This window comes from Klebsiella oxytoca NBRC 105695, from assembly GCF_001598695.1.
GTDB lineage: Bacteria > Pseudomonadota > Gammaproteobacteria > Enterobacterales > Enterobacteriaceae > Klebsiella > Klebsiella oxytoca.
Genome location: NZ_BCZK01000009.1, coordinates 1 through 229797, shown reverse-complemented (window position 1 = coordinate 229797; position 229797 = coordinate 1). Strand labels below are relative to the sequence as shown.

At 55.7% G+C, this 229797-nt stretch carries 218 protein-coding genes and 3 pseudogenes (1 of these 221 only partly in view); 87 read left to right on the top strand and 134 right to left on the bottom strand.

Going from position 1 to position 229797, the window contains the following annotated elements; all coding sequences use genetic code 11:
• The 4 genes from KO1_RS17195 to fdnG form a co-directional block, all read right to left on the bottom strand.
• A protein-coding gene (locus KO1_RS17195; RefSeq protein ID WP_023320917.1) for a hypothetical protein crosses the window boundary here: on the bottom strand, positions 1-188 show its 5' portion. Its footprint begins 154 nt before the window's first position; 188 of the gene's 342 nt are visible here — the first part of the coding sequence; its start codon is at positions 186-188; its stop codon lies off the left edge, out of view.
• A gap of 391 nt (positions 189-579) precedes the next feature.
• Positions 580-1236, bottom strand: a complete 657-nt coding sequence (gene fdnI / locus KO1_RS17190; protein WP_004101923.1) for a formate dehydrogenase-N subunit gamma — start codon at positions 1234-1236, stop codon at positions 580-582.
• Positions 1229-2113 (bottom strand): formate dehydrogenase subunit beta, encoded by an 885-nt coding sequence (fdxH, locus tag KO1_RS17185; RefSeq protein WP_004101920.1) that lies wholly within the window; start codon positions 2111-2113, stop codon positions 1229-1231. The genes fdnI and fdxH overlap by 8 nt, the downstream gene beginning before the upstream one ends.
• An 11-nt stretch (positions 2114-2124) precedes the next feature.
• Entirely contained in the window at positions 2125-5172 is a 3048-nt protein-coding gene (gene fdnG, locus KO1_RS17180) for a formate dehydrogenase-N subunit alpha (RefSeq protein ID WP_126468314.1), read from the bottom strand.
• A 226-nt stretch (positions 5173-5398) separates the two neighbouring features.
• Between fdnG and yddG the strand changes: the two genes are divergently transcribed.
• On the top strand, positions 5399-6277 hold the full coding sequence (gene yddG / locus KO1_RS17170) for an aromatic amino acid DMT transporter YddG (RefSeq protein WP_004101917.1): 879 nt from the start codon (positions 5399-5401) through the stop codon (positions 6275-6277).
• On the opposite strand, the gene benD is transcribed toward yddG, so the two are convergent.
• The 7 genes from benD to KO1_RS17135 all read right to left on the bottom strand — a co-directional run bounded on the left by benD (position 6274) and on the right by KO1_RS17135 (position 12520).
• Positions 6274-7047: a benzoate diol dehydrogenase BenD gene (benD, locus tag KO1_RS17165; protein WP_004101916.1), complete on the bottom strand. Its 774-nt coding sequence runs from the start codon at positions 7045-7047 to the stop codon at positions 6274-6276. The two genes, yddG and benD, sit on opposite strands and share 4 nt — an antisense overlap.
• Before the next feature lie 9 nt (positions 7048-7056).
• A complete protein-coding gene (gene benC, locus KO1_RS17160) occupies positions 7057-8073 on the bottom strand; it encodes a benzoate 1,2-dioxygenase electron transfer component BenC (protein ID WP_064407060.1) in 1017 nt (338 codons plus the stop codon).
• Positions 8074-8082: 9 nt separating this feature from the next.
• A complete protein-coding gene (gene benB / locus KO1_RS17155; protein WP_017145930.1) occupies positions 8083-8568 on the bottom strand; it encodes a benzoate 1,2-dioxygenase small subunit in 486 nt (161 codons plus the stop codon).
• Positions 8568-9950, bottom strand: coding sequence for a Rieske 2Fe-2S domain-containing protein (locus tag KO1_RS17150; protein ID WP_004101913.1), 1383 nt, complete (start codon positions 9948-9950; stop codon positions 8568-8570). Before KO1_RS17150 ends, benB begins: the two co-directional genes overlap by 1 nt.
• A gap of 104 nt (positions 9951-10054) precedes the next feature.
• Complete coding sequence (gene catA, locus KO1_RS17145) at positions 10055-10981, bottom strand: catechol 1,2-dioxygenase (RefSeq protein WP_004112858.1); 927 nt, start codon at positions 10979-10981, stop codon at positions 10055-10057.
• 69 nt (positions 10982-11050) lie between these two features.
• Entirely contained in the window at positions 11051-11341 is a 291-nt protein-coding gene (gene catC / locus KO1_RS17140) for a muconolactone Delta-isomerase (protein ID WP_004101911.1), read from the bottom strand.
• A gap of 12 nt (positions 11342-11353) precedes the next feature.
• The gene (locus KO1_RS17135; RefSeq protein ID WP_162680301.1) at positions 11354-12520 is read right to left on the bottom strand and encodes a muconate cycloisomerase family protein; all 1167 of its coding nucleotides are present in this window, start codon (positions 12518-12520) and stop codon (positions 11354-11356) included.
• 211 nt (positions 12521-12731) lie between these two features.
• On the opposite strand from KO1_RS17135, the gene KO1_RS17130 reads away from it, so the two are divergent.
• Positions 12732-13529, top strand: a complete 798-nt coding sequence (locus KO1_RS17130) for an IclR family transcriptional regulator domain-containing protein (RefSeq protein WP_004101908.1) — start codon at positions 12732-12734, stop codon at positions 13527-13529.
• A gap of 3 nt (positions 13530-13532) precedes the next feature.
• Here the strand turns inward: KO1_RS17130 and KO1_RS17125 are convergent, their stop codons facing one another.
• Complete coding sequence (locus KO1_RS17125; protein ID WP_047719856.1) at positions 13533-15023, bottom strand: SmvA family efflux MFS transporter; 1491 nt, start codon at positions 15021-15023, stop codon at positions 13533-13535.
• A gap of 119 nt (positions 15024-15142) precedes the next feature.
• On the opposite strand from KO1_RS17125, the gene KO1_RS17120 reads away from it, so the two are divergent.
• The 6 genes from KO1_RS17120 (at position 15143) to narI (ending at position 24045) form a co-directional block, all read left to right on the top strand.
• Complete coding sequence (locus KO1_RS17120) at positions 15143-15718, top strand: TetR family transcriptional regulator (protein WP_004101906.1); 576 nt, start codon at positions 15143-15145, stop codon at positions 15716-15718.
• A 190-nt stretch (positions 15719-15908) separates the two neighbouring features.
• A complete protein-coding gene (locus KO1_RS17115; RefSeq protein ID WP_004101905.1) occupies positions 15909-17297 on the top strand; it encodes a NarK family nitrate/nitrite MFS transporter in 1389 nt (462 codons plus the stop codon).
• 94 nt (positions 17298-17391) lie between these two features.
• Positions 17392-21132, top strand: a complete 3741-nt coding sequence (locus KO1_RS17110; protein WP_064407059.1) for a nitrate reductase subunit alpha — start codon at positions 17392-17394, stop codon at positions 21130-21132.
• On the top strand, positions 21129-22673 hold the full coding sequence (gene narH, locus KO1_RS17105) for a nitrate reductase subunit beta (RefSeq protein ID WP_004101903.1): 1545 nt from the start codon (positions 21129-21131) through the stop codon (positions 22671-22673). The genes KO1_RS17110 and narH overlap by 4 nt, the downstream gene beginning before the upstream one ends.
• On the top strand, positions 22673-23368 hold the full coding sequence (narW, locus tag KO1_RS17100; protein WP_049593160.1) for a nitrate reductase molybdenum cofactor assembly chaperone: 696 nt from the start codon (positions 22673-22675) through the stop codon (positions 23366-23368). The genes narH and narW overlap by 1 nt, the downstream gene beginning before the upstream one ends.
• The gene (gene narI, locus KO1_RS17095) at positions 23365-24045 is read left to right on the top strand and encodes a respiratory nitrate reductase subunit gamma (RefSeq protein WP_004101901.1); all 681 of its coding nucleotides are present in this window, start codon (positions 23365-23367) and stop codon (positions 24043-24045) included. The genes narW and narI overlap by 4 nt, the downstream gene beginning before the upstream one ends.
• Before the next feature lie 161 nt (positions 24046-24206).
• On the opposite strand, the gene nhoA is transcribed toward narI, so the two are convergent.
• The 4 genes from nhoA to KO1_RS17075 all read right to left on the bottom strand — a co-directional run bounded on the left by nhoA (position 24207) and on the right by KO1_RS17075 (position 28733).
• The gene (gene nhoA / locus KO1_RS17090) at positions 24207-25052 is read right to left on the bottom strand and encodes an N-hydroxyarylamine O-acetyltransferase (protein ID WP_064407058.1); all 846 of its coding nucleotides are present in this window, start codon (positions 25050-25052) and stop codon (positions 24207-24209) included.
• A gap of 76 nt (positions 25053-25128) precedes the next feature.
• Positions 25129-26784: an ABC transporter permease gene (locus KO1_RS17085; RefSeq protein WP_049593161.1), complete on the bottom strand. Its 1656-nt coding sequence runs from the start codon at positions 26782-26784 to the stop codon at positions 25129-25131.
• Positions 26785-27066: 282 nt separating this feature from the next.
• Positions 27067-28035: an ABC transporter substrate-binding protein gene (locus tag KO1_RS17080; RefSeq protein WP_053064861.1), complete on the bottom strand. Its 969-nt coding sequence runs from the start codon at positions 28033-28035 to the stop codon at positions 27067-27069.
• The gene (locus KO1_RS17075) at positions 28032-28733 is read right to left on the bottom strand and encodes an ABC transporter ATP-binding protein (protein ID WP_032728206.1); all 702 of its coding nucleotides are present in this window, start codon (positions 28731-28733) and stop codon (positions 28032-28034) included. Before KO1_RS17075 ends, KO1_RS17080 begins: the two co-directional genes overlap by 4 nt.
• A 213-nt stretch (positions 28734-28946) precedes the next feature.
• Between KO1_RS17075 and KO1_RS17070 the strand changes: the two genes are divergently transcribed.
• A complete protein-coding gene (locus tag KO1_RS17070; RefSeq protein WP_004112829.1) occupies positions 28947-29528 on the top strand; it encodes a flavin reductase family protein in 582 nt (193 codons plus the stop codon).
• 157 nt (positions 29529-29685) lie between these two features.
• On the opposite strand, the gene KO1_RS17065 is transcribed toward KO1_RS17070, so the two are convergent.
• Positions 29686-30510: a helix-turn-helix domain-containing protein gene (locus KO1_RS17065; protein WP_004112826.1), complete on the bottom strand. Its 825-nt coding sequence runs from the start codon at positions 30508-30510 to the stop codon at positions 29686-29688.
• Between the two features lie 203 nt (positions 30511-30713).
• Here KO1_RS17065 and KO1_RS17060 point away from each other — a divergent pair, with 203 nt between their 5' ends.
• From KO1_RS17060 to KO1_RS17050, 3 genes are read left to right on the top strand one after another with little or no spacing between them, the layout of a single operon-like run.
• Positions 30714-32285 carry an alpha-L-rhamnosidase-related protein gene (locus tag KO1_RS17060; protein ID WP_049593163.1) on the top strand — a complete coding sequence of 524 codons (1572 nt, stop codon included), beginning with the start codon at positions 30714-30716 and terminating at the stop codon, positions 32283-32285.
• A 26-nt stretch (positions 32286-32311) separates the two neighbouring features.
• Entirely contained in the window at positions 32312-33694 is a 1383-nt protein-coding gene (locus KO1_RS17055; RefSeq protein WP_004101888.1) for a glycoside-pentoside-hexuronide (GPH):cation symporter, read from the top strand.
• 43 nt (positions 33695-33737) lie between these two features.
• Positions 33738-35342: a carbohydrate porin gene (locus tag KO1_RS17050; RefSeq protein ID WP_017145939.1), complete on the top strand. Its 1605-nt coding sequence runs from the start codon at positions 33738-33740 to the stop codon at positions 35340-35342.
• On the opposite strand, the gene KO1_RS17045 is transcribed toward KO1_RS17050, so the two are convergent.
• The 4 genes from KO1_RS17045 to KO1_RS17030 all read right to left on the bottom strand — a co-directional run bounded on the left by KO1_RS17045 (position 35339) and on the right by KO1_RS17030 (position 37627).
• Entirely contained in the window at positions 35339-35560 is a 222-nt protein-coding gene (locus tag KO1_RS17045) for a hypothetical protein (RefSeq protein WP_017145940.1), read from the bottom strand. The genes KO1_RS17050 and KO1_RS17045 overlap by 4 nt on opposite strands.
• 22 nt (positions 35561-35582) lie before the next feature.
• Positions 35583-35810 (bottom strand): tautomerase PptA, encoded by a 228-nt coding sequence (gene pptA / locus KO1_RS17040; protein ID WP_004101884.1) that lies wholly within the window; start codon positions 35808-35810, stop codon positions 35583-35585.
• Between the two features lie 69 nt (positions 35811-35879).
• Complete coding sequence (locus tag KO1_RS17035; RefSeq protein ID WP_017145941.1) at positions 35880-36497, bottom strand: glutathione S-transferase family protein; 618 nt, start codon at positions 36495-36497, stop codon at positions 35880-35882.
• 125 nt (positions 36498-36622) lie between these two features.
• Positions 36623-37627: a LacI family DNA-binding transcriptional regulator gene (locus tag KO1_RS17030; protein ID WP_017145942.1), complete on the bottom strand. Its 1005-nt coding sequence runs from the start codon at positions 37625-37627 to the stop codon at positions 36623-36625.
• Positions 37628-37931: 304 nt separating this feature from the next.
• Between KO1_RS17030 and KO1_RS17025 the strand changes: the two genes are divergently transcribed.
• A complete protein-coding gene (locus KO1_RS17025) occupies positions 37932-39128 on the top strand; it encodes an L-talarate/galactarate dehydratase (RefSeq protein ID WP_017145943.1) in 1197 nt (398 codons plus the stop codon).
• Positions 39129-39345: 217 nt separating this feature from the next.
• Entirely contained in the window at positions 39346-40656 is a 1311-nt protein-coding gene (locus tag KO1_RS17020; protein WP_017145944.1) for an MFS transporter, read from the top strand.
• 65 nt (positions 40657-40721) lie between these two features.
• Here KO1_RS17020 and KO1_RS17015 read toward each other — a convergent pair whose 3' ends face one another.
• The 9 genes from KO1_RS17015 to KO1_RS16975 form a co-directional block, all read right to left on the bottom strand.
• On the bottom strand, positions 40722-41615 hold the full coding sequence (locus KO1_RS17015; protein WP_016807837.1) for a transporter substrate-binding domain-containing protein: 894 nt from the start codon (positions 41613-41615) through the stop codon (positions 40722-40724).
• Positions 41612-42391 carry an amino acid ABC transporter ATP-binding protein gene (locus KO1_RS17010; protein ID WP_017145945.1) on the bottom strand — a complete coding sequence of 260 codons (780 nt, stop codon included), beginning with the start codon at positions 42389-42391 and terminating at the stop codon, positions 41612-41614. Before KO1_RS17010 ends, KO1_RS17015 begins: the two co-directional genes overlap by 4 nt.
• Positions 42375-43304, bottom strand: coding sequence for an amino acid ABC transporter permease (locus KO1_RS17005; RefSeq protein WP_004101870.1), 930 nt, complete (start codon positions 43302-43304; stop codon positions 42375-42377). Before KO1_RS17005 ends, KO1_RS17010 begins: the two co-directional genes overlap by 17 nt.
• Positions 43305-43313: 9 nt before the next feature.
• The gene (locus tag KO1_RS17000) at positions 43314-43823 is read right to left on the bottom strand and encodes a GNAT family N-acetyltransferase (protein ID WP_016807839.1); all 510 of its coding nucleotides are present in this window, start codon (positions 43821-43823) and stop codon (positions 43314-43316) included.
• An 11-nt stretch (positions 43824-43834) separates the two neighbouring features.
• On the bottom strand, positions 43835-44776 hold the full coding sequence (locus KO1_RS29030) for an ABC transporter substrate-binding protein (protein WP_017145946.1): 942 nt from the start codon (positions 44774-44776) through the stop codon (positions 43835-43837).
• Between the two features lie 15 nt (positions 44777-44791).
• Complete coding sequence (locus KO1_RS29025; RefSeq protein ID WP_004112790.1) at positions 44792-46108, bottom strand: LLM class flavin-dependent oxidoreductase; 1317 nt, start codon at positions 46106-46108, stop codon at positions 44792-44794.
• A gap of 30 nt (positions 46109-46138) precedes the next feature.
• Positions 46139-47260 (bottom strand): amidohydrolase, encoded by a 1122-nt coding sequence (locus KO1_RS16985; protein WP_004101864.1) that lies wholly within the window; start codon positions 47258-47260, stop codon positions 46139-46141.
• Complete coding sequence (locus KO1_RS16980; protein ID WP_004101863.1) at positions 47257-48258, bottom strand: LLM class flavin-dependent oxidoreductase; 1002 nt, start codon at positions 48256-48258, stop codon at positions 47257-47259. Before KO1_RS16980 ends, KO1_RS16985 begins: the two co-directional genes overlap by 4 nt.
• 474 nt (positions 48259-48732) lie before the next feature.
• Positions 48733-49272 carry an AAA family ATPase gene (locus tag KO1_RS16975; RefSeq protein ID WP_004101861.1) on the bottom strand — a complete coding sequence of 180 codons (540 nt, stop codon included), beginning with the start codon at positions 49270-49272 and terminating at the stop codon, positions 48733-48735.
• A gap of 268 nt (positions 49273-49540) precedes the next feature.
• Between KO1_RS16975 and ansP the strand changes: the two genes are divergently transcribed.
• Entirely contained in the window at positions 49541-50998 is a 1458-nt protein-coding gene (gene ansP / locus KO1_RS16970) for an L-asparagine permease (protein ID WP_016807843.1), read from the top strand.
• 49 nt (positions 50999-51047) lie between these two features.
• Here ansP and KO1_RS16965 read toward each other — a convergent pair whose 3' ends face one another.
• Together KO1_RS16965 and yncE are read right to left on the bottom strand one after the other, a co-directional pair.
• Positions 51048-51269, bottom strand: coding sequence for a YgdI/YgdR family lipoprotein (locus tag KO1_RS16965; protein ID WP_004101857.1), 222 nt, complete (start codon positions 51267-51269; stop codon positions 51048-51050).
• A gap of 224 nt (positions 51270-51493) precedes the next feature.
• Entirely contained in the window at positions 51494-52555 is a 1062-nt protein-coding gene (gene yncE / locus KO1_RS16960) for a 7-bladed beta-propeller protein YncE (RefSeq protein WP_064407057.1), read from the bottom strand.
• A gap of 263 nt (positions 52556-52818) precedes the next feature.
• On the opposite strand from yncE, the gene pqqU reads away from it, so the two are divergent.
• Complete coding sequence (pqqU, locus tag KO1_RS16955; RefSeq protein WP_004101853.1) at positions 52819-54930, top strand: TonB-dependent receptor PqqU; 2112 nt, start codon at positions 52819-52821, stop codon at positions 54928-54930.
• Between the two features lie 73 nt (positions 54931-55003).
• On the opposite strand, the gene KO1_RS16950 is transcribed toward pqqU, so the two are convergent.
• Entirely contained in the window at positions 55004-55303 is a 300-nt protein-coding gene (locus KO1_RS16950) for a DUF406 domain-containing protein (protein ID WP_004101851.1), read from the bottom strand.
• 293 nt (positions 55304-55596) lie between these two features.
• Here KO1_RS16950 and rihA point away from each other — a divergent pair, with 293 nt between their 5' ends.
• Positions 55597-56532, top strand: coding sequence for a pyrimidine-specific ribonucleoside hydrolase RihA (gene rihA / locus KO1_RS16945; RefSeq protein WP_004101849.1), 936 nt, complete (start codon positions 55597-55599; stop codon positions 56530-56532).
• Positions 56533-56575: 43 nt separating this feature from the next.
• Here rihA and curA read toward each other — a convergent pair whose 3' ends face one another.
• The 3 genes from curA to KO1_RS16930 form a co-directional block, all read right to left on the bottom strand.
• Positions 56576-57613, bottom strand: coding sequence for an NADPH-dependent curcumin/dihydrocurcumin reductase (curA, locus tag KO1_RS16940; RefSeq protein ID WP_004112778.1), 1038 nt, complete (start codon positions 57611-57613; stop codon positions 56576-56578).
• Positions 57614-57678: 65 nt separating this feature from the next.
• Positions 57679-58254, bottom strand: a complete 576-nt coding sequence (locus tag KO1_RS16935; RefSeq protein WP_004101846.1) for a helix-turn-helix domain-containing protein — start codon at positions 58252-58254, stop codon at positions 57679-57681.
• A gap of 165 nt (positions 58255-58419) precedes the next feature.
• Complete coding sequence (locus KO1_RS16930) at positions 58420-59715, bottom strand: porin (RefSeq protein ID WP_053064855.1); 1296 nt, start codon at positions 59713-59715, stop codon at positions 58420-58422.
• Positions 59716-60208: 493 nt separating this feature from the next.
• Between KO1_RS16930 and KO1_RS16925 the strand changes: the two genes are divergently transcribed.
• Together KO1_RS16925 and KO1_RS16920 are read left to right on the top strand one after the other, a co-directional pair.
• Positions 60209-60727, top strand: a complete 519-nt coding sequence (locus KO1_RS16925; RefSeq protein WP_004101840.1) for a GNAT family N-acetyltransferase — start codon at positions 60209-60211, stop codon at positions 60725-60727.
• The gene (locus KO1_RS16920) at positions 60724-61173 is read left to right on the top strand and encodes a DMT family transporter (protein WP_004101838.1); all 450 of its coding nucleotides are present in this window, start codon (positions 60724-60726) and stop codon (positions 61171-61173) included. Before KO1_RS16925 ends, KO1_RS16920 begins: the two co-directional genes overlap by 4 nt.
• Before the next feature lie 8 nt (positions 61174-61181).
• Here the strand turns inward: KO1_RS16920 and KO1_RS16915 are convergent, their stop codons facing one another.
• Positions 61182-61415, bottom strand: a complete 234-nt coding sequence (locus KO1_RS16915) for a DUF2526 family protein (protein ID WP_004101835.1) — start codon at positions 61413-61415, stop codon at positions 61182-61184.
• A gap of 16 nt (positions 61416-61431) precedes the next feature.
• Positions 61432-63030, bottom strand: a complete 1599-nt coding sequence (locus KO1_RS16910; RefSeq protein ID WP_004101829.1) for an ABC transporter substrate-binding protein — start codon at positions 63028-63030, stop codon at positions 61432-61434.
• A gap of 271 nt (positions 63031-63301) precedes the next feature.
• On the opposite strand from KO1_RS16910, the gene KO1_RS16905 reads away from it, so the two are divergent.
• The gene (locus tag KO1_RS16905; protein WP_024274119.1) at positions 63302-64735 is read left to right on the top strand and encodes an aldehyde dehydrogenase; all 1434 of its coding nucleotides are present in this window, start codon (positions 63302-63304) and stop codon (positions 64733-64735) included.
• 3 nt (positions 64736-64738) lie between these two features.
• Here KO1_RS16905 and KO1_RS16900 read toward each other — a convergent pair whose 3' ends face one another.
• From KO1_RS16900 to KO1_RS27425, 3 genes are all read right to left on the bottom strand, one after another.
• The gene (locus KO1_RS16900; RefSeq protein ID WP_024274118.1) at positions 64739-65995 is read right to left on the bottom strand and encodes a putative acyl-CoA thioester hydrolase; all 1257 of its coding nucleotides are present in this window, start codon (positions 65993-65995) and stop codon (positions 64739-64741) included.
• A gap of 80 nt (positions 65996-66075) precedes the next feature.
• Entirely contained in the window at positions 66076-66846 is a 771-nt protein-coding gene (locus KO1_RS16895; protein WP_024274117.1) for an alpha/beta fold hydrolase, read from the bottom strand.
• A 71-nt stretch (positions 66847-66917) separates the two neighbouring features.
• A complete protein-coding gene (locus KO1_RS27425; protein ID WP_004101823.1) occupies positions 66918-67091 on the bottom strand; it encodes a GhoT/OrtT family toxin in 174 nt (57 codons plus the stop codon).
• Positions 67092-67288: 197 nt separating this feature from the next.
• Between KO1_RS27425 and yncL the strand changes: the two genes are divergently transcribed.
• Complete coding sequence (gene yncL, locus KO1_RS27420; RefSeq protein WP_004101822.1) at positions 67289-67381, top strand: stress response membrane protein YncL; 93 nt, start codon at positions 67289-67291, stop codon at positions 67379-67381.
• A 52-nt stretch (positions 67382-67433) separates the two neighbouring features.
• Here the strand turns inward: yncL and KO1_RS16890 are convergent, their stop codons facing one another.
• Entirely contained in the window at positions 67434-67718 is a 285-nt protein-coding gene (locus KO1_RS16890) for a hypothetical protein (RefSeq protein WP_032692052.1), read from the bottom strand.
• A 567-nt stretch (positions 67719-68285) separates the two neighbouring features.
• On the opposite strand from KO1_RS16890, the gene KO1_RS28245 reads away from it, so the two are divergent.
• A complete protein-coding gene (locus KO1_RS28245; protein WP_004101819.1) occupies positions 68286-68408 on the top strand; it encodes a small membrane protein in 123 nt (40 codons plus the stop codon).
• A 342-nt stretch (positions 68409-68750) separates the two neighbouring features.
• Here the strand turns inward: KO1_RS28245 and patD are convergent, their stop codons facing one another.
• From patD to KO1_RS16860, 6 genes are all read right to left on the bottom strand, one after another.
• The gene (gene patD / locus KO1_RS16885; protein WP_016807853.1) at positions 68751-70178 is read right to left on the bottom strand and encodes an aminobutyraldehyde dehydrogenase; all 1428 of its coding nucleotides are present in this window, start codon (positions 70176-70178) and stop codon (positions 68751-68753) included.
• Between the two features lie 22 nt (positions 70179-70200).
• On the bottom strand, positions 70201-71007 hold the full coding sequence (locus KO1_RS16880) for an ABC transporter permease (protein WP_017145957.1): 807 nt from the start codon (positions 71005-71007) through the stop codon (positions 70201-70203).
• Entirely contained in the window at positions 70997-71926 is a 930-nt protein-coding gene (locus KO1_RS16875; RefSeq protein ID WP_004112757.1) for an ABC transporter permease, read from the bottom strand. The genes KO1_RS16880 and KO1_RS16875 overlap by 11 nt, the downstream gene beginning before the upstream one ends.
• A 1-nt stretch (position 71927) precedes the next feature.
• Positions 71928-72938: an ABC transporter ATP-binding protein gene (locus KO1_RS16870; RefSeq protein ID WP_004112756.1), complete on the bottom strand. Its 1011-nt coding sequence runs from the start codon at positions 72936-72938 to the stop codon at positions 71928-71930.
• A gap of 19 nt (positions 72939-72957) precedes the next feature.
• Positions 72958-74103, bottom strand: a complete 1146-nt coding sequence (gene ydcS, locus KO1_RS16865) for a putative ABC transporter substrate-binding protein YdcS (RefSeq protein WP_004112754.1) — start codon at positions 74101-74103, stop codon at positions 72958-72960.
• A 292-nt stretch (positions 74104-74395) separates the two neighbouring features.
• Positions 74396-75808, bottom strand: coding sequence for an aminotransferase-like domain-containing protein (locus tag KO1_RS16860; RefSeq protein ID WP_004101808.1), 1413 nt, complete (start codon positions 75806-75808; stop codon positions 74396-74398).
• A gap of 326 nt (positions 75809-76134) precedes the next feature.
• Here KO1_RS16860 and KO1_RS16855 point away from each other — a divergent pair, with 326 nt between their 5' ends.
• From KO1_RS16855 to KO1_RS16845, 4 genes are all read left to right on the top strand, one after another.
• A complete protein-coding gene (locus KO1_RS16855; RefSeq protein ID WP_064396096.1) occupies positions 76135-77532 on the top strand; it encodes a cytochrome ubiquinol oxidase subunit I in 1398 nt (465 codons plus the stop codon).
• Complete coding sequence (gene cydB / locus KO1_RS16850; RefSeq protein WP_004101805.1) at positions 77532-78542, top strand: cytochrome d ubiquinol oxidase subunit II; 1011 nt, start codon at positions 77532-77534, stop codon at positions 78540-78542. The genes KO1_RS16855 and cydB overlap by 1 nt, the downstream gene beginning before the upstream one ends.
• Complete coding sequence (locus KO1_RS27415; protein ID WP_004112746.1) at positions 78542-78667, top strand: DUF2474 domain-containing protein; 126 nt, start codon at positions 78542-78544, stop codon at positions 78665-78667. Before cydB ends, KO1_RS27415 begins: the two co-directional genes overlap by 1 nt.
• Positions 78668-78835: 168 nt before the next feature.
• Positions 78836-79069: a DUF2554 family protein gene (locus KO1_RS16845; RefSeq protein ID WP_004101803.1), complete on the top strand. Its 234-nt coding sequence runs from the start codon at positions 78836-78838 to the stop codon at positions 79067-79069.
• Between the two features lie 13 nt (positions 79070-79082).
• Here KO1_RS16845 and KO1_RS16840 read toward each other — a convergent pair whose 3' ends face one another.
• Positions 79083-81047, bottom strand: coding sequence for a peptidase U32 family protein (locus tag KO1_RS16840; protein WP_064407056.1), 1965 nt, complete (start codon positions 81045-81047; stop codon positions 79083-79085).
• 248 nt (positions 81048-81295) lie between these two features.
• Positions 81296-81832 (bottom strand): helix-turn-helix domain-containing protein, encoded by a 537-nt coding sequence (locus KO1_RS16835; protein ID WP_004112741.1) that lies wholly within the window; start codon positions 81830-81832, stop codon positions 81296-81298.
• A 159-nt stretch (positions 81833-81991) separates the two neighbouring features.
• Between KO1_RS16835 and KO1_RS16830 the strand changes: the two genes are divergently transcribed.
• Entirely contained in the window at positions 81992-83179 is a 1188-nt protein-coding gene (locus KO1_RS16830) for a benzoate/H(+) symporter BenE family transporter (RefSeq protein WP_264757436.1), read from the top strand.
• Here KO1_RS16830 and KO1_RS16825 read toward each other — a convergent pair.
• Positions 83159-84025 (bottom strand): AraC family transcriptional regulator, encoded by an 867-nt coding sequence (locus tag KO1_RS16825; RefSeq protein ID WP_023329644.1) that lies wholly within the window; start codon positions 84023-84025, stop codon positions 83159-83161. The two genes, KO1_RS16830 and KO1_RS16825, sit on opposite strands and share 21 nt — an antisense overlap.
• A 182-nt stretch (positions 84026-84207) precedes the next feature.
• Here KO1_RS16825 and KO1_RS16820 point away from each other — a divergent pair, with 182 nt between their 5' ends.
• Positions 84208-85104, top strand: a complete 897-nt coding sequence (locus tag KO1_RS16820; RefSeq protein ID WP_064407054.1) for a DMT family transporter — start codon at positions 84208-84210, stop codon at positions 85102-85104.
• Between the two features lie 96 nt (positions 85105-85200).
• Here KO1_RS16820 and KO1_RS16815 read toward each other — a convergent pair whose 3' ends face one another.
• Positions 85201-85869: a DUF3313 domain-containing protein gene (locus tag KO1_RS16815; protein ID WP_023320886.1), complete on the bottom strand. Its 669-nt coding sequence runs from the start codon at positions 85867-85869 to the stop codon at positions 85201-85203.
• Positions 85870-86008: 139 nt separating this feature from the next.
• On the bottom strand, positions 86009-87601 hold the full coding sequence (locus KO1_RS16810) for an ABC transporter substrate-binding protein (RefSeq protein WP_023320885.1): 1593 nt from the start codon (positions 87599-87601) through the stop codon (positions 86009-86011).
• A 113-nt stretch (positions 87602-87714) separates the two neighbouring features.
• Between KO1_RS16810 and pepT the strand changes: the two genes are divergently transcribed.
• Positions 87715-88944, top strand: coding sequence for a peptidase T (gene pepT / locus KO1_RS16805; RefSeq protein ID WP_004101787.1), 1230 nt, complete (start codon positions 87715-87717; stop codon positions 88942-88944).
• Here the strand turns inward: pepT and tehB are convergent.
• Both tehB and tehA read right to left on the bottom strand, forming a co-directional pair.
• Positions 88941-89537 (bottom strand): tellurite resistance methyltransferase TehB, encoded by a 597-nt coding sequence (gene tehB / locus KO1_RS16800; RefSeq protein WP_064407053.1) that lies wholly within the window; start codon positions 89535-89537, stop codon positions 88941-88943. The genes pepT and tehB overlap by 4 nt on opposite strands.
• A gap of 2 nt (positions 89538-89539) precedes the next feature.
• Positions 89540-90538 carry a dicarboxylate transporter/tellurite-resistance protein TehA gene (tehA, locus tag KO1_RS16795; protein WP_017145963.1) on the bottom strand — a complete coding sequence of 333 codons (999 nt, stop codon included), beginning with the start codon at positions 90536-90538 and terminating at the stop codon, positions 89540-89542.
• Positions 90539-90648: 110 nt separating this feature from the next.
• Here tehA and ydcK point away from each other — a divergent pair, with 110 nt between their 5' ends.
• Entirely contained in the window at positions 90649-91629 is a 981-nt protein-coding gene (ydcK, locus tag KO1_RS16790) for a YdcK family protein (protein WP_023329642.1), read from the top strand.
• A gap of 119 nt (positions 91630-91748) precedes the next feature.
• On the opposite strand, the gene rimL is transcribed toward ydcK, so the two are convergent.
• From rimL to hglS, 5 genes are all read right to left on the bottom strand, one after another.
• Positions 91749-92333: a 50S ribosomal protein L7/L12-serine acetyltransferase gene (gene rimL, locus KO1_RS16785; protein WP_023329641.1), complete on the bottom strand. Its 585-nt coding sequence runs from the start codon at positions 92331-92333 to the stop codon at positions 91749-91751.
• Between the two features lie 75 nt (positions 92334-92408).
• Entirely contained in the window at positions 92409-94064 is a 1656-nt protein-coding gene (locus tag KO1_RS16780; protein WP_004101777.1) for a glucan biosynthesis protein D, read from the bottom strand.
• A 270-nt stretch (positions 94065-94334) separates the two neighbouring features.
• Positions 94335-94958: an isochorismate family cysteine hydrolase YcaC gene (ycaC, locus tag KO1_RS16775; RefSeq protein WP_004101775.1), complete on the bottom strand. Its 624-nt coding sequence runs from the start codon at positions 94956-94958 to the stop codon at positions 94335-94337.
• A gap of 173 nt (positions 94959-95131) precedes the next feature.
• Entirely contained in the window at positions 95132-96640 is a 1509-nt protein-coding gene (locus tag KO1_RS16770; protein ID WP_047719877.1) for a carboxylesterase/lipase family protein, read from the bottom strand.
• 42 nt (positions 96641-96682) lie between these two features.
• Positions 96683-98026 (bottom strand): 2-oxoadipate dioxygenase/decarboxylase HglS, encoded by a 1344-nt coding sequence (gene hglS, locus KO1_RS16765; RefSeq protein WP_064407052.1) that lies wholly within the window; start codon positions 98024-98026, stop codon positions 96683-96685.
• A 238-nt stretch (positions 98027-98264) separates the two neighbouring features.
• Between hglS and pcaH the strand changes: the two genes are divergently transcribed.
• The 3 genes from pcaH (at position 98265) to KO1_RS16750 (ending at position 100718) form a co-directional block, all read left to right on the top strand.
• Positions 98265-99005, top strand: a complete 741-nt coding sequence (gene pcaH, locus KO1_RS16760; protein WP_004850552.1) for a protocatechuate 3,4-dioxygenase subunit beta — start codon at positions 98265-98267, stop codon at positions 99003-99005.
• A complete protein-coding gene (gene pcaG / locus KO1_RS16755) occupies positions 99002-99622 on the top strand; it encodes a protocatechuate 3,4-dioxygenase subunit alpha (RefSeq protein ID WP_004101759.1) in 621 nt (206 codons plus the stop codon). The genes pcaH and pcaG overlap by 4 nt, the downstream gene beginning before the upstream one ends.
• 172 nt (positions 99623-99794) lie before the next feature.
• The gene (locus tag KO1_RS16750) at positions 99795-100718 is read left to right on the top strand and encodes a LysR substrate-binding domain-containing protein (RefSeq protein WP_004101757.1); all 924 of its coding nucleotides are present in this window, start codon (positions 99795-99797) and stop codon (positions 100716-100718) included.
• Positions 100719-100800: 82 nt separating this feature from the next.
• Here KO1_RS16750 and KO1_RS28605 read toward each other — a convergent pair whose 3' ends face one another.
• Positions 100801-100986 (bottom strand): hypothetical protein, encoded by a 186-nt coding sequence (locus KO1_RS28605; protein WP_004112716.1) that lies wholly within the window; start codon positions 100984-100986, stop codon positions 100801-100803.
• 39 nt (positions 100987-101025) lie between these two features.
• Here KO1_RS28605 and KO1_RS16740 point away from each other — a divergent pair, with 39 nt between their 5' ends.
• Positions 101026-103398 carry a membrane-bound PQQ-dependent dehydrogenase, glucose/quinate/shikimate family gene (locus KO1_RS16740; protein ID WP_064407051.1) on the top strand — a complete coding sequence of 791 codons (2373 nt, stop codon included), beginning with the start codon at positions 101026-101028 and terminating at the stop codon, positions 103396-103398.
• 284 nt (positions 103399-103682) lie between these two features.
• Positions 103683-103961, top strand: a complete 279-nt coding sequence (locus KO1_RS16735; protein WP_032728176.1) for a hypothetical protein — start codon at positions 103683-103685, stop codon at positions 103959-103961.
• 52 nt (positions 103962-104013) lie between these two features.
• On the opposite strand, the gene KO1_RS16730 is transcribed toward KO1_RS16735, so the two are convergent.
• From KO1_RS16730 to cybB, 4 genes are all read right to left on the bottom strand, one after another.
• A complete protein-coding gene (locus KO1_RS16730) occupies positions 104014-105132 on the bottom strand; it encodes an S-(hydroxymethyl)glutathione dehydrogenase/class III alcohol dehydrogenase (protein ID WP_004101749.1) in 1119 nt (372 codons plus the stop codon).
• Between the two features lie 22 nt (positions 105133-105154).
• Positions 105155-105430, bottom strand: coding sequence for a metal/formaldehyde-sensitive transcriptional repressor (locus KO1_RS16725; RefSeq protein WP_004101746.1), 276 nt, complete (start codon positions 105428-105430; stop codon positions 105155-105157).
• Between the two features lie 104 nt (positions 105431-105534).
• Positions 105535-106008, bottom strand: coding sequence for a GNAT family N-acetyltransferase (locus KO1_RS16720; RefSeq protein ID WP_004101741.1), 474 nt, complete (start codon positions 106006-106008; stop codon positions 105535-105537).
• 90 nt (positions 106009-106098) lie between these two features.
• Complete coding sequence (gene cybB / locus KO1_RS16715; RefSeq protein WP_004101740.1) at positions 106099-106626, bottom strand: cytochrome b561; 528 nt, start codon at positions 106624-106626, stop codon at positions 106099-106101.
• Between the two features lie 215 nt (positions 106627-106841).
• Here cybB and KO1_RS16710 point away from each other — a divergent pair, with 215 nt between their 5' ends.
• Complete coding sequence (locus KO1_RS16710; protein ID WP_004101739.1) at positions 106842-107084, top strand: DinI family protein; 243 nt, start codon at positions 106842-106844, stop codon at positions 107082-107084.
• 383 nt (positions 107085-107467) lie between these two features.
• Here the strand turns inward: KO1_RS16710 and KO1_RS16705 are convergent, their stop codons facing one another.
• Positions 107468-107665 carry a hypothetical protein gene (locus KO1_RS16705; RefSeq protein ID WP_004101732.1) on the bottom strand — a complete coding sequence of 66 codons (198 nt, stop codon included), beginning with the start codon at positions 107663-107665 and terminating at the stop codon, positions 107468-107470.
• A 279-nt stretch (positions 107666-107944) separates the two neighbouring features.
• Between KO1_RS16705 and ydfZ the strand changes: the two genes are divergently transcribed.
• Positions 107945-108148, top strand: a complete 204-nt coding sequence (ydfZ, locus tag KO1_RS16700; RefSeq protein WP_004101729.1) for a putative selenium delivery protein YdfZ — start codon at positions 107945-107947, stop codon at positions 108146-108148.
• Positions 108149-108229: 81 nt separating this feature from the next.
• Here the strand turns inward: ydfZ and KO1_RS16695 are convergent, their stop codons facing one another.
• Positions 108230-109201, bottom strand: coding sequence for a GGDEF domain-containing protein (locus tag KO1_RS16695; protein WP_064344644.1), 972 nt, complete (start codon positions 109199-109201; stop codon positions 108230-108232).
• Between the two features lie 131 nt (positions 109202-109332).
• On the bottom strand, positions 109333-110259 hold the full coding sequence (locus tag KO1_RS16690) for a LysR family transcriptional regulator (protein WP_064407050.1): 927 nt from the start codon (positions 110257-110259) through the stop codon (positions 109333-109335).
• An 86-nt stretch (positions 110260-110345) separates the two neighbouring features.
• On the opposite strand from KO1_RS16690, the gene KO1_RS16685 reads away from it, so the two are divergent.
• Both KO1_RS16685 and gap (KO1_RS16680) read left to right on the top strand, forming a co-directional pair.
• Positions 110346-110840, top strand: a complete 495-nt coding sequence (locus KO1_RS16685) for a GNAT family N-acetyltransferase (protein WP_004101724.1) — start codon at positions 110346-110348, stop codon at positions 110838-110840.
• Positions 110841-111098: 258 nt separating this feature from the next.
• Complete coding sequence (gene gap / locus KO1_RS16680; protein ID WP_004112702.1) at positions 111099-112097, top strand: type I glyceraldehyde-3-phosphate dehydrogenase; 999 nt, start codon at positions 111099-111101, stop codon at positions 112095-112097.
• 239 nt (positions 112098-112336) lie between these two features.
• On the opposite strand, the gene aldA is transcribed toward gap (KO1_RS16680), so the two are convergent.
• Positions 112337-113776: an aldehyde dehydrogenase gene (aldA, locus tag KO1_RS16675; protein WP_004101721.1), complete on the bottom strand. Its 1440-nt coding sequence runs from the start codon at positions 113774-113776 to the stop codon at positions 112337-112339.
• Positions 113777-114042: 266 nt separating this feature from the next.
• Positions 114043-114834 (bottom strand): YdcF family protein, encoded by a 792-nt coding sequence (locus tag KO1_RS16670; RefSeq protein WP_064407049.1) that lies wholly within the window; start codon positions 114832-114834, stop codon positions 114043-114045.
• A 383-nt stretch (positions 114835-115217) separates the two neighbouring features.
• Between KO1_RS16670 and KO1_RS16665 the strand changes: the two genes are divergently transcribed.
• The 7 genes from KO1_RS16665 to KO1_RS16635 all read left to right on the top strand — a co-directional run bounded on the left by KO1_RS16665 (position 115218) and on the right by KO1_RS16635 (position 123605).
• Positions 115218-116543, top strand: a complete 1326-nt coding sequence (locus tag KO1_RS16665) for an MFS transporter (protein WP_017145977.1) — start codon at positions 115218-115220, stop codon at positions 116541-116543.
• Positions 116544-116911: 368 nt separating this feature from the next.
• The gene (locus KO1_RS16660; RefSeq protein WP_004112700.1) at positions 116912-118186 is read left to right on the top strand and encodes a Glu/Leu/Phe/Val family dehydrogenase; all 1275 of its coding nucleotides are present in this window, start codon (positions 116912-116914) and stop codon (positions 118184-118186) included.
• Positions 118187-118363: 177 nt separating this feature from the next.
• A complete protein-coding gene (locus KO1_RS16655; protein WP_004101713.1) occupies positions 118364-118795 on the top strand; it encodes a MarR family winged helix-turn-helix transcriptional regulator in 432 nt (143 codons plus the stop codon).
• The gene (locus KO1_RS16650) at positions 118795-120447 is read left to right on the top strand and encodes an MFS transporter (RefSeq protein ID WP_017145978.1); all 1653 of its coding nucleotides are present in this window, start codon (positions 118795-118797) and stop codon (positions 120445-120447) included. Before KO1_RS16655 ends, KO1_RS16650 begins: the two co-directional genes overlap by 1 nt.
• 21 nt (positions 120448-120468) lie before the next feature.
• A complete protein-coding gene (locus tag KO1_RS16645) occupies positions 120469-121554 on the top strand; it encodes an HlyD family secretion protein (protein WP_017145979.1) in 1086 nt (361 codons plus the stop codon).
• Entirely contained in the window at positions 121551-122930 is a 1380-nt protein-coding gene (locus KO1_RS16640) for an efflux transporter outer membrane subunit (protein WP_017145980.1), read from the top strand. Before KO1_RS16645 ends, KO1_RS16640 begins: the two co-directional genes overlap by 4 nt.
• Positions 122931-122945: 15 nt before the next feature.
• A complete protein-coding gene (locus KO1_RS16635; protein WP_004101705.1) occupies positions 122946-123605 on the top strand; it encodes an O-methyltransferase in 660 nt (219 codons plus the stop codon).
• A gap of 48 nt (positions 123606-123653) precedes the next feature.
• Here KO1_RS16635 and hrpA read toward each other — a convergent pair whose 3' ends face one another.
• The gene (hrpA, locus tag KO1_RS16630) at positions 123654-127556 is read right to left on the bottom strand and encodes an ATP-dependent RNA helicase HrpA (protein WP_023320875.1); all 3903 of its coding nucleotides are present in this window, start codon (positions 127554-127556) and stop codon (positions 123654-123656) included.
• Between the two features lie 204 nt (positions 127557-127760).
• Between hrpA and azoR the strand changes: the two genes are divergently transcribed.
• On the top strand, positions 127761-128366 hold the full coding sequence (gene azoR / locus KO1_RS16625) for an FMN-dependent NADH-azoreductase (RefSeq protein ID WP_004101701.1): 606 nt from the start codon (positions 127761-127763) through the stop codon (positions 128364-128366).
• 37 nt (positions 128367-128403) lie between these two features.
• On the opposite strand, the gene KO1_RS16620 is transcribed toward azoR, so the two are convergent.
• The 14 genes from KO1_RS16620 to paaA all read right to left on the bottom strand — a co-directional run bounded on the left by KO1_RS16620 (position 128404) and on the right by paaA (position 140160).
• Positions 128404-128811 carry a GFA family protein gene (locus KO1_RS16620; protein WP_049593175.1) on the bottom strand — a complete coding sequence of 136 codons (408 nt, stop codon included), beginning with the start codon at positions 128809-128811 and terminating at the stop codon, positions 128404-128406.
• 9 nt (positions 128812-128820) lie between these two features.
• The gene (gene paaY / locus KO1_RS16615; protein WP_004101697.1) at positions 128821-129417 is read right to left on the bottom strand and encodes a phenylacetic acid degradation protein PaaY; all 597 of its coding nucleotides are present in this window, start codon (positions 129415-129417) and stop codon (positions 128821-128823) included.
• Between the two features lie 9 nt (positions 129418-129426).
• Positions 129427-130353: a phenylacetic acid degradation operon negative regulatory protein PaaX gene (gene paaX / locus KO1_RS16610; RefSeq protein ID WP_024274100.1), complete on the bottom strand. Its 927-nt coding sequence runs from the start codon at positions 130351-130353 to the stop codon at positions 129427-129429.
• A 285-nt stretch (positions 130354-130638) separates the two neighbouring features.
• On the bottom strand, positions 130639-131955 hold the full coding sequence (gene paaK, locus KO1_RS16605; RefSeq protein ID WP_023320873.1) for a phenylacetate--CoA ligase PaaK: 1317 nt from the start codon (positions 131953-131955) through the stop codon (positions 130639-130641).
• A gap of 28 nt (positions 131956-131983) precedes the next feature.
• Positions 131984-133189 carry a 3-oxoadipyl-CoA thiolase gene (pcaF, locus tag KO1_RS16600; RefSeq protein WP_004101691.1) on the bottom strand — a complete coding sequence of 402 codons (1206 nt, stop codon included), beginning with the start codon at positions 133187-133189 and terminating at the stop codon, positions 131984-131986.
• Positions 133189-133611, bottom strand: a complete 423-nt coding sequence (gene paaI / locus KO1_RS16595) for a hydroxyphenylacetyl-CoA thioesterase PaaI (protein WP_004101689.1) — start codon at positions 133609-133611, stop codon at positions 133189-133191. The genes pcaF and paaI overlap by 1 nt, the downstream gene beginning before the upstream one ends.
• Positions 133601-135022: a 3-hydroxyacyl-CoA dehydrogenase gene (locus KO1_RS16590; RefSeq protein WP_047719883.1), complete on the bottom strand. Its 1422-nt coding sequence runs from the start codon at positions 135020-135022 to the stop codon at positions 133601-133603. The genes paaI and KO1_RS16590 overlap by 11 nt, the downstream gene beginning before the upstream one ends.
• Before the next feature lie 3 nt (positions 135023-135025).
• The gene (gene paaG, locus KO1_RS16585; protein WP_004101686.1) at positions 135026-135814 is read right to left on the bottom strand and encodes a 2-(1,2-epoxy-1,2-dihydrophenyl)acetyl-CoA isomerase PaaG; all 789 of its coding nucleotides are present in this window, start codon (positions 135812-135814) and stop codon (positions 135026-135028) included.
• Positions 135815-135816: 2 nt separating this feature from the next.
• Complete coding sequence (paaF, locus tag KO1_RS16580; RefSeq protein WP_023320870.1) at positions 135817-136584, bottom strand: 2,3-dehydroadipyl-CoA hydratase PaaF; 768 nt, start codon at positions 136582-136584, stop codon at positions 135817-135819.
• Complete coding sequence (paaE, locus tag KO1_RS16575; RefSeq protein WP_024274095.1) at positions 136581-137651, bottom strand: 1,2-phenylacetyl-CoA epoxidase subunit PaaE; 1071 nt, start codon at positions 137649-137651, stop codon at positions 136581-136583. The genes paaF and paaE overlap by 4 nt, the downstream gene beginning before the upstream one ends.
• A gap of 7 nt (positions 137652-137658) precedes the next feature.
• A complete protein-coding gene (gene paaD / locus KO1_RS16570) occupies positions 137659-138156 on the bottom strand; it encodes a 1,2-phenylacetyl-CoA epoxidase subunit PaaD (protein ID WP_004101681.1) in 498 nt (165 codons plus the stop codon).
• A 12-nt stretch (positions 138157-138168) separates the two neighbouring features.
• Positions 138169-138924 (bottom strand): 1,2-phenylacetyl-CoA epoxidase subunit PaaC, encoded by a 756-nt coding sequence (gene paaC, locus KO1_RS16565; protein ID WP_024274094.1) that lies wholly within the window; start codon positions 138922-138924, stop codon positions 138169-138171.
• Positions 138925-138931: 7 nt separating this feature from the next.
• On the bottom strand, positions 138932-139219 hold the full coding sequence (paaB, locus tag KO1_RS16560) for a 1,2-phenylacetyl-CoA epoxidase subunit PaaB (protein WP_004101679.1): 288 nt from the start codon (positions 139217-139219) through the stop codon (positions 138932-138934).
• Positions 139220-139230: 11 nt separating this feature from the next.
• Positions 139231-140160, bottom strand: a complete 930-nt coding sequence (gene paaA / locus KO1_RS16555) for a 1,2-phenylacetyl-CoA epoxidase subunit PaaA (protein ID WP_004101678.1) — start codon at positions 140158-140160, stop codon at positions 139231-139233.
• Positions 140161-140447: 287 nt separating this feature from the next.
• On the opposite strand from paaA, the gene paaZ reads away from it, so the two are divergent.
• Positions 140448-142493, top strand: coding sequence for a phenylacetic acid degradation bifunctional protein PaaZ (gene paaZ, locus KO1_RS16550; protein WP_024274093.1), 2046 nt, complete (start codon positions 140448-140450; stop codon positions 142491-142493).
• 190 nt (positions 142494-142683) lie between these two features.
• Positions 142684-144942 (top strand): primary-amine oxidase, encoded by a 2259-nt coding sequence (tynA, locus tag KO1_RS16545; protein WP_023320868.1) that lies wholly within the window; start codon positions 142684-142686, stop codon positions 144940-144942.
• Positions 144943-145225: 283 nt separating this feature from the next.
• Here the strand turns inward: tynA and KO1_RS16540 are convergent, their stop codons facing one another.
• The 8 genes from KO1_RS16540 to KO1_RS16505 all read right to left on the bottom strand — a co-directional run bounded on the left by KO1_RS16540 (position 145226) and on the right by KO1_RS16505 (position 151577).
• On the bottom strand, positions 145226-145651 hold the full coding sequence (locus tag KO1_RS16540) for a VOC family protein (protein WP_004112669.1): 426 nt from the start codon (positions 145649-145651) through the stop codon (positions 145226-145228).
• Between the two features lie 294 nt (positions 145652-145945).
• Positions 145946-146215, bottom strand: coding sequence for an HPr family phosphocarrier protein (locus KO1_RS16535; protein WP_004101670.1), 270 nt, complete (start codon positions 146213-146215; stop codon positions 145946-145948).
• 9 nt (positions 146216-146224) lie between these two features.
• Positions 146225-147085: a class II aldolase gene (locus tag KO1_RS16530; RefSeq protein WP_024274092.1), complete on the bottom strand. Its 861-nt coding sequence runs from the start codon at positions 147083-147085 to the stop codon at positions 146225-146227.
• 37 nt (positions 147086-147122) lie between these two features.
• Positions 147123-148631 carry an FGGY-family carbohydrate kinase gene (locus KO1_RS16525; RefSeq protein ID WP_024274091.1) on the bottom strand — a complete coding sequence of 503 codons (1509 nt, stop codon included), beginning with the start codon at positions 148629-148631 and terminating at the stop codon, positions 147123-147125.
• Positions 148624-149982, bottom strand: coding sequence for a PTS galactitol transporter subunit IIC (locus KO1_RS16520; protein ID WP_004101663.1), 1359 nt, complete (start codon positions 149980-149982; stop codon positions 148624-148626). The genes KO1_RS16525 and KO1_RS16520 overlap by 8 nt, the downstream gene beginning before the upstream one ends.
• Positions 149983-150059: 77 nt before the next feature.
• Entirely contained in the window at positions 150060-150347 is a 288-nt protein-coding gene (locus KO1_RS16515) for a PTS sugar transporter subunit IIB (RefSeq protein WP_004101661.1), read from the bottom strand.
• Positions 150344-150817, bottom strand: coding sequence for a PTS sugar transporter subunit IIA (locus tag KO1_RS16510; RefSeq protein WP_004101659.1), 474 nt, complete (start codon positions 150815-150817; stop codon positions 150344-150346). The genes KO1_RS16515 and KO1_RS16510 overlap by 4 nt, the downstream gene beginning before the upstream one ends.
• Before the next feature lie 13 nt (positions 150818-150830).
• Positions 150831-151577, bottom strand: a complete 747-nt coding sequence (locus tag KO1_RS16505; protein WP_004101657.1) for a GntR family transcriptional regulator — start codon at positions 151575-151577, stop codon at positions 150831-150833.
• 397 nt (positions 151578-151974) lie between these two features.
• Between KO1_RS16505 and KO1_RS16500 the strand changes: the two genes are divergently transcribed.
• Positions 151975-152595: a histidine phosphatase family protein gene (locus KO1_RS16500; protein WP_032692314.1), complete on the top strand. Its 621-nt coding sequence runs from the start codon at positions 151975-151977 to the stop codon at positions 152593-152595.
• 159 nt (positions 152596-152754) lie between these two features.
• Here the strand turns inward: KO1_RS16500 and KO1_RS28240 are convergent, their stop codons facing one another.
• Positions 152755-153531 (bottom strand): hypothetical protein, encoded by a 777-nt coding sequence (locus KO1_RS28240; protein WP_071787143.1) that lies wholly within the window; start codon positions 153529-153531, stop codon positions 152755-152757.
• A gap of 302 nt (positions 153532-153833) precedes the next feature.
• On the opposite strand from KO1_RS28240, the gene KO1_RS16495 reads away from it, so the two are divergent.
• Positions 153834-154814, top strand: a complete 981-nt coding sequence (locus KO1_RS16495) for a GlxA family transcriptional regulator (protein ID WP_024274089.1) — start codon at positions 153834-153836, stop codon at positions 154812-154814.
• 78 nt (positions 154815-154892) lie between these two features.
• The gene (gap, locus tag KO1_RS16490) at positions 154893-155903 is read left to right on the top strand and encodes a type I glyceraldehyde-3-phosphate dehydrogenase (RefSeq protein WP_004112651.1); all 1011 of its coding nucleotides are present in this window, start codon (positions 154893-154895) and stop codon (positions 155901-155903) included.
• Between the two features lie 282 nt (positions 155904-156185).
• On the opposite strand, the gene KO1_RS16485 is transcribed toward gap (KO1_RS16490), so the two are convergent.
• Complete coding sequence (locus KO1_RS16485; RefSeq protein ID WP_023320863.1) at positions 156186-157169, bottom strand: hypothetical protein; 984 nt, start codon at positions 157167-157169, stop codon at positions 156186-156188.
• A 796-nt stretch (positions 157170-157965) separates the two neighbouring features.
• On the opposite strand from KO1_RS16485, the gene oqxR reads away from it, so the two are divergent.
• Positions 157966-158445, top strand: a complete 480-nt coding sequence (gene oqxR / locus KO1_RS16480) for an efflux pump transcriptional repressor OqxR (RefSeq protein WP_024274088.1) — start codon at positions 157966-157968, stop codon at positions 158443-158445.
• A gap of 67 nt (positions 158446-158512) precedes the next feature.
• On the opposite strand, the gene oqxB is transcribed toward oqxR, so the two are convergent.
• Both oqxB and oqxA read right to left on the bottom strand, forming a co-directional pair.
• On the bottom strand, positions 158513-161665 hold the full coding sequence (gene oqxB / locus KO1_RS16475) for a multidrug efflux RND transporter permease subunit OqxB (RefSeq protein ID WP_024274087.1): 3153 nt from the start codon (positions 161663-161665) through the stop codon (positions 158513-158515).
• A 23-nt stretch (positions 161666-161688) separates the two neighbouring features.
• On the bottom strand, positions 161689-162864 hold the full coding sequence (oqxA, locus tag KO1_RS16470) for a multidrug efflux RND transporter periplasmic adaptor subunit OqxA (protein WP_064407048.1): 1176 nt from the start codon (positions 162862-162864) through the stop codon (positions 161689-161691).
• Positions 162865-163200: 336 nt separating this feature from the next.
• Between oqxA and KO1_RS16465 the strand changes: the two genes are divergently transcribed.
• Positions 163201-163545 (top strand): helix-turn-helix domain-containing protein, encoded by a 345-nt coding sequence (locus tag KO1_RS16465; RefSeq protein WP_004112641.1) that lies wholly within the window; start codon positions 163201-163203, stop codon positions 163543-163545.
• A 177-nt stretch (positions 163546-163722) separates the two neighbouring features.
• On the opposite strand, the gene KO1_RS16460 is transcribed toward KO1_RS16465, so the two are convergent.
• Entirely contained in the window at positions 163723-164193 is a 471-nt protein-coding gene (locus tag KO1_RS16460) for a GNAT family N-acetyltransferase (RefSeq protein ID WP_016807892.1), read from the bottom strand.
• A gap of 242 nt (positions 164194-164435) precedes the next feature.
• Positions 164436-165935, bottom strand: a complete 1500-nt coding sequence (locus KO1_RS16455) for an aldehyde dehydrogenase family protein (RefSeq protein WP_004112639.1) — start codon at positions 165933-165935, stop codon at positions 164436-164438.
• A gap of 235 nt (positions 165936-166170) precedes the next feature.
• Between KO1_RS16455 and feaR the strand changes: the two genes are divergently transcribed.
• A complete protein-coding gene (gene feaR, locus KO1_RS16450) occupies positions 166171-167079 on the top strand; it encodes a transcriptional regulator FeaR (protein WP_017146000.1) in 909 nt (302 codons plus the stop codon).
• Here feaR and KO1_RS16445 read toward each other — a convergent pair whose 3' ends face one another.
• From KO1_RS16445 to KO1_RS16435, 3 genes are read right to left on the bottom strand one after another with little or no spacing between them, the layout of a single operon-like run.
• Positions 167080-167403 carry a YdbL family probable chaperone protein gene (locus KO1_RS16445; protein ID WP_004112635.1) on the bottom strand — a complete coding sequence of 108 codons (324 nt, stop codon included), beginning with the start codon at positions 167401-167403 and terminating at the stop codon, positions 167080-167082.
• A 7-nt stretch (positions 167404-167410) separates the two neighbouring features.
• On the bottom strand, positions 167411-167596 hold the full coding sequence (locus KO1_RS16440) for a YnbE family lipoprotein (RefSeq protein WP_004101631.1): 186 nt from the start codon (positions 167594-167596) through the stop codon (positions 167411-167413).
• Positions 167596-170235, bottom strand: coding sequence for a YdbH family protein (locus tag KO1_RS16435; protein WP_024274082.1), 2640 nt, complete (start codon positions 170233-170235; stop codon positions 167596-167598). The genes KO1_RS16440 and KO1_RS16435 overlap by 1 nt, the downstream gene beginning before the upstream one ends.
• Before the next feature lie 195 nt (positions 170236-170430).
• On the opposite strand from KO1_RS16435, the gene KO1_RS16430 reads away from it, so the two are divergent.
• The 3 genes from KO1_RS16430 to hslJ all read left to right on the top strand — a co-directional run bounded on the left by KO1_RS16430 (position 170431) and on the right by hslJ (position 172633).
• Positions 170431-170931, top strand: coding sequence for a DedA family protein (locus KO1_RS16430; RefSeq protein ID WP_004101627.1), 501 nt, complete (start codon positions 170431-170433; stop codon positions 170929-170931).
• A gap of 146 nt (positions 170932-171077) precedes the next feature.
• Positions 171078-172067, top strand: coding sequence for a 2-hydroxyacid dehydrogenase (locus tag KO1_RS16425; protein WP_004112629.1), 990 nt, complete (start codon positions 171078-171080; stop codon positions 172065-172067).
• 125 nt (positions 172068-172192) lie between these two features.
• Positions 172193-172633 carry a heat shock protein HslJ gene (hslJ, locus tag KO1_RS16420; protein ID WP_004101623.1) on the top strand — a complete coding sequence of 147 codons (441 nt, stop codon included), beginning with the start codon at positions 172193-172195 and terminating at the stop codon, positions 172631-172633.
• Here the strand turns inward: hslJ and KO1_RS16415 are convergent.
• The 7 genes from KO1_RS16415 to KO1_RS16385 form a co-directional block, all read right to left on the bottom strand.
• Entirely contained in the window at positions 172630-172902 is a 273-nt protein-coding gene (locus tag KO1_RS16415; RefSeq protein WP_004101621.1) for a putative hemolysin, read from the bottom strand. The two genes, hslJ and KO1_RS16415, sit on opposite strands and share 4 nt — an antisense overlap.
• Positions 172903-173229: 327 nt before the next feature.
• The gene (locus KO1_RS16410) at positions 173230-173595 is read right to left on the bottom strand and encodes a hypothetical protein (protein WP_004101619.1); all 366 of its coding nucleotides are present in this window, start codon (positions 173593-173595) and stop codon (positions 173230-173232) included.
• Positions 173596-173827: 232 nt separating this feature from the next.
• Positions 173828-174370 carry a glycoside hydrolase family 108 protein gene (locus tag KO1_RS16405; protein ID WP_024274081.1) on the bottom strand — a complete coding sequence of 181 codons (543 nt, stop codon included), beginning with the start codon at positions 174368-174370 and terminating at the stop codon, positions 173828-173830.
• A 7-nt stretch (positions 174371-174377) separates the two neighbouring features.
• On the bottom strand, positions 174378-174650 hold the full coding sequence (locus tag KO1_RS16400) for a phage holin family protein (RefSeq protein ID WP_004101614.1): 273 nt from the start codon (positions 174648-174650) through the stop codon (positions 174378-174380).
• Positions 174640-175032, bottom strand: a complete 393-nt coding sequence (locus KO1_RS16395; RefSeq protein WP_004101612.1) for a phage holin family protein — start codon at positions 175030-175032, stop codon at positions 174640-174642. Before KO1_RS16395 ends, KO1_RS16400 begins: the two co-directional genes overlap by 11 nt.
• A gap of 76 nt (positions 175033-175108) precedes the next feature.
• On the bottom strand, positions 175109-175471 hold the full coding sequence (locus KO1_RS16390) for a hypothetical protein (RefSeq protein ID WP_004101611.1): 363 nt from the start codon (positions 175469-175471) through the stop codon (positions 175109-175111).
• Between the two features lie 460 nt (positions 175472-175931).
• Complete coding sequence (locus KO1_RS16385) at positions 175932-176633, bottom strand: S24 family peptidase (RefSeq protein ID WP_004112598.1); 702 nt, start codon at positions 176631-176633, stop codon at positions 175932-175934.
• Between the two features lie 478 nt (positions 176634-177111).
• Between KO1_RS16385 and nifJ the strand changes: the two genes are divergently transcribed.
• The 5 genes from nifJ to KO1_RS16360 all read left to right on the top strand — a co-directional run bounded on the left by nifJ (position 177112) and on the right by KO1_RS16360 (position 183455).
• A complete protein-coding gene (gene nifJ / locus KO1_RS16380; protein ID WP_004112595.1) occupies positions 177112-180639 on the top strand; it encodes a pyruvate:ferredoxin (flavodoxin) oxidoreductase in 3528 nt (1175 codons plus the stop codon).
• Between the two features lie 354 nt (positions 180640-180993).
• Positions 180994-182100, top strand: coding sequence for a porin OmpC (gene ompC / locus KO1_RS16375; RefSeq protein ID WP_004101605.1), 1107 nt, complete (start codon positions 180994-180996; stop codon positions 182098-182100).
• Positions 182101-182249: 149 nt separating this feature from the next.
• Positions 182250-182462 carry a KTSC domain-containing protein gene (locus KO1_RS16370; RefSeq protein WP_004112591.1) on the top strand — a complete coding sequence of 71 codons (213 nt, stop codon included), beginning with the start codon at positions 182250-182252 and terminating at the stop codon, positions 182460-182462.
• Positions 182463-182544: 82 nt separating this feature from the next.
• Entirely contained in the window at positions 182545-182979 is a 435-nt protein-coding gene (gene uspF, locus KO1_RS16365) for a universal stress protein UspF (RefSeq protein WP_004101601.1), read from the top strand.
• A gap of 185 nt (positions 182980-183164) precedes the next feature.
• Complete coding sequence (locus KO1_RS16360) at positions 183165-183455, top strand: Bor family protein (protein ID WP_017146008.1); 291 nt, start codon at positions 183165-183167, stop codon at positions 183453-183455.
• A gap of 206 nt (positions 183456-183661) precedes the next feature.
• Here the strand turns inward: KO1_RS16360 and KO1_RS16355 are convergent, their stop codons facing one another.
• Positions 183662-184600: an omptin family outer membrane protease gene (locus KO1_RS16355; protein WP_023320857.1), complete on the bottom strand. Its 939-nt coding sequence runs from the start codon at positions 184598-184600 to the stop codon at positions 183662-183664.
• 950 nt (positions 184601-185550) lie between these two features.
• Between KO1_RS16355 and ttcA the strand changes: the two genes are divergently transcribed.
• The gene (gene ttcA, locus KO1_RS16350) at positions 185551-186486 is read left to right on the top strand and encodes a tRNA 2-thiocytidine(32) synthetase TtcA (RefSeq protein ID WP_024274080.1); all 936 of its coding nucleotides are present in this window, start codon (positions 185551-185553) and stop codon (positions 186484-186486) included.
• Positions 186487-186530: 44 nt separating this feature from the next.
• Here ttcA and dbpA read toward each other — a convergent pair whose 3' ends face one another.
• From dbpA to KO1_RS16310, 9 genes and pseudogenes are all read right to left on the bottom strand, one after another.
• Complete coding sequence (gene dbpA, locus KO1_RS16345) at positions 186531-187904, bottom strand: ATP-dependent RNA helicase DbpA (RefSeq protein WP_023320856.1); 1374 nt, start codon at positions 187902-187904, stop codon at positions 186531-186533.
• A 40-nt stretch (positions 187905-187944) separates the two neighbouring features.
• Positions 187945-188109: pseudogene (gene ynaL, locus KO1_RS28865) on the bottom strand (proline-rich small protein YnaL); the annotation flags it as partial.
• 277 nt (positions 188110-188386) lie between these two features.
• Positions 188387-189370: a zinc transporter ZntB gene (gene zntB / locus KO1_RS16340; protein ID WP_016807751.1), complete on the bottom strand. Its 984-nt coding sequence runs from the start codon at positions 189368-189370 to the stop codon at positions 188387-188389.
• Positions 189371-189711: 341 nt separating this feature from the next.
• Positions 189712-190326: a response regulator transcription factor gene (locus tag KO1_RS16335; RefSeq protein WP_004112587.1), complete on the bottom strand. Its 615-nt coding sequence runs from the start codon at positions 190324-190326 to the stop codon at positions 189712-189714.
• Between the two features lie 124 nt (positions 190327-190450).
• Positions 190451-190969, bottom strand: coding sequence for a fimbrial protein (locus KO1_RS16330; protein ID WP_004112585.1), 519 nt, complete (start codon positions 190967-190969; stop codon positions 190451-190453).
• A gap of 8 nt (positions 190970-190977) precedes the next feature.
• On the bottom strand, positions 190978-192045 hold the full coding sequence (locus tag KO1_RS16325; protein WP_224227121.1) for a fimbrial protein: 1068 nt from the start codon (positions 192043-192045) through the stop codon (positions 190978-190980).
• A complete protein-coding gene (locus KO1_RS16320) occupies positions 191942-194473 on the bottom strand; it encodes a fimbria/pilus outer membrane usher protein (protein ID WP_023329610.1) in 2532 nt (843 codons plus the stop codon). Before KO1_RS16320 ends, KO1_RS16325 begins: the two co-directional genes overlap by 104 nt.
• 63 nt (positions 194474-194536) lie before the next feature.
• On the bottom strand, positions 194537-195208 hold the full coding sequence (locus tag KO1_RS16315) for a fimbrial biogenesis chaperone (protein WP_016807754.1): 672 nt from the start codon (positions 195206-195208) through the stop codon (positions 194537-194539).
• Between the two features lie 55 nt (positions 195209-195263).
• Positions 195264-195794, bottom strand: a complete 531-nt coding sequence (locus KO1_RS16310) for a fimbrial protein (protein WP_024274079.1) — start codon at positions 195792-195794, stop codon at positions 195264-195266.
• 417 nt (positions 195795-196211) lie between these two features.
• Between KO1_RS16310 and KO1_RS16305 the strand changes: the two genes are divergently transcribed.
• The 4 genes from KO1_RS16305 (at position 196212) to KO1_RS16290 (ending at position 199554) form a co-directional block, all read left to right on the top strand.
• Positions 196212-196841: a winged helix-turn-helix transcriptional regulator gene (locus KO1_RS16305; protein ID WP_032734669.1), complete on the top strand. Its 630-nt coding sequence runs from the start codon at positions 196212-196214 to the stop codon at positions 196839-196841.
• A gap of 83 nt (positions 196842-196924) precedes the next feature.
• Positions 196925-197557 (top strand): winged helix-turn-helix transcriptional regulator, encoded by a 633-nt coding sequence (locus KO1_RS16300; protein ID WP_004101576.1) that lies wholly within the window; start codon positions 196925-196927, stop codon positions 197555-197557.
• A gap of 169 nt (positions 197558-197726) precedes the next feature.
• Positions 197727-198473 (top strand): DeoR/GlpR family DNA-binding transcription regulator, encoded by a 747-nt coding sequence (locus tag KO1_RS16295; protein ID WP_024274078.1) that lies wholly within the window; start codon positions 197727-197729, stop codon positions 198471-198473.
• Positions 198474-198486: 13 nt separating this feature from the next.
• Complete coding sequence (locus KO1_RS16290) at positions 198487-199554, top strand: oxidoreductase (RefSeq protein WP_017146018.1); 1068 nt, start codon at positions 198487-198489, stop codon at positions 199552-199554.
• Between the two features lie 163 nt (positions 199555-199717).
• Here the strand turns inward: KO1_RS16290 and umuC are convergent, their stop codons facing one another.
• Together umuC and umuD are read right to left on the bottom strand one after the other, a co-directional pair.
• Positions 199718-200983, bottom strand: coding sequence for a translesion error-prone DNA polymerase V subunit UmuC (gene umuC, locus KO1_RS16285; RefSeq protein ID WP_023320845.1), 1266 nt, complete (start codon positions 200981-200983; stop codon positions 199718-199720).
• Positions 200983-201405, bottom strand: coding sequence for a translesion error-prone DNA polymerase V autoproteolytic subunit (gene umuD / locus KO1_RS16280; protein WP_023320844.1), 423 nt, complete (start codon positions 201403-201405; stop codon positions 200983-200985). Before umuD ends, umuC begins: the two co-directional genes overlap by 1 nt.
• A gap of 283 nt (positions 201406-201688) precedes the next feature.
• Here umuD and KO1_RS16275 point away from each other — a divergent pair, with 283 nt between their 5' ends.
• From KO1_RS16275 to KO1_RS16265, 3 genes are all read left to right on the top strand, one after another.
• Entirely contained in the window at positions 201689-201883 is a 195-nt protein-coding gene (locus KO1_RS16275) for a hypothetical protein (RefSeq protein WP_004101565.1), read from the top strand.
• Positions 201884-202037: 154 nt separating this feature from the next.
• A complete protein-coding gene (locus KO1_RS16270) occupies positions 202038-202229 on the top strand; it encodes a hypothetical protein (protein WP_004112572.1) in 192 nt (63 codons plus the stop codon).
• Positions 202230-202406: 177 nt separating this feature from the next.
• The gene (locus tag KO1_RS16265) at positions 202407-202721 is read left to right on the top strand and encodes a PTS sugar transporter subunit IIB (RefSeq protein WP_017146020.1); all 315 of its coding nucleotides are present in this window, start codon (positions 202407-202409) and stop codon (positions 202719-202721) included.
• 54 nt (positions 202722-202775) lie between these two features.
• Here KO1_RS16265 and KO1_RS16260 read toward each other — a convergent pair whose 3' ends face one another.
• From KO1_RS16260 to KO1_RS16255, 3 genes are all read right to left on the bottom strand, one after another.
• Entirely contained in the window at positions 202776-203339 is a 564-nt protein-coding gene (locus KO1_RS16260) for a YagU family protein (RefSeq protein ID WP_004112567.1), read from the bottom strand.
• 259 nt (positions 203340-203598) lie between these two features.
• A complete protein-coding gene (gene ymcF / locus KO1_RS27395) occupies positions 203599-203787 on the bottom strand; it encodes a cold shock small protein YmcF (protein ID WP_004101558.1) in 189 nt (62 codons plus the stop codon).
• Positions 203788-204453: 666 nt separating this feature from the next.
• Entirely contained in the window at positions 204454-205359 is a 906-nt protein-coding gene (locus KO1_RS16255; protein WP_024274077.1) for a LysR family transcriptional regulator, read from the bottom strand.
• A 137-nt stretch (positions 205360-205496) separates the two neighbouring features.
• On the opposite strand from KO1_RS16255, the gene KO1_RS16250 reads away from it, so the two are divergent.
• Positions 205497-206429 (top strand): aromatic alcohol reductase, encoded by a 933-nt coding sequence (locus KO1_RS16250; protein WP_024274076.1) that lies wholly within the window; start codon positions 205497-205499, stop codon positions 206427-206429.
• Positions 206425-206541, top strand: a pseudogene (locus KO1_RS28225) (oxidoreductase); the annotation flags it as partial. The gene KO1_RS16250 and the pseudogene KO1_RS28225, both read left to right, overlap by 5 nt.
• 57 nt (positions 206542-206598) lie before the next feature.
• On the opposite strand, the gene KO1_RS16245 reads toward KO1_RS28225, so the two are convergent.
• The gene (locus KO1_RS16245; protein ID WP_023320841.1) at positions 206599-207579 is read right to left on the bottom strand and encodes an NAD(P)H-dependent flavin oxidoreductase; all 981 of its coding nucleotides are present in this window, start codon (positions 207577-207579) and stop codon (positions 206599-206601) included.
• Positions 207580-207735: 156 nt separating this feature from the next.
• Here KO1_RS16245 and KO1_RS16240 point away from each other — a divergent pair, with 156 nt between their 5' ends.
• Entirely contained in the window at positions 207736-208620 is an 885-nt protein-coding gene (locus KO1_RS16240) for a LysR family transcriptional regulator (protein WP_024274075.1), read from the top strand.
• Positions 208621-208751: 131 nt separating this feature from the next.
• On the opposite strand, the gene KO1_RS16235 is transcribed toward KO1_RS16240, so the two are convergent.
• Together KO1_RS16235 and KO1_RS16230 are read right to left on the bottom strand one after the other, a co-directional pair.
• Complete coding sequence (locus KO1_RS16235) at positions 208752-209294, bottom strand: GNAT family N-acetyltransferase (protein ID WP_004101547.1); 543 nt, start codon at positions 209292-209294, stop codon at positions 208752-208754.
• Positions 209295-209497: 203 nt separating this feature from the next.
• Positions 209498-210382 carry a LysR family transcriptional regulator gene (locus KO1_RS16230; RefSeq protein WP_004101545.1) on the bottom strand — a complete coding sequence of 295 codons (885 nt, stop codon included), beginning with the start codon at positions 210380-210382 and terminating at the stop codon, positions 209498-209500.
• A gap of 171 nt (positions 210383-210553) precedes the next feature.
• Here KO1_RS16230 and KO1_RS16225 point away from each other — a divergent pair, with 171 nt between their 5' ends.
• From KO1_RS16225 to KO1_RS16175, 11 genes are all read left to right on the top strand, one after another.
• Positions 210554-211690: an alpha/beta hydrolase gene (locus KO1_RS16225; protein WP_016807767.1), complete on the top strand. Its 1137-nt coding sequence runs from the start codon at positions 210554-210556 to the stop codon at positions 211688-211690.
• A gap of 141 nt (positions 211691-211831) precedes the next feature.
• A complete protein-coding gene (locus KO1_RS16220) occupies positions 211832-213019 on the top strand; it encodes an MFS transporter (RefSeq protein WP_023320840.1) in 1188 nt (395 codons plus the stop codon).
• Between the two features lie 98 nt (positions 213020-213117).
• Entirely contained in the window at positions 213118-213462 is a 345-nt protein-coding gene (locus tag KO1_RS16215) for a DUF1294 domain-containing protein (RefSeq protein ID WP_023320839.1), read from the top strand.
• A gap of 100 nt (positions 213463-213562) precedes the next feature.
• Positions 213563-214291, top strand: a complete 729-nt coding sequence (locus tag KO1_RS16210; RefSeq protein WP_004101537.1) for a MerR family transcriptional regulator — start codon at positions 213563-213565, stop codon at positions 214289-214291.
• A gap of 267 nt (positions 214292-214558) precedes the next feature.
• Positions 214559-214993 carry a nuclear transport factor 2 family protein gene (locus KO1_RS16205; protein ID WP_004101535.1) on the top strand — a complete coding sequence of 145 codons (435 nt, stop codon included), beginning with the start codon at positions 214559-214561 and terminating at the stop codon, positions 214991-214993.
• A complete protein-coding gene (locus tag KO1_RS16200) occupies positions 214990-215709 on the top strand; it encodes an SDR family NAD(P)-dependent oxidoreductase (protein ID WP_004101533.1) in 720 nt (239 codons plus the stop codon). The genes KO1_RS16205 and KO1_RS16200 overlap by 4 nt, the downstream gene beginning before the upstream one ends.
• A complete protein-coding gene (locus KO1_RS16195; protein WP_017146024.1) occupies positions 215706-216965 on the top strand; it encodes an NAD(P)/FAD-dependent oxidoreductase in 1260 nt (419 codons plus the stop codon). The genes KO1_RS16200 and KO1_RS16195 overlap by 4 nt, the downstream gene beginning before the upstream one ends.
• A 1-nt stretch (position 216966) precedes the next feature.
• Positions 216967-217689, top strand: a complete 723-nt coding sequence (locus KO1_RS16190) for a DUF1365 domain-containing protein (RefSeq protein ID WP_004101529.1) — start codon at positions 216967-216969, stop codon at positions 217687-217689.
• Positions 217686-218909 carry an SAM-dependent methyltransferase gene (locus KO1_RS16185; protein ID WP_024274073.1) on the top strand — a complete coding sequence of 408 codons (1224 nt, stop codon included), beginning with the start codon at positions 217686-217688 and terminating at the stop codon, positions 218907-218909. The genes KO1_RS16190 and KO1_RS16185 overlap by 4 nt, the downstream gene beginning before the upstream one ends.
• Entirely contained in the window at positions 218906-219439 is a 534-nt protein-coding gene (locus KO1_RS16180; protein ID WP_024274072.1) for a DUF3833 domain-containing protein, read from the top strand. The genes KO1_RS16185 and KO1_RS16180 overlap by 4 nt, the downstream gene beginning before the upstream one ends.
• Positions 219440-219453: 14 nt before the next feature.
• Positions 219454-220413: a YbgA family protein gene (locus tag KO1_RS16175; RefSeq protein ID WP_024274071.1), complete on the top strand. Its 960-nt coding sequence runs from the start codon at positions 219454-219456 to the stop codon at positions 220411-220413.
• A gap of 64 nt (positions 220414-220477) precedes the next feature.
• Here KO1_RS16175 and KO1_RS27385 read toward each other — a convergent pair.
• Positions 220478-220815 (bottom strand): annotated as a pseudogene (locus tag KO1_RS27385) (carbohydrate porin); the annotation flags it as partial.
• Between the two features lie 1066 nt (positions 220816-221881).
• Between KO1_RS27385 and KO1_RS16165 the strand changes: the two are divergent.
• Positions 221882-223321: an MFS transporter gene (locus KO1_RS16165; RefSeq protein ID WP_163470950.1), complete on the top strand. Its 1440-nt coding sequence runs from the start codon at positions 221882-221884 to the stop codon at positions 223319-223321.
• 55 nt (positions 223322-223376) lie between these two features.
• Positions 223377-225056 (top strand): glycoside hydrolase family 43 protein, encoded by a 1680-nt coding sequence (locus tag KO1_RS16160; RefSeq protein WP_004101515.1) that lies wholly within the window; start codon positions 223377-223379, stop codon positions 225054-225056.
• Positions 225057-225204: 148 nt separating this feature from the next.
• Here KO1_RS16160 and tssE read toward each other — a convergent pair whose 3' ends face one another.
• From tssE to KO1_RS16130, 6 genes are all read right to left on the bottom strand, one after another.
• Positions 225205-225696 (bottom strand): type VI secretion system baseplate subunit TssE, encoded by a 492-nt coding sequence (gene tssE, locus KO1_RS16155; protein ID WP_004101512.1) that lies wholly within the window; start codon positions 225694-225696, stop codon positions 225205-225207.
• Positions 225696-226235, bottom strand: coding sequence for a type VI secretion system lipoprotein TssJ (gene tssJ / locus KO1_RS16150; RefSeq protein ID WP_004101511.1), 540 nt, complete (start codon positions 226233-226235; stop codon positions 225696-225698). Before tssJ ends, tssE begins: the two co-directional genes overlap by 1 nt.
• Positions 226213-227298 (bottom strand): type VI secretion system baseplate subunit TssG, encoded by a 1086-nt coding sequence (tssG, locus tag KO1_RS16145; protein WP_064407047.1) that lies wholly within the window; start codon positions 227296-227298, stop codon positions 226213-226215. The genes tssJ and tssG overlap by 23 nt, the downstream gene beginning before the upstream one ends.
• Positions 227262-229022, bottom strand: coding sequence for a type VI secretion system baseplate subunit TssF (tssF, locus tag KO1_RS16140; RefSeq protein ID WP_024274068.1), 1761 nt, complete (start codon positions 229020-229022; stop codon positions 227262-227264). The genes tssG and tssF overlap by 37 nt, the downstream gene beginning before the upstream one ends.
• A 172-nt stretch (positions 229023-229194) precedes the next feature.
• Positions 229195-229377 (bottom strand): PAAR domain-containing protein, encoded by a 183-nt coding sequence (locus KO1_RS16135; RefSeq protein ID WP_024274067.1) that lies wholly within the window; start codon positions 229375-229377, stop codon positions 229195-229197.
• Positions 229378-229617: 240 nt separating this feature from the next.
• The coding region (locus KO1_RS16130) for a hypothetical protein (protein WP_148719760.1) at positions 229618-229797 on the bottom strand (180 nt) is incomplete at its 5' end.

The following is a 229797-nucleotide window of genomic DNA, read 5'->3' as shown; positions in this document are numbered from 1 at the left end:
GCTTTCAGGATGCCGATCCCGATAATTAAAAGAACGAATACATGGACAAATATTGCCCTGGGCAAGCGCGATGCCGCTTCGTCAACGGCACAGTATAAAAGCGTCTTATATCTCGCCGTTAACTTGTCGATCTGCTTATCTGTAAAGCCACTTTCATGCATGATTTTTATTAATTTAGTATCTTCCATTTTTTACTCAAATATAACCCGGACTTCCTTGAGCCGTATACAGCTTACTCTTTATCACTGCGTAAAGACAACCCATAACATTAATTTCAGTAATTTTCTTTTCTGTGGAAGCCGCCGCGCAAAATACGCAAGAATCCGCCTAAATGATAGCGTTTTTTATAGAGACAACGGATAATGACGTTAATAGCGCTACGTTGAAATAGCGACCCAACTGGCTTAATGGGAAAAAGGGAAATATCTGTCGTCAGAAAAAGAGAGCCCGTCAGAGTGCGCGCCCGGGCATAAATAAATGAGACAATGTTTTCAACGCTGTCAGAGGTGAGCTAATTGATGCCCCTGAGGATATTAACCCCCGTTCCGGCATTAACCGGAACGGGTAATACGTTAAGGCTTACTTCAGCCCTTCGCGATTTTCCCTTTTCGCTTCCAGGCGCTCCACGTCGCGATACCAGCGCGGATGATGCTTCTTCGCCCAGCGTCGGCTCACCTTCCCTTCAATCATGCCTTTAATCGATCCTTTAACCCAGAATGCCATATACATATGGATCAGAATCGCATGGATAAGAATAATGGCCGACGTTGCGTGAATCAGCAGACTATAGCGAATAACCTGAATCGGGAAATAGTGGGCAAAATAAGGCCGCCAGATAATCACCCCGGTGACCAGCAGCACAAATATCATGCTCATGATCGTCCAGAACATCATTTTCTGGCCAGCGTTGTATTTCCCTACCCGCGCCACTTTATGCTCATTGCCCTTAAGCACCTCGATAATCCCTTTCAGCCAGGGAATATCCTGTTTGTCGGGAATATTATGGTGGACAAAGCGCACGAACATAAACATCAGGGCCACGAAAATCAGAACCCCGAAGAACGGATGCAGAATACGCCCCATCTGCGGGGTACCGAAGGTTTCGGTCAGCCACTGCAGCGTCGGGAAGAAAAACGAGATCCCCGACAGCGCCACCAGGAAAAAGCAGATGACCACCGTCCAGTGACAGGCGCGGTCAATAAACTTCGTGCGCACAATCATTTTCGATTTACTCATCATGCTCCTCCTCATCGTCATCCGCTTCCTTGTTCGGCCCAATCCCGATGTAGTGATAGATCAGCCCGGCAAAGGTGGCGATAAAGCCAACGGCGGAGAGCGGCTTCAGCGCGCCTTTCCACAGATTTATCGAGGTATCTATCTGCGGCTCCTTCGGCAGGTTATGGTACAGCTCCGGCTGGTCCGCATGATGCAGCACGTACATCACGTGGGTGCCGCCGACGCCAGGCGGGTTATACACCCCGGCATGGGAATAGCCGCGTTTCTTCAGTTTTTCCACACGCTCGTTGGCCACTTCCAGCATCTCTTGCTTGCTGCCGAAGTGAATCGCGCCGGTTGGGCAGGTTTTCACGCAGGCCGGTTCCTGGCCAACGCTGACCCGATCGACGCACAGGGTGCACTTATAGACCCGGTTATCCTCTTTATTGAGGCGCGGGACGTTAAAAGGGCATCCGGCAATGCAGTAGCCGCAGCCGATGCAGTTTTCCTGCTGAAAGTCGACGATGCCGTTTGCGTACTGAATAATCGCTCCGGCGGATGGGCACGCCTTCAGGCAGCCCGGATCCTCACAGTGCATACAGCCGTCTTTGCGAATCAGCCACTCCAGCTTGCCGTTCTGCTCGGTTTCGCTAAAGCGCATTACCGTCCAGGATTTGGCGCTCAGATCGGCGGGATTGTCGTAAACCCCGACGCAGTGCCCGACTTCATCGCGGATATCGTTCCACTCGGAACAGGCCACCTGGCAGGCTTTGCAGCCTACGCAGGAGGAGACATCAATCAGCTTTGCCACTTCCGCCTTAAAATCCCGCGCGCGCGGCGCGGGGGTGATCGGATTGGTGGCGGAGCGTTTAATGATGTCCTGGGTTTCCATCGCCATTGCTTCGCTCCTTACGCTTTCTCGATGTTGACCAGAAACGCCTTATACTCCGGCGTCTGCGAGTTGGAATCCCCGACGTTCGGCGTCAGGGTATTGGCGATGTAACCTTTGCGGGCCACTCCTTCAAAACCCCAGTGCAGCGGAATACCGACGGTTTCCACCTGCTGACCGTTGACGTTGAGCGTTTGCAGACGACGCGTCACCACCGCCACCGCGCGAATAAAGCCGCGCATGCTGCTGACCGTCACCCGATCGCCATTGGCGATCCCTTTCGCTTTCGCCAGGCCTTCGCTGATTTCGACAAACTGCTCCGGTTGCGCAATCGCATTGAGACGCGCATGCTTGGTCCAGGTATGAAAATGCTCGGTCAGGCGATAGGTGGTGCCGACGTACGGGAATTTGTCCTTCTTACCTAAACGCAGGGCATCTTCTTCATACAGACGTACCACCGGGCTGGAGACCACGCTCGGGTGCAGCGGATTGGTACCAAGCGGCGTTTCCATCGGTTCGTAGTGTTCCGGGAACGGACCTTCCGCCAGCTTATTCAGGGCAAACAGACGCCCCAGACCTTCCGGCTGCATAATAAACGGCCCGGTTTTGCTGCCCGGAGGCGCGGTATTGAAGTCCGGAATATCGTTGCCAACCCACTTGCTGCCGTTCCACTGGATCAGCATTCGCGTCGCATCCCACGGCTTGCCGTTCATATCCGCCGACGCGCGGTTGTACAGCACGCGCCGGTTGAGGGGCCACGCCCATGCCCAGCCGAGCGTATTGCCAAGACCTGACGGGTCGGCGTTATCGCGGTTGGCCATCTGATTGCCCTGCTCGGTCCAGCTGCCGGTATAGATCCAACAAGACGACGCGGTGGTACCGTCATCGCGCAGCAGCGTGAAGCTGTTCAACAGCTGGCCTTTCTTCGCCAGCGGCGCGCCGTTAGCGTCGTAGAGATCCGCCAGCGCGTAGCCGTTGTTCTCTTTCGCGACCTCTTCTGATTCCGGACGATCCGGCTGCTTGTAGTGCCACCCCATCTTCAGCAGCGGCTCGACGCCTTTGCCGCCCTCGGTGCGATACATCTCGCGCAGGCGGTGGTAAATCCCGGCCAGAATTTCGCCGTCGTTGCGCGCTTCGCCCGGCGCATCCTGGCCCCTCCAGTGCCACTGTAGCCAGCGCCCGGAGTTGGCGATGGAACCATCCTCTTCGGCAAAGCAGGTGGACGGCAGGCGGAAGACCTCGGTCTGAATCGCTGCCGGGTCAACATCGTTCGACTCGCCGTGGTTTTGCCAGAAGGTCGAGGTTTCGGTCACCAGCGGGTCGATAACCACCATGTACTTCAGCTTGCTCAGGCTGCGGACCACCTTGTTTTTGTCCGGGAAGGACGCCACCGGATTGAATCCCTGGCAGATATAGCCCGTGACGTTGCCGTTATCCATCATATTGAAATACTTGATAACGTCATAAGCCTGGTCCCATTTCGGCAGCCAGTGGAAGCCCCAGTCGTTCTCTTTTTGCGCCGCGTCGCCGTAGAAAGATTTCATCAGGCTGACGAAGAACTTCGGGTAGTTGCTCCAGTAGTTCACCTGTTCGGGCAGCGTCGCCTTCGGCGTATTGGCAGCGAGATAGCTTTGCAGATCAACCTGCTGTTCCGACGGCAGCGTCAGGTAGCCCGGCAGGCTGGTCGAAAGCAGGCCTAAATCGGTTAACCCCTGGATATTGGAGTGGCCGCGCAGCGCGTTGACCCCGCCTCCCGCCATCCCCATATTGCCGAGCAGCAGCTGAATCATCGCCATGGTGCGGATGTTCTGCGCGCCGACGGTATGCTGCGTCCAGCCCAGCGCATAGAGGAAAGTGGTGGTCCGGTCCGCCGCGCTGGTTGAGGCCAGCACTTCGCACACTTTCAGGAAGTCCGCTTTTGGCGTACCGCAGATGTTCTCCACCACCTCCGGCGTATATCGCGAAACGTGCTGCTTCAGCAGGTTCCATACGCAGCGCGGATGCTGCAGCGTTTCATCGCGCATCGCGAAGCCATTTTCGTCGAACTGATAGTTCCACGAAGACTTATCGTACTGACGCTTTTCGGCATCGTAGCCGCTGAACAGGCCATCTTCGAAGGCAAAATCGTCGCGCACCAGCAGGTTGGCGTTGGTATAGTGTTTAACGTACTCGGCATTGATTTTGTTATTTTCGATCAGGTACAGCAGCACGCCCGACAGGAAGGTAATGTCGGTACCGGAACGGATCGGCGCATAAATATCGGCCACCGACGCCGTACGCGTAAAGCGCGGGTCAACGACAATCAGCGTCGCATCATTGTTGTTTTTTGCCTCCATCGCCCAGCGGAATCCCACCGGATGGGCTTCGGCGGCGTTACCGCCCATCACCACCACGACATTGGCGTTTTTAATATCAACCCAGTGGTTGGTCATCGCACCGCGACCAAATGTTGGAGCAAGACTTGCTACCGTTGGTCCGTGTCAGACGCGCGCCTGGTTATCTACCGCCAGCATGCCGAGCGAGCGCACAAATTTTTGCGTTAGCATGCCGGTCTCATTGCTGGCCGCCGACGCGCACAGCATCCCGGTGGACAGCCAGCGGTTAACCGTCACGCCCTGCTCGTTTTTCTCAATAAAGTTGGCATCACGGTCGGCTTTCATCAATTTAGCGATACGGGTAAATGCTTCATCCCAGGAGATGCGCTGCCATTTATCCGAACCCGGCGCGCGGTATTGCGGATAGCGCAGACGGTTGTCGCTATGGACATAGTCCAGCAGCCCTGCGCCTTTCGGGCACAGCGCGCCGCGGCTCACCGGATGGTCCGGATCCCCTTCAATGTGATAAATCGCTTCTTTCGCGTTTTTCGCGCCGTCGCCCAGGCTATACATTAATAGCCCGCAGCCCACGGAGCAGTATGTGCAGGTGTTGCGGATCTCTTTGGCGCGCAGCAATTTGTAATTACGCGCCTGAGCCAGGGCCATTTTGGGCGCAAAACCCAATGCAGCGGCTGTTGTTCCGGCCATACCGCCTGCGCAGATTTTAAAAAACTTTCTGCGGCTGACGTCCATTGTTCCCCTCCATGCGGGATGTCTATTCATTGCGGGAGTGGAAATTAACAGCAATAACCCTGTTTTATTTGCGTCAAATCAATGTCCTGAACCCATGCCCCCTTAATAGTCAGCCGCGCCGAATTTCATTACTCCATTAGGATTAAGCGCTGTGGAAAATATCCCCCGAGGGCGAAAAAAAAGTGTTATAAAAGCCGACTGCGTTTGAACCAACATCAGGTTAAATATGGAGAAGAAAAAAGCCACGCTAATTGGATTCGCCGCCATCGTCCTCTGGAGCACCATGGTCGGGCTGATTCGTGGCGTAAGCGAAGGGCTTGGTCCGGTAGGCGGCGCGGCGATGATCTACAGCCTGAGCGGCCTTTTGCTCATCTTTACCGTCGGTTTTCCGCAAATACGTCAGATCCCCCGCCCTTATTTGCTGGCAGGCAGCGTGCTGTTTGTCAGTTATGAAATATGCCTCGCGCTGTCGGTCGGGCTAGCCGGAACCCGCCAGCAGGCGATTGAAGTGGGCATGGTCAATTATCTGTGGCCCAGCCTGACGATTTTATTTGCCATTGTCTTTAACAATCAAAAAAGCAGCTGGCTGGTTATCCCGGGGTTATTGCTGGCTTTATTCGGCGTCACCTGGGTATTAGGCGGTGAGCATGGCCTGAACATTGACGAAATTATCAGCAACGTGGTTTCCAGCCCGCTGAGCTATATTCTGGCGTTCGTCGGCGCATTTATCTGGGCGGCCTACTGCACGGTCACCGCTAAATATGCACAAGGCAAAAACGGCATCACTCTGTTTGTTCTGCTTACCGCCCTGACCCTGTGGCTAAAGTTTCTGTTCAGCGAACAGCCGCCCATGGTCTTTAGCTGGCCGGTAATAGTCAAACTGATCGCGCTGTCCATTGCCCTGGGCCTGGGCTATGCGGCGTGGAACGTCGGCATCCTGCACGGCAACGTCAGCCTGTTAGCCGCCGCCTCCTACTTTACGCCGGTGCTCTCCTCCGCGCTGGCGGCGGTACTGCTCAGCGCCGCGCTCTCGTGGTCGTTCTGGCAGGGCGCCGGCATGGTGTGCGCCGGCTCCCTGCTCTGCTGGCAGGCGACCCGGCGCTAACCGAGGTCGCCGCCGGCGACCGGCAGCGTCACGCCGGTGATGTAGCTGGCCTCATCGCTGGCGAGAAACAGGATGGCATTGGCCTGTTCCGCCAGCGTACCGTAGCGATGCATCAGGCTGCTCGCCACCGTCTGATCGACCACCTGCTGATACCACGTCTGCTCCTGCGCCGACGGCAGCTCCTCATTCCGCGGCGTCCGGCGCGCAGGCGCCTCGGTGCCCCCCGGCGCCACGGCGTTAATGCGGATCCCGTTTGCGCTATATTCCAGGGCTAGCGAACGGGTCAACGCATTAACGCCGCCTTTCGCTGCGGAATAAGGCACCCGGTTCACGCCCGCCGTTGCCACCGACGAAATATTAACGATACTGCCCTTGCCCTGCTTCAGCATCCACGGTAGCGCAGCCCGACAGCCCCACAGGGTCGGAAACAGCGAGCGGCGAATCTCCTTCTCTATCTGATCCGGCTGATATTCCGCAAACGGCCGCGCCCAGATGGTGCCGCCGACATTGTTAATCAATACATCCAGGTGGCCAAAATGGGCCACGCCGTTGGCGAATGCCCGCTCGGTACTTTCCCATTGTTCAAGATCGGCTTCCAGCGCCAGCGCCTGGCAACCGGCGGCGTTCAGCGCCGCCGCCAGTTCGTGAACATAGCGAGATCGGTCAATCAATAGCAGCCGCGCACCCTCACGCGCCGCTTGCTCTGCGGTCTGTCGGCCAATCCCCTGCGCGGCGCCGGTAATGGCCACGACTTTATGGTTAAATCGCATCGTTGCTCCTTATGCCGCCGCACTCTGGCTGGCGATGAATTTTTCATACCAGAACCCCGCCGGCGAAATGCCTCTCTCGCGCAGCACCGTGGATACCGCATTGACCATCGGCGGTGGCCCGCACAGATAGATATCCACATCGCCATCGTTGAGTATTGCGTCATTAAGATGGTCGGTCACAAAACCGCGCTGCGGGCATTGGCTTTGCGCATCGGCAACCACCGGCAGCCAGCGATAAGCGGGAAGCTGGCCGGTAAATGCTTCAAGCGCATCAGTTTTCACCAGGTCTCTGTCGCGGGTCACACCATAGAGCAAGGTGACGGGCCGGGCGCTGCGTTGCATAGCCAGCGTTTGCAGTATCGAGAGCAGCGGCGCTAAGCCGGTGCCCCCCGCCAACAGCAACAGCGGACGCTCGCCGCTGCGCAGATAAAAGCTGCCCATCGGGCCGCTTAGCGTCAGACGATCGCCGGGACTGGCCCGCTGCGTCAGCCACTGACTCATCAAGCCGCCGGGCACGTTACGGATCAGAAAGCTCCCCTCACGCGAGCCCGGTAGAGAGCTAAACGAATAGGCGCGCACCTGCGGCGTGCCGGGGACCTGAATATTGATGTACTGACCCGCCAGGAAGTCCAGCGGCTCATCCAGCACGATCTCCAGCTCAATGGCGGTGTCAGACAGGAGATTGACCGCTTTCACCGTCGCCCCCAGGCTTGCCAGCGCGGTCTTGCACTGGGCTGCCGCCGCCGGTACATCAATGACGCAATCGCTGGATGGCACCATCTGACAGGTCAGCACCTGGCGCTCTGCGGCTTCGTCTTCGCTGAGCGCCTCTTCAAGATACTCATCGCCCAGACCATATTCGCCGCTGACGCAGCGGCACTTGCAGGTGCCGCAAACGCCGTCCGAACAATCCATCGGCAGATTAACCTGCTGACGATAGGCGGCATCGAGAACTTTCTCTCCGGCGTGACATTGAATAAAGCGGGTGATGCCGTCTTCAAAATTGAGAGCAATATTAAAGGTCATAAACGCCTCTTAAATGTGGTAAACGTCAATTACCTGACGGATGTAATCGTTATTCAGGCGCACGGTTTTACGGATAATCTGCGGTTTGCCGGCGTTCTCACTCAGCGTGCAGCAGGTAGAGCCAAACCAGGTATCCGTCTGCTGATAGCGATGGCAGTAGGTGACCCAGTTGTAGCGCACCTCCATCCCCTGTTCGGTTTCGCCAAGCAGCTCAACGTTGCCGATCATATGAGTGGTGCGCGGTTCCGGCGTGCTGGCCCCTGAGCGTTCCGTTTTGATGCGGTATACCCGGTCTTCGAGGCCATCGCGGTTCGGGTAGTAAATCAGCGAAATTTCGCGCTGAGGGTCGCGGGTAAGCTTGTCGTCATCTCCCCAGGCGGGCATCCAGTACACCACCTGTGGACTGTAGCAGTTCAGCCAATCATCCCACTGACGATCGTCAAGCAGGCGGGCTTCGTAATAGAGAAACTGGCGAACCTGTTCGAGAGTCAGCATCAGACCACCTCCACGCGTTGCGTGATCGATTGCTCGTAGCGCTGCTGCTCTTTTTCCAGCGCCGCCAGCATCACGTTTTGCCAGTGATGATGGTGGGCGATATACAAAGCTTCATCTTCCGATTTCACCCCGCTTAGCTGCGGCCTGAAGCCCGCCTGAAGAGCGTGTTCGTCAGGGCCATCGACCCAGTGCAGCGCCCCGCGGCTGAGGTCGCTCCATGCCAGATTCTCACCGAGATAGCCGCGCTGGCAGGCGCTGAACTCTTCCAGATCGTCAGGCGTTCCCATGCCGCTAACGTTGAAGAAATCCTCATACTGGCGAATACGCAGCGCCCTCGCCTGGTCAGATTCGCCCTTCGGCGCAAAGCACCAGATGGTGACTTCGGTTTTATCCACCGCGATGGGGCGTATCACGCGGATCTGCGTCGAAAACTGATCCATCAGATAGACGTTTGGATAGAGGCACAGGTTGCGCGTTTCGTTGACCATCTGCTCGGCGCGGGACTGGCCGAATTCCGCCTGCAGCCGTTCACGATGTTCGTAGACCGGCCGCACTTCCGGGTTCAGCACCCGGGTCCACAACAGCATATGTCCATTGTCAAAGCCGTAACCGCCGCCGACGCTTTTCGACCAGCCGTTTGCGTCTACCGCGTGCGTCCCTTCCGCTTCGTAGTTGCGGCGCGACATGGTGGAAGCGTAGTTCCAGTGGACCACGCTAACGTGATAGCCGTCAGCACCGTTTTCCGCCCCCAGCTTCCAGTTGCCTTCATAAACGTAGCTCGATGATCCGTTAAGCACCTCCAGCCCTTCCGGCGCCTGGTCAACGATCAGGTCGATAATTTTGCAGGTTTCGCCCAGGTACGCCTCCAGCGGCTGTACATCGGCATTCAGGCTGCCGAAAAGGAAGCCGCGATACGATTGAAACCTCGGCAGTTTCTTTAAATCGTGGGAGCCTTCATGCTTGAAAGTCTCCGGGTAACCGCCGGTACTTTCATCTTTGGCTTTTAAAAGCTTGCCGTTATTACTGAATGTCCAGCCGTGAAATGGACAGGTAAAGGAACTTTTATTACCGGTTTTACGGCGACACAGCATCGCCCCGCGGTGGGCGCAGCTGTTAATTAGCGCATGCAGTTCATTCTTTTTGTCGCGAGTTATTATTACCGGCTGGCGCCCAAGAGTCAGGGTGTAATAATCCCCAGGCTGCGCAATCTGGCTTTCATGAGCAAGGAACAACCAATTTCCTTCAAAAACATGCTTCATTTCAAAATCAAATAGCTGCGGATCGGTAAATATTGAGCGATGGCAGCGATAAATATGCTTTTCACGATCGACAATTAATGCATTGGTGATTTTATCTTTTAATGTGGTGAACATTTTTTGCATGAGTCGGCCCTCCTGCATAATTCAGGAATAGAAAACTGTGAGGTCGGAATTTCGCTTTATTCTCCGGCCACGACCTGGCCGGAGAAGAGAATTAACGCCGCGCGCTACTCCTGCGCGCGCAGGCGCGTACCGCGGTGTTCTTCATCGGCGTTAAGTGCTTTGCACAGGGTAAAATCAAAGCGCACTTCAGTATGTTCGCCTTCCAGCTCACGCTGCTGAATAAGCTCGCGGTCGCTGACTTTTACCGGATCGGCAATCAGGCCGTCGCGGGTAGCGAACGCGAAATCATCCCACAGGTATTTGTCGCCGTTGAGATTGATTTGGCTGGTCAAATGTTTATGACCCGGCGCGGAAACGAAGAAATGGATATGCGCCGGACGGTTACCGTGACGCCCCAACTGGTCAAGGAGTTTTTGCGTTGGCCCATCCGGCGGGCAACCGTAGCCGGATGGCATAATGCTGCGCACGCTATAGCAGCCATCGGCGCCGGTGCGAATGCGGCGGCGCAGATTATATTCACTCTGGCTTTGATCGAAGAAAGAGTAGTTCCCGAGGGTATTGGCATGCCAGATATCAACGATAGCGTTGGCTATCGGGTGGCCCTGGGTGTCGCGAACCTGGCCATAAAGCCACATCACCTCCCCCGCATCTTTACCATCATCCATGCGGGTATGCCCGTCTGCCAGCGGCGCATTCGCCACGTACAGCGGGCCTTCAATAGTACGAGGAGTGCCGGTTTCCCGCTGCGCTGCGGCATCAATAGCGTCCTGGCGCAGGTCGAGGAAGTGTTCAAGGCCGAGGCCCGCCGCCAGCAGTGCCGCTTCCTGGCGGCCGCCTAATTCATGCAGATAATTCACCGCATGCCAGAACTCTTCTTCAGTGACGTTATAGTCATCAATCAGCGTACAGATGTTTTCCAGCAGACGATGAACAATCGTTTTAAAACGTTCGTCGCCGCCGGTTGCATTTAAACCTGCACTTTCACGCAATAAATGTTGCACAGCATCTTGTTGTACGAATGCATTACTCATAATATTTCTCACTTATCGTTGTAGGATATTCGCCGAATAGTTTCGGCGCGAGGTTAGTTATTATTTTTATTAACGGTCGTCTTCGCGAATCGAGGAGGGATGACGACAGAGCGCCTCCACGCGAATTTGCATAAAGGGATATAACGGTAGAGCCATTAAAATTTGATGCAGCTCTTCAGCATCTTTTACATCGAAAATACTGACATTGGCGTAAAGTCCGGCGACGCGCCAGATATGTCTCCATTTACCTTCACGCTGAAGTTGTTGTGAATACTTTTTTTCTCGCTGCTTAATTTCCTCAATTTCGTCGGCAGGAAACCCCAGCGGAATATTCACGGTCATATCGACTTTAAATAGCATAAAAATCCTCCATTATCCTTTGCGGCTATAGAAGCGCAGTTTGTCTTCATCCAGTTCAGCGCCAAGACCCGGCGTTTGCGGTAGCGTCACTTCGCCTTCGGCGAACGTGAGCGGCACGCTGACAATATCGTCCTTCAGCAATAACGGGCCAAACATCTCGCTGCCCCACTGTAGGGGGAGCGTCGACCAGGCGTGCAGCGAGGCCAGGGTGCCAACGGTCCCCTCAAGCATCGTGCCGCCGTAAAGCCCAATTCCCGCCGCTTGCGCCACCTTCGCCAGCGCCAGCACGCTGTTTGGCCCGCCCGCTTTGGCAATCTTCAGCGCATAGGCCCCGCTGAATCCCTGCTGCGCCAGGCGATAGCCTTCGTAATGGGTCGCTACCGCTTCATCGGCCAGAATAGCCGTGCCGATGTGATGGCTGAGGCGCACCAGCGTAGTGTTATCCTGAGCGCTAACTGGCTGTTCAATCAAATCGACCCCCATCGCCGCCAGCTCGCGGCAGCCCTTTGCCGCGACGGTGGCTTCCCACGCCTGATTCACGTCGACGCGGATGCTGGCCCGATCGCCCAGGGCTTCAACAATCGCGCGGGTATGGCGCAGGTCAGTCGCCAGCTCGCGCGCGCCGATTTTTAGCTTAAAGGCCCGATGGCGACGCTCCGCGAGTAGCCTTTCCCCCTCGGCAATATCTTTCTCGGTGTCGCCGCTCGCCAGCGTCCAGAGAACCGGCAGCGAGGTCGTCAGCGCGCCGCCAAGCAGCGCGGAAACCGGCAGGCCAAGCGCCTTTCCCTGCGCATCCAGCAGCGCGGTTTCGATCGCCGATTTGGCAAAGGTGTTGCCTTTAACCGCGCCGTTCATTCGCGCGGTCAGGGAATTGAGATTATCGGCAGGCTGGCCCTTCAGCAGCGGCATCAGGTAATGGTTAATTGCCGAAACGATAGCTTCCGGGCTCTCCACGCCGTAGCTCAATCCACCGATGGTGGTGGCTTCGCCAATACCGCAAATCCCGTCCGAACGGGTGATGCGGACGATCGCCAGCGTCTGACAGCCCATCGTGGTCATGGAGAGTTTGTGCGGTCGAATGGTCGGGATATCTACCAGCCAGCTTTCAATACGTTCAATGGTCGCGGTCATCTTTTTTTCCTGGTGATGAAATACATAACTTTTCATACCCCTGTTCATAACGTGGGGTAACGATTCTGTTGACAATAGGTCTGCACGGTCGGGACGGTCAACGGCGATAATCGAAATGTTGTGCGATTATCGACGCGGTTGTTAAATTGGGGTTAATAATGTGATCGACATGGTAAAAACAGCACAAGGAATCGCCGCGTTTTTCACCCGCGATATAGTGATGCCCCATGAACCTTTATCTTCAGTAAAAGAGGGGTGTATGAGCGAAAAAAAACCAGATACTCTCAGCGTCCGCCAGTCTGAACACGACCCTAACTTTATGCTGTCCCTGGCGCGCGGGCTGGAAGTCCTTAACGCGTTTACCCCACAGCGGCAGCGCCTGACCATTTCCCAGCTTAGCCAAAAAACGCAGATCTCCCGCGCGGCTGTGCGCCGCTGCCTCTATACCCTCGCCGCGCTGGGAATGGTGCATAGCCCGGATGGCCGCAGCTATGAGCTACTCCCCCGCGTGCTGGCGGTGGGTCACGCTTACCTGGCCGGAACGCCGCTGGCGAAAGTCGCGCAGAGCGCCCTGGATAATCTGGGTAAAAACCTCGGAGAATCCTGCTCCGCCGCCACGCTGGACGGCGATAACGTCCTGTATATTGCCAGAGCGGCGGTGAATAACCTGCTCAGCGTAGATATCGGCCGCGGTAGCCGTCTGCCTGCGTGGGCCACGTCGATGGGACGCGTGCTGCTTAGCGCGTTGCCGGAAGAACAGCTTGAAGTGACATTGTCACGAGCCAGCTTGATCCGCTATACCCCGTATACGCTATGCGATCTGCCGGGTTTACGGCAGGAAATCGCCAGAGTGCGTATGCAGGGCTACGCGCTCGCTGACCGGCAAATTGAGGTGGGATTATGTTCGCTGGCGGTACCGCTGCTTTCCCGCAGCGGTCAGGTGGTGGCGGCGCTTAACGTTGGCGTTCCGGCAGGCTATACCAACGCCGCCGCGCTGAAAGAGAAAGCCCTCGCCCCGCTACGGCGGGCGGCGATGGCGCTTTCTCTTCAGCTGTAAGGGTTAATTCAGCTCCGGCGCCCTGGCCAGACTGCGCCAGATACCAGCCGCCAGCAGCAGAAGCAGGACACCGGCCGTCGCCAGCACGATACTGTGCGAATGAATAAACGCTGCCTTCGCCGCTTCGAGCAGGTTTTGCGCTGGAATAGCCGGCAGCGACTGCGCCAGCTTAATCGCCTCGCTGATGGAGGAGGACGCCTGCGCCGCCGCTGCGCCGTCAACGCCCGACGGCAAAACAATCGATGAGGTGTAGCTGCGGGTCAATATCAGACCGAACAGGGCGATGCCCAGACCAGCCCCCAGCTCGTAGGCCATAGTTTCGATGGCCCCCGCCGCCGCCGCTTTCTCCTTCGGCGCTGCGGCCATAATGGCAGAGCTGGAAGCCAGCAGCGCGCTGGCGACGCTAAAGCCCAGCAGCGTCATCAGTCCCCAGGCCAACCACTGCTGGGTGCTGAAATCGGTCATCGACAGGCCGAGGAAGCTCAGCGCGCTGAGCAGCATTCCCCCGGTTGCCACCTCGCGCAGCCCCAGGCGCGAAACCAACATGCCGGCAATCGGCCCGCTAAAACCGCTGGCCACCATCACCGGCAGCATAAACAGCCCGGCCTCAAATGGCGTTTTGCTATGCACGAACTGCAGTTCCTGCGCCATCAGAAGTTCAAAGCCCACCAGCGTGATCAGCGCCGTCATCGCCATCATCACACCGCTTAAAATAATGCGATGGGTAAACAGTCGCATATCGACCATGGGCCGCGTCGCCATAAGCTGCTTGCGCACGAACCAGAACAGCATACCGGCGCCAGCAACCGCCACCAGCCCGGTTAACCACAGCGCCATTTGCCCTTTAAGCGCCGTTTTAGCACTGAATACCAGCATCAATATGGCGGCGATCAGGATTAGCGCCTGGAATAGATTCAGCGGCTGTTCCCGTCGTGCGGGCTGACGCGGCACCACTTTGGCGTTAATCGCTATCACCAGCAGCACGATCGGCACGTTGATCAGGAAAACCGAGCCCCAGTAAAAATGTTCCAGCAGCATGCCGCCGATCAGTGGGCCAAAGGCCGCCCCGCCGGAACCCACCGCCGCCCACAGGCCAAGGGCCATATTACGCTGTTGCGCCAGCGCAAAAGTGCTGCGAATACCGGCGAGCGTCGCCGGGACGATCATCGCTGCCCCTACCGCCAGTAGCGCGCGGGACGCAATCAGCGTTTCGGCCGTCGGCGAAAACGCCGCCGCCAGCGAGGCGGCGCCAAAAATAGCGCTGCCGAGCAGTAGCAGGCGTTTAAAGCCTATTTTATCGCCCAGCGCGCCCATCGGCAGCACCATGCCGGCCATCACCAACGAGTAAATGTCAATAATCCACAATAGCTCATTGCCGCTGGTCCCCAGCGCTACGCTAAGCGTTGGCGCGGCCACGTGCAGAACGGTGGCATCAATCGCCACCGGAATATAAACCAGCAAAATCGCCATCAGCGTCAACCATTGCCGAGACATACTACCTTTCCTCAAAGTTGAAAATTGGACAAGTGTCCAGGATGGCGATCCTGCCCCAATGTTGAACGAGTGTCCAACTTTTTGTTACTATCGGCCAAAAACGGGGGTCACCAGGGGCTATGAGCTACTTAAATCGCGATGCGCGACGGGAAGTTATTGTACTGGCAGCCATGCGCGTCGCGCTTAGAGGCGGATTCAGCGCCATGACCGTGCGCCAGATTGCCGCCGAAGCCGGCGTCTCCGCCGGTCAACTGCACCACCATTTCACTTCAGCAGGCGAGCTGAAAGCCCATACCTTTGTACGCCTTATCCGTGAAATGCTGGACATGCCGCTGGTCGCTGACGACGCCACATGGCGGGAACGCCTGTTTTCCATGGTGGGCAGCGACGATGGCAAGCTTGAGCCCTATATTCGTTTATGGCGCGAAGCGCAGCTGCTGGCCGACAGCGATAGCGATATCAAAGGCGCATATCTGCTGACGATGAGTATGTGGCATGAAGAGACGCTGAAAATTATTCAGCGCGGAACCGAAGCAGGTGAGTTTACGCCAAAAGACCATGCGGAAAGTATTGCCTGGCGGCTCATTGCGCTGGTATGTGGCCTGGATGGTATTTACGCGCTGGGTATGGAGGAAATAGATGACGCCACCTTTAACCGGCATATCAATTATTTTATTTCGATGGAACTGTTCTGACCCAGGTTACACTTTGTAACAAATAATCCCCCTCTATTCTCCGCGCGTCGACTGCCGACGCGCTTTTCTTATCTATTCTTCATTTATTACAACTAACACATCGTTCGGCCCCTTCTTTCATTCTTTTATATTAATTGACTGTTTTACATCTTTATTCTTTTTGACTGGTTAATGTTCATTCGAGGGCAATATGCTGAGCAAAAATGAGAAAAAGAATCATTATCTTTTAAGCGAGTGGAAACCTGAAAACGCGGCATTCTGGGAAAATAAGGGAAAGAAAATAGCCCGCAGAAATCTTTGCATTTCCGTAGCTTGTCTGCTACTTGCCTTTTGCGTCTGGATGTTATTTAGCGCCGTCGCGGTCAACCTCAATAAAGTCGGTTTTAATTTCACTACCGATCAACTGTTTTTATTAACCGCTCTGCCTTCGCTTTCCGGCGCGATATTACGCGTGCCCTACTCCTTTATGGTACCCATATTTGGCGGTCGCTACTGGACGGTATTAAGTACGATTATTCTGGTGGTTCCCTGCATCTGGCTGGGAATTGCCGTGCAAAATACCGCTACCCCGTTTTGGGTATTTATCATTATCGCCTTACTGTGCGGTTTTGCCGGAGCGAACTTTGCTTCGAGCATGGGAAATATCAGTTTTTTCTTCCCCAAAGCCAAACAGGGTAGCGCACTGGGGATTAACGGTGGGCTCGGCAACCTCGGCGTCAGCGTGATGCAGATGATCGCGCCGGCGGTGATTTTTCTGCCCATCTTTGCTTTTCTCGGTGTTCATGGGGTGCCTCAGGAGGATGGATCTCTTCTCGCCCTTAGCAACGCCGCGCTCGTCTGGGTACCGCTGCTGGCGATCGCCACCTTCGCAGCCTGGGTGGGAATGAACGATATCGCCAGCTCGAAGGCCTCCATTCGCGAGCAGCTGCCGGTACTGAAGCGCCCGCATATGTGGCTGTTAAGCCTGCTCTACCTTGCCACCTTTGGCTCGTTTATCGGCTTCTCCGCCGGTTTTGCCATGCTGGCGAAAACGCAGTTCCCCGACGTGAATATTCTGAAGCTGGCTTTCTTCGGGCCGTTTATCGGTGCGCTGGCGCGGTCATTTGGCGGCATTATTTCCGACCGTCTCGGCGGCGTGCGGGTCACGTTGATCAATTTTATCTTAATGGCGCTGTTCACCGGCCTGCTGTTCCTCACCCTGCCCGGCACCGGCTCCGGCAGCTTTCTCGCCTTTTATGTGGTGTTTATGGGACTGTTCCTTACCGCCGGTCTCGGCAGCGGTTCCACCTTCCAGATGATCGCCGTGATCTTCCGCCAGATAACTATCGACAGCGTGAAGAAGCGCGGCGGCAGCGATGAACAGGCTCAGCACGAAGCGGTGACCGACACCGCGGCGGCGCTCGGTTTTATCTCCGCTATCGGCGCCATTGGCGGCTTCTTTATCCCTAAAGCCTTCGGCACCTCGCTGGCGCTGACCGGCTCACCTGTCGGGGCAATGAAGGTCTTCTTTGTTTTCTACGTGGTTTGTGTGCTGGTGACCTGGCTGGTCTACGGCCGTCGTAAACCGGCAAAAAAATAACGACATCTTTGCCGGATGGCGGCTGAAGCCTTATCTGGCCTACAGGATAGTGCGGTCTTGTAAGGCCGGACATTATTGGAGCAGGAGAAATGTCATGAGTAAACTACTGGATCGCTTTCGCTACTTTAAACAAAAAGGCGAGAGCTTTGCCAACGGTCACGGCCAGGTATACAACACCAACCGCGACTGGGAAGACAGCTATCGGCAGCGCTGGCAGTTCGACAAAATCGTCCGCTCAACCCACGGCGTGAACTGTACGGGCTCATGCAGCTGGAAGATTTACGTCAAAAACGGTCTGGTCACCTGGGAAACCCAGCAAACAGACTACCCGCGAACCCGCCCGGATCTGCCCAACCACGAACCCCGCGGCTGCCCGCGCGGCGCGAGCTACTCCTGGTACCTTTACAGCGCCAACCGTCTGAAGTATCCGCTGGTGCGCAAGCGGCTGATTGCGCTGTGGCGCGAAGCGCTGGCTCAGCACGCCGATCCGGTGCAGGCGTGGGATAGCATTATGCAGGACCCGGTTAAAACCCTCAGCTACAAGCAGGTACGCGGCAAAGGCGGGTTTATCCGCTCAAGCTGGAAAGAGCTGAATCAGCTGATTGCCGCCGCCAACGTCTGGACCATCAAAAACTACGGGCCGGACCGGGTGGCGGGCTTTTCGCCGATCCCGGCGATGTCGATGGTCTCTTACGCCGCGGGTACCCGCTATCTGTCGCTGCTTGGCGGCACCTGTCTGAGTTTTTACGACTGGTACTGCGACCTTCCCCCCGCCTCGCCGATGACCTGGGGTGAGCAAACCGATGTCCCTGAATCCGCCGACTGGTATAACTCAAGCTATATCATCGCCTGGGGCTCAAACGTCCCACAGACCCGAACGCCGGACGCCCACTTTTTTACCGAAGTGCGCTATAAGGGCACCAAAACCATCGCGATTACTCCGGATTTTTCGGAAGTTGCCAAACTCAGCGATCAGTGGCTGGCGCCGAAACAGGGCACCGACAGCGCGCTGGCGATGGCAATGGGCCATGTGATCCTCAAAACGTTTCACCTTGATAATCCCAGCGACTATTTCCTCAACTACTGTCGCACCTATACCGATATGCCGATGCTGGTGATGCTTGAGCGCCGCGAGGAGGGTTTCTACGTTCCCGGCAGGATGGTCCGCGCCGCCGATCTGGTCGACGATTTGGGCGAAAGCAACAACCCGGAGTGGAAGACCGTCGCGTACAACAGCGCAGGTGAACTGGTTGCGCCCAACGGTTCGATTGGCTTCCGCTGGGGAGAGAAAGGCAAGTGGAACCTCGAACAGCAGGCCGCCGGGCAAACCATTGAACTCAAACTATCGCTGCTGGATAGCCGTGACGACGTGGTGACGGTGGGCTTTCCCTACTTCGGCGGCAACGAAAACCCGCACTTTCGCAGCGTTAAGCAGGATCCGGTCACCCTGCACCAGCTACCGGTAAAACACCTCCCGCTGGCCAATGGCGAAACGGGACTGGTGGTCAGCGTTTATGATCTCATCCTCGCTAACTACGGGCTCGATCGCGGTTTAGACGACCCCAACGCCGCCAGGGACTTTGGCGAAATGAAAGCCTATACCCCGGCGTGGGCCGAACAGATCACCGGCGTCCCGCGCCAGCACATCGAGCAGATCGCCCGCGAGTTCGCCGATACCGCGCATAAAACCCACGGACGGTCGATGATTATCCTCGGTGCCGGCGTCAACCACTGGTACCACATGGATATGAACTACCGTGGAATGATCAATATGCTGGTGTTCTGCGGCTGCGTCGGCCAGAGCGGCGGCGGCTGGTCGCACTATGTCGGCCAGGAGAAACTGCGTCCGCAAACCGGCTGGCTGCCGCTGGCGTTCGCGCTGGACTGGAATCGTCCGCCGCGCCAGATGAACAGCACCTCCTTTTTTTACAATCACGCCAGCCAGTGGCGCTATGAAAAGCTAACCGCCCGGGAGCTGCTGTCGCCGCTGGCCGACGCCAGCCAATTCAGCGGCCATCTGATCGATTTTAACGTTCGCGCCGAGCGCATGGGCTGGCTGCCTTCCGCGCCGCAGCTGGGGGTTAACCCACTGACCATCAAGGCGCAGGCCGCCGCAGCCGGACTGACCCCCGCCGACTACACCGCCCGGGCGCTGAAGTCCGGCGAGATCCGCTTCGCCTGCGAACAGCCGGATAACGGCAAAAACCATCCGCGTAATCTGTTTATCTGGCGCTCAAACCTGCTGGGCTCTTCCGGCAAGGGCCATGAGTATATGCTCAAATACCTGCTGGGGACCGACAGCGGTATTCAGGGCGAAGAGCTGGGGGCTACCGATGAGGTGAAGCCGGAAGAGGTGGAGTGGCAAACCGCGGCCATTGAGGGCAAACTCGACCTGCTAGTGACGCTCGACTTTCGCATGTCCAGCACCTGTCTGTTCTCCGATATCGTTCTGCCAACCGCCACCTGGTACGAAAAAGACGATATGAACACCTCGGATATGCATCCCTTTATTCACCCGCTCTCCGCCGCCGTTGACCCGGCGTGGGAGGCAAAAAGCGACTGGGAAATTTACAAAGATATCGCCAGAACCTTCTCTGAAGTCTGCGTCGGCCACCTCGATAAAGAGACCGACGTGGTGCTGGTGCCATTGCAGCATGACTCCCCGGCGGAACTCTCTCAGCCCTTTGACGTGCTGGACTGGCGGAAAGGCGAATGCGAGCTGACGCCGGGTAAAACCGCGCCGTCGATTGCCGTGGTTGAGCGCGATTATCCGGCGACCTATGAGCGCTTTACCTCCCTCGGCCCGCTGCTCGACAAACTCGGCAACGGCGGTAAAGGCATCACCTGGAACACCCAGAACGAGGTCGATTTCCTCGGTAAGCTCAACTACGTCAAGCTGGATGGCCCGGCTAAAGGCCGCCCGCGCATCGACACCGCCATCGACGCCTCGGAAGTGATCCTCGCCCTCGCCCCGGAAACCAATGGCCAGGTGGCGGTCAAAGCCTGGCAAGCGCTCGGCGAATTTACCGGCCGCGAGCACACGCACCTGGCGCTGAATAAAGAGGATGAAAAAATCCGCTTCCGCGACATTCAGGCCCAGCCGCGCAAAATTATCTCCAGCCCGACCTGGTCCGGCCTCGAGAGCGAGCATGTGTCGTACAACGCCGGCTATACCAACGTCCACGAGCTGATCCCCTGGCGCACCCTTTCCGGCCGCCAGCAGCTCTATCAGGATCACCCCTGGATGCGCGCCTTTGGCGAAAGCCTGGTGGTCTATCGTCCGCCCATTGACACCCGCAGCGTCAGCCAGATGAAAGCGATCCCGCCTAACGGCTTTCCTGAAAAAGCGCTCAACTTTCTGACGCCGCACCAGAAATGGGGCATTCACTCCACCTACAGCGAAAACCTGCTGATGCTAACCCTGTCGCGCGGCGGGCCGATCGTGTGGATCAGCGAAACCGATGCTCGCGAACTGGGGATTGAAGATAACGACTGGATCGAGGCCTTTAACGCCAACGGCGCGCTCACCGCTCGCGCGGTGGTCAGCCAGCGCGTACCGCCGGGGATGACCATGATGTACCACGCGCAGGAGCGTCTGATGAATATTCCGGGCTCGGAAGTCACCGGACGGCGCGGCGGGATCCATAACTCGGTGACCCGCGTATGCCCGAAACCGACCCATATGATTGGCGGCTACGCCCAGCTGGCTTACGGTTTCAACTATTACGGCACCGTCGGCTCTAATCGCGATGAGTTCATCATGATACGCAAAATGAAAAATATTGACTGGCTGGATGACGAAGGTCGCGACGGGGTACAGGAGGCGAAAAAATGAAAATACGCTCACAGGTCGGTATGGTTCTCAATCTTGATAAATGCATCGGCTGCCACACCTGTTCCGTCACCTGTAAAAACGTCTGGACCGGACGTGAAGGAATGGAATACGCCTGGTTTAACAACGTCGAAACCAAACCGGGCATCGGTTATCCAAAAAACTGGGAAGACCAGGAGGTGTGGGAAGGCGGCTGGGTGCGCGACGTTAATGGCAAAATACGCCCGCGTCTGGGCGGCAAAATGGGCGTCATCACCAAAATCTTCGCCAATCCGGTGATACCGCAAATCGACGATTATTATGAGCCTTTTACCTTTGATTATCAGCACCTGCACAACGCGCCGGAGGGGAAACATTTGCCCACCGCCCGTCCGCGCTCGCTTATCGATGGTAAGCGGATGGATAAAATCATCTGGGGGCCCAACTGGGAAGAGCTGCTCGGCGGCGAGTTTGAAAAGCGCGCCCGCGACCGTAACTTCGACAAGATTCAGAAGGAGATGTACGGCCAGTTTGAAAACACCTTCATGATGTATCTGCCGCGCCTGTGCGAGCACTGCCTGAATCCGAGCTGCGTCGCCACCTGCCCGAGCGGCGCCATCTACAAGCGTGAAGAAGACGGCATCGTGCTGATCGACCAGGATAAATGCCGCGGCTGGCGTCTGTGCATCAGCGGCTGCCCGTACAAAAAAATCTACTTCAACTGGAAAAGCGGTAAATCGGAAAAATGCATCTTCTGCTACCCGCGTATCGAATCCGGACAGCCCACCGTCTGTTCGGAAACCTGCGTGGGGCGTATCCGCTATCTCGGCGTGTTGTTATACGACGCGGATCGCATTGAAGAGGCCGCCAGCACCGAGCGCGAAACCGATCTCTATGAGCGGCAGTGCGAGGTGTTCCTCAATCCCCACGACCCGGCGGTGATTGAAGAAGCGCTGAAACAGGGGATTCCACAAAACGTGATTGATGCCGCCCAGCGCTCGCCGGTGTACAAAATGGCGATGGACTGGAAGCTGGCGCTGCCGCTACATCCGGAATACCGCACCCTGCCAATGGTCTGGTACGTGCCGCCGCTGTCGCCGATTCAGTCCTACGCCGACGCCGGCGGCCTGCCGAAAAGCGACGGCGTGCTTCCGGCCATCGAAAGCCTGCGTATTCCGGTACAGTATCTCGCCAATATGCTCAGCGCGGGCGATACCGGCCCGGTGTTGCGCGCGCTGAAGCGCATGATGGCGATGCGTCATTACATGCGCTCGCAAACGGTGGAAGGCGTCACGGATACCCGCGCCATCGAGGAAGTGGGCTTAAGCGTTGAACAGGTCGAGGAGATGTACCGCTATCTGGCGATCGCCAACTATGAAGACCGTTTCGTGATCCCGACCAGCCACCGCGAAATGGCGCGCGACGCTTTCCCCGAGCGCAACGGCTGCGGCTTTACCTTTGGCGACGGCTGCCACGGCTCCGACACCAAATTCAACCTGTTCAACAGTAGCCGTATCGATGCCATCAACATCACCGAAGTACGCGATAAAGCGGAGGGGGAATAATGCAAATCCTCAAAGCGATCGGCCTGCTGATGGAGTACCCGGATGAGTTTCTTTGGCAGTGCAAGGAGGAGGTGCTGGCCATGGTGCGGCACGACGCCCCCATGCTCAACGACTTCGTCGCGGAAATGCTGAATGATCCACTGCTGGATAAGCAGGCCGAATGGTGCGAAGTGTTTGACCGGGGCCGCGCCACCTCGCTGCTGCTGTTTGAACACGTTCACGCCGAGTCCCGCGATCGCGGCCAGGCAATGGTCGATCTGCTCGCTCAGTATGAAAAAGCGGGTCTACAGCTCGACTGTCGCGAACTTCCAGACCATCTGCCGCTGTATCTGGAATACCTCAGCATCCTGCCGGAAAACGAAGCGCGTGAGGGGCTACAAAACGTCGCGCCGATTCTGGCGCTGCTGGGCGGGCGGCTCAAGCAGCGCGACGTAGCGTGGTACCCGCTGTTTGACGCCCTGCTGAGCCTCGCCGGGAGTCCCCTCTCAAGTGACAGCGTCACGCAGCAGGTTAACAAAGAGTCCCGTGATGATACCCGGCAGGCGCTGGATGCGGTCTGGGAAGAAGAGCAGGTGAAATTTATCGAAGATAACGCCACAACCTGTGACAGCTCACCGTTACAGCAATATCAACGACGCTTTAGCCAGGACGTGGCGCCGCAGTACGTCGACGTCAGCGCGGGAGGACCGAAATGATACAGTACCTGAACGTCTTTTTTTACGACATCTACCCCTACATCTGCGCGACGGTCTTTTTTCTCGGCAGCTGGCTGCGCTATGACTACGGTCAGTACACCTGGCGCGCCTCCTCCAGCCAGATGCTCGATAAACGCGGGATGGTGATCTGGTCGAATCTTTTTCATATCGGCATACTCGGCATTTTCTTTGGCCATCTGTTCGGCATGTTAACGCCGCACTGGATGTATGCCTGGTTTTTACCGATTGCGGTCAAGCAGCAGATGGCGATGGTGCTCGGCGGCGTCTGCGGCGTGCTGACGCTGATCGGCGGCGCCGGTTTGCTCTGGCGTCGTTTGACCAACCAGCGCGTTCGCGCGACCTCGACCACCCCGGATATCATCATCATGAGCATTCTGTTGATTCAGTGCCTGCTCGGGCTGAGCACGATTCCTTTTTCGGCGCAGTATCCTGACGGCAGTGAAATGATGAAGCTGGTTGGCTGGGCGCAAGGCATCGTGACCTTCCGCGGCGGCTCGTCTGAAATGCTCAGCGGTGTCGCCTTTGTTTTCCGCGTACATCTGGTACTGGGAATGACGATTTTCCTGCTGTTCCCGTTCACCCGTCTGGTTCACGTCTGGAGCGCGCCGTTTGAATATTTCACCCGCCGCTACCAGGTGGTACGTTCAAGACGCTGAGCAAAATCTGCAATCATCCCGGGTCGCGGCGTAAACGCCTCACCCGGGATACATCAACGCAGATGGCTGTGAACCCATAGCCCGGCTAAGCGTAGCGCAAGCCGGGTAACATCCACGTTTGACAGCCACCCCTTATCCAGCCAACGGTTCCTGTATTGTATTTACTTACCCGCCTCGGGATGGGTATCAAACGCCGCCATCACTGCCGCCAGTTCCGCTTCGCTGAAGCCATATTTGGCATCATCCACGCCGAGGCCAAAACGCGTTTGCAGCGCTTCATACAGCGCCGGAACATCCGCTAAATCCCGCTTTTCGACCACATGGTTTTTATCCCAATGGGTAAAGTGGAAATTGGTCAGCGTCATCTTGCCGCCATCCGGTAAGTGGCGGCACATCAGCAGATGATGGCGGAAGTGCGACTGCGGCCAGTGCGCTGACCAGAAGTTGCCCATCACATAGTCGGAAGCGTACTGGCGACCTAAGTCAAAATGGTACATCGACTGCCAGTGGCCGTGATGGCTGAACTGCAGGGTCCACTCTTCCCCTTCGTAGATCAGGCGATACTCACCGTGCGGGGTCGCTTGTTCCACATCGGCCAGCAGCTTGATCGGCGCGGTCAGGGTCTGGCCGCCGAAACCAACGTCAGCAATCCAGCGTTCGCCCTCCACGTCCACCAGCAGCAGCCGATGGGTACGCGGCGGCATATGCGGCGGATTGGCCAGCACCACGCGGCCCAGAAGGCTGCGCACGTTGAAACCAATTTCGCGCAGCGCTCTCTCCAGCAGGCCGTTTTGCTCGAAGCAGTAACCGCCGCGACGACCGTGAATCAGCTTCTCTTCGAGGGTGCGATCGTCGAGATGTATCTCTCTTGGCAGCAGCACATCCAGATTTTCAAAGGGGATCGCGCCGTTATGGTGAATATGCAATTCGCGCAGGGTATTAAGTGAAACACCCGGGGTGCCCGTCCAGCCCAGACGAGAAAAATAGGCGCTTAAAAAGGGACTCATCAATGCCTCCAGCAATCGGTGTCCGACATTTATAGCCTGTTTTTCCCGCCTGACCAGCTATTTTGTGCGATCGCATTTATCCGCGCGTGCCTCGCTGCATCAGCGCCAGCGCGCTGAGCATCAGCCCGAGACCGGTAAGCAGCGTCAGCGACGCCATTGCCATTCCCTGCCCCGCCGAGCCCTGCTCAAACTGGCGCCAGATAAACACCGCGACGGTTTGCGTTCCGGCTGGCGCGAGCAGCAGCGAAGTTACCAGCTCGCGGGAGGCGACGGCGAACACCATCAGCATCGCCGCCAGCAGCGCCGGGAAGACCAGCGGCAGAACGATCAGACGCAGCGCCTGCAGGGCCGTCGCCCCATGTACCCTTGCCGCAGGCTCAAGATTATTGCCAAGCTGGCGCAGCGCGCTGCCGACGTAGCGTACCGGCCAGGGCAGCAGCAGACAACTGTAGGAGAGCAGCAGCATAAACCAGCTGTTGTAGGGGGAAAGCGGCCAGAACGGCTGATTCCACAACAGAATCAACCCGATGCCTACCACCACGCCCGGCAGCGCCGCCGGCAGCAGCGATAAGGCATCGACTATCGCGCTCCCCTTGATTTTTTGCACCACAACCAGCCAGGCGGCGAGCAGCCCCACCAGCCCAACAACCCCAGCCGAAGCCAGCGCCAGCGAAAGGCTGGTTGCCAGTGCCGACAGCGCATCGCCCTGCTGAGCAAACAGCGCGGCAAAATGGCGAAGAGTAACGTTGTCAGCGTGGATACCGCCCGACAGCGTGCTCATCAGGCTGGTCAGCACCATCGACGCGCCCGGCAGCACCACCGCCAACCCACCGACGCCCGCCATCACTAGCATCGCCGGAAGCGCCAGCCAGCCCAGTTCCGCCCCGCTATTCTCTCCCGGCTTGCCGGTGACGCTGGTGACCTCTTTATCGCCAGTCAGCCGTTTTTGCAGCCACCAGGCCAGCAGCGCCACCGCGATCAGCAGCAGCGAAAGCAGCGACGCGCCGGGCAGATCGACGGGCCAGTCGGCAAGCTTTTTCTCAATGCCTACGGTTAGCATGACCAGCCCTGCCCGCGACCCGAGGGCCGCCGGAACGCCGTATTCCTCAATCGCCAGGGTAAACGCCAACAGCATCCCCGCCGCCAGCGCCGGCGAAAGCATCGGCAGCGTGATGTGCCAGAACGCCCGCCAGGCGCTGGCGCCGTGCACCCGGGCGACAATGGCCAGCCGCTGACCGCTGGCCAGCAGGCTGCGCGAGACGGCAAAGTAGACCACCGGAAAGATATTGAGGGTCATCACCAGCACAATCCCGATGCGGCTAAAAAGCAGATCGTTAAGATCCCAGCCGGTCAGCTGCTGCAGATAGCCATGACTTTGCAGCATCAGCATCCACGACAGCGCCGCGATGTAGGGCGGCGTCAGAAAGGGGATCAGAAAGAGCAGATCCCACAGCCGCGGCAGCGGGATAGTAAACAATCCGCGCACGACGCCCAGCGGTAGACCGATGACCACGCTCATCAGCGCCACGCCGCAGGCCACCCACAGGGTACCGCCGAGCATCGTGGGTAGCTGCGGGTCGGCAATCAGCGTTGACACGCCGCTAAACGCGCCGCCCAGCGAACCGGCGCTAAACCGGGGAAAAATCGCCTGGAGGACGATAAAGAGCAGCGGCAACGCCACCAGCACCAGCAGTGCCGCCAGCGTGCCCGCTGAAATAAGTCTCTGTTTCACGATATATTCCTGGATACGATCTTACCCGGCTCGCGCTGCGCTTAGCCGGGCTACAGGGTCACAGCCGTCTGCGGTCCGGCAGCCCGGATAGGTGCGCAGCATCGCCTAGGGAAAATTTGCCGGGGGGCGCCATGCCCCTGCGTTACGTCTTCCCGGTGGCGCTGCGCTTAGCCGGGCTACAGGGTCACGGCCGTCTGCGGTCCGGTAGCCCGGACAGGCGCGCCAGCGCCGCCTCCAGGGAATGTGCCCGAACCAAATTTCGCAGCTTGGGGAAAAATCGGTTTACTGGACGAAAAGCGTGTTAAAGCGGGAAAGCACCGCACTACGTTCGCTAGTGCCTTCGCCGGCGGTCGGCAGAATTTTCAGCTCGTTGAGCAGCGGGCGCTTCGCCGGAATATCGCTGCGGGCGGGCATAAGCCAGGCGTCGGCGACCAGCGCCTGGCCTTCCGGCGACAGCACATAATCAATAAAGGCCTTTGCATCGTCAGCATGCGGGCTGGTTTTGAGGATCATCATCGGCCGCGGCGCAATCACCGTGCCGCTGGCCGGGAAAATCACCTTTAGCGATTCGCCCTGATGGATATTGCCGTAAGAGACATAATCAACCGCGCCGAATACCGCCGCTTTCGCTCCCTGCATCACCGGCGTCACCGCCTGGACATTCGGCCCGCTGACCACCATGCCATTCTTCTTCAAGTCATTAAACAGCGCCCAGGCCTGGTCGCCCATGCCATTCTGTAACCCGATCAGCAAATCCAGCGATGCGCCGGAAAGCGCCGGGTCCGGCGTCGTCACTTTGTCTTTGAACGCCGCTTCGGTCAGGTCACGCCACTCTTTCGGCTCCGGGGTGCCGCTATTGGTATTCCAGACGATCCCCAGCGCCGAAATCCCCTGGGCAACGTAATCGGCGGATTTCAGGTTCGCCGGGACTTTATCGGCATTGGCGCTCTGATACGGCAGCAGCCAGCCGCGGTGATGCAAATCTTCCGCCGTATCCCACGAGGCGGAAATCAGCACATCCGCCTGCGGGTTGGCCTGCTCGGCCTCAAGACGCGCCATCACCTTACCGGTAGTAGCCTGGAAAATATTCACCTTCACCCCGGTTTTCTTCTCATAACCGCTGGCGAGGCTTTTCGCCAGCGAGCCCGGCCCGGCGGTGTAGACGGTGAGCGCGTGGGCGCAGGAGATCGTGGTGGCGGACAGCATCATCGCGAGCGCAGCTCCTTTGGTAACGGTAATAACGGTTTTCATACGGATTCCCCTGAGGTTGAAGTCACGGCGCGAACGGCGGCAACGCAGCCCGCAGATAAATGAACAATCTTGTCGGCCAGCAGTTCGGCTTCGCGACGGTCGTGGGTGACGTAGACGGCGGTGATGCCCAGCTGGCGCAGCAGGCGGCTCATTTCGAGGCACAGCGACTCGCGTAGTTCGCTGTCGAGATTGGAGAGCGGCTCGTCGAACAGCAGCACGCGCGGTTCTGCGACAATGGCGCGGGCCAGGGCAACGCGCTGCTGCTGTCCGCCGGAAAGGCCCGACGGTTTACGCTCGGCGAAGCCGCTGAGACCGACCATTGCCAGCGCCTCCTCGACCCGTCGCTGTCGTTCCTTGTGCCCGATGCCGCGCATGCGCAGCGGGAAAGCCACGTTCTGCGCCGCCGTCATATGCGGCCACAGGGCGTAATCCTGGAAGACCATGCCGAGATCGCGCTGCTCCGGCGGCATACCCCAGCCGGCTTTCGCCACCAGCCGAGCGCCGAAGTGAATGCTGCCGCTGGCGGGTACGGTTAATCCGGCGAGCAGACGCAGCAGCGTGCTTTTGCCGCAGCCAGAAGGCCCCAGCAGCGCCACGATGCTGCCCGCATCGATATGCAGATCGATCTGATTAAGGACGGTGTTGGCGCCGAAGGCGAAAGAAACGCCGTCAAGCTTAATGCTGGTAAGCGCGCGCATTTTCGCCCTCCCGTTGGGAAAGCGTGGCTCTGCCGGCGGTCAACATCCGCCGGCCCGCGCTCACCTGTGTCAAAGACAGGGGAGCTAACATATTGTTATCCTCTTTGGGACTTAGTGACGCCGACTATAGGGAGCCTTGATGACGTATTGATTACATTTTCATTGCGGATTAACGTGTTGTCTGGCATCAGACCCATTTACCAAGGAACGCATATGAGCCGTTTTCGCCACGTGGAACTCCAGTACGCCAGTCGCCTGCTCAACCATGGCCCAACGATTTTAATAACCAGCTACGACGCCCATACTCAGCGCCGCAACGTTATGGCCGCCGCATGGTCGATGCCGGTGGAGTTCGCCCCGCCGCGGCTGGCTATCGTGGTGGATAAAAGCGCCTGGACGCGGGAAATTATTGAGCGCAACGGCACGTTCGGCATCGTCGTCCCGGGCGTCGAGGCCGCCAGCTGGACCTACGCGGTCGGCAGCATCAGCGGACGCGATGAGGATAAATTTAACGCTTACGGTATTCCGGTGGTGCAAGGCCCGGAGCTGGGATTGCCGCTGATTGAAGAAAAGTGTCTGGCGTGGATGGAGTGCCGACTGCTGCCGGCAACGGCGGCTCAAGAGCAGTACGATACGCTGTTTGGCGAAGTGGTTTCCGCCGCCGCCGACGAACGCGCGTTTGTCACCGGACGCTGGCAGTTCGACGATGATAAGATCAATACCCTCCATCATCTCGGCACCGGCAACTTTGTCGCCAGCGGCCGCCACGTCCGCGCCAATACGCCAGAAGAGTAGCCCGGACAGATACGCAGCATCGCCTCCGGGGCAATTCTTCACCACCCTGCTCGTCTCTCCCGGGGGCGGCGCGCAGCGCCTGCCCGGGCTACCGGGCCGCAGACCGCTGAGAACGCGTAGCCCAAACAGATGCGCAGCATCGCCTCCGGGAGGTGTACTAGCGCTGCAAACGCCGCCGGTCTTCGCTGGGCGTCAGGCCAAAAACCTTTTTATATAAAGTGGTAAAGTGATTACTATTGGCAAAGCCGCATAGATAAGCCACTTCGGTAATCGTCATATCGGTCTCGCGTAATTTGACGCGCGCCGAAACTAATCGTAGACGCTTTAAATAATTATCCGGCGTCAATCCCGTCGCCTCTTTAATATGGCGAAAAGCGGTACGCGTGGTCAGATGGAATTTCTCCGCCAGCTGCTGCCAGTTATGATCTTCAAAACAGTGCTCCTGTAGCCAGGTCAGCAATTTATGCAGCTTATATTTAGTGGTGCTATATTCGGCTTCGGTTTCGGCATGCAGAATCGTCGTCACCAGCTGGAAAAACGCGGCTTCGCGCAGGGCAATATTTTGCCCCTGCCGCAGCTCGGCAGAAAATATCTTATCCACCAGTTCCTTGCAGATATGGCGGGTGTCCGGCGCCAGCCAACCGTAGCAGGACGCATTCTGCGCAGAGAAAGTCTGTAATAAAGTATCGAGAGGCTGTAAATAATGAAACCCTACCAACGGGTTAATCAGCACATTAATTAACTTAAGCGTCCCTAGCTCATCATAATAATGAACGTCACCCGGCTGAACGTAAAAAACGTCGCCCTGTTGAATATATAGTGGCCTGCCATTAATAACATGTAAACCGTGCCCTTCCTCAACGATCACCAGCTCAGCAAATTCATGACTATGTTCATGGCTATTATCTTCCGGATCGCTGGCGTACATGCCCAGCTTATCCTGTGGATGGGTGAAATAATACTCAACGGTCAACATCATCATCTATAAAGTCCAAAACGGCATACGGCGCAGAGGCAAGATAATGCATTTTCCCGACCGCCACGAGCAAGATTTTTGGAATTGTGATCGGCAACCCGCCCATCTCATTATCAGTGCCAATCTGGCAAATGCATTGGCATTGCCAGAGTGGTTACCCCCGGGGCCGGCATCTTATGCTGCGGACAAATAAATACAGAGGACGCAGTATGTCACAGGCAATTCAGCATAATTCTCAGGTCTCGATGACCCGCCACCCGGATTTTCTACGCACCGCCGAGACGCTCCGGCCCGCGCTATGCCGCCAGGCGTACCCGCCGATCGCCGTGGTGGAAGCCCACGCCGACGCCACGGCGCTGTTTGGCTGGCGCGCCGAACCGGTAAGTTCCCTGGCCGCGTTTTACCAGCGCGAGCTGAGCAGCGGCGATAGCGTCATTATTGATTTTGGCAGCCACTTTGTTGGCTACCTGCATTTTCTCTGTCAGAGCGTCGGGAGCCCGCCGGACGCTCCGGCCCATCTGCAGTTCACCTTCGGCGAAACGCTGAGCGAAGTGTGTGAGCCGTTCAGCGATTACCAGGGCTGGCTAAGCAGCAGCTGGCTGCAGCAGCAGGATCTGTGGCTTGATGTCCTGCCGGCCGAAGTTGATCTGCCGCGCCGCTACTGCTTCCGCTATCTGAAGGTGGAGGTCAAAGCCGTGTCGCGCAAGTTTCGTCTGCAGTTCAACCAGATTCAGGTGAATGCCGTTACCTCCGCCAGCGGCGCATGCCCGGCAGCGACAACCGCCGACCCGCAGCTCAAGGCCATCGACAGCGTTGCCGTTCTGACCCTGCAAAACTGCATGCAGGAGGTGTTTGAGGATGGCCCCAAACGCGACCGCCGCCTGTGGCTCGGCGATTTACGTTTGCAGGCGCTGGTGAACGATGTGACCTTCGCCCGTCACGATTTAGTACGCCGCTGCCTGTACCTTTTCGCCGGGCATACTCGTGAGGACGGTATGGTATCGGCCAACGTGTTCGTGCAGCCGGATGTCATTGCTGACGATACCTTTCTTTTTGATTATTCTCTATTTTTTGTTGACGTTCTCTACAACTATCTGCAAAGCGCGGAGGATATTGCTACGGCCCGCGAGCTGTGGCCCACGGCCCGTCGTCAGATTGAACTGGCGCTGAAACGCTGCGACGCCTACGGGGTTGTGCGCGATAGCGACGACTGGTGGGTGTTTATCGACTGGCAGGCATCGCTGAATAAACAGGCTGCAGCGCAGGGCGTGCTGATTTACTGCCTGCAGCGCGCCGTCTGGCTGGCCGAGCGTTTCGAACCTGAGCTGGCCGTCAGCTATCGCCAGCGTTTACAGCAGCTTAAAGCTGCGGCCCTCGATGTCTTATGGGACGAGCAGCAAGGCTTCTACATCAGCGGCGAGCAGCGACAGGTCTCATGGGCATCGCAAATCTGGCTGGTACTGGCGGAAGTCGGTACTCCTCAGCAGCGCCGGGAGATCATGCATAATCTGGAGCAAAATCCCCCCGCGATCGCCATGAACACGCCATACCTGCGTCACCACTATATTGCCGCCCTTCTGCAGTGCGGGCTGCGCGACGACGCTATTGCGCAGATCAAAGCCTACTGGGGAGCAATGGTCGACTACGGTGCCGATACCTTCTGGGAAATCTTCGACCCGGCGCATCCTGATTTTTCCCCTTATGGCAGCAAGCTGATAAACAGTTATTGCCATGCGTGGAGCTGCACCCCGGCCTGGTTTATTCGCCAGTACGGACTTTAACAACAACGATAAGCGAGTTTACTTTTATGGCAGAAACAACCTTTACCCTTTGGCGGCAGCGCCTTGGCTATGGCATCGCCGACCTCTCCTGCAACCTTGTGTGGCAGATGATCTCTCTTTATCTGATGTTCTTTTACACCGATGTGATGGGCCTGCCCGCTTATTACGTAGGCCTGATGTTCCTCGTGACGCGCCTGGTGGATGGCGTTGCCGACGTGCTAATGGGGCTGGTTATCGACAATACCGCCACCCGCTGGGGGCGCTGCCGTCCGTATCTGCTGATTGGCGCGATCCCCTTCGGACTGCTGTGTATTCTGGCCTTTTACGTGCCTGATTTTGGCACTACCGGTAAGCTGATCTACGCTTTTGTCACCTATCTGTGTCTGTCGTTTCTCTATACCCTCGTTAATATTCCATTCTGCGCCATGCTGCCGTTTCTGACGAACGACTCGCGGGAGCGCACGACGCTGTCGGCGGTGCGCATTCTGCTCGGCTCGCTCGGCGCGACTATTGTCGCGGTCGCCACTCTGCCGCTGGTTGGCGCGCTGGGGAAAGGCAATCAGGAGCACGGCTTCTTCTATACGGCGGTGATTTTCGGCGTTATTGCCACCTTTTTTCTGCTGGTGAGCTTCCGGAACGTTAAGGAAAATATCAGTATTACTCAGGAGCGCATGACCTTAAAACGCGCCTGGGTCAGCCTGCGCGCCAACCGACCGTGGTTCGTCTTCGCCATCAATATTTTCCTGATGTGGGGCGCGTTTTTCTTCCAGACCGGGGCGCTGGTCTACTTCTTCCATTATTACGTCGGTAATAACGATCTCACGGCGATCGTCGCCGGGATCTCCACCTTCGTTCCTCTGCTGGGTACCCTCACCGTTCCGCTGCTCGCCAGCCGGATGAAAAAGCGCCACGTCTATCTGGTCGCCAGCGCGATCAACCTGGTCGGCATGGGCATGATGATGGCGGCAGGCGTTAACAGCTGGGGTCTGGTTGCCGGAGCGGTCGTACTCTCGCTTGGCGCCGGACAGCGCACGGCAATTTACTTCTCTATGCAAGCCGATCCGGTGGATTACGGAGTATGGAAAACCGGCATCAATACCGCCGGCATTTTGACCTCTATCAACGGCTTTCTTGGCAAGGTGGCGATGGCGGGCGCGGGAGCCATTACCGGGGTCCTGCTCTCATCCGGCGGTTATATCGCTAACCAGACGCAAAGCGACGGCGCGATGCTGGCGATAAAAGCCTGCTACCTCTATATCCCGGCGCTGCTGATTGTGGCTTCAATGCTGTGGATTGGTCGCTTCTACCGACTCGACGACCAGTACGAGCAGATCCGCGCCGACCTTGACGCTGGACGCCGTGCGCCGTCGAACCCATCGTCCGTTGCTGGAGAAAACCACGCCCTGTAAGGCGCAGCACCCCCTACATACCTCTGAAAAAATAAGGATTGATATGCGTATCTCTTTGATTAGCGCAGCGGTTTGCTGCGCCCTTTTTTCGGCTTACGGCGCGAGTGCGGCCCCGCTCACCGTCGAACAACGGCTAGCGCAGCTGGAGGCCCGGCTTAATCATGCGGAGCAGGAGGCCGGAGAGGCCAAACGTCGGGCGCAGCAGGCGGAGCTGCGCACCAGCGCCGCGGAACAACGCGCGGCGGCAGCGGAAAAGCAGGTGCAGACCCTCAGTCAGCGCACCGCAGCGACCGAGCAAAAGCAGCAGGCTGCTGACAAACAGCTGGCGAAAAGCAGCCTCAGCGATGGCTTCGAGTTCAACGCCTACGCGCGCTCCGGGATGCTGGTTGACAGCCATGGTAAAGGCGCGCGCGGCGGCCCGGGTGTCTCCCCGGCCAGTTCGCTCAACGGCGATGCCCACGTTGGCCGTCTCGGCAACGAGAAAGATAACTACGTGGAGCTCAGCTTCGGCAAAAAAATGACCTTCAGCGACGGGTCATGGGCGCACTTTAAAACCATGCTTGCCGACGGGGCAACCAACCCGGATCCATGGGTACAGGATAACGACAGCCACCACATGAACGTGCGTCAGCTGTACGTCGAGATGGGCAATTTCGCCGATTTTTCCGGGCCGTTCAGGAGCGCGTCCATCTGGGCGGGCAAGCGTTTCGACCGCGATAATTTCGATATCCACTTTACCGATAGCGATATTATGTTCCTCGGCGGTACCGGCGGCGGGATCAATGACGTGATGTGGGGTGATACGCTGCGCGGCGATTACTCGGTCTATGCGCGTAACTTCGGCGATCTGGGTAGCGATAACTACCAGGATAACGATATACAGAACCTGATGTTCACCGCCAACCACTTCTGGAACAACTGGCAGCTGATGACCACGGCGATGACCGCCCAGGGCAATGATGACCTGAAAGATAATACCTCGACCACCGGCAGTTACGCTCTGCGCAGTGATAATACGGCGAAACACGGCTACTACGCGATGCTGGCGTATCACGACAAACAGCAATTCTATGGCCTCGCGCCGGGCGTATCGGAGAGCGCCCTGCAGTACGGCGGCGGGCTGGGCGCCGAGGCGCGCCAGCCCGGCAGCGATGGCGATCTTACCGAGAACGCTAAGTCCCTGCGTTTTGCGTCCTACGGCATTTTGCCGTTGGGGAAAAACTGGCAGCTTGCACCATCGGTTATCGCCCAGCATAGTGAAGATCGCTACCGCGATGGCGACCGCTACGATTGGGCAACCTTTAACCTGCGGGTTTCCCAGGGCATCACCCGCAACTTCGCCCTGCTATACGAGGCGTCCTGGCAATATATGGACCTGAATCCCAACGGCCGAACCTATCGCTACGACAGCGGCGTGCATCAATACCAGGCGGTGAGCGGCGATTTTTACAAGCTGACCTTCGCCCCGACGTTCAAAGTTGGCGATGTGTTTGATATCAAAGCGAGGCCGGAGATACGTTTCTTTGTCACGTGGATGAATTGGGATAAAGACCTGGATCGTTATGCGATCAACGATGATTTCGGCAGTAAAGGCTTTACCGCCGGAGGAAACTGGAACTTTGGCGTGCAGACGGAGATTTGGTTTTAATACATCAGCCCTGGCACCTCTTCCCGGGGGCGGCGCACAGCGCCTGCCCGGGCTACCGGACCGCAGACCGCTGAGAACGCGTAGCCCGGACAGATGCGCAGCATCGCCTCCGGGATATTCTGCCACTCCGCACTCTCTCCCGGGGGGCACACAGCGCCTGCCCGGGCTACCGGATAGCAGACCACTGAGAACGCGTAGCCCGGACAGATGCGCAGCATCGCCTCCGGGAAAGAAAGCGGGTTACATGCTATAACCCGGTTTTTTAATCAGCTGTTCCATCTGCGGGGCGATTTCGCTGTCCCACACCTGTTGCCAGTCGCTCTCTTTAATTTCATTCAGGGCCACGCTCACCGAGCGTTCTTTGCTGTTGAGATGGCGAATCACCACCTCGGTAATATCGGCGGCCAGCGCCGCTTTTTGTTCATCATTCAGGTCGCGGGGAAAACATTTAATATCAATATGCGGCATAGCAGGCTCCTTTATTGTCAGGATGATAAAGCTAGCATAACCCGCATCATCTGGATCGCTTTTTGTGCTTTAAATCAGTTCGTTGCGGCGAAGAACGGCTTCGAGTTTGGGATGGCGATAAACCGCATCCGCCACGGCGACGAATTTTGGCGTTTGCGCCGTAAACCACTCCCGTCGCGGGCCCCAGGCACACATCGCGGCAATATAGCAGTCCAGCAGAGTTATTTCCGCCCCCAGCGCATACGGCGCGGCGGCAAGCTGCTCCTCCAGCCACAGATAAAGCGATTTGCGATAGCTGATGCAGCTTTCCCGCAGCTGCTCTGGCGCATCGGCGGCCCAGCGCTCCGGGTAATCCGCAAAGGTAAAGGTGGGATAAACGTTCGCCACCAGCCAGATGAGCAGACGCTGAAAGGCATGCCGCTGCGGCGATCCCGGCGCCGGAGCCAGATCCGGTCGCACGTCGAGGATCATCAGAGCAATCGCCGCGGATTCGGTCATCATGCTGCCATCTTCAAGCGTGAGGGTCGGCACCTGACACAGTGGGTTAATCTGCTTGAGACGGTCGCGCTGCAGGCCCGGTTGGTCAAAGCCCTCAACGTTGACAAAATGGTACGGGATATCGGCCAGCGTCAGCATCAGTTCGCTTATCGTTGAACCCCAGCCGGGTACGCCATAGACGGTGATCATATTCTGCGCCCTCAAGAAATTTGCCGCCCGTGAACAGAGCGGCGACGGGTTTAGCAACCTTGCAGTATAGGTTTGATTGAGCAATGTCGCTATGGAGTCCCCCTCGCCCAGGCTAAACCACAGCGCTACGCCGACTCACGCGCCACCAGGTGAAAGCCAATATCAATAATCGCGTCCCCTTCTTCTCCGCCTTCTATGCGGTCGGCAAGCAGCGTAGCCGCCTGCTCGCCAATGGCGTGACGGTCGACGCTGACGGTGGTGATCGCCGGACGATTGCTGGCGGCGAAATCCAGATCGCCAAAGCCGATCACCGCCAGATTCTGCGGCACGCGCAGCCCCCGGCTTTCCGCTTCCATAATCGCTCCCTGGGCAAGGGTGTCGGAACTGCAGACGATAACGTCAAACTCGCCACCGGCGAGCAGTTCGCCCAGCCCGCGTCGCCCCAGCGCCAGCGATGCCGGAAGCGGCACCTCGACCTGCGGGGCAACGTTAATTCCACTTTTGGCCAGCCGGGCCAGGAGCCCCTGCTTTCGCAACGTCGCGCGCGCATCGCCTGCCCATAGCAGTCCCGGACGACGGTAGCCTTTTTCCAGCAAATATTCGCCAATGGTTTCACCGACTTTTTCATGCGAAAAACCAACCAGCATATCCAGCGGCGTCGGGGTGAGATCCCAGATTTCCACCACCGGCGTGGCGGCGTTGAGGATCGTCCTCTTTAACGCCGGAGCGTGCTGAATACCGGTCAACACCACGCCATCCGGACGCCGGGAGAGTAAGGTTGCTACCAGCTCGGCTTCGGTCTGACGGCTATAGCCCGCCACGCACAGCAGCATATGATAGCCGCGCGCCGCCAGGGTATCGCTCAGCGCCTGGATGGTATCGACAAACATATTGTTATTGATTTGCGGCACCACCACCGCCACCAGTTTGCTGCGCCTGGAGGCCAGGCCGCCGGCCAGCGCATTGGGGATATAACCCGTGGCCTGCACCGCCTGCATCACTTTCTCTACCGTTTTTGGCCTTACCAGCTGCGGCGTATTCAGCGCCCGACTGACCGTCATCGACGACAACCCGGCGCTGCGGGCCACATCATCCAGCGTCGGCGCGCGCGTCGGTTTTCTGCTTTTCACGGCTAAGCCCCTGTGTTGAGTCGTTTCCTGTGGCCATTATTGATGATGGTCCAGGCAATTGCCAGCGCCCGTCCGTATATCCCCAATAGAATCAACGACCTGCCGAATTAAATGTTATCGCTATCATTATGATTTGTGAATTTTCACAAACCTTTTTGGAACGTGACCTGCGCTGCATAATTTTACCCTTTATAACCGCTAATTGTGATCGTTTGTACAAATTAAAATCACTGTCGTAGCACCAGGATAATTTCAGGATTAAAAATGTTAGCGCAAACATTTTACCACTAAAAAGGAACTGACTATGACCTCGAGCGCAAATTCCGACTCCGTGACCTACGCCAAAGCTTCCGGCGTCAAAACCGCCGCTGAAACCGGCGACCGCATTGAACATGTCAAACTGTCGCTGGCCTTTCTGCCGCTGGCCACCCCCGTTAGCGATGCAAAGGTTCTGACCGGTCGGCAAAAACCGCTGACCGAAGTGGCGATCATCATCGCGGAAATCCGCTCCCGGGACGGCTTTGAAGGCGTTGGCTTCAGCTATTCCAAACGCGCGGGCGGCCAGGGCATTTACGCCCATGCAAGGGAGATTGCCGATAATCTGCTCGGCGAAGACCCGAATGATATCGACAAGATCTACACCAAACTGCTGTGGGCCGGGGCTTCCGTAGGTCGTAGCGGCATGGCGGTGCAGGCAATCTCCCCTATCGATATTGCGCTGTGGGATATGAAAGCCAAACGCGCCGGGCTACCGCTGGCGAAACTGCTCGGTTCGCATCGCGATTCCGTGCAGTGTTACAACACCTCCGGCGGCTTCCTGCATACCCCGCTGGAGCAGGTGTTGAAAAACGTGGCTATCTCACGCGAGAACGGGATTGGCGGGATAAAACTGAAAGTCGGTCAGCCGAATACCGCTGAGGATATTCGCCGTCTGACGGCAGTACGCGAAGTCCTGGGCGATGACTTCCCGCTGATGGTGGACGCCAACCAGCAGTGGGACCGTGAAACCGCTATCCGCATGGGGCGCAAAATGGAGCAGTTCAATCTGATCTGGATTGAAGAGCCCCTTGACGCCTACGATGTGGAAGGCCACGCACAGCTCGCCGCCGCGCTGGATACGCCGATTGCCACCGGCGAGATGTTGACCAGCTTCCGCGAACATGAGCAGCTGATCCTCGGCAACGCCAGCGACTTCGTGCAGCCCGATGCGCCGCGCGTCGGCGGCATCTCCCCGTTCCTGAAGATTATGGATCTGGCGGCGAAGCACGGTCGCAAGCTGGCCCCACACTTTGCGATGGAGGTACACCTGCATCTCGCCGCCGCCTACCCGCTCGAGCCCTGGCTGGAGCACTTCGAGTGGCTGAACCCGCTGTTTAACGAACAGCTGGAACTGCGCGACGGGCGGATGTGGGTTTCCGAACGCCACGGTCTGGGCTTCACCCTGAGCGAACAGGCCCGCCGCTGGACCCAGCAAAGCTGCGAGTTTGGCAAACGCCCTTAACCGAATTCCCCGCATGGCGGCATAAGGGCTACAGGCCGCGTAGCCCGGCAAGGCGCATCAAGCGCCGCCCCCGGGAGAATACCGCATTCTCCCGGGGGCGATGCTGCGCATCTGTCCGGGTTACCGGTCCGCGGACGACTGAAAACCCGTAGGCCTGCCGGGGAAATACCTCTTATTGGCTGTACCCACAATAAACAACCCTGCAAAGGAGTTGAAGATGACTACACCCTTAAAACGCAGCAACGTGCGTTACGGCATATTACTGTTTTTATTTCTGGCTACCGTATTTAATTATGCCGACCGGGCAACGCTGTCCGTTGTCGCGCCTATTATGAGCAAAGAGTTAGGTTTTGATCCCGAGGCGATGGGGCTGGCTTTTTCAGTTTTTGGCATCTCCTACGTCATTATGCAAATACCCGGCGGCTGGCTGCTGGATAAATATGGTTCGCGGCTGGTCTACGGCTGCGCGCTGATTGGCTGGTCGGTCGTCACCATGTTCCAGGGTACGATCTATCTGTTCGCCAGCCCGCTGATTGTACTGGTTATTCTGCGCCTGATGATGGGCGCGATAGAAGCCCCCGCCTTTCCCGCCAACAGTCGTCTGAGCGTACAGTGGTTTCCCAATAAAGAGCGCGGGTTTGTCACTTCGGTCTATCAGGCCGCGCAGTATATTTCCCTGGGGATTATTACGCCGCTAATGACGATTATTCTGCATAATTTAAGCTGGCACTACGTATTCTATTATATTGGCGCTATCGGCGTGGTGCTGGGGATATTCTGGCTGGTAAAAGTAAGAGATCCCTCTCATCATCCAAAAATTAACCAACAGGAGCTCGACTATATTCGCGAAGGCGGCGGCGAGCCGGAATTAGGCACGAAAAAAACGCAGCATAAATTAACCCTCGCGCAAATCAAAAGCGTCTGCGTCAATCGTATGATGATCGGGGTATATATTGGCCAGTTCTGCGTGACGTCAATCACCTGGTTCTTCCTGACCTGGTTTCCGACCTATCTTTACCAGGCCAAAGGCATGTCGATTCTCAAGGTCGGCTTTGTCGCCAGCATCCCGGCCATTGCCGGATTTATCGGCGGCCTGCTGGGCGGCGTGTTCTCGGACTGGCTGCTGAAACGCGGCTATAGCCTGACGACCGCCCGCAAGTTGCCGGTGATCTGCGGCATGCTGCTCTCCTGCGTCATTGTGGTCGCCAACTACACTACTTCGGAAGTGGTGGTGATCGCCGCCATGAGCCTGGCTTTCTTTGCTAAAGGGTTCGGTAACCTCGGCTGGTGCGTGCTGAGCGACACATCACCCAAGGAGATGCTGGGAATTGCCGGTGGGGTGTTCAATATGTGCGGCAACCTGGCGAGTATTATCACGCCGCTGGTTATCGGCGTGATCCTCGCTAATACTCACTCCTTCGATTACGCCATCCTGTACGTCGGTTCCATGGGCGTACTGGGCCTGTTCTCCTACCTGTTTATCGTCGGGCCGCTGGATCGCTTAACGCTGACCCCGCGCGCCGCCTGATTTAAAACTCTGGCGAGCATTCGCCTCCGCTGTTTCGCATCACACTCCTGCGAAACAGCGGTTTTTTAGTAGGTAATCCCCGGCGGATTCACCTCCGATTGCCTCACCTCTTCGCCCTGCTCGCCCCAGCGGGCCAGCACTTTCTGATACTCTCCGCGCGCTATCGCGCCATCCAGCGCGGCCTGAAGCGCATAGACCAGTCCGTTACCCTTCCTGGTGGTGGTGGCGACATAAGCCTTTTTTGGCCCCAGCCCGACGACTTTGGTTTTACCGCTGAGCGCCGCTTTGTAAGCGGCTACCGACTGCGGCCCAAAAAACACGTCCGCGCGACCGGACTGAATATAGAGATTGCCCGAAGCGTCATCGGTCAGGTAGACCGGTAGCGCAGGTTGTCGCCCGGCGGCTTCGTTTTCGGCGTTCCAGCCGAGCAAAATTCGCTCCTGGTTGGTCCCGGACCCGACAATCACTTTTTTACCAGCGAGATCCGCCGGGCCGCTCACGCTGGCGATGTCGCTGGTCGATTTTACGGAAAAGGCCAGCGAATCGACGCGATAGGTGGCAAAATCAAACTTCGCTTTCCGCTGCTCGGTTACCGCAATATTCACCAGCGCCACATCGTAGCGCCCGGAAGTAATCCCCAACGGCCAGTCCTCCCAGGCTGTGGGCACCAGCTTTAGCTTCAGCCCGAGGCTGCCGGCCAGCAGTCGGGCGATATCCGGGTCGCTGCCGATACGCGTGCGGTTATCGCTGGCCAGCAGCGCCAGCGGCGGCGAGTTGAGCGCTGAAATCGCCACCGTTAAAGTACCCGGTTCGACGAAGACGTAATCCGCCGGGATCTTCGCCACCGCCTGCTCATCGCGGGTTACCGGCAGCGGCTGCTCGTTGGCGCGCAGGTCGATAGCCGCCTGCGATGCCGCAGATAAAGAGAGTAACGCCAGGGTCAAAAATCCGTTTCTCATGCCGCTAATACCCTCGATAAAAACTGCTGCGTACGCGGGTGCTGCGGATGGTTCAGCACATCGTCGCTGCTGCCCTGCTCGACTATCTTGCCGTCGACCATAAACACCACCCGATCCGCCACCTCTTTCGCAAAGCCAATTTCGTGGGTGACCACGACCAGCGTGGTGCCGGAGCGCGCCAGCTTTTTAATCACATCCAGCACTTCCCCCACCAGCTCCGGGTCAAGCGCGGAGGTGGGTTCATCAAACAGCATCACTCGCGGGTTAAGCGCCAGCGCCCGGGCAATGGCGATGCGCTGCTGCTGACCGCCGGACAGGTGCCGCGACCAGGCGTCGGCTTTATTGCGTAGTCCAACTACGTCCAGCAGTTCGTACGCCCGCGCGATAGCCTCCTTACGGGTCGCCTGTTTATGGGCGATGGGGGCTTCAATCAGGTTTTCCAGCACCGTCAGGTGCGGGAACAGGTTGAAGTTCTGAAACACGTAGCCAACGTTGATCCGCTGGCGAAGGATCTCCTTCTCTTTCAGTTCGTAGAGCTTGTCGCCTTTACGGCGATAACCGATATAGTCGCCATCGATCTGAATAAAGCCTTCATCAACGCGCTCCAGATGATTGATCGCCCGCAGCAGCGTCGATTTTCCCGAACCGGACGGCCCGAGGATCACCGTCACCGTACCGGGTGCTATTTCCAGCGATACATCGTCCAGCGCTTTATGGCGGCCAAAGTATTTGCTGACGTCGGTAATGGAGATATGACCGTTACGAGAGTTGAGCATGGGCGGACTCCTGCGGTTGGGGACGATGAACGGTTTCAACAACGCGACGGCTGCTGCGGGCGCTATTAACCGCCGAGCGGCGCTCGCTGCGGGCCAGGCCGCGCTCGACCAGATACTGAATCAGCGACAGCACGCTGGTGATCGCCAGGTACCAGGCGGCGCCGACCATCAGCAGGGGGATCACTTCCTGGGTGCGGTTATAGATCATCTGGATGGTGTAAAACAGCTCCGGCATCGCCAGCACGTAAACCATCGCTGTCCCCTTGGCGAGGCTGATAATTTCGTTAAAACCCGCCGGTAAAATGGTGCGCAGCGCCTGCGGCAGGATAATGCGCAGCGTGCGGCGGCTGGCCGGAAGCCCCAGCGCCGCCGCCGCTTCATACTGCCCGTGATCAACCCCGAGGAAACCGCCGCGAATAATTTCGGCGGTGTAGGCGCTTTGTACCAGGGTCAGCCCGACAACGGCGGTAGAAAACTGCCCCAGCACGCTAATGGTCTCAAAACTGGCCCAGCGAATAGCGGTGAACGGAATGCCGATCGACAGGGTGTCGTAGAGATAAGAGAAGTTGTAGAGAATAATCAGCACCACGATCAGCGGCAGCGAGCGAAACAACCAGATATAGCCCCAGGCAAGGCTGCTCAGCAGCCATGAACTGGAGAGTCGCGCCAGCGCCAGCAGTCCGCCGAAGATAACGCTGAGCGCCGTCGCCAGCAGGGTCAACAGCAGCGTCTGCCCGAGGCCTTCGAGGATCACCGGGTCAAAGAACCAGCGGGCAAAGACGCCCCACTCCCAGCGCGGGTTAAAGGCAACTGATTGAATCACCACCGCCAGCACCAGCAGCGCCAGCACCGCGCCCACTGCCCGCAGCGGATAGCGCGCGGGGACAACCTTAATCGTTTCCTGGGTATGCATATTGGCTCCTTAAGCGCTCTGGCTCAGCGCGCTGACCGCCAGCGCTTTCGTAAAGCGCAGCCGACCATCGAACGGCGGCAAACTGTACTCTTCCGGATCGCGGTTGAGGTCAAACTGCGCCTCGTAGCCCTGGCTCAGATAGAGCCGCACCGCTTCCGGCTGACGAAAACCGGTCGTCAAAAAGATATGGCTGTAGCCCGCCAGCAGCGCCCGACGTTCCAGCTCCTGCACCACTTTCGCCGCCAGCCCCTGCTGGCGCAGACGACGATGGGTCCAGATCCGTTTGATTTCTGCCGTATGGGCATCTTTCGGTTTATACGCGCCGGTAGCGATAATTTCCCCCTCCCGCTCCAGCACGATAAATAGCCCCTGCGGCGCCAGATACCATTCAGTCAGCTCGACTTCGGCATCGCGGGAAAAGTAGTCGCCGTAGCGCGCGGCGTACTCGCCGAACAGGCCCTCAATAATCGGCTGCAGCTCCGGCGCTTCCGGAGAGACATCGCGGAATAGATCGCTCATCATGCCTCCTGTTAGTCGCCGAGTCCGGCCGGGTTAATTTCCGATTGCGGGATGCTCTCCACGCCTTCGCCCCAGCGACTCAGCACCTTCGCGTAATCGCCGCTGCGGATAGCGCCGTTCAGCGCCGTCTGTACCGGTTCAACCAGACCGCTGCCTTTTTTCACCGTCACGGCGATATGCGCCGCCTTCGGCCAGCCGCCGTCAACGCTGCCCACCAGCCTGGTTTTGCCGGTCAGCGCCGCTTTCCACGCGCCGATTACGTTCGGGCCGAAGAAGGCATCGGCGCGCCCGGACTGCAGCGCCAGGGTCTGAGCGGCGTCGTCTTTGGTGTAGACCGGCGTAAACGGCTTCAGCCCCTTCTTGAGATTCTCGGCGTTCCACGCCAACAAAATCGCTTCCTGGTTGGTGCCGGAGCCGACGATAATCCGCAGCCCGGCAATATCTTCGGCTTTTTCAATTTTGCTCAGCGGACTGGTGCTCTTGACGTAAAAACCCAGCGAATCTTTGCGGTAGGTGGCGAAATCAAACTTCTCTTTGCGCTCTTTGGTCACGGTGATATTGCTGACCGCCGCATCATATTTGCCGGAGGCGACGCCGAGCGGCCAGTCTTCCCACGAGGTGGGCACCACGTTTAGCTCCAGCCCGAGGCTGTCGGCCACCAGGCGGGCGATATCCACCTCGCTGCCGAGCAGGGTTTTGTTATCATCAGAAAACACGGTCAGCGGCGGCGAATTCAGCGCGGCGACCGCGACGGTCAGCTTACCCGGCACCGCCAGGTGGAGACCTTTCGGCAGTTGGGCGATAGCCTGAGGGTTTTTTGCCGTGTGAATCGGCGTTTTGTTAGCTTCGAGGCTCACGCCGGTGCCGTTGATCGTGACGTTCTGCGCCCAGGATGACGCGCTCACGGCCAGCGCCAGCGCCAGTAATAGCGATTTTTTCTGCGTTTTCTGCATAGCGGGTGTTCTCTATTATTGTTTTTGGAATTGATTGACGGGCTCTGCCAGCCCTAAACTTTCGCGCAGCGTGGTGCCGGGATATTCTTCACGGAATAATCCACGCTGCTGCAGGATCGGTACCACCTGGTCCACAAAACGCGGGAAGGTATCCGGCGTACCGCCCTGGATAATAAAACCGTCCGCCGCGCGCTGTTCAAACCACTGCTGTAGCCCATCTGCCACCTCTGCGGCGGTTCCGGCAAAACGCGGTCGCGGGCTGGCTGCCTCCAGCGCGACCTGGCGCAGGGTCAGGCCGCGTTCGCGGGCGTTGCGTTTAATCTCATCGGTGGTGCTGCGAAAGCTGTTCTGCCCGAGGTCGCCGATATCCGGGAACGCCTCATCCAACGGATATTGGGCGAAATCGTGATGCTCAAAATAGCGGCCAAGATAATTCAGCGCGTCCTCAATCGATACCAGCGCGGCGGTGGTCTGGTATTGCTGTTCCACATCGTCGGCGCTATCGCCAACGATCACGCTGACGCCCTGGAATATGTGTAGTTCACTCTCCCGGCGGCCGTACGCGTCGAGCTGGCTTTTGACGTCGCGATAAAAGGCCTGCGCTTCCGCCAGCGAGTCCTGATGGGTAAAAATAGCGTCGGCATGGCTGGCGGCTAATTTTTTACCGTCTTCGGAAGCGCCCGCCTGAAAGATAATGGGTCGGCCCTGCGGCGTGCGGGCAATATTTAGCGGGCCGGCCACTTTGAAGAAATCACCGTGATGATTAAGCGTATGCAGCTTATTTTTATCAAAGAACTGGCCGCTCTCTTTATTACGAATAAACGCGTCCTGTTCCCATGAATCCCACAGGCCTTTAACGACCTGAAGATATTCATCGGCGATGCGGTAGCGCAGCGCATGATCGGGATGCTGCGCCCGGGAGAAGTTTTTCGCTGAGCCTTCGAGCGGCGATGTCACCACGTTCCAGCCAGCGCGTCCTCCGCTCAGATGATCGAGGCTGGCGAACTGGCGAGCGGTGGTAAAGGGCTCGCTGTAGGAGGTCGACAAGGTGCCGACGAGGCCTAAACGCGAGGTTACCGCTGCAAGGGTGGATAATACGGTGAGTGGTTCAAAACGGTTTAAAAAATGCGGGATCGATTTTTCATTAATATATAAGCCATCGGCAACAAAAATAAAATCGAGCTTGCCCTCTTCCGCTTTTAACGCCGTCTGCTTCACGAACTCAAAGTTAATACTGGCGTCGGCCAGCGCGGCCGGATGGCGCCAGGCCGACATATTTCCCGATGCGCCATGTAAGATAGTGCCAATGCGCAGCTGTCGTTGTTCAGACATCGTTAATCCTTAGTCTATGACCCTGAATAATTAAAGTTCTTTCAACGCCTGCTCTGCCAGATCGGCAAAGTAGTGCGCCGCCGGCGCGATTAAGCGCTCATCCGGGTTAAACGCCGGATGGTGAAGACCAAACTCGCTGGCGCTGCCGATGCTGACGAACGCGCCGGGAATATGCTGAAGATAAACGGCGAAATCCTCTCCGCCGAGATGGAGATCCGCATGGTGCGTGCGGTAGCCGGATCGATCGGCCACGTGGCTGGCGAAAGCCGCCCAGCGCTCATCATTGACCAGCGCGGTCGGCCCGGCGTACCAGAAGACATCGATCTGCGCGCCGAAGGCGCTGGCGAAGCCGGCGGCAATCTCGCTCACCCGCGCCTTCACCCGCTGCTGGACTTCGCTGCTGTGGGTGCGCAGCGTTCCTTCCAGCTCGACGCTTTCCGGCAGGACATTCCACGTATTGCCGCCCTGAATCCGCGTGACGCTCAGCACCACGGAATCGAGGGTGTTCACTTCGCGGCTGGCGACGCTTTGCAGCAGGGTCACCAGCTGGCTGGCCAGCAGAATGGCGTCCTTCCCTTCATGAGGCCGGGCGGCGTGAGCGCCTTTGCCGGTCACCTTAAACACAAAGCGATCGACGTTGGCATAAAACGCGCCGCCTCGGGTGGCGAATTCCCCCACCGGCAGCCCCGGTTCATTATGCATACCGAAAATGGCGGAAACGCCCTCCAGCACGCCGGCGCGAATCAGGGTTTTCGCGCCGCCGAAGCTCTCCTCCGCCGGCTGGAACAGAATGCGGACGCGTCCCGCCAGCTGCGCTTCGCGTTGTTTCAGTAGTAAGGCCGCGCCAAGGATCACGCTGGTATGAATATCATGCCCGCAGGCGTGCATCACGCCGGCATTCAGCGAGCGAAACGGCACGCTGGCCGCCTCTTCGATCGGCAGCGCATCAATATCGGCACGCAGGGCAATCACCTTATTGCCGCTCCCAACCTCGGCAACCGCGCCGGTTTTCAGATCATATGGCAACAGGCTGATGCCGCCGCTTTGTAGCCAGTCGCGAATACGCGCGGTGGTGTCGACCTCCTGCAGCGAAAGTTCCGGATACTGATGCAGCTCGCGCCGCCAGCGAATTAACTGTTCAGCAAGGCTCATGGCTGGACCTCCGCGCTCAGATGCGCCCGGGCCAACAGACGCAGGGAGTTAAGGCGCGCCGCGCCGTCGCTAATGGGCGTGTCGATAATAAATTCGTCGATGTTCCACGCCGACTGCAAGGCATCCAGCTGCGCTTTCACCTGCTCGGGGGTGCCGAACAGCACGGCCGATTCCCGCCGGGCGATACGCGTCGGCCTGCTGCCCGCCTGACGGGCAAAGGCGGCCGCCTGCGCTTCGCTGCCGACGGTCACCCGCTGACCGTTTTCCAGCTCAACGCCCCATGCTTCGACGGATTTTGCCAGCGCCGCGGCCGCTGCGGCCTCTTCGGCCACAATAACCTGAACGGCGATAATGGCGTCGCGACGGCTCAGTTCGCGCCAGCGGGTTAACACCTCCCGCAGCAGTTGCTTATCGCCGTTGAGATGGGCGGCGAAGACGAAGTTCCAGTCCAGCTGCGCCGCCAGCTGCGCGCTCTCCAGGCTGGCGCCGAGCAGAAAACCGTCGGCGCGACGCGGCGGGATTGGGGTTGCGCGGACGCTCTCTTCACCATCGGTTTCGGTCAGCGACAGCCAGTTGTCGAGCTGCGCCAGCTGGTCGGCAAAACTCCCCTTTTGCTGGAGATTAAGTCCCTGCTGCAACGCGCGAGTGGAGAGCGGCAGTCCGCCGGGGGCTTTGCCCACGCCCAGATCCACGCGGCCCGGGGCAAGAGAAGCCAGCATATTGAAGTTCTCCGCCACCTTATATGGGCTGTAGTGCTGCAGCATAACGCCGCCGGAGCCAACGCGAATGCTGCGGGTCTGGCCGAGGATCCAGGCAATCGCCAGTTCCGGCGACGGGCTGGCGAGCTGGTCGGTGTTGTGGTGTTCGGCGATCCAGAAACGGTGATATCCCCAGGCTTCCGCCTGTTGCGCGAGCGTTAATGTGCGCGCCAGCGCCTGGGCGGCCGTTTCTCCGGCTGCCAGCGGGCTTTTATCCAGGATACTGATTCGATAGGACATTTCGCAGGCTCATGTGAATTAACATGTCTGCATTATTAGAAGCGCCCGCGGCTGGAGAGAAACAATTTATTTACATGTGCTCTGCCGAAAATTAGATATGCGGTGAGGTAAATGTCCCCGGAGGCGATGCCACGTCACGACGCATTCCCCGGGTTGCGGCGCAAACGCCTTATCCGGGCTACGAGTTCCCGGCAATCTGCGGCCCGGTAGCCCGGACAGGGGCTTTGCGCCGCCCCCGGAAAAAGAGCGCAGAGTGACAGGATTTCCCGGAGGCGATGCTGCGCATCTGTTCGGGCTACGCGTCCTCAGCAGTCTGCGGCCCGGTAGCCCGGGCAAGGGCTTTGCGCCGCCCCCCGGAAAAAGAGCGCAGAGTGGCAGAATTTCCCGGAGGCGATGCTGCGCATCTGTCCGGGCTACGCGTCCTGAGCAATCTGCGGGCCTGTAGCCCGGCTAAGCGCAGCGCGAGCCGGGGGATTATCGGCTATTCTGCCGAAGCTCGCGCACCAGCGCCTCGGTCTGCTGCTGGTTGCGTAAGCGCACAAAGCGAATATGTCGATACTGCGGATCCTGCATATCCGCCAGATAGCGGCGGCGATTATTGCGCCAGGTTTTTAGCGTCCAGAGAATAATGGAGTCCCGGCTAAAGAAGGAGCGGCGGAAGGTTTCACAGTTACCGGTGCCAGGCCACAGTTCCTGGCGTCGGCTGGCACGCGATGCCGCGCGCCAGATAGCCTGGCGCATCGTGCGCCAGAAGCTGTAATCCACCCACACCACCAGATCCACGTCGCGCCATTTTACCGGACGACTGCGGTTATAGTTGCCGTCAAGCACCCAGCCTGGCGCGGCGAGCGCGGCGGCGAGCTTAGCGTAGAACTCATCGTCCGGCGTCCCTTGCCACTCGGGCAGCCAGTAGAGCGCATCCATTTCGATATAAGGCAGAGACAGTTCCTGAGCCAGCCGACGCGCGAGGGTAGATTTGCCGACGCCGCTGGTCCCTACTACGTTGATTTTCATCGTGGCCTCTCGGGCAAAACGCGGGCGGAAAAGCATAGCGCAATACCGTTAAAACGCTGAGCAAAATTTCCAGGGTGCCGGGGAAGCACTTAAACCTGCCGATCTCATTGATATTTAAGCAAGTGCTGTCGACAAATCTTTTACGTGCGTCCATTTTCCGATACGTGTAGGATTCTCCGCCATGCTCGCTTATCTCATTCATCAGAATGATGGGAGAGCCAGCAGCACGAACCACTTCATGGACATTGACAGGAAAATAGCGACATCAATGAATACAAAACACTCTAGCGTGGCGGAGCAGCACGCTGCCAAACGCCACTGGCTAAACTCGCAGGAGTCCGGCTACCACAAGGCAATGGGCAACCGTCAGGTGCAGATGATTGCCATCGGCGGCGCGATTGGTACCGGCCTGTTCCTCGGCGCGGGCGCGCGCCTGCAGATGGCGGGACCGGCGCTGGCGCTGGTTTATCTGGTCTGCGGCCTCTTCTCGTTCTTTATTTTACGCGCGCTTGGCGAGCTGGTGCTTCATCGCCCTTCCAGCGGCAGCTTCGTCTCCTACGCCCGCGAGTTCCTCGGCGAAAAAGCGGCTTACGTTGCGGGCTGGATGTACTTCATCAACTGGGCGATGACCGGGATTGTCGATATCACCGCCGTCGCGCTGTATATGCACTACTGGGGCGCGTTCGGCGACGTTCCGCAGTGGGTGTTTGCCCTCGGCGCGCTGGCGATCGTCGGTACCATGAATATGATCGGCGTGAAATGGTTCGCCGAGATGGAGTTCTGGTTCGCGCTGGTCAAGGTACTGGCAATCGTGGCGTTTCTGGTGGTCGGGACTATTTTTCTTGGCACCGGCAAGCCGCTGGATGGCAATGCCACCGGTTTCCATCTGATCACCGATAACGGCGGTCTGTTCCCGCACGGCCTGCTCCCGGCGCTGGTGCTGGTTCAGGGCGTGGTTTTCGCCTTCGCTTCTATTGAACTGGTAGGTACCGCCGCCGGCGAGTGTAAAGATCCGCAGACCATGGTGCCGCGCGCCATCAACAGCGTCATCTGGCGTATTGGTCTGTTCTACGTTGGCTCGGTGCTGCTGCTGGTGCTGCTGCTACCGTGGAATGCCTATCAGGCCGGGCAGAGTCCGTTCGTCACCTTCTTCTCGAAGCTGGGCGTGCCGTATATCGGCAGCGTGATGAATATTGTGGTATTAACCGCCGCGCTCTCCAGCCTCAACTCCGGACTGTACTGCACCGGGCGTATTCTGCGCTCCATGTCGATGGGCGGTTCGGCGCCTAAATTTATGTCGAAAATGAGCCGCCATCACGTGCCGTATGCCGGTATTCTGGCGACGCTGGGCGTCTATGTCGTTGGGGTATTCCTCAACTACCTGGTGCCTTCGCAGGTGTTTGAGATAGTCCTCAACGTCGCTTCGCTGGGCATCATCGCCTCGTGGGGATTTATTGTGGTGTGCCAGATGCGCCTGCGCAAGGCGATCAAAGAAGGCAAGGCCGCAGACGTCAGCTTCAAGATGCCGGGAGCGCCTTTTACTTCCTGGCTGACCCTGCTATTCCTGCTGAGCGTGCTGGTATTAATGGCTTTCGATTACCCGAATGGGACTTATACCATCGGTTCGATTCCGCTGATTGCCGTTTTGCTGGTCGCCGGCTGGTTTGGCGTACGCAAGCGCGTGCATGATATTCACAGCACTGCGCCGGATATTGAAAAACCGTAACTCGTCCCTTTTGCGGTTTGCCCGGTGGGGCAAACCGCAACTGCAGAACTTAATTATCTTCCACCAGCTGAGCAACATCGCTGCTGTTAATCTGGCGCTTATTGCCCGACTCATCGGTATAGCTGGTCATGCCGGTATCTTTATCCAGCTTCGGTTTGCCCTGCGTCACAATGGTTTGCCCGCTTTTCGTCGTCATCACGTAGTTTGAGCTACAGCCTGCCAGCAAAGCCAGCATTGCGCCGGCGCAAACGACCATCAATGTTCTTTTCATCATATCTCCAGGATTAATGCCACCGTCCCGCTTGCGCAGGAAAGCGGTAAGTTTATAGCCATTACATTTGTCAGGCTAATAAGCGTTTGTAACAGAGGGTGATATCGGTGAAGACGCTATTTTCTGTAAGGCACGAACCAGGCGGGGATTATGCCGACCGGGTAAGACGCAAACCGCCGCCCGGCAGAACGACTTTCAGGAGGGGCTTCCCCCTCCCGTGAAGATCACAGCGCGATGCGGATAACGTCATCCGGCTGGGTCGCCTCTTTCTGACGCGTCGATTCCTGCTTCACGCTAACGTACAGCGTTTTGCCATCGGCGGAAAGCATCAGGCTGTTCGGGTGGGTCGGGGTTTTGAAAGTTTTGACCACCTTGTAGCTCTTACCATCGATCACGCTCACTTCCCCGGCTTTGCGGTGCGTCACGTAGACTTCATTGCGCGTCGGGTTGAACAGAACGGCCAGGGACTCCGGCGCGGCGATTTTCTCCAGCACTTTGCCATCGCGAATATCGACCACCAGCACTTCCGGCTGTTTACTGTCGGTGATAAAGGCGCGATGACCGGCGGTATCAAGGCTGAGATTCAGATAGAAGTGCTCTTTGCCATCATCCTGCAACTTCTTGCGCGAGAGGATCTTATTGCTGGTACTGTCGATAGTCACCAGCTCGCCGTCGGCGTTGGTGGTATAGATGCGGTTCGCTTCTGCGTCCACCGCCAGGCCGGTCGCCATTGCGCCGGTATTAGCGATAGTGTCTTTCAGCGTCAGCTTGTCGCCATCCACAACCCAAATCACGCTCTCTTTACCCAGGCCGGTGATGTAGACGGTATTGGTTTTCTCATTGACCGCCAGCTCGCGCGGCGCCAGCGGGCGCACGGTTTCGCTGCGCTGACGAGCGTCGAGCACCAGACGCCCTTTTACCTTACCGGTTTTAGCATCAATGGCAGTGACGGTGCTGTCGGTAGTGTTACCAAACCACAGGGTCTGGGTGGCGTTATTGATCGTCGCGCCGAAGGGTTTCAGGTCGTTATGAATGATCTGGGTCACTTCGAGGGTCGTCGGATCGAGACGGTAAACGATGCCGCCTTTATCCAGCGAACGGCTTTGCGATGTGGCCACCCACAGCGCGTTCTCCTGCTGGCTATAGGCCATTTCGTATGCGCCCTTGCCGACGGCTTTGCGCAGCATTTCTTCCGCCGCATGGGCGCTAAAGCTCCCCGCCAGCAGTAATGAAGTTAACAACAGTGAACGGCGCAGACGCGGCGCGGACAGATGACGTAATGACATGACGACTCCCTTTGATAAAACAAATATATGCCTGCTCGACAGTGCTTCCGGGGCGCAAAATCATCGCTTTGCGCTATTCTCTGGAATGCGAATAGTAATCATTATTTATCGCAATGTGGAGCGTTAATTACCAGTTGTGTCCTGAGCATCACGCAATTCTTGCTATTTGTTAACTCAAATCCTGTTAAGTCTTTTCAAAAAATTTACAAAAGAGCTAACATATATACATATGTTCCGTTTGGTTCGTTTTGTGAGTAACGTTGATGAAAATCCTTTCCGTGCGCGCCGTCGCGCTCCCCGCTCTGCTTTTACCGCTGGTATCCGCTGCGCCAACCGCTATCGCCGCTGAACAGACCATGGTAGTTACCGCCGCGCCGTCGGCAGTCTCTGAACTCGATACCCCCGCCGCCGTCAGCGTGGTTAACGGCGATGAGATGCGCCAGGCTGCGCCGCGGGTTAACCTCTCCGAGTCGCTGGGCGCGGTACCGGGACTACAGGTGCAAAACCGCCAGAACTACGCGCAGGATCTGCAGCTTTCAATTCGCGGCTTTGGCTCTCGCTCCACCTACGGGGTGCGCGGGCTGCGCATTTACGTCGATGGCATCCCGGCCACCATGCCCGACGGCCAGGGGCAAACCTCGAATATTGATATTGGCAGCCTCGATTCGCTTGAAGTGCTGCGCGGACCGTTTTCCGCCCTGTACGGTAACTCCTCCGGCGGGGTGATCAACGCTACCAGCCAGACCGGCGCCCAGCCGCCAACTCTCGAAGCCAGCAGCTATTATGGCAGCTTCGGTACCTGGCATTACGGCATGAAAGCAACCGGCGCGGTCGGCGACGGCACCCATGCGGGCGATGTCGACTATGTGGTCTCCACCAACCGCTTCACCACCCATGGCTCCCGCGACCATAGCGGCGCGCGTAAGAATCTCGCCAACGCGAAGCTCGGCGTGCGCATCAATGACGTCAGTAAGCTGACCCTGCTGTTTAACAGCGTGGATATTAAAGCTAATGACGCGGGCGGCCTGAGCTATGACGAATGGCAAAACAATCCGCGCCAGTCGCCGAGAGGCGATGAGTACAATACCCGTAAAACCATCAAACAGACCCAGGCCGGTTTACGCTACGAGCGACAGCTGAGCGAGCAGGACGATCTGAGCGTGATGATGTATGCCGGCGAGCGTGAGACCACGCAATATCAGTCGATCCCGCGTGCGCCGCAGCTCAAACCCACCCATGCGGGCGGCGTGATCGACCTGACGCGTCACTATCAGGGCATTGATACCCGCTGGACGCACCGTGGCGAGCTTCTGGTGCCGGTCACCTTTACCACCGGTCTCGACTACGAGACCATGAGCGAACGTCGCAAGGGTTACGAAAACTTTGTCATGAACAACGGCGCGCCGCAGTACGGGGAGAAAGGCGACCTGCGCCGCAACGAGCGCAACCTGATGTGGAACCTTGACCCTTATCTGCAAACCCAGTGGCAGCTCACCGAGAAGCTCTCTCTGGACGCCGGCGTGCGCTATAGCTCAGTCTGGTTCGATTCCAACGATTATTACATTACGCCGGGCAACGGCGATGACAGCGGCGAAGCCAGCTATCATAAATGGCTGCCGGCAGGCTCGCTGAAATATGCGGTAACCGACGCCTGGAATGTCTACGTCTCCGCCGGTCGCGGTTTCGAAACGCCGACGATCAATGAGCTTTCCTATCGCTCCGGCGACCAGGGCGGGCTGAATTTTGGCCTGCAGCCGTCGACCAACGAAACGGTTGAAATTGGCAGTAAGGCGCGAATCGGCAATGGCCTGTTAACTGCCGCGCTGTTCCAGACCGACACCGACAATGAGATTGTTGTCGATGCCAGCAGCGGGGGCCGTACCAGCTACAAAAACGCCGGGAAAACCCGTCGCCAGGGGATGGAACTGGGGCTGGATCAGCAGTTTGGCGAGAGCTGGCGTTTAAAAGCGGCCTGGACCTGGCTGGATGCGACCTATCGTACCAACGTCTGCGACGATGCCAGCTGTAAAGGCAATCGTATTCCGGGGATCGCCCGTAACATGGGCTACGCCTCCTTCGGCTACCAGCCCGAAAAAGGCTGGTACGCGGGCAGCGATATTCGCTATCTGAGCGATATTATGGCTAACGATGAGAACACCGCCAAAGCGCCGTCCTGGACAGTCGTCGGCCTGACGACCGGCTATAAATGGAGCTACGGCAAGATGGATATGGATCTGTTTGGCCGCGTCGATAACCTGTTTGACCGCCGCTACGCCGGTTCGGTTATCGTTAACGAATCCAATGGACGCTACTACGAACCGGCGCCGGGCCGCAACTACGGCATTGGGCTCAATCTGGCATGGCGATTTGAGTAACCCTTAACCGCTGAACCTCAAGGGGATCGCTTGCATGATCCCCTTGAGGATTAGCTGTGGCGGCTTACTGACGTTAAATCAGGTTTCTTAAGGACAATTCGAAGATAATCTTCTCCGCCTGGCAGGAGAAGGCAATTGAAGCCTCAAGCTTAACCTCATCACCGGCGGTCTCAATGGTATAGTCAACCTGCGGCGGCTCGCTGGCGGGTGCGGCGGCTTCGGCACGTTGGCGAACGGCCGCCAGGGTGGACTCAGCCTCTTCGCGGCTGGCGAAGTTTTTCTCAACTCGCCATACGCAGTCCTCATTATCAATAATCGAACCTACATCGATGGCACAGCCTTTGGTACTGCATTTATCTACAACATCTTTCATTGCGGTTACCTCGTGAAATTTTCTTTAGAATAAGAATCCATTTGCGGAAAGCAAACCAATAATATTCGTATGGTTGAGTCGTTTTATCATTATACGCCACCGCGTGAAGCGACTTCTTGCACCACCGCATGGCTACGCCCTGATTGCGCACAGATCGCGCATCCGTCCTGGCGAGAGAGCCCAAAATATCGGCAACCATTCGTGCACACCATCACACTATCCTGCGTTAAGCCTCGTCTATAGCGCTTTGCGGCGTTACCCTTGTCACAAAATAACGCCAACAAGGAGCTGCCATGGCACTGCCAGTGATTATCGATTGCGATCCGGGTCACGACGACGCGATCGCCCTCGTTCTTGCCCTCGCCTCACCCGAACTCGATGTGAAAGCCGTCACCTCCTCCGCCGGAAACCAGACACCGGAAAAAACGCTGCGCAACGTCTTGCGGATGCTCACCCTGCTTAAGCGCCCGGATATTCCGGTCGCCGGCGGCGCGCTTAAGCCGCTGATGCGGGAGCTGATTATCGCCGATAACGTGCATGGCGAGAGTGGGCTTGACGGCCCGGCACTGCCGGAGCCAGGCTTTGCCGCGCAGGCCTGCACCGCCGTCGAGCTAATGGCGAAAACGCTGCGCGAAAGCGCCGGGCCGGTTACGATCGTCGCTACCGGTCCGCAAACCAACGTCGCCCTGTTGCTCAACAGCCACCCTGAACTGCATAGCAAAATTGCCCGCATCGTGATGATGGGCGGCGCCATGGTGCTGGGTAACTGGCAGCCGGCGGTCGAGTTTAATATCTACGTCGACCCGGAAGCGGCAGAGATCGTTTTCCAGTCCGGGATCCCGGTGGTGATGGCCGGGCTGGATGTCACCCACAAAGCGCAAATCCACGTCGAAGATATCGAGCGTTTCCGCCGTATCGGCAATCCGATATCCACTATCGTCGCCGAACTACTCGACTTTTTCCTTGAGTACCATAAGGATGAAAAATGGGGTTTTGTCGGCGCTCCGCTGCACGATCCTTGCACCATTGCCTGGCTGCTGAAGCCGGAGATGTTTACCACCGTTGAACGCTGGGTCGGCGTGGAAACGCAGGGGAAATATACGCAGGGAATGACGGTGGTCGATTTCTACAACCTGACCGGCAAGACGCCAAATACGACGGTGATGCTCGACATCGATCGCCGGGCCTTTGTCGATCTGCTGGCCGAGCGGCTGGCGTTTTACGCCTGATGGTCAAACTATCCGGCAGGCGCCACGCCTGCCGGGTACATGATTACTCGTCAGGAGAGACGCGAACCACGACCTTACCGAAGTTCTCACCCTTCAGCAGGCCGATGAGCGCCTGCGGCGCGTTCTCCAGGCCGTCAACGACCTGCTCGCGGTATTTGATTTTCCCTGCCTGCACCCAGCGCCCCATCTCCTGCTGGAACTCCGCAATCCGGTGACCGTAATCCTGGCCGATGATAAAGCCCTGCATCCGAATGCGTTTTTTGAGGATCGTCGCCATCAGCAGCGGTAAACGATCCGGGCCAGCGGGCAGCGCGGTAGCGTTGTAACCGCTGACCAGGCCGCAGACCGGCACGCGGGCCGATGTGTTCAACAGCGGCAGCACTTCATCGAATACTTTGCCGCCAACGTTCTCATAGTAGATATCGATGCCCTGCGGGCACGCTTCTAACAGCTTAACGGCAAAATCGGGCGCGCGGTGATCGATACAGACGTCGAAACCCAGCGTCTCTACCGCATAACGGCACTTCTCGCTGCCGCCCGCAATGCCTACCGTACGGCATCCTTTCAGCTTCGCTATCTGGCCGACCGTGGCGCCGACCGGCCCGGTGGCGGCGGCTACCACCAGCGTCTCGCCCGCTTTTGGCTGGCCGATATCGAGCAGTCCCATGTAGGCGGTAAAGCCCGGCATACCGAGGATACCCAGCGCCCAGGAGGGGTGTTCCGGGTTATCGCCCAGCTTCACCAGCCCGCTGCCATCGGAAATCTCATAATCCTGCCAGCCGCCGTAGCCCAGCACCCAATCGCCGGGCTGATAATCAGCATGGTTCGACGTTACAACGCGGCTTACGGTGCCGCCCACCATCACCGCGCCAATGGCGACCGGCGGCGAGTAGGAAGGCGCGTCGCTCATCCGCCCGCGCATATAGGGATCTAATGACAGAAAGACGGTGCGCAGCAGCAGCTGCCCCGGCCCAGGAGAAGCGACCTCACCCTCTTCCAGGCGGAAGTTCTCCCCGGTCGGCTCGCCGTGCGGACGGGATGCCAGCAGCCAGCGGCGGTGGCGTTGCGGATTAAAAGCCATAACAAACTCCTCTTTTGACAAGTCTGTATTGAGGCTAGCTGCTTTCCCGTCAGCGCGCATTGACATTATGAGGCAGATTGATTGAGCCGGACGACCAGATAGACGCAGGGCTGCGTGGTTTCATTAATGAAGCGGCAGTCGTTCGGCGGCCCGAGCTCCAGACAATCCCCCGCCTGCATTTCGTGGCGCGTAGTGCCTTCGATAAACACCAGCTCGCCCTGCTGCAGCCAGATAAGCTGTCGCGCCAGAGCATAAGAAGCCGCCGGCATCGGAATATCGCTGCCCCCGGGCAGCTCCACCTGCACCAGATCGATAGGCAAATCGCTACGCGGCGACACGTGACGACGCAGATAGTGGCTCTGCGGGTCGTGCCACACCGGCTGATTAGCCAACCGCAGCAGCTTGCCTTCCTGCATCTCGGCGCGGGCGATCAGCGTCGACATACTGATGCCAAAGGCGCCGGAAAGCCGCCCAAGCATAGAGGCCGTCGGGCTGCTTTCGCCGCGCTCGATCTTGTGGATCATCGCCCGGGACGCGCCCGCCCGATCCGCCAGTTCGCTCAGCGACCAGCCGCGAGATTCCCGCTCAATACGGATGCGTGCGCTGATGCGCTGGTTCAGGTTGTCTTCTATAGTGTTCATAGCGTGACACTATAGTGTAGGGCGTCTGTTTGCACAACCAGCCGAAAATGGCCGCTTATTCCGAGGAAAAGGCCCGACGTGATATTACGCCGGGCAATCTGGAGAAATCAGGGGATAATTAAACTTACATCCTTTAAGGCAATAAATGAAAAGAAAACGCCTCGACTAAATAAAGACGCGCAGGCCCACTGCGCCAAGATGATCGTCAATATTCCACGCCTCGTTATCGTTGCCCCAGGCTTTTTCGTAGCCGTATTCAAGATAGGTCACCGCGCTATTACCTAGCCAGTAATCAGTGCCTAATACCGTCGACTGGAAGTGCTGCCCGTCCATGGCATCCCCGCCCTGCGACCAGTTAAAATCAACATACACTCCCCAGGCCGGCGTGATTTTAAACTGGGAGTCATATTCCAGGCCAAGCACCGTTTCCTGGTCATCACCATGCCGGGTATTACGATCGTAATGACCGCTGGTCGCCGCTTTAACATCATTAACTTTATTCAGGTAATACGTCACCTCCGCGCCGTTATACCAGGCGTGGTCGCCGACATTGGCGGTATATTTTGCGTTCATCCCCATGGAATACGTATTGCCGTCATAGGCATCACCGTTATTATCGGTGTAATGAAAGCAGTGACCATTCGGGCCAAAACTCTGGCAGCCGCTGGCTGATCCGCTATTTACCGTGTAATGATTATAGGCAACGGCGCTGGAGACGGAGAATCCGTTATCCCAGCGATACTGCGCGGCGGCCGCGGCGCCGCCGTGAACGGTGGCTGAGCCATCGCGGTAAGCGTCATGCAGGTTCGGGCCATCGCCATAGGCCGCAAAGCCGATGCTGTCGACGTTGTCATTACCTTGCCCCATGACGCCAAGGGTCATATTTTTATCATTAAAATAGTAGATCGCCGCGGAATTAATAATATCCGTCGACATTCCGGCGGTATCATGTTTCGCCTTTCCACCCCAGGCATAGGTTGTGTCAATGCCCAGCCCCCAGTCTGTCGGCGCATATTGTTTACCGAAGGTCACTACACCATATCGATCGTTACCAATACCGGCATAAGCCTGCCGGGTATAAACATCGTTGCCCTGGTCATCTGTTGCGGAATCTAAACCATGAACGCCAGTCTCATAATAACCTACGGCATAATTACTCAGGCCGTTCAGATCAAAATTATGCCGTACGGCTACCCCCAGCCGTGAGTCATTATTCTGTATATTATGTTCCTGGCTATGATGAGAATCCGTTTTGGCCATTAAACGTACGGATCCTAAAATACCGATCGCCGTATCATCATTGCTCCACAGCGACTCCCCTTTAGTCTGCGTTGCGGTATAAGCCGGTGCCGCCTGTAGCACATTAGTTTCAGCCGCCATGGTGGTATTGACTAATACATTACCCATAATAATTGTCAGTATCGAAGGCACTACTACTTTCATATTTTTCCTACGCGCCATTGCTTCACCCTTATCAGCAAAATGAATCCCTGCGTATAAATACGCATAATGGTATGAATGGAATATCGTTATAAAATCCACCAGAGTTATGCCGTCTATTTTTCCATACGCACTCTGATTAATGACAATATATCTTCCGGGGTTAAGCTATTTCTATTGCGTAAAAATAAAAAAGGGAATGCTATCACAATGATTTGTATCATCTTCAATACAATCATGAAGTTATCGTGGCCACAACTTCATTACTAAATGTCATCAAAATATAAAACTGGTAAATAAAAATTGAAAATATGACTGTAGAGTAATAGTGATACGTTCAATCAGTTGTAATACAGGAGTTATTGATTTGAATGATGAGACAGGAGAGTCCTGGACAGAGAACCGACGGATTCGGCAAGCCAGAGGAAAAATTTATGACTAAAACAGATGACATCCTTGCGTACATTATTGTAATAATAGCGTACTACTATAGTGTACAAGCCTGAGGGTTACCATGATCATCCGCCATGCCAGCAAAGACGATTGCGCGGCAATCGCAGAAATCTACAACCATGCGGTCGTCCATACCGCCGCCATCTGGAACGATAAAACTGTCGATACCGACAATCGCATCGCGTGGTATGAAGCCCGACAGATCGCCGGTTATCCGGTGCTGGTGAGTGAAGAAAACGGCGTCATTACCGGTTATGCTTCCTTCGGAGACTGGCGCGCCTTTGATGGCTTTCGCCATACCGTCGAGCATTCCGTATATGTCCATCCTGCGCATCAGGGCAAAGGGCTGGGCCGCAGCCTGCTGGTGGCCCTGATCGCCGAAGCTAAGCGGTTGAATAAGCACGTGATGGTTGCCGGTATTGAAGCGCAAAATGAGGCTTCTTTACATCTGCACCACACGCTGGGCTTTATCACCACCGGACAGATGCCGCAGGTCGGCACGAAATTTGGCCGCTGGCTGGATTTGACCTTTATGCAGCTACAGCTTGACGATCGCCGCGATCCGGACGGCGGCGCATGAATCAGACGCTCACCCTGGCCTGTTTGATTGCCGCCGGCATTGGGCTGGTCGTGCAAAACACCCTGATGGTACGAATTACCCAGTCCGCATCGACCATTCTGATCGCTATGCTGCTGAACTCGCTGGTCGGCATCGTGATTTTTGTCACGATACTGCTGCTGAAGCACGGCGCGGCAGGGATTCAGGAGCTGGCGGTCAGCGTAAAGTGGTGGACGCTAATTCCGGGTTTGCTGGGTTCGTTCTTTGTCTTTGCCAGCATCAGCGGCTATCAGAACGTCGGGGCGGCGACCACCATCGCAGTATTGATTGCCAGTCAGTTGATCGGTGGCCTGGTGATGGATTTACTTCGCGCGCATGGCGTTCCGCTTCGCGCGCTGATTGGCCCACTCTGCGGTGCGGTAATGCTGGTTATCGGCGCCTGGCTGGTGGCCAGACGCCAGTTCTAGCGCCTGGCTTAGTGGATCTCGCCGCCGCGGGTCAACTGCTCCCGGCGCGCTTCCTGTTCCTCATGCTGCTGGCGGCCATGATGAGCAATAGCGTTACGCAAACGCTGCTGCTGCACGTAGCGCTCTTCTCGCCCCAGCCCGGCGTCGTCGCTTAATGTAATCAGCAGTTCGTTCATATGGCTAATGACGCTTTCGGCAATCGCCGCGTCCACGCGCGCGACGACCTCATCCAGATGCGACATGCTTCCTCCTTCCGGCTTAATTAAGTTTAACTTTGGAAAAATCGCTGCCCATCAGGCTCACGCTGTATCCGCTAACGTTACTGCGCGTCGCGTAGAAGGTTTTGCCGGTTGCCAGGGTGATCCATGGGGCCTGCTGATAAAAAATCTCCTGCGCCTGAGCGTAGAGTTTAGCGCGCTCCTGCGGGTCGCTCACCAGGATAGCCCTTTTCACCAGCGAATCGTAGGGCTTATCGCACCAGCGGGCAACGTTGGAGCCGGTTTTAATGTTATCGCAGCTTAACAGGGTACCGGCAAAGTTATCCGGATCGCCGTTATCTGACATCCAGCCAAACAGCGCGCTGTCATGCTCCCCTTTGCGCATACCGGCGAGGTACTCGCCCCACTCATAGGTGACGATTTTGGCTTTGATGCCAACTTTGCTCCAGTCGTTCTGGATCATTTCAGCGATACGGCGCGAATTAGGATTATACGGGCGCTGCACCGGCATCGACCAGAGGGTGACTTCGGCCCCTTTTTCCAGCCCGGCCTGTTTAAGGAGATCTTTCGCTTTTTGCGGATCGTAGTCGTAATCGGGCAGATCTTTCTTATAGCCCAGCATATTGGCAGGGATCGGCGATTTCGCAACGCTGCCGGACTCCAGGAACACCGCTTTCACGATCGCCTGCTTGTCGGTGGCATAGTTGAGCGCCTGCCGCACCAGCAGGTTATCGAACGGCTTTTTCTCGGTATTAAACGCCAGATAGCCGACGTTGAGCGCCTCAACCGAATGCAGCGCCAAATCTTTATTACCTTTAATCACCGGGAATTGTACCGGCGACGGCGCGGGAATAATCTGGCATTCATTGGTTTGTAGCTTCGCCAGCCGTGTCTCAACGTTCGGGGTGATCGAGAAGATCAGGTGTTTAGTCGGCACTTCACCATCCCAGTAGTGCGGGTTGGCAACATAGCGGATCAGCGAATCCACCTTGTACTGCTGGAGGGCGTAAGGTCCGGTGCCGACAGGCCAGGTATCGATATACTCCGGCGTGCCTTTTTTCAGCATTGCATCGGCATATTCGGCAGACAGAATTGACGCAAAATCCATCCCCCAGTCGGCGAGGAATGCCGCATTGGGTTCGTTGAGCACAAACTGAACGTGGTAGTCATCGATCTTTTTGACCTCTTTAATCAGCTTATCCAGCCCGGCGTCGTGAAAGTATTCGTATTGCCCGTGGGAAACATTGTGATAAGGATGATTCGCATCTTTCTGGCGCAGCACCGAGAACAGCACATCATCGGCGTTGAAATCGCGGGTCGGCTTAAAGAATTTATTGCTGTTGAACTGCACGCCTTTACGCAGGGTAAAGGTCCAGGTTTTGCCGTCCGGAGAGACGCTCCATTCCGTCGCGAGGGAAGGAACTGGCGTGTTTTTGACCGGATCAAAGTTTATCAGCCGGTTATACAGCACCTGAGAGCTGGCGACAAAAGAGGGCCCGGAACTGGCAATCTGCGGATTGAAGGATTCCGGAGAGGCTTCGGAGCAATAGACCAGCGTATCATCGCCCGCCGCCAGCGCGCTTGCCGCCGGCAGAAGTGCGCTCAACGCCAGCGCAATAAACGTTTTCCCTGTAAACATGGTTATAAGCCTTATGAATTTGTTATAAGTCCTTTAATAACAGCACAGGGGAATTCAACCGGCAAATAATCAATTGGTATCAGGTTATGCTAAAAACCGCTTTTTCGCCGATTAATTCAGCATCTCTACTCTCACTCCCCCCTCGATTTCAGTCATAAATGTGAAGCGTGCGAAAGGTTGCGAAAAAACAGGGCGATAACCGCCCGGACGGCATCACGCGGCGGCGCAACCCGGTACACTCGGCAAATCGCAACGCCAGGAGAAACCTACAATGACAATAACCTGCACTCTCTACACCAACGGCCAGTGGCACGATGCGGAAGGCCATGCCACTTTTACCCGCCACAACCCGCTGACGCAAGAAAACGCCTCCGTTGCCAGCGCCGCCAGCCTGGCTGACGCTCGCCGCTGCGCCGATACCGCCGGCGCGGCGTATCCGCAATGGCGCGATACGATACCCGCAGAACGGCGACGCCTCCTGCTGGACGCTGCCGAAGAGATGCTGCGCCGTGAGGCGAAGTTTATTGCCGCGATGGCGGCCGAAACGGGAGCCACCGCGCACTGGGCCGGTTTTAACGTGCATCTGGCCGCCGATATCCTGCGCGAAGCCGCCGCATTGACCACACAAATCGAAGGCCAGGTGATCCCCTCTAACGTGCCGGGAAATCTGGCGTTGGGCATCCGTCAGGGGGCGGGCGTCGTACTCAGCATGGCGCCGTGGAACGCACCATTGATTCTGGCGACTCGCGCTATCGCCACGCCGCTGGCCTGCGGAAATACGGTTATTCTCAAAGGCGCGGAGCTCTCGCCGGCGACTCAGGGGCTAATTATCGATGCCCTGGCGGCGGCGGGCTTCCCCGCCGGCGTGGTGAATTATCTGACCTGCACTCCCGCCGACGCTCCTGCGCTGGTGGAGTCTCTAATAGCGCACCCCGCCGTACGTCGCATCAACTTCACCGGTTCCACGCCGGTAGGACGGATTATCGCCCGCACCTGCGGGGAGCATCTGAAACCGGCGGTGCTTGAACTGGGCGGCAAGGCACCGCTGCTGGTGCTCGACGACGCTGACCTTGAACAGGCGGCTGCGGGCGCCGTTTTTGGCGCATTCGCCAACGCCGGACAAATCTGCATGTCGACCGAGCGCATCATTGTGGATACGGCCGTCGCGGAAGAGTTTGTGGCGCTGCTGGCCAGGCGCGCGGCGGCCCTGCCCGCCAGCCTGCTCGGCCCGGTGGTAGAGATGAAGACCGTCACCCGCTGCAATGCCTTGATAGAGGATGCGCTGGCGAAGGGCGCGCGCCTGCTCACAGGCGGCACATCCAATTCGACGCAAATGCGCGCCACCCTGCTCGATGGCGTCACCCGGGAAATGCGCATCTGGCATGAGGAATCGTTCGGCCCGGTAAAATCGATTATTCGCGTTCAGAACGAAGCCGAAGCGCTGGCCGTCGCGAACGAAAGCGAATATGGCCTCTCGTCGGCGATATACAGTCGGGACAGCGCCCGGGCGTGGAACCTGGCGCAAAATCTGCAAACCGGCATTTGCCACATCAACGGCCCCACCGTGCACGATGAAGCGCAAATGCCGTTTGGCGGCTGTAAATCATCGGGCTATGGCCGCTTTGGCGGACGCGCGGGGATTGCCGAGTTTACCGAGCTGCGCTGGATCACGCTGCAAACGCTCCCGCGCGAGCTGCCGTTTTAAGTTTCAAGGCCGCCAATGGTTCTTGAATTCCCACAGGCGATTAAAGGCCACGTCATCCAGCTGTCGTTCTGCGGAAATATTGCCGCGGAACGGTCGGGAGGTGGTGGCCGCAGCGCCCCATGGGGAAAGCCGATCGTAGCTTTGATCGATAGCGCTGTTGGCGATCAGCACCTGTCCGTTGGCGGTCTGCCCCGCTAAATAGCCGGTCTTGCCTGCCCCCTGATCCCAGGCGCGGCCCAGCTTTGCCTTGAAACTGCCCTGATAGCCGCTGTCGCCGGTAAAGCGGCTGTTCTTCACCAGAAAGCCGTATGGATTATCCGGCAACGTGTTCGGCGCCAGCACGTAAGCCTCGGGAGAACGGCGCGTCGAGACGGTGTGGAAATGCACATTGTCAAAGACCGCATTCGCCCGGCCGAAGACATAATCCACGTCCCCTTCGACGTAGCTGTCTTTGACGTATACGCGGCTAATGCGATCCGTCACCGCTTCATTACGCAGGTTGCTGGTATTCAAATAGAGCGTATCCTGGCGTCCCAGCAAACGGACTTTCTCCAGCTGCACGCGATCGCCATCCGTCCGCAGAGCCACCCCCTGGTGGGTACCGCCATCAACGGTATCCAGCAGACTGTTGGCTACGCTAAGATTAACCAGCTGGAAATCAGCGCTTTGCGACCACATCACCGCCGCGCAGTTAGTGCCTATTGTCTTACTGGTACGCCCGGCGCAAAGCGCATACTGGTACCAGGCGGGGTCGCCTTCACGATACTGATGCTGGCCGTTCACCTGCTCGCGATAGCGCTGCGCAGAAAATTGTGAATCCAGCGCCAGCTCAATCCTGACCTCTTCGGGCTGCTCTCCGGCACCATAAAGGGTTATCGGCGGCGCCCCTGCGGGGATATAGACCGTTTCCCGATAGATGCCTGGCTCGATACGGATATAGATACGCTCATTCTTTGCCGAATGCTGGGCTATTGCCGCATTAACCGCCTGCTGAATGCGAGAGTACGGCGCTCCCGCAAGCGCCACGCGCCAGGCGCTTTCCGTTTGCGGAAGGCTAACTGGCGATGGCGACCATGGCCCATCCGGGGCACTCAACGCGCCGCCCTGCGCAAAATAGCGCTCCATGGTGAAGCTTGCCGCTTCCGCCGCCGTAAGCTGCGGGCGGGAAGCCGTCCCGCGCGGATGTTGCGTTACGCACCCTTGCAGAAGCAGAGGCGTACAGAGTAAAGCCGAGATACCCAGGATGTTGATTATTCGCATTTCACGCTCGCCACATATAAAGGAAACGGAATATCAAAATAAATGAAATATTGTTTCTTTTTGTATGTAGCGATCACGAATCAGACTTCTGCCTCAATGCTGGCATAAAAATTGTCCAGCGTGCGGGCCAGCGCCGATGGGTTTTCCCACGCCATTGAATGCCTGGCCAGCGGGATCGCTAACAGCGGGATCCCCGCCGCGACAGTATCCGTCGCTTCTTGAGCCGGTAACGAGTGCTCTCCGTAAATCAGGGCCTTAGGACAGGATAAATGGATAAAGCGGGTAAACCAGGACGGATTAGCGCCCTTCACCAGGCTGGACGCTCCGCGCCACACCGCCCACGGAGCGCTGTTTTGCAGGCAACCGGCCCAGGGCGAGGTTTCGGCACTGAGCATCTCGGCATAGCCCCGGGCAATAAAGCGCTCTTCGGTTTGTTCCGCGATGCGTCTGCTGTACATACCGCCCCCGGGATAGAGATTGGGTTCGGCCACCAGCAGCCCCAGCACCCGTTCGGCGAGCCGTTCTGCGGCTTCAATCGCCACGCTGCCGCCCATGCTGTGACCATATAAGTAGCAGCGCGTTAGCCCTAAGCAATCCAGAAGCTCAACTATCACTCCGGCCTGATCGCCGATGCGATAGCCGAAAGATGGCGGCTTGTCGCTGTAGCCGTATCCGGGTAAATCGACCAGAATCGTTCGCCGTCCGGCCAGCGCAGGATCGGCGGCCACGCGAGGATAGTCATAGGTTGAGGCGCAGCCCAGGCCGTGGATAAAGATAATCGGTTCACCGCGGCCGGGCAGGTCCAGCCAGCGCACGTTGCCGCCGGCCTGAGAGGAATAGAAACTGTTCATCGAAGATCATCCGTTAGTTGAGCCTGTTTTTTTATACAGTCATCACTAAAAGTTAGCCATCGATTTTTCAATCAGAACAAAGAGACCAGCAGCGCCATGGGAAAGCTGAACGGCCATGTCGCGCCAATCAGCAGCGCCGCCAGCAGGCGGATCCAGCGGCTCTCTTTCGTTAAGAACCAGCTTATTACCGCGCAGATACAGCCCATAACTGCATAAAAAACCAGCATTTTCTGGTACAACGTCATTTTTCTTCTTCCTTCCCTGAGAGGCATTTTCGCGTCAAGCGATGCCTTTTCGTACCCCAGCGTACGTCAGAGTTTATGGCATAATAAAACGAGTCACGGCTTTAATTTTCAGAAATACGCCCGATTCGGCTTAGTCCGATAGCGCAACCTTTGACCTCGTACTATAACTGTAGAGGCTAATTCATTAAGGTGGCGTTATGGATGTTTCCAGCAAAACCGTCCTTCTGATAAATGTCGGCGCAGCGCTTGCGCTAATCGGCCTGTTGTCCGTTCGTTTTGGTTGGTTTTAGCGATTTTACTCAGCAATGAAACCTAAAAAAGCAGCCTTTGAAGGCTGCTTTTTTACGATTTAATAGCGCCAGCCTCAGCTGCAGAGGCGTGTTGTTGCACGGTCATCAGCTTCTGCAATTCAGGATCCCACGCCGGGAGCAGGTCAACTTTTTCACTGTCCCACGCGGCCGCAGCGCAAACCGCTTCTGCTACGCCCTGTTTTTCACAATCAACAATCTGTTTAGCGGGAAAATTCCCGTAAAGCATCGCTGTGGCGCAGGCCATGAAGAGAAAACACGCTATTTTTTTCAAAACTATATCAACGTCGAAGCAACAAATTGCGCCGAATGTTCGCATGAGCGGCTATATAAAGTCAAACCCGCTTCCCTGCCCCACCAGCCGTCATCATCGCGGCTTATTTAACATAAGCATTACATATTCGCTAAATTTAAAGGGGGGCACGAAAATATTAATGGCGATAAATGAATATCTCTTGCCTTTCAGAACTTATTCTCACAACCCGCAGTTAATAACACCTTTATTTATATGGTTATATATTTGATGGCTTAAGTTTAAATAAGCCTCATTTGCCGCAATCAGCGCTGCGCGCTATTCTCCGAAGCTCACGGGCCTTTCCTGTCGCAGGGCAATTGTTCACTATTCTTTATCCAATCATCAGCATTGAGCCAAGAGGCGATCATCATTATTAGCGGGTTCGATGGCGGCCAGGATGCAGTAAAACGGGTTAAAAAGACAAAACACCATTACTTATCAATAGCTTACAAAACCAAAATAGCGATAAAACTTTTCTGTCGATTTTAAATGATAAGAAATATCATTTGCCTTGTTTCGCATAAAATCATACATTCATAATTACAAGTTATGCGAAGCTTGTTTTTTACTCATTGCTTTTTGAGGTGGTACATGTCCGGAATCGCCGTGCTTATTGTGGCGTTAATTTTACTTATTGCTGCAATTTATAATCTTTTTTCTTATGTTCGCGAGCGTCGTCAATCAAGTTTACCGAGCAAAAAAAACAAACGTTAGCCTGTTAATCATTTGCCAAAAAATAAATAACGCCGTACGTATTTAATTTCTGATGACCTGATATCAGGCAAAATCACAGCAACAAGTTAATATCTCCAGCGCAACAAAAAGCCCCTGCATTGCCTGCAGGGGCTGGCGAACTTTTCCGTCAGTTAACGAGAGGACCCGGAAGAGCGCATCCCTCGCCCCGAGGACTAACCGGCCCCACCCGGCGCTTATCTCCGGCACTCATCATGGCTTAGCTCTTGAAGGGGCTTAAGAATATTCTCATAAACGCACGCTTCTGTTTTAACATTTTTTGCTATGGTAACTATTAGCAGGCTAATCTGAATCACTCATCCTCTACCCGTGCTTGATCATCACATGACGGATGGTCGTATAATCCTCCAGGCCATACATCGACATATCCTTGCCGTAGCCGGAGAGCTTCTGCCCGCCATGCGGCATTTCGCTAACCAGCATAAAATGCGTATTGACCCAGGTACAGCCATACTGCAGGCGGGCGCTGAGCCGGTGCGCTCTGCCGACATCGCGAGTCCATACCGACGAGGCAAGACCATATTGGGAATCGTTGGCCCAGCACAGCGCTTGCTCTTCATCGCTAAATGCGGTGATGCTGACAACCGGACCAAAAACCTCCCGCTGCACAATCGCATCGTCCTGCTTCGCCCCTGCCAGCAGCGTGGGCTGGAAGTAGTAACCATTGCCCGGCGCTTTGCTGCCGCCGGTCACCACCTGAATATGCGGCAAGGCACGAGCCGCATCGACGGCGGCGCTGACCCTGTCCAGATGCGCCTGCGAGCTCAGCGGGCCCAGTTCGGTCGTTTCATCGTCCGGCGGTCCAATCTTCAGGCTGGCGACCGCCGCGCCGAGCTTTTCCACCAGTTGGTCATAGATTCCGGCCTGCGCGTAAATGCGGCAGGCGGCGGTACAGTCCTGACCGGCGTTATAAAACCCAAAGGTCCGTACCCCCTCCACCACCGCGTCAATATCCGCATCATCAAAAACGATAACCGGCGCCTTCCCGCCCAGCTCCATATGGGTTCGCTTAATCGACGCCGCGGTATGGCCGATAATATGCGCGCCGGTAGCAATCGAGCCGGTTAGCGACACCATGCGAACCCGGGCATGGGCGGTCAGCGGATCGCCGACGGTTGCTCCGCGCCCGAACAGGACATTAAGCACCCCGGCGGGGAAAATCTCCTGCGCCAGTTCACCTAACTTCAGCGCGGTGAGCGGAGTGATCTCAGAGGGTTTTATTACCACGCAGTTGCCTGCCGCCAGCGCTGGCGCCAGTTTCCAGGCCGCCATCATGAGCGGATAGTTCCACGGCGCGATAGAAGCCACCACGCCGACCGGATCGCGGCGGATCATCGAGGTGTGGCCTTCGAGGTATTCACCTGCCGCCATACCCGGCAGACAGCGCGCTGCACCGGCGAAAAATCGGAAAACATCGGCAACCGCCGGTAGCTCATCGTTGACCACGCAGTGCAGCGGTTTGCCGCAGTTCAACGACTCCAGTTGAGCCAGCTCCTGGGCATGTTCAGTAATCAGATCCGCCAGCCGCAGCAGGCATTCGGCGCGGGTTTTCGGCGTCGTCTGACTCCAGCCGGCAAAGGCCAGGTCAGCGGCGTCAACCGCGGCATCAACCTGCGTCGCAGAGGCCTCCGCAATCGACAAAATCTCTTCGCCGGTGGCTGGATTAAACACCGGCACAGTCTCGCCTTCGCCAGCCACTAACTTACCGTTTATCAAAAGGTTATTTTGCATAGCATTATCCTGTATCGGTTTTTTATTTTCCGTTTTCCGCGCTGATGTCGCCGTCACGAGTGAGCCACCAGGCCCCCAGAATCGGAAACATCGTCACCAGCATGACCAGCAGCGCGACGACGTTAGTGACCGGGACATCGCGCGGGCGCCCGAGCTGATTAAGCAACCAGAGCGGCAGCGTACGCTCGTGCCCGGCGGTAAACGTGGTCACGATAATTTCATCAAACGACAGAGCAAACGCCAGCATTCCCCCCGCCAGCAGCGCCGATCCCAGATTGGGCAGTACCACGTAACGAAAGGTTTGCCAGCCGGTTGCGCCTAAATCCATCGACGCTTCCACCAGACTCCATGAAGTGCGGCGAAAGCGGGCAATCACGTTGTTAAATACCACGACCACGCAGAAGGTCGCGTGTCCCACGACGATAGTCAGCAGCCCGGGTTCCAGATTGACGGCCTTAAAGGCGGTCAGCAGCGCAAGCCCGGTAATAATGCCGGGCAGCGCAATTGGTAATAGCAGCAGTAGCGACACGGCGTTTTTGCCAAAAAACGTGCTGCGCCACAGCGCACCTGCAGCCAGCGTGCCAAGTACGAGAGCGATGGCGGTCGACAGCGCGGCGATTTTAAGTGACAACGTCACGGAATCGATAATATCGCTACGCCCCGCCGCTTCGCTAAACCAGCGCAGCGTCAGGCCTGCAGGCGGAAAGCTGAAGGCGGCGTCTTCGGTATTGAATGCGTAGAGAGCGATAATCAGCAGCGGGAAATGCAGGAATATCACGCCACCCCAGGTGGCGACCTTCAGGAATAGCGGTGCGCGATCAGAGTGCATCAAATGCTCCCAGACGTTTCACGAACGCCAGATAGAGGGCAATCAGTACAATGGGCACCAGGGTAAACGCCGCCGCCATCGGCATGTTGCCAATCGCCCCCTGCTGGGAATAGACCATATTGCCGATAAAGAATCCCGGCGGCCCCACCAACTGCGGCACGATAAAATCGCCCAGCGTCAGGGAGAAGGTAAAAATGGACCCCGCCGCAATGCCGGGGATCGCTAACGGCAGCACCACATAGCGAAAGGTCTGGCGCGGACGGGCGCCAAGATCGGCGGAGGCCTGCAGCAATGAAGACGGCAGGCGTTCCAGCGCCGCCTGCACCGGCAGGATCATAAACGGCAGCCAGATATAGACGAACACTAGGAAGCGCCCCAGCCCAGAGGTCGACAGCGTATTGCCGCCGACCGCCGGGATCGTCAGCACCATGCTCAGTACGCTTTCCAGACCAAGATGGCGCAGGAACCACTGGGCGACGCCATCTTTAGCCAGCAGCAGCGTCCAGGCATAGGCTTTGACGATATAGCTCGCCCACATCGGCAACATCACGGCGATATAGAAAAAGGCTTTCATCTTGCCACGGGTATAGCGGGCCATATACCAGGCCATGGGCAGTGCCAGAATCGCGCTGGCGACGGTCACCGATAGCGCCATCACCAGCGTGCGCACAATAATGTCGTAGTTAGCCGGATTAAACAGCGCGCGCAGATTGGCCAGCGTCAGGTCGTTGGTGACCGACATGGTGAAATCATCAAAGGTATAGAAACTTTGCCACAAAAGGGTCAACAACGACCCCAGATAGACAATGCCAAACCACATGAGCGGCCCCAGCAGTAGCAGAAACAGAGCCAGCGAGGGATGACGCCAGAAGGTGCCGGCCAGGCGTCCGCCTCCGGCAGAGGGTATCGCCATCGTCATATCACCCTCCGCTCTCCAGGGGGACCATCGCCGCACGCGACCATGAAGCCAGCACCTGTTGCCCTACCGGAGGGGCGTTCAGCGCAGCCTGACCATCGACATTCGCCTGACTCACCAGCAGCTTCTCGCCGTCAGCCAGCTTCAGCTCGACGCGCGTGGCGGCGCCCATATACTGCACCGCCTGCACGATCCCCTGAATCTGCACCTCCCCGCCGGCATTCAGCCGAATATGCTCCGGACGCAGCGACCAGGCGCCCGTCATCGCGCACAGCTTCTGCGCCAGCTCGCTGCTAAACACGTTGGCGGTACCGACAAACCCGGCGACAAACGCCGTTCTTGGCCGCAAATAGAGATCCTGAGGCGCATCAACCTGCTCAATGCGTCCCTGATTAAAGACCGCCACGCGGTCAGACATCGACAGAGCCTCTCCCTGATCGTGGGTCACAAAAATGAAGGTGATGCCCAGCGCCTGCTGCAGTTTTTTCAGCTCCAGCTGCATCTGTTCGCGCAGTTTTAGATCCAGTGCCCCCAGCGGTTCATCCAGCAGCAGGACCCTGGGCTGATTCACCAGCGCCCGGGCGATGGCTACCCGCTGGCGCTGGCCGCCGGAAAGCTGAGAAGGCTTGCGCGCATGCACAAAAGCGAGCGCCACTTTCTCCAGCGCCTCCTGCGCACGGGCGTGGCGCTCCTTTTTGCCGATCCCCTTAACCATCAACCCGTAGGCGACGTTATCGAGTACCGACATATGAGGAAACAGCGCATAATCCTGGAAAACGGTATTCACATCGCGCTGCCAGGGCGGCAGCGCGCTGGCCGGTTGGCCAAAAATACGTATCGTCCCGCCCGAAAGCTGTTCAAATCCGGCAATCAGGCGCAGGCAGGTGGTTTTGCCGGAGCCGGATGGCCCCAGCATAGAGAAAAACTCGCCGTCGCGAATAGCGATGCTGACGCCATCCACCGCCCGCACGTCGCCGTACAGGCGCGAAACATTATCCAGCTCTACCGCGTGCATGTTCTTCGCCTCCGGCGACTTAACGACCGCCCATAATCGCGATGTAATCCTGCGTCCAGCGGCTGTAGGGGACGAATTTCCCGCCTTCGGCAACCGGCGTTTTCCAGAACGCAATTTTGGCGAATTCGTTGTAACCATTGGTTTCGCAGCCTTGATCCCCGAGCAGCGCGCTGGCTTTGCAACCCGCAGGTACGACCGGCAGCGAACCAAACCAGGCGGCGACATCCCCCTGCACTTTCGGGGTGAGCGACCAGTTCATCCATTTATAAGCGCAAACCGGATGTTTAGCATCGCTGTGCAGCATAGTGGTATCCGCCCAGCCGGTGACGCCCTCTTTCGGAAAAACGGTGGCAATCGGCTGGCCTTCCGCTTTCAGACCGTTGGCCTGATAGGGCCAGGCGCTGGAGGCCACCACGCCTTCGTTTTTAAAATCGCTCATCTGCACGGTGGTATCGTGCCAGTAGCGGTGGATCAGCGGGTGCTGTTCGCGCAGGACTTTCAGTACCGCCTGATACTGCGCTTCGGTAAGTTGATAGGGATCATTAATACCCAGCTGCGGCTGAGTGGCTTTAACGAATAGCGCGGCGTCGGCAATATAAATCGGCCCATCATAAGCCTGTACGCGGCCCTGATTGGTTTTGCCGTCCGGCAGATTTTGTTTTACGAACACCACGCTCCAGCTATCCGGCGGCGTCGGGAAGGTTTTGCTGTTGTACATCAGCAGGTTTGGCCCCCACTGGTACGGAGTGCCGTAGACCTGTCCGCCGACGTTAAACCACGCGCCTTTTTCCACGCGCGGGTCGAGGGAGTGCCAGTTAGCAATCAGCGCAGTGTTAATCGGCTGCACGCGCTTACCCATAATCAGGCGCAGCGAAGCGTCGCCGGACGCGGTGATCAGGTCATAGCCTCCTTTTGCCATCAGGCTGACCATCTCATCGGACGTGGCGGCGGTTTTGACATTAACCTGACAGCCGGACTCTTTTTCAAACTGGCTCACCCAGTCGTAGCTTTTATCGGTTTGTCCCCGCTCGATATATCCCGGCCAGGCAATAATATCGAGACGACCTTCGCCTTTATCGAGAGAAGTCGGCGGCTCGGCGGCCTGCGCCGTCAGGAAAACCATCCCCAGCACGCAAAGGCTGCCACGGGCAATTTTTTTGCTCATCGGGTCATACTCCTGTCACAAGAAAATGAGCGGCAGCCGTGCCGTAAAAATATCTTCCTTCATAACAGTAGACGGCGCGCCTGGGGCCCCCGGGGAAATTTATTCAGGTTGTGACAAGGGGCGCATTACGCAAAAAACGGCATACACGGAATAACTTTATGGATTATAGACAAGGAGTTAGCGAGGCAATACGACTATGCGAATTTCCTATGGTTGGCATCAGTAAAATAATAACCCACCTGTTCGCCGGCTTATTTTTCGGCCCGGTATCACTGGCGGGAAATAAATAACGCTAAGCCAGCATTTCGCGAATCAGTTCGCCCAGGCGTTTAACCCCCAGCTCCTCTTTTTCGCCCCAGCCCCACGCGGTATTAAAGCGGAAGAATGAAGTCCAGCTGGCGGTGGTGGAAAACATTTTCCCCGGCGCAATGCTGATGTTATACGCCAGCGCGCGAGCGCTCAGCTCCCCCGCATCGGCTCCGGCGGGAAGCTCAAGCCAGAGAAAATAACCGCTATCGCTATGATGAATTTTTACCTCTGCGGGAAGATGGCGCAGCAGGGCCTGCCAGGCCAGCTGTTTGCGCTCGGCAAGCTGGCGGCGTAAACGGCGCAGGTGGGCATCGTAGCGTTTAGTCGAAAGGTAATCGACCAGCGCCAGCTGCATTGGCGAACTGGTGGAGAGCGTACTCATCAGCTGTAGCTGCTGGATCCGTCGGGCGTGCTTGCCCGCCGCCACCCAGCCGATACGGAACCCGGGTACCAGACATTTGGAGAAGGAGCTGCAGTGCAGCGTCATATCGTCGCGATCCCAGTATTTTGCCGGCAGCGGTTTCTCACGACCAAAGTAGAGCTCGCTGTAAACATCATCTTCAATCAGCATCACGTTATAGCGCGCCAGCAGCGCCACCAGCCGCGCTTTTTTCTCCGCGCTGAGGGTAAAGCCGAGCGGGTTTTGCCCATTGGTCATCAGCCAGCAGGCTTTCACCGGATAGCTCTGTAGCGCCTGCTCCAGCGCGGCGAGATCGATCCCCTCTTTAACATCCGTGGCCACCGATAGCGCTTTCAGGCGCAATCTTTCAAGAGCCTGCAGCGCCCCGTAGAAGCAGGGATTTTCCACCACCACCCAATCGCCCGGTTCGGTGACGGCCTGCAGACTAAGGTTCAGCGCTTCCAGCGCGCCGGCGGTGATCACGATGTCGTCCGGCGAGATATTCATTCCCTGCAGCGCGTAGCGCCGGGCAATCGCATGGCGCAGTTCATCGTTCCCCGGCGGCAGGTTTTCAATCACGCTCATGGCGGTTGCGGTTTTGCTCACCTGCGCCAGCGAGCGGTTGAGCTGCGGTAAGGGGAATAGTCGCGGATCGGGAAAAGCCGAGGCGAAGGGCAACATAGAGGCCTGGCGGCTGGCCTGCAGCACTTCAAAGATATAAGTGTTGATATCAACCGCTTCATCACGCGTTACCTGGGCGGGCGGCGCGGGCTGCCGCGGTTTAGTGGGCTGCGGCGCGACATAATAGCCGGACTGCGGACGGGCGATGATGCGTCCCTGGCTCTCCAGTAGCTGATAGGCGTGGCTAACGGTCATAAAACTCATTCCGCTGCTTACCACCTGTTCGCGCAGCGAGGGCAACCTGTCGCCGGGTAACCACACCCCAAGCGCGATCTGTTCGGTAATCTGCTGCGCCAGCCGCTGGTACTTTTTCATCCGTCGATCCGTGTCGCTATTCGTAGGGTCAATTATATATCAGATGAGAAATAATGGCAGTTTATAAAAACTGTTATGGTGTGTAGTGAAATAATACCTTACCGGAGGCGTTGCTGGCGCATCTATCCGGGCTAGCGGACCGCAGACGGCTGGGAGCCCGTAGCCCGGCTAAGCGCAGCGCAGACCGGGAGAGCGCCATTCTGCGTTTTGCCAAAAGGTCATAACAGACCCCAACTGTTATAGGGAAAAACAGCGTTTCTGTTCCTGCAACCCGTTATCAACGAAGCCTAGAATTGCGCTGAGTCAATTTTGTTGCGGAGTTCTGCATGTTCGGTCTTGATGCATTCCACCTGGCGCGGATCCAGTTCGCTTTCACCGTGTCATTTCATATTATCTTCCCCGCCATCACCATCGGGTTAGCCAGCTACCTGGCGGTACTGGAAGGCTTATGGTTAAAAACCAAAAACCCGACCTGGCGCTCGCTGTACCACTTCTGGTCAAAAATCTTCGCCGTTAACTTCGGCATGGGGGTCGTCTCCGGCCTGGTGATGGCCTACCAGTTCGGTACCAACTGGAGCGGATTCTCGGAATTCGCCGGGAGCATTACCGGCCCGCTGCTGACCTATGAGGTTCTGACCGCCTTCTTCCTTGAGGCCGGATTCCTCGGCGTGATGCTGTTCGGCTGGAACCGTGTCGGACCTGGCCTGCACTTTTTCGCCACCTGTATGGTCGCGCTGGGGACGATTATCTCCACCTTCTGGATCCTTGCATCTAATAGCTGGATGCAAACGCCGCAGGGATTTGAGATCGTCAATGGTCAGGTGGTGCCGGTGGACTGGCTGGCGGTGATTTTTAACCCGTCTTTCCCTTACCGCCTGCTGCATATGACGGTGGCGGCTTTCCTCAGCAGCGCGCTGTTCGTCGGCGCGTCGGCAGCCTGGCACCTGCTGCGAGGGAACAATACCCCCGCCGTTCGCGCGATGTTCTCCATGGCGCTGTGGATGACGCTGATTGTCGCCCCCATTCAGGCGCTGATTGGCGATATGCACGGGCTGAATACGTTGAAACACCAGCCGGCCAAAATCGCCGCCATTGAAGGGCACTGGGAGAACGCGCCCGGAGAGCCCACCCCGCTGCTGCTGTTCGGCTGGCCGGATATGCAGCAGGAGCGTACCCGCTATGGCCTGGAGATCCCGGCTCTCGGCAGCCTGATTCTCACCCACAGCCTGGATAAGCAGGTGCCGGCGCTGAAGGAGTTCGCCCCGGAAGATCGCCCTGACTCCACCATCGTATTCTGGTCCTTCCGCCTGATGGCCGGGCTCGGCATGCTGATGATCCTGCTGGGCGCGCTGGCCTTGTGGCTACGCTATCGCGGCCGCCTCTATCACAGCAGGCCCTTTTTACGCTTTGCGCTATGGATGGGACCTTCGGGACTTATCGCGATTCTGGCGGGCTGGGTGACCACCGAAGTGGGCCGCCAGCCGTGGGTCGTCTATGGCGTTCAGCGCACCGCTGATGCCGTCTCCGCTCACGGCGACTTGCATATGTCGATCAGTCTGCTGACTTTTATCGTTGTCTACGGTTCGGTGTTCGGCGTCGGCTACAGCTATATGCTACGCCTGATTCGCAAAGGTCCGCAGACCGCGCAGCCGCCGGCCTCCGGTACGCCAGCGCGTCCACTCTCCGCCGCTACGGGCCATGAACAGCAGAAGGAGTTCCGCTAATGGGTATCGATTTATCGGTTATTTGGTTTGTTATCATTGTCTTCGCCACCCTGATGTATATCGTAATGGATGGCTTTGACCTGGGCATTGGCATTTTATTCACCACTACCCGGGACACGGCGGACCGCGACGTGATGGTAAACAGCGTCGCCCCGGTCTGGGACGGCAATGAAACCTGGCTGGTGCTTGGCGGCGCGGGGCTGTTTGGCGCATTTCCTCTGGCCTACGCGGTCATTATCGATGCGCTGGCGATCCCGCTCACCCTGATGTTGATCGGTCTTATTTTTCGCGGCGTTGCCTTTGAATTTCGCTTTAATGCGACGCCATCGCATCGTCCATTCTGGGATCGCGCTTTTATGGTCGGTTCCCTTCTGGCCACCTTCACCCAGGGCATGGTGGTCGGAGCGGTGATCAACGGTTTCCCGGTCAACGGCCGCAGCTTCAGCGGCGGGATGTTTGACTGGTTTACGCCGTTTACCCTGTTCTGCGGCCTGGGGCTATGCGTTGCCTACGCGCTGCTGGGTGCCAGCTGGCTGGTGATGAAAAGCGAAAATGCGCTCCACCGCAATATGCGCATGACCGCGCGCGGCTTGCTGTTGGCGCTGCTGGCGGTCATTGTCGCCATCAGCATCTGGACGCCGCTGGCGCAACCGGCCATCGCCCGGCGCTGGTTTAGCCTGCCTGACCTCTTCTTCCTGCTGCCGGTACCGCTGCTGGTGGCGGCGATCGGCGCCTGGCTCTGGCGAACGCTTCGCAATAGCGCCAGCCACCTGCTGCCTTTTACTCTCACGCTGGGGCTGATCTTCCTCGGCTTTAGCGGGCTGGGGATCAGTATCTGGCCGCATATTATTCCGCCGGACATTACCCTCTGGCAGGCCGCCGCGCCGCCGCAAAGCCAGGGCTTTATGCTGGTTGGCGCGCTGCTTATTCTGCCGGTTATCCTCGGCTACACCTTCTGGAGCTACTACGTTTTTCGCGGCAAAGTTCAACACGGCGAGGGGTATCACTGATGCAACGAGTATGGCTTAAGCGAGCGGTATGGATGATAGTGCTGTGGGGAGGCAGCGTGCTGGCGCTGGCGGCGGTGAGCATGGGTTTTCGGCTGCTGATGACGGCCGCCGGGCTGAAGGTTTGAGCCGCCCGTGACGTCATTTTAGTCGGCCCGACGGCTCCACCGTCGGGCTTTTTTTCGCCATCCGTCAGGGAGCGCTGACAAAGGCTTTTCCCATCTTTGATAAACGCGGAAATAAGCTCAACAAATCCCTGGCATAGTAGCCCCACTCACCGACAGAAGGGAAAAGATATGCTCAGAAGATACGTTTCAGCGCTACTGCTGGTGTGCGCCCTGTTTTCCGGCCACGTGCTGGCACACCAGCACGGACACGATTTCTTCCCGGTACAGGGCCTCGAGCAGCAGCTACAGCACGAAGCCGATAGCGATGAGCTACGCAGCCAGAGCGAAGAAGCCGCGTCCGATCTGCGCGAACATCACCGCTGGCAAAATGCGCGAAAGCCGAAAATGCACTTCTATCCCTAAGACCTGTCAGTCATCAGGCGCCCTTGCGTTTCGGCAGGGTTTTCATCAGCTCATCCGGGCTGACGGACGCCACGATGCTGCCCGGTAGCGGCATTTTAAGGATATGATTCTTTATCTTACCGACGACGTGCATTTCGCAGGGGCGGCAGTCAAATTTCAGCGTCAACACTTCATCGCCGTGAATCAACTGCATCGGCGTGGCTTTCCAGCTCTTAATCGACCCTTTAGCCTGTTTCGGACACAGATTAAAAGCAAAGCGCAGGCAGTGCTTAGTGATCATGACCGGCACATCGCCCTTCTCCTGATGCGCTTCATAGGCGGCATCGATCAGCTGCACGCCGTAACGCTGGTAAAACTCGCGCGCCTTTTGGTTGTAGACGTTCGCCAGAAACGACAGGTGCGTTTCCGGATAGACCGGCGGCGGGACGGAAACCGGCTTGCGGCAACCGCGCACCACGGCTTTCAGCCGCGCGTCATCCAGCATATCTACGGTTTCCCGACGCAGCTGGTTCAACAGGCTGTTCGGCACGAATAGCGCACCCGGCAGGTTAATTTCCATGTTGCGCGAGTAGTAAAGGGTCTGGCCCAGCTTCGCCAGGCCGTCGCGCAGATTCGTCAGCGCTTTCTCCGCCTGGGTCGCTTCGGCAAAATCGCCGTCCAGAGTATGGGTGACGCTCACGCCCTCCTCGCTGGTCATGGTTAAGACCAGCTGTTCCTGCCAACCGCTCAGTTCGATATCCACCGCGATGCGACGCTCGCTGGAGGTTTTTAGCAGCGCCTGCTGCCAGTTATGATCGAGGTTGCGGTTTAGCGGCTGATGCGGGCGCACTTTGTGTAAATCCGCGGGCATCTCGTTCGGCCAGACGCGGTAGCGATTTTCGCCCGTTTTTTCAACCGTGTTGGCGCGAAAGCCAACAACTTCACGTTTGATCATCACGTTCAGGCCGTCGCCGTTGGTCAGGGCTTCGCTCACCTCAACGTCGAGAAAATCCTTGCCGACTTTCAGCACTTCACCCACCGGCAGGCCAATAAACTTCGGCGAATCAAACGCGCCGATATCGCCTTTGCGGGCGTTGACAAAATAGTCGGTGCTGCCGCGATGGAAGGTTTTATCCGTGGACGGGATGAAGAAGTGCTCCGTACGTCCCAACGACGAGCGGGCCAGATCGCCGCGATCTTCAATGATGGCGTCAAGCATCTGGCGATAATGCGCGGTAATATTCTTCACATAGCTCATGTCTTTGTAGCGTCCCTCAATCTTAAAGGAACGCACTCCGGCATCGATCAGCGCGGCCAGGTTGGCGGTCTGATCGTTGTCTTTCATCGACAGCAAATGCTTTTCATAGGCCACCACGCGGCCCTGGTCATCTTTCAGGGTATAGGGCAGACGGCAGGCCTGCGAGCAGTCGCCGCGGTTGGCGCTGCGCCCGGTCTGAGCATGGGAAATATTGCACTGACCGGAATAGGCCACGCACAGCGCTCCGTGGATAAAGAATTCGATGGTCGCGTCGGTATTATCGTAAATCGCTTTGATCTGCTGAAGATTCAGCTCGCGGGCGAGGACGATTTGGCTGAAGCCGACATCGGAAAGAAATTTCGCTTTCTCCACGCTGCGAATATCGCACTGGGTGCTGGCATGCAGCTCAATCGGCGGAATATCCAGCTCCAGCACGCCCATATCCTGGACAATCAGCGCGTCCACGCCGGTTTCGTACAGATCGGTTATCAGACGTTGCGCCGGTTCCAGTTCATCATCATGAAGAATGGTGTTCAGGGTCACGAACACCTTCGCGCCGTAGCGGTGGGCAAATGGCACCAGTCCGGCGATGTCGCTCAGGCTATTGCTGGCGTTGTGACGCGCGCCGAAGCCCGGTCCGCCAATATAGACCGCATCCGCGCCGTGTAAAATCGCTTCACGGGCGATCCCGGCATCGCGGGCAGGACTCAATAGTTCAAGATGATGGTTTTGCAGGCGCATACGCTCGTCGTTATCCATTATAGGGGGTCGAAATGGCGGCTATTGTAGTCAGAACTGCGCGCAGACCAAAACATTTTCCACTGCCGCCGCAGGGAGAATTTTCACTTTTCAGCAAAGTATTGAAGGAAAAGATATTTCCCACAAAAAGCGCCTGAGGATACAGTCATCGCGTATTCCGGATTTTCCTCGTCACGTTGTGATTTGTTGTCTCAGTCATTTGCCTGGCCGCGAGTCTACTCGCGGCTTTTTTATTGTGCTTTTGGGTAGTGGATCAGCGAATGGAAATGGGCGGTCTGCGCGCCGCTATTGCGGTAAGCGTGCGCTAAATCACCGGCGAACCGCCGCCCTTCCCCTGGCTGCAGCGACAGCCACTCGTCCTGCAGGCACAGATCCAGCACGCCGCTAATCACCACCACATGTTCGATAACCCCTTCCTCGTGCGGCGTGGACTCGCTTAGCGCGCCGGGCGCCAGGGTAATGGAGAAGTGGTCGAAACGCAGCACCGGGTCCCAGGGAAAAACAGGCGTCACAACCATCGCCTGCTGCTGCGGGTCGAAGGCGGCTGGTTCAGCGCTATCATCGGCGATAATAAAGGCGGAAAACGGTACGTTCAGGCCGGTGGCAATTTTCCACAGCGTCGCCACGGTCGGACTGGATTCGTTACGTTCAATCTGGCCCAGCATGGCTTTCGATACGCCGGTTTCTTCCGCCAGGCGCGACAGGCTCCAGCCGCGCTGCTGGCGCAGCGTTTTTAGCGTCGCCGACAGATGTTGCGCAATATTCATTCAACCTCCCAATAATCTCTTAGGGAATTATACGCACATTTGCCTGATTCTACAGGGTAACGACATCATCAGCCCCCTCTTCGCAGCCCTGTACTGGCCCGGCGGTGGTGAAAGGTAGTTGTGCGCTATAACGCACAATGCTACATTACAACGACCGTTATAACGCACAAGGTAATGTTTATGCGCTCTTTTACTCTGCCTTTTCCGACTCTGCTTGCCGGTTTTGTCGCGGTCTTAGTCGGCTACGCCAGTTCTGCCGCCATTATCTGGCAGGCAGCGGCGGCGGCAGGCGCCGATGCTTCGCAAATCGCCGGCTGGATGACCGCCTTAGGCCTGGGAATGGGCGTGAGTACCCTGGCGCTCACCTTATGGCGAAAGGTACCAATCCTGACGGCGTGGTCAACGCCCGGGGCGGCGCTGCTGGTTAGCGGCCTGCACGGCGTCACGCTGGCGCAGGCGATTGGCGTGTTTATCTTTGCTAACGGCTTAATCGTACTGTGCGGCGTAACCGGTCTGTTTGCCCGGCTGATGAAAATCATTCCCCATTCGCTGGCGGCGGCGATGCTGGCCGGTATTTTGCTGCGTTTTGGTATGCAGGCTTTCTCCAGCCTGCAGGGCAATCTGCTGCTATGCGGCAGCATGTTAGCCGCCTGGCTGATATGCAAAGTCTGCCTTCCCCGATTTGCCGTGGTGGCCGCCCTGCTGGCGGGAATCGCGGTCGCCGCCCTCAGCGGAGATGTGACAGGGTCACATATCAGCTGGCGCTTTGTCGCCCCCGCTTTTATCGCTCCTGAATTTACGCCCGCGCTGCTGCTTAGCGTCGGCGTACCCTTTTTCCTTGTTACCATGGCTTCGCAGAATGCCCCCGGCTTTGCTACCCTGCAGGCTTCGGGCTATCGGGTTCCGGCTTCATCGCTGATCGTGGCGACCGGCGGTCTGGCGCTGCTGCTGTCGCCGTTTGGCGTCTACTCGATCTGTATCGCCGCGATTACGGCCGCGATTTGCCAAAGCCCGGAAGCCCATCCGGACCCGCTAAAGCGCTGGCTCGCGGCGGCGGCGGCGGGCGTTTTTTATCTGCTGGCGGGAATCTTCGGCGGCTCCATCACTTCGTTGATGGCGGCGCTGCCGGCGGCATGGATCCAGATGCTTGCCGGACTGGCGCTGCTGGGCACCATCGGCGGCAGCCTGTTTCAGGCGCTCAATCATGAGCGTGAACGCGATGCCGCGGTGGTGACTTTTCTGGTCACCGCCAGCGGCGTGGAGCTGGCCGGTATCGGCTCTGCTTTTTGGGGGCTGGTTCTCGGCGGCGTCAGCTACGTTTTACTGTCAGCGCTGCGCCGAGCGTAGCTGCGAGGGCGTCAGGCCGGTGGCGCTTTTTACCCGATTGCTAAAGTGGCTGGCGCTGCTAAAACCGCAGGCCATAGCAATATCGGTTAACGGCAGCAGACTGCGGGTAATGAGCGCCTGCGCTTTAACCATCCGGCGCTGCATCACGTACTGATGCGGCGCCATTTTCATTGACTGGCGGAACATCCGCGCAAAATGGTATTCGCTGAGCGCCGCTTCCTGCGCCAGATCGGCAAGGGTGAGCGGCCGGTCGAGGTTCTCCTCAATCCATGCCAGCAGATTACGCAAGACGTGCGGCGCCAGGCCGCCGGTCACCGTCGGCAAACGCCACTGAACGTTTGAATAATGCTGAATCAAGTGCGTGAGCAGCAGCGTGCTGGCGGAACTCAACGTAAGGTGGTTCGCCTGCTGCTGCCAGTCGTTGTCCAGCAGAAACTGGCGATAGACAGCGGTAATTTTGTCATCGCTGGAAAAGGTTTTTTCCTGCAGCGTGAACGAAGCCGGACTACGGTCCCAAATCTGCTCGCCTACCCGGCGGAGATGTTCATCGGTGCAGTAAAGGTGGACAAAAGAGAGGTCGCCGCGAATATCCCAGGTGCTCTCATCGCCTTTCGGCATCAGGCAGAAACGATCGGGCCCGCCGCCGTTTTTCCAGCCATGTGGCGTCTTCTGGTAGCTTTCGTAGCCATCGGCAATATACAGGCTCAGAGTGTGGTGATCGCTTTGTACCGTTATGGTATCGAGATTGTTATACCACGCCGCCAGCTGAATCCCGGAGTTGAGCTTAACCGTCTCCCGCAGCACGGCATTTTTTTGACGCAATGTTTCGAAAGTCCCGTAAGCCATAGCCTTCACAATTCAGTTTCCGCAGATCCCTAGTCTAAGAAGAGTCGCTGACGGTTACCAGCTTTCGGCCGCCGCCAACGCAAAATAAGCGCAAGATTTTGCAAGTCGGCAACACGTGGATGACAGCGCGGAGCATGGCGAGGCTGCAAAATGACGGGTAAAACACTCACAGGAGAGACATTTTGAACGCATTACTCTACGGGTTAGTCGTCGTTATCTGGGGTACGACATGGATTGCTATCTTTTTGCAGCAGGGGCCGGTCGCCGCGCCGGTGTCTATTTTCTGGCGTTTTGCCGTCGCCAGCATCACCATGCTGGCCATTCTGCTGGTTACCCGCCGTCTTCGCCCGCTGGCCGCCCGGGACCATCTTTTCTGCCTGCTGCAGGGCTGCTGCGTCTTCTGCTTTAATTTCTGGTGTTTTTATACCGCCGCTGCGTATATCAATACCGGGCTGGAGTCGGTGATCTTCTCCATGGCGGTGCTGTTTAACGCGATTAACAGTTTTCTCTTTTTCCGCCAGCAGCCGCCGGGCCGTTTCTGGCTGGCCGCCGCGCTGGGATTGGCGGGGATCGTAACGCTCTTCTGGGATGATTTGTGGGCCAACGGCCTCAATGCATCGCTGCTGCTCGGTATTACGCTCAGCGCATTAGGCACCTACGGATTTTCGCTCGGCAATATGCTCAGCCTTCGCCACCAGCGCCGCGGCCTGGAAACCTTGACCACCAACAGCTGGGCAATGCTTTACGGCACGCTGGTCATGGGCGCTATCGCGCTGGTACGCGGCGATAGTTTTGCCCCGCAGTGGACGCTAAGCTATATGGGCGCGCTGCTGTATCTGGCGGTGTTTGGCTCGGTGATCGCTTTCGGCGCCTATTTCACGCTAGTGGGGCGAATCGGCGCCAGTAAAGCCGCCTACAGTACCCTGTTGTTTCCGCTCGTCGCGCTGACGATTTCCACCTTTTATGAGGGCTACGTCTGGCATAGCAACGCCGTCGCCGGGTTAGCGCTGATTCTACTCGGCAATCTGGTGATGTTTGCTCGCCCGGAGCAGTGGCTGCTGCGGCGCAGGCTGGCCTGAGTTCGCTCGGATCGCTGCTGATGCTCGCGCTGCCGTCGAGGAGAAATGAAAAAGGCGCTATCAACCACTAGCGCCTTTATTCACGGATACGCCTGATTAACGGTTATTGGGGTCGAACTTCACCGCGTCAATCGCCATATCATCGATCACCTGCTTCAGGGTCTCGACGGTGAGCGGCGTATTCTCGTTGGAGAGATTTTTACCCTCCCCCTTGCGCACTACTTTGACCACCGACTTGTGGGTTGCCGCGTCAATCAGCTCACCTTCAAAGAACAGGTTGGTGTCCATGGTACGGTGGCCGGTTGCCGCCTGGGTACCGGCGATAATCATCGCCACCGGAATCACTTCGTAGAACTGCAGGCCTTCTTTGCTGGAATCCACGCCGGTGATGGCGCCGCGGAAGATCAGGCTGCGTTTCCCTGCGGTGGTAGCCAGCGGTTTACGCTCGGAAATAGCCTGTTTCATCTCTTTGTTGGTGTAATTAAGGATATCGCTGAGCGCCTTTTCGCCAACCTGGGTCGTCGGCTTAGGGACCGGATAATAAGTGATGGGGTTATAAACGATATTGTCATAGTTGTTCGGATTGTAATCCGCAGAAATCCAGCGCAGCTCCGGTTTACCGGAAGCGGAGGTGGTTTCTTTTAAACCTGAGTAATCTTTTAAAAAACCGGAATATTGTTCAGGTTTAGCCAGTTTTGATGAACAACCGGCCAAGGCTAACAGGCCAGCGAGCGCGGCGACCTTAAAAAATAACTGAGTACGCATATAGGTTGATCCCTGTGAATACCATCTATCGGCAAGTGTTATAGCAAAAGACAGGGGTAAGTTTTGTGGCAAAAGTGGTGGTACGTCAAGTAGCGTAAAAAAATAAACCCGCCGCTGCCGGCGGGCCGTTTTTTCGTATTTATTTTATATCAACCTGATAAAAAATATGCTTGCCGAAGGGGTCGATTTCGTAACCAGAAACGTTTTTACGTACCGGTTCAAAAATTGTCGAGTGGGCAATCATCACCGCCGGCATCTGGTCGTGCATCATCTGCTGCGCCTGCAGATAGAGCGTCTCGCGTTTTTGGCGATCGGTTATCGATTTCGCCTCGGCGATGAGGTTATCGAACGGCTGATAGCACCATTTCGCCGAGTTAGAGCCGCCGTTTGCCGACTGGCAGGTAAACAACGGGCCAAAGAAGTTATCCGGGTCGCCGGTCGCGGTGGTCCAGCCCATCAGCGCCGCCTGGTGTTCACCATCCTTAACCCGCTTTAAGTATTCACCCCACTCATAGGTTGTGATCTTAGTTTGCACGCCGATTTTCGCCCAGTCGGCCTGAATCATCTCGGCCATGCGTTTGGCGTTCGGATTATAAGGACGCTGCACCGGCATCGCCCACAGGTCGATGGTTATCGGCCCGGAAACGCCCGACTCCGCCAGCAGCGCTTGCGCTTTCTGCGGGTCATACTCGTAATCTTTAAGCTGGCTATCCGCGCTCCATACCCCCGGCGGCAGCAGGTTTTTCGCCGCCGTACCGGTGCCGTGGAAGACGGCTTCAATGATCGCCGGTTTATTGATCGCCATCGCTAAGGCCTGGCGCACCTTGACGTTGTCCAGCGGCGCTTTTTGCGTATTAAACGCCAGGAAACCGGTGTTGAGGCCCGCTTTGCTCATCAGATTGATCGCGTTGTTCTCTTTCATTCGCGGCAGGTCTGCCGGATTGGGGAACGGCATTACCTGGCACTCGTTTTTCTCCAGCTTGGCGTAACGCACCGAAGCGTCCGGCGTGATGCTGAAAATCAGGCGATCGATATGGGCTTTCCCCTGCCAGTATTCCGGGAAAGCGGTGAAGAGAATGCGGGAATCTTTTTGATACTGTGCGAGTTTGAACGGACCGGTGCCAATCGGGTCCATGTCCACGCGTTCTGGCGTGCCGGCTTTTAACATCGCATCGGCATATTCCGCCGATAAAATAGAGGCAAAATACCAGGCAAGATCGGCGACAAATGGCGCTTCAGGATGCGCTAATGTAAAACGCACCGTATATTCATCAGGCTTATCGATTGCGGTAATTAACTGACCAAACTCCAGGCTTTCAAAATTAGAATAATTGCCGTTGGAGACATTGTGATAAGGATGATGAGGATCTTTTTGCCGCATAAATGAAAAAATAACATCATCGGCATTAAAATCGCGGCTGGGTTTGAAATATTTATTACTCTGGAATTTAACGCCTTTACGTAAATGGAAAGTATAAACTTTGCCATCTTCGCTGACTTCCCAGCTTTCGGCCAGGCTCGGCACTAATTCCGTAGTACCGGCTTTAAAGTCAACCAGCCGGTTATAGACCGGTACCGCGCTGGCATCCACGCTGGTTCCCGAGGTATAGAGTTGAGGGTTAAAGTTTTCCGGCGATCCTTCTGAACAGTAGACCAGCGTTTTTGCGCTAATAGCTGAGCTGGCCGTCAGGGCCGCTACCGCCAGAGCAAGCGTCGTGAATCTGCGTTGCATATGTTTTCCTTTTTAATTTGTCAGCTAATGAATAGCTTGTTGTTTTCCCTTCCATACATAACACTAAAGCCTGATTGCAAACACCTGAAAACTCGAATAAAGAAGGAATCACTATGTCATCAGCCCTGGCCAGTCAATTAACCCAACGCTTCTTTCGCTATCTGGCGATAACCAGCCAAAGCGATCCGCGAGCGTCCACCCTACCCACCACCGCCGGGCAACACGCGATGGCGCAGGCCCTTGCGGATGAGCTACGCCAGCTTGGGCTGGATGACATTGTGATTGACGAACACGCCACCGTGACGGCGGTGAAAAAAGGCAATGTCCCAGGCGCGCCGCGGATTGGCTTTATTACCCACATCGATACCGTTGACGTTGGTTTGTCACCGGAGATTCATCCACAAATTCTGCGCTTCACTGGTGAAGATCTCTGTTTGAACAGCGAGAAAGATATCTGGCTGCGCGTCGTCGAGCATCCGGAAATCCTCGCTTATCCCGATGAAGAGATTATTTTTAGCGACGGTACCAGCGTGCTCGGGGCGGATAACAAATCCGCCGTCACGGTGGTGATGACGGTGCTGGAAAACCTCACGGCGGAGCATCGCCACGGCGATATCGTGGTGGCCTTTGTGCCGGATGAAGAAGTGGGTCTGCGGGGAGCGAAAGCGCTGGACCTCTCACGCTTTGCCGTCGATTTTGCGTGGACCATCGACTGCTGCGAGCTCGGCGAAATCGTCTATGAGAACTTTAACGCCGCCGCCGCGGAGATCCGTTTTACCGGCGTCACGGCCCATCCGATGTCATCAAAGGGCGTACTGGTGAACCCGCTGCTGATGGCCACCGATTACATGAGCCATTTCGATCGCCAGCAAACGCCGGAATATACTGCCGGACGCGAAGGCTACGTGTGGTTTAACGGCATCCAGGGCGATCAAAATAGCACCCTACTGCAGGCCAGCATCCGCGACTTCGATCTCGCCAGCTTTAATCGCCGCAAGCAGCAGATCGGCGAAGTGGCGCAAAAAATCGCCGCGCAGTATCCAACCGGTAAGGTGGAATTTCACGTCAGCGATACCTACAGCAACATCAGCAATGCGATTGGCGAAGATCGCCGCGCCATTGATCTGATGTTCGAAGCAATGGAAAGCTTAGGCATTACGCCGAAACCAACGCCGATGCGCGGCGGCACCGACGGCGCGGCCCTGTCGGCAAAAGGGGTGTTAACGCCAAACTTCTTCACCGGCGCGCATAACTTCCACTCGAAGTTTGAATTTCTGCCGCTGCGCGCCTTTGAAGCCTCTTATCAGACCGCGTTCCAGCTCTGCCTGTTAGCCGCGCGTTAGGCCGGTTTGCGCGCCAGCATGGTGGCGAAACGCAGTTTGATACGATTGCCGTTGGCGTCGGTGCGGTGAAGTTCACCGACGTCTTCGTTGTACTTGAGGAACGCCCAGCCCTGGTAGTAGTGGCTAAGCTCACCCGGTTTAAAGGCGCACGGGAAGCCAACGGTGCACGGATAATCGTCGGTATCCATAGCGGCAACGATCAGATTGTAGCCGCCGGGTTTGGTACAGCGTTGCATATTGGCGATGAGACCCGGGATGGTCTGCGCATCAAGAAACATCATCACCACGGTGGAAAGAATAAAGTCATACTCGCCATCAAAGCTCAGGGCGTTAAGATCCTTAATCGCCGTCCGCAGATTCTCCAGCCCTTCCGCCTGACGAATGCTTTCAAGATTACCGATGCTGGCAGGGTTTTTGTCCCACGCGGTAACATCAAACCCGTTGGCTGCCAGATACAAGCTATTGCGACCGTTGCCGCAGCCCAGATCCAGCGCCCTGCCCGGGGCGATCAGCGTGGTGGCGTGCAGCACCTCCGAATGGGTGCGGGTCATGCCATATTTATCGGTAAAGTAGTTTTCGTCACGAAGCGTCATGATTAATCCTTATTTTTTAATAATGCGTCGCGTTCAACGCGAATAAGCAGTTTACCGCGCACCAGCAGCAAGAAGGTACGAACCAGCAGCAGGCCGACGATCAGATTGGTAAACAGAAACAGCGGGAACGCCAGAGTATGGAAAAAGCCGCCCGGATGCTGATGACCGAGATGCAGCCCGGTCGTCGCCAGCGCGGAGATGCCAAATGAGAAGCTCCAGAAAGAGGCGTTAAACGGCTGGCGTAGATACCATGGCATCAGCCGCAGCATAAACAGCAGCTGGAGCAGACCATAGCCGAACAGCAGCTTAGCGAAGGTATCCGCCTCGCCGCCGTTTACGCTCAGCCAGGCGCTGCACGCCACCAGCGCCGGCGCCAGCTGAATGCCGAGCGAAGTCCGCATCGCCGTCGGCAGTTCGCCATCGCTGCGCAGGCGCTGCAGGATCACCGGCTCCAGGCTTAGCCAGGAGAAGATCCCGGCGCCAAGAAACACCAGTCCGGCGTCGTTAAAGCCCAACGCGCCGCAGGCCATGGCGCTGATAAAGTTATTCGCCACCGTCGGTAGATAGAGACCCGGCGTAGTTGCCTCGCTGGGATGTTTCCCCCGCCATAATCCGGCGCTCTGCCATGCCGAATAGCTCAGCTGCAGCACCACCCCAATCGCGAATAATACCAGCGACAGCGGCCGCAGCCAGGGAACAAAGCCGATGGCGACCAGCATGGTGGTCGCCGGAAACAGGCTGACAAAACTGCTGGCCACCGGATGTCGCATCTCCTGCAGTACGCTGTGCGGGAAACGGACCGCCCGGGTAATAAATGCCAGCGCCAGCAGCAGCCAGATGAGCGTAGCCGCGATCACCAGGGCGTCACCGACGACCCGGCTCACCGGCCAGATGGTGCTGGCGTAGCGCCAGGCGAAGCCCATGCCGATAATGCCCAGTACCATACCAAAATAGCCCGCCGGAAGATTCAGCACCCGGCTCGCGCGCTGCGTTTTATTCATTTTGTTTAAAATTTAAAATTATATTAAGTTGCATTTTAAAGGAACCTTCAAAAACGCGCTACGGAGTTTTTTGCTATGTTTATGTTAACCATACGTAATGAGATAGTCAGATGCGCAAATATTACCTCAGCGAGAAGGTTCGCCAGTTTCACTATGAGGCCGACGGCAACAAACATAGCGTAAATCTGCGGCAAATTGTCGCCTTACGTGATTTCGCTGACGTAAAAAGCGGTGATGAAGGCGGCTGGCTGGACGATGAAGCAGCCCTTAGCCACGAGGGCGCGTGCTGGATTTATGATCCTAATAGCGCCGTATTTGCCGGGGCAAAAATTGAGGGCAATGCGCGCTTAACCGGCGAGTGCATTATCAGCCATGGGGCCATCGTCAACGGTAACGCTTGTCTGGATAGCGCCGCAGTGAGCCATAATGCGCAAATAGGTGACAACGTCACAGTTTCACACTCGCACATTCGCGGGTGCTGCCACCTGGCCGACCACGCGCGGATCCTCCCCCACTGTTTAATTATCGCCGCTCAAGGTCTGACTGCCGACAACGATAAAATCCTGCGCATTTATCAGCGGGCCACGGTCAGCGCATCGCGCGTCGTTCACCAGGCACAAATTTACGGCGATGCGTTTGTCGAACACGCTTTTGTCGAGCACCGGGCGGAAATTTTCGATCATGCGCGGCTGGAAGGTAATGAAGAGAACGACGTCTGGGTCTGCGATAACGCCCGCGTTTATGGCCATGCGAGGATTATCGCCGGGCGGGAAGAAGACGCTATCCCGACCCTGCGCTACAGTTCGCAGGTGGCGGAGCACGCTGTGGTCGAAGGTAATTGCCTGCTGAAGCATCGGGTGATGGTAGGCGGCCATGCGCACCTGCGGGGCGGGCCGATTCTGCTGGACGATAGTGTGTTAATTGAAGGCCATACGGTGATTTGCGGCGATGTGGTGATCGAGCATCAGGTCACTATCGGCGATGAAGCACGCATCGAAGCCAGCGCGGGAGACGCCATTTCTATCCGGGGCGCGAAGGTCATTAACGGCGACGAACATTATACCCGTACGCCCATTGTCGGCTTTCTTTAACCTTTACGCCAGGCAGCGGGGTTTTCAGCCTCAGGCCCCTGCGCTCTGTTCCCGGTGGCGGCGCTCTACGCGCCTTGCCCGGGCTACCTGGCCGTGCGTCCTGTCGCCCGGGTAAATCGTCAGCCGCGACCCGGGAATTGCCCGGTGCTATCATCGATAATGCGTCCGTAGATATTCTGATCATCATACGAACCGTTGAGATACTCAGCCTGCCTGAGGCACCCTTCGAGGCTAAAACCGTTACGCAGGGCCACCTGATTGCTTTTGTGGTTCGCCACCCGACACTTAATCACAAAGCGGCGGACCGTACCGCTGCGGGCAAAATAGTCCATCAGCGCCTGCAGAGCCTGCGAAAGCAGCCCCTGCCCCTGATGGCTTTCATCAATCCAGTAGCCAATGTAAGCGGTCTTGTTGATTGGCTCTATCTGATTGAACGACAGTACGCCGACAATCTCCTCCTGCAGAAAGAGCAAAAACATCTTGGCATAGCCGCGCTGGTGGAGCATCACGTTGCCCTGCACGTGGCGGCGGGTCTCCTCTTCGTGAGTCACCTCAGCGGGCCAGCTCAGCGACTGCTGAAGCCAGCGCTGGTTTTTCATCACCAGCTGATGCAGTTCCGGCACGTGACGCTCGTCAACCGCGCGCAGGGAGAGAGAATCCGTAACGGGGATATGTTCGATAGCAGATCTGTTTTCGGCGGACATGGCGCACTCTGATTAACGATGTGATTAAAAAAATACGCGCCCGCGCGGTTACCCGGCGGGCGCAGTAACGGACACTTACCTCATTACCCGATCGTCGACATAGTTGCGTTTATCCGGCGGCGGCGGGAAGTACTGATAAAGCCAGGTCTCGCTGATAGCCTCCCCCTGGCAGCGCAGGAACATGCGCATCTCAACCGGGTCAGTCGAATCCGAAGTCGGATACCAGTCAAACTGAATGCGGTAGCCATCAAAGGGTTCAACGTAGAGGATTTCTATCTGTTTCGCTTCACCGCTCGACAGGGTAATGACCGGCTCAATGCCTTTAGGCGCAGCGGCCTTCAGGTCGCCGCCGACAAAATCGATAGCAAACCGACGGGTCCATTTATCCGGATAGTGTTCGCCCGGCGCCCAGCCTTCCGGGAAACCGCCCATCCCCGTCCGCGTTGCCATCACCCGCGCCAGCGGCGAGCGTACCGGCGGCTGCGCGCTCCAGTAGAGACGATAACGGAAGTCCAGTTCATCCCCGGCTTTCACCGGCTTCTCCGGCTGCCAGAAGCAGACGATGTTATCCAGCGTTTCGCCAGTGGTCGGGATCTCCATCAGGTTGACGGCCCCCTTGCCCCACTGGTTACGCGGTTCGACCCACAGGCTCGGGCGCTTGTTGTACCAGCCCATAATATCCTGATAGTGGGAGAAGTCGCGATCCAGCTGCAGCAGGCCAAAACCGCGCGGATTCTTATCCTGGAAAGCGTTGAACTGCAGCTTTTGCGGGTTATTCAGCGGGCGACAAACCCACTCGCCGTTGCCCAGCCACATCGACAGACGGTCAGAGTCGTGAATTTGCGGATGGATGGTGTCACACATTCGCCGTTCGTTATTACCGCAGCTGAACATACTGGTCATCGGCGCGATGCCCAGCTGCTTGATGTCTTTGCGCGCGTAGATATGGTTTTCCACATCCATGATCACCTGCGTCTCCTGACAGTTAACGATGAACTTATAGGCGCCGGTGACGCTTGGACTGTCGAGCAGCGCATAGACGGTAAATACCGTGGCTCCCGGTTTAACGGTCTCAAACCAGAAAGAGGTGAAGTCAGGAAACTCTTCCGGCGTATCGGTAAAGGTATCGATCGCCAGGCCGCGGGCGGAAAGACCGTACTGGTAAGTGCTGTCCACCGCGCGGAAGTAGCTGGCGCCGAGGAACGCGACGATGTCGCGACGCGCCAGTTCAGGGGCCTTAAATACGCGAAAACCGGCAAAACCCAGGTCGCTCTGGCCCACCAGCTGTTTGGTGTCGACGCCGGCATCATTGTATTTAAACAGTTCAGGCCGGAAGTGTATTTCACGTGCCTGTTGAGTTTGTGAATCCAGCGAGAACATTCTCACGCGGCGGCGGAACCCCATTCCCACGTGAAAAAACTGGATATCCAGCTTGCGCTCTTCAATGTTGCTCCACAGGGAGTGCGCGGCGTCATACTGAATGCTGTTGTAGGCCTGCGGCGTCAGGGTTGCCAGGGTTGGCGGCAGATCGCGAGGCGCGCCGCCCCATGGCTGACGGGCAAGATCGTGGGCCATCGACTGGAGGACACTATAATCAAAACGGCGCGTTTGCCCATCGGCAATTCCCGAATCTTCGGCGAATGCGGCTTTAGAAAATAGAGAGGCGACTCCTGACGTTCCGCATACGGCGGCAACAGCCATGGAAGATTTGAGAAAACGTCTGCGGTTCATGCCTGAGAGAGCATCCTTCTTCATATGTGAATTGAGACGCGACGTAACAAACCCATGCGTCGTGAATGTCGCTCACTCTAGACAAAAACGATTGATAATCCAATTGTTGAGGGCAGAAATCAGGTGAAAAAAATATGTCCACCGGACCAGACCGAATTGCCGATAGCCAGGGGCGGCGATGATTTCGCCAACCGGCGGCGTTTGCTGCTTAATTCAGCGACAGTGAAGAGAAAGAGGAAGCGGCCAGCCGAGCGCCGGCCGCAGAGAAGCTTATTTTTGATTCAGAAGATTAAAGCTGGTCATCAGGTTGCGATAATCCGGGATATGGTTGGAGAACAGCGTGCCCAGTCCTTCGATATCATTACGCCAGTCGCGATGCAGTTCGCAGGCAACGCCAAACCACGACATCAGTTGCACGCCAGCCTGCGACATCCGATCCCAGGCCGCATCGCGGGTAATCGGGTTAAAGGTGCCGGAAGCGTCGGTCACCACAAATACATCAAACCCCTCTTCAATAGCCGATAGCGCCGGAAAAGCCACGCACACTTCCGTCACCACCCCGGCAATGATCAGCTGCTTCTTGCCCGTCGCTTTCACTGCCTTAACGAAATCTTCGTTATCCCAGGCGTTAATATTACCCGGGCGCGCAATATAGGGGGCATCCGGGAATTGCTCTTTCAGCTCAGGCACCAGCGGACCATTAGGGCCGTTTTCGAAGCTGGTGGTCAGGATGGTCGGCAGACCGAAATACTTCGCCAGGTCGCCAAGGGCAAGGACGTTGTTCTTGAATTTATCAGGATCAATATCGCGCACCAGTGAAAGCAATCCGGTCTGATGATCGACCAGCAGCACGGCGGCATCATTTTTATCCAGACGAACATACGGTTTGGCCATGATTTCTTCCTCATTTTAACGTCAGATTTTCCGTCAGAACGCCGATTCTGCGGAGATGGTGTTAATAAGGCTGATCATAGTGTAATCACTGGCTGAGAATTAGCCGCCGAAAGTGGGACGCATTGTCCCATTTGCAGAACGCCACCCGGCTAGCGGAGATTTTGTGAACAATGTTAATCCAGCGTCACATGATGCTTCATGACCCGACGAAACAGCGCCAGACGCGCGCGCATAAAGCGGTTCTCCACCTTAAAGCCGGCCCGTTTGTGCAGCCCGATTCGCAGCAGGCGATCCCGTCCGCGCACGCTGGCGGGCCAGCGTACCGGCCCTGAGAGTTCATGACAGTCATTGCCGGCGAAGCGAGCGAAGTTCGCCCAATAGTCGGCGACCCGGGCGGCAAAGTCTCTGTCGCGATCGTTGGCATAATTTCGTACCGGCTCGGCAAGGTCGAGATTGTCAAAAACGTATGCCACTTCATTACCGTGCCACGCGCCGTGCGGATAGGTCTGGTGTTCCGCCTCGGCCACGTAGTCAAACCAGTAGCGCCAGCACGGTTGCCCTACTCGCTGCTGAGCCTGCATCACCACATAGCCCAGAGTGGTAAAGGCCATATCCCGGCAAACTTCGCGCCCCAGCGCTTCATCTCCCTTCACGCCGGGATAGAGCAATTTAATTAGACCCAGACCGAAACGGCGTTCACGGCGAAGCTTCTGGATCTGCCCGGCGATATCGACGCCAAACACCGCCATGACGCTCGCCTCATCGCTGTTCGAACCGATCATCACCGGCAGGGGATGCTGGCGTCCGCTAAAAAAAGTCTCCAGCATCGGCTGCGGCAGCACGGCATCGCCAACCACGGGCGCCGGGCCGATGGTCAACGGCGCGGTCAACGACCAGAACGCTTGCGCCGGAATCGCCCGCAGCTGTTCGGCGCTGGCCTGCGGCAAAGAAAAGTGTTCCGCAATAAGCTGCCCCTTCGCCAGCGCCTTCTCTCGCGGCAGATCGGGCAAGGTATAGCCGCTCTGGATTATCGCTTTATGGAACAAGCCTCTGGACTTTGGCGAAACCATCAGCGACAGCACGCTGCGCGCGCCGGCGGATTCGCCGAACAGCGTCACGTTAGCCGCATCGCCGCCAAAGGCGTGAATGTTCTCCTGCACCCACTGCAGGGCGGCGATCTGATCGAGTAGCGCGAAGTTATAGATACGCTCGCCGTCTTCCCCTTCCAGCGCCGGATGGGCAAAAAAGCCCAGATGCCCGAGCCGGTAGTTGACCGTCACCACTACCACGCCGCGAGAAGCTAAGGCTTTGCCGTCATAGGGCGGCAAACTTCCCGCGCCGATGGTATAGCCCCCGCCGTGCAGCCAGACCATAACCGGCAGCGGCTGCGATCGGGCGGCGGGCGACCAGACATTAAGGTAGAGGCAATCTTCGGAAAAGCTGCCGGGATCGCCGCCGCCGAGCTCGCGGCAGTATTCAATATCCTGCCAGCTGGAGGCCGAGAAGGTCTCTGCCCGGCGCACGCCCTGCCAGCGGGCAGCAGGTTGCGGCGCGCGCCAGCGAAGATCGCCGACGGGCGGCGCGGCATAGGGAATACCGCGCCAGATATGAATGTTCTCTTCAGAGGTGCCGGATAGTATCCCCTGCCGGGTTTTCACCAGCGGGGTGGACGGATTCTGCATGACCTGCTTCCTTTAACGACTCATGCCAGCAGAGTACTGATTTTACAGCAGACCGCAACGTCGTTTGCTGCGCTCTTCCGCCTGCTGATAGAGGGTGAACTCGTCATAAACCGCACAGCCCAGCACCTCCTCAAAGGCCTCCCGGCTGGCGTTGCCGTGGCTGCGGGTCTGCACCTCGTTGCCCAGATTCGACTGAAATATCCCGGCGGCGCTTACCGGTAAAAAGTCTTCATAAATAATCGGTTGCGCAATCACCCAGCCGCGTTCGATCAGCGGCTGCGGATCGTCTCCGGGGCGAAACGCCTGACGATGGGCTTCTCCGGCAGGGGTCAGGCGGTAGCGGAAGTATGCCAGTCCCTGCTGACGCAGCAGGAATTCGCTGTCCGGAAACGCGCTAAACACCTCCTGCAGATGACGCTGATGGTTGAGGTTATCCTTGCCCACCCCCGCCTCGCCCAGAAGACGATCGTAGAGCGCGCGGCCTTTCGGCGTCAGGGCAATCCCGCGCTGCTCGATTTCACCAAAGCGAGCGGTATGCGTGCCTTTATGCTCTCCGGCAAACATCACCGGCTCCTCGAGAGCCTTAAAGCTGGTCTGGCGCAGTAAAATAGGCACTTCGCGGCGCGGCGGCCCTTCTATCAACGCCTTCGGGGCGATGCCACATTCAGGCATCAGCGCCTGTACCCGATCGATATCCAGGGTGCGCGGAGTCAGATGATTGATGTGGCAGCCGGGGAAACAGACGACATCGGCAATCAGCCGGTGCTCATCGTGCAGCGCATGATAGGTTTCTTCATCGACGAGGGTCTGTCGATGCCAGCGAAAGGTTTCCAGCGCCTGTTCGACGAACTCCCGGGCCTCTGCGGCGGTGAATTCTCCTTTCTGTTCATAAAGCGCAATCAGTTCACGACAGCGTGGGGTGAAGATATCGCGCCCGGAAAGGATTTGCGCCGCCCGCTTACGCAACGCGTCATTAGCGATAAGCTCAAGGCGCAGAAGCGAAGTAAAAATACGAAACGGGTTGCGCGCCAGCGCGGCGTCATCAACGGGACGAAACGCGGTGGAGTGAACCGGCACGCCAGCCTGCGACAGATCGTAATAACTAACGGGATACATTCCCATAATGGCAAACATGCGACGCAAGGTCGCCAGTTCCTCCGCCGTACCAACGCGGATCGCGCCGTGGCGTTCAACGTTCAGCCGCGCCAGTTCATCGGCGTTAGCCAGTTGTTCATGCAGCTTCGGGTTATTCTCCAGAATAGCCAGATTAACGTCGGCCACCAGCTCCAGTAGCGTCCCGTACTGCGGAACTTCCTGCTGGTACATCGCCGACATCGCCTGCGAAAAGCACTCCCGAATCTCATCAGCCGTGATGGTGTTCGCCATGATGTCTTACCTCCAGTGAATTCTCCCTGGAGTGTAGAAAAGCTGTCTGAAGACGGTGGGAAGAATTTACAAACTGTGATGCCGGTAGCTGCCCGTTTAATTTCGCCTGAACACTTCATAACCAGTAGTTATGTTAAACACCCTTTAATTTCACTTTAAATTAACAAAACATTTACACACACTGCTTGTGGCGACATAACAACGATATGCCTCTCTACCGATAAAACGGAGTACCCTGATGAACGACAAATGGTCACCGCGCGAGGTTCTGCATCGCGACTATAGCAGCCATCCTCCGGCTTACGCGCCGGGCTATAAAACCAGCGTTCTGCGCTCGCCGCGCAATGCGCTTATCTCCCTACAGAATTCACTTTCGGAAATCACCGGGCCGGTTTTCAGTAGCGACGATCTCGGCGCGCTCGATAACGACCTGATCCTGAATTACGCCAAAGACGGCCTGCCGATTGGCGAGCGAATTATTGTGCACGGCTACGTACGCGATGGATTCGGTCGGCCGATGAAAAATACGCTGGTCGAAGTCTGGCAGGCCAACGCTGGCGGACGCTACCGACATAAAAAGGATCAATATCTGGCGCCGATCGACCCGAACTTTGGCGGCTGTGGACGCGTGCTGACCGACGAGAACGGCTATTATTGTTTTCGCACCATCAAACCCGGTCCCTACCCGTGGCGCAACCAGGTAAGCGACTGGCGCCCGGCGCATATTCACTTCTCTCTCTCCGGAGACGCCTGGGCACAACGTTTAATTACGCAGATGTATTTTGAAGGCGATCCGCTGATCAAACAGTGTCCTATCGTCAAAACCATCAATAACGACGATGCCATCAGGACGCTGATCGCCGAGCTGGATACCCATGCCGCCGTACCGCTGGACTCGCTGGCTTACCGTTTTGATCTCGTGCTGCGTGGCCACCGCGCCACGCTGTTTGAAAACCGCACGCAGGGGGCCGCCCGATGAGAGATTTTTTACCCGAAACCGCTTCACAAACCGCCGGTCCTTATGTGCATATCGGCCTGGCGCCGGACGCCGCCGGATTTCATATCTTTGAGAACAACTTTGGCCCAACGCTGACGACCCCTGCGACCGAGGGTGAGCGCATTACCATTGAAGGCAGAGTCATCGATGGCTCCGGAACGCCGGTGCGCGATGTGCTACTGGAAATCTGGCAGGCCAACGCCGCCGGGCGCTACAATCACCCGGACGATCGGCAGCAAAACAAAAAGCTGGATGCGGAGTTTCGCGGCTGGGGGCGCAGCTGCTCGGACTTTACCAGCGGTATCTGGCGCTTCGAAACCATTAAACCCGGCGCCGTGGTGGGCCGTGATGGCCGCGTAATGGCCCCTCACGTCAATTTATGGGTGGTGGCGCGCGGAATAAACATTGGCCTTAATACGCGGATGTACTTCTCCGACGAGCAGGACGCTAATCAGGCCGATCCGGTACTCAATCTGATTGAGTGGGAAGTTCGCCGTCAGACCCTCATCGGGCAGCGCGAAGTGCGCGGCACGGAAATCGTTTATCGCTTCGATATTCACTTACAGGGCGACAACGAAACCGTGTTCTTCGATATCTAAATTTGCCCGTTCCTTCTCCGCCTCTGCCAGCCAGAGGCGGCGCTTTTCCACAATCTCAACAAAATCAACTTGTAAAATAATAATATAAAATGTTAATAATATTTTGCTATGAAGTTAACAAATTTAAACACCCTTACTTGTCACCGGTCAGCCTCAGTTCTTAACATTGATTATGCAAAAAAATGGTCTTTTCAGTCAGCGCATTCGCTTGCGCCATCTACATACCTTCGTGGCCGTCGCTCAACAGGGAACTCTTGGGCGCGCGGCTGAAACCTTAAACCTTAGCCAACCGGCTTTGTCCAAAACCCTGAATGAACTGGAGCAGCTTACCGGTACGCGGCTGTTTGAGCGCGGACGCCTTGGCGCTCAGCTCACGCTGGTCGGGGAACAGTTTCTTACCCATGCGGTGAAAGTGCTGGACGCGCTCAATACCGCCGGGCAAGCGCTGAATCGTAAAGAAGGCCTCAGCAACGACATCGTGCGTATCGGAGCGCTGCCAACCGCTGCGCTGGGGATTCTGCCCTCGGTGATTGGCCAGTTTCACCAGCAGCAAAAGGATATCACCCTGCAGGTCGCGACCATGAATAACACCATGCTGCTGGCGGGCCTGAAATCGGGAGAAATCGATATCGGCATCGGAAGAATGTCCGATCCGGAGTTGATGAGCGGTCTGAACTATGAGCTGCTGTTTCTTGAATCGCTGAAGCTGGTGGTTCGTCCGGGGCACCCGCTGCTGCAGGAAACCGTTACCCTGAGCCGGGTGATGGAGTGGCCGGTGGTGGTATCGCCAAAAGGCACACTGCCGCGACAGAATGCGGAAGCCCTGCTGCAAAGCCAGGGCTGTAAAATTCCCACTGGCTGCATCGAAACGCTGTCGGCCTCGCTCTCGCGCCAGCTCACTGTCGATTACGACTACGTGTGGTTCGTCCCCTCCGGCGCGGTGAAGGACGATCTGCGCCGTGGACTGCTCGCCGCGCTGCCCATACCCACTCAGGGCGCTGGCGAACCTATCGGTATTCTGACCCGCGTGGATGCCACCCTCACCGCCGGTAGCCAAACGTTGCTGAGCGCCATTCGCAAATCTATGCCGGTCTGACCGGCGTCTTCCGCTTTTCTCCCGGCGCCGCCCCTCCAGCCGCCGGGGAAACGCAGCCTCTTTTTCCAGCGATTCACTAACGTCATTCATCACAATAATCAATTAGTGCGAAATCATTCATTAACAATTGCGCAAATTTATTTAACAGATCTATCATAGCCACGATTTCACCAAATGGTTCACTCGAAATCAATAACAGCAAAAAACCCGCTTTTATGAAGGCCACGGTCACTTCATTCAAAAGAGTTAACTTGAAAATTTGATTCATCTGGTTCACGCCTGTTCAGGGGTGGTTAAGGAGACAAAAATGGCAACTGGCAACGTGCCGCGAGGGTTCCCACGGATCCTGCAGTGGCTTCTCGCCGGACTGATGCTGATCATCGGTCTGGCTATCGGTATTCTTGGTGCAAAGCTCGCCTCGGTCGGCGGGACGTTCTATTTTGCGATTATGGGCCTGGTGATGGTGATCGCCTCAGCGCTCATTTTCCGCAACCGTCGCGGCGGCATACTGCTGTATGGGCTGGCGTTTCTCGTCTCGATCGTCTGGGCGATTAGCGACGCGGGGTGGACTTACTGGCCGCTGTTCTCGCGCCTTTTCGCGCTCGGCGTGCTGGCCTTCCTGTGCGCGCTGGTGTGGCCGTTCCTTTCCCGCCAGCCTGCGAAAAAAGGGCCCGCGTTTGGCCTGGCAGCGGTGTTGGCAGTGGTCCTGTTGGCAAGTTTCGGCTGGATGTTCAAATCTCAGCCTCTGGTCAGCGCCAGCGAGGCGGTGCCGGTTAAACCGGTCGCCGCCGGCGAGCAGCAGAAGAACTGGGCGCACTGGGGCAACACCACCCACGGCGATCGCTTCGCCGCCCTCGACCAGATTAACAAACAGAACGTGAACCAGCTGCAGGTCGCCTGGATCGCCCATACCGGCGATATCCCGCAGAGCAACGGCTCCGGCGCGGAAGACCAGAATACGCCGCTGCAGATTGGCGATACGCTTTACGTCTGTACGCCCTACAGCAAAGTACTGGCGCTGGATGTCGATAGCGGTAAAGAGAAGTGGCGCTATGATTCAAAAGCCACCGCGCCGAACTGGCAGCGCTGCCGTGGTTTAGGCTATTACGAAGACAGCCAGGCCCAGGTGTCCTCTGCCGCCGATGCGCAGCCGGCCGCCTGCTCCCGCCGTCTGTTCCTGCCAACTACCGACGCCCGTCTGATCGCCATTGATGCCGATAACGGTAAACTCTGCGACGCATTCGGCGACCACGGTATCGTTGACCTTAGCGTGGGGATGGGGGAAATCAAAGCAGGTTACTACCAGCAAACCTCTACGCCGCTGGTGGCGGGTAACGTCGTCGTGGTTGGCGGTCGCGTGGCGGATAACTTCTCCACCGGCGAGCCTCCGGGCGTGGTTCGCGCCTATGATGTTCACACCGGCAAGCTGGCGTGGGCATGGGATCCGGGCAACCCGAACCTGACCGGTGAACCGCCTGCAGGGCAAACCTACACCCGCGGTACGCCGAACGTCTGGTCGGCCATGTCCTATGACGCGAAGCTGAATCTGATTTACCTGCCTACCGGTAACGCTACCCCAGACTTCTTTGGCGGCGAACGTACCGCGCTGGACGATAAATACAGCTCTTCCATCGTGGCCGTTGATGCGACGACCGGACAGGTACGCTGGCATTATCAGACCACCCACCACGATCTCTGGGACTTCGACCTGCCTTCGCAGCCGCTGCTGTACGATCTTCCTGACGGTAAAGGCGGCACCACCCCGGTACTGGTGCAAACCAGTAAACAGGGCATGATCTTTATGCTCAATCGCGCCACCGGTGAACCAGTCGCCAAAGTTGAGGAACGCCCTGTCCCTGCGGGCAACGTCAAAGGCGAGCGCTACTCCCCGACCCAGCCCTATTCCGTTGGCATGCCGATGATCGGCAACGAGACGCTGACAGAGTCGGATATGTGGGGCGCGACGCCAGTCGACCTGTTGCTGTGCCGCATTCAGTTTAAAGAGATGCGCCATCAGGGTGTCTTCACCCCTCCGGGCGAAGATCGTTCGCTGCAGTATCCTGGCTCGCTGGGCGGGATGAACTGGGGCAGCGTGTCGGTTGACCCGAATAATAGCCTGATGTTCGTCAACGATATGCGCCTTGGCCTCGCCAACTATATGGTTCCGCGCGCCAACGTAGCGAAAGACGCCAGCGGTATCGAAATGGGGATAGTGCCGATGGAAGGCACCCCGTTCGGCGCCATGCGCGAGCGCTTCCTGTCGCCGCTGGGCATTCCTTGCCAGAAACCGCCGTTCGGCACGATGTCAGCGGTCGATCTGAAAACCGGCAAGCTGGTGTGGCAGGTTCCGGTTGGCACCGTAGAGGACACCGGTCCGCTGGGGATCCGCATGCATATGCCGATCCCTATCGGCATGCCGACGCTGGGCGCTTCGCTTGCCACCCAGTCCGGCCTGCTGTTCTTCGCGGGTACCCAGGACTTCTACCTGCGCGCGTTTGATACCGCCAACGGTAAAGAGATCTGGAAGTCGCGTCTGCCGGTCGGCAGCCAGTCCGGCCCGATGACCTATGTCTCGCCGAAAACCGGTAAGCAGTACATCATCATCAATGCGGGCGGCGCTCGCCAGTCCCCGGACCGCGGCGATTATATTATTGCCTACGCGCTCCCGGAGCAGGAGTAATCCTCAGGGCCCCAGCCGGGGCCCTTTTTACTGGCGAAGTACCTTTCCTGGATATTGCCCGGTGGCGTAAACGCCTTACTGTGCCTACCAGCGGTGGTTATCCACGGTGTTGCAGGTCGGGTCAGGCGCCAGCCGCTACCCGACATCACGACATCACGACATCACGACATCACGACATCACGACAGCGAAATTGTCTTCTCATCTCCCTGAACGCGCCATTTTCATTCAGTCATGTTATTATTGCGAATGGTTATCAATAATAAAAACTGAACAAGGATAATGGATGAAAAGTTCAACCTGCCGCCTGCTCGCAGGCACCGTTTTGGCGTTAGCCGCTGCCTCCGCACAGGCGCTGAAGGCCCCGGAAGTGGACCTGCGCGATCCGACGATCTGGGAAGAGAAAACGGCCAACCCGCTCACCGCTAACCAGCCGCCCTGCGAGGTTTTTAGCGGCCCGCACTGCGCGGTCTGGGAAGATGAAAAATCAGATATTCAGCGAGAACGGGAGCGTCGGGAACAGCGGCGGTGGCATAGCGGTTATGAAAATTTGCGGCGAGAATAGCGTATATTCAGAAATAACCCGGGCAAGCCCGGGTTATGTTTGGACTGAAAAATCAGTTATCACCGAAATGGATGACGGTACGAATTGATTTCCCTTCATGCATCAGGTCAAAAGCTTCGTTGATCCGATCCAGCGGCATACGGTGGGTAATAAACGGGTCGAGGCGAATTTTGCCCGCCATCGCGTCTTCCACCATGCCCGGCAGCTGAGTGCGTCCCTTGACGCCGCCGAAGGCGGAGCCGCGCCAGACGCGCCCGGTGACCAGCTGGAATGGCCGCGTTTTGATCTCCTGGCCTGCGCCAGCAACGCCAATAATCACGCTTTCGCCCCAGCCTTTATGGCAGCATTCGAGCGCCGCGCGCATCACGTTCACGTTACCGATACACTCGAAGCTAAAGTCGACGCCGCCGTCGGTCAGCTCAACAATCACATCCTGAATCGGCTTATCGTAATCATTTGGGTTGATAAAGTCGGTGGCGCCCATTTCTTTGGCGAGGGTGAATTTTTCCGGGTTAGTATCCACCGCCAGAATGCGCCCGGCTTTCGCCTGTACCGCGCCCTGAATCACCGCCAGACCAATGCCGCCAAGCCCGAAAACGGCGACGGTATCGCCCTCTTTCACTTTCGCCGTGTTGTGCACCGCGCCGATGCCGGTCGTGACGCCGCAGCCCAGCAGGCAGACTTTGTCCAGCGGCGCCTGCGGGTTTACTTTGGCCAGCGAAATTTCTGCCACTACGGTGTATTCGCTAAAGGTGCTGGTCCCCATGTAGTGGTAGATTGGTTCACCGTTATAAGAGAAACGGGTGGTGCCGTCCGGCATCAGGCCTTTACCCTGGGTAGCACGAACCGCCTGACAGAGGTTGGTTTTGCCTGATTTACAGAATTTACATTCGCCGCATTCGGCGGTGTAGAGCGGAATAACGTGGTCGCCCGGCTGCAGGCTGGTTACGCCTTCGCCAACCTCGACGACAATACCGCCGCCTTCATGACCCAGCACCGCCGGGAAGACGCCTTCCGGATCGTCGCCGGAGAGGGTGAAAGCATCGGTATGGCATACGCCGGTATGGGTGATCTTCACCAGCACTTCGCCCTTTTTCGGCGGCGCGACGTCAATCTCAACGATTGAAAGCGGCTGGCCTGGGCCAAACGCGACGGCTGCACGTGATTTCATATCTCTCTTCCTCGTGGTGATTTTATTTTAAATAGGATCGTAGCAGATGCCCGACTTCCGCCATTCTGGCGGCGCGCTGGTCTGGCGTCGTTTCGCCGCTAACCAGTTCGTCCTGCAGATGAATCTCAACCATCTCCCCCATCAGGCCGTTAGCGGCGCCGCGAATAGAGGCAATCTGTTGCAGAATAGTCATACAGGGTTCGCCAGATTCCAGCGCCCGCTCGAGCGCTTCAACCTGGCCACGGATGCGCCTTACCCGGCTGAGGGCACGCTTTTTATCTTCAGGTGAATGTGGCATGGTGTCGCCCTCCATATCATATAGGGGGGTATACTATATTTATTATTGCCATGAGGCAAATGGCTTCGCCGCTTTAACCGTAGCATAGCGGCGAGAATTTGCGCTCAGTCGAGGCTAAGGATCATCGATTCACAGCGTAAGTCGGCGTTCGCCATGTTCGAATGCCAGCGCTTTTCGCCGGTTGAAGTGAATCCCAGGCGCAGATAAAAACCGGCCGCGTTTGGCGTTGCATCGAGGGTAATGTGCCTGAACTTGCGTTGTTTCGCCTCCCCGATAATCGCCGCCATAATCATGCTGGCGCAGCCTTTACCCTCCCAGGTCGGCAAAGTAAATATGGCTTCAACGCTACCCGCTTTGATATCCAGATAGCCGCTGGCGACTGGCTTGCCCTGCCCATCATCAACAACAAAAAATGGATTATCGCGCACCGCATGGCGATAACCTTCAGGCATGTTGTCGGGAGTCCAGGCCTGGAGGACTTCCGCAGCATAGCTTTCACGGCAGCCGTGGCGAATCGCCTGATTACGAACTTCCCAAAGGGCCGGAGCCTCTTCTGCGATGGCAAGTCTGACTTTCATACCCTTCCCCTTTTTTTATTGTTGATAACATTTTTATCACAATTAAAATAAAGAGCGACAAAAAACCCGCCGAAGCGGGTTTAGCGGGGTTTAACGCTTACGCGGCATCATCCGCAGCAGCGTGTTATCTTTCCAGAAATAATGGTGCATCAGCGCCGCCAGCGCGTGCAGGCCGATAATAAAGTAGCCGGTATTGGCCAGCAGCTCATGCCACGCTTTCAGATTATCCACCAGTTCAAAGTCGCTTTCCGCTGCGTGCGGCATGGTCAGACCAAAAGCGAACCACGGGTTGCCGCGATAGTACATCATGACCATGCCGATGATCGGCAGCGCGATAAACAGCAGATAGATCACCAGATGCCCGAGATGCGCGAAGCCGGTCATCATCGGCGATGGTTTGGGGACTATCGGCGGCGCCGGTGATTTCAGGCGCACGATCAGGCGCGCCACCATCAGAACAAAGATAGAAATACCGCACGAGACGTGAATCATATTAATGGCAGGCCGCGCGCTGCGCGGGAAAAAGCCCCGCAGCTCCATCGCCGCGTACGCGCCAATCACTAATAAAAAAACCAGCCAGTGGATGCCTATCTGCAGGCCAGAGTATTTATCGCGCATGGAAAACCCTTAAAAAGATGGTGATGGAGTCAACATAACCACCTTTTATTAAAAATTCATTAACTTTTACGTACTTATAAAAAAACAATTGCCCTACTCCGGCATTTGATGCAAAAGCAGAGATCGCGCCTGCGCGAGGAACTTATTCTGTCGCCTTGACGCTGTATATAATTACAGTACAATACTGGCTGTCATCAAAATAACCGGGATAACGCATGTTTGTAGAACTGATTTATGACAAAAGAAATTTCGAGGGATTGGCCGGCGCTAAAGAGATCATTCTTAATGAACTGACAAAGCGAGTTCACCGCATTTTTCCCGATGCCGACGTCCGCGTAAAACCGATGATGACTTTAGCTTCGATTAATACCGACGCCAGCAAGCACGAGAAGGAGCAGATCAGCCGCGCCGTGCAGGAAATGTTTGAAGAAGCCGATATGTGGATGCAGGAAGATTAACCGGGTTCCGGTAGATTTCGAATCGCGGTCTATGCCTTCTTAACCGCGAAGCCACTTGCGGGAATATTGACGAATAAGGCCTCAGGGAATCATGAACACATTTAGCATCATAGCTATCCCATTCTTTGCCGCAGCTATTGTTCTTCTGGCCTTAGCCGCGAGCCGAAAGAACCGAACCTGTTATATCGTTGGCGGCGTGTTAATGGCTTCATCCGTGGTTAACGCAGTGATTGGCATGGCGCTGTAGAGTCAGGTGGTAAAATGAGTTTTGTCTGGTATATGACGCTGATATGCTTTTTTTTAGCCTGGCTAATGATGACTTTGCTCCCGGTGTAATCCCGGGTTTTCTGATACCCGGGCTTCGTTTATCTCTTTATCGGGGTTTATATCCCCTTTCGCACCAGCGTTGCCGCTTTTTTAAAAATCTCGTCCTCGACGCCATCTCCCTTCTGCCTGCCTAACCGCATCAGTTCCTCAACAATACTTTCCCGATTAATTGGCTTCTGGTCAGACACCAGGCCAATGACCGCTGCGCCAATCGCAAGCCCGATCAGCCCCGTTTGCTCGTCTTTGTTGTTCATCGTTCCGCTCCGTTATGCCCGCCAAAAGTTTAGCAGCCGCAACCGCGTCTGCAACCTGAGCATCCGCAACCATAGTGTACAAAGTCAAAGACCTGCGGAAGCATAACGCGCGGACGAACGGTCAGGAAATGGCCTTCGCTGACCGCTAAAAAGTGTGATGTTGATCAAAAACAAAAAAACGCCAGCCTCAGAGGCGTATTTGTATTACGTCCGTTGCCGGGAGTAAGCCTGGTGGTTAAGCGGAGTTTTATTTGCAGATTATTAAGAGGAGAAATAGCCATGATCACTTACGATCGTAACCGCAACCCTATTACTAACGGTAGTCAGGTAATGATTAACGGGACGGGTAAAACCGGTAAAATTGTTGCTATACATGCCAATGGTCTTACTCCTGCCCAGCTGCGTCGTAATAAGACAGTAGAAGTTGAAGGCGCTGAAGGCAAATTCGAGCCCGTTGAATTGATCCGTCTTGGACTCCACTAAGATTGCGCAAGCTGCGGCGATCACCCGCCTGAACCGCAGGGGATGCCGCAGACGCCCGGCAGACGACGCCGGGCGACACGCCTACCGGCGCTCTGCGCCATGGCTCGTTTTAGCCTGATACATCCGCCGGTCGGCCACTGCAACGATGTCATTGAGACTATGGTGCTCATGGGGATCGTATTCAACGCAGCCCCATGAGAACGCCAGCTGCCACGGATTACCCGCCTGCTGATTATACTCGGCAACATTCTGGCTAAGCTGCTCCATCGCCTTGTTCGCGGCCTGCTGGGCGGTATTGGCAAGCAGGATGATAAACTCATCGCCGCCCTGTCTGGCAATTAAATCCGACTCTCTGAAGGTAGACTTCATCACATCGGCGATTGCCGTCAGGGCTTTATCCCCTTGCTCATGGCCCCAGGTATCGTTAATCAGCTTAAAGCGATCGAGGTCGATAAACACCAGGCTCGCCGGTTCACTTCGCCGTCTGGCTGTTAACAGCGCATACTCCGCTAACGACATAAATCCCCTCCGGTTAAATAACCCCGTCAGTTCGTCGGCGGTCGCCGCATCCAGCACCTTGAATTCATCTTCTACAATGGCGGCCAGGTCACTCAATATCTGTATTTCATGTCCGGAAAAAGCACGCGGCTTATGATCCATAAGGCAGAACGAACCTACCGTCGCGCCGTCAGGTAGCTGAACCGGATACCCGGCATAAAAGCGAATAAACGGCGCTTCCGTCACCAGCGGGTTATCGTGAAAGCGCATATCCTGCTGCAGGTCATTGACGATTAAAGGATCGGTTTGCAGAATGGTGTGCGCGCAGAAGGTGATATCCCTCGGCAGCGTATCCACATCAAGTCCGGCGCAGGATTTTACATGCAGGGTGTTCTCCCCTACGAGGCTAATCGACGCCACCGGCAGATCGTAGAGCGTACGCGCCAGCCTGGTCAGGCGATCGAAGCGCTCTTCTTTTCCGCTATTCAGTAACCCGGATGCCCGCAGCGATTGCAGACGACGCAGTTCATCTGGATGAGGTCCGGCTAATTTCAATTTGTCTCTCTTATCTTTTATGGATGAGCGGCGCAGCGCGTAGAGTCAATGCACGCCTTGATTGTTAACACAGATTTTACATTTCTGATATCATGAGTTAAGCATATATCGCTGACTCGTCAAACCCGCCATCAGATGCCCTCCGGCGCCGCCCACTCCCGAAGCGTGTCTTTCAGCCACTGGCTTGCGCCGCGCTGACCGCTGCGCTTATGGGAATAGATTTTCACTTCAAATGGCGGCACCTCAAACGGCAGTTCAAAAATCTTGACCCCGGCGGTTGCGAGCATCTTTTCAGCAGCCGAGCGCGGCATCGCCATCAACAGTTCACTTTGCGCAATAATAAACGGTGCGCTCAGCATTGAGGGGGTTTTGATGGTGATATGTCGCGTGAAGCCCATTTTCGCCAGCTGCACATCGAGAACCCCCTGGCTTTCATTCCACGGAGTGACCACCAGATGCTGGGCCGCCAGATAATCCGCCAGCGTGAGTCTGTTCCGCCTTTCGTTACTCATCGCAACATAGTCATCCTGCAGCCAGCGAATCTCATCCAGTTCCGGATGTTCCGCTTCATTGAGCGCGCTGAAACCCAACGCCAGGTCCACCTCTCCGGCCAGCAGTTCCGTCAGCGCCGGACTATGCGGCAGATAACGCAGTTCGAAACGCAAACCCGGCGCCTGGTGGTGAAGTCTGGACATCAGGGTTGGAAAAACGCACTGCGCGGTGAAATCCGTGATCGCGATCTGTAGGCAGTCGGTACTGGCGGAAGCGACAAACTTTGGCTGCGGGGTGAGCTCCTGATTTAAAAACTTTAACGCAGATGATATCGACGGCGCGAGCTGGGTCGCATATACGCTGGGGCACATGCGGTGACCCTCACGATAAAAAAGCGGATCGTTAAGCGCCGCGCGCAGTCTGGATAGCGCGTGGCTTAACGCCGATGTGCTCATTGCTAACTCTTCCGCCGCCAGGCGGACCGAGCGATAGCGGTAGACCGCCTCGAATACCGGCAGCAGGTTTAAATCAAGACGGCGAAGGGCGGGATGCATAATATTCATCATTCAGTGATTTCATTGCACTTAATTCTTCTAACCTTAACGTTTATGCTTTGCGGTATCAAACTCACGACGGCACAACAGGTAATTCAATGAATATGACCATTCGTCAGGCCAGCCCGGCGGACGCAAAAGCAATTTATGACATGATTTATGAGCTCGCAGTGTATGAAAAAGCGCCGGAGCAGGTGGTCACCACGGTCGAGGAGATCCAGGCCACCCTTTTCGCCAGCGATAGCAAAACGGAAGCGCTGATCTGCGAGATAGAAAATAAGGTCGCTGGGTATGCGGTGTTCTTCACCAGCTATTCCACCTGGCTCGGACGCAATGGCATCTATATGGAAGACCTGTACGTCTCGCCCGAGTTTCGCGGCAACGGCGCGGGAAAAGCACTCTTGCGCACCATTGCTCAGCTAGCGGTTAAAAGAGAATGCGGCCGGTTAGAGTGGAGCGTGCTCGACTGGAACCAGCCGGCCATCGATTTTTATCTGAGCATTGGCGCGCTGCCGCAAAGTGAATGGGTGCGCTATCGTCTTGACGGCGCCGCGCTAGCCGCTTTCGCTGAATCAGGCGCTTTGGCCAGATAATCGCCATCGGCGGGTCTTTACGGGTCCGCCCTTTCCTTTTCTCTGCGCAGCCAATATGCCCGTGGCGTATAACGCTGAAACAAAAAATTATTAGCCGTTTCCGTCATACCCTCAACCTCCCGGATTTACACGCTTTTCCCGCTATATTTAGCGGCCACCTTTCTCGCGGCAAAAAATTCGCTGGTTGCCCTATCCTGACTGCTGGACTAAGCCTGGAGAAGTTTTCACATCACGATTCAACTGACCTGGAGATTCTTCATGAGCAAACTCGGGATTAATGGATTTGGGCGTATTGGACGGCTGGTGCTGCGCCGGTTACTGGAGGTTAATAGTTCCTTAGAGGTGGTCGCCATTAACGATCTCACCTCACCGAAAGTGCTGGCCTACCTGCTAAAGCACGACTCTAACTACGGACCTTTCCCCTGGAGCGTTGATTTTACTGAAGATGCGCTGATCGTTGATGGCAAAAAAATCACCGTTTATGCCGAAAAAGAGGCCCAGCATATTCCGTGGAAAGCGACGGGCGCTGAACTTATCGTGGAGTGTACCGGCTTTTACACCTCATCAGAGAAAGCGCAGGCGCATCTGACCGCCGGAGCCAAAAAAGTTCTGATCTCCGCGCCGGCGGGCGATATGAAGACCATCGTCTATCACGTTAACGACGATACGCTGGACGCCAACGATACGATAATTTCTGTAGCATCCTGCACCACCAACTGCCTGGCGCCGATGGCGAAAGTGCTGAATGACGCCTTTGGTATTAAAGTGGGAACCATGACCACGATTCACGCCTATACCGGCACCCAGTCGCTGGTTGATGGCCCGCGCGGCAAAGATTTACGCGCATCCCGCGCGGCGGCGGAAAATATCATTCCGCATACCACCGGGGCGGCGAAAGCTATCGGACTGGTCATCCCTGAACTTAGCGGCAAGCTGAAAGGCCACGCTCAGCGCGTGCCGACCAAAACCGGTTCGGTAACCGAACTGGTGTCGGTGCTGGAGAAAAAAGTGACCGCCGAGGAGGTTAATCAGGCGATGAGGGAGGCGGCGGCGAACAATGAGTCGTTTGGTTATACCGAAGAGGAGATCGTCTCCTCAGACGTTATCGGCAGCCATTTCGGTTCAATTTACGACGCCACCCAGCTGGAGATCGCAGAAGTTGGCGATCTCCAGCTCGTAAAAACCGTCGCCTGGTACGATAACGAATACGGTTTCGTGACCCAGCTGATTCGCGTGCTGGATAAATTCGCCAAATAACTCCCGGGGGCGGCGCAACGCGCCTTGCCCGGGCTACCGGACCGCAGACGGCTGGTAACCTCCAGCCCGGACAGATGCGCAGCATCGCCTCCGGGAATGTCTGCCACGTTCTGCACGTTTCTCCCGGGGGGCGGCGCAACGCGCCTTGCCCGGGCTACGAGACCGCAGACGGCTGGTAACCTCCAGCCCGGACAGATGCGCAGCATCGCCTCCGGGGAACGCGCCGCTCCTCTGCTAAATCAGGCCTGCAGATAGACCACCTGGGTTTGCAGATACTCATTCAGGCCGTGACGCCCGTCGGCGCCGCCAATCCCTGATTTACGCCATCCGGCATGGAAACCCTGCATCGCCTCAAAGTTCTCGCGGTTAATATAGGTTTCACCAAACTTCAGCCCCTTAATCGCCTTCATCGCGACGTTCAAATCGCGGGTATAGATTGATGACGTCAGCCCGTAATCGCTGTCGTTGGCCATCGCCAGCGCCTCTTCCAGGGTATCAAACGCCACGACCGGCAGTACCGGACCGAACGTCTCTTCATGAACGATATCCATCTCCTGGCGCACGTCCAGCAGCAGCGTCGGCGGATAGAAATAGCCTTTACCCTCCACCGCTTTCCCACCCAGAGCGATACGTGCGCCCTGAGCCACCGCTTTCGCTACCTTCTGCTCAACCCGCTCCAGCGCTGCGGCATTGATCAACGGCCCCATGGCAATATCGTCGCGCGCTGCCGGATCGCCAAACTGCACCGCTTTCAGCGCTTCGCCCAAACGGTTAACGAAGCGATCGTATAGCCCTTTTTGCACATACACGCGCTCAACGCAGTTACACACTTGCCCGCTATTAATCACGCGAGAATCGACCACCGCTTTTACCGCCAGCTCAAGATCCGCATCATCCATCACGATAGCCGGCGCTTTCCCGCCCAGCTCCAGGCATACTTTGGTGATGTTTTTCGCTGCCGCGGCCATGATCTTCTCCCCTGCGGTGACGCTGCCGGTCATGCTGACCATCGCGACTTTTGGATTGCCGGCTAGCTCCTGACCCACGGTTTCGCCGCGGCCCAGCACCAGATTAAAGACCCCTTTCGGCAGGCCGATATCATGAACGATTTGCGCAAAAGCGATGGCGTTATTCGGCGTAAACTCACTCGGTTTAATTACGATGGTATTGCCGGTAATCAGCGCTGGCGCCAGCTTGCGGGCAATCAGGAAGAACGGGAAATTCCACGGCAGGATGCCTGTGGTCACGCCCAGCGCGCGTTTGAATACCAGAATGTTTTCTCCCGGGCGGTCGCTTTGCACAATTTCGCCCTCATAACGACGCGCCCATTCGGCCATATAATCCAGGTAATCCGCGGTAAAGGAGACCTCTACCGCCGCCAGCTGCTGGATCTTCCCGCCTTCGGCGACAATCAGCGCGGCGATCTCGTCGGCCCGTTCGCGGATACCGGCAGCGATTTTACGCAGCCACCCCGCTCGCTCGATCGCAGGTAAGGCTTCCCAGCCCGGCTGAGCGCGCTCAGCAGCGAGAATCGCGCGCTGCGCATCTTCCGCGCTGCCGTCAGGAATACGCGAGATGAGCGCTTCCGTGGCCGGATTGATCACCTCAATCCATGCATCACCGCGGCCGGCTTCAAACTGACCGTCAATATACATAGGGTGTTGAACGGGTGCTGTCATGGTCTGCTCCTCAGGATTATTGTTTTTAACAGGTGAAATAGATGTTAAAAATTATCGTCCAAAGGGCAAAGAGACAGGCCGGACGTTTGTTTTTGTGAGATATTTCATAAAAACAGACCAAGCCGGCGCTGAAAAAACCACAATTCAGTAACACTACCTGCCCGTTTGCGATATCGCCAACGCAAACGGGCAATGCGGCGGATACGTCCGGACCATCCCTGCGCTTGCCAAAGACAGCGGCTGACTGACAGCGTTCAGGCTAATAGCTAAGCCAGCTGGCGTGCGCTCAATGTATCGGACAGCAGACAGTCCTTGCGCAGCGTCTGCCACGCATCAATAATCTGCGGCGGAATATCCACATGAGCGATAAATCCCTTACCCAACGGGCCATAACCCTGCGGATTGTCCGCCAGCCGCGGCGGCTCGCCGAGGATCAGCGCCAGATAGCGTTCCACCGGCCACAGGCCGCTGCTATCGCCGCTAAAGGTGACGCCGTTATCGCCATTGCACAACACCGGCGAACACCCCGGCGCGCTGTACCACATCGGCACATGCGCTGCGTCTTGCCAGACGCGGGCAAAGGTCGCCATCGTTCGCCGCTGCATGGTCGGGTCCTGGATCACCACGCCCGTTCGGTGCGTAATACCTCTCTGTTCCAGCATTTGCCGGGTAAAACGCGCATTTTCTCCACAGTTGGTGGAGCGGTCTTCCACGACAATGTATTCGCGAGGAATAGCCCAGAACCGGTGGGCAATATCGGCCAGAATGTGCGCCTCGGCGCGATCGGCTACCGGGATGGTGCAATAGCGCGGATCGTTCAACACCGCGTGGTATAAAAACGAAGTGGAATGCCCGATACCACCGCTGATCAGTAGCGGAACGGCGTGATGCGCCGCCAGCTGGCAGGCGAAATCAATGGTTGGGATCACCGCATTGCCCGCCAGCACCACGACATCGATTGATGGCTGCTGCGGCAAATCATGCTGCGCCAGCCAGGCCCCCAGCTGGTTCGCCGCGGCTAGCGTCGCCTCCGGCAGCGATGGAAAATGCTCCGACATGTTCTCTCCTTTGCGCCAATGTCACCCTTCACGGGATTGTGGATACCATGATAAACCGGAGCCGCCTTTAAGGGTTAATAAAGCCTGAGCGGTAACAAGATTGAAATAACAAGAAACGTCCAAAAACAGAACGGTTGCACCTCAATAACTCACCACCATACGCCCGATTGTTAGCGAATACGTTCAAATAAACGGCTAAATAACGGCGCGATTCGCCGGTAAAAATGGCAAAAACGGCTCCCTGACGCGGCGACCAGACTTGCCAAATGCAACATACAACCCTAGCTTCCTTAACAATTAAATAACCTCATCGCTCGCCAGGTTGCACCTGAAAATCATCAGGTGTCACCGGGTTGTGATGACTCTGGGGGAGTAGCTAAAAGATGACCTTGCACGAGAGCAGCACCACATCAATTCTCAAGAAAAACAAAAAGGTGCTCATTGCCAGCCTCACCGGCAGCGCCATTGAATGGTTCGATTATTTCCTTTACGGTACGGCGGCGGCGCTGGTATTCAACAAGATTTTCTTTCCGATGGTCGATCCGGTCATCGGTTTAATCCTCTCCTGGCTCTCGTTCTCGTTGACCTTTTTCATTCGCCCGATTGGCGGGGTGGTCTTCGCACATATTGGCGACCGAATCGGGCGTAAGAAAACGCTGGTCCTGACGCTCTCCCTGATGGGCGGCGCAACGGTCGCCATCGGTCTGCTTCCCACCTATGAGATGATCGGTTTATGGGCGCCAGCGCTGCTGATAACCTTACGTATCGTTCAGGGAATGGGCATCGGCGGCGAATGGGGCGGTGCGCTATTGCTGGCCTACGAATACGCACCGGAAAAGCGCAAAGGTTTTTTCGGCAGCATTCCGCAGGCGGGCGTGACCATTGGCATGCTGATGGCCACTTTTATCGTCTCGCTAGTGACCCTTTTCAGCGAAGAGCAGTTTCTCTCCTGGGGCTGGCGCATCCCTTTCCTGCTCAGCTCGGTGCTGGTTCTTATTGGTCTGTGGATCCGCAAAGATATTGATGAAACGCCGGAATTTAAACAGGTGAAGCAGTCAGGCCAGGTAGCAAAGGCGCCGCTGCGCGATACGCTCAAGTATCACTGGCGCGAAGTGTTAATTGCTGCGGGCCTCAAAGTAGTGGAAACCGCGCCATTCTATATTTTTTCGACTTTCGTGGTCAGCTATGCCACCACCACGCTGAGCTATCAAAAATCCCAGGCGCTTGAAGCCGTCACCCTCGGTGCGCTGGTTGCTACGGTTATGATCCCGCTGATGGGACTGCTTTCAGACAGAATCGGACGCCAGAAAATGTACACGCTCAGCGTGGTGCTGCTTGGATTGTTTATCGTACCGTGGTTTCTGCTGTTGGATACCCGCAGCACGTGGGGCATTGCGCTCGCCACGGTGATCGCCTTCGGTATTCTGTGGGCACCGGTTACCGCGGTATTGGGGACGCTCTGCTCCGAGATCTTCAGCGCTAACGTTCGCTACACCGGCATCACCCTTGGCTACCAGCTTGGCGCCGCGCTCGCCGGGGGTACCGCTCCGCTGATCGCCACCGGACTGCTGGCAAAATATGACGGTGACTGGATACCGGTCGCATGGTATCTGGCGGGAACGGTGGTGATTTCACTTATCGCGATTTTCTGCGCCAGCCGCTTAAAGCAGGCTCCCGGCGCTGTCGCCACCAGGAGCGAGATGTTATAAAGCCATTCGCTGCCGGCAACCCATTCACCCTGCCGGCAGCAGCCGAAGGATGCTCACTGCAATGCAACAAAGTCAACACACAAATATAGCGTTTTGTTCACTTTTTGAAGGAAGTCAAGATTCTGATAAATAGGGATAAAGGGTCAAAACTACGGCTTTAATGCACAAAGATGCATATTCATCCGTAGTCGACGCTGTTTTGCGTTTTTTTATTCACAAAAACTTCAACCCCACCGATAACGGCAGCATATTCTGCATTTTTGCCAAATACCGTCCCATTAAATTGGTGATAACATTCTCGTTACAGATTTTATGGCTATATCTTTCCACGGTTAACAAAATAATTATCACTGCAAAACAGGACTCTTATGGAAAAGTTATCTTACGCTTCTGAAAGTAGTACATCTCCATGGACCACCTACCTGCGTCAAATCGATCGCGTCGCCCCCTACCTCGGCGATCTGGCCTACTGGATCGAAACGCTGCGTCATCCGAAACGCGCGCTGATCGTTGATATCCCGGTACAAATGGACGACGGAACCATTCGCCACTTCGAAGGCTACCGCGTCCAGCACAACCTCTCACGCGGTCCGGGTAAAGGCGGTGTGCGTTACCATCCGGATGTGGACCTGAATGAAGTCATGGCCCTCTCAGCCTGGATGACCATCAAGTGTGCGGCAGTCAATATTCCCTACGGCGGCGCCAAAGGCGGTATCCGGGTCGATCCGTTCTCTTTATCAGAAGGTGAACTGGAACGTCTGACCCGTCGCTACACCAGCGAGATCGGCATTATTATCGGGCCGCAAAAAGATATTCCGGCGCCGGACGTCGGCACCAACGGTAAAGTGATGGCCTGGATGATGGACACCTATTCCATGAACCACGGCACCACTATCACCGGCGTGGTCACCGGTAAACCGATTCATCTCGGCGGTTCGCTGGGCCGCGAAAAGGCCACGGGACGCGGCGTCTTCGTCACTGGTCGCGAAGTGGCCCGCCGCAGCGGTATCGAAATCGAAGGCGCGAAGGTCGCGCTGCAAGGGTTTGGTAACGTAGGCAGTGAAGCGGCCCGCCTGTTCGCTGGCGTCGGCGCGCGGATTGTGGTCATTCAGGACCATACCGCCACGCTGTATAACGAAGGCGGTATCGATATGGCCGCGCTGACCGCCTGGCAGGCCGAGAACAAGCAAATTGCCGGTTTCCCCGGCGCCCGCGAAATTGACAAAGAAGCGTTCTGGACGACGCCGATGGATATTCTGATCCCGGCGGCGCTGGAAGGTCAAATTACGCGCGAACGCGCGGAAACCCTCAGCTGCAAACTGGTGCTTGAAGGCGCCAACGGCCCGACCTATCCGGAAGCGGACGACGTGCTGGCCGAACGCGGCATCGTGGTGGTGCCGGACGTCATTTGTAATGCCGGCGGCGTCACCGTGAGCTACTTTGAATGGGTGCAGGATATGGCCAGCTTCTTCTGGAGCGAAGAAGAGATCAACGCCAAAATGGACCGCATTATGACCGATGCGATCGTTCACGTTTACGATAAAGCGGTGGAAAAAGCGTGCTCTTTACGTACTGCCGCCTATATCGTGGCCTGTGAGCGAATTCTGATGGCGCGTAAAGATCGCGGTATTTATCCGGGATAATCCCCCTTCTCAGCCCGGTTAAAGCCGGGCTGAGACCAGAACTCTCCTTCCTCCCTCCCAAAGCTTCTTCCACAATAAACGCACATACCGTTAACCTGTTTTTATCAATCGGACTTGAATTCTCGTTTTTGCCAGACATAAAATCATTAGAGCTCTAACGATATTGCAGACCGATCTATGGATAACCGACAGCTAAATTTCTCCCATCTTTTGTATTTGACCGCCCATCATTGGCGGCTGGCGGTCAACCGTCGCCTCAAAGACCTCGGCATGAGCCAGGCCAGTTGGGTCGCCGTTTCCGCTATCGCGCGCAACGCGCAGCCGCTATCGCAAAGCGAGCTGGCCCAGGAGCTGGGCGTCGAAAGCGCGACCCTCGTCCCGTTGCTTAATCGGCTGGTGGATTTGGGGCTGGTTGAGCGGGTGAAAACCGAACGCGACAAACGTAAACGGCTGCTGATCGCCACCGCTAAAGGCCTTGAGGTGTATCAGCAGGTAAAAACGGTAGCCGATGAACTGCGTGAGGAGATCCTCACCGCTATCACGCCCGACGAACAGCAGCAGACTCAGCGCGTGCTGGAGAAACTGCTGCGCGAGGTAGAGAAAAAATAATGCCTCGCCGTAAAGATAACCCCTATGTGCCCCACGACTGGGCTCCGCACGAAAAACCGGCGATCCTCGGCTCGCCTTCCACCCCGATTCACAGCACGCCCAGGCGCATTGCCTACGGGATCGTTGGACTGTTGGTCTGCCTGACCGGCGCGCTGGGCAACGCGGTGGTCACCGCTAACCTGCAACTGTTGCAGGGAACCTTTGCCGCCTGGTCCACCGAGATAGCCTGGCTTCCGGCGGTCTACGTGATGACGAACGTCTCTATCAACCTGCTGCTGGTAAAATTCCGTCAGCAGTATGGCCTGCGCGCCTTCACCGAAGGCTTTCTCGTCCTCTATGTGCTGGTGACCTTCTTTCACCTGTTCGTCAACGACCTTAGCTCCGCGCTGATGGTACGCGCCGCCCACGGGATGGTCGCTGCGGCGCTGAGCTCGTTAGGCATTTACTATCAGGTGCAGGCCTGGCCCGCCCGCCATCGGCTAAAAGCGTTGACTATCGGTATTACCGGCTCATCGCTGGCGATCCCGCTGGCGCGCCTGTTTTCCACCGAACTGCTGCAAATTGACGAGTGGCGCGGACTGTACTTCTTTGAACTGGGGCTGGCGATGGTATCGCTGGCCTGCGTGATCGCCCTGAAGCTTCCCCCAAGCGATCGTAAAAAAGTTTTTGAGAAGAAAGACTTTATCACCTTCTTCCTGCTGGCGCCGGGAATGGCGCTGGTTACCGCGGTGCTGTCGCTGGGGCGTCTGGACTGGTGGTTTGAAGCGCCGTGGATCGGCTGGGCGCTGGCGGGAGCGGTGGTGCTCATCGTCTCCGCAATTGCCTTTGAACATAACCGCAGCAACCCGTTACTCAATATTAAATGGCTCTCCAGCGGCAGCATTCTGCGCCTCGGGCTGATTATGCTGCTGATCCGCATCGTGCTGGCGGAGCAAAATACCGGGGTCATCGGCTGGCTGCAGTACGTCGGCCTGCAGAATGAACAGATGACCAATCTGGCGTGGTCGATTTTCGCCGGCATCATCTGCGGCATCGTCGCCAGCTGTCTGACGCTCAACCCGCAGCGTCTCTACTGGCCCACCGCTACGGCGCTGGCGCTGATCATGGTTGCCTCGCTGCTCGACAGCCAGTCGACCATCCTGACCCGCCCGGAACAGCTAATGTTCAGCCAGTTTCTGCTGGGCTTCGGCAGCGCCTTTTTCCTTGCTCCGGCAATGCTGGCAGGGATTGGCGGCGTGATTGCCGACCAGCGCAATCTGGTAAGCTTCTCGGTACTGTTCGGCATGAGTCAGAATATCGGCGGTCTGCTGGGGTCGGCCATTCTCGGCACCTTTCAGACATGGCGGGAGAAGTTTCACTCCAGCCAGCTCGCCGACCAGTTGACCACCCTCAATCCGCTGATTACTGAACGTTTGCAGCAGTACAGCCAAATGTATCAAAGCCAGATTGGCGACAGCACCCTGCTCAACGTTCAGGCCACCACGCTGCTACAAAACGCCGCCACGCTGCAGGCCAATATTCTCGCTTACAATGATACCTATCTGCTGACGGCAGCGATTTCAGCCGCCACGCTGGTGTGGGTTTTCTGGCGCTTAATAAGATTACGTATTACCGCCCGCGTTGCGTTAAAGCGCGCGACGGGAAGCAAATAAAATTTTTACTCTGGAGTCATTATGAGTCAGCAGGATGCGGCCAAACAACAGGCCAACACCCGTAATAATATTCGCGTGGTCTCTATTTTTACCGCCGCGGCAATTGGTATTGTCGGCGTTCTGGTTATTCTTTACGCCTGGCAGCTGCCGCCGTTTACCCGGCAAAGCCAGTTTACCGATAACGCCTACGTTCGCGGGCAAACCACGTTTATCAGCCCGCAGGTCAACGGCTATATTACCGAGGTCAAGGTTCAGGATTTTAATCAGGTGAAAGCCGGCGATGTGCTGTTTCAGATCGACGATCGCATCTATAAACAGCGCGTACATCAGGCGGAAGCCACGCTGGCGATGAAAGAGGCGGCGCTCAAGAACAATCTGCAGCAGCGCAAAAGCGCCGAGGCGGTCATCGTACGTAACGAAGCGGCGCTGCAAAACGCCCGCGCGCAAAGTCTGAAAACCCAGGCGGATTTAAAACGCGTTCAGGAGCTGACCGCCGACGGTTCGCTCTCGATCCGCGAACGCGATTCCGCCCGCGCCAGCGCGGCGCAGGGGACTGCGGATATCGAGCAGGCCAAAGCGACGCTGGAAATGTCGCGCCAGGATCTGCAATCGACAATGGTTAATCGGGATTCGCTGCTGGCCGACGTCGCCAGTGCGAGGGCCGCGCTGGAACTGGCGCAGATCGACCTCCAGAATACCCGCATTATCGCCCCCGCCGATGGTCAGCTGGGGCAAATATCAGTGCGCCTTGGCGCCTACGTGACCGCCGGGACGCATTTGACCTCGCTGGTACCGCCGCAGCACTGGCTGATCGCTAACCTCAAAGAGACGCAGCTGGCGGAGGTCCGCGTCGGGCAGCCGGTAACCTTTACCGTTGATGCGCTGAACAGCGAGAAATTCACCGGTACGGTGCAGAGCATCTCCCCGGCCACCGGGGTTGAGTTCAGCGCCATTTCGCCGGACAACGCCACCGGCAACTTCGTCAAAATTGCCCAGCGCATTCCGGTACGCATCGCCGTGGATGAGGGGCAGAAAAACAGCCAGCGCCTGCGGCCGGGGATGTCGGTGCAGGTCACCATCGACACCCGCGGGGAGGAGACGCGATGATTCGTCCGCTCACCCTCGCCGTTATTCTTGCGCTGGTTGGCTGCCAGTCAGCTGATATCCCACAGGCCGCGCCGACGCTGCATATTCCCGCCGCCTGGCGCGCGGATATCGGCCCCGCCAGCCCGGTCGAGGGCGTGTGGTGGCGCAATTTTCACGACAGTACGCTTAATCAATACGTCGACCAGGCGCTACGCTACAACAGCGACGTGCTGATTGCCCGCGAACGGGTCAACGAGTACCAGGCGCGGGTCTACGCCGCCGACAGCAGCCTCTTTCCTTCACTAGACGCCGGTCTGACCGGTACCCGTGCGCGGTCGCAGTCGGCCGCCACCGGTCTGCCGATCCACAGTACGGTGTATAAAGGCGCGCTAACCGCCAGCTACGATGTTGATATCTGGGGCGCTAACCGCAGCGCCGCCAGCGCGGCGGAGGCCAGTCTGGCGGCGCAAAAAGCCGCCGCCGCCGCGGCGAACCTGACCGTCGCCTCTTCGGTGGCGACAGGCTATGTCACTCTGCTCTCGCTGGACGAACAGCTGCGGGTAACGCAACAAACGCTCAAAGCGCGGGAAGATGCCTTTAATCTGGCGAAACGTCAGTTCGAGACCGGCTATACATCGCGCCTCGAACTGATGCAGGCGGATTCCGAACTGCGCTCGACGCGGGCGCAAATTCCGTCGCTGCAACACCAAATCGCCCAGCAGGAAAACGCGCTCAGCCTGCTGCTCGGCGCTAATCCTGGCGCCGTTAAGCGCAACGCCTTTGCCCGGCTGACGCCGCTGTCGCTACCGTCCCAGCTGCCGTCAACCCTGCTCAATCGCCGCCCGGATATCGTTCAGGCTCAGCGTCAGCTGGTGGCCGCCGACGCCACGCTGGCGTCATCGCAGGCGCAGCTGCTGCCGTCCATCAACCTTACCGCCACCGGCAGCATGCAGGATCGCACTCTGCCCGACCTGCTGGATAATCCGCTACGCTTATGGAGCCTTGGCGGCAGCATCCTGGCGCCGCTGCTCAACCGCCAGGCGCTGAATGCCCAGGTAGACGTGTCGATGGCCCAGCGCAATCAGGCGTTGTATAGCTACGAAAAAACGGTGCGCGGCGCGTTTAAGGAGGTCAATGACAGCCTTGATGCTATTGGCCGCTACGGGGAGCAGCTGACGGAGCTGCAGGCCCAGGAGGACGTAGCCCGGGAGACGCTGCGCATTGCCCAAAACCGTTATCGCAACGGCTACTCATCCTATCTTGACGTCCTGGACGCCCAGCGTACGCTGTTTTCCACCCAGCTCAGCGTGGTGCAGGTGAAAAACAATCTGCTGCTGGCGCAAGTCGATTTGTACCGGTCGCTGGGAGGCGGCTGGTCTGATTCATCAGGGATGTAATACGGGAAATCTGACATGCAACAACAGTGGTCGGCAGTAGATAATTATCTGGTGGAAGCGTTAATCCCCAACGATCCCTTGCTCAACCAGGTTCTGGAAAATAACCAGCGCGCCGGGCTTCCGGCCATCGATGTTGCCGCCAATCAGGGGCAGTTTCTGGCCCTGCTGGTGCGCATGACGGGCGCCAGACGCATCCTCGAGATTGGCACGCTCGGCGGCTACAGCACCATCTGGATGGCCCGGGAATTGCCTGCCGATGGCGAATTAGTCACCCTGGAGGCCGATGCGCACCATGCCGCCGTGGCGCGCGAGAACCTGCGCATGGCGGGCGTGGATAAGCTCGTTGAGGTGCGGGAAGGCCCGGCGCTGGCCACGCTGGAGAAGCTGGGCGACCATCCGCCGTTTGATCTGATCTTTATCGATGCGGATAAGCCGAATAACCCAAACTATCTGCGCTGGGCTTTGCGCTACTCTCGCCCGGGGACGCTGATCATTGGCGATAACGTGGTGCGCGACGGCGAAGTGACCGATCCGCATAGCGCAGATGACCGCGTTCAGGGCGTCAGGGAGTTTATTGCGATGATGGGCAGCGACCCGCGCCTGACGGTAACGGCCCTGCAAACCGTGGGCAGCAAAGGTTGGGACGGGTTCACCCTCGCGTGGGTGAACGCCTGACGCCAACAGATTTCCCCGGCAGCCTGCGCCACCGGGGAATGCAGCGGCTCAGGCCGTAATCTGCTCCATTGCCTGCAGCACCCGCTTGTCGGAAATCGGATAAGGCGTGCCGAGCTGCTGGGCGAACAGGCTGACGCGCAGCTCTTCAATCATCCAGCGAATCTCCTGCACGTCCTCATCCTGGCGACGATTGGGCGGTAGCTTATTCAGCCACTGCTGCCACGCCTGCTGCACGCTCTCCACCTTCAGCATCTGCACGCGGTCGCGGTGCGGGTCGATCGCCATTTTCTCCAGCCGTTTTTCAATCGCCTGCAGATAGCGCAGCGTATCGCCCAGGCGGCGGAAGCCGTTGCCGGTGACGAAGCCGCGATACACCAGCCCACTCATCTGCGATTTAATATCCGACAGCCCCAGCGCCATGGTCATATCGACGCGACCTTTCAGGCGTTTATTGATGTTGAACACCGCGGTCAGGATCTGCTCAACCTGTTTGGCGATCTCCACCACCGTCTCGTTGAGCTCAGCGCGCACTTTTTCATGCAGCGCGGCAAAGCCCTCCTCGCTCCACACCGGGCCACCCGCTTCATCGATCAGCTTATCGACGCCGCAGGAGATACAGTCATCGATCAGATCCAGCACCTTGCCGTAGGGGTTGAAATAGAGCCCCAGCTTGGCTTTATTCGGCAGCTTCTCATGCAGATATTTAATCGGCGATGGGATATTCAACAGCAGCAGGCGGCGCAGGCCGCGCCACATCTCCTGCTGCTGCTCGAGCGGATTATCAAACAGCTTGATGGCCACGCTGTCGCGTTCGTCCACCAGCGCCGGCCAGGCCTTAACTTTATAGTTGCCGCGCTTCTGCTCGTAGCTCTCCGGCAGGCGGCCAAAGCTCCAGATATGTAGCCCGCTCTGCTCTATACCGTCATCGGCGACTGCGGACAGCGTCTCCTGTACCTTGCCTTTCAGGGCATCTTTCAGATCCTGCAGCGAGCGCCCTTCCTGTAGCTTCTTATTTTTGTCGTCCACCACCCGGAAAGTGATTTTCAGGTGATCGGGCACCTGATCCCACTGCCAGGCCTCGCGGTCAATAGTCACGCCGGTCATCCGCCGCAGTTCGCGCTCAAGGGAATCCAGCAGCGGCAGCTCCAGCGGCGTCGCGCGGCCGAGAAACGCTTCCGCGTAGTTTGGCGCCGGGACAAAATTGCGGCGCACCGGCTTCGGCAGCGATTTAATCAGGGCGATAATCAGCTCCCGGCGCAGACCGGGGATCTGCCACTCAAACCCGGCCTCTTCCACCTGGTTGAGCAGCGGCAGCGGAATATGCACCGTCACGCCGTCGGCATCTGCGCCCGGCTCGAACTGATAGGTCAGACGCAGCTTCAGATTGCCCTGGTGCCAGAAGTTCGGATAGTCCAGCTTACTGACCTGCTCCGCGCCTTCTTTAATCAGCATACTTTTTTCAAAGTTAAGCAGATCCGGCGTCTCGCGACTGGCCTGTTTCCACCATTTATCGAAGTGGCGCGCGGAGATGACGTCATGGCTGATGCGCTGGTCGTAGAACTCAAACAGCGTTTCGTCGTCGACAAGAATGTCGCGGCGGCGCGACTTATGCTCCAGCTCTTCAATCTCGTTGCGCAGCTTCAGGTTGTCACGGAAGAAGGCGTGGCGGGTCTGCCAGTCGCCCTCCACCAGCGCATGGCGGATAAACAGTTCGCGGCACAGCGCCGGGTCAATCTGGCTGTAGTTGACCTTACGGGCCGCGACGATAGGCAGACCGTAAACGGTGACCTTCTCCGTCGCCATCACCGCGCCCTGCGCGCGCTCCCAGTGCGGTTCGCTGTAAGAACGTTTGAGCAAGTGCTGAGCGACCGGCTCGACCCATTCCGGCTCTATGCGTGCGGCGATACGCCCCCACAGGCGGCTGGTTTCCACTAGCTCGGCGACCATCGTCCATTTCGGCGGCTTTTTAAACAGCCCGGAGCCGGGGAAGATAGAGAAGCGAGCGTTGCGCGCGCCGGTGTATTCCTGCTTATCGGTATCTTTCATACCAATGTGCGACAGCAAACCGGTCAGCAGCGCGGTGTGAATTTCGCGATACTCTGCCGGTTCGCTATTCACCGGCAGGCCGAGTTCTTTAACGACCTGACGCAGCTGAGTGTAGATATCCTGCCACTCGCGCACGCGCAGGTAGTTGAGAAAATCGACCCGGCACTGGCGGCGGAACTGGTTCGAGGAGAGCGCTTTTTGCTGCTCGCCCAGGTAGTTCCACAGGTTGACGAACGCCATGAAGTCGGACTCTTTATCGTGGAAGCGGCGATGCTTCTCATCGGAAGCCTGCTGCTTATCCATTGGCCGCTCGCGCGGGTCCTGAATAGAGAGCGCCGAGGTGATAATCATCGCCTCGCGCACGCAGCCGTGTTTTTGCGCCTCCAGCACCATTCGCGCCAGACGCGGGTCCACCGGCAGCTGGCTGAGCTGGCGCCCCATCGGCGTCAGCTTATAGGCGGTCTGCTGTTCGTCAGTGGTAATCGCCCCCAGCTCTTCCAGCAGACGCACGCCGTCCTGAATATTGCGTTTATCCGGCGCTTCAACGAACGGGAAAGCGGCAATATCGCCGAGTCCGAGCGCGGTCATTTGCAGGATAACCGACGCCAGGTTGGTGCGCAGAATCTCCGGATCGGTAAATTCCGGGCGCGACAGGAAGTCGTCTTCTGAATAAAGACGAATGCAGATCCCGTCAGATACGCGGCCGCAGCGGCCTTTACGCTGGTTGGCCGACGCCTGAGAAACCGGCTCAATCGGCAGACGCTGCACTTTGGTCCGGAAGCTGTAGCGGCTGATGCGCGCGGTACCGGGGTCGATAACGTACTTAATGCCCGGTACGGTCAGCGAGGTTTCCGCGACGTTGGTCGCCAGCACAATTCGCCGCCCGCTATGGGCCTGGAACACGCGGTTCTGCTCGCTATTGGAGAGCCGCGCATACAGCGGCAGCACCTCGGTGTGGCGCAGATTCAGCTTGTTAAGCGCATCGGCGGTATCGCGAATTTCCCGCTCGCCGCTCATAAAAATGAGGATATCGCCAGCGCTTTCACGTCCCAGCTCGTCAACGGCGTCAAAGATCGCCTGCAGTTGATCGCGTTCGGTGTCATCGGCGTCCTCAACGATGGGCCGATAGCGCACCTCAACCGGGAAGGTTCGTCCGGACACTTCGATAATCGGCGCGTTGTTAAAGTGGCGCGAGAAGCGTTCCGGGTCGATGGTCGCTGAAGTAATGATGATTTTCAGATCCGGGCGACGCGGCAGCAGTTCCCGCAAATAGCCGAGCAGGAAGTCGATATTCAGGCTGCGTTCGTGCGCTTCATCGATGATGATGGTGTCGTACTGCATCAGTAGCCGATCCTGCTGGATTTCCGCCAGCAGAATACCGTCGGTCATCAGCTTAACCATCGTATTGTCGCTGACGTGATCGCTGAAGCGAACTTTGTAACCGATGCAGCCGCCTGGTTCCGTTTGCAGCTCCTCGGCAATACGGTTGGCAACGGTACGCGCGGCCAGACGACGCGGCTGGGTATGGCCGATTAAGCCTTTAACGCCGCGTCCAAGCTCCATGCAAATTTTCGGCAACTGGGTGGTTTTCCCCGACCCGGTTTCCCCCGCCACAATCACCACCTGGTGATCGCGCACGGCTTCGAGGATCGCTTGTTTTTTCTGGCTAACCGGCAGGTTATCCGGATAGGAAATCGCTGGCCGCGCGGCTTCGCGCAGCAGGACTCTCCCTGCCGCCTGTTCAATTTCTTGCGCCATCTCCTGCAGAATGGCCTGTTGGGCATCAGGATTTTTAACCTTCTTCACGCCGTGCAGGCGACGGGCAAAGCGCGACTTATCGCGCAGCATCAGGCCATCCAGCTGCGTAAAGAGCTGTGAGAAGGTGAATTTTTGTTGTTCTGTCATAGCGTTATCGGGCAGTGCACTGCCGGGAAAAATCTCTTATGAAATATTGCGCTAGAGTACCACATCCGCGCATTTCGTGCCTTGTTCAAAAAAACTGAATACAGAGTTCGATTTATTGCGCTTTCTCTGTGACATGATTGTGAATACAGTGTCATCAAGCACCAGGGCACAGGCCCGTCAATCACATTAAAAAAGGAAACACCCATGAGCAAAGTATTAGTTCTCAAATCCAGTATTCTGGCAGGGTACTCGCAATCTGGTCAGCTGTCCGACTATTTTGTTGAACAATGGCGTGAAAAACACGCGCAAGACGTTATTACCGTGCGCGACCTGGCTGCAAATCCGATCCCGGTACTGGACGGCGAGCTGGTTGGCGCCCTGCGTCCGAGCGATGCGCCGCTGACGCCGCGTCAGCAGGAAGCGCTGGCGCTGTCCGACGAACTGATCGCTGAACTGCAGGCGAACGATGTGATTGTTATTGCGGCGCCGATGTACAACTTCAACATTCCGACTCAGCTGAAAAACTACTTCGACCTGGTGGCTCGCGCTGGCGTCACCTTCCGCTATACCGAGAAAGGGCCAGAAGGTCTGGTAAAAGGAAAACGTGCGGTGGTCGTCACCAGCCGCGGCGGTATCCATAAAGATACCCCGACCGATCTGGTGACCCCGTATCTCTCTACTTTCCTCGGTTTTATCGGCATCACCGACGTGAACTTCGTCTTTGCTGAAGGCATCGCTTACGGTCCGGAAGTCGCCGCGAAAGCGCAGTCTGATGCGAAAGCCGCTATCGACAGCGTCGTTGCCGCATAAGATTTGCCTCCTCCTGCTTCCCGGCGGGAGGAGAGTTTCACTTTTTCTCGTAGCGCAAATACCCCACCACGCCCCCGCCGCCATCTTTCGGATGATTCACGCCATCGTTGACCTCCACGCAGGGAAAATCGAAGGGCGACACGCCTGCAATGCAGGCCACATTCACCCCGTACTGCTGCGGATTTGAACGCCGCTGATGAAAAGTGTAAATCCCGCATACCGAGCAGAAAAAGTGCACGGCTTCACCGGTGTTAAAGCGATACTCCGTGAGCTTCTCCCGCCCGCGTAAGATATTGATTCCTGAAAGCGGCGCGGAGACCGTAACCGCTCCCCGCATCCGGCAAAATGAACAGTTGCAGCGTCGAGCGGTGTTGAAGCCATCGCTGAGTTCAACGGTAAACGCCACCGCGCCGCAGTGGCATTGAGCGGATAATTTTTCTGCCATATTTTCCCCTCAGGACGATGACTTTGGCCGTAAATTCTCGTCAAAGACGAGACGCTTTCTGTCCGGCTCTGCTTCTTTGAGCGGTTCCACCTGATGCAGCGTCTGCTTGCAGCGCTCCACCAGCATCTGATACTCCCGCGTTCCCTGCTTTTTCCAGGCCAGCTCCTGTTCGCTTAACGCGCGGATGGCTTTGGCCGGACTGCCGACAATCAGATGGTTGGCGGGCATTTCGGCGTTGGCTTTCACAAAGGCTGAGGCGCCGACAATGCTATTCTCCCCAATCCTGGCACCGTCAATAATCACCGCGCTCATGCCCACCAGCGCGTTGCGGCCGATGGTACAGCCGTGCAGAATCGCGCCGTGGCCGATATGTCCCTCCTCCTCCACGACCGTATCCTGGCCGGGAAAACCGTGCATCACGCAATTGTCCTGGATGTTAGCGCCATCTTTCACCACGATACGGCCAAAATCGCCGCGCAGGCTGGCGTTAGGCCCGACGTAGACCCCTTTGCCGAGGATCACGTCGCCAATCAGCACGGCGGTGGGATGAACATAGCTTTCGTCCGGTACAACCGGCGTCATACCGTCAATCTGATAAATGGGCATGGTGCCTCCTTATACGCCCGACAGTCCGCCGAAACGCTGGAAATAGAGCGGCCCCGGCGCGGGAAGTTCCCCCACCGAGCTTTCGCCCTTCTCGCCGACGAAGGCCAGCGCGCCGGGCGCAACGCGTTGATAAATATTGATGCACAGCTGGCGCGCGGTTTGCCCGGCCCAGTGTGCAGGGAGCAGTTCTTCGGGCAGCAGCGGATCCTTAAGCACCACCCGGCGGTAGAAGTGAATCAGCAGTAGTTGAATGTGAAAGCAGCGTTCGGGCGTCAGTTCTGCGGGCTCGCAGTCGCGAAGCAGCGGCAGCAGAGGACGAAACAAATTGATAAACGTCTCATACATCGCGTTCTGTTCGGTGAGATGCCAGCACTCTTCAACGCGGGCGCGCAGCGCCGCCCGGGAGAGCGCCAGCGGGGAGTGGGCTTCGAAGCAGATGACATTTTCCGCCACGCCCGCGTCGTGCAGCAGAGATTGCACATCCGCCAGCTTTTGCGACGGTGAAGCCAGCAGGCTCGGCGCCAGCGCGCCAAATCCCTGCCATAGCAGCTGTTTTTTGACCTCCGCCAGCGTGCTCTTCTCAAGCCCTTCCGACAGTAGCAGTAGCCAGGTGCCGTCCCATTCCGGGGCGCTGGCGCGATAGATTTTATGTTCGGCGCGGCGAGTCAAGCGCAGGCCTTTGTCGCTGAGACGGTAGAAGCTTCGGCGGCCAATGCGCACCACGTCGAGCCACTCTTCTTTATTCAGGCGGAACAGCGCAGTACGCACGAATCGTTCGCCGAAGCCCAGCCCTTCCAGCAGCGCCGCTACGCTGCCGAGCCAGACCTCCCCACCGCGTTGGAGCAAGGCGTCGCCGTATAAAGAAGCAATAAGCGAGGTTCCACTGATGGGCATCGTTTCCGTGGCCTGTTGAATAAAGGTATCGAGTTTACTCATCTGATTCATTCTGTTGTTATTTTTGTCCTTTTTGAATCATAGCACAGGAAATCCCGGAGGCGGTGCTGGCGCACCTGTCCGGGCTACCGGCCCGCAGACGGCGATAAACACATAGCCCGGCTAAGCACAGCGCAAGCCGGGAAGAGGACGAGCTGATACATCAATCCCGGCACACTCCCCGGGTCGCGGCGTAAACGCCTTACCCGGGCTACCCCTGTCCGGGCCAGGGAGTTGTGTCGTCGTGTAGCCCGGACAGGCGCAATGCGCCGCCTCCGGGAGAAAACGTTATCCGTTAGCGGCAACCTTGCGCAGGTCGAACACGCGACAGGCCTTGCCCTCGGAACGCGGGATGCTACCGCAGTTGACGATGCTGATATCGGTCGAGATCCCCACCATCGACTTGATCCGATGACGCAACTGATGGCAAATCTGACAGCGCTGCTCGTGGTTCAGCGCCAGACCGCTCTCTTTTAGCTCCACGCGCACCGAAAGTGAATCAAGATGGCCCCGGCGATTAACTTCCAGCTGATAGTGCGGCGCCAGATGTTCGAACTTGAGGATCTCCTCTTCCAGCTGCGACGGGAAGACGTTTACGCCGCGAATAATCAGCATATCGTCGCTGCGTCCGCTAATGCGATCCATCCGACGCATGGTACGGGCGGTGCCCGGCAGCAGACGCGTCAGGTCGCGGGTGCGATAGCGGATCACCGGTAGCGCTTCTTTGGTCAGGGTGGTGAACAGCAGCTCGCCGTGTTCACCGTCCCTCAGCGGCGTACCGTTGTCCGGATTCACCACTTCAGGGTAGAAATGGTCTTCCCAGATCGTCGGACCGTCGGCGGTCTCCAGACACTCCATCGCCACCCCCGGCCCCATCACCTCCGACAGACCGTAGATATCCAGCGCCGAAATACCCAGTCGGCGCTCGATTTCCGCCCGCATCGCATGGGTCCACGGCTCCGCGCCGAACACGCCCACCCGCAGGGAGCAGCCGCTGGCGTCGCCGCCCATCTGGCGTTCCAGCTCTTCAATCAGGTTCAGACAATAGGACGGAGTGACCATGATCATATCCGGCTGAAAATCGCGGATTAGCTGAGCTTGTTTTTCGGTCTGCCCGCCGGACATGGGAATGACCGTCGCGCCTAAACGCTCCGCGCCGTAGTGAGCGCCGAGACCGCCGGTAAACAGCCCGTAACCATAGGCAACATGAATTTTGTCTTTCGCCGTCCCGCCCGCCGCGCGCAGGGAGCGTGCGACAATATTGGCCCAGTTATCAATATCGTTTTGCGTATAGCCCACCACCGTCGGCTTGCCGGTGGTGCCCGAAGACGCATGGATGCGCACCACCTGCTCCATCGGCACCGCAAAAGTATCAAACGGATAGTTGTCGCGCAGATCCTGTTTGGTGGTACAGGGAAACTTACTCAGATCGCTCAGTTCGTGAAAATCGTCAGGATGAACGCCCGCCGCATCAAATTTACGGCGATACATCGGCACGTTCTCATACGCATGCTTAAGGGTCCACTTCAGACGCTGGGTTTGCAGGGCCTGTAGCTCGTCGCGCGATGCGGTTTCAATCGGGTCTAATTGAGTTATCGTTGTCATTTTGTAGGGTACTCGCAGGTAGATTCGCTCACACTCGCTCAAGGATCATGGCAATGCCCTGACCCACGCCAATACACATCGTACACAGCGCATAGCGCCCGCTGCGGCGCTGCAGCTCCAGGCTGGCGCTTAATGCCAGCCGGGCGCCGCTCATTCCCAACGGATGGCCTAAGGCGATGGCGCCGCCGTTGGGATTAACATGGGGGGCATCGTCCGCCAGCCCCAGCTGTCTGAGCACGCCCAACGCCTGAGCGGCAAAGGCTTCATTCAGCTCAATCAAGTCCATGTCGTTAATGTTCAGCCCGGCGCGTTCCAGCGCTTTACGTACCGCCGGAACCGGCCCCAGCCCCATAAATTTCGGCTCGACGCCCGCCGTCGCCATGGCCACAATGCGCGCCCGGGGCGTCAGCCCCTGGACGATGGCCTGCTGCGAGCTTGCGATAATCAGCGCCGCGGCGCCGTCGTTGACGCCGGAGGCATTTCCCGCGGTCACTACGCCGCCCTGGCGGAACGGCGTTTTTAGCCGCGAAAGCTGTTCAATGGTGGTGTCCGCTCGCGGATGCTCGTCGTCACGCACGACGTTTACCGCCCCTTTCCGGCCGATAATGTCGACTGGCACGATCTCCTGCGCCAGAATACCGTCGCGCTGAGCCTGCGCCGTCCGCTGCTGGCTGCGGAAAGCGAAAGCGTCCTGATCGGCGCGGCTGATATTTAACAATTCAGCTACATTCTCCGCCGTTTCCGGCATGCTGTCAGTGCCAAATTGCCGCTGCATGAGCGGGTTCACAAAACGCCAGCCGATGGTGGTATCAAACAGCTCGGCCTGGCGCTGATACGGGGCGCTGGCCTTCCCCATCACGAACGGCGCCCGCGACATGGACTCAACGCCGCCGGCGATCATCAGATCCGCCTCTCCGGCTTTGATGGCGCGGGCCGCGAAGCCGATGGCGTCCAGACCGGAGCCGCACAGGCGGTTAATGGTGGTACCGGGTACGCTGTGGGGATAGCCCGCCAATAGCGTCGCCATATGGGCCACGTTACGGTTGTCTTCACCGGCCTGGTTGGCGCAGCCGAGAATCACATCATCAATCGATGCCGGGTCGAACTTAGGGTTACGGCTCAGTAGCTCGCGCAGCGGGATGGCGGCCAGGTCATCGGCGCGCACGCTGGCCAGCGCCCCGCCGTAGCGGCCAATCGGCGTGCGGATCCCGTCACAAATATAAGCGTCGCGCATCAGACTTCTCCTGTGATTGTGCCGCCGATGCGGTGCGATTTACCGCGAAACAAGGCAACAACTTTTTGCTGTTGATTGACAATTTCGATGTCATAGACCCCGGTCAGCTTGCCCTGATGCTTGACTCTCGCCGTCGCGGTCAGCAGCTCACCGACAAAGGCCGGGCGCAGAAAATCGATGCTCGCCGCCGACGCGACCGCCGCCAGCCCCTGGCTGTTGCAGGCGTAAGCGAAGGCGGTATCGGCGAGCGAAAACAGCTGCCCGCCGTGGCAGGTATGATGGCCATTGAGCATGTTCGCGGTAACCGCCATGGACATCTGCGCGTAGCCGTCATCCATCTCGATAATCTTGATCCCCAGCGCTTGCGCGCAGTTATCGTTCTCATACATCGCACGGGCGTTACGCCAGGCTTCATTGCTCATGATGTTTCTCCATCAGCGCCTTCTGACGCAGCAGGGAACAGGGCCGATAGCGCTCCTCGCCGTAGTGCTGTTGTAGGTTCTCCAACAGCCGCAGTACCCGGCCCCAGCCAAGTGATTCCCCCCACGCCAGCGGACCGCGCGGGTAGTTAACGCCCAGGCGCATGGCGGTATCGATATCCTCGGCGCCGGCAACGCCTTTTTGCAGCGCATCCAGCGCTTCGTTAACCAGCATCGCCACCGTGCGCCACACCAGCAGCCCGGGATAGTCGGCGATCTGCAGCACCTTTTTGCCCTGCTGCTGAAAATAGAAAATGGCTTTGTCGGTCGCCGCCTGTGAGGTCGTTTCCGCGCTGGCCAGCACCACCGTTTCGCCCGCGCTATGGTCGTAGACCACCACCGGACGGCCGTGCTGGATGCTTAATGCCAGGGCGGTTTCGCCGGTCGTTTCCAGCAGCAGCACCTCGTCCAGCTCGGTGACAACGTCACTTTTAATGCGCTTTGCTGCGCGTTCTGCTGATACGGCGGCCAGCGTCAGCTCAGGCTGCGCTTCGCCAGGCCAGCAGTAGACCCCCTGCCCGCTCTTTTTGCCCAGCCGTCCGGCCAGAACCAGCTCCTGCTGCAGCAGCGATGGCAGATAGCGGCGGTCCTGCCAGAAGGCGTTAAACACCGAACAGGTCACCGCAAAGTTAACGTCCTGGCCTATCAGGTCGGTCAACGCCAGCGGCCCCATGGGAAAACCGCCGCCGTCGCGCAGAGCGGCGTCAATCACCTCCGGCGCGGCAACCTGCTCCTCCAGCGCTCGCCACGCTTCGGCATAAAAAGGACGCGCCACGCGGTTGACGATAAAACCGGGCGTCGAACGGCAGCGAACCGGCTGTTTTCCCCAGGCGCAGACCCGCTGGCAGAGCTGTTCAACGACTTCCGCCGAGGTCGCCAGGCCGCTGACCACTTCGACCAGCTTCATCACCGGGGCCGGGTTAAAGAAGTGCAGCCCGGCAACCCGCTCCGGGTGCGCGACTCCAGCGGCGATGGCGGTGATCGATATCGACGACGTGTTGCTGACTAGCAGCGTTGACGGGGAGCAGATTTCAGCCAGCTGTTTGAACAGCGCTTTTTTCACGTCCAGGCGCTCGGAGGCAGCTTCAATAACCAGCTCCGCGCGGGCTAAAGCGCTCAGATCCTCAGCCGGAGACAGACGCGTCAGCAGCGCCTCAGCCTGGCCAGCCGCCAGCTTGCCGCGGCTGACGCGGGAGGCCAGACGTTGACCAATACCGTCGATGGCGCGAACCACCGCCTCAGGAACGATGTCGAAAATCAGTACCGGATGCCCGGCGGCGGCGGCCACCTCGGCAATGCCGGCGCCCATGGTGCCGCTGCCTATTACCGCAACGGTAGGTAACGTTTTGCTCATCGGCTATTTCCCGCTGAATTGAGGTGGACGCTTCGCGAGGAAGGCGCTGACGCCTTCGCGATAGTCGGCGCTGCGTCCGGCCAGGCGCTGATAATCGCGCTCAAGATCGAGCTGCTGATCCAGAGTCTGGGTTTCCGCAAGCTGAAGCGCCTTCTTAATCAGACCGAGGCCATAAGTTGGCTGGGCGGCCAGATGACGGGCCAGCGCCAGGCCGGTGTCTTTCAGCTCGGCATCGTCCACCACCTGCCAGATCATCCCCCACTGTGCGGCCTGCTCTGCGCTCAGGCTATCGCCCAGCAGCGCCAGCCCCATCGCCCTCGCCCGTCCCGCCACGCGCGGCAGAAACCAGCTGCCGCCGCAGTCCGGCACCAGACCAAGCTTGCTGAACGCCATCACGAATTTCGCCGAACGCGCCGCCAGCACGATATCGCAGCCCAGCGCCAGCGTAGCTCCCGCACCCGCCGCGACCCCGTTCACCGCACAAATTACCGGCTTCGGCAGCGCCGCCAGACGGCGCACCAGCGGGTTATAGAAACGCTCAACCGAGAGCCCGAGATCCGGCGCCGGCCCGCTGGGGTCGACGTTACGGTCATTTAAATCCTGCCCGGCGCAAAAACCGCGCCCCGCACCGGTCACCAGCAGGCAGCGTATGCTGTCGTCGCGTTCGGCCTGTTTCAGGCACGCCGCCAGCTGCTGGTGCATCAGGTCGTTAAAACTGTTCAGTCGGTCCGGGCGATTAAGGGTAATCGTCATCACGCCCTGTTCTGTTTCGCTGAGAATGAAAGCTTCCACGATTAGCGTCCTTTAAATTCCGCAGTACGTTTATGGAGAAAGGCGTCGATGCCTTCGCGACGGTCTTCAGTCGCGCTCAGCAAAGTAAATAACTGGCGTTCCTGCTGAATCCCGGCCTGCAGGCTGACCTCCTGCGACAACCGTAAGGCCTGTTTAGCCGCGCGCAGCGCTAGCGGCGAGTGGCGGGCCACAGTTGCTGCCAAAGCGAGTGCATATTCATCGGTGAGCGCTGGCGGATAAACCTCGCTTACCAGCCCCGCCCGCAGCGCCTGCCTGGCATCGATGCTTTCGCCGCTCAATATCATCCGGCTGGCCAGCGCTTTACCGACGCTGCGGATCAGGCGCTGGGTCCCGCCCGCGCCCGGCATAATACCGAGGGTGATTTCCGGCAGGCCAAAACGGGCGTTATCGCCGGCGACTATCAGGTCGCAGAGCAGCGCCAGTTCGCATCCGGCGCCGAGGGCATAGCCGTTTACCGAGGCGATCAGCGGTTTGTTGAAGGCGTCGATACGCGCCCACAGCCGCGGTCGAATATCATCGAGGGTGGCAGGCAGATCTTTTTCCGCCATTTCGTTCAGGTCAGCCCCTGCGGCAAAAAAGCGTTGATTACCGCTAATGACGCAAACGCCGACCGTCGGGTCCAGCGCCGCCGCGTCGAGCACGTCGGCAATTTGCGTCAGCAGCGCGTTATTCAGCGCGTTGCGCGCCTGCGGGCGATTAAGCGTCAGCTGGAGGACGCGCGCGTGGCGAGCAATTAACAGTTCGCTCATGCCATCCCCCGCGCGTCGAAATCGACGATCACATCGCCGCTGGTGGGCAGCGACTGGCAGCTCAGCACGTAACCTGCCGCCACTTCGTCGGCTTCGAGGCCGTAGTTAGCAGCCATCGCTACCTCGCCGCGCAGGACTTTGCATTTACAGGTAGCGCAGACTCCGCCTTTGCAGGCAAACGGCAGATCCGCCCCCTGGCGTAGCGCGGCGTCAAGGATGCTGTCATCCTCTGCGCTGAGGGCGATGGTTCTGTCGCGGCCGTCCTGACGGATTGTGACCGTGCGCCCCTCCGCCTGGACGCCGGTGGCCCGCTTGACGCTGCTGCCCGGGGTATTAAAGCGCTCCAGATGGATCGCTTTCTCCGGTATGCCCAGTTCGCGCAGGGCCATCTCCGCTTCATCCATCATCGCCGCCGGCCCGCAGATAAAGGCGCGCTCAAAGCGGCTGAAATCCAGCAGACGGGCGGCCAGCGCGCGTAGCTTGTCGCCATTGATGCGCCCCTGCAGCAGATCGCTGTCCATCGCCTCCTGGCTGAACAGATGCACCACCTGCAGGCGTTGCGGATAGCGGTCTTTCAGGTCGGCCAGCGCCTGGCGGAACATCATGCTGTGGCTGCTGCGGTTGCCGTAAATCAGGGTGAAACGGCTGTCGAGTTCGGTGGCGAGGGTGGCGTCGATAATCGCCATCATCGGCGTAATACCTGAGCCGGCGGCAATTGCCAGGTAGTCCGCGCTGCGCCCGGCCTGCGGCTGGTAGCCAAAGTGGCCCTGCGGCACCATCACCTCCAACGCCATCCCTTGTTGAATGTCGTTCTGGGCATAGCGTGAGAAGCGTCCGCCGTCGATAGCCTTGACCGCCACGCTGATTTCCCCCGGCGTGCGGCTGCGGCAAATGGAGTAGCAGCGACGCAGCTCTTCCCCGCCAAGGCGGGCTTTTAAAGTCAGATGCTGGCCCGGACGGAAGGCGTATGCGTTTCGCAGCGCGTCGGGAATGGCAAAGGTGATGGTGACCGCATCGCGGGTTTCCGGCTCCACTTTCGCCACGGTAAGCGAATGAAATGTCGTCATCGCAACCTCAAATACATTTAAAGTAATCAAAGGGTTCCCGGCAGCTGTCGCAGCGATACAGCGCTTTGCAGGCCGTGGAACCGAATTCGCTAATCAGCGAGGTATGGCGGCTGGCGCAGCGCGGGCAGACCACCTCCTCCGGCATATGGGCATGGCAGGCATGACCCTGCGGCGGACTGATGCCGTACTGGCGCAGACGTTCACGCGCCTCCGGCCCCATCCAGTCAGTAGTCCACGGCGGGTCCAGCTGCAGCACGATATGCACCGGCGCGTAGCCGTTTTCCGTCATTGCCGCGCGGATTTCTCCCAACAGATGTTCGGTCGCCGGGCAGCCCGAGTAGGTTGGCGTAAAGCCAATCACCCAGCCATCGCCGCGGCGATCCACGCTGCGCACCATGCCGAGGTCGGTAATCGTCAACACCGGAACTTCCGGGTCGGGAATGGCGCTTAATACCTCCCAGACGGCGTGGATCTCCGGGGGAGCGATATCAACCAGACGTTGCATAACCACCTCCTGCTACCACTGCTGGCCGGGATACGCGCGCTGTAAATACTGCATCTCCGCCAGCAGCGGCCCGAGATGCTCGCTGTGCAGCCCCTGTTTACCGCCGCTGCGGAAGGCCGCTTCTTGCGGGATCTGTAAACCGGAGTCGATCAGCGCCGTATGTACCGCACTCTGCCATTCGCCCTGCAGTTCGCGTGGGTCGACGGCGATGCCCTGCGCGCTCAGCTCAATCTCCAGCTCATCGGCCTGGAACAGCTCGCCGGTAAAGCGCCACAGATTATCGACTGCGCTTTGCATTCTCTGCGCCGAAAGCGCCGTGCCGTTGCCCAGGCGCTCCAGCCAGCCACGGCTAAAGCGCTGGTGGTAGCGCACTTCTTTTAACGCTTTGGCGGCGATGGCGGCGAGCTGCGTATCGCGACTGCCGACCAGGCGGCTGAACAGCGCTACGTGCCAGACATCGATAAAAAACTGGCGAGCAAGGGTGTCGGCAAAGTTGCCGTTGGGCTGCTCCGCCAGCAGCAAATTGCGAAACTGACGCTCGTCGCGGCCAAAGGCCAGGGTGTCTTCATCGCCGCTGCCAGTCAGTTCAGCGGCATAGCTGAGGAAATTGCGCGCCTGCCCCAGCAGGTCGAGACCGATATTGGCCAGCGCCAGATCGATCTCCAGCTCCGGCGCATGGCCGCACCACTCGCCCAGACGCTGGGCCAGCACCAGGCCGTTATCGCCGAGGCGCAGAGCATACGCTGCAACGGGGTTATCGTTTTTCATCGTCGCCTCACATATGTTCCATGCCGTCGGGCACGGTGTAGAAGGTGGGATGGCGATAGACTTTGCTCTCCGCCGGATCGAAAAATTCACCGCGCTCTTCAGGCTGCGAGGCAACGATTTCGCTGGCCTTCACCACCCAAATCGAACAGCCTTCGCTGCGGCGGGTATAGGCATCGCGGGCGTTTTCCAACGCCATCTGGTCATCGGCGGCGTGCAGACTGCCGACGTGGCGGTGCGACAGTCCCTGTTTGCTGCGAACGAACACTTCATATAAAGGCCAATAGTTATTGCTCATCTTTCTTCTCCTTATGCGGCGTCGCGAGCCTGCTGTTTTTGCGCATGCGCCAGCGCGGCTTCCCGCACCCATGCGCCCTCTTCCCACGCCTTGCGTTTAGCGGCCAGACGTTCGTGGTTGCAGATCCCGCGTCCGGCAATGACCTCGTTAAATTCCTGCCAGTCGATGGCGCCAAAGCGGTAGTGGCCGGTGGCTTCATCCCGCTGTAAATCCGGGTCGGGTACGGTCATGCCGAGGATTTCCACCTGCGGAATGGTGTTATCGACAAAGCGCTGGCGCAGCTCATCGTTGGAGTGACGCTTGATTTTCCACGCCATGCTGCGGGCGCTGTTTGGCGAGTTATCATCGTTCGGACCGAACATCATCAGCGCCGGCCACCAGAAACGGTTGATGGCGTCCTGCAGCATCTGCCGCTGCGCGTCGCTACCCTGCGCCAGCGCCATGCAGGCTTCGAATCCCTGGCGCTGATGAAAGCTCTCCTCTTTGCAGATCTTGACCATCGCCCGGGCATAGGGTCCGTAGGAGGTACGGCACAGCGCCACCTGATTGACGATGGCCGCGCCGTCCACCAGCCAGCCGATTACGCCGATGTCCGCCCAGCTCAGGGTCGGGTAGTTGAAGATGGAGGAGTACTTCATCTTGCCGTCGAGCATCTTCTGATACAGATCTTCGCGGGCGCAGCCGAGGGTTTCCGCGGCGCTGTAGAGATACAGACCGTGCCCGGCTTCATCCTGCACTTTCGCCAGCAGAATCGCTTTGCGGCGCAGGGTTGGCGCGCGAGTTATCCAGTTGCCCTCCGGCAGCATGCCGACGATTTCCGAATGCGCGTGCTGACCAATCTGGCGGATCAGCGTTTTGCGGTAGGCTTCCGGCATCCAGTCCTGCGGTTCGATGGCCGTCTCCTGCGCGATGCGCTGGTCAAAGCGTTGTTCTTCTGTCACGTCATCACCTTTTATGATTCCAATAAATTCGACTATAAATAATTTTCGAATCACTTTGTTTTATAAAAGTTATATTCAGGTTAAATAAAACCACAAATTTTGTTTGTTCTTTTTGTGATAGCTACCGCAAAAGCTTTTGTAAACCACATAACTAACAATAGATTAAGTGCTAAACGCAGATCGCCACCGATCACAATGTTAATAAATTATTAAATACAGGCTTGCTTTTTATGATTCACCAAAGAACTATTTATAGATATTTCACGTAACACATCTGGAGATGAAACATGCAGCAGTTAGCCAGCTACTTGTCCGGCACGTGGCATACCGGCCGGGGCCACGCGCGCACTATCCATCACGCCATCAGCGGCGAAGCGCTATGGGAAGTCACCAGCGAGGGTCTGGATATGGCGCAGGCGCGACGCTTCGCGATTGAGCGCGGCGGCAAAGCGCTGGAGGCGATGACCTTTATTGAGCGCAGCGCAATGCTGAAGGCGGTCGCCAGATATTTGCTGGAGCAGAAGGCGGCGTTGTATACAATCTCTGCCGAAACCGGCGCTACCCGTGCCGACAGCTGGGTGGATATCGAAGGGGGCATTGGCACCCTTTTCACCTACGCCAGTCTTGGCAGCCGCGAGCTGCCGGACGATACCCTGTGGCCGGAAGATGAGCTGATTCCGCTATCAAAACAGGGAGGCTTCGCCGCCCGCCACGTGCTGACCTCGAAGTCCGGCGTGGCAGTGCATATCAACGCTTTTAACTTTCCCTGCTGGGGCATGCTGGAAAAGCTGGCGCCCACCTGGCTTGCCGGGATGCCCGCCATCATCAAACCGGCTACCGCTACCGCGCAGCTAACTCAGGCGATGGTTAAAATGATTGTCGATAGCGGACTGGTGCCGGTGGGCGCAATCAGCCTGATCTGCGGCGGCGCGGGCGATCTGCTCGACCATCTCGATAGCCAGGATGTTGTCACCTTTACCGGCTCGGCGCATACCGGACAGCAGCTGCGGGTGCATCCCAACCTGGTCGCGAAGTCCATTCCCTTCACCATGGAAGCGGATTCGCTAAACTGTTGCGTACTCGGTGACGACGTCACGCCGGAGCAGCCGGAGTTCGCGCTGTTCATTCGCGAAGTGGTACGAGAAATGACGGCGAAGGCCGGGCAAAAGTGCACCGCCATCCGCCGTATTATCGTGCCGCAGGCACAGGTGAAAGCGGTGAGCGACGCGCTGGTTGCGCGCCTGCAAAAAGTGGCGTTCGGTGACCCGGCGCAGGAAGGCGTGAAGATGGGCGCGTTGGTGAACCACGAACAGCGTCAGGACGTACAGGATAATGTAAACCGTCTGATCGAAGCCGGATGTGAAGTGTTGCTGGGTGGTCGCGCGGATCTCAACGCCGCGGGCGCATTCTTCCCGCCGACGCTGCTGTTCTGCCCGCAGCCGGATGAGACCCCGGCGGTACACGCCATTGAAGCGTTCGGCCCCGTGGCTACTCTGATGCCCTATCAGAGCGTCGAGCATGCGATGGCCCTGGCGCGGGCCGGTGAAGGTAGCCTGGCAGGCACGCTGGTCACCGCCAGCGGAAAACTGGCGCGCGCGTTTATTCTCGGCGCCGCCCGCGCCCACGGGCGTATTCAGATACTGAACGAAGAGTCTTCCGCAGAGTCCACCGGCCACGGCTCCCCGCTGCCGCAGCTGGTACACGGCGGTCCGGGGCGCGCCGGCGGCGGTGAAGAGCTGGGCGGCCTGCGGGCGGTGAAGCACTATATGCAGCGCACCGCGATTCAGGGTAGCCCGACGATGCTCGCCGCCATCGGCCAGCAGTGGGTGCGCGGCGCGCAGGTGGTGGAAGACCGCATTCACCCGTTCCGCAAATATTTCGAGGAGATCCAGCCGGGCGACAGCCTGTTGACTCCGCGCCGCACGCTGACCGAGGCGGATATCGTCAACTTCGCCTGCCTGAGCGGCGATCACTTTTACGCCCATATGGATAAGATTGCCGCGGCGGAGTCGATTTTCGGCGAACGCGTGGTGCACGGCTACTTCCTGATTTCCGCCGCTGCCGGGCTGTTTGTTGACGCCGGGGTCGGCCCGGTGATCGCCAACTACGGGATGGAGAATCTGCGCTTCATCGAGCCGGTGAAGCCGGGCGATACCATCCAGGTACGCCTGACCTGCAAGCGTAAAACGGTGAAACGTCAGCGCAACGCTGAAGAGAAAGCGACCGGCGTCGTTGAGTGGGCGGTAGAGATTTTTAATCAGCACCAGCAGGCGGTCGCCCTCTACTCCATTCTGACCCTGGTGGCCCGCCAGCAGGGGGATTTTGCCGGGTAAATATTAGAAATTCTCCCATCTTTATCGCCATCTTCATGCCTCTGCGGAGGCATTTTTTATAACTGGCAAAACTGACAAACAACCTGGCAAAAGCAGGCAAACGCCCCGGCGCTGACCGCTGTTAGCTTAACGATAGACAAGCCGACATTCGCAGCGGCACTGCACAACACAACAATAAGGTGAGGTCACAATGGCGATTCTTTCCCCCCGCAAGACGGCTCTGGCGCTGGCTGTCGCCCTGTTTTGCGCCTGGCAAGGCCCGGCGTTCGCCCACGGCGGCGAAGCGCATATGGTCCCGATGGATAAAACCCTGCAGGATTTCGGCGCAGACGTTCAGTGGGATGACTACGCGCAGATGTATACCCTGATCAAAGACGGCGCTTACGTGAAGGTTAAACCGGGGGCGAAAACGGCCATCGTCAATGGCAAAACCCTCGATTTGCAGGTGCCGGTGGTGATCAAAGAGGGTAAAGCGTGGGTTTCTGACGCCTTCATCAACGATGTCTTCCAGTCCGGTCTCGATCAGACCTTTCAGGTGGAAAAAAGCCCGCATCCGCTGAATTCGCTGTCAGCGGCGGAAATCAGCGCAGCGGTCACTATCGTTAAAGCCGCTGCGGATTTCAAACCTAACACTCGCTTTAGCGAAGTCTCCCTGCGCGAGCCCGATAAAGCCGCCGTCTGGGCCTTTGCTCTTCAGGGCACACCGGTCGATGTCCCTCGCGCTGCCGACGTGATTATGCTCGATGGCAAGCACGTCATTGAAGCCGTAGTCGATCTCCGGAATAAGAAGGTCCTCTCATGGACGCCGATTAAAGAGGCCCACGGCATGGTACTGCTGGACGATTTCGCCAGCGTGCAGAACATCATCAATGCCAGCAGCGAATTTGCCGAAGTGTTGAAAAAACGCGGCATCGATGACCCAAGCAAGGTGGTCACCACGCCGTTAACCGTCGGCTATTTCGACGGCAAAGATGGCCTCAAACAGGATGCGCGGCTGCTGAAAGTGGTGAGCTATCTTGACGTTGGCGACGGTAACTACTGGGCGCATCCGATTGAAAATCTGGTCGCGGTAGTCGACCTCGAACAGAAGAAGATTATTAAAATTGAAGAAGGTCCGACGATCCCGGTACCGATGGCAGCCCGCCCCTATGACGGGCGCGACCGCGTGGCACCGAAGGTTAAACCCCTCGATATCATCGAGCCGGAAGGCAAAAACTACACCATTACCGGCGATGTGATCCACTGGCAAAACTGGGATTTCCACCTGCGCATGAACTCCCGCGTTGGGCCGATTCTCTCCACCGTGACATATAACGATAACGGCAAGAAACGTCAGGTGATGTATGAAGGGTCGCTCGGTGGAATGATCGTGCCCTACGGCGACCCGGACGTGGGCTGGTACTTTAAGGCCTATCTCGATTCCGGCGACTACGGCATGGGCACCCTGACCTCACCTATCGTCCGCGGTAAAGACGCGCCGTCCAACGCGGTCCTGCTGGATGAAACCATCGCCGACTATACCGGCACACCCACTACCATTCCGCGCGCGATCGCTATTTTCGAACGCTACGCCGGGCCGGAGTATAAACATCAGGAGATGGGCAAACCGAACGTCAGTACCGAGCGCCGCGAACTGGTGGTGCGCTGGATCAGTACCGTCGGCAACTACGACTATATCTTTGACTGGGTATTCCACGAAAACGGCACAATCGGCATTGACGCCGGAGCCACCGGCATCGAAGCGGTTAAAGGCGTGAAAGCGAAGACCATGCATGACCCGAGCGCCAAAGAGGACACCCGCTACGGCACGCTGATTGACCATAATATTGTCGGCACCACCCACCAGCATATTTATAACTTCCGCCTCGATCTTGACGTTGACGGAGAGAACAACACGCTGGTGGCCATGGACCCGGAAGTGAAGCCGAATACCGCCGGCGGCCCGCGCAGCAGCACCATGCAGATCAATCAGTACACGATTGATAGCGAGCAGAAAGCGGCGCAGAAATTTGACCCGGGCACCATCCGTCTGCTAAGCAATACCACCAGGGAAAACCGGATGGGTAATCCGGTGTCGTATCAGATTATCCCTTACGCGGGCGGCACGCATCCGGTCGCTACCGGGGCAAAATTTGCCCCTGATGAGTGGATTTACCATCGCCTGAGCTTTATGGATAAACAGCTGTGGGTCACCCGCTATCATCCGACCGAACGCTTCCCGGAAGGTAAGTACCCTAACCGTTCAATTCATGACACCGGCCTCGGCCAGTACGCGAAAGATGATGAATCCCTGGACAACCACGATGATGTCGTGTGGATCACCACCGGTACCACCCACGTTGCCCGCGCTGAGGAGTGGCCGATTATGCCGACCGAGTGGGCGCATGCGCTGCTGAAACCGTGGAACTTCTTTGACGAGACGCCGACGCTTGGCGAGAAGAAGGAGTAAGGTGGCTTAGACGCTAAACGGCGATAAAACCAGGGTCTGGGGCTATCGCCGTTCTCAGCTTATTCAGAAGAATGCCCTGCCGCTCCGCTCTCCTGAGCTCATTAAGGGACGGCACCATAATCAGCCCGGCAGCTTTAATGCGGGAGTGAATTAGCCCGGGCGGCTAAGGGCCGGGGCGAACGGTAGCAGCCGTAAACGATATTGAGCGAGTTCGCCGCAAACGCCGCATTTCATCGCCAGGCTTTATCAATGCTCAAACCGTTAAATGGGTTAAGTGAAGTCCCTAAGGTTCATTTACGAACTTATCGGCTTCAGGAGAATAGCGCTGATAAACGCATGCCAGCTTATGCCCGTCAGGATCGCGCAGATAAGCAACATAAAAGTCGGGTCCGTATGCGGGACGTGTACCTGGCTCGCCTTCACTCTCCCCTCCCGCAAGGAGACCTGCTGCATGGAATCGTCTGACAATGTCAGCATTATCTGCATGAAATGCGAACATTGTCCCGTTTCCCGCCGTTGCGGGATGGCGGTCAAAAGGAGGACAGATGCAGAAGTTGAATACCTCATCCGGATTATTTTCATCTCCCCACATTGCCCAGCTTTCTGTCCAGGCAGGCAATCGCGAGTAGCCAAGAACCTTAAAAATAGCGTCATAAAAGTCCACGGCGCGCTGAAAGTTATTTGTACCTATAGTGATATAAGCCAGCATCTTATTGCATCCTCTTTGCCCTTTTCCCGAACATATAGTACAGCACATTAAGAATACATTTTACCCGCACAACCATAACGCGGGAGTTCATGGATGCTGGTGGGCGGCCTGGTGCCAGAAGCCGAAGTTTATACTCTGAAAGCTAAACGCTGTGGAGAGACATTAAGAGAGTAAGAAGGTCGATTCTATTAATGAAAAAAGCCTGCATTCAATAAGTTAAGTGATTGTGATTCAAAAGATCATAAGAGGCGCATCAAGTCGTCACAACTTCACGCGCCTCTTAAGGGAATGACACTATTCGGACTCACCAAAACCAGCAGCAAAGGCAGATTTTAATTCATCCATAAAGGCCAGTTCATCCTGTCCATCACAAATGAGGTCAATCATCGTATTTCCTTTTACACCGGCACCCAGAATGCTCATCATTCCTTTAATGGGGATTTCTTTGTCATTATTAACCAGTATCAATGAAGACTGGTACTTTTTGACGATCCGGGCCAGGCTTGCGGCGGGTCGGGCATGTAATCCGGTACTGTTCATGACGCGTACTTTTTGTCTAATCATGTCCGATCCTTAACACGCTTTGCGAAATGCAGGATGAAGTTTATTCATCATCTGAATTTTAGAATACACATCATCTTCAACCGCCTGTTTTGCATTTGCCATTACGCGAGCAAGATTAGCCTCGTTATTATTGTTCACCCAGGCTTTTCCGACTGTAGTAATAAAGGCTTTGCGCAAATCACTCGCAATATTAACCTTTGCCACTTTATAATTAACAAAGCTGCGAAGAATCTCTTCATCAATACCAGAGCCACCGTGGATAACCAGGGGGACCGGGCAAACGGAAGCAATGCGTTGCAGTAGCGGGATATCGATGCGTGGGATATCGTCCAGTCCGTGGACATTGCCGATTGACACTGCCAGCATGTCACACCCTGTTTCTTCAACGAAGCGCTGGACTTTCTCGGGTTCGGTTTTGCAGTCAGCCTCGCTAACGTGATCGTCTTCTTTACCCAAAATAGCGCCAAGTTCCGCTTCAACGGGTACGCCAAATGATTTACAGAAATCAACCGCCTCTCTTGTAAAAGCAATATTTTCTTCAAACGGTAAAGCCGCGCCATCAATCATTACTGAGGTAAACCCGGCTCTTACCGCCTGCTTAACATCTGCCAGGGTTTTACCATGGTCCAGATGCAGGCTCACCGGGACATCCATTTTGTCAGCATACCGTTTTACAATTTCGTAAATGTAATCGTAACCAGAAAGCTGCGCATTAGTTGGCGCAATCTGAATAAAATTAGGTAACCCCGAGCGTTCTATTGCATTAAGAATAGAAATTGTCGTCTCCAGGTTTGTTGTATTAAATGCACCAGCCAGCACCTGCTTTTCCTGAATGCAATTGAGCAGGATCCTACCATTAACTAAAGGCATATTAACTCCAGATATCTATATTGAAAGTGTAAAGAAATTATCGAACTACTGAGCTATTATCCTCCTCACCAATAAATACTCCTTCCTGCATTAATTTAAATCGGTAAAAGGCTAGCCATTGCTGCTGATATTTTTGCAACTTCTCCGACCGTATTACGTCAGGAATATAACGCCCGGCCACAGGAACAGAGGGAGGGGCAATCTCCGGGCAGGCTATCAATAATGCCCCAACGGATACGGCTTCATCAAAAGCAATGGCCTCAATGGGGCATTGAAGGATGTCAGCCTTCAACTGGAGCCAGTACGGGTTTCTCACCGCAGGGCCTATTACTTTTACACTCCTGCCAGCCTGGATGTTAAAGCACTCATAACAGAGAGAAAACTCCATCGTCAGACCGATAAAGACACTCTCAAGCAGAGTCGCTGGCGAAAGTGAATCCGTCAGACCAAAAATCAGACCGCGCGTGTGCCGATTTTTATTTGGCGAACCAGACCCCCGCAAATGAGGAATGAACACGGGAATGTCTTCGGCAGACCAGGAAGGCTGGACATAGCGCTCGCGTGCTTTTTCCAGGCCTGTTTGAATTTCCTCATCCGTCAAACGAAACGTTTTTCTCACCCATTCAAGCGCATAACCGCCAACAGGAAGTGATGCAAAAAGCGTGAAAAATTCAGCATCGGAATAACAGCCGTTTGCCAGCTTATCCCTCCGTGACTGGTCACTGAGTGTTGGCTGAGTATCCAGCAGCAAAATACCCTCTGTCGTCCCGGTAGAATTCAACACCTCACCGGGTTGCATCTGTAATGCCCGGGCTCCGACCATATGATCGTGTCCCGCAATCGTGATTTTGACTTCATGAAAGAATCCAAGCTCTTGTCTGAGCGTGGCGGTCATCCAACCCGCGACTTCACCCGGCTTTATCAATGGTGCCAGCGCATCAAATGGTATACCGAGGATCCCGGCAGCTTTACGAGACCAGGTCTGTCGGCTGACATCCAGGCACAACGTTCTGCTGGCCATTGAGACTTCCGTCTTTTTCTCACCCGTCATTCTCCACAGCAGTACTTCAGGTGCATGTAACCAGCAAATATCTCTTCGTTCATGTAATGAGTAGTTATCAAGCAACCATTTCATTTTGAAGGCTGAATAATTGCTGTGAGGCGGAAGTCCTGTAATAGCGTACAGCTCTTCAGCCTCTGATTTGCTTAACGAAGACAGATAAGATTCACCACGACGATCGTACCAGGCCAGCATCGGGGTAAGAATGTCACCGTGCTCATCAACGAAAACACCAGACTCACCGAAACTCGCAATACTGATATCTTTCACCGGTAAAGGTGCAGAAGCTACCAGTTCAGCCATTACCTGCCGCAGGGCCTGCCACAGCGCTTCGATATCGAAATCTACCCCGCCTTTCTCCGACGCCCTGGTAGGTGTAGGAAATTTGCGGACATCCAAAACTGACGCGTCATGACAGGAATAACAGCTGACTTTGCAGTTAGTTGTGCCAATATCGATGACAAGCGCGGCGCGGTAATCAGGCATAGACAGTTCCTTTTGTCAGACGAAAGATAGCGTAAATAATCAGAGCAATTACCGGGACCAGCCCAATAGCAATCATATTTCCGTTAAATATCTCAAGCAGCCAGTAACGGAAAGGGTTGCCACCATCCAGGAAGCTTGATACCTGACCACTTGACCCTTCGGCCATTTTGAAATTAACGTCTTTAGCCATACCGGTAATAAATGGCGCAATTTTAGTCGCAATCCACAGGTCGGCGATGATCACCGGAATCGCGGTAATCACTGCCCGGAAAATATTACCTCGACAAGCCAGGACAATCATTGAAGCCATGACAGCCAGATTTGCCAGATCGCCAAGCGGCAAGACTTTATTGCCGGGAAGGAGAAATGCAATAAAGACAGAGATGGGGGTCAGGATCAGGGCCGTGGAGATAATAGCTGGATTACCGACTGCTACTGCGATATCCAGACCGATAAAGAGATCATCGCGACCGGGGTATTTTGCATTCAGATATTTCTTGATAGCCTCTGACAGCGGTAATAAACCTTCCATCAAGATACGGACCATGCGCGGGAGAATAAACATAACGCCACCAATGCTGATACCCAGCAGCAGGATATGTTTAAAATCGTAACCGGCAATAATACCCAGCAAGATACCCAGAATTGTCCCCACCATCATCGGTTCACCAAAGATTCCGAGCCTTTTCTGCACACTTTCCGGATCGATATGAATACGGTTAAGACCAGGGATTTTGTCGATAATTTTGTCAAACAATAGCCCAATCGGGAAGAAGACGACAGATGACAGAGTGGGAAGCGAAATGCCTTCCAGACCAAAGTACTTAGCGACTAATGGCGCTGACCAGTCCGCAACTTTGAGCACGACTATCGCAGCAATAGCAGCGGCAGAGAGCCCTAACACAAAACTCCCCGTGCTGTAGTAAACCAGCGTTCCGGCAAGAGCAAAGTGCCAGTAGTTCCACATGTCAACATCGACAGTGCGTGTCTTGTTCAGAGCCAACATGGCGACGTTAATGAGCATAGTCAGCGGGATAACAAAGGGAGCGATCGGCGAACCCCATGTAATCGCAGCCAGCGGTGGCCAGCCTAAATCGACCACTGGAAGACTGATACCGGTACGCTCAACCATTGCCTGCGCAGCCGGACCCACATTGCTGGTGAGAATGTCAAAGATGGCATAAATCCCGACAAAACCAATCCCGACAATTAACGATGAACGAAGTGCTTTTGCTGGTTTTACCTTAAAGAACAATGCCAGGAAGAACAGCACCAGCGGTAATAAAACCGTAGGGCCAAACCCCAGGACATATTGCACAACGGTATAGAGGGTGTGTGCTATATCATTCATATCCGACCTCTTGATTCAGATGTAACCAGACCTCGCGTTAGCGCCTGGATAATTTATCTTGTTTTATATTTATGAAATCAGGCCTGGCCTTTAAGAATTGAAATTATTTTTTCCAGTACTTTATCCTCACCTATTCCGGTAATAATTGGCAGACCACTAACAACCGGGATATCCAGTTCATAAGGCACTTTTGTTGTTGATACCACTAAAGCTGCACCATCAGTATTATTTGGGAGTGAGGCGACATTAGTTTGTGAGTAATTAACATCAAGCCCATTCTCTTTACAATATTCCATTACCTTTTCTGCCACGGCTGTGGAAGTAGCAACACCCGTTGCACAAACAAACAGTATCATTTGACTCATAACTCACCTCTTTCAGATAATCGTATGTAAATTGATTGATAAATTTCATCATCATTCATGACCAGCAACTGCTGCATAAAATCCCCATCCTGGATGACATCCATAATCCAGCCCAGGATATTGAGCTGCTTGTTGCTTTCACCTAATGCAAGCATGAATACTACCCTGACTGGAACAGGTTCTGGCTCTCCGCCCATATCTTCGAAATTGACGCATTCTGCTAATATCCCAATACTGATCGCATTCTGACGAACATGTTGGTGATCGGTATGGGGAATAGCGACACCCACAGGTTCAACAGCCAGACCTGTTGGAAAACTTTTTTCCCGCTCAATAACGTGATCGGCAAAATCAGACACGACCATACCATCGTTAATGAGTGGACTGGCGAGAGTCCTGATAATGTCCTGTTGGCTGACCTCCTTTGGAAGGTGTCGCACGTAATGACGACGAAAATTAATATCCTGCATAATTCCCTCTTTACTAGTTAGCATCCCGGCGCTGCAATATGGTGCCAAGATAATATTTATTGCCTTTTAGCCAGACGTTTCCAAACTCAACGGGCAATCCTCTGGAGAAAAACACTAACTGTTCTAAATGTAAAACAGGCGCATCTTCACCAATATCCAGAAAATGTCCTCGTTCATTACCAATGAGTCTGGCAGCGTAACGACTTTCAGAGAAACTTATTTTCTTTTGAGATAATCGCTCAATCGTTGGAAATAAATTTTCCCTGGTAAAATCCACATCCACAATACCGGGACAAAGCTCAATGTTGATACGATTTTCAATCAACATCACTTTTTCATCACCAATAGAGCGAAGGCGTTCAAGAAACAGAATATCCTGCCCCGGGTGAATTCCGAGCTTTTCAGCCACGAAACGATTGGCTGGTTCCAGCCGGGAAGTAATAACGCTGGTGGTGAAGTTTATTTTCTGGCTTGCCAGGGCTTCCGCAAAAGAGAGCAAACCTTCACCCAGCGGATAAGCAACATTTTCCTTTTTCACAAAGGTGCCTTTACCCTGAACTTGCACAAGGACACCTTCTCTTACCAGTTGGTCCACCGCTTTCTTAACGGTACCGCGACTCACCTCAAGCATATCCATGATTTGAAACTCTGAAGGTATGCGGTCATCCTCAACAAGTTCCCCGCTATAGATACTTTCTCTTATCCACTCCACAACCTGCTGATAAAGCGGAATTTGTGAACTTTTTATTAATGTTTTCATGGTGCGCACCTGAACATTTAGAGTTGTCCATGGACAATCATGTACAACTTCGAGTTTATGATAGGGATTTTTTAGATGGGAGGTATGGCAGAGAGTCACAATTTTGGAGCTCTAATCAGGATCATTTTTATGTGATGAACATCACATAAAGTCCATTATCTGGCCATTGAAGTCGATAATGCGTTAGCGATCGCTGGGTAAATTTAAGTCCAGGGTGGTGAAAGCTGCTGCGGACCAGGAGTGGAGGTTAACGATGTTCAATGCATCAATTCTGAGACTGAACATCCTGGTCAGCTACACTTATTGCTGTTTATCATCCAGAGCAGAAACATTCTACTCTATTAAAGGGATAGGTTTGGTCTTTAGCATTTTCATCAATAACACACATGGCCCTTTAATGATGCAAGTGATACTTGTTCGACACGCGGAAACCGAGTGGAATGTGAGAGAGATTCTACAAGGACAGAGCGATAGCGCATTGACCTCCCGGGGGAAACGCCAGACATCAGCCTTACTTGCGGCGTTTGCAGCGTGTGATTACCGGGTAGAATGTGTCTACGCTTCTCCGCTTGGTCGTGCCTGGCAAATGGGACAGAGCCTGGCTGAAAGCTTTTGTTGCTCACTGATAGCTGAGCCTGCCCTGAAAGAACAAGCATTGGGTCAATTTGAAGGCATGGCAACAGCGCAGCTCCTGAAGCACAGCCCGGATGCTGCAGAAGCGTTATTCAAACTTGATGCCGAGTATTGTCCGCCCGGAGGCGAGTCTCTCTCATATGCCTCTCAGCGTATGATGCATTTTTTATACGCTCTGGAAAAAAATCGCCATCATCAAACGATATGCATTGTGTCGCACGGACATGTCATTCAGGGCGTTCTTTCGATTCTCCAAAGTGGAACTGTCGATGATTTCCCGCGGTATGCGCAACCCAACGCGAGTTACTCGGTTTTCGACCTGATTGATGGACGATGTGCCGCCCTTAGATGGGGAATTGCAACGCATTTACGGCTACGGGATTAGTTGTTACCTTTCAATCATCCACAGCTATCCTACCAGCGCCATCATGGTTTAAGCACAAGGTCAGCTGAGTGCCAAGAGCGGACGTTGCTCCAGTACGGAGCAGGGCCAGATATCTTCAGACCTTCAAATCAGAACAGTATCGTATTTCACATAGTTTAATTAAATACCTAAGCGATATCGCTGTTCATCCGATAGTGGATTTTTTATAGCCTCTTGATACGCGGCCTTACATTTGAGCCAAAATTCATGATGGGATGTACGTAACTCAGCTCCAACAAGTGCATCAAATCTAACCCAAAAAAGATACCTCACAGCACCCAAACTTAACAAGGTCTGGAAACATGTTGGATTGTGTGTTTTTGAGTCAAACAGGACAATAAGTCCTCCATGTCTAGCAAAACCATGTTCTCCGCATGTATCTCGATAAGTCAGGTAGATTGGATCTACATCAATGTGTAGAAAGATAATGTTCCTACTCGTTTTTCCTATAGCAAATTCGCAAGCCTCTAATGGGCGAGGGCCGCCTGCTTCTGCAATTTGGCAGCATAAAATTTTGGAAAAGTATCTAAACACATTGAGGTAGGCTTCTGAGTCCAAATTATACTGTGGCATATTAAACACCTCAGAAGGGTCCCTACCTTCTGATAACAGCGATGAAACTAAAGTGTGAAATCGATCAAATTCCTGATCTGCAGGCTGTGTACGAGAGCCATTGCATAAAGAGCACATTCGTGCCGAAAAATGGAAAGCCTTAGACTTAGGACCTTGTGCTGTACGAAGAATGCCGCCATCATCAAAATCTCCAATGACCATTGCATTACTTCCAAAAATTTTTCTCAACGCCGAAGCTTTTATTTTGTGCTCTCCGGTGAGAGAACCACTAGACCCGCATAAGCAACAGCCTTCTGTCTGATATGATTTGAAGAATATTTCCATTAAGACCACCAAATGTGTATGACATTCCTTAGAGGTAGAGGCTTAGTCAGCAACACGATAAGTATCCCAGAAAGTCGCGCTATTGACATTTGAATCCCCTTTTAATCTATGAGTTAACGTCCGCTCCTCGCTAATAGCGGACATTCTGCCCTCTTTTCCAGCAGATCTACCTCAGCAGGCGACGCCGCTCAGGCAACGTCAACCATCATCTGGCTGAAAATACCGTCTCTCAGGCAAGTAAGATTGCCCCCTTCCCCATCCATCCTGTTGACTTATTCTGTAAAAAGATTACTTTTCAGGACATGAAGAAAATACTCATTATTGTCCCGGATGGCGGCATGCTGTTTGAGTCCGCCGGTATTGCCGACATTCTGATGCAGGCTAACCGCCTGCATCCGGAAGGCGCCAGTGAGATCTGTTACCAGGTACGGCTGGCGACGACTCAACCGCATCAGGTGATCCATGGTCAGTCCGGTTTAAATTTGCTGGCCGATCATCGCCTGCATGAGATAGACCCTCGCGAGCCCCTCGATACGATCATCATTACCGGTAGAGGTCAAAACCCGCAGGAAGGGATTGCGGTGGTTGACTGGCTGCGCCTTGCCGCTCCCCATGCCCGCCGCATTGCCTCCATTTGCGGCGGTGCGATGCTGCTGGCGCAAACCGGGCTGCTGGACGGCAGACGGGCCACTACCCACTGGAAGCTGTTGGAAACCATGCAGGCGGAATTCCCGCTGGTCCGCGTCGAGGGCGGTCCGCTCTATATTCAGGACGAACATATCTGGACCTCTGGCGGGGTCAGTTCCGGCTTTGATCTTACGCTGGCGCTGGTTGAAGAAGATTACGGCTTCAGCCTGGCGCGCGATATCGCCCAGGACTTCGTCATGTATCTGCGTCGCCCCGGAGGCCAGCTGCAGTTTAGCCGCTACAACCTTCGGCAGACTACCACCCTAGGCCCGATTAACGATCTGCTGGCATGGTTGCTCGAAAATCTCACCGCCGACCTCAGCGTGGATAAGCTGGCGGAAAAAGTCGCCATGAGTCCGCGAAATTTCACCCGCGTGTTTACCCGGGAAACCGGCGCTTCGCCGGCGCGTTACGTCGCGGAAGCTCGTCTGGCCGCTGCCCGGCAGCGTCTGGAGCAGACCAGCGACACGCTGGAGCGTATCGCCGAACAAACGGGATTTGGCAGTAGCATTAACCTGCGACGGCTGTTTGAAAAACAGCTTCATCTCACGCCCGGCGAATATCGCCAGCGGTTTCACAGCCGCAGAATGGCGTAAAGTGATCCTTTTTTGTCATTTACGCCATCAAACGCCCGGCCTACATTGACTCCAGAGCCAATCAATAAGGAGTGGATTATGGTTAAGGTCGGTATTAACGGTTTTGGTCGTATCGGACGCAACGTACTGCGTGCTGCACTGGGCAATCCGGATATTGAGATTGTGGCAATTAACGATCTGACAGACAGTAAGACGCTGGCGCATCTACTGAAATACGACTCGCTGCTCGGTAAACTCGACGCCGACGTCACCGCCAGCGAGGGGCAACTTGTGGTTGATGGTAAACCCATTACCGTGTTCAGCGAACGCGATCCGGCAAATATCCCGTGGCGTCAGCGTGAAGTCGATATCGTGATTGAAGCCACAGGCTTCTTCACCGAGCGCGACAAGGCGGCGGTGCATATCCACAGCGGTGGCGCGAAGCGCGTGATTATCTCCGCCCCCGGTAAAAACGATGATTTAACTATCGTGATGGGCGTTAACGATGGCCTCTACTCCCCGGATAAGCACTACGTGGTCAGTAACGGTAGCTGCACCACCAACGGTCTGGCGCCTGCCGCCCAGGTTCTGCACCAACATTTTGGGATCAAGCATGGCCTGATGAACACGACCCACGCTTATACCAACAGCCAGGCGCTGCACGACCAGCCGGAAAAAGATCTGCGTGGCGCCCGCGCCGCTGCGCTGTCGATCGTACCGTACTCCAGCGGTGCCGCGAAGGCGCTGGGCAAAGTTATTCCTGCGCTGGAGGGCCGGCTGACGGGATATTCGCTGCGCGTCCCCGTTCCGGTGGTATCCATTGTCGACCTGACCGTCACGCTTGAGCGAGATGTGACAAGCGAAGAGGTGAATAATGCCTTTCGCGAAGCCGCCGCGACGGGGCCACTGAAAGGTATCCTCGGCTATAGCGATGAACCGCTGGTCTCCAGCGACTACCGGGGCGACCCGCGCTCATCGATTATCGACGGTCTGTCAACGCTGGTGATTGGCGGCAATATGGTCAAAATTCTGGCGTGGTACGACAACGAATGGGGATTCTCTAATCGCCTCGTCGACCTGGCGCTGATGATGGCAAGTCGTGAACGCTAATTCACTGCGGGTGTGATTGATAGTGAACATCATGGAGAGATTCAGGTGACGCGCAGCAGGCTCCGCTGAACGCCTGATAAAAAGCATAAATGCCCTCAAAGGGCATTTATGCTTTAGCGGTAATGTGCGCAAGGTCAGTATTTTCTTAACAACTATTCCTGCGGGGCCGGAAAATCGTTAGTGCACAAATAACGCGATCAAAATAATGATTGGGATCGGCACGCCCAGAAAGAAAAGCAATATTGAACGCATAGGTTCCTCCTGAATAATGAGTGTTAGAAATTATAAGTCACGCTGACGGCCGCCATAGGTTGCACACAGGCTGGCAACGAATGCGCCGATTAACAGAGAAATAAATGACCACAGGGTAACGTAGCTCGTGGCTTTTCTGGCAGCATCTGCGGCCTGCTGTGCTTTATTTTTTGCCTCTTTCAAATTGGCCTGCGCTTTATCATAAACAGCCTGAACCCGCTGCTCGGCCTCTTGCTGGCTGATGCCGGTATTCTGCGAAACTAACTGCGCTACATAAGTCAGATCTTCCTGCGGAAGCGCGCCAGTATAAATGCTGTTAGCAAAAATACCCGTAACCTCTGCTAATTGCGCTGGAGATTCGGCCTTTGGCGGTACGGGCTGATTCATTGCCATCGCGTCATTACCTGATGAATTAGCCGGAAATCCGCCGTTATCTGCCGGAGCGGAAGCGGTCGAACGGAACAGCGAGCGGGTAAAATATTCCATCGATGACTTCGACAGCACGGAAGATTCGTCTCCCGCGTTACTCATCGCGGTTGCCGTCGCGCCCCCGGCAACGGAGCCAATCACTTTTGCGCTGCCGCCGATGAGTGAGCTGACAGTGGTGGTCAAAAGCACAGCCGATACCAGCAATGCAACGGCCCAGGTCAGAAAACCATGCGCTGTATCGCGAAAATAGATTTCATTGGTATGAGTATCAACCCATTTGGTACGCAAACGCCCGGCCAGATATCCCCCCATTCCTGACGCCACAATTTGGGTAAACGTCAGCCAGGCAATGGCGACAATACCCATGGTACCTGCTGCCAGACCGTGATTTTCCCACGGAGAAATGGACGTCAGGCCTAAGCCTGCGCCAAGCATAAGCAGCATCAGCGCCAGCGAAGCCGCTGCGGCTGCGCCTGCAAATATTGCTCCCCACGATACCGCGCTCGCGCTATTTACCCCGCCGACAGGCAAAGGTCTGGCTGTTTCCTGATTACTAATATTGGTAGATTCGTAGATATGCGTCATTTACGTTGTCCTTTGAAATAACTTTTTAACCCCGAACTCGTTATGCACAAACGTCCAGGGCAGAAGTTTACCTGCCAGACTTATGGCAATATCGAACTGAGTAATTATCGTCAGCAGCTATCATTCACCGCTGCAATTTCGGGCGATAGACAAAAGCCAATCATCTAAATTAATACGAATGAACAGTGTATGAATTTAATCAACAATTTGATTTTAGTAGAGGATTCCATTTTAACCATTTTTCTCACCAAAAATATTAGCAGGCAAGCGTAACCACCTGTAAATAATGAGAATATTAATGCAGATGCATTATTCGTGGAAATATCCTTGATGGGTACATAGTGCCCAACCTCGCTAGAATAATCTTATTTTTGCTACAGTCATTGACTGAATACTGATGTGTATTAGAAGTGGCGTAGATTTAAAGTTTGCAATATCGAATATTTTATACGTCAGCGTTCAAACAGTATAAATTACCTGACTGCTGCGCTGTTTGCGGGCCAGGGGACCACCGGGGACTATTCGTTTTTCGCTTATTACCTGCGGCATCTTTGCTCCCATGCTAAACCTTGCCCCCTCCCCTAAACTGATCATCCTGCCCTTCACCGATACATTTTTACGCGCTCTGGCATAACTTTGCGGTAAAGCACAGGGATACCGGAAACTCTTTTTTACGCGCCAGGTCAATCGTTGATGACTTCAAAAAAAATACCGTATTTGGTATATTGTTGTTTATTGATTACTCACCTCTGCGGCGCCAAAAAGAACAAGATTCACCGCAACCCAGGACAAGAAAATGTTAGATTACCGCTTCCCGACAGCTTTGCAGATGGTCCTCAGCGTAGCGATGGCGGAGCAATCGGGCGAACGCTCAACGAGTACGATTCTGGCCTACGGTCTGAAAGCCAATCCGAGCTTTATCCGCAAATTGATGGTTCCGCTCACGCGTGACGGTATCATCGTCTCAACGCTTGGCCGCAACGGCTCTATCCATCTTGGTCGCCCGGCGGAAGAGATTACCCTGCGCGATATCTACGTATCCGTCATCGAAGATAAAAAGCTGTGGGCGTCACGTCCCGACATCCCTGCCCGCTGCGTGGTGAGCGCCAACGCGTGCTGGTACTTCAAATCTGTCGCCGATGAAGCAGAGCAGGCTTCGTTAGAGGTTTTAGCTCGCCATACCGTGGCCAGTGCGCTGGAAGAAGTCAAAAAAGCCGACACCAGCGGCTGCGATCCGGTTCCTGAAATCTGTACCCAGCACAACAAATCGCACTAATCCGTTGCTTATGGCAAAAAACCGCCTTCACAGGGAAAGCGGTTTTTCTTCACTGCGGCAGCCTGTCCTACGCAGGCATCACGTCCTTCACCGCTTTACCGCGCGTCACGAATAGACGCAGCGTCACGTAAAACACCGGCGTCAGAAACAGACCAAACAGCGTAACCCCCAGCATACCGGAAAACACCGTGATCCCGGTGACGCCGCGCACTTCCGCGCCTGCGCCGTGGCCGAGTATCAGCGGAATCGTCCCGGCAATAAAGGCGATGGAGGTCATCACGATCGGGCGCAAACGCAGGCGACATGCTTCCAGCGCCGCTTCCATAATCCCTTTTCCCTGGAGCTCCAGCTCGCGGGCAAACTCGACGATCAGAATCGCATTTTTACAGGCCAGCCCCATCAGCACCACCAGCCCCACCTGTACGAATACGTTATTATCGCCGCCGGTCAGCCAGACGCCAAACAGCGCAGAGAGTAAGGTCATCGGTACGATAAGGATCACCGCCAGCGGTAGCGTCCAGCTTTCATACAGCGCCGCCAGCACGAGGAAAGCCAGCAGCACCGCCACAGGGAAGACGATCAGCGCCGTATTGCCTTGAGTCGCCTGCTGGAAGCTCAGATCCGTCCATTCGATATTCATGCCGTTCGGCAGTATCTGCTGCGACATCGCCTCCAGCTGCGCCATCGCCTGCGAGGATGAGAGTATGCGCGGATCGGCATCGCCAATCAGATCCGCCGCCGGATAGCCATTGTAGCGAATCACCGGGTCCGGCCCATAGGTGGTACGGATATTCACCATACTGCCGATCGGTACCATTTCGCCCTGATTATTCCGGGTACGCAAATTGGCAATATCTTCCACGCTTTCGCGGAACGGCCCGTCGGCTTGCGCCATCACCCGCCAGGTACGCCCGAACTGATTGAAATCATTGACGTAAGACGATCCCAGATAGGTTTGTAGCGTACCGAACAGATCGGTCAGCGACACACCCTGGGCTTTGGCCTTATCGCGATCGACCTGCACATCCAGCTGCGGAACGTTAGCCTGGTAGGTTGAGATGGGGAAATGCATCCCCGGCGTCTGCATAATGGTACCGGACATCGCGTTCACCGCGTTTTGCAGCGCGCCATAGCCAAGACCGGCGCGGTCCTGAATATAGAGCGAATAGCCGGACCCCTGGCCCAGTCCTAAAATCGGCGGCGGTAAAATAGAGAAGCCAAAGCCCTGCTGGATTTGCGCAATTTTTGCGTTGATCTCAGCGTTAATTTCCGCCGCCGTATGTTGACGCTGGTCGAACGGCTTCAGGCCAAAAAAGACCGTCCCGGTATTCGGCGTATTAGTGAACTGCAGCGCGTTAAGACCGGGAAACGCCACCGCATAATCCACGCCTTCGGTATTCATTCCGATTTCGCTCATTTTGCGGATCACCGCATCGGTGCGCGCCAGCGAAGAGCCTTCCGGCATTTTCACGCCGCCAATCAAATAGAGCTTATCCTGGGTGGGAATAAACCCGCCAGGGACGGCTTTAAACATGACGCCGGCGGCGCAAAGCAACAGCAGATAGACCACAAAAACCGCCCCGCGGCGCCCGAGCGTTTTCCCCACCAGCCCTTGATAGCCGTTCGAGCTACGGTGGAAAAAGCGGTTAAACGGACGGAAAATCCAGCCGAACAGACGATCGATAAGCCGGGTCGGGAAGTCTTTCGGCGCTCCGTGCGGCTTAAGCAGCAGAGCGGCCAGCGCCGGAGAGAGGGTCAGCGAGTTGATGGCGGAGATCACCGTGGAAATCGCAATCGTCACCGCAAACTGTTTGTAGAACTGACCGGTGACCCCGGAGAGGAACGCCATCGGCACGAACACCGCGCACAGCACCAGCGCAATAGCGATAATCGGCCCGGAAACTTCACGCATCGCCTGATGCGCTGCGGCAAGCGGAGCCAATCCTTCTTCGATATTTCGCTCAACGTTTTCCACCACCACGATGGCGTCATCCACCACGATCCCAATAGCCAGCACCAGGCCGAACAAACTGAGGGTATTTAGCGAAAAGCCTAACAGGTAGAGGATGCTGAACGTCCCCACTACCGAGACCGGCACCGCGATCAGCGGAATAATCGACGCGCGCCAGGTTTGCAGGAACAGGATCACCACCAGCACGACCAGCACCACCGCTTCCAGCAGCGTTTGCACGACCGCGCGAATGGAATCGCGAACGAAAACCGTCGGATCGTAAGGAGCCGCCCATTGCATATCCTGCGGAAAACGCTTCGCCAGCTCGTCCATTTTAGCGCGCACCGCGTTGGACAGATCGATAGCGTTGGCCCCCGGAGACTGGAAGATACCAATCCCAACCGCGTCTTTATTATTCAGCTGGGAGCGCAGCGCATAGCTACCGGAACCCATTTCAATACGCGCCACATCGCGCAGGCGGACCAGCGAGCCGTCCTGCGCCGTTTTCAGGATAATATTGCCAAATTCTTCTTCGGTATGCAGGCGCCCTTGGGCGTTAATGGAGATCAAGAAGTCGCTCTCTTGCGGCAGCGGCTCGGCGCCCAATTGCCCGGCGGAAACCTGGACGTTTTGCTCCTGCATCGCCGTCACCACATCCGAGGCGGTCAACCCGCGCGCCGCTACCTTGTCGGGATCGAGCCAGACGCGCATTGCGTATTCGCCCGAGCCAAAAATCTGAATCTGCCCGACGCCGGGCAGTCGCGCCAGCTCATCCTTCACTTTTAGCGTGGCATAGTTGCGCATATACAGGGAATCGTATTTACCGCCGGGCGAAAACAGATGCACCACCAGCGTCAGAGTCGGCGACTGTTTCTGCGTGGTGATGCCTAAACGCCGCACATCTTCCGGCAGACGAGCCTCGGCCTGCGAGACCCGGTTTTGCACCTGAACCTGCGCCTGATCGGGATCGGTACCCGGGCGGAAGGTAACGGTAGTCACCAGTACGCCGTCAGAGCCGGCGACGGATTTCATGTACATCATGTTTTCAACGCCGTTGATCGCCTCTTCCAGCGGCGTCGCCACTGTCTCAGCAATCACTTTCGGGTTGGCGCCGGGATACTCCGCGCGCACCTGCACGCTGGGCGGTACGACGTCAGGATATTCGCTGATCGGCAGCAGCGGAATGGCGATTAATCCGGTGATAAAAATCAGAATCGACAGTACCGCGGCGAAGATCGGCCTGTCGATAAAAAAGCGGGAAAAGTCCATGGGTCGGATTCTCAGATAGGGGATCAGTTAAGGGCGGCGCGGGTGGTCATGGCGACGGTTTTCGCGTTAACCGGCATCCCCGGCATAAACACTTTTTGTAACCCATCGACGATGACTCTATCGCCCGGGTTCAGGCCTTTCTGCACGATGCGTAAACCGGCGGCCAGGCGTCCCGGCGTAATGTCGCGACGCTGCGCTTTCCCATCTTTATCAACCACATAAACATATTTGCGATCCTGATCGGTCAGCACCGCTTTATCGTCGATTAACGTGGCGTTAAATTCGGCGCTGCCCGGCAGACGGACGCGGGCAAACAGTCCAGGCGTGAACTGACGCTGGGCATTATCCAGCAGCGCACGCATACGGATCGTGCCGGTGCTCGGCGTTAACTGATTATCCAGAAAATCCACTTTGCCCTGATGGGGATATCCCTCTTCGCCAACCAGGCCAATTTCTACCGGTAGCGCCAGATGATTACTGGACGCGCCCTGCCCGCTGCGGGCGAGATGTTGATAGTGAAGGTAGGTGGACTCATCCACGTCAAAGTAGACGTAAACCGTCTTCTGCGATACCAGCGTGGTAAGTACGCTGCCGCTGTCGCCGGCGGTGACCAGGTTCCCGCTGGTGATCAACGCGCGGCTGGCGCGGCCATCGATAGGCGCGGTCACTTTAGTAAAGTCCAGATTAAGCTGCGCGGCGTCAACCGCCGCCTGCGCCGCGCGAATATCAGCCTGCGCCTGGGTGGCCGCCGCACGGCGCTGCTCCCACTCTTCGCGGGAGACCAGGTTGGTATTGATTAATTTATCGGTGCGGTTAGCCTCGCTTCGCGCCAGGCTAGCCTGCGTTTTGGCTCTCGCCAGCGTCGCCTGCGCTTGCTCCAGCGCGGCGCGATAGGTACGGTCATCAATGGTGAACAGCACCTCCCCCTTTTTCACTTCCTGGCCATCGACGTAGTTCACTTTATCAATGTAGCCGGAAACGCGGGGGCGAAGCTGGACGCTTTCCACCGCTTCAATCCGCCCATTAAAGCTGTCCCACTGGCTAATGGATTTCACAACCACGTCAGCGGCGCTCACCACAGGCGCTTGCGGCGCGGCGTTTCGCGCGGCCCCCTCATCACACCCGCCAAGGAGCGTGGAGAGGAGTATCGCGCCCAGCGCAGTCAGATGAACGTTACCCCAGTTTTTTTGCAGGCTCATTATTTTTATTCCGATATGGGTAGCCGCCGGGCAAGACGCAGCGGGAGACGCCGCGCCACTTCCTTTGTCCGGACAGGCTTTAGGCTATTTGTGTCGGTCATCGCCACAAAAATGTAACAGTTGCGAATACACTATTCGCGGCGATTGTAGGAAGGCGCTTAATTTAGTGCAAGAATAATTGTTGCACTTTATGTGCTATTCCCGACTTTGAGAAATGGTGCAATACTGCCAGGGTTTTAAATGCAACAATAAAACTTGCAATTAGTCTAAAAGCGATCCATTTTTAAATGCAACAAACACAAATACTTTTTCCTAAGCTGCGCGGGGGGGAACCAGATGAACACTGGCGCATTCATTCACGATTTACTCGACTGGATCGACAACAATCTTGATAGCCGCCTGGACATTGAGACCGTCGCCAGGCGCGCCGGTTATTCGAAATGGCACCTGCAGCGGATATTCAAAGAACATACCGGTTATCCTCTCGGCGAGTATATTCGCGCGCAAAAGCTGCAAAAATCGGTCGAGCGCTTAGCCCACAGCGATGAACCGATTTTGAACGTGGCGATCGCCCTCGGCTTTGACTCCCAGCAGTCCTTCAACCGCAGCTTCAAGCGTCAGTTCGGCCAGGCGCCCGGCGCATGGCGACGCAGCATCGGCAGCGCGGAGACGCAGCGATGATGCCTATGAAGAAACGGGCGGCTGGGGCTGCCGGATGTCAATCCCGGCTTTATCTCGGTGCGGCCTGCAAAGCGAGGGCCTGTGCGTATTCACTTAGCATAGGTACCGGAAGGGATTGAACTAGCGGCGGGGTTTACTGCCAGCGTTGCCATGATACCTTAGAAAATTTTAAATTTGTTAAAGCACCATTTTCATATCAAAACAGAGTAGGTCTGTCCCCGTGACAGAGGATGTATACGCTTTTTCGCCGATTAAAACAAAACCCCGGCTGGCATAAAAAAAACGAGCATTTGGCGTAGATGATAACTCCAGAAATTTCATTCCTGACTTCCTCGCCTCATCCAGGAGTGCAGAGAGGAATCTGGTCCCGATGCCTTTCCCCTGGAGCTCGGGGAGAACGTAGAAGGCTTTCAGAGTGTTGGTGGCCACGTCAAGGAGTGCGGTAGCGATGATCTTTCCTTCATCATCTTGCCCGATGAAAAAAAATTCTTTGGTCATTAATTCGCGAAATCCATCCGGCATCGAATCTGACGTCCAGGCGCTGATAACCTCATCACTATAACTGCCCTTACATCCAAACCGAATGGCTTGATTCCTTAGCGCCCAGCACTCCTCTGCGTTTCCAGTGTTTGCAACTTTGATATTCATAAGACCTGAACCATGCAACTTTTATTATCACAATATATTTACATTATGTGTTAGACAACCGCTTTGCAATCACTGAATACCTGCTGCATTAGCCACCCTAACGATCTGAATGACATCAACAGGTACCGAACTAAAAAAGGTATTGGGCAGCGAGGTTTTTCACAGGCATAGCAGCAGAATTCACAAACTGCACACCTGTAACCCCGGTAGGGCGCCAGCCGCCACCGGGGGAAGACAGGCCGCTAGTAGCGCACGCAGACCGACTTCGTTTCGCACCAGTCGTCCAGCCAGTCGGGACCGAAATCACGGCCGGTGCCCGACTGCTTCATGCCGCCGAACGGCAGGTTAGCGTCGATCAGGGTATGGCTGTTAACCCACACCGTTCCCGCCTGCAGGCGATCGGTATAGCTCAGCGCCTGGCTCAGGTCGCGGGTCCAGACGCTGGCGGTCAGGCCAAAATCGCTGTCGTTGGCCAGGCGCAGCGCCTCTTCGCCGTCGGCCACGCGCACCAGGTTTACCACCGGGCCGAAAACCTCTTCCCGGCTGAGGCGCAGCCCGGCGTCGGGATTAATCACCAGCGTGGGGGGAATATAGTATCCCTGCGCATCTGGCCCTATATTACCGCTAATCAGTTCTGCCTTCTGCTGACGGGCTTCATCAAGATAGGCCGCCACTTTGGCGCAATGCGCCTGCGACACTACCGGGTTAATCTGGCTGCTCTCCAGCATGCCTGGCCCCACCTGTAGCGACTTCACTGCCTGCTCGAAGCCGCTCACCAGCGTATCGAACAGCGGCGCTTCGATATAAATTCGCGAACTGGCGGCACATACCTGCCCCTGATTGAGAAAGCTACCGGTCATGAGTCCCTCAATAACCCATTGCGGATCGGCATCTTTCAGCACGACAGCCGGGTTCTTACCGCCCAGCTCCAGCGTGACCCGGGTCAGACGGTCGGCGGCGACGCGGGCAATTTGTTTGCCTGTCGCCGTTGATCCCGTAAAGCTGACTTTAGCGACGTGTGGGTGAGAGGTCAGCGCCGCACCGCACCCGGTCCCGCTACCGGTCACCACGTTAAAGACGCCGTCCGGCACGCCGGCTTCGGTTGCCAGCTCCGCCACCCGCAGCAGGGTCAGTGGCGTGGTTTCCGACGGCTTAATGACGATAGAACAGCCTGCAGCCAGCGCGGGCATCACTTTCCACATGCCGATCATCAGCGGGAAGTTCCACGGTACGATCCCGGCGACAACCCCCACCGGTTCTTTTTTGGTCCACGCCTGATAGCGCGCACCCGGCGGGAAGGGAATCGACACGTCCAGGGTCCGTCCGCTGATTTTAGTGGTCAGCCCGGCGGTATAGCGCATCCAGTTCAGGGTACAGCCCACTTCGAAGGCACGGGAAATGTTTATCGATTTCCCCTGTTCAAGCGTCTCCAGCTGCGCCAGCTCTTCGCCATGCTGCTCAACCAGATCGGCGAAGCGCAGCAGAATACGTTCGCGATCGGCGGGCGTTCGCCCTGCCCAGCTGCGGGAAACGAAGGCGCGCCAGGCAGACATCACTGCCCGATCGACATCGGCGGCACTGGCGTCCGCGGTGCTGGCGATAGCCTGGCCGGTTGCCGGGTTCCAGACGGTTAAGCGCTTTTCACTCTCTGCCGCCTGTTGTGCGCCGTCGAGATATAAACCATGCTGCCTGTCTAAAAACTGCTGTACGCTGGCGAGTAGCGCGACCTCTGATGTGGACATACCCCTTCCTTATTGTTCGCGGATAGTGGTTTCAGTCTATGCCGGGGGCGCGATTCACGCTTTTTTCTCTGTGACATTCGCTTTTGCCGCTGTGACAGGCGCCGCAATTAAGGGGATTCCGCGGACAGAAAATGTGCAGCAGGTAATAGTTCTTTCATATACTCCGCCTTTTACCCTTGTCTCCGGCATCATAAATGCAACAATGCATAAACATTACCATTACAAGGGATGCGCGATGAGTACGGCAAATCGTGGACAGGATTACCAGCATTGGTTAGCCAAAATCAATCAGGTGTGCGGCCAGTTCGCCGCTCGCCCGCTGGATGATAATTTTCACGGTGAGATAGACGCCAGCTATGCGGGCGACCTGAAAGTCAGCACGGTAACCGCTCGCGGCATCAACCTCTACCGTACCCGGCAGGAGATCCAGCGCGATAACGACGCCTGGTTTTATACCGTCTTCCAGCTCTCAGGTCAGGCGACAATCGAGCAGGACGGTCGCCAGGCGATGCTGGAGAGCGGCGATATCACCCTGATTGATGCTTCTCGCCCCTGTTCAATAATCTGGCAGCAAACCTCGCGTCAGGCTTCGCTGCTGCTGCCAAGGTCGCTGCTGGAACAGCAACTGCGCGGCAGTGAAATCAGCATTGCCACCCGGCTGGCAAAAACCCTGCCGATGGTCCAGCTCAGTCAGCGACTGCTGCATGAGAGCATGAACAGCCCCGAGCTATCGGCCAGCGAAAGCAAAGCGGCGCTGGAGGCGATTGTTTGCCTGCTGCGCCCCATGCTGCACCATCAGGAGGCCCAGCCCACCCGGCGCGATAAACAGTTTCAGAAAATCATGGCGTTAATCGATGAGTCGATTCAGGCGGAACATCTGCGCCCGGAGTGGCTGGCCAGCGAAACCGGTATGTCGGTGCGCAGTCTTTACCGCCTGTTTGCGGAAAAGGGGCTGGTGGTGGCGCAATATATCAAGAATCGTCGGCTCGATCTCTGCGCCCGCGCGCTGGAAAGCGCCCATGATGATGAAAAGCTGGCGGGGATCGGCTACAGCTGGGGTTTCAGCGATCATAGCCATTTCTCCACCGCCTTTAAGCAGCGCTTCGGCGTCTCGCCGGGGGAGTATCGCAAGCGCTGCCGATAGCTATTTTTTCAGCCATTTGCCGTTAAGGCCCTGCACATACTCGCCAGGCTGCGCCCTGGCGACGAGCTTCTGCCCGGCCATTTTCGCCACCTGATCCACCGGCAGGTTGTTGTCGTCCGCCAGTTGCTGATAGCTGTCGCTGCGGGCGGCGTTGATCTGTTTAACCAGCGCCAGGGTTTCTTTATCCTGGCGCAGCGGTTGAAGATAGCCGTTCAGCGTTTCGCCGACTCGCCCCTGCTGCCGCGCTTCGCTTAGGGTTAACGCCAGCGCCTGAGTGCTCAACAACGCCAGCGCCAGCGTCGCGATTAACCATCGTTTTCTCATCATCGCCTCAGAACAGATCGCTACGGGTTTTCAGCAGATTCTCAACGTCTTTATCCACTTTGATATGAATCTCATGTTCAATTTTGACGTTCATATTGATGGTGATCGGCTCTTTCGACGCCGCAATTTCAATACGCGGCGTACAGCCCGCCAGCAGCATGGTTGCCAGAAAAGCGGTGAATAGTTTGATCATTATTGTTGTTCCTTACAGGTATGACTGTCCTGGCAGCGCTGGGCGGGCAGTCTGGCGTTCTGCTCCAGCCACGCCTGCAGATTGTCGCCGAAACGCAAGCTGCGCCACAGGTCAAAAATATTCTCTTCATGGGAGTAGTTTAAGTGCACCGTGTTGCTTTTGCCCTCTACCCGACTGGTGCCGCTGATGGTCGCCTTCAGCGTCAGTACGCCGAGGTTATCGAGATTGATCCGCGTCCACGAGGTGGCCACTTCCATATAGCGCAGCCAGTTAATGGCCGCCCCGGCGGAGACGTTGTCGGCCACCAGCGCGTCAGCGGTGTCTTTATCCAGGCGCATCGTCATCGGCCCCGGATTGCTGAACCAGCCGTCCTTAATGATCCATTTATCGTTATCCAGCCACAGCGGCAGCGCGCCGTTGAACGGGCCGGAAACGGCGAACTGCTTCACTTTAATGGCGCTAATTAATTCGCTGCTGGAGATGTTCTGCAGGCGCAGCAGCGCCGGATCGTGCTGCGGCATCCGCAGCTGTTGCATGGTCAGCTTGCCGCCGAGAATATCGACGCTGACGTTGCTCAACTGTAAAGGAGCGTCTTCGCTCCAGGGCCAGGCTCCCTGAAGATCTGCCGTCAGATTGCGCGCCGTAAACTGGTTGACGACTTCGCCAATGCGCAGCGAAACCGGATGGCGGGTGCCAAGCTGCCAGGTGCCTTCGCTAAAGCGGAACGGCAGCACGAAATCGACGCCGTTGATCTGGTTATCCGGCATCCAGGCGCTGCCGCCTTTGAGCACCCCGTGCCCCCCCGCCTCAAAGCCCTGATCGGCGGCGGCAGAGAACGCGACCTGGGCGTACAGTGAACCTTCGCGCAGGTTCATCTTCCATTCCGGCGGCACCAGCGGCTGGAAAACGGTTAATGACTGTTTCGGCCACCACGCCTGCCCGCGCAGGCGCTCGCCGTCCCAGCGTCCGGTGACGCGGACGGGGCCAATTTTTTGCGCATGCAGGGAACCATTGAACTGGAACCAGGTTGGATCGCGACCCTCAACGTTAAATTTCAGCGTTGACGGCGGCAGTTCGCTGCCGCCGCTGAAGGTGGTTTTTCCGGCATCCAGCGACAGCGCGCCGGTCAGTCGCGGATGCTGCTCATCGCGCAGCCAGTGAATCGGTTTATCCAGGGTAAGGCGCGGCGTGCTCACCAGCATGGAACCATACTGCAGCTTATCGAAACCGGTCGACAGGCTATTGAGCACGATGGCGCTATCAACCCATTCACCCGCGCCTTTAACGTCCCAGCGTGCCTGCATCGGGGTAAAATGGCCATCGCCCCAGTAGCGCCACTGCCAGCGGCCGCGGTCGGGCATAAAATTGTCGGCCTGGCCGTCGAGATGCAGGGTAAAATCCCCCATCTCCTGCTCATGGGCGCGGAGAATGGCCTGCAGGCGGCCATCCACGCCCTGCTGCGTCACGGTGACGCCCGCCAGCGGCCAGCGAATTTCATCGATGTTCAGTGAGTCGATGACCCGCCCGCGCGAACGCAGCAGCGCCCCGGGGTGGAAGTTGAGTACCGGCGCGATAAGCGGACCGCTCAGCTGTGCGGGCAGTCTGGCGTAAAAAATCAGATCGCCAAGTTTGGCCTCGCCGGTCAGCTGTAGCGGCATGTCGCTGCTGTCCATACTCAGCTTACCGGGGCCAATATTGAGCACGGCATTACCCTTACCGGCCTGACCCTGGGTAAGCACGTTCAACCGCCCGCTGACCTGCATCTGTTCGGTGCCCTGTTGCCAGTTACCCACCGAAAGCGCAACGCGACCGCTTAACGCATTGCCCGCATACTCGGTGTGCCAGCGGCCATCGCTGATAGCGATACGATCCGGGGTGATTTCCCACGGCAGATCGAGAATCGGCTCCACTTCACCACGCGGCGTGACCAACAGCTGCCCGCGATTCTCATGCCACTCCAGTTCGGCGTCGACAAGGCCGGGTGTCTGAGGAAATTCAAAAGTGCTAAACAGATGACCATCAACCGGCAAACCGTCCGGCACCAGCGGCATCTGAAACTCGCCCACCAGCTTCACTGGCGCCTGGCCTTCTACCAGACGCGCGGAAAAGTCGCTGACCGTCAGCGCCTGGCCGCGCAGGCGCGCCTGGAGAGAGACCTCTTCTCCGGCATAACCGATATCCTGCTGCTGCGGGGTCAACGACATCACCAGACGCCCTTGCCATTTCTCCCACGGCGACAGACGCAGATTTTCAATCGTCAGCCAGCTGTATGGCAGCATTGATTGCCACTCGGCAAGGGTTTTCGGCGCCCCCGGCGCGGCTTCGCTGTGCGGTAATTTATTCAGGCAGGCGCTGTTAATATCCAGCTCAGTGATATGTAAACGCCAGCGGCTGGGGCGGGAGAGCTCGGCGTTAGCGACACGCGCGATTTCGCAGTCGCCTACCAGGTAGCGTAAATCCGGAATACGCAGGGAAGAGCGCGTCAGGCGCGGGCTCTCGCTGAGAGAGATTCGGGTGCCCGCAGGTAGCCAGATGCCAGCCAGCGTGGGCACCCAGTGGGTGAGCGTCAACAGCAAAGCCAGCGGTAGCAGCACGAGTGCTAATAATAGCGCGATGGCGGCTTTATATTTACCCTTCATGGGCAGCTAATATCCTGATTCGAAATAAGTAAAAGCCGAGAGGCCGTCATTGTGGCACGTTCGACCTGCGAGTTAAAGTTCCCATCCCGTTTAAGCGTAGTCGCCGCCCTGTGATTCACCAGCAGGCCATTTAGCCGGGGTTTAGTTTTCTCCTGCGACACTAGTCACCCACCGGGAACGTAAACGGATGCTGCTGTGGACTTAATTATCTCGCTGATGGCGTACGCTCAGGGCCACTATTCATTGGTATTACTGATGGTTTTCCTGCTGACGTTCACCAAATCCTGCGCCGTTATCTCGCTGCTGATCCCGGGAACTTCCGGTCTGCTGCTGTTCGGCACTCTGGCTTCGGCCAGCGCCGGGCATTTCTTGTTAATGTGGATGAGCGCCAGTTTCGGCGCAATCGGCGGATTCTGGCTGTCATGGCTAACCGGCCGTCATTACCAGCATCATCTGTATCGTATTCGCTGGCTTAACGCCGAGCGTCTCGCGCGCGGCCAGCTGTTCCTGCGCCGCCACGGCGCATGGGCGGTTTTTTTTGGCCGCTTTCTTTCCCCCCTGCGCGCCACCGTGCCGCTGGTAACCGGCGCCAGCGGGACGTCCTTCCGCCGTTTCCAGCTGGCCAACGTCAGTTCCGGCTTGCTGTGGCCGTTAATCCTGCTGGCACCAGGCGCTTTAAGCCTCAATTTTTGGTGAAACGTATTGTCTTTTAAAGAGATTTCTTAACTCAGCGATATGCTCTAGAATTATTACTATAGCCTGGTAATTAAACTATTTTTTAATAATTGTAAGATTATTTTAATTATGCTACCGTGACGGTATTATCACTGGAGAAAAGTCTTATGAAAATCGCTGTGTACAGTACGAAACAGTACGACAAGAAGTATCTGCAGCATGTCAATGATGCATACGGCTTTGAACTGGAATTTTTTGACTTCCTGCTCACCGAAAAGACCGCCAAAACCGCCAACGGCTGTGAAGCGGTATGCATTTTCGTTAACGATGACGGTAGCCGCCCGGTACTTGAAGAACTGAAAGCCCACGGCGTGAAGTACATCGCGCTGCGCTGCGCCGGGTTCAACAACGTTGACCTCGACGCCGCGAAAGAGCTGGGCCTGCGGGTAGTACGCGTCCCGGCCTACTCGCCGGAAGCGGTCGCTGAGCACGCAATCGGCATGATGATGTCGCTGAACCGCCGCATTCATCGCGCCTATCAGCGCACTCGCGATGCTAACTTCTCCCTTGAGGGGCTGACCGGCTTCACTATGCACGGTAAAACCGCCGGCGTTATCGGCACCGGTAAGATTGGCGTTGCCGCGCTGCGCATCCTTAAAGGTTTCGGTATGCGCCTGCTGGCGTTTGATCCCTATCCAAGCGCCGCCGCGCTGGATATGGGCGTGGAGTATGTCGATCTGGAAACGCTATACCGGGAGTCCGATGTTATCTCCCTGCACTGCCCGCTGACCGATGAGAACTATCATTTGCTGAACCATGCCGCGTTCGATCGGATGAAAGATGGGGTGATGATCATCAACACCAGTCGCGGCGCGCTTATCGATTCGCAGGCAGCGATCGATGCCCTGAAGCACCAGAAAATTGGCGCGCTGGGGATGGACGTGTATGAGAACGAACGCGATCTGTTCTTTGAAGATAAGTCTAACGACGTTATTCAGGACGATGTCTTCCGCCGTCTTTCCGCCTGCCACAACGTTCTGTTTACCGGTCACCAGGCGTTTTTGACCGCAGAGGCGTTGATCAGTATCTCGCAGACCACCCTCGACAACCTGCGTCAGGTGGATGCTGGCGAAACCTGCCCTAACGCACTGGTCTGATTTTCCTTGCCCTTTTGTGCTCCCCTTCCGCGGGGGGCACATTCAGATAATCCCCACAGAAATCCCCTGCGATAAAGTTACAATCCCCTTCATTTATTGATGTGATAAATATTTATGGAGATTAAATGAACAAGATTGCTGCGCTGCTGGCGGCGGGAATGTTGCTATCGGGCTGCGTTTATAACAGCAAAGTGTCGACCAGAGCGGAACAGCTTCAGCACCACCGTTTTGTGCTGACCAGCGTCAACGGTCAACCGCTGAAAGCCGCCGATAAGCCGCTGGAGCTGAGCTTTGGCGAAAAGATGCCAATAACAGGCAATATGTACGTTTCAGGCAATATGTGCAACCGCTTTAGCGGCACGGGTAAAGTCTCTGACGGCGAGCTGAAGGTTGAAGAGCTGGCGATGACCCGCATGCTCTGCACGGACTCGCAGCTGAGCGCGCTGGACGCCACGCTGAGCAAAATGCTGCGCGACGGTGCGCAGGTCGACCTGACGGAAACGCAGCTGACGCTGGCAACCGCCGACCAGACGCTGGTGTATAAGCTCGCCGACCTGATGAATTAATAGTTACCGCAGCTTCCGCCTGCCAGCGCCTGCTCGCTGCATCGCTTGCCGTTCGGTAAGGCGCACATGCCGATAGCGGAGCCATCAAGCTGGCGGGCTACGGATAACGAGCCGCCGACCATGGCGCAGTTCGCCTGCCCGCTGCTGCTCATCGCGGCACGCATCCCTGGCGACACGTGCGCCGCCGTTGCCTGCTGAACAGGTTCATCATTGCTACTACACGCCGACAGTAACAGCGCAGCACATCCCACTAAAAACGCAGCTCGCATCTTCTCTCCCCTCAGATACATCTTAAAATGAACAAGCTCAAGAATAATAGGCAGCTCAGCGCGCCGCGTCGAGAGGCGAAGTACGTATTTATGCGTTGTGTTAACATTTTTTAGCAATTTTTTCGCGATAGCAGTTTGTCTGCATGAACGCATTAATCTCTCAGTGTGGGTGTGACACATCGTCATGATACGATTGGGTCGTTGCACGTAAAGATATCATTCTTTATTCTGCAAACATATCTTCTACAGCGGAGCTGTTTTCTCTTCCTGTCATTCAATAAAAATGCCCGGCTAAGGGCTATGCCGATTTAGCCGGGCGTAGGGTCATTAATTTGGCACAACTCCAGAATAGAATGTTCCAGCCAGATATTGCGTATTGGTTACCGCATAGGCTTGTGTCATCACGCTTGAATCGACATCATCAAACGGATGACGGAAATAGGCATCGTGCTCTGATTTTGCTTTATCAAAAAACATCACACGCCCGGAAAAATAAAGAACACCATCATCAAGATTGCGAAAAACCATCTGAAAGACCGGCGTAATATTGACGCGATCGGCACTTTCATTAGAGGGGTCCCAAAGGTTAATGAAGTTCCCTGCCACACGGACATATTTCCCTTCAACAACCTCACCATTTTTTGCTCTGTAGATAGCCTGCAAAGTTGCCCACGGCAGTGCTATGAATTGCATATTTTCATCCTTAATAAAATTTAGTAATCTGGTTTTCTTGATAGATTAATCATCGACAGATTAACCTTGGGTTATATCATAACGTTGCGATACATTATCGGCTCATCTGCTATTAAAAAAATGAAATTAGCATGGCATACCCTCCATTTGCTGTAGTATAAACTTTGTGCTTTAAGGTAATTCCTGTAAAAGGGGATATTCTGCTTTGGATTAGCAGATTTTTTATTGCCGGTCAACTCATTACTCGAACCCTGAGCCAACCATAGATAAAGGATTCATTAGCATCGTTTCTTTCAGCCAACTCCAGATAATATTGCCCTTGACTACAGTTTAATGCTCGTAATAGTACCGTCTCACCTTCACTGCCTCTGCGAATAAGGTACTGGCTTAAGGCGTTAATCGTTCTGGGGCCGATAGCACCATCGACCACGAGGTCCGGATACAGCACTCCGCGATGATTAAAGGCATTTAGCCATCGCTGAAGCCACTTACCCGGCAGAATAGTGCCAATATTGACCCCGGCATCACACAGTTTTTCAGCAAGCGGGGTAGATATCTCAGCAACATGGTCGAAACGGGGCGCAATCCAGTAGTCCGCGGTGAGAATATCCAGCGCCTGCTGGCGCGTCAGTTTTTGCATAGGTCCATCATAACCATGCGCGCGGGCAGTGGCCTGAGTAATCCCCCAATTTGTTGGGCCACCTCGATCGTCCGGATGATTTACATAGCCGCCCTCCTTATCCAAAATGGCGTTAAAAATCTCATCTTTATTCATACATCCCTCATTTATCGATTAAATGCGCGATATTCCCCCTGACGAGGAATACGGTAATAAGTATAAAAAAATTGACGCTGACGACTAACCAATGGGTCGATTCATACAGGCCAAAAAGATAGCGAAACGGTATGCTGGCATAGGTAAGTACCAGTAAATATGCCGTGTATGATATCCATGGCCGATGTCTTCGGTAGCACGCGCGGCGATAAAACATCAAGTTCAGAGTGATCAAAGCGCAGACAATTGCGTTAATCAGCGCCGGCAGTTCATTTTCCATTTGGCCGTTCACTATTGTTGCGAGTGAGTATTTTGTACAATTCGGTGAGATCTTGATTATTCAGAAATGTGAGTATCTTAATAATCAGCGCGGATAGCAGTACGGCGCCTAACGCGTCTAAAGACCGTTCACTGTATCCGGTCCAGATTGCCAGCTTCGTACCAATTAACCCGGCGCCCAATACGCCGACAATAAAGGAAGTCATAAAATAGGCAGCCAGTCTGAAACGTGAAATATTTACTGCGGTCGCCACATAAAACACGGCGCCAGCAAATGCGCCGAACACAACGCCATAATCAATACCTGCGATCAGGCCAAATAGACTCGCTGCCATTAATCCTCCAGTAACAATTGCCGACGTACCGGAAACAGGATCGGACATTCACCCTCCCTTCTTTCACTGACATTCCTGATGGTCATAACAAATGGCGAAGGAAAGCAGCATCATGCTAATGCTTTTACTTTGCCGTAATCTTTTTTCTTTTTTGCAAACCCAGCGCATAGATGGCCCTGTGACAGAGCCAGGTCCCAGGTTGCGCATAGTGGTGTGAAAATTCTTGCTGATAAACAATGGTGGCACGCGCAATTTGCCGTTTATATTCCTCAAGCTGCCAAAAAATATCCTGGGCAACAAAGTTAATGGGCAATGCGTCCTCGATACGCGCTGGCGTATGGTGCTTTCCCTTAGCCTGAATCTGAGCGCGAGAAGGCGTAGGCCGGTGGAGGCGTTCTGAACTGAGGGCTTGTGGATTTTGTAAGTGAGAGCGCTGCGCACGGCGACGACCGGCAGCGGAACCATGAAACGCGGTTTTACGGGACATTGCGGTCTCCTGAATGAGCTTTGACGGTGCGTCAGCGATGAATCCTCTCCCGCTGGCTTCACCCCAAAGCGCATTGCGTTATGGTGCTGGCTTTTCAGCCACGTAGATTCATTTTCGAATCGTTGTATTTCACCGACGATAGCGCGGTGTGTTTCAAGTCGATGAAGAAAGAATACCTCAGGGTTAATTAAAAATAAATACCTATGGGTATATTTTGTGGTGCAATTAGAATAACACTCTGAAAATATTCAAAATTTAGTTACAAGGCAGGGTTTTTCCGGGAGGGAAACGATGCAGGCGGGCGATGCGCCAGATTGCCAGCATAAAAGGGCTTCTGGACATGATTTCTCGCATCCAGCGCAGGTAAACCCGGTGCTTAAACAACTTGCCGGGAAATTTTACCTGCTGGACTTGATACTTAAGGCTGGAACGGGAGGAGGGTTTGAACGCTAGTAAAGCGTTAAACAAACCGTTTCACGCTATGGCTGTAGATCACGCGGCCAATAATTTTCAGATACTGTTCATGGCTTTCGCCGATCGTCCAGTCGGCATATTTGCGGTTATCTGAATGCACAAGCAGGCCATCCGCCGTGAATTGAAGACGCTTCACCAACACCGCCCCTTTGAACGAAAAGACATAGATACCGTCACCTTCAAAGTAATCTTTCGAGACATCAACAAAGATGTAATCACCGGTCTCGATGGTGCCGGACATGCTATCGCCGGAAACCGTAATCACCTTGATATGCTCTGCGGGCCGGTTACCAAAAAGCCTCAGCGCGCCGGCAGTGTCATAGGTGATACTGTTGACCGTTTCATCAACCTCGCTTGAGACAATACATCCTGGTCCCGCGCTGGCCTGCGCGTCCAGAACCTCAATGACGTACTGCATCTGAGGTGTGTCTTCCACCGGTTCTCGTTCGATATCAATACTTCCGCTAATGCCGTCCATCCAGCCGCGGGGCAAATTGAAAGAAGATTCAATAAGATCGACCATCTCGTCAGCTATCCTTTTCTTTTGTTTCTTGCCTTCCGGGTAGAGCATCCTGGAAACGTAAGAAGGCTCCCGCCCAAGGGTTCGGGCTACATCAACAGCTTTACCGCCGCATAAATTATCACGGATATAGAGCAAGCGCTGACGTCTGATTTCGTATTTATCCATCGTAATCTGTCTAACACCAGTTACCAGCAGGTATCTAAAATATAGCAAAGCGCCATTAAATTACCTATAGGTAATGTACGCGAAATTTTCGTTCTCAACGCTTTGCTCACCTCCACTGGCAACACTGCTACTTATGGAAAAATGGAGCCTGTGATTTTGGTGTAGGCTGTCGTTTATAAGCAAACAACGCTGTAATAAGTTGAATTAATTTATCTAAATTATGGATTTTATCGCTACCGGAGATCAAAAAAGCCTGTTGCTCAGGGGTCTATACTTAAACACGGTATCGCAAACCCTACGCCCTGCGCGAACTGAAGCGGGTCGCGTTTTGAGCGCGCTCAGGCTGATCAGAGATGCATTTTTAGCCAGCGACAGGATCGCGCCGATAGCGGTTTTAAAGCAGAGATAAGCGAGTGCCCAGGTTGCATCACTGGGCATAAAAAGTTTTTTTCAAATATTTAGCAATGTGAGTATTGATATGATCACTATTGACGGTAATGGCGCGGTTGCTTCAGTCGCGTTTCGCACCAGTGAAGTTATCGCCATCTACCCGATCACGCCCAGCTCCACAATGGCGGAGCAGGCGGATGCCTGGGCTGGCAACGGGCTGAAAAACGTCTGGGGCGATGTCCCCCGCGTCGTCGAGATGCAGTCGGAGGCCGGGGCGATCGGCGCCGTACACGGTGCGCTGCAGACCGGTGCGCTCTCAACCTCTTTTACTTCATCGCAGGGTTTACTGCTGATGATCCCGACGCTGTACAAACTGGCGGGCCAGCTGATGCCGTTTGTGCTGCACGTCGCCGCCCGTACCGTGGCCACCCACGCGCTCTCTATCTTCGGCGATCACTCCGACGTGATGGCCGTACGTCAGACAGGCTGCGCGATGCTCTGCGCCAGCAGCGTTCAGGAAGCTCAGGATTTTGCGCTGATTTCACATATCGCCACGCTGCAAAGTCGCGTGCCATTCATTCATTTCTTTGATGGCTTCCGTACCTCGCACGAAATCAACAAAATCGCTCCACTGGCAGACGATACCATTCGTAGCCTGCTGCCGCAGGAAAGAATTGATGAACATCGCCAGCGCGCCCTGAACCCGGAACATCCGGTTATCCGCGGCACCTCAGCTAATCCGGATACGTATTTCCAGTCACGTGAAGCGACGAATCCGTGGTACAACGCGGTCTATGAGTGTGTCGAAACGGCAATGGATGATTTTGCCGCCGCCACCGGACGTCAGTACAAACCCTTTGAGTTTTACGGTCATCCGCAGGCTGAGCGCGTAATCGTCATTATGGGCTCCGCCATCGGTACCTGTGAAGAAGTGGTCGATGAGCTGCTGAGCCGCGGTGAAAAAGTCGGCGTGCTAAAAGTTCGTCTTTACCGCCCCTTCTCTGCCGCGCACCTGCTTGAAGCCTTACCGCCGAGCACCCAAGCCGTGGCGGTGCTGGACCGCACCAAAGAACCGGGGTCCCAGGCCGAGCCGCTCTATCTCGACGTCATGACCGCCCTGGCCGAAGCCTTTAACCGCGGCGAGCGAGAAACCCTGCCGCGCACCATTGGCGGACGCTATGGCCTCTCTTCAAAAGAGTTCGGTCCGGAGTGTGTCCTGGCCATCTTCAAGGAGCTGAGCGCCGCTAAACCCAAGCCGCGCTTTACCGTCGGCATCTACGATGACGTCACTAATCTTTCCCTGCCGCTGGTCGAAAATACGCTCCCCTCGGAAGCGAAACTGGAAGCCCTCTTCTACGGGCTCGGCAGCGACGGTAGCGTCTCGGCTACGAAAAACAATATCAAGATTATCGGTAACTCTACGCCGTGGTTCTCGCAGGGCTATTTCGTCTATGACTCGAAAAAGGCCGGCGGGCTGACGGTTTCACATCTGCGCGTCAGCGAGAAGCCGATTCGTTCTTCTTATCTGATTTCGCAGGCCGACTTTGTCGGCTGTCACCAGCTGCAGTTTATCGATAAATATCAGATGGCGGAACGTCTGAAGCCCGGCGGTATTTTCCTGCTTAATACGCCCTACAGCGCCGATGAAGTCTGGTCCCGTTTGCCACAAGAAGTCCAGGCCACCCTCAATCAGAAAAAAGCGCGTTTTTATATCGTCAACGCGGCAAAAATCGCCCGTGAATGCAGCCTGGGGGCGCGTATCAACACCGTTATGCAGATGGCCTTTTTCCACCTGACGCGGATCCTGCCGGGCGATAACGCGCTGGCGGAGCTACAGGGGGCCATTGCCAAAAGCTACAGCAGCAAAGGCCAGGAGCTGGTGGAGCGTAACTGGCAGGCGCTGGCGATGGCCCGCGAGTCGCTCGCGGAAGTGCCGCTACGGCCGGTTGACGGCAACAGCCCGAATCGCCCACCGGTCGTCTCCGACGCCGCGCCGGATTTCGTAAAAACCGTCACCGCCGCGATGCTGGCCGGGCTCGGCGATGCGCTACCGGTATCCGCTCTGCCGCCGGATGGTACCTGGCCAATGGGCACTACCCGCTGGGAAAAACGCAACATCGCCGAAGAGATCCCGATTTGGAAGGAAGAGCTTTGCACCCAGTGTAACCACTGCGTGGCCGCCTGCCCGCACTCGGCAATCCGTGCGAAAGTGGTCTCCCCGGAGGCAATGGAAAATGCGCCGGACAGCCTGCATTCCCTTGATGTCAAATCCCGCGATATGCGCGGTCAGAAATACGTTCTGCAAGTCGCACCTGAAGATTGTACCGGCTGTAATCTCTGCGTCGAAGTTTGTCCGGCAAAAGACAGGCAGAACCCGGAAATCAAGGCCATCAATATGATGTCGCGCCTTGAGCATGTTGAAGAAGAGAAAGTGAATTATGACTACTTCCTCAACCTGCCGGAAATGGACCGCAGCAAGCTGGAACGTATCGATATCCGCACCTCACAGCTGATCAGCCCGCTGTTTGAATACTCCGGCGCCTGCTCCGGCTGCGGCGAAACGCCATATATCAAACTGCTGACTCAGCTCTACGGCGATCGAATGCTGATTGCCAACGCCACCGGCTGTTCATCGATTTACGGCGGCAACCTCCCTTCCACGCCCTACACCACCGATGCCAATGGTCGCGGGCCGGCCTGGGCCAACTCGCTGTTTGAGGATAACGCCGAATTTGGGCTTGGCTTCCGACTTACCGTCGATCAGCATCGGCAGCGCGTCATGCGTCTGTTGGCGCAGTTCGCCGATAAACTTCCGCCCGAGCTTAACGATGCGCTGCACGCAGAAGCAACGCCTGAGGTGCGCCGCGAGCAGATAGCCGAGCTGCGCAAGGTACTGGCAAATGAAGAAGGCGCGAAGGAGCTGTTAACCGATGCCGACGCGCTGGTGGAAAAATCGATCTGGCTGATTGGCGGCGACGGCTGGGCCTATGATATTGGCTTCGGTGGTCTCGACCACGTGCTGAGTCTGACCGAAAACGTTAATATTCTGGTGCTCGATACCCAGTGCTACTCCAATACCGGCGGTCAGGCATCGAAGGCTACGCCGCTGGGAGCCGTCACGAAGTTTGGCGAGCACGGCAAGCGCAAGGCGCGTAAAGATCTCGGCGTGAGCATGATGATGTACGGTCATGTTTATGTGGCGCAGATTTCGCTTGGCGCCCAGCTGAATCAGACGGTAAAAGCCATTCAGGAAGCGGAAGCTTACCCGGGTCCGTCGCTGATTATCGCCTACAGCCCTTGCGAAGAGCACGGTTACGATTTGGCGCTGAGCCACGATCAGATGCGTCAGCTGACCGCCACCGGTTTCTGGCCGCTGTATCGCTTTGACCCGCGTCGTGCCGATGAGGGCAAACTCCCGCTGGCGCTGGACTCCCGTCCGCCGTCAGATGCGCTGGCTGAGACGCTATTGAACGAGCAGCGCTTCCGTCGCCTGAACGCTCAACAGCCGGAAGTCGCGGAACAACTGTGGAAGGATGCAACGGCAGACCTGCAAAAACGCTACGACTTCCTCGCGCAGCTGGCCGGTAAGGCAGAAAAACCGACTACCGAAAGCTAATCTACTGACGTTTTTTTCAGCCCATAAAAAAAGCCCGAATATGAATTCGGGCTTGTCATTTTACCGATCAATAAAACCATTCTCAGGAACGGGCGGCAACATAAAAATTTGGATGACAATAAAAGGCATATAACGGGTGGATAATACGGCATTAATACCGATATGTATAATTTTTATTTTATATGCATTACACGAATTCATTCATTATAATTATCATCATTTCATTCGAATTATTTATTTTAGATTTTACTTATATCGTAACAATTGATATTTACCAGATCTCAATCTGCTCCTTTAGCATGAGTTTACTTCCCTGGAGGAAGCAAAAACAAAAACAGTTAAAGGATTGTCTAAATGAAAAGAAAAGTACTGGCCCTCGTTATCCCGGCATTATTAGCTGCTGGCGCTGCACACTCCGCTGAGATTTATAATAAAGACGGAAATAAACTAGACCTCTATGGCAAGGTGGACGGTCTGCATTATTTCTCTGACGATGCATCAAAAGATGGCGATCAGTCATACGTCCGTCTTGGCTTCAAAGGCGAAACTCAGATTAACGATCAGCTGACCGGCTACGGTCAGTGGGAATATAACGTCCAGGCGAACAACACCGAAGGCGCGGACAACCAGTCCTGGACCCGTCTGGCGTTCGCAGGCCTCAAGTTCGCTGATTACGGTTCATTCGATTATGGCCGTAACTACGGCGTGCTGTACGACGTAGAAGGCTGGACCGATATGCTGCCAGAATTCGGCGGCGACTCTTATACCCAGGCGGATAACTTTATGACCGGCCGCGCCAACGGCGTAGCAACCTACCGCAATACCGACTTCTTCGGTCTGGTTAATGGCCTGAACTTTGCCCTGCAGTACCAGGGTAAAAACGAAAATGCCGGCAGCGGAGAAGGCACCAACAATGGCGATCGCAGCGTACGTAACGCTAACGGCGATGGTTTTGGTCTATCCACTTCTTATGATTTCGGTATGGGTATCAGCGCCGCTGCCGCCTACACCTCCTCTGACCGTACCAACGATCAGATGACCCAGACCACCGCGCAGGGCGATAAAGCGGAAGCCTGGACCACCGGCCTGAAATATGACGCCAATAACATCTATCTGGCGACCATGTATTCCGAAACCCGCAATATGACGCCTTACGGCAACGGTAACGGCGTAGCCAACAAAACTCAGAACTTTGAAGTGACTGCTCAGTATCAGTTCGACTTCGGCCTGCGCCCGGCGGTCTCTTTCCTGATGTCTAAAGGCAAAGATCTGACCAATACCGATGGCGACAAAGATCTGGTGAAATATGCTGACATTGGCGCGACTTATTACTTCAACCGCAATATGTCTACCTATGTCGATTACAAAATCAACCTGCTTGACGAAGACGACAGCTTCTATTCCAACAACGGCATCTCTACCGATGACGTGGTTGCTTTAGGCCTGGTTTACCAGTTCTAATCTATGGGCCCGCTGGCAACGGCGGGCTCTCTTCCCTTGCCTCTGAAGCTGCATTCAAAGCAAAACAATATATCAATTGCTTTAAAATAATCGTCCGATGAATGATATATTACTGACAGGAACTGCCGTAGCCGTAGAGGACGCCTGCCATGCACCATCATTGCGTAAAATCATCCCGCATTCACTCCATCGCCTATGATGAATCCTCTGGCATTCTTGAAATCCGTTTCCGCGATAACCAAACGCTACAGTATCTCGGCGTCCCGCCACGCATTTTTCGCGATTTTCTCCAGGTTGTTTCTAAGGGCCGTTTTTACGACGGTGTGATTAAAGGCAAATTTACCGAACGCCGCCGCGCCTGATAGCGAAAGTGTGATTGGGTTCAATATACAATATTCGTCCGGATGGCCTACACTTTAAGTGGTTACTTAAACAGGAGGTTATATGAACAGAATGATTCTTGTGCCCATCGATATTTCCGATACAGAATTAACTGACCGTGTTATCAAGCACGTTGAGGCTGAAGCCAGAATCGATGATGCCGAGGTGCATTTCCTGACCGTCATTCCCTCCCTTCCCTATTACGCTTCGCTGGGAATGGCCTATACTGCAGAGCTGCCGGCGATGGACGACCTCAAAGCCGAATCGGAGTCGCGGCTGAAAGAGATTGTGAAAAAATTTACTATTCCGGAAGACCGTGTCCATTTACACGTTTCCGAGGGTTCGCCGAAAGATAAAATTCTCGCTATGGCGAAATCCCTTCCCGCCGATCTGGTGATCATTTCTTCGCACCGTCCCGATATCACCACCTATCTGCTGGGTTCTAACGCCGCCGCCGTTGTCCGCCATGCGGAATGCTCGGTACTGGTCGTACGATAAACCTATCCTGCCCGCCGCCGTGCGGGCTTTTTCCGCAATCTGAAACTTGGATCGTACCCGAAGTGTCGCAGATAAGGCGATCATTCATCTGGTACTTTAAAAATTTGTACGTTGTGTCTTTTTCATTTTGCTGTATAAAACCCTTGCCCGAATGTGGGGATGTTTTAGAAAATTATAGGGATGAAATGAAAAAGTTAATTATGGTAGTTTTCGCCGCGGCCGCTATTTCTGGTTGCGCCCAGCAGAGCTTCTCGGTAAATCCTGGCGTCACCGTTCAACCTCAGCAGGTGACCACTCACCACTTCTTTGTCAGCGGCATTGGCCAGTCGAAACAGATTGATGCGGCTAAAGTCTGCGGCGGCGCGGATAAAGTGGTTCGTACTGAAGTGCAGCAGACTTTTGTCAACGGCCTGCTGGGTTTTGTGACCCTGGGTATTTATACTCCGCGTGAAGCGCGCGTGTCTTGCGCTAAATAATTACCGGCACATGAGGATAAGTTCCTCCTGCTTCCGGTTTTAAGCGATCCTTGAGCGATTAGCGCTTGTTGCGATATCCTTTTAAGCATTCGGGGATGTCGCGGCGAAAAATGTAGTGTCTCCCGGACAGGGAGACACTACACACTTATGATTGCACACCGTGGGATTAGCGAGTTTTTCTTGCTATATCCGCGGGAGGTGATGATTTAGAATCGATATTGTAGACCGGCTGTAATGGTATAGTTTTTATTTGCAATGCCAGCCGCATCTCCTCCTATAGAAGCTGATTCACCGCTATAGGTATCAATAATTTGAGTGCCTCCTTTGCCCTCTTCATATTTGCTGTAGGTGAATTCAGCAAAAACTTTGGCATGAGGCGTGATGTAATATCCGGCATCAACCGTTGTACCGTAATAACGCGAATTAGTTGATTTCTCGCGGAAAGTCAGCTCACGCATATAGTGTTCGTCATTATCATGAGCTCTGACCCAATCACTGAACTTAAACAAGGCATTAAATTCAAAGTCGTTGATACGATACTGACCCGCCAGACCAATGTAGGGCATGGAGAATCGCTGGCTGTACCCAATACCTCGCTCGCCGGTTGGAAAATTGCCAGTCGTCGCACCGTTATCATAATTGTAAGAACCACCGGTAGCTGTCCAGCTGAAACGTGTTTCCTGATAACCCGCAATGACGCCTGCTTTATAATTTTCGTCCTGAAAAATCCATCCTTGTACGCTGAGATCGTATTCATTGGCATAATTGACATTAGTGCTGGGATGCGATGAATGATCTGTCCAACCGGACTGGTTATCGTTCATCCAGTCGTAGTCATCCATATGTCCTGAGCCTGAAGCCATTGACGTCCAGCCTCTGGCGGTCAGCGTCAAAAAGGAGTAGGCATCCCATGAGATATCGCCTTTCACAATGGCGACATTCTTTATTTTCCAGTCAAGTTGACTGACTTTTCGCCCTGTATCCGCGTCATAAACTCTCTCCTGTGATTTTCCACTCAGCATCCCTGCAGACGTTGATACAGTAAAACTTTCTGCAGAAAAGTTTGGGCTTAGCTGTATTGATTCGGCATAAGTTGTTCCTGAAAGGGCCGCTATCATCATTACTGCAACGGTACTTTTTTTCATTTTTTTATTCCCATAACCAAAGTTAATCCATGAGTTGCAGTGAAAGTTTAAATCTCATAAAAATATTAGGCAACTGTCAATTTTTGTAATGTTATTATTCCTAAGCAAGACAAAAGGAATGGGGATATGATAAGCACTTCGTTTTGCAAGGAAAAATCACATTGTACAGGGATATACTCAGATTATTATTAGGAATAAATCTTACCCCAGTGAAGTTGCAGAGAATCAGCATGGGCTGGGTTATTATTCTCAATATGCACACCTGTTAAGTACTTAAAAAAATATCTTCGCGGTATAATTATCAGGAGGCAAATGATTATATCGCGATCCGGGTGGCTTAGGGTAAAGGCTGAACAATAAGTGTGAAAGCAAAAAATCTATATTACCTTGCGCCTGGCTGAGCCCGTCCATTCACCGTGTCACGGGGAGGGAAGAAATCTTACACCGTTTCTCTTCAGTGGTTGCAGAAGCCAGCTGGAGCAAGCTGTACCTATGATTACCTGGTACCTGCTTTAAAAGTGAGACACATTGCCAACGCTAACTGATTATCGCAAAGAGTAAGTTCTCGCCTCTTCTACCTGATACCGTCCATCACCAGGCGTATGGGCGTGTTGAGCCTGAAAACGACGTTTTTTTCTTCATGCCAGGTGCATGGAGACCAAAACTCACGACACTAATCGTCAGCAGATGGAAAGCTGCCGTAAAACGCGCTGGTATTCGTCGTCGGAATCCGTACCATACGCGACATACTTTTGCCTGCCGGCTGCGGTAAGCCGGAGCTAACCCATTGCTAACCAGATGGGGCATGAAAACGTAAAAATGGTGTTCAACGTCGACAATACAGGGATGGAAGAAATCAACGGCGATAGGCTTTAAATGCCTGACGCCAGACTTGCACCGTAATGTTAACTTTGCCCCTTACATGCCTTTTGTTTCAGAGAACGTTTATAATGCTTGATAATCAGCAAGTTACAAAGAAAGAAAAATACAATATCGACAAATTGCAGAAGCGCTTGCGCCGTAACGTCGGCGAGGCTATCGCTGATTTTAATATGATTGAAGAAGGTGACCGCATCATGGTTTGCCTCTCCGGCGGTAAAGACAGCTACACCATGCTGGAAATTTTGCGCAATCTGCAAAAAAGCGCGCCGATATCCTTCTCACTGGTGGCGGTGAACCTCGACCAAAAACAGCCGGGCTTCCCGGAACATATCCTGCCGGAATACCTTGAGCAGTTGGGCGTTGAATATAAGATTGTTGAAGAAAATACCTACGGCATCGTTAAAGAAAAAATTCCGGAAGGCAAAACCACCTGCTCTCTCTGTTCGCGCCTGCGCCGCGGCATTCTTTACCGCACCGCGACTGAGCTGGGCGCCACCAAAATCGCCCTTGGCCACCACCGCGACGACATCCTGCAGACTCTGTTTCTGAATATGTTCTATGGCGGTAAGATGAAAGGGATGCCGCCGAAGCTGATGAGCGACGACGGTAAACATATCGTTATTCGCCCGCTGGCCTACTGCCGGGAAAAAGATATTGAACGTTTCTCTCAGGTGAAAGGTTTCCCGATTATTCCGTGCAACCTGTGCGGTTCGCAGCCGAACCTACAGCGTCAGGTGATTGCCGATATGCTGCGCGATTGGGACAAACGCTATCCCGGACGCATCGAAACCATGTTTAGCGCGATGCAGAACGTGGTGCCTTCTCATCTCAGCGACGTTAATCTGTTCGACTTCAAAGGCATTCATCACGGCTCTGCGGTCGTTGACGGCGGCGACCTGGCGTTCGATCGCGAAGAGCTCCCGACGCAGCCGGCCGGCTGGCAACCGGAAGAAGATGATGCGCAGCTGGACGCTCTGCGTCTGAACGTGGTGGAAGTGAAATAATCCTCCTGCGTCTCAGGCAATCGCCTGAGACGCCGCTGCCGGGTCTATTTCAGCAAACGTACCCGGCAGGCCTTGCCTTTAATTTTGCCGTTTTGAAGCTGCCTGAATGCCTTATGCGCTACGCTCTGACGCAGGGCAACGTAGACATGTGCCGGATGAACGGCGATCTTTCCGATGTCAGCACCATCAAGACCGATATCACCGGTCAACGCTCCCAGCACATCGCCCGGACGCATTTTAGCCTTTTTACCGCCGTCAATGCACAGCGTGGCCATCTCTGCCTGCAGCGGCGTAATCGAGCTATTCATCGGCCCGTCCATCCAGTTGAGCTTCATTTGCAGCATTTCGGCAAGAATGTTCGCACGCTGCGCCTCTTCCGGCGCGCAGAGGCTAATCGCCAGACCGCTTTCACCGGCGCGAGCGGTACGGCCAATGCGATGCACGTGTACCTCCGGGTCCCAGGCCAGCTCATAGTTCACCACCAGTTCGAGCGATTTTATATCCAGGCCGCGGGCAGCGACATCGGTCGCCACCAGCACGCGCGCGCTCCCGTTGGCAAAACGCACCAGCGTCTGGTCGCGGTCGCGCTGTTCAAGATCGCCATGCAGCGATAGCGCGCTCTGCCCGGCGGCGTTGAGCGAATCGCAAACGGCCTGGCAATCCTTTTTGGTGTTACAGAACACCACGCAGGAGGCGGGCTGATGCTGGCTTAGTAGCTTTTGCAGCAGCGCGATTTTACCCTTTTGCGAAGTTTCAAAAAACTGCTGTTCGATAGCCGGTAGCGCATCAACGGCATCAATTTCAATAGTCTGCGGATTATTCTGCACGCGGCCGCTGATTGCCGCTATTGCTTCCGGCCAGGTGGCGGAAAACAGCAGCGTCTGGCGCGACGCCGGCGCAAAGCGGATCACGTCATCAATGGCATCGCTAAAACCCATATCCAACATGCGATCCGCTTCGTCCATCACCAGCGTTTGCAGAGCGTCCAGCGACACGGTGCCCTTCTGCAGGTGATCGAGCAAGCGTCCCGGCGTGGCGACGATAATATGCGGCGCGTGCTGCAGCGAGTCGCGCTGAGCGCCAAAGGGCTGGCCGCCGCAGAGGGTTAATATTTTGATATTCGCCAGGAAACGCGCCAGGCGACGCAGTTCACCGGCCACCTGATCCGCCAGCTCGCGGGTCGGACACAACACCAGAGACTGGGTCTGGAACAGCGAGGCGTCAACGTGCTGGAGTAGCCCGAGGCCGAATGCCGCCGTTTTACCGCTGCCGGTTTTTGCCTGCACGCGGACATCTTTGCCCGCAAGAATCGCGGGTAAAGCCGCTGCCTGAACCGGGGTCATCGAAAGATACCCCAGTTCATTCAGGTTAGTGAGCTGGGCGGCGGGCAAAACATTCAGAGTTGAAAAAGCGGTCACAATAATTTCTCGCATTACATTGAGGGGCGGACAATCTGCTGGCGCGTATCCTCGCAGATCTCCGCACCCGATGCGACAATTTAATCGGCTCATCGTCAGGCGGCGGATCGGGCAACGGGCGCGGACGTGGCTTGGGATCGTGGACCGGCACAGGATCGTTGGGTTCCGGCGGTATGGGTATTGAGTTCAGCGGTTGATAACGCATATTGACTCCCGGTGATGGACGGGTACACCAATTAAGCGTAGAAGCTGGGAAACAGAGCGCAAAAAAAAGCCGACTCATTAAAGTCGGCGTCGTACGAATCAATTGTGCTATGCAGTAATTCAAAAAAGGAAGTAAGACAATATGGAGCGCAACGCCCATCGCTTGACGTTGCATTCACCTGCGAGAGAGATATTGCCCTGAATGGGTAGATGGTTTATTGATTTCGCTCAAACATTGCCGGGTTTTCATCATCGCCATCGCGACAAAAGACGATTCTTTACAACCATTTACTACGATGCAACCACCATGTAACACCCCCAATGAGAACGACTAACATTATGCAGAAAATAGAAAAACCCATATGCCAGCTATTGCCGGGAATGCCGCCGAGGTTAACCCCGAACAGCCCGGTTAAAAAGGTACTGGGCAGAAAAACCATCGCCATGAGCGACATCGTGTAGGTTCTTCGCGATAACGACTCCTGCATAATCTGCGCGATCTCATCGCTCATAATCGCCGTTCTGGCGATGCAGCTATCAATTTCATCCAGACCGCGGCCAAGACGCTCAGCAATATCCTGCATCCGCCGCCGATGGTCATCGCTCATCCACGGCAGCCGCTCGCTGGCCAGCCTTGCATAGACATCACGCTGCGGCGCCATATAACGGCGCATGACGATAAGCTGTTTACGCAACAGCGCCAGAAAGCCGCGCGGCGGCACCTGCTGATCGAGTAAATCATCTTCCAGATCGATAATCCGGTCATGGAGCTGCTCAATAAATTCGCTGGCGTGATCGGTCAGCGCATCGCAGACTTCCACCAGCCAGCCGCCGCCGTCAACCGGCCCGTTGCCCTCACGCAAATCGCCGAGCACATCGTCCAGCGCCAGCACTTTGCGCTGCCGGGTAGAAACAATTAACCGCTCGTCCATATAGAGACGCATCGCAACCAATTGGTCCGGGCGCTCATCGGTGCTGCCGTTAATACAGCGCAGCGTAATTAATGCCCCATCGCCAATCCTCGTCACTCTGGGACGAGTGCTCTCCCCACCCAGCGCATCGCGTACGTTATTAGGCAGCAGCGGCGTCGATGCCAGCCATTCCGCGCTATCTACATGGGTATAATTGAGATGCAGCCAACAAGGATGCTCTTTATCAATGGTATCGCTGTCGACCAGCGGCTTTACGCCGCCCTGCCCGTCGAACACCCATGCAAAAACGGCATCCGGCACGTTCAGTTCCGATCCTTTTATGGCGTCCACTGGACCTCCGTTAACTCATGCACATTTTCGTAGTCTAGCCTTACGCGACGGTTACGCAAGAGTTAATAAGCCCATCCTGCTGAATTCACTGGCGAAAAGTGGGGACGCAAAAACGAAGAACCCGCCGGCGGCGGGTCGTGGATAAACTTTGCGATACAGCGGCTAACCTGCGCGATCCTCCGTCGCCAGAACGTATGCCGGCGGCAAGACAGGTTAACGGGAGTCGTTCATTTTTTCTCTTCGGCGTATTGACGCGCGTTATCATGCAAATGGGTACACATGCTTTTATCCTCCATTGTTACAAGCAGAATAAACATAGATGAGAAATAGCTTTTTGCAAGTTAGTCATTATGGCCCGCTGAGCTTCTGCGCAAATAATTTAACAGCAGCACGAGGTCGACATCATGGCGTAACTTGAATTTTGACATGATGATGCGCTTATGGGAGAAAACCGTTTTTTCGCTCAGCGCCAGCTTGCCGGCAATCTCTCTGACCGAAAGCCCCGCCAGTAGTGCTGCGGCCACTTTTTCCTGCTGTCTTGAGAGCTTGCGATGACGACAATCATGACAGCGAATATCGGATTGATTCATCGAGGGAGTCGCCTCCTGCATCCGGGCCCGCTTAATTTGCGCAATTATCCGGTAAATTTTCTCATCCTGCTGAATAAATATCATCTCCTTCAGGCATGAGGGCAAGATCCCTCCGCGCCAGCGGAACTGCTTACCTACCAGGCCAATAAGGATGCCTCCCCGGCGATGCTGTAACTCGGGATGACAAATGTACTCCTCCCCGCGGCATAAACTCAGCACCATAATATCGGTTGCGGTATCTTTCCCCTTATATATTTTATTCACTGCCGACGAGCTAAACATAGCCGCAGGGAATAAACTCTCCAGCAGAGCGTTAAAACCTAATTTAAAAAAATTATTATCATTTTTATAAATGACATTCAGCATGGTCACGATAGCCCCTGGATACCCGGTGATAGTATATCAAGCATCAGCCAGACGATAGTCGCCAGCGAAATTACGGCGATCGCCGATTTACAAAATAGCGTACAGAAAAGCATGGTACTTCCTTTTATTGCCAGGTAAAGGTCACGGTGACAACTGCATTAATCGTACCGGGCGTAACACCACCTCGCGGGCTGAATGCCCGCGCGCGCAGGCGGTAGCGATATTGATTATTCACAATCGTCCCGCTTACCGTTTTATCCTTACCTAAAGGCTGCCCTTCTGCCGTTTGTAGCTGTATGGCAATATTGCCTGCGCTACCGCTATTCTGATAAAGATCGTCCGGGCCAGCGTTATCAGCATTACCGGAAAACTGCATCGTGGCCGTTGTCGTTCCCGCGGGACAGCGTTCAATATTAAAATCAAAGGGTACCCACTCTGTCGCGGAGCCAGGCGTATAGAGAGAAGACGCCCGGATACCCTGCGAATCGGTCAAGGAAATTGTTCTTGCAACACTATCGCTGCTGATCTGGCAGGGGGCGGCAACTATTTTACCCTTGATATTCAACGAAACCACATCGCCGGCCAGTAGCGGAGCGGAAAACAATACCAGAACCAGACATAAATCATGTAATTTGGCGATCATTGCCTCTCCTATTGATAAGTCATATCCAGAGTTGCGGTCGCGTTAGCTTCGCCGGCTTTAACCACCGGCTTGGTCTGATAATAACGAGCCGTAATCGGCAAACTTTCCAGGCCGCCCGAGGATTGCTTTAGCATCAGGCGATTATTCAGCTGCACTGGCGCATTGTTATAAAGCAGCTGAACGCCAACGCCATCCGCAACGGTCTCGCTGCCCTGGCCGGTTAACGCCAGCACGCTGCGGTCGCCGCTGGCGTCCGGATTCTGCGTCCCCTGGAGTTGTATATGGATATTTGCTCCGGCGTTGCAATTAAGTCCTAAATTCTGCGTGTCCGTGTGCGGAGGCGAAAAACCCGCAGCAGACCCAAACTCGGCCGCGCTTACGCTGCCGAGATCAAAACTCAATACCTGGCTCGAAATAGAGCAGCTAAGCACATTTACCTGTGAACTGGCGTCCAGGGAGATTTTGGTAAAATAATTGCCAGGAGAACCAAACCACGCCTGAGCAATTAACCCTGGCATTAATTGTCCGGAGATGATATTTCCGGTTTTCACCAGCGACACCGTATAATATCCCAGGTAAAAAATGTAGTTTGCGGTTACCGGAGGTAAGTTAAAATCTCCGGGCATGCCATTTACTTTGATCCCTACCCCTTCAAGGTTGGTTTGATAAACGCCGCTGACTGGCGATTCAATACCCGACAAATACACCATGGAATAATTTCCGGGGCAAGACTCTCCATTATCCGAAGTAATGGCAGCTTGCGCGTAGCCCGGGGAGACGGTAGAAGCGATAGTCGCCCCTACCGGGATATCGCGTTGAACATTCACCGTACCAAAACCAACGGTATTGATCTGCGCCAGTAATACTTCACAGGTCACCGCGGAACAGCAGCCAGCGGTTAAACTCAACATTAAAATAATGAGAGATATAAACTTTCTCATAGAAGTACTCTTGTGTTTGAAAAAATAACGCTTAGCGACAGGTAAACTGCGCCATGCTAATTCCGCTAATGCTATTATCTGCAGCCAGAGAATAATCCACCTGGCAGCGCTGCGAATTTTTCTGGCCCCAGGCAACGTCTAAGGTTCCCTGCGGCGGCATGCCGGTTAAATAGACCTGACCTGCCTCATCGACGATAGCGCTGCGCCCTTCATTACCCATCAGATTAACCAGCGCGCCAAATGGCACCGGCTGTTGATTATTCTGTTTTAGCGTTAACAGCGCCCGCAAACCCACATTAGCAATATAATCGGCGCGGACCACCGCTCCCCGCGTCGGAATAACCGTTTTATTGGTAATCGCCAAATCGACATTCTCCGGTAGGGTTGTCGTATTCAGGCCAATATCGTTTTTACGATAGGGAGACACATTATTCGTTACGGTATAGCCGCGAAAATCGGTCTTCGCGCCATTCTGATTATTAATGTCGACGCCGGAGGCGCCAGGAGCTTTTACCAGCACATTCGTTTCACCCAACGGTTGCGAGAACGTGATGCCGTCGGCATGCGCCAGAACCCCGCCCGCCAGGCCATAGCTCAGCCGCTCGCTATTTCTGTCATAACTGTAGCCGCTCGTCAGTTCACCATAGGTGCCTCGATAATCTGCATTCGCGCTGCCGCTGTATCCGTCGCCTCCGGAACCATACCCCTGCTGAACGCTCCAGTTCAGCGAATTGCCTTCCAGGGCAATGCCGTTTATTCCGACGGAATGGGTCGCACCGCCGCTCTTGCTGCTATTCAGGGCATAATTTGCCCAGGTATTGCTGGCCAGACGCGGCAACGGAACGCTGATATTCAGTGAAATAAGCTGTTCGGCGCTCCCTGTACTGCGGTTTTGTCCACCCGATGCTCCGCCATTTTGACTTCGCGTCCAGTTAATGCCGTAGCTAATCCCTTGCCAGGCGTTGTTATAACCGGCGCTCAGCGATGAGGCTGAGCGACTGGCATGCCAGTAATCTTCACGGATCGCACTCATCATTAATGACCCTGCGCGCTCACCCAGCCCCTGACTCAGCGTCATCTCCATTCTGTTGCGCCGATGTTGGTTCACCGTGCCGGGATTCCCCCACGAGTCCAGCGTTTCCTGCATAGCGTAGTAACCGCCGGTTGAGTAGCGATATCCCGCAATAGCGAAATTGGTGCCGGTGGCGAGCATATTTTTGCTGTAGCGTATGCGCCACGATTGTCCGGCCTGTTTCTTCTCCCCCTGAGGATGCGACCATGCCTGCGTCACATCGCTGGAGAGCGCGCCGATATCGCCGAGGTTTCTTCCTAAGCCGCCGGCAATTGACTGATATTTGGCTGATTCCTGAAAGCCGCCATATAGCGTGAACCCACCGCCTGCCCCTAAAATACCCGTCATCTGGCCGAAGGGAGTTTTATCGACGCGGCGGTCCCAGGAGCGGTACTGGCCGGCCGTTAGGGCATATTTTAATCGTCCTTCGCGTTGCAGAATCGGTAACGAAGCATAGGGAACAATAAAATTTTGCTCGCTGCCATCGGCTTCTTTAATGATCACGTTCAGATCCCCGGAACCGCCGGTGGGATACATATCATTAATTTCAAATGCGCCGGGAGCTACGTAGTCCTGGTATATAACATAACCATTCTGGCGAATAACGATCTGCGCATGCGATCTTGCTATCCCGCGAACCACCGGGGCATAGCCGCGCATCGACTCCGGCAGCATGTCATCATCAGACGCAAGCTGGCCGCCGCGAAAAGGCATACTATCGAAAATATCCGCTGGCGCCGTACTGTCGCCCAGCGTCAGCTGAGCTTTTAACGCAATAATATTGCGCTGCGCGTAGCTGTAAATCGTCTCCCACTTCTCTTCCCCCTGGCTATCACGATTCCAGGTGGAGTAGTGACGCAGCCGCCACGGTCCCAAATTTATGCCCGGACGCAGGTTGGCATATTGACTGCTGCTCTTTTCGTCCTGATGGCGCCCCCAATCGTTGGCTCCGCTAAGCATATAGTTCAGCATGACAGCGTTAATACCTTCGTCCCAACGTTCCGGGGGGACATAACCTCGTGCTACCGGTGAAAGCGCAGCTTGCGGAATACTTAATCGCAATTTTTGCGTGCTAAACAGAAATTCGGACGTTGCCTGCGGGATAGCGGAGAGATCCGCACATTTCCCGGTGCCGGATAAGGCGGCAAATTGCGCCGTTTTCACCCCATAGCTCTGTAGCAGGTCCACCGTCAGGCAAGGTTTTAGTTCTGGCACTCCGCCCTGGCGCTCAACGGCATAAAAGACGATATCCCGCGCATCAACCACCTTGTCATTTATAATCACATCGACATGATAAGTACCCGGTGCCTGAGCGCCGTTTTCAAAAGCTGAAAGGTCGGCCCCTTTCATTTCGGGGTTATCAATTTCAAGCAGCGCCGGGTTAAAAAAATCACGGCCCTGCGCGTCATTTCCCATAACGGAGAATAACAGCGTGACGCCAACCACCAGGTATGCTGGATAATGCTCCGGCTTTCGCTTTTGTGCTTTCATAAGCATTCACTCCATTACGATAGTTTTTATTGTTATTCTGTCGCTATCGCCTTAATCCTTTGTTTACGGCATGACGTTATGTATTACCCCAATTCCGCCATAGTCATTAATGAGCTTAAATGCAACTGGCGTAGAGGTTCCGCCTGAGGGAATAGCGTATGAACGGGTTGCACCTGGCGCGACGAATGTCACATCGTCTATCTTTACTGTTCCCACTTTTATTTCATTAAAATTCATATAGTACGGAGTGGGATTGGTGACCTGAAGTCGATCGCCCGTTCGCTGCCATCTGAGTTTATCCGCCTGTTCTTCAGGACTACTTTGTTTCAGCGCCGCGGGACGATAAATCAGCTTTATTCGTGTTTTCACGGCCACCTGTAAAGTATTATCCCGAGGCGTCACCGACGGAATAGATTTAATGTTTAGCCAGTACATTGATTCGCGATCTTGAGATAACTGTCCGGCCAGAATAATACGCATCACGTTCTGCTGATTTTTATCCAGCCGATAAAGCGGCGGCGTAATAATAAAAGGGGCTTTATTCCCACCCGGTATTGAAGGTTCGACCCAGGACTGGATGAGATAAGCCAGGCCGTCGGGATTGGTCACGCTCAATGAAGCCTCTTTTTTATCACCCGCATAGATCACCCGCGTCCCGCCGATAATCACCCCCGCGTAAGATGTTGAAGTAAGGGTTAAAAGCGCCACCGTCGCCACTGCGGTAAAAAACTTCATTGCACACTCCAGCGATAATCAGGGCCGAGCAGTGGCCCTGATTAACGTTCAAAAATTAGTTGTAGTTAACGGTAAAGTTGGCAACCGCATTTGCCGGACCGGCAGTAACAACTGCCTGAGTCGCCTGATAAGAGGCATAAAAATCAAGATTGTTATCAGCCGTGGTGACCAACGGGTAGCTATAGCTATTGACCTGATTTAGCCCTTGCAAACTTTTATCCGCCGTCATCAGCTTAATGGCGACGCCGCTTGCCGCAGCCGGCCCTTGGGTAATAGCTAAAAGATCGCTATTGTTTAAGTCATTGGCACCATCAAATTTCACCTTCGCTGAGTTAACGCTCGCCGGGCAGTTAATCAGCTTAATCGTGAATTTAGTTGCGTCAGACTCATCTCCTGTACTCTGGAATGAGGAGCGCGCCACGCGGCCCAAATCGACCGTCATCGTATTATTACTGCCGATATCTACGGTGCAGGCCTGGTCAAGAATTTCACCGGTAAAGTTAATGGTGCCATCAGCAGCGTGAGCGCCTGCCGCCGACAGAGCGGCGCTGATAGCAAATGTCGCCATGATTATTTTATTATTCATTTTGATACTCCTTAATTAATTTACTCTCGTTCCGCGGATAAAAACATGGCATCAAATTCGCCCGTCATCATTTCGCAGACGTTCCATTGCTTCATCATTTGTTTAGACAATAAATTATCCTTCCGGAGGCAATGCACAAGAACATACTTGTATTAAAATCTGCATTCAGGCGATATTGCCCTGTACAAATAGTGATATTAAAAAACCAACCTCATTGCTCCTGATTTAAATTTTGATATAAACCCACCCATTATCTCAAGTGATTTTTCGGTGTAATTTTACACCGCCTGAGATATTCACTCTCCGCTAGCGGTTGGCTCATAATTTCACTCTCAGTTGAATCAGCACATTGATGCCAGGCTATTCTTTTGGAGATATAAAAACGTGTCTGATAGTATAAACACAGTGAAAACAAGTATGTATGGGGCTTTATCTTTCAAACCAACGTCGCATATTGAAAATCTTATTACTCACCTCAAGCCCGGGTCTAACATATTTGAAACACATCCCAGACAAAAAATTAACTACGAGAATGATAGTTCTCGTAAATGTTACTTACTGCTCTCCGGCAGTATTGCGCTTTTTCGCACCCGGGATGGTTTTATGATGAACTCAGAGTCCGCGCCTTACGTTTTTGGCCTAAGCAATCAGCTGGCCGCAGCCGACTATCTTTATATGCAAACGATGGGGCCTTCTCGTATCGCCAGCCTGTCTTTATTTACCGCCAATACCATTATTGCCGAAAAAGACCTGTGGGAAAGCCTCGCGCATTTACTTATTTATACTGCCGGACGCGTTTACGATCACTGTACCCGCATTTCCGCACCAAGCTCATACGCGATTATCCGTTCACAATTATATGAGCTGATGCAGGAGTCCGCTGAGATTCGGCAGAGCATTACTGCGGCAAACTATATCCAGTCGCGGACATTTCTCTCTCGCAGCAGCATTATGAAAATCCTTGCCGAACTAAAAAAAGGCAGTTATATCACCACCGAACGCGGGATTTTGTTGCAGATCAAACAGGGAATCCCGTTGAAATACTGAAAGTTACGCCAAACTTGTGTCCTGTTGCCCAACGACTATCTTCTGCTAGATTTAATGTCATGGCAGATTAAACAGAATGTTCTATGGCTGCGCGCGATCGTCATATCGATATCAAAGTACCGTCACCTCATCTGACGCCTCTGCTTGCCGCGATAACCCACGATGAGGATTACCGCCTATGGAAAAAAAGCAGCAAACTTTTTTTCCGCCGTGGATCGCAACCTTTATGCCACTTCGTGCGTAAAGGCAGTGTGCTGATCGTGCGCAATGAAGATGCCTTCTCCCTCGGCATTCTTTCCGCCCCGCTGGCGTTGGGTTTTACCGTTCCACTGTCGGAACACCTTCATTTGCGTACGATGGCTGAATCTGAAATCGCTACGCTTCCCTATGAACAGGTGATGGCGATAGTCGAAGAAAAGCAGATTTGGGACCTGGTTGCTAAACACGTTATGTTTGTGACAAATAAAATTTTCATTTATAACGAGATGCTGACGGCGCCCACCAGCTTTGATATTTTGCGTTATCAGTTGCTGATGCTGATTCAGGAACCCGACGAAATCCGCGCCAGTACAGCCGCCTATCAGTATATTCTTGACCGTACTCGGTTATCACGCAGCAGTATTATGAAAATGCTCGCCGAATTAAAAAAAGGTCACTATATCCAGCTGGAAAATGGCAAACTCCTGGCCATACACCACCTACCTACCCGATTTTAAATACCGCAGCCGTTACTCAGCCCGATCTGGACTACGCGAAGGATTATTATTCGCCGGGACAAAACGCGGCAGCTGCGTCGTTAGCGCCAGACCGCCAATGCTGCCGATTTCTTTTTGCGCAAAATGCTGTATTATGCGAGTTATTGCAGCATTTTGCGGGGTCATAATAGTGCATAAAACGGCCAGACAAAAATACCTCATTGATATCCTTAGTGAAAAAGGCCAGGTCACCATCAGCGAACTGGTTGATAAACTGCAGGTATCTGCGGATACGCTGCGCCGCGATCTTAGCGACCTTGAAAAACAGGGGCTTGCCCAGAAAAACCACGGCGGTGCTATCGCGCTTAATCTCTCGATAATGAATCGCCAGAACCGCAATACGCTGCTGGCGGATACCAAGCAGCGGATCGGGAAAATGGTGGCGGAGAAGATCCCCGGCGGATCGACGCTGTTTCTTGATGCGGGTAGCACCGTACTGGCCGTCGCCGCATGGATACAGGGCCCGATGACGGTCATCACCACCTCATTGGATATTGCACAACACTTCAGCGATCGCGCGGATATTGAGCTGATTTTACTGGGTGGAAAATGGGACCGACAGCAGCGCCTGTTTGCCGGAAGCGCGACGGTATCTCTGCTGGAACGCTATCGGGCGGATATCGCGATCCTCGGCGCCTGCGCACTCCACGCCGATCTCGGCCTTAGCGCCAGCCAGGAAGCGGATGCTGAAGTCAAGCGCGCCATGCTGGCGGCCAGCGCAGAACACTGGCTGGTCGCCGATCATCTGAAACTGAATCACTGCGAGCCCTGGCTGGTTGCCGGGCTCGCCGACATCCATCAGCTCTTTCTCGACCGGCCATGGAAAGAATTGCAGGACAACGGCTCAACACAACTTAATATCGCTGAGACTAAATAACGCGGAGATGCTTATGAGTAACGCTAAGACTATTAATATTGCCCTGATTGGCTACGGCTTCGTCGGCAAGACTTTCCATGCGCCGCTGATTCAGTCCGTCGAAGGCCTGAATCTGGCGATTGTCGCCTCGCGCGATGAAGAGAAAGTCAAACGCGACTTGCCGGACGTCACCGTCATCGCATCGCCTGAAGCGGCGATTCAGCATCCGGAAGTCGATCTGGTCGTCATCGCCTCGCCTAACGCGACGCACGCTCCCCTTGCCCGTCTGGCTTTAAATTCCGGTAAACATGTCGTCGTCGATAAACCGTTTACCCTGGATATGCAGGAGGCCCGCGAACTGATTGCGCTGGCGGAGGAAAAACAGCGGGTGCTGTCGGTGTTCCATAACCGTCGCTGGGATAGCGACTATCTGGGAGTGAAGCAGGTTATCGAACAAGGGCTTATCGGCAAAGTGAAACATTTTGAGTCCCATTTCGACCGATTCCGCCCGGAAGTACGTGTCCGCTGGCGGGAGCAGAACGTACCGGGAAGCGGCCTGTGGTTTGATTTAGGTCCGCACCTGATCGACCAGACGCTACAGCTATTCGGTCTGCCTCAGTCGGTCCAGGGAAATATCGCTACCCTGCGTGAAGGCGCGGAAATCAACGACTGGGCGCATGTGGTCCTCAACTATCCGCAACATAAAGTCGTTCTGCACTGCAGCATGCTGGTGGCAGGTGGGGTGGCGCGCTTTACCGTTCATGGCGATAAAGGCAGCGTCGTTAAACAGCGCGCTGATCGGCAGGAGAGCCAGCTGCTGGCGGGGGTGACGCCGGGGAGCCAGGAGTGGGGCCAAGACGACGATAGTCTGGTCCTGTACGATGCAGACCTGCAGTCACGTGAAATCAGCGCCCCGCAAGGGGATCAGCGCCAGTACTATATTCACGTCCGCGATGCGCTGACCGGCAAAATCAACAATCCGGTATCGCCGTTAGAGGCGCTGGCGGTAATGGCTGTGCTGGAAGCCGCGGTAAAATCGGCCGAGAGCGGAACGACGCAAACCTTAGCGCTGACCGCAGAGGAACTGGCGGGTCTGAAGTAAGCGCTGCGCTAGCTGTCTGATGGCGGATTCCCGGGTCGGTGCGCCTGCATCGGTTCCGGGAAAGTTCTCTTCGCTGGCTTCCGGCGTTACGCTGACCGGGGTATCCGAGAGGGCTTGTTGGCGACAGCGTGCGGCAGCGAATAAAGCGCCCGTTCATACTGGCTTACAGTTTGACCCGCAGCAGGTCGCTGAACCGGGTGGTGTAGGCTGGAGACAGCCTGTGCCGTTTCATCTCCCAACTACGCGTAATCCCCTGCCCGGCAAACCAGAGCCGACCTTTTTCACGCCGATTCACAAAATCAAGCACCTCCATCAGCTGTTCGCTGTTGGCGCGCGGGCGATAGTCATCAAACAGGCCTAACTGGGCCACGCCCCGGCTAAAGAAATCACCCAGCATCACACCGCACTTTTGATATCGGTGTCCCTCCCGCCAGATAGTCTCCAGGCATTTTACCGCTGCGGCAACGATATCCCGGCTATCCTGAGTCGGAATGTGAATTTCTGTCCCGGCATCGTTACCGTAATAGACGTCATTGCCGGCGAAAGGACTGGTTTTCAGGAATACCGAAACATAGCGGCAATACTGATGCTGCGCGCGCAGCCTTTCCGCCGCGCGTACCGCATGGCTGCATATGGCTTCGCGCATCGGCCCATATTCGCTTACCTTCTGACTGAATGAACGCGAACTAATGATTTGCTGTTTCGTGGGCATATACTCTTCAAGTTCAAGGCAGGACTCACCTCGTAGCTCACGCACGGTGCGTTCCATCACCACGCTGAAATGTTTTCTGATGAGGGAAGCGGGCATTTCGGCAAGTTCAAGGGCCGTGGTAATTCCCATATCATTCAGCTTTTTCGCCATGCGCCGCCCCACCCCCCAGATTTCGCCGACGGCAACCTTCGCCAACAGTTTCCTCTGCCTGGCTTGTAAAGAGAGATCGACAACACCCTCGAATTTTGGCCATCTTTTGGCCGCATAATTAGCCAGCTTGGCCAGCGTTTTCGTCGGCCCGATCCCGACCCCGACCGTCAATCCTGTACACTGCAGCAGCGTACTTCGCACGTGGCGCCCGAATGCTTCAAGCTCCTCAGTGCGATGGATGCCGCTGAGATTCACAAACGCTTCATCAATGGAATATTGATACACCGCGGGAGACAGCTCCTCAAGAAGGGTCATAACGCGCTGGGACATATCGCCATAAAGCGCATAGTTGCTGCTAAATACCGCCACCTGATGACGCTCAAACTGTGATTTCATTTTGAAATACGGCGCGCCCATCGGGATCTCCAGCAGTTTAGCCTCGTGATTCCTCGCGATTACGCAGCCGTCGTTATTGCTTAACACCACCACGGGGCGCCCACGTAAATCAGGACGAAAGACCATTTCACAGCTGGCATAAAATGAATTCACATCGACCAGAGCAAACATCAGCGCAGCCTGTTGATGCTGAAAGTGACTACGCCAAAAATCTCCAGCTCTTCACCGTCGTTGTGCAGCACAATCGGCGGAAAATCCGGATTCATCGGCAGCAGTTGCATCGTAGGGTGCGTACACAGGCGTTTAACCGTGTATTCGCCGCCGATAGCGGCAATGATGATATCACCATGCTTCGCCTTCAGGCCGCGATCCACCACCAGCAACGTACCTTCATAAATGCCGGCATCTACCATCGACATGCCGGTCGCCATAACAAAATAGGTTGCCGCAGGATGGCTGATACAAAGCTCATTGAGGTCTATCCCCTTCTCGATGTAATCCTGCGCCGGGCTGGGAAAGCCGCACGACACAAGGTCGCTAAACATCGGAATCGACAAGATTTCACGCATTTCAGCCGGTTTACTGAACATCATAATAATCCTCTCACACCAATACTGTATTTATATACAGTATTAATTTTTCAGCCGAGTTTATCAAGCCGCCCGGCAAACATTGAGGCGAAAACATAAAAAGACGTAAAATTCTGCCTGAGACCATGACTGTCGCAGGCAGGCCACTTCCGGACCTACGTAATCCAGATGGTTTTGCACTGCGCGCTGGAAATTTCCTCAATTTGGGAGGAGGATAGAATCCGTAGATGCGCTCTTTGCACATAACCTGCTGTTGTCCACCCGACATACTGAACTGGAGATTCATATGTATTACACGTTAGGAGATAAGACTCTCCACTTTTATCGTTATCAGTGCCGCTTTTATGTTGCCCACTGGGATGGCGGCCATGTGATGACGGAGAAGTTCAAGCCGTTTGTTGCTTCTATCACCGAGAAAACGGGCATTGATGCAAAGAACGTTGAGGCGGCGGCGCGGGACTACTTCAATAACGTTGATTGAGAATATACTTAATACCATCGCTATCGGCTCAGCCATAGCGATGATTTCCGTGGGCAAACGGCAGAAGTTCAGGCAATAGTCATGTCACGGTAACGTAAAATAAAGGCTGTAAGCTAAACCCCGGATCCCACCAGCGCTAAAACGAGGTGAAGAGATGGCCATGTTAAAAGCCAGCAATCTGGAACAGGCAAAGCAGCTACTGCAGTCCGACGATACCGTTAAAATAGAACTGGATTTCGAGCTCGACTCCGATGAGTTCTTTAATTTTGCTATTGAGTACTGTACACATGGAGCAAAGCTTACGCGAGTTGGCGATCGCTTCGTAATTTCACGGAAAATAAAGTAGTCTGCGCGTTAACCTCCTGCCATTCACAGCGTCACAGAGGCCGTCGATTGATGTATCTGTGATGCTCTCAGACACAAGAAATATCTGCATAAATTGCCATGAAAAATTAATGCAGCGCGCATTTTCGTTAATCAGAGAGGAATAAGGTAGCTACGGTTACTCACCGAGGGTTAAAACGTGAAAAAACGACTAATCTGCTGTCTGTTCGGCGAAACGGCAGGTATTATTGCCCGAAGGATGCAAAAAATAGCCGATGACCGACAATGCGATCGCTTAATCAGCGCCGTTGGGGTTGAAAACTTCTTTAGCATCGCCCCCGCCGTTGATGGCGTTCTGATCGCGCCACATATTCAGTATAAAATTGCCGAATTTATTGCTGCGTTGCATTTACCTCAAGAAATTGCTGTTATTGAAAGCTTGCCCTACGCTACATTTGATGGCGAAAAGATCCTCAATTTCGCGCTGAATACAATGCCGCGTGCTCTGGTTTAGTCTGAAAGTCCTGGCCACAAGAACCCGTGGACACACGGGTTCCTGCGGAGCCAATTATCTGAAGGGCGCATCCAGAGGCACTTCGGCGTCAGGCTGGTGAGTAATGCGGTTGCGAAGGTCGCGACGAATCATCTCAATCGCCCAGAACCAAAAAATATGCCCCACTAACTCCGAAATATACTCATCTGCAGGAATATTCAATAAGGAAGGCGTCAGGCCCAGTAACGGAAATGAGATCCAGTGAACGGCAATGGTAGCAACAATCCCTGCCCACGCCCCCTGCCATAATTTGACTTTCGGAAAGATTTCAGCAACAACGCAATATCCCACCGCAAACACCAGAGAGAATATAATATGCGTCACCATAACCGGATTAATGATATGCTCGGAAAAAGTATATACCGTATGCGTGGGGTCAATTCCCAGATAGTCGCGCAAGAAAAGATACGGCGGATTAAACTCATCCCTGCCACCGGAAAAGGTTCGAGGGGGTAAAGGAACTTCCGCACCCCATTTAACGAACGCAGACATAATCCCTGCAACCACCCCGACAAATAGCGCTACGCCATAACGGCGCCTTTCCGGTTGTGTCTGAATAAAAAACTCTTTAATCGCCATATTAATCACCATTAATCCATTACATTTATTTTTCTTATCTCATTTTTAATGGCATTACGGGCAGGCAACATTGATCAAGATCACACTTTTCCGGATGCCGGTGCTACCAGTTATGTACTGTAATTATGGCCATAATGCTTTCGCCTGCGAATCGTAAGCGATTTTTTTACACAAAAAAGCCGCCCGCAGGCAGCTTAGTGACAAAAGGGTGACAATATTGAATAATTTAAGATTAATGGCCCCTTTCAGGGCCGCCAGGTTACTTGCGTAACTCGAGCGATGCCGAGTTTCTGGCAATATGCGGGGCGATATTATCGAATGTAATCATTGCCGATTTACAAAAAATGCATTTCGCGCCAAACGGATTTTTTTCAGACACATCGTAAGTCGATGTTCTGTACTGTGACCCATGACAGCATGGGCACCTGAAATGAATGTGGTCAATCATGATGTTAGCCTCTTTTTGCTACAACATTCTCTACCGCAGGAACATTCACAGAAATCACCTTCCCGGCTTTCTGTTACAGCGTCAACGCGCTGCTCTGAATGGTTGAGAATAACAATGACTCATTGTCATTACTTCTGATAGATGCCTCTGAAGCTTAGTCCAGATTGAGCTCTATTACTGCACCAGCGATTTTTTAATGTTGTTGTTTGCTTAATTTGCCCTCAGGGCACGTAATGTTCGGTAAATTTCAATAAAAAGTTGCGTGCTTTCAGGATAGCGATATCTCTTTTGCACTTTTTCACGCTAAACGGCGGTACTAAAACTACCACTTTGCTATCACCGTTCGCGTCAGCTTCTGAACTTGTCTACTCGGGCTTAGACCGTCATCGTTGTCGCAGGTTCAAAAAACTTAACACTATTGGCTTCACAGAATTAATTAATAACGAAAAGGAGACTCTAAAGAAGGATTATCGATGGATAACGCTTGAGATGAGAACTGCTTTACTACTCGTTTCATTACTGGATCTGTGGAGTAAATCAACCATCTATTGATCGCACAAAAGTAGTTTGATAGCAAGTTTTATTTTGATCGCGTGGCGGAAGCAAGGTTACGGCGCTCACATAATCGCGGCCTAATGGCCCGGATATTAACGCCCTGAATAGCGATTATTCGTCAGTGACCGCCTGCTGTAACAGCGCTTTACTCCACGCATAGAACGCCCGTACCGAAGGAGGAAGGTATCTGTTTTGCGGATAAACCAGCGAAAGGGGCAAAGCAGAAGAGAAGTTCTCCAGACAGGAGACCAGCGCGCCGCTGCGCAGGTACGGCTTAGCCAGATAGCTGGCAACCCGAATGAGCCCAAACCCTTGTATTCCGGCCTGAATGTAGGCATCCGTATCGTCGACGACCAGCGTCTCTTTCATGCGAAGGGCATAATCCCCCTCAGCAAGCGAAAAATGCCACTCGATACTCCGACCGGTACGGTGGTTCAGGTAGCCAACGGCGCGATGCTGTTCCAGTTGGTCAAGAGTTTCCGGCTGACCATGAGCGGCAATATAGTCTGGAGAAGCGAGAATCGCCCAGCGAAAGCTGGCAAGCGGTCGGGCAACCAAAGTGGTCGAATCGTCGATTCTGCCCGTTCGTATCGCGCAGTCATACCCTTCCTGAATAATATCTTCTACGTCATCGCTTGAACAAATCGTGATATCCAGACCGGGATATTGCTGCAGAAATTCCGGCAGCCCTGGGATAATACAATGTCGGGCAAGGGACTGCGGCATACCCACTTTAAAGCGTCCTCTGGGCTGCGCAAATCTACCGGGGAAAGAGGACTCCAGGGTGGCGATCTCAGCCAGAAGCCTTTTGCACTCTGTATAATAACTGTGGCCGTCTACCGTCACGCTAAGCTTACGGGTGGTACGCTGTAAAAGCTGAATTCCCAGGTATGCTTCAAGCTCTTTAATCACCCGCGATACCGTTGAGCGCGGCAGCCCCAGCACTTCAGCCGCTCTGGCGAACCCGTGTGAATCCACCACGCAAACATAGACCTGCATTGATTCCAGCTTATCCATTTTGCCCCTTCACCCACGCGATTGTTCCATATTTGCGAACAGTTTAACCCAATGTTGAGTCCTTATCGAATGTAGCTGATCGACCTAAACTTCCGTAAACCCAATCGATAGTGTGATCTGATCAGTAAGGAGTCAGAATGAGAGAATCTCATATTAATGCAGGTGAAAAGGTATTAGTGCTGGGAGCGGGACAGTTGGGCGCAGCCGTACTCAGCTCATTAATCCCGGCGGTCAAGCGACAAAATGGTACCGTCGCGGTTATCGTGTCGCCAGGATCGTGGGGCGATCGGGGGGAGTTGCTTTCTGCTAGCCATCAACAACTGGCGGCGGCGGGGGCAGAATTTATTGCCTGCGACGTAGCCGCTGGTACGGTTGCATCGTTAACGGGCCCGTTTGCAGAGTTTGATACCATCATCAACTGCATGGGATTTATTGCTGGCACAGGAACCCAGATAAAGATTACCCGTGCGGTACTGGAGGCCGGAGTGAAGCGCTATTTTCCCTGGCAGTTTGGCGTAAATTACGATGTAGTCGGAAAAGGCAGCGGTCAACCCGTCTGGGACGAACAGTATGATGTCAGAACATTATTACGGGAACAAATCGCCACAGAATGGGTGATTATTTCGACCGGTATGTTTACCAGTTTTCTTTTCGAGCCTGCCTTCGACGTGGTGAATTTATCGCAAAATACGATTAATGCCCTCGGCAGCTGGGATACCCTGGTTACCGTAACAACACCCGCGGATATTGGCCGTCTGACCACCGCGATTTATTTGCAACAACCGCGGGTGAGAAATGACGTTATCTTTATCGCCGGAGAAACCACTTCCTATAGAAAACTGGCGGACACCGTTGAGCGGGTAACTCAAAAATGCTTTTCAAAAAAGGTACTCACTTTGCCCACTCTACTGGAACAACTACGTTCAAACCCGGACGATGGAATGCTTCGCTATCGCGCAGCTTTTGCCAGGGGAGACGGTATGTGGTGGCCAATGAATAAAACGTGGAATGCACAAAATAATATACCTACCCAGGATATTGCCTCATGGCTCAAAAGTAGTATTTATTAAACGCCACGGTCGTCCCGAAGAAGTCGCAACAATGGTCGCGGGGCTGGCAGGCCCGAAAGCCTCGTTCGTAACAGGAGCCATGCAGACCATTGACGGCGCGTTTGGTGCGTGATGCCATGACGGGGTTTGGCAACCGCGAGATCCCGTCATGATTTTGTTGCGTCGGTTTTCAGCCTACGGCTAACTCGTTCACAACACTGGCGGCGCTTTTGATGCTGCGGATAGTGCCGATCCCCGTACCGAGTGAGATATAGCCTTCATCAGCATTCCCCTCCAGCATGCCAATACGCAAGCCACGCAATCCCCCCATTGCTCTGCCGAGCTCTTCATGACTTGCGCCGGCCTTATCCATTGCGACCAAAGTTTCAGCGAGCCTGCCCGGCAGGGAGCGATAGTAGTGCGGCTGCGTGCGGAACAGCAGCAAATCAAGACCGTTGGCGGCAATAATTCTGTTTTTAATCGACAGCGGTACCCTGCTCTCTTCCGTTCCGATAAACACCGAACCGGCAAATACCCCTTCTGCGCCTAATGCGTGCGCCGCTCTGGCGGTGCGGTTATCAGTAATACCACCCGCAGCCATTAGCGGAATATTTTTCACCGCATCGGCAATCAGCGGCACGATTGAAAAAGTACCCAGCGCGGTGCCCGGCAAGGTTCCCCCTTCATCAAAACCGGTCGCGACAATGATATCGGCGCCGGCCTCTTCAGCAAGACGAGTATTTTCAGGCGTTGGATTGATATCGCGATAAATAATAGCAATGCCCGCCTGTTTAAGTTCATTAAATAACGACGGTATGATCGCCCCTTCACCGTAGCCGGTATAAACCACAGCGCTGACGCCCTCTTCTTTAATTACCTGCAGAATGGGTGGAGTCCAGATGTCATTGTCTGGAGAGGGGATCAGGTTTACACCAAAAGGCTTTTCGGTCAGTTGCTTAGTTTTACGAATCTCTTCGCGCATTTTTTCAGCGGTTTCTTCGGGCGTTGATACCGCAGTCGCGGCGGTTAATCCGGCATTAGGGCCAAGTACGCCAAGTCCCCCGGCATTGCTGACTGCGGCGACTAGACGGGCATCGGTCAACCAGGAGAGAGGGCCCTGAATCACCGGTTTTTCAATATGCAGGATCTGGCAGATACGGTTAGTTTTCATAATGGATTATCCTTCGCAGTGGCGCTACGGCGCGGGTCGTTTTTGCTGGAAGGAGTGTATGACGTTAGATTATTTAGAAAAATAGCTAAAAAAGTTCATCACTATTATAAAATTGATAACAATATCTACTCTGGCATCAGGCAAAAGAATCCAGCCATGCAATTAAATCTCTTTGAATCTATAAGAATTTTTATTGAAATTGTCGAATCAGGCAGCTTTACTCAGGCAGCAGAAAACCTGCAAGTTCATCGCCCCGCCGTGACGAAAGCCTTACAGCTGCTTGAGCAGCACTGCGGTACGCGTTTGCTGCAGCGAACCACGCGTCGCATTAGCCTGACGCCTGACGGGGAAACGTTTTATCACCGGAGTAAACCTTTACTCTCCCAGGCGGATGAGCTGCTGGAGTCTTTTGGCGCCGATCGCGTACTGCGCGGCCAGCTGCGGGTTGATATGCCCATCGCTTTTGCAACTTTACTGGTTGTCCCCAGGCTTCCTGATTTTTATCGCCAGCATCCTGACCTCGAAATCATTCTTAGTAGCTCAGATCGCCGGAGAGATATGCTGCGCGATGGTCTTGACTGCCTGCTCCGCGTCGGGGAACTGGATGACGGAGACTATATCGCCCGTAAGCTGGGCAATATTAAAATGACGACCTGCGCCAGCCCGGCCTATATTGCCCGCTACGGCGCGCCGAACACGCTGGAGGATTTACAGCAGCATCAGGCGATCAACTGGATTAACAGCAACAGCCGACAAAGCATGCCGTGGACGTTTACCACGCCAGAAGGCCCCGTTGAAATGACGCTTCCCGGTAAGCTGGTCGTGGATAACTCAGAAACCTATTTATCTGCGGGGCTGGCAGGCCTGGGATTAGTCCAGGGGATGAACGTGTTTTTACAGCCTTATCTCGACCGGGGGCTGTTAGTGGAAGTCTTACCCGACAATCCTACCCCCGATCGCAAACTGTCACTTTTGTATCCGCACCGCCATCTTTCCCGCAAAGTTCGGGTGTTTACCGAATGGTTAGAGAGCTTATTGTGAAAAACAAATTTAATACCGTCCTCCTGGGTGAAATTAACAGGATTAATTCACAGCAGGACAGGCGTGCCGTCAGTAAACCTTCGCCAGGCCATAGGCTCTGCGATGGCTGGCGGCGGCACGACAGCGGATACTCATTCCGGAAAGATTAATGCGTTCAGGACGTGATCCTGCCAGATACCATTAATTTTCAGATAAGAGTGCGCATAGCCCTCTTGCACAAAACCCAGACTTTTAAGGGTATTGCTGCTCCGCACGTTATCAGGCAGATGGTTGGCCATGATCCTGTGTATCCCGTAATTCTCACGCACGTACCGAATCGCCTGCTCTAACGCTTCGCGCATCAGGCCCTTTCCCTGGCAGGCGCGATCGAGGGAAAAGCCCAGATAGCATGCCTGAAAAACGCCGAAGACAAAGTTAGTGAAGTTGATACTGCCGATGATTTGCGGTTCATTTTTGAGGGTGAAAACCAGCATCAGGCTACGTTTTTCGTCATACTCTCTGCGCGCGCTGCTGATTCTTTGCGCAATAGTGTCTAACGTAAAATAGTCGTCATTTCGCAAGGGTTCGAATGGCGCAAGGTGAGAACGGTTTTCCAGCAAATAATCCTGTAAATGCCGTGCATGGTCGGGCGCCAGTAAACAGATATCGGTGCGCTCCGTAGATAATAACTTCATCGCTTAGCCCTACTAACATGTTGGGCGATGATTATAGGAACTGGCGCAAAAATTAACAAATACAACCACAGCATTTAACATTAAAACCACATACCCTTATTTCTCTAATAACTTCGCATTCGGCGCTGCGCCGGTCACTGACCGCCGCGGCCACCGCTCCTCTCCTCATGCCCGTCTCCCGTATCAGGCATCCTCGTGCCTGCTCAAGTACGCAATGTATCTATCACAGCCCGCAGCGCGGGGGAGACGTTGCGATGAGGATAATAGAGAAAAGAGCCTTCCAGCCGCTGGCTGTAACGCTGCAGGACTCTGATAAGCGCGCCCCGCTCCAGGTCGTCGGCGACCAGCTCCTGCGGAACATAGGCCAGGCCCAGTCCCAGGCGGGCGGCTTTCGCTTCCATATAGCTGTCGGCAAAAGCCCACTGCCCCTGAGGCCGGTGGGTAATTTTTTTACCCTGCTCATTCAGCTCCCAGGCATAAAGGCTACCGTCGCCAAACTGGTAAGCGATACAGGGATGGACGACCAGATCCGCTGGCGTTTGCGGGAAACCGTAGCGGCGAAAATGCTCGGGCGTGCCGACAACGGCCATCTCCATATCGGGCGAAATGCGCACTGCGACCATGCCGCCGCCGACCTCCGGCCCAAGACGCACCCCGGCATCAAACCGCTCTGCAATAATATCGACAAACCGACTTTCGCTAATAAGTTCCAGCCGGATATCAGGATAGCGCTGCTTGAACACCGCCAGCTTCGGCAGAAGGACTTTATCAATCGCGTGCTGGCTGGCGTTAATGCGGACGGTGCCGGAAGGCGTGTTGCGATAATACGCCAGAGTGGAAAGCCCCGAATCCAATGCATCAAAGCCCGCTTCTACCGTTCGATAGAGCTGCTCGCCAGCCTGGGTAAGTGAAAGTTTACGGGTCGTGCGCACCAGAAGCTGTACGCCGAGCCTTTCTTCAAGTTCGCGTACGGCGCGGCTGACGCCGGATTGCGCCAGCCCAAGCCGCTGCGCGGCGGCGGTAAAGCTCCCTTCCCGCACCACCAGCATGAAAAGGTAAAGATCGTTATAGTTTTCCCGCCTCGCCATCATTCTCCCCGCTACCGTTTCGCTATTTATCACAATTTGATATGAATCTTAGCACTTTCCCCCCGCTAATCAGCACTCTGACTGCTAACTATAATCAGCGCACTGCAACAAAGCACAGCAGCGTTGTCCGTATGAAACCTGTATCAGGAACCTGTTTTAGGGGAAATATTGATGAAAGCGTTCACCAGAAAACTGACGGCCGTCATGCCAGCCATGCTGCTATGCGCATCATTAAGTGGAGTAACAACCATGAGCTATGCCGATACAACCAATCCGAACGCGCCCGTTTCGCTGATCGAAACCTGGGACAAAACCTTTACGAAAAGCGCGAAAGTCGATCACCGCAAGGTGACCTTCCAGAACCGCTACGGGATCACCCTGGTCGGCGATCTCTACATCCCTAAAGATCGCGGCGAGCGCAAGCTGGCGGCGATTGCCGTAAGCGGCCCCTTCGGCGCGGTGAAAGAGCAGTCCAGCGGGCTGTATGCCCAGACCCTGGCAGAACAGGGCTTTGTCACCCTCGCCTTCGATCCTTCGTACACGGGGGAAAGCGGCGGTCATCCGCGTAACGTCGCCTCGCCGGATATCAATACTGAGGATTTCAGCGCGGCGGTGGATTTTTTAGGATTGCAAAACGAAGTGGATCGCAACCGAATCGGCCTGCTCGGCATCTGCGGCTGGGGCGGCATGGCGCTGAACGATGCCGCGATGGATACCCGCGTCAAAGCGGTGGCCACCAGCGTTATGTACGATATGAGCCGCGCGATGGGCCATGGCGTTGGCGACGGTAAAGATCGTTATACCACCGCCGATCGCCGCGCCGTACTGCAATATCTGAACGCGCAGCGCTGGAAAGATGCGGAAAACGGTACCTTCGCACCGGGCGGACATGACATTTATGTCGATGAGAAAGGCAACGCCAGCGCGGGCGATCGTATCCTGCCGGAAACCCTGCCAGCCAACCCGAACCCGGTATTGAAAGAGTTCTTTGATTATTACCGCATGCCGCGCGGTTTCCACGCCCGCTCCGTCAACTCAACCGGCGCGTGGAACGCGACCATGCCGCTGTCGTTTATGAATATGCCGCTGCTGAGCTATGCCAATGAAGTCACCATCCCGACGCTGATCGTAACCGGTGAAAATGCCCACTCACGCTATTTTGCCGAAGACGCTTTCAAGGCTATCGGCAGTAAAGAGAAAGAGCTGGTCATTGTCCCCGGTGCGAACCATGTCGATCTGTATGATAATGCGGCCGGTAAAATCCCGTTTGCCAGATTTGAACAGTTCTTCAAAACCAGCCTGAGATAACGCCCCCGAGCCGCCCGTCTTTGCGGGCGGCTGACCCTCGCGCCCATGACTTTTCACCGCCTTTTTTGCCGCTATTCCATGCCAGGCGTCCTTTGCGGCAGGGCCTGAATCTGGCCGAAAAAATATCCAGAGATGTCCATCATGTCCATATTGAGTCGTAATACACCACACCCTCAACCCCCCGCCCACTGGGGCGGCGTCTTTGCCATGACGCTGTGCGTTTTTGTCCTTATCGCTTCCGAATTTCTGCCGGTCAGCCTGCTGACGCCGATTGCCAGAGAGTTAAATATCACCGAGGGGCTGGCAGGCCAGGGCATTGCAATTTCCGGCGCCCTGGCGGTGCTGACCAGCCTGACCATCTCTGACCTTGCCGGCAGTCTGAATCGTAAATATCTCCTGCTGGGGCTGACGGTGCTGATGGCGGCGTCGGGAATGATTGTTGCCCTCGCCCACAACTATGCGGTTTATATGGCGGGAAGAGCCCTGATTGGCGTCGTTATCGGTGGCTTCTGGTCCATGTCGGCGGCCACCGCTATCAGACTGGTGCCGGCGCACCAGGTTCCCCGTGCGCTGGCGATTTTCAACGGCGGTAACGCGCTGGCAACCGTCGTAGCGGCGCCGCTTGGCAGCTACCTGGGAGCCACCGTCGGCTGGCGCGGCGCTTTTTTCTGCCTCGTGCCGCTGGCGATAGCTGCATTCATCTGGCAGTGCGTCAGCCTGCCAGCGATGGAAAGCGCCACAGCGAGTCGGCCACGCGGTGCTTTGCTTCGTCTGTTCAGCCGCCCCATCGTCGCCATCGGCCTGCTGGCCTGCGGACTTTTCTTTATGGGCCAGTTTGCCTTATTTACCTACGTGCGGCCATTTCTGGAAACGGTAACCCATATCAGCGCCTCAGGTCTGTCACTGATTCTGCTCGCTATCGGCGTCGCGGGTTTTATCGGCACTCTGTGCGTTTCGACGCTCCTCAACGCCCGGTTTTATCAGACCTTAATCACCCTCCCGTTGCTGATGGCGGCGATTGCCGCAACGCTGCTTCTGGTCGGCCACCACGTCTGGCCCGTTGCCGTACTGTTAAGCTTATGGGGAATGCTGGCGACGGCGGCGCCAACCGGCTGGTGGACCTGGATAGCGCGGACCCTGCCCAATGATGCCGAGGCGGGTGGCGGCCTGATGGTCGCCGTCATTCAGCTGTCGATCGCGCTGGGTTCAACTGCTGGAGGTTGGGCATTCGACCGCCTGGGGTGGCAAAGCGCGTTTGGCTTAAGCGGCATTTTGCTGCTTGCCGCGGTGGGTATGACTTTGCTCACCAGCCGTCAACCGGCGAAATAAGCTCACTGAATCCGATACGAGCAGCGGAGTTTTCTCGTCGCGGGTAATGCGTATAATGCGGCTTGCATTCACGCTGAAAAATAACCGCGGCTCATATTATGCATCTCAACCGGTGTTGCTGGCTGCTACTGTTCTTCGCAGCGATCGGTAGCTTTTTTACCTCCTGGCCCTTTGCTGTCTGGCTGCTGCTGATTAACGTACTGACGCTGGTGATTTATGGCGTGGATAAAATGGCGGCGCGCAGGGCCTGGCGTAGAGTGCCAGAGGCCACTTTACTGACATTTGGCCTGTTGGGCGGCTGGGCTGGCGCGATAGCGGGCCAAAGGCTGTTCCGCCACAAAACGCAGAAGCAGCCGTTCAGGACCTGGTTCGTCATCAGTACGATGGTCAGCATCGCAGGGATGGCGGCGATTTATGGGTTGTATGCTTTTTCCGCTCACTGAGCGATGGCAACGCTGGCGGCGGGTAAACGGGGCAAGCCATTCAACCCGCCGCTATTCGTAGTATATTATTGAGAGTATTGTTGATTATCAGGTGTACCTTATGACCTACTCCATCGGTGAATTTGCGCAGCTTTGCGGCATTAACGCGACCACGCTTCGCGCCTGGCAGCGTCGCTACGGCCTCCTTAAGCCACAGCGTACCGATGGCGGCCATCGTCTGTACAGCGATGACGATATTCAGCAGGCGCTCAAAATTCTCGACTGGGTCAAAAAAGGGGTGCCGGTCAGCCAGGTCAAGCCCCTGCTGGCCCGTCCCGGCGCGCGACGGACAAATAACTGGCTCACCTTGCAGGAAAGCATGCTGCAGCGACTGAAAGAGGGAAAAATCGAATCACTGCGCCAGCTGATTTACGACGCCGGTCGTGAATATCCCCGCCCCGAGCTGGTCACCGAAGTGCTGCGCCCGCTGCGTAGCCAGGTTTCCGCCAATGTCCCGGCAATCATGACGCTGCGCGAAATCCTCGATGGCATCATTATCGCCTATACCTCCTTTTGCCTCGAAGGGGACAAAAAAGCGCCCGGCGATAACTATCTGATCACCGGCTGGCACCTGACGGACGCCTGCGAAATCTGGCTTGAAGCGCTCAAGCGCACCGGCAAGGGTCACCGCATCGACGTCCTTCCCACCCCTCCCGCAACCCTTGCACCGGAGATCCTGCCAGAACGCAAATGGCTGCTGGTGACGACCGGTAAACTCTCGCCTGCCCGGCAGAGGCAGATTGAACGCTGGCAGCAGCAGGTTGTCTCGCTGGAGATTGTCGCGCTGTAATGGCATGCGCCACACCCCGTGGCGCAGCGAACAGGTCCCTCAGTATCGCCCCAACAAAAATCCCCCTTTGCTTTTTCGTGCAACTTTTTCGCACCCGCTCGCAGACGCCTCTTTTCTCGCTAACGCCTCCAGAACCACGCATCAAAGTTTCAATAATAACCACATGATAAATAACAACAATAAAAAATATTTTCACCAAAACTTGGACAAATATTATTAATTGTGTAAGTTTTAACTATGCCACATTGTTTACTCAGGAAGTGACCTATGCGTCCCTCGTCGTCCGCCATCAGTCGTTTTAGCGCGTACTATGCCACGCTGGATACCCAGCCGCCCTCAGCGCTGGCCGAGCTGTACCATGCCCATGCCGTGCTGATCGATCCTTTTGGCCAACATCAGGGACTGGCCGCAATCCAGGATTACCTTTCACACCTGCTGGCTAACGTGGATCACTGCCGTTTCACCCTCGATGCCCCGCTCTGCGCCGGTCAACGCTTTGCCGTCGCCTGGACCATGCACTGGTCGCATCCGCGGCTTGCCGGCGGAGCGGCGCTAGAGCTTGCGGGATGTTCAACGGTCACCATTGAGGACGAACGCATTATTCATCAGCGTGACTACTACGACGCCGGAGAGATGCTGTATGAACATCTTCCCCTGCTGGGATCGGCGGTGCGCGGCGTCAAGCGGAGGGTGCGGAAATGATGACTGTTCTGATCACCGGCGCCAGCTCCGGCATTGGCGCCGGGCTCGCCAGATCCTTTGCTGCGGATGGTCATCTTGTCATTGCCTGCGGCCGCGATCCGTCTCGTCTGGCGGCGCTACAGCAGCACAGCCCCAACATCCGCGTTCTCTCATTCGATATGACGGACAGGGATGCCTGTCGCCAGACGCTCGCCAACTGCCGCGCCGATTGGGTCATTCTCTGCGCCGGGACCTGCGAGTACCTCGATCGCGGCATGGTTGATGCCGGGCTGGTTGAAAGAGTCATCACCACCAATTTTCTCGGGCCGGTGAACTGCCTGGCAGCGCTTCAGTCGCAGCTGTCAGCCGGGAATCGCGTGGTGCTGGTGAGCTCGATGGCGCACTGGCTGCCCTTTCCACGGGCCGAGGCCTATGGCGCATCGAAAGCGGCGCTAACCTGGTTTGCCAACAGTCTGCGCCTGGACTGGGAGCCACGAGGGATCGCCGTCACGGTCGTTTCGCCTGGGTTTGTTGATACCCCACTAACGCGTCAGAACGATTTTTCAATGCCTGGACAGGTGAGCGTGGAGCAGGCGGTGAAAGCCATTCGCCGCGGCCTGGCGAAAGGTCACGATCGTATTGCCTTCCCGACTGGCTTTTGTTTGCTTCTGCGCCTGCTGGCCGGGCTTCCTGAAAGTCTTCAACGCAAGCTGTTACGCAGGATGGTACGGTCATGAAAATCGCGATTATTGGCAGCGGGATTGCCGGGCTGACCTGCGCATGGCGTCTTGCCGCGCAACACCAGGTAACCCTGTTCGAAGCTGCATCCACGCCGGGAGGGCACACCGCAACGGTGGATATCGCCACGCCGCAGGGTACGTGGGCCATCGATACCGGATTCATTGTGTATAACGATCGCACCTATCCGCACTTTATCGGCCTGCTGAGCGAGCTGGGGATCCGCGGCCAAAAAACGCAAATGAGCTTTTCGGTCCATAACCCGCAGAGTGGCCTGGAGTATAACGGTCATAGCCTGAGTTCGCTTTTCGCCCAGCGACGCAATCTGCTTAAGCCGGCCTTCTGGGGTCTGCTGAGAGAAATCGTCCGTTTTAATCGGCTGGCGAAGCAGGCTCTGGGAGGCGCGTTCGACCCGGCCGCCACGCTACAGACCTTCCTCGAGCGCCACCGCTTTAGCCCTTTTTTTGCGCGCCACTACATTCTGCCGATGGGGGCCGCTATCTGGTCTTCGTCGCTACAGGAGATGCGTCGCTTCCCGCTGGCGCTGTTCTTACGCTTCTTTGATAATCACGGCCTGCTGGATATCCGCCAGCGTCCGCAGTGGTACGTGGTGCCCGGCGGCTCGCGCGAATACGTCCGCGCCCTGCTTGTCCGGTCTGGCGATCGCCTGAGCCTCCGCCTCAATACGCCGGTGCAAAACGTTATCCGCGGTCAGGATGGCGTGACGTTGCAACTGGCAACGGGAGAGGAGCATTTCGATCAGGCGATCTTCGCCTGCCATTCGGCCGATGCGCTGGCCATGCTGGCGGAACCCACCGTCGCCGAACGCGAGATTCTGGGCGATATCGGCTGGCAGCGCAACGAGGTGGTTCTGCACAGCGATCCCCGCTGGCTGCCGGTGCGTAAGCGCGCCTGGGCCAGCTGGAACTATCGCCTGAGCGAGCAGGATCAGGCCAGCGCCTGCGTCACCTACAACATGAATATTCTTCAGGGCCTGCCTGCCGACGCCCCGCTGTTCTGCGTCACCCTCAATCCGCCGACGCCGGTGGACCCGCGCTTCGTCTGGAAACGTATGGTCTATGAACATCCGTTGTTTAATCCACAAAGCGGGTCGGCTCAGCTGCGGCGCGAGGAGATCAACGGCCGCCAGCGGAGCTGGTTCTGCGGCGCGTACTGGTATAACGGCTTCCATGAAGATGGCGTGCGCAGCGCCCTCGATGTGGTCAACGGCATCGCCGCGACGGAGAATCGCTGAAATGAACAGCTGCCTGTATGAAGGGGTATTACGCCACCGCCGTCTCCAGCCGAAAGCGCACCATTTTCGCTATCGCATCTTCATGGCCTGGCTCGATCTGGATGAACTGGACCTGCTCAGCGAAGTGGGTATCCGCCGCAATAGTTTTGCTGCCGCCTCTTTTTACGATGCGGATTACCCGCTGGGTACGCCGCTGAAAGCGCAGGTTCTGAATCGGCTGGAAAGCCTGACCGGCGCGCGTCCGGATGGCCGCGTTATGCTGCTGACCCAGCTGCGCTATCTGGGCTTTCATTTTAACCCGGTCAACTTTTACTACTGCTATGACGGCGCAGGCGCCCTGCGCTGGGTACTGGCAGAAGTGCGCAACACGCCGTGGAATGAACGGCATTACTACGCCGTGGACGGCCAACGGACGCGTCCGCTGGATAAGGCATTTCACGTCTCGCCGTTTAACCCGATGGACATGGTCTATCACTGGCGATTCAACCGGCCCGGTAAAACGCTGCATATGCATATTGAGAACCATCAGACGGCAAAAGTCTTCGATGCCACGCTGGCCCTGAGCCGTGAACCCTTAACCCGGGCCAACCTGCGAGGGCTGCTGCTGCGCATTCCGCTGATGACGCTGAAAACCGTTCTCGCGATTTACTGGCAGGCGCTACGGCTGTGGCTCAAGCGCGTGCCGCTGTACAACCATCCTGTCAGCAGGAGTGAACGCTCATGACCGATCCCGTTTTTGCGCTTGAGCCCGATATCCCGCGCAACGTACGTATCGCGCGCTGGTTGCTCTTTCGTCTGTTGAGCGGCATTCGTGAAGGCTCGCTCACCGTTCGCGAAGGGGCGCAGACCTTTCACTTTGGCGACCCCGCCGCGACGTTACGCGCCGACGCGCACGTCCTCTCCGCGGGCGTCTACTGGCGCTTACTCACTGGCGGCAGCCTTGCCGCGGCGGAGGCCTGGATGGACGGAGAATGGGAGAGCCAGCAGTTGACGCAGTTGCTGCAGATCCTGGCGCGCAACGGCCAGGTGCTGGGACGGCTGGAGCGCGGCTTCCGGCTACTGGGCAAGCCCGTAGAACGACTGCGCCACTGGACGCGCCGCAACTCGCGCGCGCAGGCGAAGGAGAATATCGCCGCCCATTACGATCTGGGCAACGACTTTTACGCCCGCTTTCTTGACGACGAGCTCCTCTACTCCAGCGCGCTGTTTACCGATGACGGTCAGGATCTCACCCAGGCCCAGCGGGCCAAAATGGCGCGCCTGTGCGAGCGTCTGGCGCTTACGCCCGGCGATCATTTGCTGGAGATCGGTACCGGCTGGGGAGCAATGGCCGAATTCGCCGCTCGCCATTACGGCTGTCGGGTCACCACCACCACCCTGTCGCAGGAACAGTTTCAGTGGGCCAAAGCGCGGATTGCCCGCGCCGGGCTTCAGGATCGCGTCGACGTGCTGCTCTGCGATTACCGCGATCTCACCGGCCAGTACGACAAGCTGCTGTCGGTGGAGATGATTGAGGCCGTGGGCCAACGCTATCTGCCGGCTTTTTTCCGCACCTGTCAGGCGCGCTTGCGTCCGGGCGGCAGGATGGCGATCCAGGCAATCACCATCCAGGACCAGCGCTATCGCGGCTACAGCAAAAGCGTGGATTTTATTCAGCGCTATATCTTTCCGGGCGGATTTTTGCCCAGCATTACAGTGATGAACGAACTGATGACGCGCCATACCGATTTTGTGATGCGCGATCTGTTCGATATGGGCCCGGACTACGCCCGTACCCTGGCCCACTGGCGGCAGCGTTTTCTCCACGCCTGGCAGGATATCGAGAAGCTCGGCTTTGATGAACGTTTCCGCCGCATGTGGCTTTATTACTTCGGCTACTGTGAGGCCGGATTTAACGCCCGCACCATCAGCGTCGTGCAGCTCACCGCGGAGCGAACATCATGAAACGCATTTTGACCCTTGGCCTCGCGCTGCTGATGCTGGCGCTGGCGGGCTGCAGCGCCGAAGTGACCGATTATCGACAGCAGCAGCCGGCGCTGGATATCTTCCACTATTTTCAGGGTAAAACCGAAGCATGGGGGATGGTGCAGGATCGCCATGGCAAGCAGCTACGCCGCTTTCATGTTGAGATTGACGGTGAGGTTGTTGGCGACACGCTGACGCTACATGAACGCTTTGTCTACGATGATGGCGAAAAGCAGCAGCGGGTATGGCGCATTCGCCGCACCGGCGACAACCGTTATCAAGGCACCGCTGGCGATATTACCGGCGTGGCGCTTGGCCAGGCATCGGGCAACGCTTTTCACTGGCGCTACAGCATGAACGTAAAAGCCGAGGGTAGCCGCTGGCGACTCGATTTCGACGACTGGATGTTCCTGCAGGACGGCGTGCATCTGTTCAACAAAACGGAGATGAAGAAATTTGGCGTTACCGTCGCCACCGTCACCCTTTTCTTCACCCGGACAGCACAATAAAAGAGGATTATGCCATGAGCACACAACCTTTGATTGGGATCAGCGGATGTTTGACCGGTGCAGCCGTGCGATTCGACGGCGGGCATAAGCGAATGGGATTCGTGATGGATGAGCTGGCGCAATGGGTCGCGTTTAAGCCCGTCTGTCCGGAGATGGCGATCGGCCTGCCCGTTCCCCGGCCTGCGCTGCGGCTGGTCCAAACTCGCGAAGGGGATATCCGCATGCGCTTCACCCATGCTCCGCACGACGACGTAACGGAGAAAATGGCCGATTTTGCCAGCGCCCACCTTACGACGCTGGGCGAACTGTCGGGATTTATCGTCTGCGCCAAATCACCTAGCTGCGGTATGGAGCGCGTGCGGCTGTATGATGATAAGGGCAATCGCGGACGTAAAGAAGGCACAGGGTTATTTACCGCCGCGCTGCTGGAGAAATATCCCTGGCTACCGGTAGAAGAGGACGGCCGCCTGCACGATCCGGCGCTGCGTGAGAATTTTGTCGAAAGAGTTTTTGCCCTGCACGAGCTCAACTGCTTGCACAAAAGTGGCCTGACGCGCCGTGGGCTGCTGGATTTCCATAGCCGCTATAAGCTTCAGCTGCTGGCTCACCATCAGGCGGGTTACCGGGAAATTGGCCCGTTCGTTGCCTCGCTGCATGAATGGGAGGATCTGGAGGCTTTCTTTGTGGCGTACCGCGACAAATTGATGGCGATCCTGAAAAAGCCCGCCTCGCGTAAAAATCACACCAACGTACTGATGCATATTCAGGGCTACTTCCGTAACCAGCTGAACAGCCGCCAGCGCGGCGAGTTACGCGACGTGATCCTCAACTATCGCTCCGGACTGCTGCCGATCCTCGCACCGCTAACGCTGCTTAAGCACTATCTGGCGGAATACCCGGATCGTTACCTGCAGACGCAGAACTACTTTGATCCCTATCCGCAGGATCTGGCCCTGCGCCTGACGGTGAATTAAGTCTACAGAACCCGCGAACAGGCCGGCGCAGGCCAGCCTGTTCGCGTAGATGCCGACAGACCTGGAACCACGCCTCAAACATCCCGCCGACGTTTAACGAATGCAGCCGTTCGACGCTGCTGTCGTTCACTTTGGCGATGTGCTTATTGTCCACCCGGCCGCCGGGGACGTAGAAGCGCAGCATCCGGCGGCTCTCCGCCCCCATGCCAATGGCGATGTTTTGCGACAGCGTCAGCTTCCAGCCGCGGTTATCGCCGCCCCGATCGTAATCGACGCGCTGATAGCTTGCTTCCAGCCAGGTCGAATGCACATCGTTCCAGAAGTACATTGGCCGCACGATGGCGCCATCGTTTTACGGTTGTCGCTAGTGTCCTTGCCGTTGTCATAGTCGCGGAAGGCCAGCGGCGATAACCGCCATCGTTGATGTAAGTTTTTTATCATTGTCATGTTTATCTCAAGACAGGTTAATCTTATTCAGATAATAACAATCCCATTCCGGGCAGGCAGAATATGCCGCTATTATGAGAGCAATTTAATTTTTATTTTGTCCGGCCAGTGAGGTTTTTTCACTATTCGGGTTGTCGCGCCTCCCTAATAAACGTGTCATCATTTATGCTAATCCGTATAAATCTACCCTAAGGATAATTCGCTGACCAGCAGTGAACTCAGTAACGGCTCAGGCATTTGCGACGGAACGTATATCCTTATTCCAACAGCCCCCTGCTATTTTTCATAGGGTATAAGGAAAACCCTGCGGATATATCCTTACGATTATTGCGGCATATACCCGGCAAGTCTTCATCGGCTGCATAAATGCAAAACAGTATGGGTAAAAACGTTATTGTCCCGTCCCTCTCCTTTTCGACTGCATGCCTTTATTGCAGCGCAAGCGTCCACAAGGCTTGCGGAGCGCCCAAACACCCGTCGGCAGTGATGGACGTATTAACCTGCGCTACCGCCAGGAACACCGTAACGACTCGACTGCGACAGCGCCGCGCTGGTGGTATAAACGCTGACCGTGCCCCTCGCAAAATACCGTTGCATGCTAAACGCCAAAATCAAGGGAAAAGTAAATTAATAATTGTGACACATCCTCTATTCTCCTGCCCGGTCATTGAATTACGTTATTTCACTCAGCGATTAAGAAAAGCCCCAAATGTGAGCCATCTCGCAAATAACAGCTTTATATATTTAACACTCGGGGAGCTATCTGGCGTACATTTTATGCAGGAATGCAAGTTGTAAGGGATAAAATGGTGGTTTTAGAAAATTCCAACGCAGGCGGAATAGCATTTTTGTGTAGCGACTCAACATACTCTGGAGTTGCCTTTGCTTTGATGATCACAGAAGTAAAAAAACATAATAAATTAATTTAAAAACGTAATAGATTCTTCGAGATCATTTATGTCAGAAAGTGTTACACATCTACACAGCAAGCCGGAGTCTGCTCAGCATGGGTAAAAACATAATGCAAAGTCGCCATGACGAATATCATAAATTAACTCGCGGGGAACGTATTGGTTATGGGATGGGCGACTTTGCTCAAAACCTGGTTTTTGGCACAATTGGCGGTTTTCTTGCTCTGCACATGCTGACGGTCAATACCATCAGTACAGCAACGGCAGGGTTTATATTTCTTTTTGTCCGCATCATCAATGTCTTTTGGGATCCGATGGTGGGAACTTTCGTTGATAAGAGAACATCGAACGCCGGGAAATACCGTCCCTGGCTGCTCAGAGCCGGCGTGCCGCTGGTGATCCTTTCCGCTTTACTTTTTGCCCCGATCCCCGGCGTCCGCGGTTCAGTCCCTTTTGCTTTTATCATCTATCTGGCGCTGGATTTAGTCTATTCGCTCGTGAATATTCCTTATGGTTCACTTAACGCTTCACTGACGCGCGACCCGGAATCGATTGATAAGCTCACCAGTACGCGAATGATGCTGGCCAACAGCGCCAACCTGCTTGTCTATACTCTGTTCCCGATGTTTGTACAAATGGCTTCGCCTAAAGATCGCAGCCTGAAGGACACCGGTTTTTTTGGTATTGAACTCAATCTGGGTAACTATACCGATCCTTCTGCGAACTATGCCTGGTTTGGCGTTTACTCAATTTATATGTTGATTGGCGCGGTGGCGCTTTTCATCTGCTATAAATTCACCAAAGAACGTGTGGTGGCGACAGCGGAACAGACGGCTAACGTCAAAACCACCGATCTTTTTCTTGAACTCAAACATAATCGCCCGCTGGTTATTCTCGGACTGTTCTTTATGCTGGCCTTTACGTTCATGTTTTTTATGAACACGGTAAATGGCTTTTTCAATCAGTACGTTGTTGGCCATTCAGAATGGATGGGGGCAGTTGGCCTGGTCGCCTCTATTCCGGGCATTGCTTTCCCCATTTTCTGGCCGCGACTCAAGAAAATTTTTGGCAAAAAAGGGTTCTTCCATCTTTTTCTGGCCATGTTCATTGTCGGTGAATTATTAACCTATATTTGGTCGCGCGAGGGTATGCACGATGCGCTGTGGCTTGCTTACATCGCGACATTTATTAAACAGTGGGGCTTAACGTCAGCGACCGGCTTCATGTGGGCGCTGGTGCCGGAAGTGATTGCATATGGCGAACTAAAATCGGGCAAACGAAACGCTGCCATCATTAACGCTATTATGGGGCTCTTTTTTAAGATTGGCTTTACTATCGGCGGCGCGTTTCCTCTGTGGTTGCTGGCCGTTTATGGCTTCAATGAAACCGGCGCCCGGCAAAGTGCCAGCGCAATCGAGGGGATTATAATGACCGCAGTTTGGATCCCGATTGCTTTGGCGATTATTTCAATGATCATTATCCAGGTTTATCCCATCTCGGACAAAAACGTGACCGATATCAATCGTCAGCTTGATGAGATACGCGTGTAGTTAAAAATATAAATCTGACGCAGTTGGAACTTTTAAATAAAAAAGGTGTAATGATATGTCTCTTATTCAAAACCCTATTTTACGTGGGTTTAATGCCGACCCCAGTATTATCCGTGTCGAGGACACTTACTATATCGCCAACTCTACATTTGAGTGGTTTCCTGGCGTTCGTTTACATGAGTCAAAAGACCTTGAGCACTGGAATCTTCTCCCTGCGCCTTTGTCAACGACCACCCTGCTGGATATGAAAGGCAACCCCTCATCCGGCGGCATCTGGGCGCCGGCGCTCTCCTGGGCCGACGGTCAATTCTGGTTAGTCTATACCGATGTCAAAGTCACCGAAGGCGCCTTTAAAGACATGACTAACTATCTGACCACCGCGACCGATATTCGCGGCCCCTGGAGCGATCCTGTCAAGCTTAACGGCGTGGGTTTTGATGCCTCTCTTTTCCACGATGATGATGGCCGAAAATATATCGTGCAGCAAACCTGGGATCATCGCGAATATCACCACCCTTTTGACGGCATTACGTTAACCGAACTGGATACCAAAACCCTGAAATTAATGCCAGGAACCGCGCGTACCATTTATCATGGGACTGCCGTTGGCCTCGTTGAAGGGCCACATCTCTATAAGCTCAACGGATATTATTATCTTTTTGCCGCTCAAGGAGGAACCGTATTCACCCACCAGGAAGTGGTTGCCCGCTCAAAAACGCTGGAAGCCAACAGTTTTACCACCGAACCGGGAGACGTCTTCTTAACGAATGTTGATACGCCAGACAGCTATATCCAAAAGCAAGGGCATGGCGCCTTAGTTTCTACCCCAGGAGGCGAATGGTACTATGCCTCGCTCTGCGCTCGTCCGTGGAATCGCCCTGGCGAGTCGGTCTACGATCCTCGCGGCTGGTCAACCCTCGGCAGAGAAACGTCGATCCAAAAAGTGTACTGGGATGAAGATGGCTGGCCGCGTATTGCGGGCGGTCACGGCGGTAAAACGTTCGTCGAGGGGCCGAAAGACGCCATTTATACCGAAAGTGCAGAGGATCGTAGCCAGCACGACGACTTTACCACGCCGACGCTCGATCCCAACTGGAATACGCTGCGGGTGCCCTTTAGCGAGAAAATGGGTACTACCGGAGACGGAAAGCTCACCTTAATCGGCCAGGGCTCTTTAGCCAATACGCACGATCTGTCGCTGATTGCCCGACGCTGGCAAGCCTTTTATTTTGATGCCCAGGTAAAAGTAAAATTTGATCCGTTCAACTACCAGCAAATGGCAGGATTAACGAATTACTATAACGATCGCCACTGGAGCTTTGTGTTTGTTACCTGGAATGAAATTAATGGAAGGGTCATTGAAATAGGGGAAAATAATCGCGGAAAATATACTTCCTATCTGAAAGATAATGCCATTAAGGTGCCAGAGCATGTCGAATATGTCTGGTTGCGCAGCAAAGTCAGGAAGGAAACGTATAGCTATGAATATAGCTTTGATGGCGTCGCGTTCACTGAAATCCCGGTCAGGTTAGATGCCGCTATCCTTTCAGATGACTATGTCTTGCAGAGCTATGGCGGTTTCTTTACCGGAGCGTTTGTTGGCCTTGCGGCAGTCGACTACTCCGGCTATGGCGCCAGCGCTGAGTTTTATCATTTTGATTATCAGGAACTTGGCGATTCGTTAGTTGGTAATGAGGTTTATAGCTGGGAAGCCAATGAGTTACGTAGTTATTAAACGACCCGCTGGTTAGGGGTAGCCAAACGTCTCTGTAAGCGGAGCTGGCGCGGCGGACCGCGCCAGCTCGCAAGAAGAGCGTCGATGGCGCGTTTTCATCTTTAAAGCGCATCATTCCCCGGCGGGCACGGGCCACCGCCGGTTCTCATCAAGCTTCAGCGTTGGACGAACTGATGATACCAGCCTGCAAAGCCTGGATTGCGGAACGGGCCTCCAGGTAATGCTGCTGCTTCAGATGACGAATAAGCACCCTTCCCTCGGGCATAAATACGGTACCATAACGTACCAGGCCAATACCCCTCAGCTCAGCATCAAGCCCATAGCGCAGCTTGCCCGCCATCGCCTGCGCCAGCAGAACCACCTTCACTTTCTTTAGCCTGGGCTCATATTTAAGCAACACGGTCGACAAGATGCTCATCAGTTCATGGGCCGTCCCTGGCATACCCTGCAGAATTTTAGTCATATCCGGCAGGCCGTAATCCGGAAGATGCGCCAGCGTCCCGGCGCGACAGTTAACAATGCGCTGCATATTATCCAGAACCGACAGAATCACCTGGGTTTCTTCGCTCACCTGGTCCAGTGCAGTCCCTCCGGCAAAATTGCCGTAGAGCATTTCATACAGAGAAGTTCCCCCCATCATCAGTCATCCTTCTTCGGTTGCAGCGTCAGACGATGTTGGCTGGCTTCAATAACGCGTGGTTTGTCCGGATCGAGGTCGTCGCGTCTCAGTACCAGCTTCCAGTCATTCCTCACCATATCCGGCGCCCGAAACAGCCCCACCACCGCGATAAACTGCGTTCTTTCATCCATCGGCATGTCGAGGCTGGCGTCTGCGCCGGGTTTCACCACCAGGCTATGGCTGGCAAGCAGTTCGTTTCCGGCTGCATTATCACCTTCCGAAGCCAGCTGCTGATAGAGCAATTGATCAAACGCCTTACGGTCCCTGAGCTGGTACACCCATACCATCACCGGCTGGGAGAATGAGGCATTTTCCCGCTCATCGGTGTTCAGCTCCGCCCGGCCAGTCACGTCCAGATGCAGGGTTTTTACCGGTTTATAAAAGACCGATTTCACTACCGATGAGGTGCCGTCGCTAATTTTCTGCATCAGGCCACACCCCGTCAGCATTAACGGTATAAGTAGTAAGGTAGATCGCTTAATCGAAGTGATACGCAACACGTTGGTTTCCTTGTTGTAAAGTTGCAGACGGCATTCCGTTATAGTTGCCTGGCTCAATAGTAAAAGCGGCGGGGATATCGGGCGGGATCGTTTCCCCCTCCACACCCAGTACCCCCGTCATGCCGAGCATAAAAGGGGAGTCGCCCAGCACCGGCGCAGCCAGTAGCTGAGCAGGAACGGTCAGCTGTATCCGCGCCTTATAGCGCCACCCGAGATAGACCCGCTGCAGGACCACAAAGTCCTGATATAGCTGCCCTTCCGGTAACCATCCCTGCGTCTCGGCAATATCATCCGTATTCAGCGCAATCAACAGCTGGCTGCTGATCTCTGTCGTTTCATCGCCCAGCACGTTATAGCCATCAAGCAGAAAATCGTCATTGTCGTAAAACCCCAGAGGATGGCTGATGGAAAACGGGCGCGGAGAGTGCGGCGTGACGCGGGCCTGCGTGCGGGGAGCCAGCAGCCGTACCAGCGCCTGCACGCCCTCTTCGGTACGCGCAGGCAGGCGCATGATGCCGAGCAGCGCCAGAAAACGCGACGTCGGAGTGGCGATATGCTTTGCGGTACCCGGTATGCCCAGACCGATAAGTCCCAGTAGACTCTGCGAGGTGCTGTCCCTGCCGCCCGCTTCAAACGTCGCCGGGTACGAATATTTTCGCCAGATGCGATAGAACTGCGTCAGAATGCGGTGGTTAAAGATATCGAGAAAGGCCTCCTGCGCTTCGTGCCCTTCCCGCTGTCGGGCGATATCATCGAGCCATGCGGTGGGCAGGGGTGAGTCGACGCCGTAGAGCCCCATAAACGTCGTACGCACCGTCGGCGGCGCATCAGGATGATACTCATCATATTCCACCGCTTTTAGCTCGCTAACCGGGAAGCCCATTCCCGGATGCGGGCGAAAACGTACCGGATCGCTGGCCGGGTTCAGAGTACCGCCCAACGGGGAGGCTTCCGGGTGACGCTTTTCCAGTAACTGGCAGAAGCGGTAGAAGTTAATGCGATGGATTTCCCGCTCCAGCCGGGGACTCAGCCGGGAATACGGCGGTTGTGGTTCTCCTGCCATTCGAGACGTTCTCCCCCAGGTTGTAGTATCAGAATCAGATGGTTGAACAGATGAATATCGGTATAGAGCGCGAAGAAGCGGTTCAGCATTTCGCCAAACAGGCAGATATCGCCGTGCCCGGCGAAGCCGCTGCTGTCGAGGGTCACCTCAATCTGTACGCCGCGCAGAAAATGGCCCTGCGCAAAACGTTCCACCTCGCTGTGCCTGACATCGACAATCGCCTCCAGGCGGCGGCGATTCATCTCGTTATCGGTCCAGTCATAGAGGGCCAGCGCGCCGCGCAGCACGTCGGCGTTATCCATCATCCACAGGAAGCTGCTGCCGAGATGACTCAGTACTCGCCAGTGAAATCGGTCGCGATCCGGCGGATAACACGGCAGCGTCGGGGCGCAAAGATTGCGCACCTGGATAGGCGTGGCGGTGGATTTCACCACCGTATCCAGCAGCGCGCTCTGTAGCGCCCGGCGCGGCAGTTGACCATTAGTGCCGGTCAGGCTGAGCGATAGCTTTTCATGCTCAGGTACGCTGTGGTTATCAAACGCCTCGCCGCCGAGCATCAGCCAGGTGTCGTGCAGCCCGGAAGGACCGGGCTTCACCCGCGTATGATAGTAATATTCCGGCGCATCATGGCGCAGCATGCCCCCTTTGTGACGGAAGCTGGTAAAGGGCACATACGTCTGATGGCCGGAATGGCGCGAGGAAGTGACCGAATCCACGGAATAAATCTCGGTATGCCCATCCTGGATACGCATCGGGCGCAGCAGATATTCGGTCTGCAACGAGTCCAGGTGCAGCGGATCGGACTCCAGAGGGAACAGATTAATCACCGGCGCGCAGTGCAGGCGCAGATTTTTCTCCGACAGCGCATATTCGTGCGGCCACGGTTTCTCCAGCACGATATCAATTTCAAACCACGCCAGAACCTCAGGGAAATTCACATTTTCCAGGCCGCGCAGCGTCACCGACATAAATTTTTCCCGGAAGGAAAAATACTCCAGCAGCAGCTGATAACCGCTGAAGCTGCAGCTCTCCGGCAGTAGCGCCTCATCCTGACTGAAACCGCAGACGGCAAAACGGGCGTCCAGCGTCCTGCGTTCGGCATTGCCGGGGAGGCGAACATACGTTTTCGCCACCCGGAGCGTCAGCGCCTCATGCAGAGCGCAGGCCAGCGGCGCATCGGCATTCAGATAGAGCGGGACGCGGCTTACATCGATGCGGCTCCAGTCTGCCAGCGAGCTGCACTCAAAGCGCAGGCGGATAAGCGAGCGCCCGTCCGCTTCCGTCGACATCCCCGCCCGGACAAGCGACATGGGGAGCAGGGTCAACGGTTGCGTAGTGGTGTAATGGCAACGGGTGCGCTTTTCGCCAATAGGCTGCGAAAGTATGCCAAAGCCCTTTTCTATGCGTAGAGGTTCTTTCAGTTCATGCCAGTCCGCGGTGAATTCGACAATGGAGAGCGAAGGAATGGTACGCAGGTAATGTGGCCAGATCATGCTGACCAGACCGCCGGTCAGTTCCGGCAGATCGTCGTCGAGTTTTTCCCGCAGGCGGCCCATCAGAAAGGCGAAGCCTTCAAACAGGCGTTCCACATACGGGTCGCGCGCGCCCGCTTTGTCGAGATTTAAGGCCGCTGCCCGGTCAGGATGGGCGCGGGCGAATTCTTCACCTGCTTCACGCAGGTAACGCATTTCGGCGTCAAAATAACGCAGAGTTAAGTCATCCATAGAATTTTATGCTGTGCCTTGTAGCAACGTGAACGCGTTTTGTTAAAAGCGCGGGAAGGAAGAACGATCTGATACACCTTTAGCAGCATCACAGCTCATAGGTATCGTTCATCATTGAGGCGATAAACCGAACCGGGCCAGGACAGGAACTTTTATTGTGCAACGTTCCGGCCTACCCCAGGCCATCAAGACTGTCTCCAGGAAGAGAGCCAGCGATCGTGTATATGCCCGGATGTTGACCACCCGTTACCCGGTCTATTTCACGCGCAACCGGTACGCCCAGAATAGTGAACCGGCAGATAAATCCGCCGCAGGTAGTTCTGTCAACGCGAATCAAGTCACTCCCTTTCGCCATTGCGCTCTCCTTAATGGGTCGATATTCAGATTACTGACGCACTACCCGCCGTTCTGAGCGACAAGACAGATCTCAGTACGCCAGGTAACAATTCTCTCTCCGGCCGTAACCGGATTTGTTCTGCTTCGCCGCGTCCCGTCTCCGACACAATAGCTTCATTCGAGGGGGGGCATTTCCAGCCACCGCCGAAGTGGTCTTAAGACCGTCAAATCTCGTCGTGGCTGGCCGCCACCGGGTTCATTATTCACTCACCTCCCTCGCGTCATACCCCTCTTCATCCGTGCGGCCGGCTGCCGGGACACCGGCGCTGAATATCTGCGCCGGCAGCCTGAAGTTGCGCAGCTTCAGCAGCGCCAGCGGACCGTCGCCCAGCTCCGTACGCAGCAGCCACTGCAGCTGCCGCCTGTCCGGCGCGGTGAT

Excerpts from the sequence above, each read along its gene's own strand:
- fdnI (WP_004101923.1), bottom strand. The coding sequence starts at position 1,236 with ATGAGTAAATCGAAAATGATTGTGCGCACGAAGTTTATTGACCGCGCC.
- fdxH (WP_004101920.1), bottom strand. The coding sequence starts at position 2,113 with ATGGCGATGGAAACCCAGGACATCATTAAACGCTCCGCCACCAATCCG.
- yddG (WP_004101917.1), top strand. The coding sequence starts at position 5,399 with ATGGAGAAGAAAAAAGCCACGCTAATTGGATTCGCCGCCATCGTCCTC.
- benD (WP_004101916.1), bottom strand. The coding sequence starts at position 7,047 with ATGCGATTTAACCATAAAGTCGTGGCCATTACCGGCGCCGCGCAGGGG.
- benC (WP_064407060.1), bottom strand. The coding sequence starts at position 8,073 with ATGACCTTTAATATTGCTCTCAATTTTGAAGACGGCATCACCCGCTTT.
- benB (WP_017145930.1), bottom strand. The coding sequence starts at position 8,568 with ATGCTGACTCTCGAACAGGTTCGCCAGTTTCTCTATTACGAAGCCCGC.
- KO1_RS17150 (WP_004101913.1), bottom strand. The coding sequence starts at position 9,950 with ATGCAAAAAATGTTCACCACATTAAAAGATAAAATCACCAATGCATTA.
- catA (WP_004112858.1), bottom strand. The coding sequence starts at position 10,981 with ATGAGTAATGCATTCGTACAACAAGATGCTGTGCAACATTTATTGCGT.
- catC (WP_004101911.1), bottom strand. The coding sequence starts at position 11,341 with ATGCTATTTAAAGTCGATATGACCGTGAATATTCCGCTGGGGTTTCCT.
- KO1_RS17135 (WP_162680301.1), bottom strand. The coding sequence starts at position 12,520 with ATGAACAGGGGTATGAAAAGTTATGTATTTCATCACCAGGAAAAAAAG.
- KO1_RS17130 (WP_004101908.1), top strand. The coding sequence starts at position 12,732 with ATGAGCGAAAAAAAACCAGATACTCTCAGCGTCCGCCAGTCTGAACAC.
- KO1_RS17125 (WP_047719856.1), bottom strand. The coding sequence starts at position 15,023 with ATGTCTCGGCAATGGTTGACGCTGATGGCGATTTTGCTGGTTTATATT.
- KO1_RS17120 (WP_004101906.1), top strand. The coding sequence starts at position 15,143 with ATGAGCTACTTAAATCGCGATGCGCGACGGGAAGTTATTGTACTGGCA.
- KO1_RS17115 (WP_004101905.1), top strand. The coding sequence starts at position 15,909 with ATGCTGAGCAAAAATGAGAAAAAGAATCATTATCTTTTAAGCGAGTGG.
- KO1_RS17110 (WP_064407059.1), top strand. The coding sequence starts at position 17,392 with ATGAGTAAACTACTGGATCGCTTTCGCTACTTTAAACAAAAAGGCGAG.
- narH (WP_004101903.1), top strand. The coding sequence starts at position 21,129 with ATGAAAATACGCTCACAGGTCGGTATGGTTCTCAATCTTGATAAATGC.
- narW (WP_049593160.1), top strand. The coding sequence starts at position 22,673 with ATGCAAATCCTCAAAGCGATCGGCCTGCTGATGGAGTACCCGGATGAG.
- narI (WP_004101901.1), top strand. The coding sequence starts at position 23,365 with ATGATACAGTACCTGAACGTCTTTTTTTACGACATCTACCCCTACATC.
- nhoA (WP_064407058.1), bottom strand. The coding sequence starts at position 25,052 with ATGAGTCCCTTTTTAAGCGCCTATTTTTCTCGTCTGGGCTGGACGGGC.
- KO1_RS17080 (WP_053064861.1), bottom strand. The coding sequence starts at position 28,035 with ATGAAAACCGTTATTACCGTTACCAAAGGAGCTGCGCTCGCGATGATG.
- KO1_RS17075 (WP_032728206.1), bottom strand. The coding sequence starts at position 28,733 with ATGCGCGCGCTTACCAGCATTAAGCTTGACGGCGTTTCTTTCGCCTTC.
- KO1_RS17070 (WP_004112829.1), top strand. The coding sequence starts at position 28,947 with ATGAGCCGTTTTCGCCACGTGGAACTCCAGTACGCCAGTCGCCTGCTC.
- KO1_RS17065 (WP_004112826.1), bottom strand. The coding sequence starts at position 30,510 with ATGATGATGTTGACCGTTGAGTATTATTTCACCCATCCACAGGATAAG.
- KO1_RS17060 (WP_049593163.1), top strand. The coding sequence starts at position 30,714 with ATGTCACAGGCAATTCAGCATAATTCTCAGGTCTCGATGACCCGCCAC.
- KO1_RS17055 (WP_004101888.1), top strand. The coding sequence starts at position 32,312 with ATGGCAGAAACAACCTTTACCCTTTGGCGGCAGCGCCTTGGCTATGGC.
- KO1_RS17050 (WP_017145939.1), top strand. The coding sequence starts at position 33,738 with ATGCGTATCTCTTTGATTAGCGCAGCGGTTTGCTGCGCCCTTTTTTCG.
- KO1_RS17045 (WP_017145940.1), bottom strand. The coding sequence starts at position 35,560 with ATGCTGCGCATCTGTCCGGGCTACGCGTTCTCAGTGGTCTGCTATCCG.
- pptA (WP_004101884.1), bottom strand. The coding sequence starts at position 35,810 with ATGCCGCATATTGATATTAAATGTTTTCCCCGCGACCTGAATGATGAA.
- KO1_RS17035 (WP_017145941.1), bottom strand. The coding sequence starts at position 36,497 with ATGATCACCGTCTATGGCGTACCCGGCTGGGGTTCAACGATAAGCGAA.
- KO1_RS17025 (WP_017145943.1), top strand. The coding sequence starts at position 37,932 with ATGACCTCGAGCGCAAATTCCGACTCCGTGACCTACGCCAAAGCTTCC.
- KO1_RS17020 (WP_017145944.1), top strand. The coding sequence starts at position 39,346 with ATGACTACACCCTTAAAACGCAGCAACGTGCGTTACGGCATATTACTG.
- KO1_RS17015 (WP_016807837.1), bottom strand. The coding sequence starts at position 41,615 with ATGAGAAACGGATTTTTGACCCTGGCGTTACTCTCTTTATCTGCGGCA.
- KO1_RS17010 (WP_017145945.1), bottom strand. The coding sequence starts at position 42,391 with ATGCTCAACTCTCGTAACGGTCATATCTCCATTACCGACGTCAGCAAA.
- KO1_RS17005 (WP_004101870.1), bottom strand. The coding sequence starts at position 43,304 with ATGCATACCCAGGAAACGATTAAGGTTGTCCCCGCGCGCTATCCGCTG.
- KO1_RS17000 (WP_016807839.1), bottom strand. The coding sequence starts at position 43,823 with ATGAGCGATCTATTCCGCGATGTCTCTCCGGAAGCGCCGGAGCTGCAG.
- KO1_RS29030 (WP_017145946.1), bottom strand. The coding sequence starts at position 44,776 with ATGCAGAAAACGCAGAAAAAATCGCTATTACTGGCGCTGGCGCTGGCC.
- KO1_RS29025 (WP_004112790.1), bottom strand. The coding sequence starts at position 46,108 with ATGTCTGAACAACGACAGCTGCGCATTGGCACTATCTTACATGGCGCA.
- KO1_RS16985 (WP_004101864.1), bottom strand. The coding sequence starts at position 47,260 with ATGAGCCTTGCTGAACAGTTAATTCGCTGGCGGCGCGAGCTGCATCAG.
- KO1_RS16980 (WP_004101863.1), bottom strand. The coding sequence starts at position 48,258 with ATGTCCTATCGAATCAGTATCCTGGATAAAAGCCCGCTGGCAGCCGGA.
- KO1_RS16975 (WP_004101861.1), bottom strand. The coding sequence starts at position 49,272 with ATGAAAATCAACGTAGTAGGGACCAGCGGCGTCGGCAAATCTACCCTC.
- ansP (WP_016807843.1), top strand. The coding sequence starts at position 49,541 with ATGAATACAAAACACTCTAGCGTGGCGGAGCAGCACGCTGCCAAACGC.
- KO1_RS16965 (WP_004101857.1), bottom strand. The coding sequence starts at position 51,269 with ATGAAAAGAACATTGATGGTCGTTTGCGCCGGCGCAATGCTGGCTTTG.
- yncE (WP_064407057.1), bottom strand. The coding sequence starts at position 52,555 with ATGTCATTACGTCATCTGTCCGCGCCGCGTCTGCGCCGTTCACTGTTG.
- pqqU (WP_004101853.1), top strand. The coding sequence starts at position 52,819 with ATGAAAATCCTTTCCGTGCGCGCCGTCGCGCTCCCCGCTCTGCTTTTA.
- KO1_RS16950 (WP_004101851.1), bottom strand. The coding sequence starts at position 55,303 with ATGAAAGATGTTGTAGATAAATGCAGTACCAAAGGCTGTGCCATCGAT.
- rihA (WP_004101849.1), top strand. The coding sequence starts at position 55,597 with ATGGCACTGCCAGTGATTATCGATTGCGATCCGGGTCACGACGACGCG.
- curA (WP_004112778.1), bottom strand. The coding sequence starts at position 57,613 with ATGGCTTTTAATCCGCAACGCCACCGCCGCTGGCTGCTGGCATCCCGT.
- KO1_RS16935 (WP_004101846.1), bottom strand. The coding sequence starts at position 58,254 with ATGAACACTATAGAAGACAACCTGAACCAGCGCATCAGCGCACGCATC.
- KO1_RS16930 (WP_053064855.1), bottom strand. The coding sequence starts at position 59,715 with ATGGCGCGTAGGAAAAATATGAAAGTAGTAGTGCCTTCGATACTGACA.
- KO1_RS16925 (WP_004101840.1), top strand. The coding sequence starts at position 60,209 with ATGATCATCCGCCATGCCAGCAAAGACGATTGCGCGGCAATCGCAGAA.
- KO1_RS16920 (WP_004101838.1), top strand. The coding sequence starts at position 60,724 with ATGAATCAGACGCTCACCCTGGCCTGTTTGATTGCCGCCGGCATTGGG.
- KO1_RS16915 (WP_004101835.1), bottom strand. The coding sequence starts at position 61,415 with ATGTCGCATCTGGATGAGGTCGTCGCGCGCGTGGACGCGGCGATTGCC.
- KO1_RS16910 (WP_004101829.1), bottom strand. The coding sequence starts at position 63,030 with ATGTTTACAGGGAAAACGTTTATTGCGCTGGCGTTGAGCGCACTTCTG.
- KO1_RS16905 (WP_024274119.1), top strand. The coding sequence starts at position 63,302 with ATGACAATAACCTGCACTCTCTACACCAACGGCCAGTGGCACGATGCG.
- KO1_RS16900 (WP_024274118.1), bottom strand. The coding sequence starts at position 65,995 with ATGCGAATAATCAACATCCTGGGTATCTCGGCTTTACTCTGTACGCCT.
- KO1_RS16895 (WP_024274117.1), bottom strand. The coding sequence starts at position 66,846 with ATGAACAGTTTCTATTCCTCTCAGGCCGGCGGCAACGTGCGCTGGCTG.
- KO1_RS27425 (WP_004101823.1), bottom strand. The coding sequence starts at position 67,091 with ATGACGTTGTACCAGAAAATGCTGGTTTTTTATGCAGTTATGGGCTGT.
- yncL (WP_004101822.1), top strand. The coding sequence starts at position 67,289 with ATGGATGTTTCCAGCAAAACCGTCCTTCTGATAAATGTCGGCGCAGCG.
- KO1_RS16890 (WP_032692052.1), bottom strand. The coding sequence starts at position 67,718 with ATGCGAACATTCGGCGCAATTTGTTGCTTCGACGTTGATATAGTTTTG.
- KO1_RS28245 (WP_004101819.1), top strand. The coding sequence starts at position 68,286 with ATGTCCGGAATCGCCGTGCTTATTGTGGCGTTAATTTTACTTATTGCT.
- patD (WP_016807853.1), bottom strand. The coding sequence starts at position 70,178 with ATGCAAAATAACCTTTTGATAAACGGTAAGTTAGTGGCTGGCGAAGGC.
- KO1_RS16880 (WP_017145957.1), bottom strand. The coding sequence starts at position 71,007 with ATGCACTCTGATCGCGCACCGCTATTCCTGAAGGTCGCCACCTGGGGT.
- KO1_RS16875 (WP_004112757.1), bottom strand. The coding sequence starts at position 71,926 with ATGACGATGGCGATACCCTCTGCCGGAGGCGGACGCCTGGCCGGCACC.
- KO1_RS16870 (WP_004112756.1), bottom strand. The coding sequence starts at position 72,938 with ATGCACGCGGTAGAGCTGGATAATGTTTCGCGCCTGTACGGCGACGTG.
- ydcS (WP_004112754.1), bottom strand. The coding sequence starts at position 74,103 with ATGAGCAAAAAAATTGCCCGTGGCAGCCTTTGCGTGCTGGGGATGGTT.
- KO1_RS16860 (WP_004101808.1), bottom strand. The coding sequence starts at position 75,808 with ATGAAAAAGTACCAGCGGCTGGCGCAGCAGATTACCGAACAGATCGCG.
- KO1_RS16855 (WP_064396096.1), top strand. The coding sequence starts at position 76,135 with ATGTTCGGTCTTGATGCATTCCACCTGGCGCGGATCCAGTTCGCTTTC.
- cydB (WP_004101805.1), top strand. The coding sequence starts at position 77,532 with ATGGGTATCGATTTATCGGTTATTTGGTTTGTTATCATTGTCTTCGCC.
- KO1_RS27415 (WP_004112746.1), top strand. The coding sequence starts at position 78,542 with ATGCAACGAGTATGGCTTAAGCGAGCGGTATGGATGATAGTGCTGTGG.
- KO1_RS16845 (WP_004101803.1), top strand. The coding sequence starts at position 78,836 with ATGCTCAGAAGATACGTTTCAGCGCTACTGCTGGTGTGCGCCCTGTTT.
- KO1_RS16840 (WP_064407056.1), bottom strand. The coding sequence starts at position 81,047 with ATGCGCCTGCAAAACCATCATCTTGAACTATTGAGTCCTGCCCGCGAT.
- KO1_RS16835 (WP_004112741.1), bottom strand. The coding sequence starts at position 81,832 with ATGAATATTGCGCAACATCTGTCGGCGACGCTAAAAACGCTGCGCCAG.
- KO1_RS16825 (WP_023329644.1), bottom strand. The coding sequence starts at position 84,025 with ATGGCTTACGGGACTTTCGAAACATTGCGTCAAAAAAATGCCGTGCTG.
- KO1_RS16815 (WP_023320886.1), bottom strand. The coding sequence starts at position 85,869 with ATGCGTACTCAGTTATTTTTTAAGGTCGCCGCGCTCGCTGGCCTGTTA.
- KO1_RS16810 (WP_023320885.1), bottom strand. The coding sequence starts at position 87,601 with ATGCAACGCAGATTCACGACGCTTGCTCTGGCGGTAGCGGCCCTGACG.
- pepT (WP_004101787.1), top strand. The coding sequence starts at position 87,715 with ATGTCATCAGCCCTGGCCAGTCAATTAACCCAACGCTTCTTTCGCTAT.
- tehB (WP_064407053.1), bottom strand. The coding sequence starts at position 89,537 with ATGACGCTTCGTGACGAAAACTACTTTACCGATAAATATGGCATGACC.
- tehA (WP_017145963.1), bottom strand. The coding sequence starts at position 90,538 with ATGAATAAAACGCAGCGCGCGAGCCGGGTGCTGAATCTTCCGGCGGGC.
- ydcK (WP_023329642.1), top strand. The coding sequence starts at position 90,649 with ATGCGCAAATATTACCTCAGCGAGAAGGTTCGCCAGTTTCACTATGAG.
- rimL (WP_023329641.1), bottom strand. The coding sequence starts at position 92,333 with ATGTCCGCCGAAAACAGATCTGCTATCGAACATATCCCCGTTACGGAT.
- KO1_RS16780 (WP_004101777.1), bottom strand. The coding sequence starts at position 94,064 with ATGAACCGCAGACGTTTTCTCAAATCTTCCATGGCTGTTGCCGCCGTA.
- ycaC (WP_004101775.1), bottom strand. The coding sequence starts at position 94,958 with ATGGCCAAACCGTATGTTCGTCTGGATAAAAATGATGCCGCCGTGCTG.
- KO1_RS16770 (WP_047719877.1), bottom strand. The coding sequence starts at position 96,640 with ATGCAGAATCCGTCCACCCCGCTGGTGAAAACCCGGCAGGGGATACTA.
- hglS (WP_064407052.1), bottom strand. The coding sequence starts at position 98,026 with ATGGCGAACACCATCACGGCTGATGAGATTCGGGAGTGCTTTTCGCAG.
- pcaH (WP_004850552.1), top strand. The coding sequence starts at position 98,265 with ATGAACGACAAATGGTCACCGCGCGAGGTTCTGCATCGCGACTATAGC.
- pcaG (WP_004101759.1), top strand. The coding sequence starts at position 99,002 with ATGAGAGATTTTTTACCCGAAACCGCTTCACAAACCGCCGGTCCTTAT.
- KO1_RS16750 (WP_004101757.1), top strand. The coding sequence starts at position 99,795 with ATGCAAAAAAATGGTCTTTTCAGTCAGCGCATTCGCTTGCGCCATCTA.
- KO1_RS28605 (WP_004112716.1), bottom strand. The coding sequence starts at position 100,986 with ATGAATCAAATTTTCAAGTTAACTCTTTTGAATGAAGTGACCGTGGCC.
- KO1_RS16740 (WP_064407051.1), top strand. The coding sequence starts at position 101,026 with ATGGCAACTGGCAACGTGCCGCGAGGGTTCCCACGGATCCTGCAGTGG.
- KO1_RS16735 (WP_032728176.1), top strand. The coding sequence starts at position 103,683 with ATGAAAAGTTCAACCTGCCGCCTGCTCGCAGGCACCGTTTTGGCGTTA.
- KO1_RS16730 (WP_004101749.1), bottom strand. The coding sequence starts at position 105,132 with ATGAAATCACGTGCAGCCGTCGCGTTTGGCCCAGGCCAGCCGCTTTCA.
- KO1_RS16725 (WP_004101746.1), bottom strand. The coding sequence starts at position 105,430 with ATGCCACATTCACCTGAAGATAAAAAGCGTGCCCTCAGCCGGGTAAGG.
- KO1_RS16720 (WP_004101741.1), bottom strand. The coding sequence starts at position 106,008 with ATGAAAGTCAGACTTGCCATCGCAGAAGAGGCTCCGGCCCTTTGGGAA.
- cybB (WP_004101740.1), bottom strand. The coding sequence starts at position 106,626 with ATGCGCGATAAATACTCTGGCCTGCAGATAGGCATCCACTGGCTGGTT.
- KO1_RS16710 (WP_004101739.1), top strand. The coding sequence starts at position 106,842 with ATGTTTGTAGAACTGATTTATGACAAAAGAAATTTCGAGGGATTGGCC.
- KO1_RS16705 (WP_004101732.1), bottom strand. The coding sequence starts at position 107,665 with ATGAACAACAAAGACGAGCAAACGGGGCTGATCGGGCTTGCGATTGGC.
- ydfZ (WP_004101729.1), top strand. The coding sequence starts at position 107,945 with ATGATCACTTACGATCGTAACCGCAACCCTATTACTAACGGTAGTCAG.
- KO1_RS16690 (WP_064407050.1), bottom strand. The coding sequence starts at position 110,259 with ATGATGAATATTATGCATCCCGCCCTTCGCCGTCTTGATTTAAACCTG.
- KO1_RS16685 (WP_004101724.1), top strand. The coding sequence starts at position 110,346 with ATGAATATGACCATTCGTCAGGCCAGCCCGGCGGACGCAAAAGCAATT.
- gap (WP_004112702.1), top strand. The coding sequence starts at position 111,099 with ATGAGCAAACTCGGGATTAATGGATTTGGGCGTATTGGACGGCTGGTG.
- aldA (WP_004101721.1), bottom strand. The coding sequence starts at position 113,776 with ATGACAGCACCCGTTCAACACCCTATGTATATTGACGGTCAGTTTGAA.
- KO1_RS16670 (WP_064407049.1), bottom strand. The coding sequence starts at position 114,834 with ATGTCGGAGCATTTTCCATCGCTGCCGGAGGCGACGCTAGCCGCGGCG.
- KO1_RS16665 (WP_017145977.1), top strand. The coding sequence starts at position 115,218 with ATGACCTTGCACGAGAGCAGCACCACATCAATTCTCAAGAAAAACAAA.
- KO1_RS16660 (WP_004112700.1), top strand. The coding sequence starts at position 116,912 with ATGGAAAAGTTATCTTACGCTTCTGAAAGTAGTACATCTCCATGGACC.
- KO1_RS16655 (WP_004101713.1), top strand. The coding sequence starts at position 118,364 with ATGGATAACCGACAGCTAAATTTCTCCCATCTTTTGTATTTGACCGCC.
- KO1_RS16650 (WP_017145978.1), top strand. The coding sequence starts at position 118,795 with ATGCCTCGCCGTAAAGATAACCCCTATGTGCCCCACGACTGGGCTCCG.
- KO1_RS16645 (WP_017145979.1), top strand. The coding sequence starts at position 120,469 with ATGAGTCAGCAGGATGCGGCCAAACAACAGGCCAACACCCGTAATAAT.
- KO1_RS16640 (WP_017145980.1), top strand. The coding sequence starts at position 121,551 with ATGATTCGTCCGCTCACCCTCGCCGTTATTCTTGCGCTGGTTGGCTGC.
- KO1_RS16635 (WP_004101705.1), top strand. The coding sequence starts at position 122,946 with ATGCAACAACAGTGGTCGGCAGTAGATAATTATCTGGTGGAAGCGTTA.
- hrpA (WP_023320875.1), bottom strand. The coding sequence starts at position 127,556 with ATGACAGAACAACAAAAATTCACCTTCTCACAGCTCTTTACGCAGCTG.
- azoR (WP_004101701.1), top strand. The coding sequence starts at position 127,761 with ATGAGCAAAGTATTAGTTCTCAAATCCAGTATTCTGGCAGGGTACTCG.
- KO1_RS16620 (WP_049593175.1), bottom strand. The coding sequence starts at position 128,811 with ATGGCAGAAAAATTATCCGCTCAATGCCACTGCGGCGCGGTGGCGTTT.
- paaY (WP_004101697.1), bottom strand. The coding sequence starts at position 129,417 with ATGCCCATTTATCAGATTGACGGTATGACGCCGGTTGTACCGGACGAA.
- paaX (WP_024274100.1), bottom strand. The coding sequence starts at position 130,353 with ATGAGTAAACTCGATACCTTTATTCAACAGGCCACGGAAACGATGCCC.
- paaK (WP_023320873.1), bottom strand. The coding sequence starts at position 131,955 with ATGACAACGATAACTCAATTAGACCCGATTGAAACCGCATCGCGCGAC.
- pcaF (WP_004101691.1), bottom strand. The coding sequence starts at position 133,189 with ATGCGCGACGCTTATATTTGTGACGGGATCCGCACGCCGATTGGCCGC.
- paaI (WP_004101689.1), bottom strand. The coding sequence starts at position 133,611 with ATGAGCAATGAAGCCTGGCGTAACGCCCGTGCGATGTATGAGAACGAT.
- KO1_RS16590 (WP_047719883.1), bottom strand. The coding sequence starts at position 135,022 with ATGAGCAAAACGTTACCTACCGTTGCGGTAATAGGCAGCGGCACCATG.
- paaF (WP_023320870.1), bottom strand. The coding sequence starts at position 136,584 with ATGAGCGAACTGTTAATTGCTCGCCACGCGCGCGTCCTCCAGCTGACG.
- paaE (WP_024274095.1), bottom strand. The coding sequence starts at position 137,651 with ATGACGACATTTCATTCGCTTACCGTGGCGAAAGTGGAGCCGGAAACC.
- paaD (WP_004101681.1), bottom strand. The coding sequence starts at position 138,156 with ATGCAACGTCTGGTTGATATCGCTCCCCCGGAGATCCACGCCGTCTGG.
- paaC (WP_024274094.1), bottom strand. The coding sequence starts at position 138,924 with ATGAAAAACGATAACCCCGTTGCAGCGTATGCTCTGCGCCTCGGCGAT.
- paaB (WP_004101679.1), bottom strand. The coding sequence starts at position 139,219 with ATGAGCAATAACTATTGGCCTTTATATGAAGTGTTCGTTCGCAGCAAA.
- paaZ (WP_024274093.1), top strand. The coding sequence starts at position 140,448 with ATGCAGCAGTTAGCCAGCTACTTGTCCGGCACGTGGCATACCGGCCGG.
- tynA (WP_023320868.1), top strand. The coding sequence starts at position 142,684 with ATGGCGATTCTTTCCCCCCGCAAGACGGCTCTGGCGCTGGCTGTCGCC.
- KO1_RS16540 (WP_004112669.1), bottom strand. The coding sequence starts at position 145,651 with ATGCTGGCTTATATCACTATAGGTACAAATAACTTTCAGCGCGCCGTG.
- KO1_RS16535 (WP_004101670.1), bottom strand. The coding sequence starts at position 146,215 with ATGATTAGACAAAAAGTACGCGTCATGAACAGTACCGGATTACATGCC.
- KO1_RS16530 (WP_024274092.1), bottom strand. The coding sequence starts at position 147,085 with ATGCCTTTAGTTAATGGTAGGATCCTGCTCAATTGCATTCAGGAAAAG.
- KO1_RS16525 (WP_024274091.1), bottom strand. The coding sequence starts at position 148,631 with ATGCCTGATTACCGCGCCGCGCTTGTCATCGATATTGGCACAACTAAC.
- KO1_RS16520 (WP_004101663.1), bottom strand. The coding sequence starts at position 149,982 with ATGAATGATATAGCACACACCCTCTATACCGTTGTGCAATATGTCCTG.
- KO1_RS16515 (WP_004101661.1), bottom strand. The coding sequence starts at position 150,347 with ATGAGTCAAATGATACTGTTTGTTTGTGCAACGGGTGTTGCTACTTCC.
- KO1_RS16510 (WP_004101659.1), bottom strand. The coding sequence starts at position 150,817 with ATGCAGGATATTAATTTTCGTCGTCATTACGTGCGACACCTTCCAAAG.
- KO1_RS16505 (WP_004101657.1), bottom strand. The coding sequence starts at position 151,577 with ATGAAAACATTAATAAAAAGTTCACAAATTCCGCTTTATCAGCAGGTT.
- KO1_RS16500 (WP_032692314.1), top strand. The coding sequence starts at position 151,975 with ATGATGCAAGTGATACTTGTTCGACACGCGGAAACCGAGTGGAATGTG.
- KO1_RS28240 (WP_071787143.1), bottom strand. The coding sequence starts at position 153,531 with ATGGAAATATTCTTCAAATCATATCAGACAGAAGGCTGTTGCTTATGC.
- KO1_RS16495 (WP_024274089.1), top strand. The coding sequence starts at position 153,834 with ATGAAGAAAATACTCATTATTGTCCCGGATGGCGGCATGCTGTTTGAG.
- gap (WP_004112651.1), top strand. The coding sequence starts at position 154,893 with ATGGTTAAGGTCGGTATTAACGGTTTTGGTCGTATCGGACGCAACGTA.
- KO1_RS16485 (WP_023320863.1), bottom strand. The coding sequence starts at position 157,169 with ATGACGCATATCTACGAATCTACCAATATTAGTAATCAGGAAACAGCC.
- oqxR (WP_024274088.1), top strand. The coding sequence starts at position 157,966 with ATGTTAGATTACCGCTTCCCGACAGCTTTGCAGATGGTCCTCAGCGTA.
- oqxB (WP_024274087.1), bottom strand. The coding sequence starts at position 161,665 with ATGGACTTTTCCCGCTTTTTTATCGACAGGCCGATCTTCGCCGCGGTA.
- oqxA (WP_064407048.1), bottom strand. The coding sequence starts at position 162,864 with ATGAGCCTGCAAAAAAACTGGGGTAACGTTCATCTGACTGCGCTGGGC.
- KO1_RS16465 (WP_004112641.1), top strand. The coding sequence starts at position 163,201 with ATGAACACTGGCGCATTCATTCACGATTTACTCGACTGGATCGACAAC.
- KO1_RS16460 (WP_016807892.1), bottom strand. The coding sequence starts at position 164,193 with ATGAATATCAAAGTTGCAAACACTGGAAACGCAGAGGAGTGCTGGGCG.
- KO1_RS16455 (WP_004112639.1), bottom strand. The coding sequence starts at position 165,935 with ATGTCCACATCAGAGGTCGCGCTACTCGCCAGCGTACAGCAGTTTTTA.
- feaR (WP_017146000.1), top strand. The coding sequence starts at position 166,171 with ATGAGTACGGCAAATCGTGGACAGGATTACCAGCATTGGTTAGCCAAA.
- KO1_RS16445 (WP_004112635.1), bottom strand. The coding sequence starts at position 167,403 with ATGAGAAAACGATGGTTAATCGCGACGCTGGCGCTGGCGTTGTTGAGC.
- KO1_RS16440 (WP_004101631.1), bottom strand. The coding sequence starts at position 167,596 with ATGATCAAACTATTCACCGCTTTTCTGGCAACCATGCTGCTGGCGGGC.
- KO1_RS16435 (WP_024274082.1), bottom strand. The coding sequence starts at position 170,235 with ATGAAGGGTAAATATAAAGCCGCCATCGCGCTATTATTAGCACTCGTG.
- KO1_RS16425 (WP_004112629.1), top strand. The coding sequence starts at position 171,078 with ATGAAAATCGCTGTGTACAGTACGAAACAGTACGACAAGAAGTATCTG.
- hslJ (WP_004101623.1), top strand. The coding sequence starts at position 172,193 with ATGAACAAGATTGCTGCGCTGCTGGCGGCGGGAATGTTGCTATCGGGC.
- KO1_RS16415 (WP_004101621.1), bottom strand. The coding sequence starts at position 172,902 with ATGCGAGCTGCGTTTTTAGTGGGATGTGCTGCGCTGTTACTGTCGGCG.
- KO1_RS16410 (WP_004101619.1), bottom strand. The coding sequence starts at position 173,595 with ATGCAATTCATAGCACTGCCGTGGGCAACTTTGCAGGCTATCTACAGA.
- KO1_RS16405 (WP_024274081.1), bottom strand. The coding sequence starts at position 174,370 with ATGAATAAAGATGAGATTTTTAACGCCATTTTGGATAAGGAGGGCGGC.
- KO1_RS16400 (WP_004101614.1), bottom strand. The coding sequence starts at position 174,650 with ATGGAAAATGAACTGCCGGCGCTGATTAACGCAATTGTCTGCGCTTTG.
- KO1_RS16395 (WP_004101612.1), bottom strand. The coding sequence starts at position 175,032 with ATGTCCGATCCTGTTTCCGGTACGTCGGCAATTGTTACTGGAGGATTA.
- KO1_RS16390 (WP_004101611.1), bottom strand. The coding sequence starts at position 175,471 with ATGTCCCGTAAAACCGCGTTTCATGGTTCCGCTGCCGGTCGTCGCCGT.
- KO1_RS16385 (WP_004112598.1), bottom strand. The coding sequence starts at position 176,633 with ATGGATAAATACGAAATCAGACGTCAGCGCTTGCTCTATATCCGTGAT.
- nifJ (WP_004112595.1), top strand. The coding sequence starts at position 177,112 with ATGATCACTATTGACGGTAATGGCGCGGTTGCTTCAGTCGCGTTTCGC.
- ompC (WP_004101605.1), top strand. The coding sequence starts at position 180,994 with ATGAAAAGAAAAGTACTGGCCCTCGTTATCCCGGCATTATTAGCTGCT.
- KO1_RS16370 (WP_004112591.1), top strand. The coding sequence starts at position 182,250 with ATGCACCATCATTGCGTAAAATCATCCCGCATTCACTCCATCGCCTAT.
- uspF (WP_004101601.1), top strand. The coding sequence starts at position 182,545 with ATGAACAGAATGATTCTTGTGCCCATCGATATTTCCGATACAGAATTA.
- KO1_RS16360 (WP_017146008.1), top strand. The coding sequence starts at position 183,165 with ATGAAAAAGTTAATTATGGTAGTTTTCGCCGCGGCCGCTATTTCTGGT.
- KO1_RS16355 (WP_023320857.1), bottom strand. The coding sequence starts at position 184,600 with ATGAAAAAAAGTACCGTTGCAGTAATGATGATAGCGGCCCTTTCAGGA.
- ttcA (WP_024274080.1), top strand. The coding sequence starts at position 185,551 with ATGCTTGATAATCAGCAAGTTACAAAGAAAGAAAAATACAATATCGAC.
- KO1_RS16335 (WP_004112587.1), bottom strand. The coding sequence starts at position 190,326 with ATGCTGAATGTCATTTATAAAAATGATAATAATTTTTTTAAATTAGGT.
- KO1_RS16330 (WP_004112585.1), bottom strand. The coding sequence starts at position 190,969 with ATGATCGCCAAATTACATGATTTATGTCTGGTTCTGGTATTGTTTTCC.
- KO1_RS16320 (WP_023329610.1), bottom strand. The coding sequence starts at position 194,473 with ATGAAAGCACAAAAGCGAAAGCCGGAGCATTATCCAGCATACCTGGTG.
- KO1_RS16315 (WP_016807754.1), bottom strand. The coding sequence starts at position 195,208 with ATGAAGTTTTTTACCGCAGTGGCGACGGTGGCGCTTTTAACCCTTACT.
- KO1_RS16310 (WP_024274079.1), bottom strand. The coding sequence starts at position 195,794 with ATGAATAATAAAATAATCATGGCGACATTTGCTATCAGCGCCGCTCTG.
- KO1_RS16305 (WP_032734669.1), top strand. The coding sequence starts at position 196,212 with ATGTATGGGGCTTTATCTTTCAAACCAACGTCGCATATTGAAAATCTT.
- KO1_RS16300 (WP_004101576.1), top strand. The coding sequence starts at position 196,925 with ATGGCTGCGCGCGATCGTCATATCGATATCAAAGTACCGTCACCTCAT.
- KO1_RS16290 (WP_017146018.1), top strand. The coding sequence starts at position 198,487 with ATGAGTAACGCTAAGACTATTAATATTGCCCTGATTGGCTACGGCTTC.
- umuC (WP_023320845.1), bottom strand. The coding sequence starts at position 200,983 with ATGTTTGCTCTGGTCGATGTGAATTCATTTTATGCCAGCTGTGAAATG.
- umuD (WP_023320844.1), bottom strand. The coding sequence starts at position 201,405 with ATGATGTTCAGTAAACCGGCTGAAATGCGTGAAATCTTGTCGATTCCG.
- KO1_RS16275 (WP_004101565.1), top strand. The coding sequence starts at position 201,689 with ATGTATTACACGTTAGGAGATAAGACTCTCCACTTTTATCGTTATCAG.
- KO1_RS16270 (WP_004112572.1), top strand. The coding sequence starts at position 202,038 with ATGGCCATGTTAAAAGCCAGCAATCTGGAACAGGCAAAGCAGCTACTG.
- KO1_RS16260 (WP_004112567.1), bottom strand. The coding sequence starts at position 203,339 with ATGGCGATTAAAGAGTTTTTTATTCAGACACAACCGGAAAGGCGCCGT.
- ymcF (WP_004101558.1), bottom strand. The coding sequence starts at position 203,787 with ATGATTGACCACATTCATTTCAGGTGCCCATGCTGTCATGGGTCACAG.
- KO1_RS16255 (WP_024274077.1), bottom strand. The coding sequence starts at position 205,359 with ATGGATAAGCTGGAATCAATGCAGGTCTATGTTTGCGTGGTGGATTCA.
- KO1_RS16250 (WP_024274076.1), top strand. The coding sequence starts at position 205,497 with ATGAGAGAATCTCATATTAATGCAGGTGAAAAGGTATTAGTGCTGGGA.
- KO1_RS16245 (WP_023320841.1), bottom strand. The coding sequence starts at position 207,579 with ATGAAAACTAACCGTATCTGCCAGATCCTGCATATTGAAAAACCGGTG.
- KO1_RS16240 (WP_024274075.1), top strand. The coding sequence starts at position 207,736 with ATGCAATTAAATCTCTTTGAATCTATAAGAATTTTTATTGAAATTGTC.
- KO1_RS16235 (WP_004101547.1), bottom strand. The coding sequence starts at position 209,294 with ATGAAGTTATTATCTACGGAGCGCACCGATATCTGTTTACTGGCGCCC.
- KO1_RS16230 (WP_004101545.1), bottom strand. The coding sequence starts at position 210,382 with ATGGCGAGGCGGGAAAACTATAACGATCTTTACCTTTTCATGCTGGTG.
- KO1_RS16225 (WP_016807767.1), top strand. The coding sequence starts at position 210,554 with ATGAAAGCGTTCACCAGAAAACTGACGGCCGTCATGCCAGCCATGCTG.
- KO1_RS16220 (WP_023320840.1), top strand. The coding sequence starts at position 211,832 with ATGTCCATATTGAGTCGTAATACACCACACCCTCAACCCCCCGCCCAC.
- KO1_RS16215 (WP_023320839.1), top strand. The coding sequence starts at position 213,118 with ATGCATCTCAACCGGTGTTGCTGGCTGCTACTGTTCTTCGCAGCGATC.
- KO1_RS16210 (WP_004101537.1), top strand. The coding sequence starts at position 213,563 with ATGACCTACTCCATCGGTGAATTTGCGCAGCTTTGCGGCATTAACGCG.
- KO1_RS16205 (WP_004101535.1), top strand. The coding sequence starts at position 214,559 with ATGCGTCCCTCGTCGTCCGCCATCAGTCGTTTTAGCGCGTACTATGCC.
- KO1_RS16200 (WP_004101533.1), top strand. The coding sequence starts at position 214,990 with ATGATGACTGTTCTGATCACCGGCGCCAGCTCCGGCATTGGCGCCGGG.
- KO1_RS16195 (WP_017146024.1), top strand. The coding sequence starts at position 215,706 with ATGAAAATCGCGATTATTGGCAGCGGGATTGCCGGGCTGACCTGCGCA.
- KO1_RS16190 (WP_004101529.1), top strand. The coding sequence starts at position 216,967 with ATGAACAGCTGCCTGTATGAAGGGGTATTACGCCACCGCCGTCTCCAG.
- KO1_RS16185 (WP_024274073.1), top strand. The coding sequence starts at position 217,686 with ATGACCGATCCCGTTTTTGCGCTTGAGCCCGATATCCCGCGCAACGTA.
- KO1_RS16180 (WP_024274072.1), top strand. The coding sequence starts at position 218,906 with ATGAAACGCATTTTGACCCTTGGCCTCGCGCTGCTGATGCTGGCGCTG.
- KO1_RS16175 (WP_024274071.1), top strand. The coding sequence starts at position 219,454 with ATGAGCACACAACCTTTGATTGGGATCAGCGGATGTTTGACCGGTGCA.
- KO1_RS16165 (WP_163470950.1), top strand. The coding sequence starts at position 221,882 with ATGCAAAGTCGCCATGACGAATATCATAAATTAACTCGCGGGGAACGT.
- KO1_RS16160 (WP_004101515.1), top strand. The coding sequence starts at position 223,377 with ATGTCTCTTATTCAAAACCCTATTTTACGTGGGTTTAATGCCGACCCC.
- tssE (WP_004101512.1), bottom strand. The coding sequence starts at position 225,696 with ATGATGGGGGGAACTTCTCTGTATGAAATGCTCTACGGCAATTTTGCC.
- tssG (WP_064407047.1), bottom strand. The coding sequence starts at position 227,298 with ATGGCAGGAGAACCACAACCGCCGTATTCCCGGCTGAGTCCCCGGCTG.
- tssF (WP_024274068.1), bottom strand. The coding sequence starts at position 229,022 with ATGGATGACTTAACTCTGCGTTATTTTGACGCCGAAATGCGTTACCTG.
- KO1_RS16135 (WP_024274067.1), bottom strand. The coding sequence starts at position 229,377 with ATGGCGAAAGGGAGTGACTTGATTCGCGTTGACAGAACTACCTGCGGC.